Annotated in this window: 201 protein-coding genes and 3 riboswitches (1 of these 204 running past the window's edge); of the genes, 90 read left to right on the top strand and 111 right to left on the bottom strand. The window is 64.2% G+C overall.

Going from position 1 to position 226,808, the window contains the following annotated elements; genetic code table 11:
* Positions 1-814 carry the 3' portion of an MFS transporter gene (locus ACODR8_RS07630; RefSeq protein ID WP_119744653.1) on the top strand. Its footprint begins 458 nt before the window's first position, so the window shows 814 of its 1,272 coding nt (coding positions 459-1,272); its start codon lies beyond the left edge, outside the window; it ends in the stop codon at positions 812-814.
* A gap of 7 nt (positions 815-821) precedes the next feature.
* Here ACODR8_RS07630 and ACODR8_RS07625 read toward each other — a convergent pair whose 3' ends face one another.
* Entirely contained in the window at positions 822-1,730 is a 909-nt protein-coding gene (locus ACODR8_RS07625; protein WP_489006680.1) for an SDR family NAD(P)-dependent oxidoreductase, read from the bottom strand.
* 143 nt (positions 1,731-1,873) lie between these two features.
* On the opposite strand from ACODR8_RS07625, the gene ACODR8_RS07620 reads away from it, so the two are divergent.
* On the top strand, positions 1,874-2,653 hold the full coding sequence (locus tag ACODR8_RS07620) for an SDR family NAD(P)-dependent oxidoreductase (protein WP_489006679.1): 780 nt from the start codon (positions 1,874-1,876) through the stop codon (positions 2,651-2,653).
* Here ACODR8_RS07620 and ACODR8_RS07615 read toward each other — a convergent pair.
* A complete protein-coding gene (locus ACODR8_RS07615; RefSeq protein WP_489006678.1) occupies positions 2,650-3,105 on the bottom strand; it encodes a MarR family winged helix-turn-helix transcriptional regulator in 456 nt (151 codons plus the stop codon). The genes ACODR8_RS07620 and ACODR8_RS07615 overlap by 4 nt on opposite strands.
* Positions 3,106-3,250: 145 nt before the next feature.
* Here ACODR8_RS07615 and ACODR8_RS07610 point away from each other — a divergent pair, with 145 nt between their 5' ends.
* Positions 3,251-4,282, top strand: a complete 1,032-nt coding sequence (locus tag ACODR8_RS07610) for an alpha/beta hydrolase fold domain-containing protein (protein ID WP_489006677.1) — start codon at positions 3,251-3,253, stop codon at positions 4,280-4,282.
* A 9-nt stretch (positions 4,283-4,291) separates the two neighbouring features.
* On the opposite strand, the gene ACODR8_RS07605 is transcribed toward ACODR8_RS07610, so the two are convergent.
* Entirely contained in the window at positions 4,292-4,915 is a 624-nt protein-coding gene (locus tag ACODR8_RS07605) for a TetR/AcrR family transcriptional regulator (RefSeq protein ID WP_489006676.1), read from the bottom strand.
* A gap of 113 nt (positions 4,916-5,028) precedes the next feature.
* On the opposite strand from ACODR8_RS07605, the gene ACODR8_RS07600 reads away from it, so the two are divergent.
* From ACODR8_RS07600 to ACODR8_RS07590, 3 genes are all read left to right on the top strand, one after another.
* Positions 5,029-5,352: a 2Fe-2S iron-sulfur cluster-binding protein gene (locus tag ACODR8_RS07600; protein ID WP_489006675.1), complete on the top strand. Its 324-nt coding sequence runs from the start codon at positions 5,029-5,031 to the stop codon at positions 5,350-5,352.
* A gap of 14 nt (positions 5,353-5,366) precedes the next feature.
* The gene (locus ACODR8_RS07595; protein ID WP_489006674.1) at positions 5,367-6,578 is read left to right on the top strand and encodes a cytochrome P450; all 1,212 of its coding nucleotides are present in this window, start codon (positions 5,367-5,369) and stop codon (positions 6,576-6,578) included.
* A gap of 134 nt (positions 6,579-6,712) precedes the next feature.
* On the top strand, positions 6,713-7,288 hold the full coding sequence (locus ACODR8_RS07590) for a hypothetical protein (protein WP_489006673.1): 576 nt from the start codon (positions 6,713-6,715) through the stop codon (positions 7,286-7,288).
* Between the two features lies 1 nt (position 7,289).
* Here ACODR8_RS07590 and ACODR8_RS07585 read toward each other — a convergent pair whose 3' ends face one another.
* Positions 7,290-8,192: an SDR family NAD(P)-dependent oxidoreductase gene (locus ACODR8_RS07585; RefSeq protein WP_489006672.1), complete on the bottom strand. Its 903-nt coding sequence runs from the start codon at positions 8,190-8,192 to the stop codon at positions 7,290-7,292.
* 134 nt (positions 8,193-8,326) lie between these two features.
* Here ACODR8_RS07585 and ACODR8_RS07580 point away from each other — a divergent pair, with 134 nt between their 5' ends.
* From ACODR8_RS07580 to ACODR8_RS07560, 5 genes are read left to right on the top strand one after another with little or no spacing between them, the layout of a single operon-like run.
* The gene (locus ACODR8_RS07580) at positions 8,327-9,742 is read left to right on the top strand and encodes an MFS transporter (RefSeq protein WP_489006671.1); all 1,416 of its coding nucleotides are present in this window, start codon (positions 8,327-8,329) and stop codon (positions 9,740-9,742) included.
* Between the two features lie 44 nt (positions 9,743-9,786).
* A complete protein-coding gene (locus ACODR8_RS07575) occupies positions 9,787-10,545 on the top strand; it encodes a nuclear transport factor 2 family protein (protein WP_489006670.1) in 759 nt (252 codons plus the stop codon).
* Between the two features lie 5 nt (positions 10,546-10,550).
* Entirely contained in the window at positions 10,551-11,978 is a 1,428-nt protein-coding gene (locus ACODR8_RS07570) for an NAD-dependent succinate-semialdehyde dehydrogenase (RefSeq protein ID WP_489006669.1), read from the top strand.
* A 3-nt stretch (positions 11,979-11,981) separates the two neighbouring features.
* Positions 11,982-13,037, top strand: coding sequence for an amidohydrolase family protein (locus ACODR8_RS07565; protein ID WP_489006668.1), 1,056 nt, complete (start codon positions 11,982-11,984; stop codon positions 13,035-13,037).
* On the top strand, positions 13,034-14,638 hold the full coding sequence (locus tag ACODR8_RS07560) for an MFS transporter (protein ID WP_489006667.1): 1,605 nt from the start codon (positions 13,034-13,036) through the stop codon (positions 14,636-14,638). The genes ACODR8_RS07565 and ACODR8_RS07560 overlap by 4 nt, the downstream gene beginning before the upstream one ends.
* A 4-nt stretch (positions 14,639-14,642) precedes the next feature.
* Here the strand turns inward: ACODR8_RS07560 and ACODR8_RS07555 are convergent, their stop codons facing one another.
* Positions 14,643-16,112 (bottom strand): lignostilbene-alpha,beta-dioxygenase, encoded by a 1,470-nt coding sequence (locus ACODR8_RS07555; protein ID WP_489006666.1) that lies wholly within the window; start codon positions 16,110-16,112, stop codon positions 14,643-14,645.
* A gap of 103 nt (positions 16,113-16,215) precedes the next feature.
* On the opposite strand from ACODR8_RS07555, the gene ACODR8_RS07550 reads away from it, so the two are divergent.
* From ACODR8_RS07550 to ACODR8_RS07515, 8 genes are all read left to right on the top strand, one after another.
* Entirely contained in the window at positions 16,216-16,683 is a 468-nt protein-coding gene (locus ACODR8_RS07550) for a Saro_0803 family transcriptional regulator (RefSeq protein ID WP_489006665.1), read from the top strand.
* 270 nt (positions 16,684-16,953) lie between these two features.
* Positions 16,954-19,458, top strand: coding sequence for a TonB-dependent receptor (locus tag ACODR8_RS07545; protein WP_489006664.1), 2,505 nt, complete (start codon positions 16,954-16,956; stop codon positions 19,456-19,458).
* Between the two features lie 61 nt (positions 19,459-19,519).
* Complete coding sequence (locus ACODR8_RS07540) at positions 19,520-20,287, top strand: glutathione S-transferase family protein (protein ID WP_489006663.1); 768 nt, start codon at positions 19,520-19,522, stop codon at positions 20,285-20,287.
* Positions 20,284-21,033 carry a glutathione S-transferase family protein gene (locus ACODR8_RS07535; protein WP_489006662.1) on the top strand — a complete coding sequence of 250 codons (750 nt, stop codon included), beginning with the start codon at positions 20,284-20,286 and terminating at the stop codon, positions 21,031-21,033. Before ACODR8_RS07540 ends, ACODR8_RS07535 begins: the two co-directional genes overlap by 4 nt.
* Positions 21,034-21,037: 4 nt before the next feature.
* On the top strand, positions 21,038-22,600 hold the full coding sequence (locus ACODR8_RS07530; protein WP_489006661.1) for a class I adenylate-forming enzyme family protein: 1,563 nt from the start codon (positions 21,038-21,040) through the stop codon (positions 22,598-22,600).
* 35 nt (positions 22,601-22,635) lie between these two features.
* Positions 22,636-24,753, top strand: coding sequence for a PQQ-dependent dehydrogenase, methanol/ethanol family (locus tag ACODR8_RS07525; protein ID WP_489006660.1), 2,118 nt, complete (start codon positions 22,636-22,638; stop codon positions 24,751-24,753).
* Complete coding sequence (locus tag ACODR8_RS07520) at positions 24,716-25,615, top strand: amidohydrolase family protein (protein WP_489006659.1); 900 nt, start codon at positions 24,716-24,718, stop codon at positions 25,613-25,615. Before ACODR8_RS07525 ends, ACODR8_RS07520 begins: the two co-directional genes overlap by 38 nt.
* 130 nt (positions 25,616-25,745) lie before the next feature.
* Positions 25,746-27,140: a porin gene (locus ACODR8_RS07515; protein ID WP_489006779.1), complete on the top strand. Its 1,395-nt coding sequence runs from the start codon at positions 25,746-25,748 to the stop codon at positions 27,138-27,140.
* A 418-nt stretch (positions 27,141-27,558) separates the two neighbouring features.
* Here the strand turns inward: ACODR8_RS07515 and ACODR8_RS07510 are convergent, their stop codons facing one another.
* Positions 27,559-28,497, bottom strand: a complete 939-nt coding sequence (locus tag ACODR8_RS07510; RefSeq protein ID WP_489006658.1) for an SDR family NAD(P)-dependent oxidoreductase — start codon at positions 28,495-28,497, stop codon at positions 27,559-27,561.
* 15 nt (positions 28,498-28,512) lie between these two features.
* Complete coding sequence (locus ACODR8_RS07505) at positions 28,513-29,394, bottom strand: beta-keto acid cleavage family enzyme (protein WP_489006657.1); 882 nt, start codon at positions 29,392-29,394, stop codon at positions 28,513-28,515.
* 112 nt (positions 29,395-29,506) lie between these two features.
* Here ACODR8_RS07505 and ACODR8_RS07500 point away from each other — a divergent pair, with 112 nt between their 5' ends.
* On the top strand, positions 29,507-30,340 hold the full coding sequence (locus ACODR8_RS07500) for a helix-turn-helix transcriptional regulator (protein WP_489006656.1): 834 nt from the start codon (positions 29,507-29,509) through the stop codon (positions 30,338-30,340).
* Between the two features lie 272 nt (positions 30,341-30,612).
* Here ACODR8_RS07500 and ACODR8_RS07495 read toward each other — a convergent pair whose 3' ends face one another.
* Positions 30,613-31,305 carry a CDP-alcohol phosphatidyltransferase family protein gene (locus ACODR8_RS07495; RefSeq protein WP_489006655.1) on the bottom strand — a complete coding sequence of 231 codons (693 nt, stop codon included), beginning with the start codon at positions 31,303-31,305 and terminating at the stop codon, positions 30,613-30,615.
* Between the two features lie 460 nt (positions 31,306-31,765).
* On the opposite strand from ACODR8_RS07495, the gene ACODR8_RS07490 reads away from it, so the two are divergent.
* A complete protein-coding gene (locus ACODR8_RS07490; RefSeq protein WP_489006654.1) occupies positions 31,766-33,373 on the top strand; it encodes an alpha-amylase family glycosyl hydrolase in 1,608 nt (535 codons plus the stop codon).
* 3 nt (positions 33,374-33,376) lie between these two features.
* Here the strand turns inward: ACODR8_RS07490 and ACODR8_RS07485 are convergent, their stop codons facing one another.
* Genes ACODR8_RS07485 through ACODR8_RS07460 form a run of 6 tightly spaced genes read right to left on the bottom strand, consistent with a single transcriptional unit; the run spans position 33,377 to position 39,424 of the window.
* A complete protein-coding gene (locus tag ACODR8_RS07485) occupies positions 33,377-34,372 on the bottom strand; it encodes an NAD(P)H-dependent flavin oxidoreductase (protein ID WP_489006653.1) in 996 nt (331 codons plus the stop codon).
* Positions 34,372-35,535 (bottom strand): acetyl-CoA C-acetyltransferase, encoded by a 1,164-nt coding sequence (locus ACODR8_RS07480; RefSeq protein WP_489006652.1) that lies wholly within the window; start codon positions 35,533-35,535, stop codon positions 34,372-34,374. The genes ACODR8_RS07485 and ACODR8_RS07480 overlap by 1 nt, the downstream gene beginning before the upstream one ends.
* A 4-nt stretch (positions 35,536-35,539) precedes the next feature.
* Complete coding sequence (locus ACODR8_RS07475; protein ID WP_489006651.1) at positions 35,540-36,322, bottom strand: enoyl-CoA hydratase/isomerase family protein; 783 nt, start codon at positions 36,320-36,322, stop codon at positions 35,540-35,542.
* Positions 36,322-37,083 carry an SDR family NAD(P)-dependent oxidoreductase gene (locus tag ACODR8_RS07470; protein ID WP_489006650.1) on the bottom strand — a complete coding sequence of 254 codons (762 nt, stop codon included), beginning with the start codon at positions 37,081-37,083 and terminating at the stop codon, positions 36,322-36,324. Before ACODR8_RS07470 ends, ACODR8_RS07475 begins: the two co-directional genes overlap by 1 nt.
* Before the next feature lie 20 nt (positions 37,084-37,103).
* Entirely contained in the window at positions 37,104-38,288 is a 1,185-nt protein-coding gene (locus tag ACODR8_RS07465) for an acetyl-CoA C-acyltransferase (protein ID WP_489006649.1), read from the bottom strand.
* An 11-nt stretch (positions 38,289-38,299) separates the two neighbouring features.
* Positions 38,300-39,424, bottom strand: a complete 1,125-nt coding sequence (locus tag ACODR8_RS07460) for an acyl-CoA dehydrogenase family protein (protein ID WP_489006648.1) — start codon at positions 39,422-39,424, stop codon at positions 38,300-38,302.
* Between the two features lie 84 nt (positions 39,425-39,508).
* On the opposite strand from ACODR8_RS07460, the gene ACODR8_RS07455 reads away from it, so the two are divergent.
* Positions 39,509-40,138: a TetR/AcrR family transcriptional regulator gene (locus ACODR8_RS07455; protein ID WP_489006647.1), complete on the top strand. Its 630-nt coding sequence runs from the start codon at positions 39,509-39,511 to the stop codon at positions 40,136-40,138.
* On the opposite strand, the gene ACODR8_RS07450 is transcribed toward ACODR8_RS07455, so the two are convergent.
* Both ACODR8_RS07450 and ACODR8_RS07445 read right to left on the bottom strand, forming a co-directional pair.
* Positions 40,139-40,564 (bottom strand): acyl-CoA thioesterase, encoded by a 426-nt coding sequence (locus tag ACODR8_RS07450; RefSeq protein WP_489006646.1) that lies wholly within the window; start codon positions 40,562-40,564, stop codon positions 40,139-40,141.
* Positions 40,561-41,229 carry a glutathione S-transferase family protein gene (locus tag ACODR8_RS07445; RefSeq protein WP_489006645.1) on the bottom strand — a complete coding sequence of 223 codons (669 nt, stop codon included), beginning with the start codon at positions 41,227-41,229 and terminating at the stop codon, positions 40,561-40,563. Before ACODR8_RS07445 ends, ACODR8_RS07450 begins: the two co-directional genes overlap by 4 nt.
* 234 nt (positions 41,230-41,463) lie before the next feature.
* Here ACODR8_RS07445 and ACODR8_RS07440 point away from each other — a divergent pair, with 234 nt between their 5' ends.
* From ACODR8_RS07440 to ACODR8_RS07425, 4 genes are read left to right on the top strand one after another with little or no spacing between them, the layout of a single operon-like run.
* Entirely contained in the window at positions 41,464-42,216 is a 753-nt protein-coding gene (locus ACODR8_RS07440; RefSeq protein ID WP_489006644.1) for a glutathione S-transferase family protein, read from the top strand.
* 5 nt (positions 42,217-42,221) lie between these two features.
* Positions 42,222-43,043, top strand: a complete 822-nt coding sequence (locus ACODR8_RS07435; RefSeq protein ID WP_489006643.1) for a glutathione S-transferase family protein — start codon at positions 42,222-42,224, stop codon at positions 43,041-43,043.
* 11 nt (positions 43,044-43,054) lie between these two features.
* On the top strand, positions 43,055-44,491 hold the full coding sequence (locus ACODR8_RS07430; protein WP_489006642.1) for an aldehyde dehydrogenase family protein: 1,437 nt from the start codon (positions 43,055-43,057) through the stop codon (positions 44,489-44,491).
* Positions 44,491-45,402: a CmcJ/NvfI family oxidoreductase gene (locus ACODR8_RS07425; protein WP_489006641.1), complete on the top strand. Its 912-nt coding sequence runs from the start codon at positions 44,491-44,493 to the stop codon at positions 45,400-45,402. The genes ACODR8_RS07430 and ACODR8_RS07425 overlap by 1 nt, the downstream gene beginning before the upstream one ends.
* 3 nt (positions 45,403-45,405) lie before the next feature.
* Here the strand turns inward: ACODR8_RS07425 and ACODR8_RS07420 are convergent, their stop codons facing one another.
* The 5 genes from ACODR8_RS07420 to ACODR8_RS07400 form a co-directional block, all read right to left on the bottom strand.
* Complete coding sequence (locus tag ACODR8_RS07420; RefSeq protein WP_489006640.1) at positions 45,406-46,491, bottom strand: NAD(P)-dependent alcohol dehydrogenase; 1,086 nt, start codon at positions 46,489-46,491, stop codon at positions 45,406-45,408.
* Positions 46,492-46,493: 2 nt separating this feature from the next.
* Positions 46,494-49,079 (bottom strand): TonB-dependent receptor, encoded by a 2,586-nt coding sequence (locus ACODR8_RS07415; RefSeq protein ID WP_489006639.1) that lies wholly within the window; start codon positions 49,077-49,079, stop codon positions 46,494-46,496.
* 89 nt (positions 49,080-49,168) lie between these two features.
* Complete coding sequence (locus ACODR8_RS07410) at positions 49,169-50,107, bottom strand: AraC family transcriptional regulator (protein ID WP_489006638.1); 939 nt, start codon at positions 50,105-50,107, stop codon at positions 49,169-49,171.
* A 148-nt stretch (positions 50,108-50,255) separates the two neighbouring features.
* Complete coding sequence (locus tag ACODR8_RS07405; protein WP_489006637.1) at positions 50,256-50,666, bottom strand: hypothetical protein; 411 nt, start codon at positions 50,664-50,666, stop codon at positions 50,256-50,258.
* A 2-nt stretch (positions 50,667-50,668) separates the two neighbouring features.
* Positions 50,669-52,138 carry an aldehyde dehydrogenase gene (locus ACODR8_RS07400; RefSeq protein WP_489006636.1) on the bottom strand — a complete coding sequence of 490 codons (1,470 nt, stop codon included), beginning with the start codon at positions 52,136-52,138 and terminating at the stop codon, positions 50,669-50,671.
* A gap of 193 nt (positions 52,139-52,331) precedes the next feature.
* Here ACODR8_RS07400 and ACODR8_RS07395 point away from each other — a divergent pair, with 193 nt between their 5' ends.
* A complete protein-coding gene (locus ACODR8_RS07395) occupies positions 52,332-53,552 on the top strand; it encodes an MFS transporter (protein WP_489006635.1) in 1,221 nt (406 codons plus the stop codon).
* Here the strand turns inward: ACODR8_RS07395 and ACODR8_RS07390 are convergent.
* Positions 53,549-54,727 carry a carbohydrate porin gene (locus ACODR8_RS07390; protein WP_489006634.1) on the bottom strand — a complete coding sequence of 393 codons (1,179 nt, stop codon included), beginning with the start codon at positions 54,725-54,727 and terminating at the stop codon, positions 53,549-53,551. The two genes, ACODR8_RS07395 and ACODR8_RS07390, sit on opposite strands and share 4 nt — an antisense overlap.
* 190 nt (positions 54,728-54,917) lie before the next feature.
* A riboswitch (TPP riboswitch) is annotated at positions 54,918-55,045 on the top strand.
* Between ACODR8_RS07390 and ACODR8_RS07385 the strand changes: the two genes are divergently transcribed.
* The 9 genes from ACODR8_RS07385 to cobJ all read left to right on the top strand — a co-directional run bounded on the left by ACODR8_RS07385 (position 55,036) and on the right by cobJ (position 67,382).
* Complete coding sequence (locus ACODR8_RS07385; protein WP_489006633.1) at positions 55,036-57,180, top strand: TonB-dependent receptor; 2,145 nt, start codon at positions 55,036-55,038, stop codon at positions 57,178-57,180. Its footprint overlaps the riboswitch before it by 10 nt.
* 14 nt (positions 57,181-57,194) lie before the next feature.
* Positions 57,195-57,857: a thiaminase II gene (tenA, locus tag ACODR8_RS07380; RefSeq protein ID WP_489006632.1), complete on the top strand. Its 663-nt coding sequence runs from the start codon at positions 57,195-57,197 to the stop codon at positions 57,855-57,857.
* A 71-nt stretch (positions 57,858-57,928) separates the two neighbouring features.
* A riboswitch (cobalamin riboswitch) is annotated at positions 57,929-58,163 on the top strand.
* 199 nt (positions 58,164-58,362) lie between these two features.
* Positions 58,363-59,385 (top strand): HoxN/HupN/NixA family nickel/cobalt transporter, encoded by a 1,023-nt coding sequence (locus ACODR8_RS07375; protein ID WP_489006778.1) that lies wholly within the window; start codon positions 58,363-58,365, stop codon positions 59,383-59,385.
* A 61-nt stretch (positions 59,386-59,446) separates the two neighbouring features.
* A riboswitch (cobalamin riboswitch) is annotated at positions 59,447-59,678 on the top strand.
* A 184-nt stretch (positions 59,679-59,862) separates the two neighbouring features.
* Positions 59,863-60,900: a cobalamin biosynthesis protein CobW gene (gene cobW, locus ACODR8_RS07370; protein WP_489006631.1), complete on the top strand. Its 1,038-nt coding sequence runs from the start codon at positions 59,863-59,865 to the stop codon at positions 60,898-60,900.
* Between the two features lie 9 nt (positions 60,901-60,909).
* Positions 60,910-64,161, top strand: a complete 3,252-nt coding sequence (cobN, locus tag ACODR8_RS07365; protein ID WP_489006630.1) for a cobaltochelatase subunit CobN — start codon at positions 60,910-60,912, stop codon at positions 64,159-64,161.
* Positions 64,158-65,267, top strand: coding sequence for a cobalamin biosynthesis protein CobG (locus tag ACODR8_RS07360; protein ID WP_489006629.1), 1,110 nt, complete (start codon positions 64,158-64,160; stop codon positions 65,265-65,267). Before cobN ends, ACODR8_RS07360 begins: the two co-directional genes overlap by 4 nt.
* On the top strand, positions 65,267-65,896 hold the full coding sequence (locus tag ACODR8_RS07355; RefSeq protein ID WP_489006628.1) for a precorrin-8X methylmutase: 630 nt from the start codon (positions 65,267-65,269) through the stop codon (positions 65,894-65,896). The genes ACODR8_RS07360 and ACODR8_RS07355 overlap by 1 nt, the downstream gene beginning before the upstream one ends.
* Positions 65,893-66,630, top strand: coding sequence for a precorrin-2 C(20)-methyltransferase (gene cobI / locus ACODR8_RS07350; RefSeq protein ID WP_489006627.1), 738 nt, complete (start codon positions 65,893-65,895; stop codon positions 66,628-66,630). Before ACODR8_RS07355 ends, cobI begins: the two co-directional genes overlap by 4 nt.
* A complete protein-coding gene (gene cobJ, locus ACODR8_RS07345) occupies positions 66,627-67,382 on the top strand; it encodes a precorrin-3B C(17)-methyltransferase (protein ID WP_489006626.1) in 756 nt (251 codons plus the stop codon). Before cobI ends, cobJ begins: the two co-directional genes overlap by 4 nt.
* On the opposite strand, the gene ACODR8_RS07340 is transcribed toward cobJ, so the two are convergent.
* Positions 67,358-68,107 (bottom strand): cobalt-precorrin-6A reductase, encoded by a 750-nt coding sequence (locus ACODR8_RS07340; protein WP_489006625.1) that lies wholly within the window; start codon positions 68,105-68,107, stop codon positions 67,358-67,360. The genes cobJ and ACODR8_RS07340 overlap by 25 nt on opposite strands.
* Here ACODR8_RS07340 and cbiE point away from each other — a divergent pair.
* From cbiE to cobS, 11 genes are read left to right on the top strand one after another with little or no spacing between them, the layout of a single operon-like run.
* The gene (gene cbiE, locus ACODR8_RS07335) at positions 68,097-69,302 is read left to right on the top strand and encodes a precorrin-6y C5,15-methyltransferase (decarboxylating) subunit CbiE (RefSeq protein WP_489006624.1); all 1,206 of its coding nucleotides are present in this window, start codon (positions 68,097-68,099) and stop codon (positions 69,300-69,302) included. The two genes, ACODR8_RS07340 and cbiE, sit on opposite strands and share 11 nt — an antisense overlap.
* A complete protein-coding gene (locus ACODR8_RS07330) occupies positions 69,299-69,664 on the top strand; it encodes a cobalamin biosynthesis protein (RefSeq protein ID WP_489006623.1) in 366 nt (121 codons plus the stop codon). Before cbiE ends, ACODR8_RS07330 begins: the two co-directional genes overlap by 4 nt.
* Positions 69,661-70,446, top strand: a complete 786-nt coding sequence (gene cobM / locus ACODR8_RS07325) for a precorrin-4 C(11)-methyltransferase (protein WP_489006622.1) — start codon at positions 69,661-69,663, stop codon at positions 70,444-70,446. The genes ACODR8_RS07330 and cobM overlap by 4 nt, the downstream gene beginning before the upstream one ends.
* Positions 70,443-71,750 carry a cobyrinic acid a,c-diamide synthase CobB gene (locus tag ACODR8_RS07320; protein WP_489006621.1) on the top strand — a complete coding sequence of 436 codons (1,308 nt, stop codon included), beginning with the start codon at positions 70,443-70,445 and terminating at the stop codon, positions 71,748-71,750. The genes cobM and ACODR8_RS07320 overlap by 4 nt, the downstream gene beginning before the upstream one ends.
* Complete coding sequence (cobF, locus tag ACODR8_RS07315; RefSeq protein ID WP_489006620.1) at positions 71,747-72,511, top strand: precorrin-6A synthase (deacetylating); 765 nt, start codon at positions 71,747-71,749, stop codon at positions 72,509-72,511. Before ACODR8_RS07320 ends, cobF begins: the two co-directional genes overlap by 4 nt.
* Positions 72,501-73,109: a cob(I)yrinic acid a,c-diamide adenosyltransferase gene (gene cobO, locus ACODR8_RS07310; protein WP_489006619.1), complete on the top strand. Its 609-nt coding sequence runs from the start codon at positions 72,501-72,503 to the stop codon at positions 73,107-73,109. Before cobF ends, cobO begins: the two co-directional genes overlap by 11 nt.
* The gene (gene bluB / locus ACODR8_RS07305) at positions 73,106-73,753 is read left to right on the top strand and encodes a 5,6-dimethylbenzimidazole synthase (protein WP_489006777.1); all 648 of its coding nucleotides are present in this window, start codon (positions 73,106-73,108) and stop codon (positions 73,751-73,753) included. Before cobO ends, bluB begins: the two co-directional genes overlap by 4 nt.
* Positions 73,754-73,784: 31 nt before the next feature.
* Positions 73,785-74,192 carry a DUF1636 domain-containing protein gene (locus tag ACODR8_RS07300; RefSeq protein WP_489006618.1) on the top strand — a complete coding sequence of 136 codons (408 nt, stop codon included), beginning with the start codon at positions 73,785-73,787 and terminating at the stop codon, positions 74,190-74,192.
* On the top strand, positions 74,189-75,205 hold the full coding sequence (cobT, locus tag ACODR8_RS07295; protein ID WP_489006617.1) for a nicotinate-nucleotide--dimethylbenzimidazole phosphoribosyltransferase: 1,017 nt from the start codon (positions 74,189-74,191) through the stop codon (positions 75,203-75,205). Before ACODR8_RS07300 ends, cobT begins: the two co-directional genes overlap by 4 nt.
* The gene (locus tag ACODR8_RS07290) at positions 75,202-75,771 is read left to right on the top strand and encodes a histidine phosphatase family protein (protein WP_489006616.1); all 570 of its coding nucleotides are present in this window, start codon (positions 75,202-75,204) and stop codon (positions 75,769-75,771) included. Before cobT ends, ACODR8_RS07290 begins: the two co-directional genes overlap by 4 nt.
* Positions 75,768-76,472, top strand: a complete 705-nt coding sequence (cobS, locus tag ACODR8_RS07285) for an adenosylcobinamide-GDP ribazoletransferase (RefSeq protein ID WP_489006615.1) — start codon at positions 75,768-75,770, stop codon at positions 76,470-76,472. The genes ACODR8_RS07290 and cobS overlap by 4 nt, the downstream gene beginning before the upstream one ends.
* Here cobS and cbiB read toward each other — a convergent pair.
* Complete coding sequence (cbiB, locus tag ACODR8_RS07280) at positions 76,469-77,404, bottom strand: adenosylcobinamide-phosphate synthase CbiB (RefSeq protein WP_489006776.1); 936 nt, start codon at positions 77,402-77,404, stop codon at positions 76,469-76,471. The two genes, cobS and cbiB, sit on opposite strands and share 4 nt — an antisense overlap.
* A complete protein-coding gene (locus ACODR8_RS07275) occupies positions 77,397-78,404 on the bottom strand; it encodes an aminotransferase class I/II-fold pyridoxal phosphate-dependent enzyme (protein WP_489006614.1) in 1,008 nt (335 codons plus the stop codon). The genes cbiB and ACODR8_RS07275 overlap by 8 nt, the downstream gene beginning before the upstream one ends.
* Before the next feature lie 74 nt (positions 78,405-78,478).
* Between ACODR8_RS07275 and cobU the strand changes: the two genes are divergently transcribed.
* From cobU to ACODR8_RS07245, 6 genes are all read left to right on the top strand, one after another.
* Positions 78,479-78,997: a bifunctional adenosylcobinamide kinase/adenosylcobinamide-phosphate guanylyltransferase gene (cobU, locus tag ACODR8_RS07270; protein ID WP_489006775.1), complete on the top strand. Its 519-nt coding sequence runs from the start codon at positions 78,479-78,481 to the stop codon at positions 78,995-78,997.
* A 147-nt stretch (positions 78,998-79,144) separates the two neighbouring features.
* The gene (locus ACODR8_RS07265) at positions 79,145-80,629 is read left to right on the top strand and encodes an aldehyde dehydrogenase family protein (RefSeq protein ID WP_489006613.1); all 1,485 of its coding nucleotides are present in this window, start codon (positions 79,145-79,147) and stop codon (positions 80,627-80,629) included.
* Positions 80,626-81,426 carry a carboxymuconolactone decarboxylase family protein gene (locus tag ACODR8_RS07260; RefSeq protein ID WP_489006612.1) on the top strand — a complete coding sequence of 267 codons (801 nt, stop codon included), beginning with the start codon at positions 80,626-80,628 and terminating at the stop codon, positions 81,424-81,426. Before ACODR8_RS07265 ends, ACODR8_RS07260 begins: the two co-directional genes overlap by 4 nt.
* Positions 81,423-82,181: an SDR family NAD(P)-dependent oxidoreductase gene (locus ACODR8_RS07255; protein ID WP_489006611.1), complete on the top strand. Its 759-nt coding sequence runs from the start codon at positions 81,423-81,425 to the stop codon at positions 82,179-82,181. Before ACODR8_RS07260 ends, ACODR8_RS07255 begins: the two co-directional genes overlap by 4 nt.
* 19 nt (positions 82,182-82,200) lie before the next feature.
* The gene (locus tag ACODR8_RS07250) at positions 82,201-83,007 is read left to right on the top strand and encodes an NAD(P)-dependent oxidoreductase (protein ID WP_489006610.1); all 807 of its coding nucleotides are present in this window, start codon (positions 82,201-82,203) and stop codon (positions 83,005-83,007) included.
* A gap of 22 nt (positions 83,008-83,029) precedes the next feature.
* Entirely contained in the window at positions 83,030-83,815 is a 786-nt protein-coding gene (locus ACODR8_RS07245) for an SDR family oxidoreductase (RefSeq protein WP_489006609.1), read from the top strand.
* Here the strand turns inward: ACODR8_RS07245 and ACODR8_RS07240 are convergent.
* From ACODR8_RS07240 to ACODR8_RS07230, 3 genes are read right to left on the bottom strand one after another with little or no spacing between them, the layout of a single operon-like run.
* On the bottom strand, positions 83,812-84,567 hold the full coding sequence (locus ACODR8_RS07240; protein WP_489006608.1) for an SDR family NAD(P)-dependent oxidoreductase: 756 nt from the start codon (positions 84,565-84,567) through the stop codon (positions 83,812-83,814). The two genes, ACODR8_RS07245 and ACODR8_RS07240, sit on opposite strands and share 4 nt — an antisense overlap.
* On the bottom strand, positions 84,564-85,079 hold the full coding sequence (locus ACODR8_RS07235; protein ID WP_489006607.1) for a cupin domain-containing protein: 516 nt from the start codon (positions 85,077-85,079) through the stop codon (positions 84,564-84,566). The genes ACODR8_RS07240 and ACODR8_RS07235 overlap by 4 nt, the downstream gene beginning before the upstream one ends.
* A complete protein-coding gene (locus ACODR8_RS07230) occupies positions 85,076-86,035 on the bottom strand; it encodes a fumarylacetoacetate hydrolase family protein (protein ID WP_489006606.1) in 960 nt (319 codons plus the stop codon). The genes ACODR8_RS07235 and ACODR8_RS07230 overlap by 4 nt, the downstream gene beginning before the upstream one ends.
* Before the next feature lie 135 nt (positions 86,036-86,170).
* Here ACODR8_RS07230 and ACODR8_RS07225 point away from each other — a divergent pair, with 135 nt between their 5' ends.
* From ACODR8_RS07225 to ACODR8_RS07215, 3 genes are read left to right on the top strand one after another with little or no spacing between them, the layout of a single operon-like run.
* Positions 86,171-87,367 (top strand): alpha/beta hydrolase, encoded by a 1,197-nt coding sequence (locus ACODR8_RS07225; RefSeq protein WP_489006605.1) that lies wholly within the window; start codon positions 86,171-86,173, stop codon positions 87,365-87,367.
* The gene (locus tag ACODR8_RS07220; RefSeq protein WP_489006604.1) at positions 87,367-88,386 is read left to right on the top strand and encodes a Rieske 2Fe-2S domain-containing protein; all 1,020 of its coding nucleotides are present in this window, start codon (positions 87,367-87,369) and stop codon (positions 88,384-88,386) included. The genes ACODR8_RS07225 and ACODR8_RS07220 overlap by 1 nt, the downstream gene beginning before the upstream one ends.
* Positions 88,386-88,793 (top strand): VOC family protein, encoded by a 408-nt coding sequence (locus ACODR8_RS07215; protein ID WP_489006603.1) that lies wholly within the window; start codon positions 88,386-88,388, stop codon positions 88,791-88,793. The genes ACODR8_RS07220 and ACODR8_RS07215 overlap by 1 nt, the downstream gene beginning before the upstream one ends.
* 347 nt (positions 88,794-89,140) lie before the next feature.
* On the opposite strand, the gene ACODR8_RS07210 is transcribed toward ACODR8_RS07215, so the two are convergent.
* The 3 genes from ACODR8_RS07210 to ACODR8_RS07200 all read right to left on the bottom strand — a co-directional run bounded on the left by ACODR8_RS07210 (position 89,141) and on the right by ACODR8_RS07200 (position 92,288).
* Positions 89,141-90,211: a VOC family protein gene (locus tag ACODR8_RS07210; protein WP_489006602.1), complete on the bottom strand. Its 1,071-nt coding sequence runs from the start codon at positions 90,209-90,211 to the stop codon at positions 89,141-89,143.
* 260 nt (positions 90,212-90,471) lie between these two features.
* Positions 90,472-90,702, bottom strand: coding sequence for a hypothetical protein (locus ACODR8_RS07205; protein WP_489006601.1), 231 nt, complete (start codon positions 90,700-90,702; stop codon positions 90,472-90,474).
* Positions 90,699-92,288 carry a phytoene desaturase family protein gene (locus ACODR8_RS07200; protein WP_489006600.1) on the bottom strand — a complete coding sequence of 530 codons (1,590 nt, stop codon included), beginning with the start codon at positions 92,286-92,288 and terminating at the stop codon, positions 90,699-90,701. The genes ACODR8_RS07205 and ACODR8_RS07200 overlap by 4 nt, the downstream gene beginning before the upstream one ends.
* Positions 92,289-92,321: 33 nt before the next feature.
* Here ACODR8_RS07200 and ACODR8_RS07195 point away from each other — a divergent pair, with 33 nt between their 5' ends.
* Positions 92,322-92,984, top strand: a complete 663-nt coding sequence (locus ACODR8_RS07195; protein WP_489006599.1) for a winged helix-turn-helix transcriptional regulator — start codon at positions 92,322-92,324, stop codon at positions 92,982-92,984.
* Here the strand turns inward: ACODR8_RS07195 and ACODR8_RS07190 are convergent.
* The 3 genes from ACODR8_RS07190 to ACODR8_RS07180 are packed head-to-tail and all read right to left on the bottom strand — an operon-like array spanning position 92,981 to position 97,412.
* Positions 92,981-94,009: a LysR family transcriptional regulator gene (locus ACODR8_RS07190; RefSeq protein WP_489006598.1), complete on the bottom strand. Its 1,029-nt coding sequence runs from the start codon at positions 94,007-94,009 to the stop codon at positions 92,981-92,983. The genes ACODR8_RS07195 and ACODR8_RS07190 overlap by 4 nt on opposite strands.
* Before the next feature lie 13 nt (positions 94,010-94,022).
* Positions 94,023-94,952 (bottom strand): NAD-dependent epimerase/dehydratase family protein, encoded by a 930-nt coding sequence (locus ACODR8_RS07185; RefSeq protein ID WP_489006597.1) that lies wholly within the window; start codon positions 94,950-94,952, stop codon positions 94,023-94,025.
* A gap of 18 nt (positions 94,953-94,970) precedes the next feature.
* The gene (locus tag ACODR8_RS07180; protein WP_489006596.1) at positions 94,971-97,412 is read right to left on the bottom strand and encodes a TonB-dependent receptor; all 2,442 of its coding nucleotides are present in this window, start codon (positions 97,410-97,412) and stop codon (positions 94,971-94,973) included.
* 239 nt (positions 97,413-97,651) lie between these two features.
* On the opposite strand from ACODR8_RS07180, the gene ACODR8_RS07175 reads away from it, so the two are divergent.
* Positions 97,652-98,776, top strand: coding sequence for an FAD-dependent monooxygenase (locus tag ACODR8_RS07175; protein ID WP_489006595.1), 1,125 nt, complete (start codon positions 97,652-97,654; stop codon positions 98,774-98,776).
* A 21-nt stretch (positions 98,777-98,797) separates the two neighbouring features.
* Here the strand turns inward: ACODR8_RS07175 and ACODR8_RS07170 are convergent, their stop codons facing one another.
* Genes ACODR8_RS07170 through ACODR8_RS07160 form a run of 3 tightly spaced genes read right to left on the bottom strand, consistent with a single transcriptional unit; the run spans position 98,798 to position 101,045 of the window.
* The gene (locus ACODR8_RS07170; protein WP_489006594.1) at positions 98,798-99,097 is read right to left on the bottom strand and encodes a putative quinol monooxygenase; all 300 of its coding nucleotides are present in this window, start codon (positions 99,095-99,097) and stop codon (positions 98,798-98,800) included.
* Positions 99,098-99,115: 18 nt separating this feature from the next.
* Positions 99,116-99,829, bottom strand: a complete 714-nt coding sequence (locus tag ACODR8_RS07165; RefSeq protein ID WP_489006593.1) for an SDR family NAD(P)-dependent oxidoreductase — start codon at positions 99,827-99,829, stop codon at positions 99,116-99,118.
* Entirely contained in the window at positions 99,822-101,045 is a 1,224-nt protein-coding gene (locus ACODR8_RS07160) for an MFS transporter (RefSeq protein WP_489006592.1), read from the bottom strand. The genes ACODR8_RS07165 and ACODR8_RS07160 overlap by 8 nt, the downstream gene beginning before the upstream one ends.
* A 240-nt stretch (positions 101,046-101,285) precedes the next feature.
* Here ACODR8_RS07160 and glpD point away from each other — a divergent pair, with 240 nt between their 5' ends.
* The 3 genes from glpD to ACODR8_RS07145 all read left to right on the top strand — a co-directional run bounded on the left by glpD (position 101,286) and on the right by ACODR8_RS07145 (position 106,330).
* Positions 101,286-102,737 carry a glycerol-3-phosphate dehydrogenase gene (gene glpD / locus ACODR8_RS07155; RefSeq protein WP_489006591.1) on the top strand — a complete coding sequence of 484 codons (1,452 nt, stop codon included), beginning with the start codon at positions 101,286-101,288 and terminating at the stop codon, positions 102,735-102,737.
* Entirely contained in the window at positions 102,734-104,212 is a 1,479-nt protein-coding gene (gene glpK, locus ACODR8_RS07150; protein ID WP_489006590.1) for a glycerol kinase GlpK, read from the top strand. Before glpD ends, glpK begins: the two co-directional genes overlap by 4 nt.
* Before the next feature lie 93 nt (positions 104,213-104,305).
* Complete coding sequence (locus ACODR8_RS07145) at positions 104,306-106,330, top strand: M3 family metallopeptidase (RefSeq protein ID WP_489006589.1); 2,025 nt, start codon at positions 104,306-104,308, stop codon at positions 106,328-106,330.
* 2 nt (positions 106,331-106,332) lie between these two features.
* On the opposite strand, the gene ACODR8_RS07140 is transcribed toward ACODR8_RS07145, so the two are convergent.
* The 21 genes from ACODR8_RS07140 to ACODR8_RS07040 form a co-directional block, all read right to left on the bottom strand.
* The gene (locus tag ACODR8_RS07140; protein ID WP_294135511.1) at positions 106,333-107,181 is read right to left on the bottom strand and encodes a shikimate dehydrogenase; all 849 of its coding nucleotides are present in this window, start codon (positions 107,179-107,181) and stop codon (positions 106,333-106,335) included.
* Between the two features lie 76 nt (positions 107,182-107,257).
* Positions 107,258-110,197, bottom strand: coding sequence for a TonB-dependent receptor domain-containing protein (locus ACODR8_RS07135; protein WP_489006588.1), 2,940 nt, complete (start codon positions 110,195-110,197; stop codon positions 107,258-107,260).
* Between the two features lie 82 nt (positions 110,198-110,279).
* The gene (locus ACODR8_RS07130; RefSeq protein WP_489006587.1) at positions 110,280-111,569 is read right to left on the bottom strand and encodes an MFS transporter; all 1,290 of its coding nucleotides are present in this window, start codon (positions 111,567-111,569) and stop codon (positions 110,280-110,282) included.
* On the bottom strand, positions 111,566-112,024 hold the full coding sequence (locus ACODR8_RS07125) for a type II 3-dehydroquinate dehydratase (protein WP_489006586.1): 459 nt from the start codon (positions 112,022-112,024) through the stop codon (positions 111,566-111,568). Before ACODR8_RS07125 ends, ACODR8_RS07130 begins: the two co-directional genes overlap by 4 nt.
* 111 nt (positions 112,025-112,135) lie before the next feature.
* A complete protein-coding gene (locus ACODR8_RS07120) occupies positions 112,136-113,242 on the bottom strand; it encodes a hypothetical protein (RefSeq protein ID WP_489006585.1) in 1,107 nt (368 codons plus the stop codon).
* Complete coding sequence (locus ACODR8_RS07115) at positions 113,239-113,772, bottom strand: DUF3237 domain-containing protein (protein ID WP_489006584.1); 534 nt, start codon at positions 113,770-113,772, stop codon at positions 113,239-113,241. The genes ACODR8_RS07120 and ACODR8_RS07115 overlap by 4 nt, the downstream gene beginning before the upstream one ends.
* Positions 113,773-113,783: 11 nt before the next feature.
* Positions 113,784-115,412 (bottom strand): carboxylesterase/lipase family protein, encoded by a 1,629-nt coding sequence (locus tag ACODR8_RS07110; RefSeq protein WP_489006583.1) that lies wholly within the window; start codon positions 115,410-115,412, stop codon positions 113,784-113,786.
* Entirely contained in the window at positions 115,409-116,404 is a 996-nt protein-coding gene (locus ACODR8_RS07105; protein ID WP_489006582.1) for an alpha/beta hydrolase fold domain-containing protein, read from the bottom strand. Before ACODR8_RS07105 ends, ACODR8_RS07110 begins: the two co-directional genes overlap by 4 nt.
* A 108-nt stretch (positions 116,405-116,512) precedes the next feature.
* Positions 116,513-117,172: a TetR/AcrR family transcriptional regulator gene (locus ACODR8_RS07100; RefSeq protein ID WP_489006581.1), complete on the bottom strand. Its 660-nt coding sequence runs from the start codon at positions 117,170-117,172 to the stop codon at positions 116,513-116,515.
* A 28-nt stretch (positions 117,173-117,200) separates the two neighbouring features.
* On the bottom strand, positions 117,201-119,063 hold the full coding sequence (locus tag ACODR8_RS07095) for a bifunctional sugar phosphate isomerase/epimerase/4-hydroxyphenylpyruvate dioxygenase family protein (protein ID WP_489006580.1): 1,863 nt from the start codon (positions 119,061-119,063) through the stop codon (positions 117,201-117,203).
* Between the two features lie 127 nt (positions 119,064-119,190).
* Positions 119,191-119,844 carry a peroxiredoxin-like family protein gene (locus ACODR8_RS07090; protein ID WP_489006774.1) on the bottom strand — a complete coding sequence of 218 codons (654 nt, stop codon included), beginning with the start codon at positions 119,842-119,844 and terminating at the stop codon, positions 119,191-119,193.
* A gap of 104 nt (positions 119,845-119,948) precedes the next feature.
* The gene (locus ACODR8_RS07085; RefSeq protein ID WP_489006773.1) at positions 119,949-121,301 is read right to left on the bottom strand and encodes an LLM class flavin-dependent oxidoreductase; all 1,353 of its coding nucleotides are present in this window, start codon (positions 121,299-121,301) and stop codon (positions 119,949-119,951) included.
* Between the two features lie 11 nt (positions 121,302-121,312).
* Positions 121,313-122,104 (bottom strand): class II aldolase/adducin family protein, encoded by a 792-nt coding sequence (locus ACODR8_RS07080; protein WP_489006579.1) that lies wholly within the window; start codon positions 122,102-122,104, stop codon positions 121,313-121,315.
* Positions 122,105-122,187: 83 nt separating this feature from the next.
* Entirely contained in the window at positions 122,188-123,153 is a 966-nt protein-coding gene (locus ACODR8_RS07075; RefSeq protein ID WP_489006578.1) for an ABC transporter substrate-binding protein, read from the bottom strand.
* Entirely contained in the window at positions 123,128-125,710 is a 2,583-nt protein-coding gene (locus tag ACODR8_RS07070; RefSeq protein ID WP_489006577.1) for a TonB-dependent receptor plug domain-containing protein, read from the bottom strand. The genes ACODR8_RS07075 and ACODR8_RS07070 overlap by 26 nt, the downstream gene beginning before the upstream one ends.
* Positions 125,711-125,842: 132 nt before the next feature.
* Complete coding sequence (locus ACODR8_RS07065; RefSeq protein WP_489006576.1) at positions 125,843-126,802, bottom strand: ABC transporter substrate-binding protein; 960 nt, start codon at positions 126,800-126,802, stop codon at positions 125,843-125,845.
* A gap of 1 nt (position 126,803) precedes the next feature.
* A complete protein-coding gene (locus ACODR8_RS07060; protein ID WP_489006575.1) occupies positions 126,804-127,892 on the bottom strand; it encodes an LLM class flavin-dependent oxidoreductase in 1,089 nt (362 codons plus the stop codon).
* A 16-nt stretch (positions 127,893-127,908) separates the two neighbouring features.
* Entirely contained in the window at positions 127,909-129,171 is a 1,263-nt protein-coding gene (locus ACODR8_RS07055) for a rhodanese-like domain-containing protein (RefSeq protein ID WP_489006574.1), read from the bottom strand.
* A complete protein-coding gene (locus tag ACODR8_RS07050; protein WP_489006573.1) occupies positions 129,168-129,782 on the bottom strand; it encodes a cysteine dioxygenase family protein in 615 nt (204 codons plus the stop codon). The genes ACODR8_RS07055 and ACODR8_RS07050 overlap by 4 nt, the downstream gene beginning before the upstream one ends.
* Positions 129,779-130,597, bottom strand: a complete 819-nt coding sequence (locus ACODR8_RS07045) for an ABC transporter ATP-binding protein (RefSeq protein WP_489006572.1) — start codon at positions 130,595-130,597, stop codon at positions 129,779-129,781. The genes ACODR8_RS07050 and ACODR8_RS07045 overlap by 4 nt, the downstream gene beginning before the upstream one ends.
* A 2-nt stretch (positions 130,598-130,599) precedes the next feature.
* Positions 130,600-131,418 (bottom strand): ABC transporter permease, encoded by an 819-nt coding sequence (locus ACODR8_RS07040; protein ID WP_489006571.1) that lies wholly within the window; start codon positions 131,416-131,418, stop codon positions 130,600-130,602.
* 289 nt (positions 131,419-131,707) lie between these two features.
* Here ACODR8_RS07040 and ACODR8_RS07035 point away from each other — a divergent pair, with 289 nt between their 5' ends.
* Positions 131,708-132,544 (top strand): LysR substrate-binding domain-containing protein, encoded by an 837-nt coding sequence (locus ACODR8_RS07035; protein ID WP_489006772.1) that lies wholly within the window; start codon positions 131,708-131,710, stop codon positions 132,542-132,544.
* A 21-nt stretch (positions 132,545-132,565) separates the two neighbouring features.
* Here the strand turns inward: ACODR8_RS07035 and ACODR8_RS07030 are convergent, their stop codons facing one another.
* From ACODR8_RS07030 to ACODR8_RS07015, 4 genes are read right to left on the bottom strand one after another with little or no spacing between them, the layout of a single operon-like run.
* Positions 132,566-133,510, bottom strand: coding sequence for a D-isomer specific 2-hydroxyacid dehydrogenase family protein (locus ACODR8_RS07030; protein ID WP_489006570.1), 945 nt, complete (start codon positions 133,508-133,510; stop codon positions 132,566-132,568).
* A gap of 12 nt (positions 133,511-133,522) precedes the next feature.
* Positions 133,523-134,704, bottom strand: a complete 1,182-nt coding sequence (locus ACODR8_RS07025) for an acyl-CoA dehydrogenase family protein (RefSeq protein WP_489006569.1) — start codon at positions 134,702-134,704, stop codon at positions 133,523-133,525.
* Positions 134,705-134,708: 4 nt separating this feature from the next.
* Positions 134,709-135,686, bottom strand: a complete 978-nt coding sequence (locus ACODR8_RS07020) for an ABC transporter substrate-binding protein (protein WP_489006568.1) — start codon at positions 135,684-135,686, stop codon at positions 134,709-134,711.
* A gap of 1 nt (position 135,687) precedes the next feature.
* Positions 135,688-135,855 (bottom strand): hypothetical protein, encoded by a 168-nt coding sequence (locus ACODR8_RS07015; protein ID WP_489006567.1) that lies wholly within the window; start codon positions 135,853-135,855, stop codon positions 135,688-135,690.
* 69 nt (positions 135,856-135,924) lie between these two features.
* On the opposite strand from ACODR8_RS07015, the gene ACODR8_RS07010 reads away from it, so the two are divergent.
* Positions 135,925-137,277, top strand: coding sequence for an FAD/NAD(P)-binding protein (locus ACODR8_RS07010; protein WP_489006566.1), 1,353 nt, complete (start codon positions 135,925-135,927; stop codon positions 137,275-137,277).
* A gap of 134 nt (positions 137,278-137,411) precedes the next feature.
* Complete coding sequence (locus ACODR8_RS07005) at positions 137,412-138,749, top strand: LLM class flavin-dependent oxidoreductase (protein WP_489006565.1); 1,338 nt, start codon at positions 137,412-137,414, stop codon at positions 138,747-138,749.
* A 107-nt stretch (positions 138,750-138,856) separates the two neighbouring features.
* Here ACODR8_RS07005 and ACODR8_RS07000 read toward each other — a convergent pair whose 3' ends face one another.
* Positions 138,857-139,132, bottom strand: a complete 276-nt coding sequence (locus tag ACODR8_RS07000; protein WP_006950838.1) for an HU family DNA-binding protein — start codon at positions 139,130-139,132, stop codon at positions 138,857-138,859.
* A gap of 168 nt (positions 139,133-139,300) precedes the next feature.
* Positions 139,301-140,992, bottom strand: a complete 1,692-nt coding sequence (locus ACODR8_RS06995) for an FAD-binding protein (protein WP_489006564.1) — start codon at positions 140,990-140,992, stop codon at positions 139,301-139,303.
* Positions 140,993-141,139: 147 nt separating this feature from the next.
* On the opposite strand from ACODR8_RS06995, the gene ACODR8_RS06990 reads away from it, so the two are divergent.
* On the top strand, positions 141,140-141,940 hold the full coding sequence (locus ACODR8_RS06990) for an enoyl-CoA hydratase/isomerase family protein (protein ID WP_489006563.1): 801 nt from the start codon (positions 141,140-141,142) through the stop codon (positions 141,938-141,940).
* Between the two features lie 2 nt (positions 141,941-141,942).
* Here ACODR8_RS06990 and ACODR8_RS06985 read toward each other — a convergent pair whose 3' ends face one another.
* From ACODR8_RS06985 to ACODR8_RS06955, 7 genes are all read right to left on the bottom strand, one after another.
* On the bottom strand, positions 141,943-143,049 hold the full coding sequence (locus ACODR8_RS06985; protein WP_489006562.1) for a Gfo/Idh/MocA family protein: 1,107 nt from the start codon (positions 143,047-143,049) through the stop codon (positions 141,943-141,945).
* Positions 143,046-143,276 carry a biotin/lipoyl-containing protein gene (locus ACODR8_RS06980; protein ID WP_006950849.1) on the bottom strand — a complete coding sequence of 77 codons (231 nt, stop codon included), beginning with the start codon at positions 143,274-143,276 and terminating at the stop codon, positions 143,046-143,048. The genes ACODR8_RS06985 and ACODR8_RS06980 overlap by 4 nt, the downstream gene beginning before the upstream one ends.
* Positions 143,277-143,398: 122 nt before the next feature.
* The gene (locus tag ACODR8_RS06975; protein WP_489006561.1) at positions 143,399-144,052 is read right to left on the bottom strand and encodes a carboxymuconolactone decarboxylase family protein; all 654 of its coding nucleotides are present in this window, start codon (positions 144,050-144,052) and stop codon (positions 143,399-143,401) included.
* The gene (locus ACODR8_RS06970; protein ID WP_489006560.1) at positions 144,049-144,828 is read right to left on the bottom strand and encodes an acid phosphatase; all 780 of its coding nucleotides are present in this window, start codon (positions 144,826-144,828) and stop codon (positions 144,049-144,051) included. The genes ACODR8_RS06975 and ACODR8_RS06970 overlap by 4 nt, the downstream gene beginning before the upstream one ends.
* 4 nt (positions 144,829-144,832) lie before the next feature.
* Positions 144,833-145,135 (bottom strand): DUF1330 domain-containing protein, encoded by a 303-nt coding sequence (locus tag ACODR8_RS06965; protein ID WP_489006559.1) that lies wholly within the window; start codon positions 145,133-145,135, stop codon positions 144,833-144,835.
* Positions 145,136-145,147: 12 nt separating this feature from the next.
* The gene (locus tag ACODR8_RS06960; RefSeq protein ID WP_489006558.1) at positions 145,148-146,482 is read right to left on the bottom strand and encodes an MFS transporter; all 1,335 of its coding nucleotides are present in this window, start codon (positions 146,480-146,482) and stop codon (positions 145,148-145,150) included.
* A 34-nt stretch (positions 146,483-146,516) separates the two neighbouring features.
* Positions 146,517-147,272, bottom strand: coding sequence for an SDR family oxidoreductase (locus tag ACODR8_RS06955; RefSeq protein ID WP_489006557.1), 756 nt, complete (start codon positions 147,270-147,272; stop codon positions 146,517-146,519).
* Positions 147,273-147,490: 218 nt separating this feature from the next.
* Here ACODR8_RS06955 and ACODR8_RS06950 point away from each other — a divergent pair, with 218 nt between their 5' ends.
* Both ACODR8_RS06950 and ACODR8_RS06945 read left to right on the top strand, forming a co-directional pair.
* Positions 147,491-148,708, top strand: a complete 1,218-nt coding sequence (locus ACODR8_RS06950) for an MFS transporter (protein ID WP_489006556.1) — start codon at positions 147,491-147,493, stop codon at positions 148,706-148,708.
* On the top strand, positions 148,705-149,568 hold the full coding sequence (locus ACODR8_RS06945) for an SDR family NAD(P)-dependent oxidoreductase (protein ID WP_489006555.1): 864 nt from the start codon (positions 148,705-148,707) through the stop codon (positions 149,566-149,568). Before ACODR8_RS06950 ends, ACODR8_RS06945 begins: the two co-directional genes overlap by 4 nt.
* Here the strand turns inward: ACODR8_RS06945 and ACODR8_RS06940 are convergent.
* Both ACODR8_RS06940 and ACODR8_RS06935 read right to left on the bottom strand, forming a co-directional pair.
* Entirely contained in the window at positions 149,562-150,605 is a 1,044-nt protein-coding gene (locus tag ACODR8_RS06940) for an NAD(P)H-dependent amine dehydrogenase family protein (RefSeq protein ID WP_489006554.1), read from the bottom strand. The two genes, ACODR8_RS06945 and ACODR8_RS06940, sit on opposite strands and share 7 nt — an antisense overlap.
* A gap of 18 nt (positions 150,606-150,623) precedes the next feature.
* Complete coding sequence (locus ACODR8_RS06935; protein ID WP_489006553.1) at positions 150,624-152,288, bottom strand: MFS transporter; 1,665 nt, start codon at positions 152,286-152,288, stop codon at positions 150,624-150,626.
* A 157-nt stretch (positions 152,289-152,445) separates the two neighbouring features.
* On the opposite strand from ACODR8_RS06935, the gene ACODR8_RS06930 reads away from it, so the two are divergent.
* Both ACODR8_RS06930 and ACODR8_RS06925 read left to right on the top strand, forming a co-directional pair.
* Complete coding sequence (locus tag ACODR8_RS06930; protein ID WP_489006552.1) at positions 152,446-153,702, top strand: acetyl-CoA C-acetyltransferase; 1,257 nt, start codon at positions 152,446-152,448, stop codon at positions 153,700-153,702.
* A complete protein-coding gene (locus ACODR8_RS06925) occupies positions 153,695-154,243 on the top strand; it encodes a MarR family winged helix-turn-helix transcriptional regulator (protein ID WP_489006551.1) in 549 nt (182 codons plus the stop codon). The genes ACODR8_RS06930 and ACODR8_RS06925 overlap by 8 nt, the downstream gene beginning before the upstream one ends.
* A gap of 60 nt (positions 154,244-154,303) precedes the next feature.
* Here ACODR8_RS06925 and ACODR8_RS06920 read toward each other — a convergent pair whose 3' ends face one another.
* A complete protein-coding gene (locus tag ACODR8_RS06920) occupies positions 154,304-154,609 on the bottom strand; it encodes a hypothetical protein (RefSeq protein ID WP_489006550.1) in 306 nt (101 codons plus the stop codon).
* 170 nt (positions 154,610-154,779) lie between these two features.
* Positions 154,780-155,571 carry an SDR family oxidoreductase gene (locus tag ACODR8_RS06915; RefSeq protein ID WP_489006549.1) on the bottom strand — a complete coding sequence of 264 codons (792 nt, stop codon included), beginning with the start codon at positions 155,569-155,571 and terminating at the stop codon, positions 154,780-154,782.
* Positions 155,572-155,803: 232 nt separating this feature from the next.
* Here ACODR8_RS06915 and ACODR8_RS06910 point away from each other — a divergent pair, with 232 nt between their 5' ends.
* Genes ACODR8_RS06910 through ACODR8_RS06890 form a run of 5 tightly spaced genes read left to right on the top strand, consistent with a single transcriptional unit; the run spans position 155,804 to position 161,408 of the window.
* Complete coding sequence (locus tag ACODR8_RS06910; protein ID WP_489006548.1) at positions 155,804-157,030, top strand: CaiB/BaiF CoA transferase family protein; 1,227 nt, start codon at positions 155,804-155,806, stop codon at positions 157,028-157,030.
* 22 nt (positions 157,031-157,052) lie between these two features.
* Positions 157,053-157,343 carry a hypothetical protein gene (locus tag ACODR8_RS06905; protein ID WP_489006771.1) on the top strand — a complete coding sequence of 97 codons (291 nt, stop codon included), beginning with the start codon at positions 157,053-157,055 and terminating at the stop codon, positions 157,341-157,343.
* 9 nt (positions 157,344-157,352) lie between these two features.
* Positions 157,353-158,849 carry a class I adenylate-forming enzyme family protein gene (locus ACODR8_RS06900; protein WP_489006547.1) on the top strand — a complete coding sequence of 499 codons (1,497 nt, stop codon included), beginning with the start codon at positions 157,353-157,355 and terminating at the stop codon, positions 158,847-158,849.
* Position 158,850: 1 nt separating this feature from the next.
* Positions 158,851-160,002 carry a CoA transferase gene (locus ACODR8_RS06895; RefSeq protein ID WP_489006546.1) on the top strand — a complete coding sequence of 384 codons (1,152 nt, stop codon included), beginning with the start codon at positions 158,851-158,853 and terminating at the stop codon, positions 160,000-160,002.
* The gene (locus tag ACODR8_RS06890) at positions 159,996-161,408 is read left to right on the top strand and encodes an amidohydrolase family protein (RefSeq protein WP_489006545.1); all 1,413 of its coding nucleotides are present in this window, start codon (positions 159,996-159,998) and stop codon (positions 161,406-161,408) included. Before ACODR8_RS06895 ends, ACODR8_RS06890 begins: the two co-directional genes overlap by 7 nt.
* Here the strand turns inward: ACODR8_RS06890 and ACODR8_RS06885 are convergent.
* Positions 161,340-162,287: an enoyl-CoA hydratase/isomerase family protein gene (locus tag ACODR8_RS06885; RefSeq protein ID WP_489006544.1), complete on the bottom strand. Its 948-nt coding sequence runs from the start codon at positions 162,285-162,287 to the stop codon at positions 161,340-161,342. The genes ACODR8_RS06890 and ACODR8_RS06885 overlap by 69 nt on opposite strands.
* Positions 162,288-162,411: 124 nt before the next feature.
* Here ACODR8_RS06885 and ACODR8_RS06880 point away from each other — a divergent pair, with 124 nt between their 5' ends.
* The 3 genes from ACODR8_RS06880 to ACODR8_RS06870 all read left to right on the top strand — a co-directional run bounded on the left by ACODR8_RS06880 (position 162,412) and on the right by ACODR8_RS06870 (position 166,095).
* Positions 162,412-163,920: a class I adenylate-forming enzyme family protein gene (locus ACODR8_RS06880; protein ID WP_489006543.1), complete on the top strand. Its 1,509-nt coding sequence runs from the start codon at positions 162,412-162,414 to the stop codon at positions 163,918-163,920.
* Between the two features lie 77 nt (positions 163,921-163,997).
* Positions 163,998-164,825: a helix-turn-helix domain-containing protein gene (locus tag ACODR8_RS06875; RefSeq protein ID WP_294135419.1), complete on the top strand. Its 828-nt coding sequence runs from the start codon at positions 163,998-164,000 to the stop codon at positions 164,823-164,825.
* Positions 164,818-166,095: an amidohydrolase family protein gene (locus ACODR8_RS06870; protein ID WP_489006542.1), complete on the top strand. Its 1,278-nt coding sequence runs from the start codon at positions 164,818-164,820 to the stop codon at positions 166,093-166,095. The genes ACODR8_RS06875 and ACODR8_RS06870 overlap by 8 nt, the downstream gene beginning before the upstream one ends.
* Before the next feature lie 244 nt (positions 166,096-166,339).
* Here the strand turns inward: ACODR8_RS06870 and ACODR8_RS06865 are convergent, their stop codons facing one another.
* The 3 genes from ACODR8_RS06865 to alr are packed head-to-tail and all read right to left on the bottom strand — an operon-like array spanning position 166,340 to position 169,085.
* Entirely contained in the window at positions 166,340-166,684 is a 345-nt protein-coding gene (locus ACODR8_RS06865) for a RidA family protein (protein ID WP_489006541.1), read from the bottom strand.
* Between the two features lie 20 nt (positions 166,685-166,704).
* Positions 166,705-167,961: a D-amino acid dehydrogenase gene (locus tag ACODR8_RS06860; RefSeq protein ID WP_489006540.1), complete on the bottom strand. Its 1,257-nt coding sequence runs from the start codon at positions 167,959-167,961 to the stop codon at positions 166,705-166,707.
* Entirely contained in the window at positions 167,958-169,085 is a 1,128-nt protein-coding gene (alr, locus tag ACODR8_RS06855; protein ID WP_489006539.1) for an alanine racemase, read from the bottom strand. The genes ACODR8_RS06860 and alr overlap by 4 nt, the downstream gene beginning before the upstream one ends.
* Positions 169,086-169,208: 123 nt before the next feature.
* Between alr and ACODR8_RS06850 the strand changes: the two genes are divergently transcribed.
* Entirely contained in the window at positions 169,209-169,673 is a 465-nt protein-coding gene (locus ACODR8_RS06850; RefSeq protein WP_489006538.1) for an Lrp/AsnC family transcriptional regulator, read from the top strand.
* 14 nt (positions 169,674-169,687) lie between these two features.
* Here ACODR8_RS06850 and ACODR8_RS06845 read toward each other — a convergent pair whose 3' ends face one another.
* From ACODR8_RS06845 to ACODR8_RS06825, 5 genes are read right to left on the bottom strand one after another with little or no spacing between them, the layout of a single operon-like run.
* Positions 169,688-170,359 carry a cytochrome b/b6 domain-containing protein gene (locus ACODR8_RS06845; RefSeq protein WP_489006537.1) on the bottom strand — a complete coding sequence of 224 codons (672 nt, stop codon included), beginning with the start codon at positions 170,357-170,359 and terminating at the stop codon, positions 169,688-169,690.
* A gap of 11 nt (positions 170,360-170,370) precedes the next feature.
* Positions 170,371-170,868 (bottom strand): c-type cytochrome, encoded by a 498-nt coding sequence (locus ACODR8_RS06840; RefSeq protein ID WP_489006536.1) that lies wholly within the window; start codon positions 170,866-170,868, stop codon positions 170,371-170,373.
* Positions 170,869-170,896: 28 nt separating this feature from the next.
* Complete coding sequence (locus ACODR8_RS06835; protein ID WP_489006535.1) at positions 170,897-172,264, bottom strand: ankyrin repeat domain-containing protein; 1,368 nt, start codon at positions 172,262-172,264, stop codon at positions 170,897-170,899.
* Entirely contained in the window at positions 172,257-173,597 is a 1,341-nt protein-coding gene (locus tag ACODR8_RS06830) for a DUF1552 domain-containing protein (protein ID WP_489006534.1), read from the bottom strand. The genes ACODR8_RS06835 and ACODR8_RS06830 overlap by 8 nt, the downstream gene beginning before the upstream one ends.
* A gap of 10 nt (positions 173,598-173,607) precedes the next feature.
* Positions 173,608-176,004 carry a DUF1592 domain-containing protein gene (locus ACODR8_RS06825; RefSeq protein ID WP_489006533.1) on the bottom strand — a complete coding sequence of 799 codons (2,397 nt, stop codon included), beginning with the start codon at positions 176,002-176,004 and terminating at the stop codon, positions 173,608-173,610.
* A gap of 335 nt (positions 176,005-176,339) precedes the next feature.
* Between ACODR8_RS06825 and ACODR8_RS06820 the strand changes: the two genes are divergently transcribed.
* Entirely contained in the window at positions 176,340-177,854 is a 1,515-nt protein-coding gene (locus tag ACODR8_RS06820) for an adenosine deaminase family protein (RefSeq protein WP_489006532.1), read from the top strand.
* Here the strand turns inward: ACODR8_RS06820 and ACODR8_RS06815 are convergent.
* The 4 genes from ACODR8_RS06815 to ACODR8_RS06800 form a co-directional block, all read right to left on the bottom strand.
* Entirely contained in the window at positions 177,826-179,181 is a 1,356-nt protein-coding gene (locus ACODR8_RS06815; protein ID WP_489006531.1) for a uracil-xanthine permease family protein, read from the bottom strand. The genes ACODR8_RS06820 and ACODR8_RS06815 overlap by 29 nt on opposite strands.
* Positions 179,181-180,542, bottom strand: a complete 1,362-nt coding sequence (locus ACODR8_RS06810) for an 8-oxoguanine deaminase (RefSeq protein WP_489006530.1) — start codon at positions 180,540-180,542, stop codon at positions 179,181-179,183. The genes ACODR8_RS06815 and ACODR8_RS06810 overlap by 1 nt, the downstream gene beginning before the upstream one ends.
* A gap of 1 nt (position 180,543) precedes the next feature.
* Entirely contained in the window at positions 180,544-181,644 is a 1,101-nt protein-coding gene (locus tag ACODR8_RS06805; protein WP_489006529.1) for a purine nucleoside permease, read from the bottom strand.
* 64 nt (positions 181,645-181,708) lie between these two features.
* On the bottom strand, positions 181,709-184,186 hold the full coding sequence (locus ACODR8_RS06800) for a TonB-dependent siderophore receptor (protein WP_489006528.1): 2,478 nt from the start codon (positions 184,184-184,186) through the stop codon (positions 181,709-181,711).
* Positions 184,187-184,503: 317 nt separating this feature from the next.
* Here ACODR8_RS06800 and ACODR8_RS06795 point away from each other — a divergent pair, with 317 nt between their 5' ends.
* From ACODR8_RS06795 to ACODR8_RS06785, 3 genes are all read left to right on the top strand, one after another.
* Positions 184,504-185,439 carry a LysR family transcriptional regulator gene (locus tag ACODR8_RS06795; RefSeq protein WP_489006527.1) on the top strand — a complete coding sequence of 312 codons (936 nt, stop codon included), beginning with the start codon at positions 184,504-184,506 and terminating at the stop codon, positions 185,437-185,439.
* Positions 185,440-185,518: 79 nt separating this feature from the next.
* Entirely contained in the window at positions 185,519-186,049 is a 531-nt protein-coding gene (locus ACODR8_RS06790) for a phosphoribosyltransferase (RefSeq protein ID WP_489006526.1), read from the top strand.
* Positions 186,049-186,627: an LOG family protein gene (locus ACODR8_RS06785; protein ID WP_489006525.1), complete on the top strand. Its 579-nt coding sequence runs from the start codon at positions 186,049-186,051 to the stop codon at positions 186,625-186,627. The genes ACODR8_RS06790 and ACODR8_RS06785 overlap by 1 nt, the downstream gene beginning before the upstream one ends.
* A 57-nt stretch (positions 186,628-186,684) precedes the next feature.
* On the opposite strand, the gene ACODR8_RS06780 is transcribed toward ACODR8_RS06785, so the two are convergent.
* The 21 genes from ACODR8_RS06780 to ACODR8_RS06680 form a co-directional block, all read right to left on the bottom strand.
* Entirely contained in the window at positions 186,685-187,380 is a 696-nt protein-coding gene (locus ACODR8_RS06780) for an HAD family hydrolase (RefSeq protein ID WP_489006524.1), read from the bottom strand.
* Positions 187,381-187,419: 39 nt separating this feature from the next.
* Positions 187,420-188,517, bottom strand: a complete 1,098-nt coding sequence (locus ACODR8_RS06775; protein ID WP_489006523.1) for a nucleoside hydrolase — start codon at positions 188,515-188,517, stop codon at positions 187,420-187,422.
* On the bottom strand, positions 188,514-189,518 hold the full coding sequence (locus ACODR8_RS06770) for an adenosine deaminase (RefSeq protein ID WP_489006522.1): 1,005 nt from the start codon (positions 189,516-189,518) through the stop codon (positions 188,514-188,516). The genes ACODR8_RS06775 and ACODR8_RS06770 overlap by 4 nt, the downstream gene beginning before the upstream one ends.
* The gene (gene guaD, locus ACODR8_RS06765) at positions 189,515-190,810 is read right to left on the bottom strand and encodes a guanine deaminase (RefSeq protein ID WP_489006521.1); all 1,296 of its coding nucleotides are present in this window, start codon (positions 190,808-190,810) and stop codon (positions 189,515-189,517) included. Before guaD ends, ACODR8_RS06770 begins: the two co-directional genes overlap by 4 nt.
* Positions 190,807-191,727 carry a xanthine dehydrogenase accessory protein XdhC gene (xdhC, locus tag ACODR8_RS06760; RefSeq protein ID WP_489006520.1) on the bottom strand — a complete coding sequence of 307 codons (921 nt, stop codon included), beginning with the start codon at positions 191,725-191,727 and terminating at the stop codon, positions 190,807-190,809. The genes guaD and xdhC overlap by 4 nt, the downstream gene beginning before the upstream one ends.
* On the bottom strand, positions 191,724-194,033 hold the full coding sequence (gene xdhB, locus ACODR8_RS06755; protein WP_489006519.1) for a xanthine dehydrogenase molybdopterin binding subunit: 2,310 nt from the start codon (positions 194,031-194,033) through the stop codon (positions 191,724-191,726). The genes xdhC and xdhB overlap by 4 nt, the downstream gene beginning before the upstream one ends.
* Complete coding sequence (xdhA, locus tag ACODR8_RS06750; protein ID WP_489006518.1) at positions 194,026-195,453, bottom strand: xanthine dehydrogenase small subunit; 1,428 nt, start codon at positions 195,451-195,453, stop codon at positions 194,026-194,028. The genes xdhB and xdhA overlap by 8 nt, the downstream gene beginning before the upstream one ends.
* Position 195,454: 1 nt before the next feature.
* Positions 195,455-195,787: a hydroxyisourate hydrolase gene (gene uraH, locus ACODR8_RS06745; RefSeq protein WP_489006517.1), complete on the bottom strand. Its 333-nt coding sequence runs from the start codon at positions 195,785-195,787 to the stop codon at positions 195,455-195,457.
* Positions 195,784-197,202, bottom strand: a complete 1,419-nt coding sequence (locus ACODR8_RS06740; RefSeq protein WP_489006516.1) for an FAD/NAD(P)-binding protein — start codon at positions 197,200-197,202, stop codon at positions 195,784-195,786. Before ACODR8_RS06740 ends, uraH begins: the two co-directional genes overlap by 4 nt.
* 145 nt (positions 197,203-197,347) lie before the next feature.
* Positions 197,348-197,788, bottom strand: a complete 441-nt coding sequence (gene uraD / locus ACODR8_RS06735) for a 2-oxo-4-hydroxy-4-carboxy-5-ureidoimidazoline decarboxylase (RefSeq protein WP_489006515.1) — start codon at positions 197,786-197,788, stop codon at positions 197,348-197,350.
* Complete coding sequence (hpxZ, locus tag ACODR8_RS06730; protein ID WP_489006514.1) at positions 197,785-198,165, bottom strand: oxalurate catabolism protein HpxZ; 381 nt, start codon at positions 198,163-198,165, stop codon at positions 197,785-197,787. Before hpxZ ends, uraD begins: the two co-directional genes overlap by 4 nt.
* Positions 198,162-199,037, bottom strand: coding sequence for an allantoinase PuuE (gene puuE, locus ACODR8_RS06725; protein ID WP_489006513.1), 876 nt, complete (start codon positions 199,035-199,037; stop codon positions 198,162-198,164). Before puuE ends, hpxZ begins: the two co-directional genes overlap by 4 nt.
* A 127-nt stretch (positions 199,038-199,164) precedes the next feature.
* Positions 199,165-200,403, bottom strand: coding sequence for a pyridoxal-phosphate-dependent aminotransferase family protein (locus tag ACODR8_RS06720; protein ID WP_489006512.1), 1,239 nt, complete (start codon positions 200,401-200,403; stop codon positions 199,165-199,167).
* Positions 200,390-201,688: an allantoate amidohydrolase gene (locus ACODR8_RS06715; RefSeq protein ID WP_489006511.1), complete on the bottom strand. Its 1,299-nt coding sequence runs from the start codon at positions 201,686-201,688 to the stop codon at positions 200,390-200,392. The genes ACODR8_RS06720 and ACODR8_RS06715 overlap by 14 nt, the downstream gene beginning before the upstream one ends.
* A complete protein-coding gene (locus tag ACODR8_RS06710; protein WP_489006770.1) occupies positions 201,682-203,262 on the bottom strand; it encodes a gamma-glutamyltransferase family protein in 1,581 nt (526 codons plus the stop codon). Before ACODR8_RS06710 ends, ACODR8_RS06715 begins: the two co-directional genes overlap by 7 nt.
* 4 nt (positions 203,263-203,266) lie before the next feature.
* Positions 203,267-204,184, bottom strand: a complete 918-nt coding sequence (locus ACODR8_RS06705; protein WP_489006510.1) for a 5'-methylthioadenosine/S-adenosylhomocysteine nucleosidase — start codon at positions 204,182-204,184, stop codon at positions 203,267-203,269.
* A complete protein-coding gene (locus ACODR8_RS06700; RefSeq protein ID WP_489006509.1) occupies positions 204,181-205,542 on the bottom strand; it encodes an NCS2 family permease in 1,362 nt (453 codons plus the stop codon). The genes ACODR8_RS06705 and ACODR8_RS06700 overlap by 4 nt, the downstream gene beginning before the upstream one ends.
* The gene (locus ACODR8_RS06695) at positions 205,539-206,870 is read right to left on the bottom strand and encodes an AtzE family amidohydrolase (protein WP_489006508.1); all 1,332 of its coding nucleotides are present in this window, start codon (positions 206,868-206,870) and stop codon (positions 205,539-205,541) included. Before ACODR8_RS06695 ends, ACODR8_RS06700 begins: the two co-directional genes overlap by 4 nt.
* Positions 206,867-208,003 (bottom strand): bile acid:sodium symporter family protein, encoded by a 1,137-nt coding sequence (locus tag ACODR8_RS06690; RefSeq protein WP_489006507.1) that lies wholly within the window; start codon positions 208,001-208,003, stop codon positions 206,867-206,869. The genes ACODR8_RS06695 and ACODR8_RS06690 overlap by 4 nt, the downstream gene beginning before the upstream one ends.
* 88 nt (positions 208,004-208,091) lie before the next feature.
* Positions 208,092-209,417: a sigma-54-dependent transcriptional regulator gene (locus ACODR8_RS06685; protein ID WP_489006506.1), complete on the bottom strand. Its 1,326-nt coding sequence runs from the start codon at positions 209,415-209,417 to the stop codon at positions 208,092-208,094.
* Positions 209,414-211,183: a sensor histidine kinase gene (locus tag ACODR8_RS06680; RefSeq protein WP_489006505.1), complete on the bottom strand. Its 1,770-nt coding sequence runs from the start codon at positions 211,181-211,183 to the stop codon at positions 209,414-209,416. The genes ACODR8_RS06685 and ACODR8_RS06680 overlap by 4 nt, the downstream gene beginning before the upstream one ends.
* 212 nt (positions 211,184-211,395) lie before the next feature.
* On the opposite strand from ACODR8_RS06680, the gene ACODR8_RS06675 reads away from it, so the two are divergent.
* Positions 211,396-212,742 (top strand): dicarboxylate/amino acid:cation symporter, encoded by a 1,347-nt coding sequence (locus ACODR8_RS06675; protein WP_489006504.1) that lies wholly within the window; start codon positions 211,396-211,398, stop codon positions 212,740-212,742.
* 64 nt (positions 212,743-212,806) lie between these two features.
* The gene (locus ACODR8_RS06670; RefSeq protein ID WP_489006503.1) at positions 212,807-214,249 is read left to right on the top strand and encodes an alginate export family protein; all 1,443 of its coding nucleotides are present in this window, start codon (positions 212,807-212,809) and stop codon (positions 214,247-214,249) included.
* Between the two features lie 8 nt (positions 214,250-214,257).
* Here the strand turns inward: ACODR8_RS06670 and ACODR8_RS06665 are convergent, their stop codons facing one another.
* Entirely contained in the window at positions 214,258-217,584 is a 3,327-nt protein-coding gene (locus ACODR8_RS06665) for a glycosyl hydrolase (RefSeq protein ID WP_489006502.1), read from the bottom strand.
* Positions 217,585-217,880: 296 nt separating this feature from the next.
* Between ACODR8_RS06665 and ACODR8_RS06660 the strand changes: the two genes are divergently transcribed.
* The 5 genes from ACODR8_RS06660 to ACODR8_RS06640 all read left to right on the top strand — a co-directional run bounded on the left by ACODR8_RS06660 (position 217,881) and on the right by ACODR8_RS06640 (position 225,624).
* The gene (locus ACODR8_RS06660; RefSeq protein ID WP_489006501.1) at positions 217,881-220,319 is read left to right on the top strand and encodes a TonB-dependent receptor; all 2,439 of its coding nucleotides are present in this window, start codon (positions 217,881-217,883) and stop codon (positions 220,317-220,319) included.
* A gap of 131 nt (positions 220,320-220,450) precedes the next feature.
* The gene (locus ACODR8_RS06655) at positions 220,451-223,120 is read left to right on the top strand and encodes a glycoside hydrolase family 2 TIM barrel-domain containing protein (protein ID WP_489006769.1); all 2,670 of its coding nucleotides are present in this window, start codon (positions 220,451-220,453) and stop codon (positions 223,118-223,120) included.
* A 13-nt stretch (positions 223,121-223,133) separates the two neighbouring features.
* A complete protein-coding gene (locus ACODR8_RS06650; protein ID WP_489006500.1) occupies positions 223,134-224,672 on the top strand; it encodes a GH39 family glycosyl hydrolase in 1,539 nt (512 codons plus the stop codon).
* 134 nt (positions 224,673-224,806) lie between these two features.
* On the top strand, positions 224,807-225,127 hold the full coding sequence (locus ACODR8_RS06645) for a hypothetical protein (RefSeq protein ID WP_489006499.1): 321 nt from the start codon (positions 224,807-224,809) through the stop codon (positions 225,125-225,127).
* 53 nt (positions 225,128-225,180) lie between these two features.
* On the top strand, positions 225,181-225,624 hold the full coding sequence (locus tag ACODR8_RS06640) for a MarR family winged helix-turn-helix transcriptional regulator (RefSeq protein WP_489006498.1): 444 nt from the start codon (positions 225,181-225,183) through the stop codon (positions 225,622-225,624).
* A gap of 15 nt (positions 225,625-225,639) precedes the next feature.
* On the opposite strand, the gene ACODR8_RS06635 is transcribed toward ACODR8_RS06640, so the two are convergent.
* Positions 225,640-225,957 carry a 2Fe-2S iron-sulfur cluster-binding protein gene (locus ACODR8_RS06635; RefSeq protein WP_489006497.1) on the bottom strand — a complete coding sequence of 106 codons (318 nt, stop codon included), beginning with the start codon at positions 225,955-225,957 and terminating at the stop codon, positions 225,640-225,642.
* Positions 225,958-226,189: 232 nt separating this feature from the next.
* Between ACODR8_RS06635 and ACODR8_RS06630 the strand changes: the two genes are divergently transcribed.
* On the top strand, positions 226,190-226,741 hold the full coding sequence (locus tag ACODR8_RS06630) for a TetR/AcrR family transcriptional regulator (protein WP_489006496.1): 552 nt from the start codon (positions 226,190-226,192) through the stop codon (positions 226,739-226,741).
* Positions 226,742-226,808: the final 67 nt, after the last annotated feature.

Below are 226,808 nucleotides of genomic sequence, written 5' to 3'. Positions count from 1 at the left end.
CGCGATCATCACCCCGCTGCTGGTGCCGTGGCTGACCGTCGCCTATGGCTGGCGCGTCGCTTTCTACGCGACCGGCATTTTCGGCATCCTTTGGTTGATCGCCTGGCTGGTCTTTTACCGCAGCCCCGACCAGCATCCCAAGGTTACCGCCGAAGAACTGGCCTATATCCGTCAGGATCCCGCCGACCCGGTCGAGCCCATCGGCTGGGCGAAGCTGATCACCGTCAAGGAGACTTGGGCCTATGCGATCGGCAAATTCTGTATTGATCCCATCTGGTGGTTCTTCCTCTTCTGGCTGCCGGGCTATCTTGGCACCCGCTATGGCCTGGACCTGATCAGCTTCGGCCCGCCGCTGGTGGCGATCTACCTATTGTCCGACGGCGGCAGCATTTTTGGCGGCTGGATGTCCGGCCGTCTGATGAAGGCGGGCAAGAGCGTCAATGCCGCGCGCAAGCTGACCATGCTGCTCTGCGCCTGCGCCGTTCTGCCGATCTTCTTTGCCCAGTCGATCGATAACCTCTGGCTTGCCGTACTGGTGATCGGCATCGCCACCGCCGCGCATCAGGCTTTCTCGGCCAACCTCTACACTTTGCCGTCGGACCTGTTCCCGCGCGGCGCGGTGGGATCGGTCGTTGGGATCGGCGGCACGGTGGGCGCGATCGGCGGCATGGTCATGGCCAAATATGCCGGTTATATCCTCGACGGTATCGGTAGCTATACGCCGCTCTTCGCGGTGGCGGGCAGCGCCTATTTCGTCGCGCTTGGCGCCGTCCATCTCCTGTCGCCACGGCTGGAACGGGTCAACTCCATATAGCGGACGTTTATTTCCCCGCCACGGCGCGTTCGAAGCTGTAGCGGATATGATCGACATGGCCGTGAAGGCCAAACGTCACCGGATCGGCGCTGTCCATGATCGCGTCGATCCGGTTGCCAACATCTTCGATCGACCAGTCGGGCTGATAGACGCCCTGGCTTTCGGCGATGAAAACCCGCGCGACCCGCCCGGCGATGGACGCCAGCATCTGCCCGGTGATCGAGCAGCTTTCATGCGCCAGCCAGCCGACGACTGGCGCGACCAGTTCCGGTCCCATCGGCGGATAGGCCGACACGTCAATCCCTTCGGCCATGCGGGTCACTGCGCCCGGCACGATGATGTTGGAGCGGACGCCCTCGGCCTCTCCTTCAAGCGCCAATATGTTGTTGAGACCGATCATGCCCGATTTGGACATGCCGTAATTGACGCAATTTTCGTTGCCATAGATCCCGCCGATCGAGGAGGTCAGCACGATCCTGCCATAGCCTGCCTTGCACATGATCGGAAAGGCAGGGCGGGTGACGTGGAAGGCACCGCGCAGATGGACGTCGAGGACGGCGTCGAAATCCTCCTGGCTCAGTTCCTTCATCGATCCGTAGCGGACATTGCCCGCATTATGGATCAGCGTGTCGATGCGGCCATAATGGTCGAGCGCGCTCTCGATGATGGCACGGCCGCCTTCGGGCGTGGCCACCGATTCGGTGCAGGCGACCGCTTCGCCGCCCAGTGCCTTGATCTCCGCGACCACGTCTGCCGCCGGGCCATCGTCGCCCCCCTCGCCCCGGATCGCACCGCCCGGATCGTTGACGATCACCTTCGCGCCGCGCGCCGCCAGCAGCAGCGCATAGGCGCGGCCCAGCCCGCGGCCTGCCCCGGTGATGACCGCAACGCGATCGTCAAAACGATAGTCTGCCATGGCGATGCTCCTTGATATGGCCCCGTGGGTGAACCGTGGCTGGCACCGGTTCAAGCCGCCCCGGCAAGGCATCGCTCCAGCGGTTCGCGGCGGGCGCAGAAGGCGGATATGAAAGCGACAAGACAGGATAAAGGGAAAGAACGATGCAGGTTGCGATCATCACCGGGGCAGGCAGCGGCATTGGCCTGGCCACCGCCAAGATGCTGGCCGAGGCGGGCATGGCGATCGTCGGCGTGGGCCGGGACGCGGACAAGCTGGCGACCCTGGAGCAGGTGATTGGTGACCCGGCGCGGATCGCGACACTGTCGGTCGATATCACCGCCGACGACGCCCCGGCGCAGATCGTCGCGCTGGCGCTGGAGCGCTTTGGCCGCATCGATTTCCTCGTCAACAATGCAGGTGCTGGCAGTCCCAAGCCGCTGCACGAGACGGACGATGAGACGCTCGACTATTTTCTGGGGCTGATGCTGCGCGCGCCGTTCCGGCTGTGCCGTGAAGTCATCGGCCATATGGGCGAAGGCTGCGGCATCGTGAATGTCAGTTCCACCTATGCGATGATCGGCGGGCGGCGTGGCGGCGCTTATTCGGCGGCCAAGGGCGGGCTGGGCGCGCTGACTCAGCATATCGCCTGCGACTATGGCCCGCGGGGCATCCGCGCCAATTGCGTCGCGCCGGGCGTCACCATGACCGACATGGTGCGGCACCGGTTTGACGATGAGATGTTCAAGCGGGTGAATGTCGAAACCACGCCCTTTCCCCGGCTGGGCGAGGTAGAGGATATTGCCAGCACCATCGCCTTCCTCTGTTCGCCCGGCGCGGGGTTCATCAACGGGCAGACGATCGTGGTCGATGGCGGCTGGACCACCACCAAATATCTCTCACCCCGCGCGCTGACCACGACGTGGGTCGAGCCTGACGCCTAAGGGTGGCAGGCGTCGCGGCAGAGCTGGCGCAGAAGCGCCAGCAACTCGTCGCGTCGGTCGGCCGGGATGGACCGACCGATCCGGTTTTCGTGGCGCTCGAACGCTTCGCTCACCTTGGCGTGGAGCCGTTCGCCATCGGGGGTTAGCGACAGGGTGATTGCCCGCCCCTTGCCTGGCTGCTTGTCGAGTGCGCCGAGCAGCGCCAGCTTGTTGATCAGCGGCACGAGGTTGGCGGGCTGGGCGCGGAGCGCGCGGCCGATGTCGCTCTGGATGCAGCCCTGGTTGGCCCCTAGGAACAGCAGTAGCGTCGCCTCCCCCACATTGATGCCCAATGGCTGGAGCAGGTCAGCCAGCGCCGCTGTCACCGCGACGGTGGTGCGGCGCAGGTGATAGCCGATCAGCGGGTCGAGCGGATCGATCAGTTCGGACAAAGGCGACAGTGAGTTGGACATATGCCGCGATAACGCGCTTGCGTCCGGCTCTCAACCCTGCATATTATGTTTCATAACATAATTTGTAGAGGAGATTCATATGTACGGCTCACTGTCCAGCTTGCGCCAATTGGCCCTCAGCGCAGCGGTTTGCGCGCTGCCCGCCATGGCCCTTGCCCAAACACCGCCGCCGCTGGCTGGTCCCGGTACGATCGAACCGGACGGCACCGTGGTCGTCCCCTCTTTCCGCCTGCCGCCATCGGTCTATCTGAGCGATGCCGCCAAAAAGGCCTTGCCCCGCAGTCCATCCGATCCTGAAGAACCGATGATGCGGGCTGTCGCGGCGGGTCAGGCCGGGACGCTGCGGGCGCGGATGCCGCAGATCATGGCGCCGCGCCTCGACAAGCTTAAACAGATGTACAAGGTGGTAACCCGCGACGATGTGATCGCGGGCATCCCCGCCGTCCGTGCGATGCCCGTAGGCGGTGTGGCGAAGGCCAATCGCGGCAAGATCCTGCTCAACCTGCCGGGCGGCGGCTTCATCATGGGGGCGGCGACGGGGACCGGGATGCTCGAATCCATACCGCTGGCGGGACTTGCCGGGGTAGAGATTGTCAGCATCACCTACAGGCAGGCACCGGAATTCACCTATCCGGCGGCGACCCAGGATGTGCTGACCGTCTATCGCGACCTGCTCAAGACCCACAAGCCGCAGGATATTGCGATCTTCGGATGCTCGGCGGGCGGACTGCTGACCGCCGAAACCATGGCGGCGCTGATCCGCGACAAGCTGCCCCTGCCCGCCGCGATCGGCATATTCTGCGCGTCGGCGGATGCGCGCTGGGGCGGGGACAGCCGGGCGTTCGGACGACCGTTCCAGGCATTGGCGCAGCGGGAGGATAGTCGCGGCTATTTCAAGGATATCGACCTGGCCGACCCGCTCGTCTCCCCCATCACATCGCCCGCGACGCTGGCGCAGTTCTCGCCGACGCTGGTGATCACCGGCACTCGCGCCTTCGAGATGAGCGCGGCGGTCAATACGCATAAGGAATTGGTCAAGGCCGGGGTCGATGCCGACCTGCATATCTGGGACGGGTTGGGTCACGCCTTTTTCTACGATCCGGCTTTGCCCGAATCGCGGGAAGCCTTTGATGTCATGACACGCTTCTTCACGCAGCATCTGAAGTTGAAGCGTTAAGCCACTGCTCTACACCGCAACGGCGCGGCGGCAAAACTCCCAGATTTCCTGGGCCATCGCCTGCCGCGCCGCTGCGTCCGGGGCTTGGCCTTCTTCGGCCAGCAACTGGCCGTGGACTGTGGTGGACACCAGATTGTAGATCAGCATGGCCAGCCGATGGGGCGGCGCGGTGCGCACCTGCCCCATGGTCATGCCGTCCGCCAGTTGCGCGGCGATCAGGTCGATCAAGGGCGCGATTGCTCGCTGCAATTCCCCCGGACGCGATTCGGCCAGTCGCAAATGCTCCCGGCTCAGCGCCGCGCCTCGCCGCTTCCCACCGCGATCATCCCCCATCACGAAGCCGCCCAATATGATGCCATCGACGATATGGTGCAGCCGGGCGAGCGGATCGGGCAGGGTTTGTACCTGTTGCGCGAACGTCTCCGCCGCACGGGCCAGCGTCTGGGCGAACACCGCCAGCACCAGATCATCCTTGCCTGCGAAGCGATCATAAAAGGCGCGTCGGGCTAGGCCGGTGCGGGCCAGCACTGCCCGGATGGTCAGCCCCTCCAACCCCGCTTCGTCCAGCAGGTCATAGGCCGCACGGGTGATCATCGCACCGCGATCGTCCGCCCCGTCTGCCGCCTGTGCCATGATGCCGTCCTCTTCCCTGCTGCAAAGCCCTTTGCATTTATCGGGTCGTCGCGCTATGACCATGGATGAGAACAACGTTCTCATCAACCAGATTGACGATCAGGAGCAGGAAAATGGCAGCGGTCCGCTATGTTGAGGCGAACGGCACCGAATATGCGGTGCAGGTCCCCGACGGTGAGAATGTGATGCGCGCGGCGCTCGACCATGGGATAGAAGGCATTGTCGGCGAATGTGGCGGCGGCCTCGCCTGCGCCACCTGCCATTGCTATGTCGATGAAGCCTGGATCGACCGCCTGCCCGCACCCGACCAGGCCGAGCGCGACATGCTGGAATCGACCGCGTCGGAGCAAAGGCCGACCAGTCGGCTGAGCTGCCAGATCGTCGTCGATGCCTCGCTCGACGGGCTGATCGTCCACCTTCCCGCCACGCAATATTGAAGGAGGCTGGTTTCATGGCCACAACCGCAACCACCGAAATCCCCGCCCATGTGCCGCCCGAACTGGTGCGCGAAATCGGCCTGACCACCGGGGCCGACTTCCTGGCCGCACCGCATGATTTCATGGCGTCGCTGCACGACACCCATCCGCCGATTTTCTACAGCGTCAATCCGCTGGTCGGCAATGCCTGGGTCACGATCAAGCATGAGGATGCGTTCTTCGCGCTGCGCCATCCCGAATTTTTCACGACCGAAGGGGCAACGCCCTTCCCGCGCGATCCCAATAATTATTTCCACTTCATCCCGCTGGAAATCGATCCGCCGCACCATCGCAAATATCGCGCGATTCTCGACAAGACCTTTTCGCCGCAGGGCGTGTTGCGGCTTGAATCCTATATGCGCAACCTGACCAACGATCTGATCGACGGCTTCATCGACAAGGGGGAAGTGGAATTCACCACTGACTTCGGCCGTCCGCTGCCGGTGTCGATCTTCCTCGACCTGATGGGCCTGCCGCAGGAGATGCGGGATACGTTCGTCGGCTGGGCAGTGGATCTGCTCCATTCGCAGGACCGGATGAGCGCAGGCCTGGCGATGCGGGGGATCGAGGCCTATCTGGCGCAGGTCATCGCCGAAAAGACGGTGAAGCCTGATGAGGGCGTGATCAGCACCATCATTCAGGCGCGGCCCGATGGGCAGCCGCTGACCGAGCGGGAGATTTTCGGCTTCACCTTCTTCCTGTTCATCGCAGGCCTGGACACGGTGTTTGCGACCATGAACAATATCTGGCTGTGGCTGGCGCAGAACCCTGACCGGCGGCGCGAAATGATCGAGAACCCCGATCAGATTACTGCGCAGGTAGAGGAATTGCTGCGCGTTTTTTCGGTCACCTTCTCCGGTCGCACCGTCCGGCAAGATATGGAAATGCGCGGCATACAGATGAAGGCGGGCGACAAATTCACCAGCATCCTGCCCGCCTGCAATTACGACCCGGACATCTTCCCCAATCCGCGCGCCGTCGATTTCGGCCGTATGCGCAAACCCAACCTGGCCTTTGCCGGGGGCGTGCATAGCTGCATCGGCGCGCATCTGGCGCGGCTGGAGATCAAGATCGGCTTGCAGGAATGGCTGCGGCGGATTCCCGACTTCGCCGTCGCCCCTGATGCGCAGATCAGCTACTGGCCCGGCGGCGTCGTGGGACCAAAGGCGCTGCCGCTGGTCTGGTAGCCGCACCCGCTCGCCACGCCGGTAAAGGCTCCCCCGTGACACTTTACCGGCGGGCAAAGTGTCACGAGCGACAAAGTGCGACTCGGCGGAAATAGGGGATTCACAAGGCGGGCCGACTATGCTTGATTCACCTTATGTTTCATGCGCCCGTTTCTTCCCGCATTCCTGGCGGCAGCGATTTGTCACTGCTGCTCGACCAGTTGTCGCATTGCTGTTCCCGCCCCCGCTACGCCTTCATGCTGCTGACGCTCATCGCGGATGTGGCAAAGCCTGACGGCAGCGCGGGGCCGATGGTGCGGGTGGGCAAGGCGCTGGTTCCCTTGCGCGACTGGCTGTGCGACGCACTGACGCCCATGGGACATCGCGATCCCCGGCGCATGGCGCTGGTCGAGCGGGTGCGCGAGGAATTGCGCAAGGAGGAGCGGCTGACCGGGGACGCGGCGGTGGATGAGGCGCTGGTGCAGGATGAGGTGCGCACGCGGGTGCGCGCATCGGGCAAGACCAACCTTAGCCGGGCAGCGTCCGAACTGGTGAAGGCCGGACTGCTCAAGCGCCATTATCAGGGCTATCGCGTCGATCACCTCAATCGCGGGGCGCAGCGGCAGGCGGTCTATACGCTGACCGGGCGGGCGCGCGTGCTGATCGGCGCGCCGCGCCAGACTGCGACGCCGCCAGCCCGGCCGCGACAGGGTGATCTGTTCGCGGCGTAAGCTACGCCCGCTCCCGTGCAGCCTGTCTCGCCTTGGCGTAACTCTCCCGCCGCATCTTTTCGAAACCGACGCGCTGGTCGTGACCTGCATCGGCCGGATAAGGGCGGAAATCGGCGAGGATCTCGTCGAACACGGTGCGCAGCTCATCCGCAAATTCGGGGTGCGGGAAGATGTGGAAGCGGTTTTCCTGCATCGCGTCCAATGTCCGCGCGGCGATCACGTCCGGCTCCATGCCAAATTCGTGGATCTGGGCCAGTCGCGCCACGGCATTGCTGTCCACGGGCTTAGCGTTATCGCTCAGCGTCGCCGGGCGCACTTCGTCGCTGGCGTAGATGTGGCTTTTGACCAGACCGGGGCATAGCACGGACACGCCGATATTGTGCGGGGCCAGGCTGTAGCGCAGGGATTCGCTCATGCCCCGGACCGCGAATTTGGTGGTGTTGTAGATGCCCGGCGCGCCGCCGCACAGGAAGCTGGCCATTGATGCCGTGTTGACGATATAGCCGCCCAGCCCCGCCGCCTTGATGCGGGGGGCAAAGGTCATGACGCCGTTGATGACGCCATGCAGATTGACCCCCATCACCCAGTCCCAATCGTCATAGCTGGATTCGTCGATCGTCTGGAACAGGTTGATCCCGGCATTGTTGAACAGCAGGCTGACCGGACCAAGCGCCCGCTCCGCCTGCTCCGCCGCATCGGCAAAACCGCCGCGCGACGCGACGTCGAGCGGGATGCCAATGACATGCTGATTATCAAGCATCCTGAGCGCCGCTTCAATCGCATCCTCGCGAATATCGGCGATCGCCACCTTCGCACCCTGCGCCAGCAAGGCGCGAGCCAACCCCAGGCCGATGCCATTGGCACCCCCGGTCACAAAGGCGGTTCGCCCTTCAAAGTTCAGCATCGCTCTCTCCCTCATCCATATTTCTAACGGTCGTGAATTTTTACTCTCGCCATATTCGTATAGTTCACTTACAAATTCGCCAAGCCGAAATATCGCTCCGGCAACAGGAGCAGGCGAGGAAGAGGAGAAGGCTTGTGGCCCTGGCACCTGCGCCGATCGCGACCGAGAGTCGGTGGGTGGACCATGCGCGGGTGGCCACGGATGTGGATGCGCCCTCCTACTCCATGGCAGCGGCCTATTGGGCCTTGTTCGTCATCATCCTGGCGACCTTCGTGACCTTTTTCGAACAGGTCGTGTTCGCGATGCTGGCCGAGCGGATCAAGGCGGATTTCGGCCTGTCCGATTCGCAGCTTGGCTTTCTGGCGGGACCGGCCAGCATCATCTGCTACCTGTTCGTCGGTATCCCGCTGGCGCGACTGGCCGATATTTTCCCGCGCAAATTCGTGCTGGCGGGCGGAGTCGCGGCGATCGGGGTCATCACCGCGCTGGGCGGCATTGCGCAGAGCTTCTCCCAGTTTGTCGGCACGCGGGTGTTCCTGGCCGCGGGCGGATCGGCCCATGCGCCTGCATCCTATTCGCTGCTGGCCGACGCTTTTCCGCCGCGCATCCTGACCCGCGCCTTTGCTTTGCTGCAATTCGGCTTCATCGGCGGCACGACGTTGGGGCCTATCATCGGCGGTATGCTGATCGGCGTGGCGGCGGGATGGGCGCCGACGGTCCATGGCGGGCTTACCATATTGGGCTGGCAATGGCTGATGATCTGGCTGGGCCTGCCCGCGCTGCTGGTCGCTTTGCTGTTCCTGACCGTCAGGGAACCGCCGCGTCAGGCGGTGTCGCCCGATAGCATCACGCCGCCGGACAGCGCGCCGCTGGGCCGCCGCATCCTGACTTTCACCGGGCTGGACGCGGCCAGGGCGATCCACGCCAAACGACGGGTCTATTATCCTTTGTTCGCGGGACTGGCATTGAGCGCGATCGAGGTATTCGGCCTGCAATTCTGGCGCGTGCCGTTCATGATCCGCACCTATGGCTGGAACGAGGCGCAGATCGGCGCGGTCATGGGATCGATGACATTGGTCGCCTCGCTGCTCGGCCTGTTGCTGGGCGGGGTGTTCGTCGAATGGCTGGCCAAGCGCCATGCCGACGCCAATGTGCGGGCCGCCGCGATCTTCTTTGGCTGTGTCACCGTCTGCGCCATCCTCGCGCCGTTGATGCCCAATGGCTATGCGTCGCTGGCGGTGTCGAGCGTCGGCGCGATGTTCGGCATGGCCGGCGCCGTGCCGCAAAATGCCGCGATCCAGCGCGTCGCCCCCAACGCCATGCGGGGGCAGGTGACGGCGATCTACCTGTTCATGTTCACCTTTTTCGGCGCGATGGGCAGTTTCCTGGTCGGGCTGGTGCAGGACTATCTGGTCGGCGACCCGGCCCAATTGTGGAAGGCGCTGGTGATGACCGCCAGCGTGCTGCTGCCCATTGCCACGCTCTGCATGGTCCGGGCCATCCGCCCCTATCGCGAAGAGGTGGAACGGATCGCCGCCCAGGCTGTCTGACAGGTAGAATTTATGTAAGTATCCTATACAATAGGGAGAGTGGAATGTCTGACACAGATCGTATCGCCAAACTCGAAGAAACTGTCGCCAGCCTGTCCAGCCGCCTGCAACGGCGCGAGGATGAGCTGGACGTGCGCAAGCTGCAATATCTCTACGGCTATCTGATCGACAAATGCCTGTATAACGAGACGGTCGACCTGTTCACCGACGATGGCGAAGTACGCTTCTTCGGCGGCATCTGGCGTGGTAAGGAGGGGATACGCCGCCTCTATGTCGATCGGTTCCAGAAGCGCTTTACCCATGGCACCAATGGCCCGATCGACGGCTTCCTGCTCGATCATCCGCAGTTGCAGGACATTGTCGATATTGCCGAGGATGGGGTCACCGCCCATGCCCGCGCCCGGTCGATGATGCAGGCGGGGCGGCACAAGGATCATTGCGACCCGTCCAACCCGATGCTGGGGCCGCGCCAATGGTGGGAAGGCGGCATCTATGAAAACACCTACAGGAAGGTGGACGGTATCTGGCGGATCGCGATCCTGAACTATCTGCCGCAATGGCACGCCGATTTCGACAGCGGCTGGGCCAATACAAAGCCGGAATATGTCCCCTTCCCCAAGGACATCTATCCCGCCGACCCGACCGGTCCCGACGCGCTGATCGAGGATGCCTGGCTGTGGCCGACGCACAAGGTCGTCCCTTTCCATATGAAGCATCCGGTGACCGGCGAGGAGATTGTCGCGGAACGCTGGCAGGGGGATATCGATCGTGAACGCGCTGCCCGCGAAGCTGTGAGCGTCTGACCCCCATGACCTATCCAGACATCTATCTGATGATCGATGGCCAGCGCGTTGCTGGCGGGGGGCGGCGCACGCACAGCGTCGTCAACCCCGCCACGGGCGAGACGCTGGCGGAGCTGCCCTTGGCCGACGCGGCGGATCTGGACGCTGCACTGGCGGCGGCGCAACGCGGCTTCCTGCGTTGGCGCGAGTCCACACCGCAGGAGCGCGCGGCGGTGTTGCAGGGCGCGGCCCGGCTGATGGTCGAGCGGCAGGAGCAACTTGCCCGCATCGCCACGCTGGAACAGGGCAAGACGCTGGCCGAAGCGCGCATCGAAGTGATGATGAATGTCGGCCTGTTCAATTTCTATGCGGGCGAGACGTTCCGCCTCTATGGCCGCGCGTTGGTGCGTCCCGCAGGGCAGCGATCGACCGTGACGAAGGAGCCGGTCGGCCCGGTCGCCGCCTTTGCACCATGGAATTTCCCGCTCGGCAATCCGGGGCGCAAGCTGGGCGCGCCGATCGCGGCGGGATGCTCGGTAATCCTGAAGGCGGCGGAGGAAACCCCGGCGTCGGCGCTGGGTATCTTGCAATGCCTGCTTGACGCAGGCCTGCCGGGCGATGTCGCGCAGGCGGTGTTCGGCGTACCGGACGAAGTGTCTCGGCATCTCCTCTCCTCCCCCATCATCCGCAAGATGAGCTTCACCGGTTCCACCAGCGTAGGCAAACATTTGGCCAAGCTGGCGGCGGAGGATTGCAAGCGCACGACGATGGAACTGGGCGGCCATGGCCCGGTGCTGATCTTCAACGATGCCGATCTCAACCGCGCGCTCGATACGGTGGTAGCGGGCAAATATCGCAATGCCGGGCAAGTCTGCGTGTCACCGACCCGCTTCATTGTGGAATCAGGGGTTTATGAGCGGTTCCTGACAGGCTTTGTCGAGCGGGCGGAGAAGATCGTCGTTGGTGATGGTCTGGCCGATGGCAGCATCATGGGGCCGATGGCGAACGCCCGGCGGCTCGACGCGATGGACCGGCTGATCGGTGACGCGGTGGATAAGGGTGCGCGCCTCGAAACCGGTGGTGCGCGGATCGGCAATGCGGGCTATTTCTACGCGCCTACTGTCCTGTCCGGCACGCCGCTGACCGCCGCGATCATGAACGAAGAACCGTTCGGACCGGTAGCGCTTATCAACAGCTTCGCTGACGAAGCTGCGATGGTCACTGAGGCCAATCGCCTGCCTTATGGGCTGGCCGCCTATGCCTGGACCAGCGATGCCGCGCGCCAGCGCCGGGTCGCGCGCGCGATCGAGGCGGGGATGGTGGGGATCAACACCGCGATGATCGGCGGGTCGGACTCGCCCTTTGGCGGGGTCAAATGGTCGGGCCATGGCGCGGAGGACGGGCCGGAAGGCATTGACGCCTGCCTCGTCACCAAAGCCATCCACGAAGGATAAGCCATGACGCATGCATTGAATATCGGCGGCGATCGCGGCTATCTCCGCATCGCGACCGAGGAAGCCTTCGCCACGCGAGAGCAGATCGATGCCTATTTGCGCATGGTGCGCGATGGCAGTGCGGATCGAGGGATGGTGTCGCTCTGGGGCTTTTACGGTCAGTCGCCATCGCCCCGCGCGACGCAGATTATCGACCGGTTGCTGGACCTTGGTGAGCGGCGGCTGGCGGATATGGACGCGACCGGGATTGACGTCGCCATCCTCTCGCTGACCTCGCCCGGCGTGCAGCCGTTGCTGGACATGGCCGAGGCCAAGGCGATGGTGACACGGGCCAATGATCATCTCGCCGACCGCTGCGCCGCCCACCCGACGCGCTTCGTCGGCATGACTTCGATCGCCCCGCAAGACCCGGACTGGTCCGCTGCCGAAATCCGGCGCGGGGCGCGCGATCTTGGCTTCAAAGGCGTGATGGTGAACAGCCATACCCAGGGCGAGTATCTCGACGATCCCAAATTCGATCCGATTTTCCGCGCGCTCGCCGACACTGGCCAGCCGCTTTATATCCATCCCTCGACCCCGCCCGACGCGATGATCGGGCCGATGCTGGACGCGGGGCTGGATGGCGCGATCTTCGGCTTTGGCGTGGAGACGGGGATGCACCTGCTGCGCCTCATCACCATCGGCATTTTCGACCGCTATCCCGATCTCCAGATCGTCGTCGGTCATATGGGGGAGGCGCTGCCCTATTGGCTCTATCGGCTGGATTATATGCATCAGGCGGGCGTGCGGTCGCAGCGCTATGAACGGATGAAGCCGCTCAACAAGACGATCCACGACTATATGCGCAGCAATGTCAGCGTCACCACCAGCGGCATGGCATGGGAACCTGCGATCCAGTTTGCGCAAAAGGTGCTGGGGGAGGATCGGGTGCTGTACGCGATGGACTATCCCTATCAATATGTGCCGGACGAGGTGCGCGCGCATGATCTGCTCGACATATCCGACACGGCCAAGCGCAAGCTGATGCAGACCAACGCCCAGCGCCTGTTCGCCCTGTGAGCATCATCGTGCCACCACGCAGGACGGCCTATTATGCGCTGGCGCTGGTGGCGGCGACCAATATGGTCAGCCTGCTCGACCGCAATATCCTCGCCATATTGGCCCCTGCGATCAAGGCGGACCTGCATATCGGCGACGCGGAAATGGGGCTGCTCTACGGCACGGTGTTCGCGCTTTTTTATGCGCTTTTCTCGCTGCCTTTGGGGCGGCTGGCCGATGGCTGGATACGCACGCGGTTGCTGGCGACCAGCATCAGTTTCTGGTCGATCGCTACCGCCGGGGCCGCCTTTGCCGGCGGTTTCTTCACGCTGATGCTCTCGCGTCTGTGCGTCGGCATTGGTGAGGCGGCGGCCCAACCGGCGGGTACGAGCCTGGCCTATGATTATTTCCCACAGCAGCGGCGCGGCTTTGTCATGGCGGTGATTGCGGCGGCCATCGCCATGGGTCTTGGCGGATCGCTGATCATCGGCGGAGTTGCAGCGCAATGGTGGAGTGCGCGCTATGCCGGGGGTGGCGCACCGCTGGGGCTGGCTGGCTGGCAATTCGCTTTCGCCGTCGCCGCTGCGCCCGGTTTCATCATCGCCATCCTGATGGCCCGGCTCAAGGAACCGCAGCGCGGCGCGATCGACGGCATCGCCACCCCGCCCGATCCCCACCCCTTCCGCGCCAGCTTCGCGGTACTGGCGGCGGTGACGCCGGGCGTCCATTGGCTCAGCCTGCGACAGGCGCGCGCCAGCGGCAGGGAATGGACGCTCAATGTCGGCTTGCTGGCGCTGATCATACTCGCTTCGCTTGGCGCGATGCATGGCGCGCAGATAGTATCGCCGCGCCCGCCCTTGCTGCTCGGCGGTTTTTCGGTCAGCCCGCATGTCGTCCAGTGGAGCGTCATCGGCTTTGGCGCTTTTGTCATCGCCAACCTGCTGCAAAATCTCAAACGGCGCGATCCGGTCGCCTTCGCCGTCATCACCGGCAAGCCCTCGCTGCTGCTCTGCATCGCGGCGGGCGCGCTGCAATGTGTCATCAACTATGGCGTCATGGGCTTTACCCCATCCTTCCTGATGAAGGCCTATGGCCTGTCGCCAGCCGTCACGGGGATGCAGTTCGGCCTGCTTTCGGCGGGGCTTGGCATCGTCGGCCCGATGATCGCCGGTCCCCTGTCCGACCGTATCGGCGCGCATCGCCTGTCGCGCCGGGTATGGGTGGCGCTGTTCGCCATGGGCGTGTCGCCATTCGTTGCGCTCTGGGTCTATCGCGCCCCGGATGCTGGCGATTTCTACCTGCGCTTCACCCTCTACAGCCTGATCCTGACGATGTGGATGCCGCCCATCTATGCGTTGATGTTCGAACAGGTGTTGCCGCGGATGCGGGGGTTGACCGTCAGCCTCTATGTCGTCGTCTCGACCATCTTTGGCCTGGGGACTGGTCCCTATGTCGTGGGCATGATCAGCGACGCGCGCGGCGGTGATCTGGGCGGAGCGATACTGGCGATCAACTGGGTCGCGCCGGTGATCGTCATCCTGCTGCTGATCATCCTGTTCCGGGTCGAGCGCGATCATGCCAGCCTGCTCCCCCGCGCCCGTGCTGCGGGGGAGCCGGTCTAAAGCCTTACGCCGCCAAGCCGATCTGGTCGGCATTTGCCCAATTGCCATGCAGGCCAAAGCGCAGGCGGATCGGCACACGGACCTGCGCGATCGGTCCCTTGGCGATGTCGGTCGCATCGAACAGCAACAGGTCGGACCGATGGTCGGCCAACCGGTTGCACACCATGACGATCCACCCGTCCCCCTCCGCCGCATCGGCCGAACGCGGAATGAAGCAGGGTTCCTGGAGGGAGGATACCGGCCCGCACCACCATTTTTGCTCCTGCCCCGTCGCATGATCGACCATGCCCAGCGTGTTCATGATCATGCCGCCCGCGCTGCCGCCCTTCAGTTCGACCGGTTGGGCGGGATCGATCACCAGCATCCAGCCATAGCGATAGGGCAACCCGGTAAAGCGATCGTCGATACGCGGAAATTCGCCCATCATGGCTGTCAGTCGCCGCGTGCCTGCAAAATCATCGCCATTGGACGCCATGTCCACCGTCCAGCGAGTCAGGAAACTCGCCGCCTCCTGCGGGTTGAACGGCGCGCCGTGGATGTCGGGGAAGAAGGGAAACATATTATTCTTCGCTTCGGGCGTGTCGAAATGGATTTTCGTGCCATCCTGAAAGGCGTTCATGACATGGCTGGCAAAGCAATTGTCGCGCTTGAACCAGCGTATGTCGGCAGCGGTCGCGTCGGCGCGACGCGGCAGGACGCCCAGATAGACGGGCAGCGTGGTATCAAAGCCGAAATGGGGCAAGCCCTGCTCCAGCCGTTCCCAGCTGGACGTGCTGGGGACGACATGGAACAGCGCATAATCGGGCGTGATCGCGAAATCATGCATCATCGCATAATAGGGCAGTTCGAACCAAAGCTCCTGTTTCAGCGTCCCGTCGGGTGACACGACATAATAGGTCATGTCGCGGGTCAGCACCCCCTTGGCCGCATAGCCGAAGGCGATCATGTCGCCGGTCGCCGGGTCGATCTTGGGGTGGGCGGTAAAGGTCTGGCCGGTCATCGCGCCGCCAAAGCGGGTATAGCCGTCCGTCTCCAGCGTCGCCGGGTCCATCGCCAGCGCAGGGCTGTCCTCCTTCAGCGCATAGAGTTTGCCGCCATGGATGAAGGCGGTGGTGTTGGCGGTGCCGCGGATCTGGCCCTTGACCGCCGGGTCGTCGGTCAGCGGGTTGCGATAGGCGCCGAACAGCCCGCGTCCCGCCTCATGCTCCAGCTTCCATTTGTCGGTTTTCGCCCAACGCTGGCGGAAATCGACCCGGCCGTCATGGAAACGAAACATGGTGATCATGCCGTCGCCATTGAAGGCGATGTCGTCGCCCAGCCGTGGCGGAAATTGCGGGTCGGGCTGCACCCGGTAGAAAGCGCCATCCAGTTCGGTCGGCACAGCGCCGATCATGTCCAGATCGGCAATGTCCGCCTCAATCCGCGACGGCGTGTTGAACCCGGTGAAGGAGGGCGTTTCGGGGAAATGCGCCACGGCTGATCCTCTGCTTATGATTGTTGGCTACATTGTATGTAACCTACACATATTTTCAAGCCGCAGGATTGACGCTCAACTCTTTAGTCTCCACACTGTTACTATGAATACCATGGACAAGGATCTCGATCCGCTCGCTTTGTTTCCCGACCCCCGTCTCAGCGGCATTGACGGTCTCGTCGGCTTCCACATCCGGCTGGCGAGCGCGGCGGTTTATCAGCATTTTACCGAGACGTTCAGCGATCTGGGCCTGACCCAGAAGCAGGTCGCGGTGCTGTGGCTGATCGAGGATCAGCCTGCTATTGCGCAGGCGGACATTGGTCGGCGGCTGAAAATGGACCGGGCCAGCGTGATGGCGATCGTTAATCGGATGCAGGATCGCGGCTTCCTGAAACGCGGCGAATCCACGCAGGATCGTCGTCGCCAGACGCTCAGCCTGACCGACGCGGGGCGCGAGTCGCTGGCGGCGGCGCGCACCTGCATCGCCGAGCATGAAAACTGGCTCAAGGCCCGGTTCAGTCCGGCGGAAACCGCGATGCTGGTGGAGTTGCTGCGCCGCGTCTATGTCTGACCGGAAAAGCGCAGAAGCAGGGCTTTTCAAGCAGTTGGCGATTGGCCTCTTCTGAACCTGTTACAGCCAGTACCACCAATATAGATAACAGCATTATTTGCTCTCTCGTAATATCAGCAAATATTGCGTCAATAGTCGTTGCGGGGGTGAAGAGGCTCTTGCAACGCAGAAAATTGTATGCCTTACTAACAATCGACGCACAGCAGCGTCATTGGCGGGTCACGTCCGGGCAGGACGGATCTCAAGCCGGTTTAGGAGAGGGGATTTCCCATGCAGTACGCGCTTCGTACCACGATGACGCACGCCCTGTTGGCGTCGGCGTCCATCCTCGCAATCACCACGCCAGCATCGGCGCAGTCGTCGGCACCGCCACAAACGGCACCACAGGCCGCCGAGCAGGAGACGCTGTCGCCCGGCATGGTCGCCGACATTGTCGTCACCGCCCAGTTCCGTGAACAGCGGCTTCAGGACACGCCCATTTCCATTACCGCGGTCAGTGCCGCGGAGCTGGAAGCGAAGAGCCAGGTCAATCTGGCCCAGGTCGCCGACGCCGCGCCCAACGTGTCGCTCAAGCCCCAGGGGGCGTCCTTTGGCCCGTCCATTTCCGCCAGCATCCGCGGCGTGGGCCAGAATGACTTTAACCCCGCCTATGAACCGGGCGTCGGCATCTATATTGACGACGTCTATTATCCTCAACTGACCGGTGCAGTGTTCGAGCTGCTCGATCTCGACCGTGTCGAGATTTTGCGCGGGCCGCAGGGAACGCTGGCGGGGCGCAATGCCGAAGGCGGCGCGATCAAGCTCTATTCCAAGCGGCCATCGGGTGACGGTGGCGGCTTTGTCGAGGTCAATTACGGCATTCGCAACCGCATCGGCATCCGTGCGGCGGCGGACTTCGGCATTACCAGCACCCTGTCCGCCCGTATTTCCGGTGTGGCGCGACAGCAGGAGGGCTTTGTCGATCGTATCGATTATGGTTGCGCCAATCCGGGCGGCGGCATCGCATCGACCCAGCCTGCGGGCGACTGCGTCATCAGCAAGCTGGGCGGCGTTGGCTATCAAGCGATCCGTGGCATCCTGTTCTGGGAACCGAGCGACAAGCTCGATGTAACCGTCATCGGCGACTATACCCGCGACGAACACACGATCGCTGGCGAAGTGCTGCTGGAAACCAGCACGGTCAATTCACCCAATACCAATCCCGCGCCGGGCATCCCCTATGATAATCGATTCATATGCGGCCGCTACTGCAACTATATCGGCACCGGCCAGCCTGCGGGCGTCTGGGTGCCGCCCATTCCGGTCGATCCATTCGGCGCGGCCGGTACGCCGCTGGCTGCCACGCAGGGTACGGACCGCAGCCTGTATCAGGGTTGGGGCGTGTCGGGCCAGATCAACTATAAGCTGAGTGATGCCTTCGCGCTGACCTCCATCACTGGCTATCGCGCCTTCGACACGCAATTTGATTCCGACGACGATATCTCGCCCGCCAATATTGGCTTTGGCCGCAACTATCTGGAAAATTGGAGTTTCAGTCAGGAAGTCCGGCTGAATGCGGAACTGGGCGAAACGCTAAACGGCACGGTCGGCGGCTATTATTTCAAGCAGAAATCGACATACGACTCCCTTCAGGACATTCGCTATGTTCCGGTCTATCCGCTTCAGTTCCGGCAACCCGATCCGACCAAGGCCGACGCCAAGGCCGTGTTCGCGCATCTGTCGTGGAAGCCGATGGAGCGGATGACGATCAGCGGCGGGGTGCGCTACACCAGCGAGTCCAAGGACCAGACCTATTTCCGCCTGAACTATGACGGCACCGTCAACGCCTTCCTTGACCCTGTCGGCGCTACCTATGGCATTGGTTATGCAGGCGCCGATACGCTGGATTACAACCGTAATGGCAATGTCACCGAAACCGTGACGGCATTGTCGGGGTTGACCGCCCATTATAGTGCCAAGCGCTGGGACTATCGGATCGCGGCCGATTACCGCCTGTCGGACAATTTCATGGTCTATGGGTCGGTCTCCACCGGCTTCAAGGGCGGCGGCAGCAACCCGCGTCCCTTCAATACGCAGCAGGTCATCGCCTTCCAGCCGGAAAAGCTCATTGCCTATGAGATCGGCTTCAAGAGCGACATGTTCAACCGCCGCCTGCGCTTCAATGCCGCGGCCTTCATCAACGATTATACCGACATCCAGATCCCGGTGCTGACCTGCCCCGGCGCGCCCTGTGCCGCTCGCCTCAATGCGGGCGATGCGCAGGTCAAGGGGTTCGAGGCGGAACTGACCGCCTATCCGGTCGATGGCCTCGCGATCGACGCCTCGATCAGCTATCTCGACTTCAAATATAAGGCTGGCAGCCTCAGCCCGGCTGCGGCCTATCCGACCAATCCGGGCGGCGTGTCGGCCGACGATCCGCCAGTCTCGCCGCCCTGGAAATTCAGCCTGGGCGCGCAGTACAAGATCGACCTCGACAGCGCCGGCAGCCTGACCCCCCGCTTCGACGTCACCTATGAGGACAAGAAATATGCCGGATCATCCGTGATCGGTACGACCCGCAACCTCAATTTCGTGCCTGCCTATACGCTCGCCAATGCGCGACTGACCTGGGCGAATGCGGACAATGACCTCGACATATCGCTGGAAGTCACCAACCTGTTCGACAAATATTATTTCCTGTCGGTGTTCGACCTGCGTGGCGCAGGGGCGGGCGTGCGCAAGGGACGCCCCGGCAACCCGCGCGAATGGGCGATTTCGGTCAAAAAGAAATTCTAATCCCCGCCTGACCGGGCGGCCCATGCCGCCCGGTCCCCTGGATCATGGAGACACTATCGGCATGACCGACGTTACCCTCTACCATTGGGAACCCAACGCCAATTCGGGCAAGCCCATGTTGGCGCTGTTTGAAAAGGGCGTGGCGTTCGACAGCCATTATCTCGACCTGTTGAATTTCGACCAGCACAAGCCCGATTATCTGGCGGTCAACCCGCTCGGCACCATTCCCGCCATGACCCATGGTCAGCATGTGCTGACGGAATCCACCGCGATCATGGAATATGTCGATGAGGCGTTCGACGGCCCGCGCCTGATGCCCGCCGACCCGGTGGACCAGTGGCGCACGCGCTGGTGGATGAAATTCCTCGACCAGTGGCTTGCCCCCAGCTTCTCGATGATTGGATGGAGCGTGTTTGTTGGTCCTTCGGTGCGGCAAAAGGACCCCGCTGAACTGGAAGCCGCGATCGACCGCATCCCGATGCCCGAACGGCGCGTTGCCTGGCGCAAGGCGATCAACGGCGCTTTTTCGGCGGAGGAGATGGCCGAATCCCAGCGTCGCGTGGCGCTTGGCATCGGTTATCTCGAACAGGCGCTGGGCCAGCGAGAATGGCTGGCGTCGGACAGTTATGGACTTGCCGACATAAACGGCTTCAACCTCGCCTACGCCATGCCGCTGTCGCAGCCGCAGCTGTGCAATGACAGCCTGACCCCCAACATCATGCGCTGGCTGCGCGCCATCTATGCGCGCCCCGCGACCCGCGCCTGCTGGGCGCTGGGCCGCACCGACCTCGCCCGCCGCATCTCCCTGCTCGAAAGCGAACCGGCATGACGACCATCCTTTATCATGGCCAACCCAATGGCCCGTCCTTCACCGTCCTCGCTGCGGCGTTCGAGAAGGATGTCGCGCTGGAACTCCGCCCAATCAACCTCGTCGCAGGTGACCGCCACGATGCCGCCCTGCCCCACCCGATCGAAGTCGACCAGTCGATCGAGGGCGAAGGGCCGGTGCTGGTGGTCGATGGCGTCGCGATGACCGACAGCGTGTTTCTGGCCTGCTATCTCGATGAAGTGGGCAGCGGCCCTGCACTGCGCCCGGCCGATCCCTATGCCCGCTGGCAGATGATGGCCTGGTGCCGCCATGTCATCGAACGTGTTGCGCCCGCAGCCGCCTGCCTGGGCGTGGCCTCCGCCCCTCCCGCTGCCGTCCCCGCCGGCATTGCGAGCGCGGACCTGGAGGGACGCTGGCGTGACGCAGTGGAGGGCCGCGCAGACGAGGCGCAACTGGCCGACAGCCGCGCGAAGATCGGGCAGGCGGTCGAGAAGATCGAAGCGCAACTGGCCGACGGTCGCGACTGGCTGACGGGGAACTTCTCGATTGCGGATCTGGAAACCCATGCCTGGCTGGCGGGGATGCGGGGCATCGTGCCGGATGCCTTTGCCGCCTCGCCATTGACCGACGCCTGGGAAGCCCGTTTACGCGCCCGCCCGGCGGTGGCGCGGGCGCTCGGCCTTGCCACCGTGCCTCATCCCGAAGCCATCTGGGCGCCCGGCCCGGAGATTAACCGCTGGGGCTGAGACAATGCGTGCGATCGACTATTTCGACCGGGGCCATGACATCGCCCCCGACCATGTCTGCCTGATCGATGCGGTCAGCGGAGAACGCTTGAGCTTTGCGGAGGTCAGCGTGCTGACCCGGCGGATCGCGGTCGCACTCTATGCCGCGGGTTTTCGCAATCAGGAACCGGTCGCGCTCTATGGTCCCAACAGCGCCGCGATGATGGTTGCCTTGCTCGCCATCTGGCGCGCCAATGGCCAGTGGGTGCCGGTCAACACCCGCAACGCGATCGACGCGAACGCCGCCTATCTCGACTATGTCGGCTGTAGCTGGCTCTTCTATCATAGCAGCCAGTCGGGCGACGTGATGCAGCTCAAGGCGCGCGTCCCCGGCCTGACGCATTTCATCTGCCTCGACCGGGCGCAGAATGGCGACCCCTCGCTCGACCAGTTCATTGCCGGGGCCGATGGTGACACCCTGCCCGACCTGTCCGATCCGTTCGGGCGACCCGACGATGTCGTTGGCCTCTTTCCCACCGGCGGCACGACTGGCCCGTCCAAGGGCGTGGTCGTCACCAATAGCGGTTGGGGTACGATGATCGAGACGGTGGCGCAGGCAGTCGATGGCCGCACGGACGCGCCGGTGTCGCTGGTGGTCGCGCCGATCACCCATGCTGCTGGGCCGGTCGCGCTGGCGACGCTCTCGCTGGGCGCGACCCAGATCATTCTGCCCGGCTTCGACGCTGCCGCCGTGCTGGATGCGATTGCCACCCATCGCGTCACCCATGTCTATATGCCGCCCACCGCGCTTTACGGCCTGCTCGATGCGCCGCAACTGGCGCAGGCCGACACCTCGTCGCTCGAAATCTTCCTGCTGGTCGGATCGCCCGTTTCCCCGGAAAAGCTCCGTCGCGCGGTGGAGGTGTTCGGGCCATGCCTCTGCCAGGCCTATGGGCAGGTGGAAGCGCCGATGATCGTCACCTGGCTTTCGCCCGAAGTCGTGGCGGCGGCAGCCGCGGGCGACCGGCCCGAACGGCTCGCCAGCTGCGGGCTGCCGACCCGATCGGTCATGATCGCCATCATGGACGATGACGGGCATTTGCTGCCCGATGGCGAGGCAGGCGAACTGGTGGTGCGCGGCGCGCTGGTGTCGCGCGGATATCATGCGCTGCCGTTGGAGACTGCCGAAATCCGTACCTTTGGCTGGCACCACACCGGCGACATTGCCCGCCGCGACGCCGATGGCTTTCTCTATATCGTCGATCGCAAGAAGGACATGGTCGTGTCCGGCGGCTTCAATGTGTTCACCGCCGAAGTCGAGGCCGCGATCACCGAGCTGGGCGCGGTGCGCGAATGTGCCGTCATCGGCATCCCCGACGCAAAATGGGGCGAGGCGGTCCATGCCATTGTCGTGGCCGACGAAATCGATGAAGCTGCCATCATCGCCCATGCCAAGGCCCGGTTGGGCGGAGTGAAAGCGCCCAAAAGCGTCGCCTTCGTCCCCGCCATCCCCCGAACGGCAGTGGGCAAGATGGACAAGAAAGCCCTGCGCGCGGCCCATTGGTCGGGTGAGCGAATGGTCAACTAATCAGGATGACAACATCCGCGAGAACAAAGGACGGGATGAGGATGCGGGTTGCAGTCTGGGCAATGACGATGGGCAGTCTGGCGCTGGTCGCCTGTAGCCAGGGCAATGGCGCGACCGGCGTCAGCGGCGTTGACGCGGCGCGGATCATTGCTGCCGCACCCGCGCAATGGCTCTCGACCGGGCGCACCTATGACGAGCAGCGTTTCAGCCCGCTGACTACGATCAATCAGGATACGATCGGCAGGCTCGGTCTCAACTGGTTCGCCGATCTCGACACCAATCGCGGGCAGGAGGCGACGCCCTTGTTCATCGATGGTGTCCTCTATGTCTCGACCGCCTGGAGCATGGTGAAGGCCTATGACGCGCGCACCGGCAAGCTGCTCTGGTCGTTCGACCCGGCAGTGCCGCGCGAAACATTGGTCAAGGCCTGCTGCGACGCGGTCAATCGCGGCGTGGCGGCATGGGGCGACAAGATCTTCGTCGGCACGCTCGACGGGCGGCTGATCGCCATCGACCGCAAGACGGGCAAGGCCGCGTGGAGCGTCGTCACCCTCGACCAGAGCAAGAATTACACCATCACGGGCGCGCCGCGGGTCGTGAAAGGCATGGTCATCATCGGCAATGGCGGCGCGGAGTTCGGCGCGCGGGGCTATGTCGCCGCCTATGATGCGGACACGGGCAAGGAGCGCTGGCGTTTCTACACCGTCCCGGCGCAACCCGGCACGGAACGGGAACCGGACTATCTGAAGAAAGCGGCGGCCACCTGGCATGGCGAATGGTGGAAGCAGGGCGGCGGCGGCACGGTGTGGGACGCAATGGCCTATGACCCGGACCTCGACCTGCTCTATATCGGCGTCGGCAACGGATCGCCCTGGAATCAAGCCTATCGGTCGGAGGGGAAGGGCGACAATCTCTATCTGTCCTCGATCGTCGCGGTTCATGCGAAAACCGGGCAATATGCCTGGCATTACCAGACGACGCCCGGCGACAGCTGGGACTTTACCGCCACCCAGCACATCATGCTGGCCGATCTCGACATGGGCGGTGCCAGGCGCAAGGTGCTGATGCAGGCGCCCAAGAACGGCTTTTTCTACATGCTCGACCGGACCAACGGAAAGCTGTTGTCGGCCAAAAATTTCGTGCCGGTCAATTGGGCCAGCGGCATCGACATGACGACCGGGCGGCCGATCGAAAACCCTGAGGCGCGCTACTATAAGACCGGCAAGCCCTTCATCGGCTCCCCCGGCGCGACCGGCGCGCATAGCTGGCACCCGATGGCGTTCGATCCCAAATCATCGCTGGTGTTCATCCCGGCCAATCTCGCTGCCTTCCCCTACATAGCTGAAAAGGGATGGAAAGCGAACAGGCTGGGCTTCAATGTCGGTGTCGATATCGCCGCCGCCGCGATGCCAGCCGACAAGGCGGTGCGCGACGCGGCGATGAAGGCGACCACCGGCGCACTCATCGCCTGGGACCCGATCGCGCAGAAGGAACGCTGGCGGGTGTCCTATAAAGGACCATGGAATGGCGGGCTGCTTGCGACTGGCGGCGATCTGGTGTTTCAGGGGACGGCGACCGGGGATTTCAACGCCTATGCGACGAAGGATGGGCGCAAGCTCTGGTCCTTCCCGGCGCAGACCGGCATCGTCGCGGCTCCCATCAGCTATGAACTGGACGGGCAGCAATATGTCGCGGTGATGGCGGGCTGGGGCGGCGTCTGGGCGCTCGCACCCGGCATCCTGTCCGACAAGAGCGGGCGGAGCCGCAATATCTCCCGCCTGCTGGTGTTCCGGCTGGATGGCAAGGCGGCCCTGCCCCCCGCGCCGCCACTGACAAAGATGCCGCTCGATCCTCCGCCCTCTACCGCCAGCCCCGCAACGATCGCGGCAGGCGCGGCGCGCTTTGGCCGCTATTGCAGCACCTGCCATGGCGATGCAGCGATCGGCGGCAGCATCGTCCCCGACCTGCGCCATAGCGGCACGCTGAACGACGCCGACATATGGAAGCAGGTCGTCCATGACGGCGCGCTCAAGGACAATGGCATGGTCAGCTTCGCGTCGATCTTCACGGCGGCGGAAATTGACGACATCCGCGCCTATGTCATCCACCGCGCCAATGAAGATAAAGTATTGGAAACCGCCAATGCCGATTGATCCGTCCAAAATCCTGGCCATCGACGTGCATGTCCATGCCGAGATATCCTGCCATGACCCGGAGGATCCGGTGATGGCCAAATATTTCGACGCAGCGTCGGCCTATTTCAAGGCGGATCGCAAGCGCCCGACCATCCCTGAAACCATCGCCTATTATCGCGCGCAAAATATCGCCTTCTGCCTGTTCACGGTCGATTGCGAAAGTGGCATCGGGGCCAAGCGGATCAGCAATTATGAAGTGGCGGACATCGCGGCGGAACATGACGACATCGTCATCCCCTTCGCCTCCATCGATCCGCGCAAGGGCAAGTTCGGTGCGCGAGAAGCCCGCGATCTGGTCGAAAATCATGGGGTCAGGGGCTTCAAATTCCATGGCATCATGCAGGATTGCCACCCGGCTGACCGGGTCGCCTATCCCATCTATGAAGTCATCGCCGAACATGGATTGCCCGCCATTTTCCACACCGGCCATTCGGGCATGGGAACGGGGATGAAGGGCGGCGGCGGCGTGCGTCTGAAATATGGCCAGCCCATATTGGTGGATGATGTCGCGGTCGATTTCCCCGACATGAAAATCATCCTGGCCCATCCCAGCTGGCCCTGGACCGACGAAAGCCTGTCGATGGCGCTGCACAAGGATAATGTGTTCATGGACCTTTCGGGCTGGTCGCCCAAATATTTTCCCAAACAGGTGATCCAATACGCAAATACGCAACTTAAAACTAAGATGCTGTTCGGGTCGGACTGGCCGCTCATTCGCCCGGAAAAATGGATCGATGCCGCGCGTGAGGCGGGTTTTCGGGAAGAGGTGCTGCCGCTGATCATGAAGGATAATGCAGTCAGGCTGCTTGGGCTCGGCTGAACTGCGAATCCCGATGGCTCGATTGTTACAGATTCAAGTCTGTTGCTGTCATATACATGTCATCGAATCGCCATAAATGCCCGCTCGACATGATGAGGGGCAAGTGAAGATGCGATCGAGACATATGCAGATGGGTCTGGCCGTCAGCCTGCTGGCGCTGATGCCGCAGGCCGCGCAGGCGCAGACGGTAGAGCAACTGCAAACGCAGATTGACGAGCTGAAAGCACAGGTCCAGTCGCTTGTCTCGGCGCTCGCTGCCAGCAAGAGCCAGACCGCGCCCGTCGTCGCGCAGGTGCCGCCTCAGTCGACAACGCCGGCCACGACATCTGCCGCAGCGCCCGCCGTGCTGGCATCGGCTCCCGCACCAGTACCTGCCGCTGCACCGGCCAAGTCCAAGGCCTGGTATGATCGCCTGACCCTGCGCGGCTATACCCAGATGCGCTACAATGCTTTCCTGTCGGGCGACGACACCGCGCCTGCGGGCGTGTCGCGCCTCCGCTCTGTCCATGACAGCAGTATTTCGGATCGCGGCAGCTTCTCGCTCCGCCGCGTTCGCCTGATCGTTCAGGGCGATATTTCCGATCGCGTCTCCCTCTATCTCCAGCCCGACTTTGCAACAGCGGTCAATAATCAGGCCGGCTCCGAACGGCGCGAAGGTTTCGTCCAGTTGCGCGACGCCTATGCCGACGTGTTCCTGGACAAGGCCAAGAGCTTTCGCGTGCGCTTTGGCCAGTCCAAAGTCCCCTATGGCTGGGAAAATATGCAATCCTCGTCCAACCGGCTGACGCTCGACCGCAGCGACGCGATCAACAGCGCGGTGCCGAGCGAGCGGGACCTTGGCATCGTTGCCTATTACACCCCGCCTTCGGTCCAGAAAATCTGGGATGAGCTGACCCGCGACGGACAAAAATTGTTCGGCAATTACGGTGCCTTCGGCGTCGGCGTGTTCAACGGCCAGGGCATCAACAAGACCGAGCAGAATCGCGGCCTGATGAAGGTGGCGCTGGCGACATGGCCGTTCGAAATTGGCGATCAGGTCGTCGAATTTGGCGGATCGGCAATGCTGAACGACGTCCAGCCCGAACTGCGCAGTGGCATCATCAGCCCGGTCGCCTACAAGGATAATCGCGTCGGCCTGCACGCCATGCTCTATCCCAAGCCCTTCGGCATCCAGGCCGAATGGAATTGGGGCAAGGGACCGGAATTTGATGTCGCCACCCAGTCGATCCAGACCAAGAATTTGCAGGGCGGCTATGTCCAGGCGATGATGCGCCTGCCGACCGAAAATCTGGGATCGATGATGCCCTATGGCCGCTGGCAGCATTATCGCGGCGGATGGAAGGCGGGGACCAACGCCCCGCGCCTGGAAACCGACGAATTTGAACTGGGCGTCGAATGGCAGCCATGGAAGGCGCTGGAATTCACCTTCGCCTATGCCCGGATGAAGCGCGCCGAAGCCGACGAACGCCGCACCGGCCGTGCGGAAGGCAACCTCATCCGCACGCAGGTTCAGTGGAATTATTAATGGGTCATCGCTTGCTTGGCGTGCGCTGTCCTACATCAGTCGACCATGCTAAAAAGCCTGTCGGGATCGCGGCCAGGAAAAGACATATAATGTCGCGAACTTGATATAAAATGTCGCATTTGCCGGGAAATATGCGAAGTTAAGCGCAAGCCTGTAGGATTTTGACGTTCCGAAAAAAGCTGGCCGGGCTAACCCCTTTTCGCCCGGCCAGAGGGACGTAATACCAAGCTGCGATGATCTTGCCCCATGAAACTCCTCCCCCTTGAGGGGGAGGTTGGGTGGGGGTGTGCTGCCGCCAGCGTGGACGCTCAGCTTCGCCTCGCTCCCCCTCCCCTTGATTGGAGGCGCGTGACTCCAATCAACCCTCCCCGCCGGGGAGGGGAGATGAGTCACAATCAACGTGATTTGGTATAAAAATTCAGCTGTCGACTGTTTCCCTGGCGCTACGCTGCGCCAGCTGGGCGTCGAACACCGGGTTGGACAGCAGGAAACCAATCTCCCTGGCCCGCTCCTGATTGACCGTCTCATGCGGCATCGACGCCAGGATCGCATCAAACCGCGTCCGCATCCCGGCGGCAAATTCGGGGTGGGTCAATATATAAAGGTCGTTGGCGCATATCCCCGTCAGCACCCGCTCACCCACTTCGTCTGCGCTCATCCACAGCGGCGAGACAGGGCGCTTCTCCAGTTCCTCCTCGCGCTGGCGATAGCCGCTATCTTCGCGATATTCGGCGGGCCGCAACTCGCCGCTATGGGCGATATTGCTCTGCACCGGTCCCGGCATGAAGGCTGAAACGCCGATATTCTCCGCCGCCAGTTCCCCCCTTATCGCTTCGGAAATGCCCAGCACCGCCGCCTTGGCCGCTGTATAGATGGCCGAATAGCTGATCGGGATGAGCGCCGACTGGGATGATGTGGTGACGATCTGTCCGCCCTCGCCATGTGCCTTGATCCGCGGAAGGATGGTGACGAGGCCGTTGATGACCCCGCCCAGATTGACCCCCATGCCCCAGTCCCAGTCATCGAACCGCGCGTCCAGCACCGGACCCATCACGCCAACCCCGGCATTGCCGACCAGCATATGGATTTTCCCGAACCGCGCCTCCGCTGCATCCGCCGCACGGGCGAAAGCGGCGCGGTCGGTCACGTCCAGCTGCACCGTCTCCACCTGCGCATCGGCGGCCAGATCGGCCTTTGCGGCTGCCAGCGCGTCCTGCCGTATGTCGGCGATCACGACATTGGCCCCCGCCCGCACCAGCGCCCGCGCTATGCCGAGGCCAATGCCGTTCGCGCCGCCAGTGATGAAGGCCGTCCGCCCCCGGACATCGGCCATAGGCGCTGTGATTGCCTGCGTCATCTCTCTCTCTCTCCCTTACTGTTTCAGGCCAAGCATCGCGCGCGCTTCCCCGGCGCTGGCGATGTCGCCGCCCATCCGCTCGATCATCTCGACGCCCCAGCGGACCAGATCGGCATTGTCCGCCGCCATGCGCCCACGCCGTAGATAGATGGTGTCCTCAAAACCGACCCGGACATTGCCGCCCAGCAGCACCGATTGCGCCGCCATCGGAAAACTGTGGCGGCTCACGCCAAAGCCGGTGAAGGGGGTGCCGCGCGGTATCTGGTTCTTGGCGTAGAGCATCGCTTCGGTCGTGGCGGGCAGGCCATATTTGGTCCCCAGCACGAAAGTGAAGGGCGCGTTTTTGGGAATTGCGCCCTTGGCCATCAGATCGTCGGCAAAGACGAAATCGCCTGCCTCGAAACATTCAATCTCCGGCAGGACGCCCGCATCCTGGATCATATGCCCCATGGTGGTGATCATCGGATCAAGATTGATCGCCACCCCGCCCCAGAGCTGCATCGTACAGATGTCGAGCGTACACATGTCGGGCTTGAGGTCGAGAATATGCTCCAGCCGCCGCTGCGCCGTGAACATCAGCGTGCCGGGGCCGCAGACCGCCGGATCTTCCGCACTCTGCATCCAGGTACAGCCCGGCCCGGTCGTGACATTCAGGATCAACTCGTCATTTTTCGCACGGATAAGGCCCACCACCTCGCGATAATCCTCCAGCGCCTGCGACGGATCGCCGGTTTCGCGGTCGCGGACATGCAGGTGGATGATCGAGGCACCCGCTTCCGCCGCTGCCAGCGCTTCTGCCGCGACATGATCGGGCCGGAACGGGAAATTGGGATGATCGGGCATCGGCGAACTTCCCGTCACCGCGCAGGTCAGAAATAGCTTGCCAGCCAACCGCACTCTCCTGTCTTGTGTCGGCTATGTTGCCGACCCTTGATCAGGGGTCTTGCAGAGGAAGCGGCTCACAAGAAGGCCGGTGGATGTCCCATTATAGAGAGTAACTGGATAAGGCATGGCACAGCGGGAAGAATTGTCGCGTTTCCTGAAAGCCGCGCGCGCCAAGCTGGCGCCGTCCGACGTCGGCCTGCCCGCGGGCGAGCGCCGACGGACACGCGGCCTGCGGCGCGAGGAAGTGGCGACGCTCGCGGGGATGAGCGTGACCTGGTACACATGGTTCGAACAGGGGCGAGAGGTGCAACTGTCCGCGCCGATGCTGGAGCGGCTGAGCCGCACCCTGCGCCTCTCCCCCAATGAACGCGAATTTCTCTTCGCCCTGGCCCAGCATCGCCCGCCGCCGCTGGCCATCCGACCGGACGAAACGATCCATGCCGGCACCCAGCATCTGATGGACGCGCTTTCCATTCCCGCCCTGGTCATCATAGAGGATTGGACGGTCATCGGCTGGAACCGGCTGGTCGCCCGCGCCTTTCGCGATTACAGCCAGATGCCGCGGGAACAGCGCAACCTGTTCCGCATCCTGATGCTCAATCCGCGCTACCGTGCCGACCCGGACAAGTTTCAGGACATGTGCCGCCGCCTGATCGCACGCTTCAAATGGGACTATAGCCGCACCAGCCAGCCGGACGTGTTTGAAGGCATCATTGCCGACATGCTGGAGCAGTCCGAATTTTTCCGCCAATATTGGCAGGAGTCGGAAATCATGGCGCATTTCGAGGATACCAATATCGCCGATATGCCCGGCGTGGGCGAAATCATGTTCCGCCACACCAGCTATGCGATCGAGGAAGCGCCGGGGCAAAGGCTGTTGCTGTTCGCGCCATTGGACGATGTCAGCGCGGCGCGTCTGGCCCGGCTGATGGCGGAGGCCGATCCGGTTACTGCCTGAGCGAAATAGCCGCGAACAAGCCTCTTCTCCCGCCGCGCAATTATGCTATGATCGGCGTCATAAAATAATGGAGAGGGAACCATGCTGCTACTGGCACGGTGTCTGGACTGGCTTTGCCTTGCTTTTGCATCGGGCGTTCAGGACGAAATGCGTCTGAACGAGTTGATTCTGGGTGCGACCCAGCGATCGACCGCGGCGCATGACGCAACCGCACAATCGCTTCCGCATCGCTGAACCCTGTCGATATGTTGCGAGCCGGACGGTAAAGCCGGTTAGCGGCCCGCATCCTTTGCGTCGCTGATCGCCAGACGCTTCGCGGTCGTGAGCGTCTGGATGACGAACAGCAGGATCAGGATCACCGAGACGACACCGACAAACAGGTCGAACCCGGAAATCGCGCCGAACAGGCCGGGCGCATAGCCCAGCGCCATCATCGCCAGCGTCAGGCCGATCAGCATCAGCCGCAATTCCGTTGGCCCGGCGGACAGGTAGGACAGTTTGAACTCCCCCATCACCCGCGCCGCCAGATAGGCATGGATCGACAACAGGAGATAACCGGCCAGCGCCACCAGCGCGACATCCATGCGAATATAGGGGCTGGCCCCCATCCCCGCCAATATCAGCAAGGTAGCAAGACCATCGCAACTATGGTCGATAAAATAGCCATAGGATGGCCGCTCGATCCGGCGGAACCGCGCCAGGCTGCCGTCCATCGAATCGCCGAACCATTGCAGCACATAGCCACCGATCGCCAGCCACAACCAATGGACATGCAGACTGCTGGCAGCGTAACCGGCAAAAATGGCGAATGCGCCGATCATGCCAAGTACGGTCAACAGGTCGGGCGTGACCCATAGCGGCATACGGGCGCAGAGCCAGTTGAGGAGGCGGCGTTCGGATGCTGCCAGCACATTTTGCTGGATGCGATCGATCGGAGGAGAGGATGGGCCGGAGGGCAATGTCATGGCGCCTTATGACGAACACATGACGGTGTGACAATCACCCCGCCCTTTCGTGTCGTCGAAAATGACTATTATATGACACGCTACTGTCGCACGAATGGCCAAGGCGTCGCTGAAACGCACAAAAAAAGGGCCGATCCGAAGACCAGCCCATGAAAGTTTAGGAGAGGATGCCTGAAAGGCACCTCCTATGTCCGACAAATCACGCTTTGCTGCAAGTGCGAAATCCTTGTTCGCGATTGCAAAATATGCACCCGTCGCAATTACGGTGCGTTCCGTAGCGGAATTCTAAGCGCGTCCATGCGCCGGATGACAACGATACCCAGAGAATCATGGATTGGCGGACGCATCATGTTGCACCGACTCGCGCTGACCAGGGCTTCACCTGCCGCTGCCGATGTGTAGATTGGTCCGGTTGCGACTGCGCAACCTTCCCGCCTGTCCTGATCGGAGCGAACCAGCGATGCCCCATACCACCGACAAAGCTGACCAGCCCTGGTGGAAGGGGGCGGTCATCTATCAAATCTATCCGCGCAGCTTTCAGGACAGCAATGATGACGGCATTGGCGATCTGAACGGCATCACGCAAAGGCTGGATCATATCGCCCGGCTGGGGGCGGATGCGATCTGGATTTCGCCCTTCTTCACCTCGCCGATGCGGGACTTCGGTTACGACATAGCCGATTATTGCGATGTCGATCCGATCTTTGGCACGCTCGCTGATTTCGATGCGCTGGTCGCCCGCGCCCATGCTTTGGGCCTCAAGGTCACGATCGACCAGGTCTATGCCCATAGTTCCGACCTGCATGACTGGTTCGCACAAAGCCGCGCGAGTCGCGGCGGCGACAAGGCAGACTGGTATGTCTGGGCCGACCCCAAAGCGGACGGCACGCCGCCCAATAACTGGCAATCGGTATTTGGTGGCCCGGCCTGGACTTGGGACGCGCGGCGCGGCCAATATTATATGCACCAGTTCCTGACCAGCCAGCCGCAACTCAACGTCCACAACCCGCAAGTGCAGGACGCGCTGCTGGACGTCATGCGATTCTGGCTGGATCGCGGCGTGGACGGCTTCCGCCTCGACGCCTTGAATCATGCGATGCACGACCCCGATTTCCGCGACAATCCCCCTGCCCCCGACGATGGCAGTCCCCGCACCCGCCCGTTCGACTATCAGATCAAGCGCTACAGCCAGTCGCACCCCGGCGTCGTCCCCTTTGTCGAGCGTATCCGGGCGCTGTGCGACGCATATGGCGCGATCTTCACGGTCGCCGAAGTCGGCGGGGCGATCGCCGAGCAGGAGATGAAAGCTTATACTGCTGGGGCTAACCGCCTCAACAGCGCCTATGGCTTCACCTTCCTCTACGCGCCTGCCTTGACCCCGGCGCTGGTCGCGGAAACGGTCGATCGCTGGCCCGACGAACCGGGCATGGGCTGGCCAAGCTGGGCGTTCGAGAATCATGACGCCCCCCGCGCCCTGTCGCGATGGTGCGCGCCCGAAGATCGCCCCGCCTTTGCCCGGATGAAGATGGCGCTGCTGATGGCGTTGCGGGGCAACGCTATCCTCTATCAGGGGGAGGAACTGGGGATCACCCAGGTCGATATCCCGTTCGAGCGGTTGCAGGACCCCGAAGCCATCGCCAATTGGCCGCTGACCCTGTCGCGTGACGGCGCACGCACGCCGCTACCCTGGTCTGCCGACGCCAAGCAGGCGGGATTTTCCAGCGTCGAACCCTGGCTGCCCCATGGCGAGGATCATCTCGCGCTGGCCGTGGATGCGCAGGAGGGTGACCCCGGTTCGCTGCTCAACTTCACCCGCGTGATGCTGGCGCTGCGCAAGGCGAACCCGGCGTTACGGCATGGCGCGCTCGACATAGTGGTCGCTGACGACGCCTGCCTTGCGTTCCGGCGGACCAGCGGCGACCAGTCTTTGCTCTGTATTTTCAACCTGTCGCGCGAGGCGACAGCATGGCCCGCAGGCGTTGACGAGTCAGGCCGTATCCTGAGCGCCGTCAACGGAGCAGCGCCGGGTGACCTGCCGCCTTATGCTGCCCTGCTGATCGAGCAATGAGGCTCAGGCGGCGACGAGGTCCCCGCTCAGCATGTCGCTTAGCCGTCCCCGGATGATCGCTTCGGCATCACCGACGATCCGCCTGATCAGCGCGTCGCAGGTCGGGATGTCGCGGATCAACCCCTGCACCTGCCCGGCCCAGACCAGGCCCGCGTCCAGATCGCCCGTCTCCAGCGCGACCCGGCCCTTGGCGCCCGACACCAGCGGCTGGATATCCTGAAACACAGCGCCCTCGCGCAGCGAAATTTCGACCACCTGATCCGACACGCTATTCTTGGCGACACGTCCGGTATTGTGGAATTTGCGGAAGATGAGGTTCGTCCCCCGCTCGTCATTGTCGACCAGAAACTGCTTCACATTGTCATGGATCGGCGCTTCGACCGTCGCGCAGAAACGGGTGCCCATGTTGATGCCATCTGCCCCCAGCGCCAGCGCGGCGGCCAGCCCGCGCCCGTCGCCGAAACCACCGCTGGCGATCATCGGGATGGTCAGCTTGTCGGCAGCGGCGGGGATCAGGATGAGGCCGGGAATATCATCTTCGCCCGGATGCCCGGCGCACTCGAACCCGTCGATCGAGATCGCGTCCACGCCCATCCGCTGCGCCGACAGGGCATGTCGCACCGCCGTGCATTTATGGACGACGATAACGCCATGCGCCTTGAAATCGTCGACATGTTCCTGCGGCTTATGCCCGGCAGTCTCGACGATCTTCACGCCGCTGTCGATAATCGCCTTGCGATATTCGGCGTAAGGCGGCGGATTGACCGACGGCAGGATGGTGAGGTTCACCCCGAACGGCTTGTCCGTCATCGTGCGGCACCGCTCGATTTCCCGGCGCAGATCGTCGGGCGTCGGCTGGGTCAGCGCGGTCAATATGCCGAGGCCACCCGCGTTGGAGACAGCGGCGGCCAATTCCGCCCGGCCGACCCACATCATCCCGCCCTGAACGATCGGATGCTCGATCCCGCACAGATCGGTAAAGCGCGTCCTGATCCCCATTACAGCGCCTCCACGATCGTCACATTGGCAACGCCGCCGCCTTCGCACATCGTCTGCAAACCATAGCGCTTGCCGCGCGCCTTGAGCGCATGAATCAGCGTCGACATCAGCTTGGTCCCGCTGGCCCCCAGCGGATGACCCAGCGCAATCGCGCCGCCATTGACGTTGAGCTTGGCCGGGTCGGCACCAATCGCTTTCAGCCACGCCATCGGGATCGCGGCGAACGCCTCGTTCACCTCGAACAGGTCGATGTCGTTCATGCTGAGACCGGACCGCTCGAACGCGCGCCGGGTCGCCGGGATCGGCTCTTCCAGCATGATGACCGGGTCGCCCGCCGTCACCGTCAGATTGACGATGCGGGCAATGGGTTTCAGGTTGAAGCGCTTGATCGCCGCTTCGCTGGCCACCAGTACGCCCGACGCGCCATCGGTCATCTGGCTGGCATTCGCGGCGGTGATGGTGCCGCCTTCCTCCAGCGTCTTGACGCTGGCCATCGCTTCCATTGTCCCGCCGCGCCGCACGCCGTCATCGGTGTCGAACAGGCCTTCGGGCGTTTCCACGCCGACGATCTCATTCTTGAATGCGCCGCTGTCGATCGCCGCTGCCGCCTTGGCATGGCTGGCAAGCGCAAAGGCGTCCATATCTTCGCGGGTGAAGCCATATTTGTTGGCGATCGCCTGCGCGCCGTGGAACTGGCTGAATTCAGCCACGCCATAGCGCTTCTGGATGCTCTTGGGCCATGGTCCGACGCCCAGGCCTGCGGCCGCGTGGAGCTGATAGTTGGACCCCATCGGCACCCGCGTCATGCTTTCGGCACCCGCCGCGATCACCAGATCCTGCGTGCCGGACATGATCGCCTGCGCTGCGAAATGCAGCGCCTGTTGCGATGAACCGCATTGGCGGTCGATCGTCACGGCAGGCACGCTATCGGGCAGGTTCGACGCCAGCACCAGATTGCGACCAAAGGCAAAGCTTTGTTCGCCCGCCTGGCTGACGCAGCCCACGATCACATCCTCGATCGCGGCGGGATCGACCCCGGTGCGGTCGACCAGTGCATTAAGGATGGTCGCGCCCAGATCGGCGGGATGCACGTCGATCAGCCCGCCCTTGCGCGCGCGGCCCCCGGCGGTGCGGACGGCTTCTACGATATAGGCTTCTGCCATGGTCTCAAACTCCCCTAAAATTGGCAGGGCGTTTTGCAAGCAACGCGCTCAGCCCCTCTTCGCTTTCCCGTCCGGCACCTGCCGTCGCCATGCTGCGCAATTCGCGGTCCAACTGCGTCTCCAGCCCGGTCTCGAAACTGTCGGCCAGCAGCGCGCGGCTGGCGGCCAGCGCTGCTACAGGCGCGTCGGCCAGCGCCGTGGCGACCTTCAACCCTTCGGCAGCCAGCGCCTCATCGTCCACGATGCGCGTCACCAGCCCGATCGCCTCGGCCTCATCCGCCTTGATGCGGCGGTTGGTCAGGATGATCTCCTGCGCCTTGCGCAGCCCCACCAGACGTGGCAGCAGCCAGCTGAGGCCACCGTCAGGCGTCAGCCCGATCGCGCCATAAGCGGCGGTGAAATGGGCCGATCGCGCGCCGATGACCACATCGCCCAGCATGGCGAGGCTGAACCCAGCGCCAGCCGCCGGGCCATTGACCAATGTGACCAGCGGCTTGGGCGCGCGCGCCAGCCGGGCGACGGCGGCGTGGAAAGTGGCGATCAACTCGCTTAGCACTTCCGATCGCTTGTCGCCTGCGCCAGCCAGCAATTGCACGTCACCCCCGGCGCAGAATAGCCGGCCATTGCCGGTCAGCAGGATACAGCGGATCGCCTCGTCGGTCTGGCAGCGGATCGCCGCCGCCAGCAGCGCGCGCGCCAGCGGCAGGGTGATGGCATTGCCTGCTTCCGGCCGGTCGAGCGTGATCCGCCCGATCCCGTCCTCGACCGTAAAGGCGATCCCGTCCATCAGCGCGGCGCCATGCGGATCGCGCCGTCCAGGCGGATGACGTCGCCGTTCAGCATCGGGTTGCGGACGATCGATTCGACCAGCTGCGCATATTCGGCGGGCTTGCCGAGGCGACTGGGATGCGGCACCTGCGCCCCCAGTGCGTCCTGCACATGTTGCGGGAAGGCCTCCAGCATGGGGGTAAGGAAAATGCCCGGCGCGATCGTCATGACGCGGATCTTGTGCTGCGCCAGATCGCGCGCGATCGGCAGGGTCATGCCGACGACGCCGCCCTTGGACGCGCTGTACGCCGCTTGCCCGATCTGCCCGTCATAGGCCGCGACCGATGCGGTGTTGACGATGACGCCGCGCTCGCCGTCAATCTCGTTCGCCGCAGCAAGCCGGGCGGAAAATTTGGAGATGACGTTGAACGTGCCGATCAGGTTGACGGTCACGGTCTTGGCAAAAGTGTCAAGCGGATGAGGCGCATTCTCCTTGCCCACCGTCTTGACCGCAGGCGCGATTCCCGCGCAGTTGACCAGGATGCGGGCAACGCCATGTGCCGCCTCTGCCGCGTCCAGTCCCGCCGCCACGCTGGCGTCGTCGGCGACATTGACCCCGACATAGACGCCGCCCAGTTCGGCGGCGACCGCCTTGCCCGCTTCCTCATTCAGGTCGAAGATCGCGATCTTGGCACCCTGCGCCGCCAGCATCGTTGCCGTAGCCTTGCCCAGACCCGAAGCGCCGCCCGTAACAATGGCAGCCAAACCCTTGATATCCATAAATACTTGCCCCTATTCGGTCAGACCAGTTCGATCGCCATCGCGGTCGCTTCGCCACCGCCGATGCATAGGCTGGCGACGCCGCGCTTCAGCCCGCGCGTTTCCAGCGCGCCGATCAGCGTCGCGACGATACGCGCGCCCGATGCGCCGATCGGATGGCCCAGCGCGGTCGCGCCGCCATTGACGTTCAGCTTCTCCGCCGGAATGCCCAGTTCCTTCGCCGCAATCATCGCGACTACGGCAAAGGCTTCGTTGACCTCGAATAGATCGACATCGTCGACCGACCAGCCTGCCTTTTCCAGCAGCTTGCGCATCGCCGGGACCGGGGCCGTAGTGAATTTCGATGGCTCATGGGCATGCCCCGCAGTCGCGACCACGCGGGCGACGACCTTCATTCCCTGCTTGTCGGCCACGCTCTGCCGCGTCATCACCAGCGCGGCTGCGCCATCGGAAATGGACGAGGCGTTGGCGGCGGTAATCGTGCCATCCTTGACGAAGGCGGGCTTGAGGCCGGGGATCTTGTCCGGCCGCGCCTTGCCCGGCTGTTCGTCGGTATCGACGATCGTGTCGCCGCCCCGACCCTTGACCGTCACCGGCGTGATTTCGCGGACGAAAGCGCCGCTGCCGATCGCGGCATTGGCGCGTTCGAGCGAACGGATGGCATAATCATCCTGATCGGCACGGGTGAACTGATAATCGCGCGCCGCTTCTTCGGCGAACACGCCCATCGCCTTGCCCGGTTCATAGGCATCTTCCAGCCCGTCCATCATCATCGTGTCGATGATCCGATCATGGCCGATCCGCGCGCCGCTGCGATGTTTGGGCAGGGCATAGGGGGCATTGGTCATGCTCTCCATGCCGCCGGCAATGACGACATCGACAGCGCCCGATGCCAGCGCCTCATGCGCCATGATCGCGGCCTGCATACCGGAACCACACATCTTGTTGACGGTGGTCGCTTCGGTGTTGAGGCCAAGGCCAGCGCCCAGAGCCGCCTGCCGCGCAGGCGCCTGGCCCAGACCCGCAGGCAGGACGCAACCCATATAGATGCGATCGACCGCATCGACCGAAACGCCCGCGCGCTCGACCGCCGCCTTGACCGCCGCAGCGCCCAGCTCCGTGGCCTTGAGCGCGGACAATGCGCCCTGAAACCCGCCCATCGGCGTGCGGGCATAGCTGGCGATGACTACCGGATCGTCCTGCATATCAATTCCTTTCAAAGACTGCGCGCAATGACCATGCGCTGGATGTCCGACGTGCCTTCGTAAATCTGGCATACCCGCACATCGCGATAGATTTTGGCGACGCCATATTCTTCCAGATAGCCATAGCCACCCAGTGTCTGAAGCGCGCCCGATACGATCTGTTCAGCGGCTTCCGATGCAAACAGCTTGGCCATCGACGCTTCGGTCAGGCAGGGCTGGCCCGCATCCTTGACCCGCGCCCCGTTCAGCACCAGCTGCCGTGCCGCCTCCAGCCGGGTGGCGAGGTCGGCGAGGCGGAAACCCACCGCCTGATGCTCCATGATCGGCTTGCCAAAGCTCTTGCGATCCTTGGCATAGGCGACCGCAATGTCCAGCGCGGCCTGCGCCATACCGACGCATTGCGCGGCGATGCCGATGCGGCCGGTTTCCAGATTGGCGAGGGCAATGCGGTAACCCTGTCCCGGCTGGCCGATCAGCAGCTCATCCTCGACAAACATATCGTCGAAACGCAGCGCGCAGGTGTCCGATGCGCCCTGCCCCATTTTATGTTCGACCTTGTCGACGCTGTAGCCGGGCCGATCGGTCGGCACGATGAACACCGACAGGCCTTTCTTGCCCGCGTCCGGGTCCGTCACCGCGACCACCATGACGACGCCCGCAATCTTGCCCGACGTGATGAATTGCTTGGCGCCAGTGATGCGCCAGCCGCCATCGACCTTGATCGCGCGGGTCCGCACTGCCGATGCGTCCGACCCGGCATCCGCTTCGGTCAGGGCAAAGGCGCCGATGGTCCGCCCGCCGATCAGGTCGGGCAGGAAACGCGCCTTCTGCGCATCGCTGCCATCCTTGAGCAGGCCGGATACGAGGATGCTGTTCTGGATCGACACGATGGTGGACAATGCCCCGTCCGCCGCCGCCAGCTCGATCAGCGCCAGCGCATAGGAGACGGCGTCTGTTTCCGCCCCGCCATAGCTTTCCGGCGCAGTCATGCCCCACAGGCCCAGCCCCGCCATCTCTTCAAACAGAGCAGGCGGATAGCCGCCTTCCGACTCGAAGCGCGCGCTGTGCGGACGGATCGTGTCCTGCGCGAAGCTGCGCACCGTATCGCGGATGGCCGTCTGGATTTCGGTCAGCATAAAACCCAATCGTCTCCTCTATACTCATGGGTATATTGATTATTTGCGGGTTTCTTGTCAAGACAAACGGGTAAGGAGACCAGCTTGCCCCAACCGAACGCCGCCCCATCCCCCTTCCGATCGCGCGAGGAGCGAGAACGTGACCGTGAGGAGAAGCGAGAGGCCGTGCTGCGGGCGGCGGTGCGGATGTTCAACGCGCGCGGTTTTCACGCGACTTCGCTGGACGACGTTGCTGCGAGCCTGGGGATCAGCAAACCCACCATCTACCATTATCTGGGTAATAAGGAGCAGGTGCTGATCGAGTGCGTGACGCGCGGGCTGGAATTGCTCAGCGCCGCTGCCGATACGGCGCGCGCGCAGCCCGGCAATGGCCTGGCTCGACTGCGCAGCGTTCTGCGTCGTTACTCCCTGGTGATGATGGACGATTTCGGGCGCTGCGTCGTGCGCACCGGCGACGAATTTCTCTCTGCCGAAGGGGCTGCGCTGTTCCGCGCGCGCAAGCGGGCGATCGACCTGTCGATCCGTGCGCTGATAGAGGATGGCATCGCCGACGGTTCGATCGCGCCGCTCGACGTGCGCATGACCGCTTTTGCCCTGGCGGGCGCGCTTAACTGGCCGGGACGCTGGCATGAGCCGGACGGGCCGCTGAGCGCAGAGCAGGTCGCCGATTCGATGGTCGATATACTAACTGTCGGTCTTGCTCCGCGCGGCTGATCAACCAGTCGCGAACAGGGCGCGCACTGCGTCCGGCACCCGTTCCGCCCGCAAACCGCCGGGCCGGGTCGCGTCGGGCGTGGTCCAGACGCGCTTTTCGGTGCATTCGACGCATAGCCGTCCATCGAGCGACAGACGGTGCGCAACCGTGAAGCTGCTATTGCCGAATAGCGGCGCGTCCGCCTCCACCAGCACATCGTCGCCATAGGCGGTCGGCACGAAGAAGCGGGCTGATACATCCACCATCGGGAAACCGGCAAAGGGCATAGTCGCCAGCATCTCACGCTTTTTGGGCAGACCCGCCTGTTCGAACAGCAGCATGGTGCTTTGGCCGAAAATGTCGAAATAGCGGGGGGCGTGAACGATACCGGCGGGGTCGCAATGGCCCCATTCGATGCGGACGATCCGCTGGAGAAATACTGTCACGCGATGATGGTCTTTCCTTGCAAAATAGTCTTTTCCGCCATGTCTTCGGCAGTGGGCGGTGGCGGCACGAGCAGGCCGCGCTGCACCGCCGGACGTTCGGCGATCCGGTCATACCAGCGCAAGATGTTCGAAAAGGCACTGATGTCCACCCCAGCCCAGTCATGGCCGCGTATCCAAGGAAAGCAGGCGATGTCGGCAATGGAATAATCACCCACCAGATAATCACGCGCCGCCAGTTGCGCGTCCAACACGCCAAAAAGTCGCTGGCTTTCGCGGACATAGCGGTCGATCACCGATGGCAGTTTTTCGTCGAAATAGCGGGTAAACACCGTCGCCTGCCCCATCATCGGGCCAAGCCCGGACATCTGCCACATCACCCACTGGATCACCCGGCTGCGATCCTTGGCATCAGCGGGGATGAAACGGCCATATTTCTCTGCCAGATAGAGCAGGATCGCCCCCGATTCAAAGATCGCGAAATCCCCCGCCTCATGATCGATCAGCGTCGGGATGCGGCCATTGGGGTTGAGCGCGACATACCAGTCCTGTTTCTGCACCCGGTCGGTCAGCGCGATCGGTGTCACCCTATAGGGGACGCCCAGTTCCTCCAGCAGGATCGAGACCTTCCAGCCATTGGGCGTCTCCGACGTCAGCAATTCGAGCATCCGCTTCTCTCCATGGCGGGGTCAATGCCCGCTCTTGTATCACCCAAAGCAAAGTGCGGCCGTTCCGGCAAGGCGAGTGGCGGCGCTATCATTGGCAGTGACAGGTTGCGCGGCCGCCCGCCGGGTAGCGCCACTGATAGTATAGACAGACGACTTGTGGGCGATGGCCCGGCCCTGCACCACAGGCTGCGAAGGCGCACAGACGCTGCACATCATAAGGTGAGGAAGCCTGCCATGTTGACGCTCTACAGCTTCGGTCCGGCCGCCAATTCGATGAAGCCCCTGCTGGCGCTTTATGAAAAGGGGCTGGAATTCACGCCGCGCTTTGTCGATCCGACCCGGTTCGAGCATCATGAGGATTGGTTCAAGGCGATCAATCCGCGCGGTCAGGTGCCAGCGCTCGACCATGACGGCCATATCATCACCGAATCGACGGTGATCTGCGAATATCTGGAGGATGCCTTCCCCGATGCCCCGCGCCTGCGCCCGACCGATCCGGTGACCATCGCGGAGATGCGCGTCTGGACCAAATGGGTGGACGAATATTTCTGCTGGTGCGTGTCCACCATTGGCTGGGAACGGATGATCGGCCCGATGGCGCGCAAGCTCAGCGATGAGGAGTTTGAGGAGAAGCTCAAGCATATCCCCATCCCCGAACAGCAGGCCAAATGGCGCAGCGCGCGTGCTGGTTTCCCCAAAGAGGTGCTGGACGAGGAAATGCGTAAAATCCGCGTGTCGATCGACCGGCTGGAGAAACGCCTGTCGCAAAGCCCCTGGCTGGCAGGTGACGATTATACGCTGGCCGATATCTGCAATTTCGCGATCGCGAACGGGATGCAATTTGGTTATGCCGACATCGTCAACGGGCAGGCGACGCCGCATCTGCTGGCCTGGATCGACCGGATCAACGCCCGCCCCGCCACCCAGGCGATGTTCGCCAGATCGCAGAGTGAAATGCCGCCGCGCCCGGCCATGTCGGCGGCGTGACGCCCATGGCTTGGTATGACCAACCGGCTGGCGGCCAGCTGCGCATGTATCATATCCCCGGCTGCCCCTTTTCCGAGCGGATCGAGTTGCTGCTCGACCTGAAAGGGCTACACGGCATCATGGCCGATCATGAGATCGACATATCGCAGCCGCGCCCCGACTGGCTGCTCGCCAGGACGCGCGGCACGACGTCGCTCCCGGCGCTGGAACTGGAAAATGGCGAAACGCTGAAAGAGAGCATGGTCATCATGCGCTATGTGGAGGATCGCTTTCCCGATCCCCCGGTGGCGCGGCATGACCCTTATGAACATGCTGTCGAGGCAATGCTGTGCGCCACCGACGGACAGTTTACCGGCGCTGGCTATCGCATGATCCTGAACCGCGATCCGGTAAAGCGCGACGAGCTTAAGGCCGAGGTTGATGCGCAATATGCGCGGCTGGACGATTATCTGCGCCATTATGCGCCGGACGGCGATTATCTGTTCGACCGGTTCGGTTGGGCGGAGGTTGCGTTCACACCCATGTTCAAGCGGTTATGGTTTCTCGACTATTATGAGGCCTATCAAATCCCGCAGAGTCTGACCCGGCTGCTGCGCTGGCGCGAGGCGTGCCTGTCGCACCCGGTCGCCCAGCGCCATCATGGTCATGCCGAGCTGATGACGCTCTATTATGATTATGCCCAGGGCGGCGGCAATGGTCGCCTGCCGCAGGGACGCAGCGTCTCCAGCTTCACCCTCGACCCACCCTGGACCAGCCGCCCCATGCCGCCGCGCGACAAATGGGGCACGCCCGCCACCGACGCCGAACTCGGCCTGATTTCCGCATAAGGATTTACCCCATGCCCAATATACTCCAGCATTATATCGATGGCCAGTGGGTCGACAGTCAGGGTGGCCGCGTCATCCCTGTCATCAACCCGGCGACCGACGCCAGCGCGGCCGACCTGATCCTTGGCACGGCGGCCGATGTCGACGCGGCGGTGATCGCCGCCCGGCGCGCGTTCGAGAGTTTCTCCCTCACCAGCCGGGAGGAGCGGATCGCGCTGCTCGAACGCATCATGGCTGAATATCAAAAGCGCATCCCGGATATCGCCCGCGCCATCGCCACCGAAATGGGCTGCCCCATCTCGATCGCCCAGACCGCGCAGGCGGGGTCTGGCCTCGGTCATCTGGGACAGGCGCTCGCGGCGCTCAAGGATTATGCGTTCAGCGAGAAGATCGGCAATAACCGGGTGGTGCGCGAGGCGATCGGCGTGGTGGCGCTGATTACGCCATGGAACTGGCCGATGAACCAGATCCTCGCGAAGGTCGGTCCGGCGCTGGCGGCGGGCTGCACCATGATCCTCAAACCCTCCGAAGAAGCGCCAAGCTGCGCCGCGATCTTTGCCGAGATCATGGACGCGGCGGGCGTGCCGCCGGGCGTGTTCAACCTGGTGCAGGGCGATGGCGAAGGCGTCGGCACCGCGCTCGCCAAACATCCCGATATTGATATGGTGAGCTTCACCGGATCGACCCGCGCGGGCATCATGGTTGCCAAAAATGCCGCCGATACGGTCAAGCGCGTCGCGCAGGAACTGGGCGGCAAGTCGCCCAACATCATCCTGGAAGGCACGCCGCTCGACGTCGCGCTACCCGGCGGGGTGGGCGGCGTACTGCTCAACAGCGGCCAGAGCTGCGTCGCGCCGACGCGGATGCTGGTGCATCGCTCGCAGCATGACGAAGCCGCGCAAAAGGTCGGCGCGCTGTTCGCTGCCAAGACGGTCGGCGATCCGCAGGCTGAGGGCGACCATATCGGCCCGGTCGTCAGCCAGCGCCAATGGGACCGCATCCAGTCATTGATACAGACCGGGATTGATGAGGGCGCAACGCTGGTGACCGGCGGTCTGGGCCGTCCCGAAGGCATGGAGCAAGGCAGCTATGTCCGCCCGACCGTGTTCGCCAATGTGACGCCGGACATGACGATCGCGCGGGAGGAGATTTTCGGCCCCGTGCTGGTGCTGATGCCCTATGATGATGATGAGGCTGCAATCCGCATCGCCAACGACACGCCCTATGGTCTGGGCGCCTATGTCGCGGGCGATCCGGCCCATGCGCGCAAATTCGTCAGCCGCCTGCGCGCGGGCGCGGTGTTCGTCAATGCCGGTGGCCTTGCCTTCGACATGCCCTTTGGCGGCTACAAACAGTCGGGCAATGGCCGCGAATTCGGCCGCTTCGGGCTGGAGGAGTTTCTGGAGGTGAAGTCCGTCATCGGCGCGCTGCCGGAAGACGTGGACTGATGGCGACGCTGCTGGACGCAGACGCGATTGAGGACAGCGCACGGCAGGCGCCCGCGCTGATCCGCTATCTCGACGAGGGCGATTTCGTCACCCGCCGCTATGTGTCGCAGGGGGTGGAGATCAACACCGGCCGCTATCGCGATTATCCGATGGTCGTGCGCGACGGGATGCCGATCCGCGATCATTTCGCTTTCGACACCCATGGCTTCATGCTTGGCAAGCATCGCACCGCGATCAGCGATTTTTGGGACAAGGCGGAGGTCGACCGCCTCTATCTGCGCGAGTGCGAGACGGCGATCCAAAGCCTCACCGGCGCAAGCTGTGTGTCGGCGGGCGGCTGGATGATCCGCACGTCGGCTGACCTCACTGCGAGGGCGCAGGAGAAGGTCGCCAATTATCGCCATGAAGGCGGTATCCAGCCACCGGCTGGCGAGGCGCATGTCGACTATAACGAGATTACGGGGCGACGCGCGGCCGAGCGCGCCTATGCTGCCGTCTTTCCCGATGGACCGGGCTATAAACGCTATGTCTGCGTCAGTTTCTGGCGCTGCTTTTCGCCCGGCCCGCAGGACTGGCCGCTGGCGGTATGCGACGGGCGTACCGTGTCGGACGAGGAAGCGACGTCCAACACATTGTTCGTGGTCGATGCCTTTCCCGTCGGCGATGCGCTGACCGCGCCGGTCGATGGCGAGGATCAGATGATTGCCGCATCGATCTTCCGCCATCGTGACCGTCACCGCTGGTGGTATTTCTCCAACATGGCGGCGGACGATGTGCTGCTGTTCAAATTTCAGGACAGCGACCATGACGTCACCTGGCGCTGCCCGCACACCGCCTTCCACGACAGCAGCCTGCCCGGCACAAGGACGCGGGCCAGCATTGAGGTGCGGGCGGTCGCCTTCTTTGAGTGACCCTCAATTCGAAGGCATTACCACCACCGGCTTGACCACCGCGCCGCTTTCCGATGCCGCAAAGGCGGCTTCCAGATCGGCGAAATCATAGCGCTGGATCAGCTTTTCCAGCGGCAGGCGGCCTTCGCGATAGTAAGTGATCAGGCGCGGGATGAAGCTCTGCGGGTCAATGCCGCCTTCCACCACGCCGACGATTCTTCGCCCCATGCTCATGATCGACGACGGGTCGATGGTAAAGCCGCCGGGCGGATAGGCTCCCACCAGCGCCAATGTGCCGCGCTGCGCCAGCCGGTCCGCCGCAAGACTGAGCAGGGCAGGCACGCCGGTGGTATCAACGATATGGTCGAACAATCCATCGCGCGTGGCCAGATCATCCCCCGTCTCTGTCGCGCCCAACTCCCGCGCCAGGGCCAGTCGACTGGCATGGCGGTCGATCACCGCGATTCGCCCTGCCCCTGCAATCACCGCCGCCATCAGCGCCGACAGGCCGACAGCGCCCGCGCCCAATATCGCAATCGACTGGCCCGGCTGCACCTTCAATGTTTCCAGCACCGTCCCAGCGCCGGTCTGCACGCCGCAGCCGAGCGGTGCCAATATGTCGAGCGGTAGGTCGCGGTCGATCCGCACCACATTGTCGCTATGCGCCAGCGCGTGAGTGGCAAAGGCCGACTGGCCGAAGATGTTGCTGCCGATCCGCTCGCCCCCGCGCCAGATGCCGCCCTGTCCAGCCTGCGTCACGCCCAGAAAATTGCGCGGCACGAATTCCACGCAATAGCCGGGCTGATGATCGTGACAGGCTCCGCACGCGCCGCAACTGTGGAAGCTGAGCAGCACATGGTCGCCGGGTGCGACGCCGGTGACGCCCGGTCCCACCGCATCCACCACGCCAGCCCCTTCATGCCCCAATATGACCGGGAAAGGGATGGGCAACGCGCCATCGCGCATCACCATGTCGGTGTGGCAGATGCCACAGGCATGGAGCCGCACCCTGATCTGGTCAGGACCGGGCGCGTCCATCGCCAGCGTTTCGAAACGGAAGGGGCTGCCAGCCCCCTCCACCACTGCCGCGTCGATCGCGATGCTGTCCATGATCAGAAGTCGAAGCCGAAGCGGACATACCATTCGCGCGGCCGGTTATAGGTGCCGAAGATCGCACCCGCCGCAATGTTCGACCCGCCCGACGTCAGGAAGCGCTTGTCGGTCAGGTTGGTGCCGCCCGCCGTCAGCGACCAGTGGCCGTCCGGCGCACGATAGCTGATCGAGGCGTTGACGATGTCGGTCGATACCCGCTTGAGCAGCAAGGTCCGCTGCGTATCGTTCCACGCGCTGGACGTGTAGGTCCAGTCGGCCAGCAGCACGACCGACCCGCCATTGCCCAGCTTGGCTTCGTAACGCGGACTGAGATTGACCTTCCATTTGGGCGTCTTGGGCAGGGTTTCGCCCACCAGCGTTCCCGCCTGGAACGGATTGGCACCGCCCACGGCGGCAGCGCCCGGTGATACCGACGTATATTGCGCGTCGATATAACCAACCGCTCCGTTGATGGTCAGGCCATCGACCGGCGCGGCCACCATTTCCAGCTCGAAGCCCCGGATGCGCGCATCGCCCGCATTGGCGATGGTGGGCGATGTGCCGACCTGGATATTGAGCTGGATGTCACGATATTTGGTCGAGAAAACCGCTGCGTTGAGTTGCAGATGGCGATCGAGCAAAGTGGACTTGATCCCTGCTTCCCAGGTCGTCGCCTTTTCCTCGTTAAAGTCCGGCGCGACATTGCCCTGCGGGTTGGTCAGGCGCGTGGTCCAGCCGCCGGTCTTGTAGCCCTTCGACCAGCTGCCATAGAGCATGACATCTTCGGAAGGATGGATTTGCACGCCGATCTTGGGCGAGAAGTCGTTGAACTTCTTGCGATTGACGCCCGGCGTATAGACCCGCACGGGATTGGTCGGATCAGGATAGCTCAGCCCCACCTGGCACGGGATCGGGGCTAGCGGGAAGGCGCCGTCGGGGAAGATATTACCATTGGCGTCTGCGCAGCCGAACAGCTTGTAGTTGAAGCCGTTCAGTTCCTGCTGGCCACCCTCGAACCGCTTGCGTTCATTGGTGTAGCGGCCGCCGATGGTGATGCCGATCAGGTCGATCGGCCGATAGTCGATCTGGCCGAAAAAGGCGTAATTTTTGGTGCCAAGCTGGTTCGGTCCATCGACCTGCACCATACCTTCGCCAAAGGTCACATAGTCATGCAGGTCGCCCGCTTCCTTGAAATAATAGGCACCCAGCACATAGCGCAGCTTTTCATCAAACGCATTGCCGAGCAGCTGAAATTCCTGGCTGAACTGCCACTGGTTCATGGTGAAGCTGAGTTGCAGGAAGTTGAGCGGCGATCCGTCGGCGTCCAGCCCTGCATTCCAGTGCAACTCACGATAGGCGGTGATCGATTTCAATGCGACATTGTCGGCCAGGTCGAAATCGACGATGCCACTCAGACCCCAGCTTTCCAGATTGGAATAGCTGTTGCTGCTGGCATAGCTGCGGTCCTTGTTGGCGATCAGATAGCGGCCATCCCAGGGCAGCCGATCATTGGCCGGATTGCCATCGACATTCGCGCTGGCGACGCTGGCCAGCTGGAATTGCGGGTTGAACTGGGTGCCAGCCACGCCGCACAAGGCCTGGGCATTGCGGGCTGCAATTTGCGCACCGGTGCTGCCGATGCAGAAATTATACAGTCCCGCGAACAGGAAACCGGTGGTGCCGGTCGGATCGAACGCTGTGCCGGGCAGGTTGGTCGTGCCAGCAAAATTGCCGGGAACGAATTCCGCCGTGCCGATCAACTTGTTCGCCGACGTACCCTTGTCCTTGCTATAGTCGCCGGAGAAGGTTGCCCGCACTGCGCCACCATTGTCCCAGCGCAGCTTGCCGCGCAGGTTCCAATTGTCATTTTCGCCTTCCTTGCCCGCGCTGTCATAGCCAGCGGCCGAGAAAGCGGTGAAAGGCGGCGCATTGTTGGCGCGCTGGTCGGGATAGGGCAGGCGCTTCAAAAACCCGTCGCGCGACTTGATGCCGAAGGTGAAGGCGGAGCTAAGCCCGTCGGTGATCGGCACGGTCACGGAACCCCGCGCCTGGAACAGCTTGTAACTGCCCAGCGTCACATCGCCCTTGGCCGTAAATTCCTTGCCCGGATCGGCAGTGACGATGGAGATCGCGCCGCCGATCGTGTTGCGGCCGAACAACGTCCCCTGCGGCCCTTTCAGAATTTCGACCCGTGCGACGTCCAAAAGATCCTGGTTCGCGCCGACCGTCCGGGCCAGATAGACGCCGTCCAGATAGATGCCGACGCCCGGATCGATGTTGAAGGCAAAGTCATCCGATCCGATGCCGCGAATATAGGCAGCCAGGACGGCGGTGGAGCCGGAAAAGGGGGTGCCAGCGTCCAGATTGACGTTGGGGGCGATGGCGGAGAGTTGCGACACACTGCCGACCGCGCGTTCCTGCAAGGATTCAGAGGTGAAGGCCGAAATCGCGATCGGCACGTCCTGCACATTTTCCGCGCGCTTCTGTGCGGTCACGACGATCTCGGCGATGCCGCCGCTCTGTTCGGCCTCCTGCGCCATTGCCGGTGCCGCGACCAGCGCGCTCGACGCCATCAGCATCGCAATCATGGACTTGCCCATCTTCATCCTCCCAAAAATGCCTCGCCTGTGTCGGCGACTTGGGATGATGATAGGCGCAGCGACGGGGCAGGTCTTGGATTAGGGCGAACCGGCTATCAGGACGCAAGCGAACGCCCATTGCCACTCCGCCACTGGCTGGGCGCCACGCCGAAGTGCCGACGAAAGCAGCGGGTGAAGAAAGCGGAATCGTTGAACCCCACCTCGAACGCGACGTCGGTGATCGTGCGCCCGTCCTCGCGCGCCAGCAAAGCCGCCGCCCGCTCCAGCCGCCGCGCGGTGATGAAGGCGGTGGGGGTCAGCCCGACATGGCGGACGAAGCTTTTTTGCACCGCACGGGGAGAGAGGTCGAGCGCCTGGCCGATCAATGCCGTACCAAGGTCGGGATTGCCCAGATGCTCCAGCACATAGTCGACCGGGGAGCGCGGCAGCTGGATAGCGGGCCGCTCCAGCGTGCTGCGACGGCAGAGCATCCGCGCGGCGTCCGCCAGCAGCACCCCGGCATCGTCATCCAGATCGGCAAACTGGTCCCGCTGCGACCACAGGCCATGGAGCACATGGGCCAAAAACAGGACGTTGGGATTGGTCGATGGCATCAGACAGCCATGCCAATCGCGCCCGGCAATATCATCGCCCATCATCGCAATCGGCACCTGAAGGATCAGGCAGTCGTTATATTGCGAAATGTCGATGGCATAGGGGTGGCGGTCATCGGCGATCACGATATCGCCGATCCGCGCGGTGCTGCTGCGGTCGCCATGCAGCATGGTCATCGACCCGCGATGGAGCAAATGGAGCAGCAGATGCCGTTCATCGCCATCGGTCGCGACCCGGCTGACCTGCGCCCTTTCGCTGCGCGCGCGTGCCAGCCCGACGCCGCCCAGCGACCAGCGCGCCAGATCGGCCTTGATGCCTTCGGGCGCATGGGCGGTCATGCCGGGGAAGGCTTCGGCGACAACCTCACGCCAGAAACGCTGGCGACGCGGCGGCGGCACCAGCCGGGTGGAAAAGCGCTCGACCGCGCTCAGCGGACCCACTCCGCACGATCAACACCATCATGAGCCATAACCGGCATCCCTCTCTCTGCCCGTCGCGACGCTATTGCTGGTCGTCAACGAGTCATCCCACAGGAAGAGAAAGTATCCCAGGCATACTAAATTGGCAATATGGCCGATATATCACAGCCTACCAGCGCAGCAGTGCGATCAATTCCCTGCGCCATGGCCAAAGGAGTATGGCGTTGAGCAGGAGGGTGACGATACCGAACGCATATTCGACGACGCCCGGATCCAGCACGAAATTCCAGTAACCGATCACGACATTGAGCGGCACACTGGCCAGCGCGGCGGGCAATACCGCGCGGTTCGCCAACACCAGCAGCGCCACGACCACCTCCATGACCTTGATCCACGCGAACAAGCCGCTGTGGATCAGCGCCAGGGTGAATTCCTGCGCCAGCGGCGTGTTACCCAGCGGCTGAAGGTCGAAGGGGGTGAAATATTCCACCCCTGAAAATAGGAACCAGCCACCATAGATGATCCGCGCGGCGGTAAAGACAGCGCCCTGCCCCCGCCCCTGTGCGTCCAGCGCGATCATGGTCAGAAGCCGGCGGGCGTCGCGTCGAGCAGGATCGTCTTGCTTTCCAGATAGGGGTGCAGTCCTTCCACGCCGCCCTCACGGCCGATCCCCGATTGCTTGAAACCGCCAAAGGGCAGGCCGAATTCCAGCTTCATGCCATTCTGCCCGAACCCGCCCGCGCGGATACGGCGACCGATGCGATAGGCAGCGTCTGCATCATTGGTCAGCACCGATCCGTTGAGGCCAAAGGCGCTGTCATTGGCGATGCGGATCGCATCCTCCTCATCATCGGCGGGGATCAGGCACAGCACAGGTCCGAAAATCTCCTCCTGTGCGATGCGGCTCTTATTATCGACATTGGCGAACAGGGTTGGTTCGATGAAATAGCCCTTGTTCATATGGGCCGGACGATTGCCGCCGGTGACCAGATCGGCACTTGCCCGCCCCAGCCCGACATACTCCTCCACCCGTTCCAGCTGGCGCTGCATCGCCACCGGACCGAGTTGGGTATCAGGTGCGTCGCTATGGCCGATGCGGATGCCCTGCATCACCTTGGCGATCGCGTCGGCCAGTTCGTCATGGCGGTGACGCGGCACGATGGCGCGGCTCAGCATGGCGCACACCTGTCCACTCATGATGGTGATGGTATTGCCCAGGATTGCGGCAGCGACTTCGATGGGGAAATCGTCACGGACGATGGCCGCCGACTTGCCGCCCAGTTCCAGCGTACAGCGCGCGACCCGCCCGGCGCACACTTCGCCGATCCGCTTGCCCGCCAGTGTCGATCCGGTGAAAGTCACCTTGTCGATGCCGGGGTTGCGGACCAGATGGTCGGACGCATCGCGCCCCGCCGCGACCAGATTGACGACCCCCGCTGGGACGCCTGCCGCCTCCGCCGCTTCGGCCATGATATAGGCCTCCAGCGGGGTTTCGGGCGATGGCTTCATGATGACGGTGCAGCCTGCCACCATCGCATAGGCGACCTTGGCCGACATGATGCCATAGGGCGCGTTCCATGGTGCGATCGCCGCGACGACGCCAGCGGGTTCCTGCGCCACGATGGCGGTATGGACCTGACTCGACGGGCGCTTTTCGACGAAGGGGAAGCTGTCGGCATAGCCCGCGATCGCCATCAGCGTTGCGGTCGCTCCGCCCGTCATGATCGGCGCGAAGCTGGCGAGACCACCGACCTGCGCGGTCCAGGCGGCGGCCAGTTCAGGCGCGCGCTTGCCCAGTTCCTCCCCCATCCGCCGCAAAATTGCGCCGCGCTCGGCTGGCGCCATGGTCGACCATGGCCCGTCATCAAACGCCTTGCGCGCGGCAGCGACGGCGCGGTCCATATCCGCTTCCGTGCCATCGACAACGCGCGCGATGACCTCCTCGCTATTGGGGGAGACGATTTCGATCATCCGGTCGCCCGTCGATTCGACCCATGCGCCGCCAATGAACAGCTTGTCGGGATGGGCGATATGGATGTTGTCGGGAACCATGGTCTATCCTCTTCCTGGTCGGCGCTGCACGCCTACTCAGCTTGATACTATAACGAACGTTATAATTGTCGCAAGCTGTTGCATCGGCTTTTTTAGCGCTTGACAGTCCGGGTCCGGCTAACCCTATTGTATCATTCGTTACGATAAAATGAGAGGAATGCCGATCCATGATCCGCCCGCTGGAGCAGGCCGCGTGACCAGCGACGCCACGGGTTTTACCCCGCGCCTGATCGTGTCGCTGGTCCTGTGCGGTCTGGTGCTGTTCATCGACGGCTATGATCTGGCTGCGCTGCCTCTGGCGCTGCCCCATATCGCGACGGCGCTCGACATTCCGCCCGCCCGTTTTGGTTTTGCCCTGTCGGCGGTATTGCTGGGGCTGGGCATTGGCGCGGTCCTGCTGGCACCGCTAGGCGACCGCTTCGGCCGCCGCCGGACGATCATCCTCTCTGTCATCTGTATCGGCCTGCTGACCATGGCAACCGCCAGCGGAACGAGCATAAGCGGCTTCATCGTCTGGCGCTTGCTGACCGGTCTGGCGCTGGGGGCATGTCTGCCCAATGTCACCGCACTGGCCGCCATCTGGGCGCCACCGGGACGACGCGCCAGCACCTTGACGATCGTATCGCTCGGCATCTCCTTTGGCGCGATCGCCGCGGGTTTGATTGCGCCGCCGCTGGTTGCGCTGGGCGGGTGGCGCGCCCTGTTCCTGCTGCCGGGTGCCGCGACATTGGTGCTGGCCGCAGCCCTTTTCCTGCTATTTCCGGCCGAACAGAAAATGGCGCCATCGGCTGATGACCGGGCCGTTCGCCCGCTTGCCCGTATATTGCGCAAACCATTACGGTTCCCGACCGTCATTTTTGCATTGCTCTATGGTATCAATGCCTTCGGCCTCTATCTTATCACCAGTTGGGTGCCGACGCTGTTGCCGCAGGCGGGCTTTACACTGGATCAGGCAGCGCGCTCGATCACCATCATCCAGTCGGGTGGCTTGGTCGTTGCTCTCGCGCTCGCCTGGCTGATCGATCGCAATCATGCCGTGCTGGCGCTGGCGGGTGCCTATGTCACGATCATCGTCGCCTTTACCCTGCTGGCGATCCTGCCCGCTGACCCTTTGTCGTGGAACATGCTGCTGCTCGTCGCGGGCGGCGGCATTGTCGGGGTACATCTGTGCATCATGGCCGTCGTCACCGGTGTCTTTCCGCCCGATTGCCTGGCTACTGCTATCGGCTTCGGCGTCGCCGTGGCCCGGATCGGCGCGATCGGCGGTCCACTGGCCGGTGGCTGGCTGATCGGCCAAGGCGCAGGGCCGGACCAATTTTTCCTGTTCGCCATCCTGCCCATGGCGCTATGCCTGCTCATCACATTGGCCCTGCCCGCCGCGCGCCGCGCGGGCCAGCCTGACGCGACCGCTTAATCGATCAGCCGGAATCCGACGGCAAAGCGCAGCCCGACCACCCAGGCGTCGCGGATGGACGGGTCGGCGGCGGGATTGCGGACATATTGCATATTGGGCTGCACCGTCAGCCAGGGTGAAAGAGGCGCGCGATAGGTGACTTCGGCGACGGATTCGGAACGGCCTGCGCCACTGGCGCGGCGATAGTCGGCGGATGTCGTGGCGGTAATGACCGCCAGACCCAATTCATCCTCCGGTCGCCCGGCCAGTGCGCCTTTCCATTTCACGCCCATACTGGCGAACCGGTCGAACATATTGAACCGGCCGCTCGACGTGCCGAGCCGGAAGAAGCCGTCAATCTGTTCCTCACCATCACTCATCAGCGGCATTTCGCCGCGCAGATAGACACCGGCATTGCCCTGTCCCCGACTTCCGTCCCACGCATCGAAGGTCGCGGTATAGCGCCAGTGACCCAGCAACAGCCGCGCACCAGCGACAGGCGCTTCCAACTCACCGATCAGCAGCGCGCCGTCGCCCTTACCGAGCTTGATCGCGGTGCGGGCGGGATGATCGGGATCGCCCGGCACCCCGTCCAGCACGGCGGCGCGCACGGCCCAGCCCTTGGCAGGCCGCCATTCGACCCGCGCCGCCAAAGATGTCGAAGGGAAGATGGACGGGCCATTGCGACCGGTAAGCGAAATGTCGCTGCCAATACCATGGGCGCTGCCGACGAACACACCAGCGGCGTCGAGCGAATCAAATTCCGAATTGAGGTCATACAGGCCCGCGCGCAGCGACAGGCCGGGCGCGACCATCTGGTCGATCCACGCTTCATAAAGTTTGAACGCCCGCGTCCCCGTCTCGATATTGCTGACGGCATGGGCGTCGCCCACCGCGTTGGAGATCGACGCGCCATTATTATAGATGCCATAGACATGCGCTTCAGCCCCGCGCCAGCCCAGCATCGCCTCCAGATCGGCCTCCAGCACAATGTCCAGATTGTCGAGATAGCGTGCGCGCCGCTTCACCCCGCCCGCTACATTGCCCATCACTTCGCCGGTATAGGTGACCTCCAGCAGCAGCGGTCCCTGTTCCTCGTCAATCTCCCCCGCCGCATGGATATGCGAATGGGGGCGCGACGGCATCGCATCGCCCGCCGCGGCGGCCAGCAGCAAAAAGGGGGCGATCATCACCATGACGGGACCAGGGGGTAAGCATGAATCATAGCCACAGGCACAATAAGGGCTTGGCCACGCCGTCGATAACGGATCATCCTCGATCGACGCCATAGCTGACTGAAAACCACCCCCGCTTCGGCAGGAATATGCGCAAGGCTCGCAGCGATCATTTGACGCGCGGCGCAGGACGCCATAGGCGCACGCTCAGTTTCAACCCACGGGGTGTCCTGGCGCTGTCAGGGCTGAGAGGCGGATCGGGCGCAGGGGGCGTCCAGTCGGCAAACCCGCGAACCTGATCCGGCTCACACCGGCGGAGGAATAGGGATATGCGTTTTTACGCCATTACGTCACCTGCCATCTCGATCGCGCTGCTCCTGGGAGGGGGTATTGCCCATGCCGATGACAGCATCGTCGTAACCGCGCGCGGCCGCGAGGAAGCGGAAATCCGGGTGCCGGACACGATCGCCGTCTATGGTCCAGCCGCCATCGCTGCGCGCCGCCTGACCACGATCGACGATTTCATCGCCGCGACGCCGGGCATTTTCATGATTCATGATCAGGACCCCGGCACCAACCTTATTTCGGTGCGCGGCATATCCACCAACCGCAGCCAGTCGCCGTCTATCGCCTATATCGTCGATGGCCTCGCGCTGCCCGATTCGGAACTGTTCACGCTGCGCCCCTATGATCTGGCGCGGGTCGAGATTTTGAAGGGGCCGCAGGGCGCACTGTTTGGCCGCTCGGCATCGGGCGGGGCGATCGCCATGACGACCAATGATCCCGGCCCGGACTGGGGCGGCGAGGCAGCGGTCGGTATCGGCAATGGCCTGACCTGGACCGCCGATGGCGTGGTCAACGCGCCCGTGTCGGATCAGGTGCAACTGCGCCTGTCCGGCTCCTATCGCAACAGCGACGGCTTCATCCGCAATAGCTTCCTCGACAAGAAGGTCGATGGCAGCATCAGCCGCAATCTGCGCCTGAAGGCGAAGGTCGCGCTCAATGAAACCGCCACCTTCCGCTTCCGTCTGGGCTGGGCCAATGAGGAAGGCGGCGCGGCCTATATCTCGTCGGGCAATGTCACCGGTCTCTATGGCGGGCGACTGTCGGGCGCGGCGCTGACCAACCCGTTCGGCGATTTTGAAGGCCGGGCATCGCGCACATGGTGGGGCGCGCAGGCCAGTTATGAACAGGAAGCGGGCGATGCGCTGCTGTTCACATGGACTGGTGGCTATGATGATTATCACAAGGATTTTGTTGAGGAACTGGATTTTCGCAACGACAAGCCGCTAACCTTCTTTGGCGTCCCCGCCTTTCCAGATGGTATCCAACCCATCGCTCAACCCGTTGATATCAAGGCATGGACCAGCGAAACCAGGCTGGCCTCGCGTGGCGACGGGCCGCTGCGCTGGCATGTCGGCCTGTTCTATCAGCGGCTGGAGCGCGACCGCACCGATGATTTCGGGCCGCTGCTGTTCGGTGGCGAAGCGTTCCGCGCCGAAACCCGATCCAGCCAGATCGGCATTTTCGGCCAGGCCAGCTATGACATTACGGCGCAGGTCGAAGCGACGCTGGCACTGCGCTACGACCGCGACCGGCGCGAGGAAGATACGGTCGGCACCGTTAGCGGCACGACCGTTGCCCAGCGCGCCCGGACATTCGAGAAGTGGCAACCCAAATTGTCTATCGCCTGGCGTCCGACCGATCATCTGACCGCCTATGTCACCGGCGCGATCGGATTCAAGGCGGGCGGCTTCAACCCCCTGCCCGGCCCAGCCGACGTATGGCAAGCGGTGTTCCCGGCCGAAACCACCCGGTCGATCGAGGTGGGGGTCAAGGCCGAGAGCGCCGATGGCCGCATCCGCCTGTCGCTGGCCGGGTTCGTCACCGACTATGACAATTTCCAGAACACCGTATTCCTGGGCAATTCGGTCGTGCTGTCGGTGCCGCAGGTCGATGTCCACGGGATCGAGGCATCGGCGCAGGCGGCGCTGGGTGCAGGATTCAGTCTCGACGGTGGGCTGGCCTGGACCCACAGCCGCACCGGCACCTATTTCACCCCCAACCCCACGCCAGAACCCGGCGAACCCGCCATCCTCGACATGAGCGGCCAGCGGACCCCCAATGCGCCCGACTGGACCGTCAATGGCGGCCTGGGCTGGCAGGGCGCGGCTGGTCCGGCAACGGTCAATGTACGGCTCAGTGTCGCCTATGTGTCCCGCGTCGATTTCGAGATCGACAATATCCTCCATTCGCCCGGCTACACCTCGGTCGACGGGCGGGTCGGCGTCAGCCATGGGGCTTGGACTTTCGACCTGTGGGCCAAAAATTTGCTCGACAAGCGCTGGGCGATCTCGGCCTTTGGCCAGCAGCAATTGCCGCTGCTGCTGGGCCTCGGTCCCAATGGTCCATTCGACAGTTTCACCATCAACACCGGCCGCCAGTTCGGCGCCAGCGCCACCGTGCGCTTCTGACGAAGGACATAGCGATGGGCTTTTGCGATCAGATCTGGGCGGAGGTCGCCCCGCTGCGGCAGGCGATCCTGGCCCATCCATTCCTGACCGCACTGGCCGACGGCACGCTGCCGCGCGACAGTTTCCAGCATTATATCGTACAGGACAGCCTCTACCTCGCCGAATATGCCCGCGTGCTGGCGATCGCCGCGGCCCGTGCGCCCAGCCCTGCCGGCCGGCTGGAATTTTCCGATGGGGCCAAGGTCGCGGTGCAGGTGGAGGAAGGGCTGCATCAGGCCTTCTTCGCACAGTTCGGCGTGACCGCAGCGATGGCGCAGGCCGCCGAACCGACCCCGGCCTGCCTTGGCTATACCAGCTATCTGGCGAGCCTCGCCGCGACCCGCAGCTATGAAGAGCTGATCGCAGGCATCCTGCCCTGCTTCTGGGTCTATTGGGAAGTCGGCTGCGCCATCAAGCCGCGCGCCACCAGCCCCAACCCCTATGCGCCATGGATCGACACCTATGCCGATCCCGGCTTTGGCGCAGCGACCGACCGCGTCCGCGCGCTGGTGGACGAAGCCGCCGCCACCACGACTCCGGCAATGCGCGAAGCCATGGCCCGCGCCTTCCGCAATGCGACCCGGTACGAATGGATGTTCTGGGATTCGGCCTGGCGGCTTGAAGCCTGGCCGGTCTGACGCGCAAAGTCCCATTGGCCTTTGCCATAAACTCATCTAGGGACGCGCGCGGAAGGCGGCTCATGCCGGTTTCCAAACATGATCGCGCCGGTGCCCTATCAAGGGCTTAATCGGGAATGTGGTGCGGGCGCTTTGCCGTCCAAATCCACGGCTGTCCCTGCAACTGTAAGCGGATAGCGCGATGCACACGCCCCGATATCCAAGGGGCAGCCACTGGGCCGGACGCTAAATCCTGCGAGGCCTGGGAAGGCGCGCATCAAGCTGTGACCCGCAAGCCAGGAGACCTGCCGGCGTCTGGTCGCTCTAGCCCTGGCCCAGGGGATGGCCGTGGCACGGTGAACTCCGTCTGAGCGACGTGTAAGCGGCGGGGCCGCTTCGGGACGTGCGTTGGCCGCTTGATGCGTCCGGTCGCCGCGCGTGTCGGCTGTCGCGTTGCGCCAGCAGGCCCGGCCATGTCGCAGGACGCCAGGGGGAGACGCTTGTGAGCGACCCGAAAAACAAGGGAATGACGCGGCTGCGCAGTCGCGTCGCGATGCTGATCGCCGCGCTGATTGTGGCGAATATGGCCGCCTGGGGCTGGGCCGTCAGCCTGTTTCACGATCAACCACTGATGCTGGGGACCGCGCTGCTCGCTTGGGGTCTCGGCCTGCGCCACGCCGTCGATGCCGATCATATCGCGGCGATCGACAATGTGACCCGTAAGCTGATGCAGGAAGGTCAGCGACCCATCTCCGTCGGCCTGTGGTTTGCCATCGGCCATAGCAGCATCATCGCCATAGCCTCCGTGCTGATCGTGCTGACCACCAACGCCCTGTCCGATTTCGTCTGGTTCAAACAAGTCGGCGGCGTGGTCGCGACCGCAGTGTCCGCGCTCTTCCTGTTCGCCATTGCGGGCATGAACCTCATCATCCTGCGATCGGTATGGCGCAGCTTCGCCCATGTCCGGGCGGGCGGCGCCTATAATGAGGAGGATCTGGACCTGCTGCTGTCCGGGCGCGGCCTGCTGGCCCGACTGTTCCGCCCGATGTTCCGGCTGGTCAACCGCAGCTGGCATATGGCCCCTTTAGGTTTCCTCTTCGGCTTCGGTTTCGATACCGCCACCGAAGTCGCGATATTGGGCATGTCCGCGCATCAGGCGGCCAACGGCCTGTCGATCGGCACCATATTGGTCCTGCCTGCGCTGTTCGCGGTCGGCATGGCGCTGATCGACACGCTGGACGGGGTGGTGATGCTGGGTGCCTATGACTGGGCGTTCGTCAAACCTATCCGCAAACTTTATTACAATATCACCATCACCCTGATCTCGGCCATTGTCGCCATCGTCATCGGCGGGATCGAAACGATCGCGCTGATTGGCGACAAGCTGGGGCTGGCTGGCTGGCCATGGGACATGGCTGGCGCGCTGGGCGAGAATTTCAACAGTCTGGGCTTTGCCATTATCGGTCTGTTCCTGTTCTGCTGGATCGCCAGTTTCCTGATCTACCGGTGGCGACGCTTCGACGAGATTGAGGTGCGACTGGCGACCTGATCATGCTTGGCTTGGGCGATAAACTGGATTAGGGACAGGCGTGAAAGCCGGTTTACGCCGGTTCTCACATGATCGCGCCGGTGCCTCGCAAGAGGCTTAATCGGGAATGCGGTGCGGGCGGTTTTCCGTCCAAATCCGCGGCTGTCCCTGCAACTGTAAGCGGATAGCGCGATGCACATCGCTCCTCTTTTGGGGGAGCAGCCACTGGACGGCGCACCATGCGCGAATCCGGGAAGGCGTGCATCAAGCTGTGACCCGCGAGCCAGGAGACCTGCCGGCGCACCGGTCGCTCTTGCCCAGATCCAGGGGATGGTCTTGGCACGGTAACTCTCCGTCTGAGCGACGAGTCCATGCGGCTGGGGCCGCATCGGTGCGTTGCGCCGGGCGACTTTGCGCGCCTGTCCGTCGTCGCGCGCCGACCGGCGACGTGCGCCGGTACGCCCCGCCCTTCGTCGTCGCGGCGCGCGGAGAATTGCCATGTCGGACCTCACCAAGGTGCCCGTCACCATCGTCACTGGCTTTCTGGGCGCGGGGAAAACCACGCTCATCAGCCACCTGATCCGCAACGCGGGCGGGCGGCGGCTGGCGGTCGTCGTCAATGAATTCGGCACATTGGGGGTGGATGGCGACATCCTCAAATCCTGCGCCATTCCCGATTGCCCGGCCGATAATATCGTCGAACTGGCCAATGGCTGCATCTGCTGCACCGTGGCGGACGATTTCATTCCCACGGTCGAACATCTCCTCGCACTCGATCCCCGACCCGACCATATCCTGATTGAAACATCGGGGCTGGCCCTGCCCAAACCCCTGCTCAAGGCATTCGACTGGCCCGCGATCCGCAGCCGCATCACGGTGGACGGGGTACTGGCGCTGGCCGACGCCGAAGCGGTAGCTGCAGGTCGCTTCGCGCCCGATCTGGTCGCTATAGAAGCGCAACGCGCCGCCGATCCGGGCATCGACCATGAAACGCCACTCGCCGAAGTGTTTGAGGATCAGTTGGCCTGCGCCGACATGGTGCTGCTGACCAAGGTGGATCTGGCCGGGCCGGACGGCGTGGCGGTCGCGCGCGCCGTGATCGCGGCGGAGGCACCGCGCCCGGTCCCGGTAATCGAACTGACCGACGGCGTCATCGACCCGCGCCTGATCCTGGGCCTTGGCACAGCCGCGGAAGATGACATCGCGTCCCGCCCGTCCCACCATGATGGCGAGGATGAGCATGAACATGAGGATTTCGACAGCGTCGTGATCGCGCTGGGCGAAATCACCGACCCTGCCACCCTGACCGCGCGGATCGAGGCACTGGCCCGCGACCGGCAGATATTGCGAGTGAAGGGCTATGCCGCCGTAACCGGCAAGCCGATGCGGTTGCTGGTGCAGGCGGTCGGCGCGCGGGTGCGTTGCCATTATGACCGGCTATGGCACCCCGGCGAACCGCGCGGCACGTCGCTGGTGGTGATCGCCGAGCATGATCATATCGACCCCGACGCCATCCGGGCTGCGCTGCTGGACTGAGCGCACACGATGCACGTCATCTTCCGCGAAACGCCGGGCATGGAGGATGTCGCCAGTCCGCAGGATCTGGCGCAGCCGCCTGCGGACATGGTGGTCCTGTCCTTTTCCGACAGCGATTTGGGCGCGTTCGCGGCCGGGTGGCGGCTGGGCAAGGGATTGCCGACGCTGCGCCTCGCCAATCTGGCGACGCTGGCGCATCCGCTCTCGGTCGACACCTATATCGAACGCACCCTGTCCGGCGCGAGGGCGATCCTGATCCGGCTGATCGGCGGCGCGTCCTACTGGTCCTATGGCCTGCAACAGGTGGAGGCACTGGCCAGGGCGCAGGGCATTGCGCTGGCCGTGCTGCCAGGCGACGGACGGGAGGACGCGCGGCTGGATGCAGCATCGACTTTGCGGGTGGATCGGCTTCGGATGCTGGCGCGACTGTGCGACACCGGAGGGCCGGAATCGGCGATGGCAGCGCTGCGGGAACTGGCGCGCGATGCCGGTCTTGCGGCGAATGACATGGGCCAGCCCCAACCCGTCGCGACCATCGGGGCGTGGCGGGCGGGCGAAGGCGTGACATGTCCAGCCGCATTCGCCCTTGCGTCTGACAGGCCGCGCATCCTGCTGCTCTTCTACCGATCCTATCTGGTGGCCGGTGATCTTGACCCGTTCGTCGCGTTACAGCGGGCGTTCGAGCAACGCGGCTTCGATATCATCGCCCTGTTCGCGCCATCGCTCAAAGCCGCCGATGTGCGCGGCTGGCTGACCCGCTGGGCGAGCGCACTGGCCCCCGCGGCGATCGTCAACGCCACTGCCTTTTCCGCGCGTGGCGAGGATGGCAAAACCCCGTTCGATAGCATCGACGTGCCGATGATCCAGATCGCGTTGGCCACCAACAGCCGTGCGGCCTGGGCCGACGCCGCACGTGGCCTTTCGCCCGCAGACCTGGCCATGCATGTCGTGCTGCCGGAGATGGACGGACGGATTTTCGCTGGCGTGGCGAGCTTCAAGGACGCGGAGGCGCGCGACCCGGACCTGCACCACGCCCGCGCGCGTCATCGCGCCGATCCCGCGCAGGTCGCAGCGATCGTTGATCGGGTGGCGGGCTGGATCGCGTTGGCGGCGAAGCCTGCCGCTACGCGGAAACTGGCGCTGCTGCTGTCCACCTATCCCGGCAAGGCGTGGCAAATGGCCTATGCGGTCGGGCTGGATGCGCTGGCATCGGCACAGGCCGTGCTGGAGGATCTGGCCGGGGCTGGTTATGCCACCATCACCAGCCCTGACCTGCCGCAACGACTGGCAGAAGAGCGCATCTATTGGCCGCTCTCGCACTATCGCGCCGCCCTCGATACAGTTTCGCCATCCCTGCGCGCCGACATCGCCACCACATGGGGAGAGCCGGAAAGCGACCCGGCAGCGCTAAACGGCCATTTCGCCTTTTCAGCTTTCCGCGCAGGCCATGTCCTCGTCGCGCTCCAGCCCGAACGGGGCGACCCAGCGGCGCGCGATCAGGATTATCACGACCTGTCGCGTTGCCCGCGCCATGCCTATGTCGCTTTCTATCTCTGGCTGCGGGAGCAGCGGATCGACGCGCTGATCCATATGGGCGCGCATGGCACGCTCGAATGGTTGCCGGGCAAGGCCGTCGCGCTGTCGGACGACTGCTGGCCGCAGGCGCTGACCGGGGCGATGCCGGTCATTTATCCCTTCATCGTCAATGATCCTGGCGAAGCGGCGCAGGCGAAGCGGCGGATCGGCGCGGTGACGATCGGCCATGCCCCGCCACCGCTTGCCCCCACCCGCAGCGGCGCTGGGCTGGCGCGGATCGAGGCGCTGCTCGACGAATTTTCCAACGCCGACGGGCTGGACCCGGCGCGGCGGGCGCGTTTGCAGGCCGACATTGCCGACGAAGCATGCGCGCTGGGGCTGGAAACGGAACTGGGCATCGCGGCGGATGCGTCCCCGGTGGAGATCATCACCCGCATCGACCGCTTCGTCTGCGACGTCAAGGAAAGCCAATATGGGGATGGGCTGCACGTCTTTGGTCGGGGCGAGCAAGGTGCGGCGGAGCGTGAGGGTCTGCGCGCGGCGCTGGCCGGGCGGCGGGTCGCGCCCGGCCCTTCAGGATCGCCGCATCGCGGGCGAACCGACGTGCTGCCGACCGGGCGCAACCTCTACAGCATCGACCCGCGCGCCGTCCCTTCCCGCAGCGCCCACGCGCAGGGGGTGCGAATGGCGCAGGATGTGGTGCGCCGTCATTTGCAGGATCAGGGGGACTATCCCCGCGCGATGGTGATCGACCTGTGGGGATCGGCGACGATGCGCACTGCGGGTGAGGATTACGCGATGGCGCTGCACCTGCTGGGCGCCAAACCCGTGTGGGATACAGCGTCGGAGCGGGTGACGGGGGTGGAGATATTGCCGCTGTCGTTGCTCGATCGGCCCCGTATCGATGTGACGTTGCGCGTATCGGGCCTGTTTCGCGATGCCTTCCCAACGCTGGGCGCGCTGTTCGGGCAGGCGGTGCGCGCGCTGGGCGAGTGTGATGAGCCGGCCGACCACAACCCTTTCGCCGGTCGTTCGGTTACACCGCGCGTCTATGGGCCGCAACCAGGGCGTTATGGGCTGGGCATGGGCGATGCCGCCGAAACATACACAGACGCCGCACGGAAAGTGGCGGGCGAAGCCTGGCTGGCCGCATCCGACCATGCGTTTGATATGCCCGGCATAGCAACAGACCCCGGCGGACTGCGCGCACGGGTCGCGGCCGCGGACAGTTTCGTCCATGCGCAGGACCTGCCCGAAACCGACCTGCTGCTGGCCGCCGACTATGCCGCGCATGAAGGTGGTTTTGCCGCTGCGCAGGCGGTGACGGGCGGCAGCGCCGCGCTTTACCATCTCGACAATCGCGACCCCACCCGGCCAACAGCACGCAGCCTGACCGAGGAGATTGCACGAGTCGTGCGGGCGCGGGCCGCGCATTCCGGCTGGATCAGCGGCATGATGCGGCACGGTTTTCGCGGCGGGGCAGAGATTGCCGCGACGCTCGATCATCTGGGGGCGTTCGCGCATCTGACCGGACAAGTGCCGGAACATCTGTTCGACCTCTTTCATGACGCGACACTGGGCGAGGCCGATGTGCGCGCCTTTCTGGCCCGCGAGAACCCCGGTGCGCTGGCGGCGATGGAGCAACGCTTCGCCGCGCTCCACGCCGCCGGGCTGTGGCGCACCCGGCGCAATTCGATCCTCGCCGGTCTGGAGCCGCAGTCATGAGCAGCTTTGCGGTGAAGGGTTGGTGTCCAGATGCGTGGCACCCGATGGCGGCAGGCGATGGCCTGATCGTCCGGGTGCGGCCAGTGTTGGGCCGGGTTACCCGCGCGCAGATGGCGGTGTTGGCCGAGGCCGCGGCGGATCACGGCAATGGCCAGATCGACCTGACCAGCCGCGCCAATCTCCAGCTACGCGGTGTGAGCGAAGCTGCCCTCCCCGCCTTACTCACGACATTGGTTGCGACAGGACTGGTCGATCCTGATCCAGTGATCGAAACCCGGCGCAACCTGCTGGTCGCCCCCGAGTGGCAGGACGGCGACGACACGGCCCGGATCGCACGGAGCTTGATCGCAAGGCTGAACGAGTTGCCCGACTTGCCCGGCAAGGTCGGCTTCATCATCGACGCCGGAGAGGCATGTGCGTTGCACAACGAAAGCGGCGACTTCCGCATCGAGCGCGGACAGCATGGCGGCCTGATCCTGCGCGCGGATGGTCATGAGACCGGTGCGCCGGTGATGCAGGGCGCGGAGGTCGATGCTCTGTTGGCGCTCGCCCACTGGTTCGTCGAAAGCGGCGGTGAGGATGCCCGGCGCATGGCACGGCATCGGGCCACCCTCCCGCCCTTTGCGACTGGCGCGATCCCGCCCGCTCATCCCGCCCGCCGAGTGGTGCCGGGACGCCGCGTACTGGGCGCGCCCTTTGGCCGGATCACAGCCGCGCAGCTGTCACGCCTTATCTCTATCGACGCCATCCGCCTCACCCCCTGGCGGATGCTGCTGATCGAAGGGCAAGGGACACCTGCTGACGATGGCTGGATCACCGATCCCGCCGATCCGCTGCTGCACGTCGATGCCTGCCCCGGCGCGCCAGACTGCCCGCAATCGACCGTCGAAACCCGCGCCCTCACCCGCCGCCTCGCCCCTCATGTCACAGGCTCCTTGCATGTGTCGGGCTGTGCCAAGGGCTGCGCCCGCGCTGCGCCTGCCGATGTCATGCTGACCGGACGAGACGACCGTTTCGATCTCGCGATCAACGCCCGCGCTGGGGATGCGCCGCTGCAATCCGGCCTGACGCAAGCTGCCCTCCTTGCCCATTTCGGAGCCGCCTGATGCCCCATATTTACGAACGTGATGGCGCAGCGATCTATCGCCAGTCCTTCGCCATGATCCGCGCGGAGGCCGACCTCGCTCGCTTTGCCGCCGGGGAAGAGCCGGTCGCGGTGCGGATGATCCATGCCGCTGGGATAGTCGATCTCGCCCGCCATATCCGCTTTTCCGAAGGCTTCGCGGACGTTGCGCGCGCAGCACTGGCGGCAGGCGCGCCGATCTTGTGCGACGCGCGGATGGTGTCCGAAGGGGTGACCCGCACCCGCCTCCCCACCGACAATCCCGTCATCTGCACGCTGCACGATCCGCAAGTCGCCGGTCTGGCGCAGGCGATGGGCAATACCCGCTCCGCCGCCGCGCTGGAGCTCTGGCGACCGCATCTGGCGGGCGCACTCGTCGCGATCGGCAATGCGCCGACCGCGCTGTTCCATCTACTGAACATGCTGGAAGATCCCGACTGCCCGCGCCCCGCCGCGATCATAGGCTGCCCGGTCGGCTTCGTCGGCGCGGCCGAATCCAAGGATGCCTTGTGGGCAGCGCAGCCCGTCCCCTGCACGATTGTCGAGGGGCGTCTCGGTGGCAGCGCGATCACCGTCGCCGCAATCAACGCACTGGCGAGTGAAGCAGAATGAACGCGATCACGACCATCGGCACTATCCATGGCGTCGGCCTCGGCCCCGGCGCGCAGGATCTGCTCAGTGTCCGCGCCGACCGGCTGGTACGTGGCGCGCGCCATGTCGCCTATTTCCGCAAGGCCGGACGACCCGGACAGGCGCGGCGCATTGTCGAGGGGATGCTGCGCCCCAACGTCATCGAAATGCCGATGGAATATCCGGTCACGACCGAAATCCCGCTGACCGACCCGCGCTACAACCAGTGCCTATCCGCCTTTTACGCCGATTGCACGGCCCGGCTCGCCGCGCTGGCGATGGGCGGCGCGGATGTCGTGGTGCTGTGCGAGGGCGATCCCTTTTTCTACGGCTCCTTCATGCATCTGCACAGCCGCCTGTCGGGCATCGCGCCGGTCGCGGTCGTGCCGGGGATCAGTGGCATGGCCGGTGCCTGGACCGCTTCGGGTGCGCCGATCAGCTGGGGCGACGATGTGCTGACCGTGCTGATGGCGACCATGGCGGAGGAAGAACTGACCCGCCGCATCCGCGATACTGACGCGCTGGTGGTGATGAAGATCGGCCGCAACCTCGCCAAGCTGCGCCGCGCCGTCATCGCCGCTGGCCGCGCCGAGTCCGCTTGGCTGGTCGAACATGCCGCCATGCCCGACCAGCGCGTGACGCGGTTGGTCGAGGCGGAACGGGTGACGCCCTATTTCTCGATCCTGCTTATCCATGGTCAGGGGCGACGGCCATGAGCGCGACTGGCTGGATCGCCATAGCCGGCCTTGGGCCGGGCAGCGACGCGATGGTCACGCCACAGGTGACCGAGGCACTGGCGCAGGCGACGGACGTGATCGGCTATATCCCCTATGTCGCGCGCATTGCGCCGCGCGCCGGGCTGACGCTGCATCCGTCCGATAATCGGGTGGAGTTGGAGCGGGCCGCCCACGCGCTGCGGCTGGCGGCGACCGGACATCGCGTCGTGATCGTATCCTCTGGCGATCCCGGCGTATTCGCGATGGCCGCCGCCCTGTTCGAAGCGCTGGAAAGCGGCCCGACCCACTGGCGCGACCTGCGCATCGACGTGCTGCCCGGCATCACCGCGATGCTGGCGGCCAGCGCGCGGGCAGGCGCGCCGCTCGGTCATGATTTCTGCGCGATCAACCTGTCGGACAACCTCAAGCCCTGGCATATGATCGAACGGCGGGTACGGCTGGCGGTGGAGGCGGATTTCGCCATCGCCTTCTATAATCCGCGATCGAAAGGCCGACCCGACGGTTTCGCGGCGATCCTGCACCTGTTGCGCGAGGAATGTCGCGACGACCGCCCGATCCTGTTCGCCCGCGCCGTCTCCACGCCCGACGAACTATTGCGCATCGTGCCGCTGTCGCAGGCAACGCCCGACATGGCGGATATGCGCACCATGGTCATTGTCGGGTCCAGCCGCACCCGCCTGATCGAGCGGACGGCAGGAGCGATCCTCTATACTCCGCGGTCGGCGGCATGACCCAGCCACTCCATGACCGCTTGCGGATCATCCACCTCCAGCCGCTGCGGCAAGACCGGTCGGTCGATCAGCAGGACCGGCAGCCCCAGCGTTCGCGCCGCAATCAACTTCGCCTCCGCGCCAGTCCCGCCAGCATTTTTGCAGACCAGCAGGTCGATGCCATAGGCGCGCATCAATTCTGTGTCGGCTTCCGCTCTGAACGGACCACGATCAACGACCAGATCATGCCAGGGCAAGGCGGGCGGGGTTGCGGGCGCATCGACGAAGCGCAGCAGATAATGGTGCTGCGGCCGGGCGGTGAAGGAATCGACATGCATCCGCCCCAGCGCCAGCATGACGCAGCGGGCTGGTCCGGTCAGCGCTGCCACAGCCCCCGCTATGTCAGGCACATGGGTCCAGCTATCACCAGCCACTGCGCGCCAGGCCGGTCGGCAGAGCGCGATCAGCGGCACGCCGGTCATCTGCGCTGCCACCACCGCGTTGGCGCTCATCGTAGCTGCGAAGGGATGGGTCGCATCGACCAGATGGGTGATACCGTTATTGCGCAGATAGCGCGCCAGCCCCTCCGCCCCGCCAAAGCCACCGACCCGGATCGGCACCGGCTGCGCGCGCGGCTGGTCGGTGCGCCCGGCATAGCTGAGCGTCGCCGCAATCCCGGCCTCGGCCAGCAGACGAGCGAGTGCGCTCGCTTGCGTCGTGCCGCCCAGCAGCAGGATGTTGGGCATGGCTGACGCTCCCTGGCTGACGATCATCGGCATCGCAGAGGATGGAGCCGACGGCCTCGCCTTAGCGGCGCGTGACGCGCTGGCGCAAGCGCAACTGGTGATGGGCGCAGCGCGGCATCTGGCGTTGCTGCCGGCGCTCCATTGCCCGGTGGTGGAATGGCCGGTGCCGTTTGCCGATGGCGTGCCGTTGCTGCTGGAACAGCGCGGGCGGCAGGTCGTGATGCTGGCATCGGGCGATCCCTTCTGGTTCGGGGCAGGATCGGTCGTGACGGCGCATCTTCAGCCCGGCGAATGGTGCGCCCACCCTGCTCCCTCGATCTTCGCGCTGGCCGCAGCGCGGCTGGGCTGGGCGATCGAGCGGACGGTCTGCATCGGGCTGCACGCCGCACCGCTGACCCGCATCCGCCCGCATCTGGCCCCCGGTCGCCGAATGATCGCCCTGTTGCGTGATGGCGCTGCCGTGGGGGAACTCGCCCCTTATCTGGAGGCGCTGGGGTTCGGTGCATCGCCCCTGCATGTGCTGGAGGCGCTGGGCGGCCCGCGCGAACGCACTCGTACGGCAACAGCCAGCGATCTGGATTTTGCCGACATATCGCATCCGGTCGCGGTGGGTATCGCCTGCGCCGGTAACGGCATGGCGCTGCCCTGCGCTTCAGGCCTGCCGGACACGCTGTTCGATCATGACGGCCAGATGACCAAGCGTCCCGTGCGGGCGCTCACCCTTTCCGCTCTCGCCCCGCGCGCTGGCGAAACATTATGGGACATTGGCGCAGGCTCCGGTTCGATCGCGATCGAATGGTTGCTCGCTCACCCCGCCAACCGCGCCATGGCGTTAGAATCTGATCCGGTGCGCGCCGCCCGCGCCGCCGCCAATGCCGCCGCGCTGGGCGTCGACCGGCTACAAGTCATCACGGGTCGTGCGCCCGCCATATTGCCCGATGGCGCACCCGATGCCGTTTTCATTGGCGGCGGCCTGTCCGACGCCCTGCTCACCCATCTCTTCGCTCGATTGCCCTCCGGCACCCGCATGGTCGCCAACGCCGTGACGCTGGAATCCGAGGCGCTACTCGCACGCGCCCATGGCGAGAAAGGCGGCAGTCTCATGCGGATAGACCTGGCCGACGCTGCGCCCTTGGGCAGCCGCCACGGCTGGCGCCCCCATTATCCGCTGGTCCAATGGAGCGTCACCCTATGATCGTCGCTGGTTTCGGCTTTCGGCAAGGTGCCAGCCTTGCCTCGTTGGAAAGCGCGCTCGCGCTGGCGCAAGAGGGACTGCCCGCCGTGACCGCGTTCGCTGCCCCATTGGACAAGACTGCGCTGCTTCGTCCGCTGGCCGATGCGCTGGGCATCAAGCTCCTCGTCATCTCCCGCGACACCCTGCGCGCGCAGGGCACCCCTTCGACCTCGCCCGCCAGCCTGACCGCTTATGGTGTCGGCAGCGTCGCCGAAGCAGCCGCCCTCGCCGCAGCCGGGACGGGTGCCACCCTGCTATCCCCCCGCCAGATTTCCCCCGATCACATGGCGACCTGCGCCATCGCCCAAGGACCCCCCGCATGACCGTCCACTTCATCGGCGCCGGTCCCGGCGCGCCCGACCTGCTCACCCTGCGCGGTCGCGACTTGATCGCTGCGTCGCCCGTCTGCCTCTATGCCGGGTCGCTGGTGCCGCAAGCGCTACTGGCGCACTGCCCGCCGGGCGCGCACGTCGTAAACACAGCACCGCTCTCGCTGGACGAGATCATGACACAGATCGAAGCCGCCCATGCGGAGGGCCATGACATAGCCCGGCTTCATTCGGGTGACCTGTCAATCTGGTCGGCGATGGGCGAACAATTGCGACGACTGCGCGCGCTGGGCATTCCCTTCACCGTCACGCCGGGCGTCCCTGCCTTCGCCGCCGCTGCCGCCGCGCTGGAAGCCGAATTCACCCTGCCGGGCCTCGCCCAGTCGCTGGTCCTGACCCGCACGCCCGGTCGCGCCAGCGCCATGCCGCCCGCCGAAAGCCTGACCAATTTCGCAGCGACCGGGGCGACGCTGGCGATCCACCTCTCGATCCACCAGCTCGACCGGGTAGTCGCGGACCTCACCCCGGCCTATGGCCCGGACTGCCCGGCTGCGGTCGTGTGGCGCGCCAGCTGGCCGGACCAGCGCGTCGTCCGAGCCACCCTCGCCACCATCGAGCAGGCGGTCGCGGGCAGCATGGAACGCACCGCGCTGATCGTCGTCGGTCAGGTACTGGCCACGGATGATTTCGCGGAAAGCAGCCTCTATGCGACCGGCTATGACCGCCGCTTCCGCCAGCAAAGCGCGCAGTCGCCTTTCGCAGGCGCACGGGAATGAGCGTCCCCGGCCTGATGATCGCCGCCCCCGCTTCGGGGACAGGCAAGACCACGGTGATGCTCGGCCTGCTGCGTGCATTGGCGCAGGATGGGCTGGCGGTGCAGCCGTTCAAGAGTGGCCCCGACTATATCGATCCGGCCTTTCATCGCGCCGCCAGCGGCCGCGCCTCCTATAATCTCGACAGCTGGGCGATGGTGCCGGGTCTGATCGACGCGATCGCCGCCCGCGCGACCGGCGCGGACATCATCCTGACCGAAGGATCAATGGGCCTCTACGATGGCGTTGCAAACGTCGGTGCGAGCGGCAATGGGGCAAGCGCCGACATGGCGCGCCGCATGGGCTGGCCGGTGATATTGGTGGTCGATGTCAGCGGTCAGGCGCAATCGGCAGCGGCCACCGCGTTGGGCTTTAGGCTGTTCGACCGGAATTTGCCCTTTGCCGGTGTGATCCTGAACCGCGTCGCCAGCCCGCGCCATGAACGGCTGGCCCGGCGGGGCATGGAGCAGGCGGGGATCACGGTGTTTGGCGCGCTTCCCCGGCGCAGTGACCTGACTTTGCCGGAGCGGCATCTGGGACTGGTTCAGGCGATCGAGCATCCCGATCTGGACCGGGCGATCACCGACTATGCCGCCTTCCTGCGCGCCCATTGCGATCTGGGCGCGATCGTCTCCGCGGCGCGCCATGGATCGCCAGGCATCGCCGGATCGCTGCCATCGCCCCCCGCGCAACGGATCGCACTGGCGCAGGACTCCGCCTTTTCCTTCACCTATCCCCATCTGATCGAAGGCTGGCGGCAGGCTGGCGCGCAGATCATCCCCTTCTCGCCACTGGCCAACGAAGCGCCAGCTACCGACGCGGATCTGGTCTGGCTGCCCGGCGGCTATCCCGAACTACATGCCGGGAGGATCGCGGCGGCGGAGCATTTCCTGACCGGCCTGCGCACCCACGCTGCCACCCGTCCGGTCCATGGCGAGTGTGGCGGCTATATGGTGCTGGGCGACGCGCTGATCGACAAGGCGGGGGAAAGCCATCGCATGGCCGGGCTACTGGGCCTTGTCACAAGCCATGCCAGGCGGCAGATGCATCTGGGCTATCGTCATGCACAGTTGCTTGCGCCGGTAGGCGCAATGACCGCAGGCACTGCCCTGCGCGGCCACGAATTTCATTATTCCACCATCGTCGAACAGCGCGACGCCCCCCTTGCCCGCGTTACTGACGCCGATGGCACGGAAGTTCCCGAAACGGGGTCACATCGCGGCGCCGTAACCGGCACCTTCTTCCACATGATCGCGCCCGACGCATGATCGCCATCGACTTGATCGGCACAGGCACCGGCAACCCGGATCATCTGACTGCGGCAGCGGTCAGAGCAATGAACGACGCCGACCTGATCCTGCTGCCGCGCAAGGGGGACGCCAAATCCGACCTCATCGATCTGCGACGAGACATCTGCGCGACGGTGCTGACGGCCAAGCCCAATGTGGTGGAATTCGACCTGCCGCTGCGCGACGCGCGCGATGATTATCTGGGCGCGGTAAGCTACTGGCACGACGCCATTGCCACCGCATGGCGAGACGCAATCGAAAAGCATCTGCCCAAAGGGGGACGACTGGCGCTGCTCGTCTGGGGCGATCCGTCGCTCTATGACAGCAGCCTGCGGATCGCCGACCGGCTGCGCGCCGATGGCATGACGCTGACGCTGCGGGTGATACCGGGCATTACCAGCATTCAGGCGCTGACCGCCGCCCACGCCATCCCGCTCAATGCGCTGGCCGATCCGGTGCTGATCACCACGGGCCGCCAGTTGCGCGCGCAGGGCTGGCCCGATGGCGTCGGCACGCTGGTCGTGATGCTCGACAGAGGCTGCGCCTTCGACGCGATCGTCCCTATGGGCGTACATATCTGGTGGGGCGCCTATCTGGGCATGGCGCAGGAGGCGCTGGTCGCAGGGCCGCTGGCCGAAGCCGCACCCCGTATCGCCACGCTCCGCGCCGATCTGCGCGCCCGCCATGGCTGGATCATGGACATTTACCTGATGCGAAAGGAAGCACCCAATGGACGCTGACGCGATCGAGGCCCGGCACGCTGAAAAAATGCGCAAGAAACAGGCCGCGCAAACGAAGATCATGGCCAGCAAGACCCAGGAAAAAGGCCTGCTGATCGTCCACACCGGCAAGGGCAAAGGCAAGACCTGTGCGGCATTGGGCATGGTCGTCCGCGCGATCGGCCATGGCATGAAGGTCGGCGTCGTCCAGTTCGTCAAGGGCGCGATGACGACTGGCGAGAAAGTCGTGTTCGACGCCTTCCCAAATCATGTCGAATTCAAGCCGATGGGCGAAGGCTTCACCTGGGACACGCAGGACCGCAGCCGCGACATCGCCGTCGCCCGCCAGGGATGGGACGAGGTCTGCCGGATGATCGCCGATCCCTCCTATGACATGGTGCTTGCCGACGAGCTGAACATAGTGCTTCGCTACGACTATCTGCCGCTGGACGAGATATTGCCGGTTCTGACCGGTCGCAGCGCGATGAAGCATGTCATCGTTACAGGCCGCAATGCGCCCGAAGCGCTGATCGAGGCAGCCGATCTGGTCACCGACATGACGATGGTGAAACATCCCTTCCGGGCGGGCGTGAAGGCGCAAAAGGGGATCGAGTTCTGAACGCGGCCCCGCCCCGGTTCCAGGCCGCCTTCGCCGCGCAGCTTGACACGTTGCTGCGCTGGCGGCGCGATGTGCGCCATTTCCGGCCCGATCCGGTGGCGGAAGCGGAGATGGACGCGCTGTTCGCCTCGACAGCTCTCGCTCCGTCAGTCGGTAATGCCCAGCCCTGGCGTTTCGTCCGCATTGCTTCGCCCACATTGCGGCGGGCGCTGGTGGATCATGTCGACACGGAAATCGCGCGCGCGGCGGAGCGTCATACCGGCACGGAACGCGAAGCCCGCTATCGCGCGCTCAAGCTGCACGGTATCGGGGAAGCGCCTGAACTGATCGCGGTCTATTGCGACGAAATGCCGGAGGCCGGCCATGGGCTGGGCATCGCAACCATGCCCGAAATGCTGCGCTATTCGACCGTGATGGCCATCCATACGCTGTGGCTGGCGGCGCGCGCACGCGGGATCGGTATGGGCTGGGTGTCGATCCTGGACCCTGTACAGGTCACTGTCATGCTCGACGTCCCCGCCCACTGGTCGCTGATCGCGCTGCTGTGCATCGGCTATCCAGCACAAGACAGCGCCGCCCCCGAACTGGAACAGCGCGACTGGCAGGCACGCGAACCCTGGCGCGAGCGGATTGTCACGCGATGACCTCCACCCCGTTGAAAGGACGAACTTCCCCATGCTGAAACCCGTGGACGATGGCCCCGCCATCGTGGCGTGCAACACTTGCCGCCACAGCAAGGACCAGCGCGAGAATTCCGATGGCCAGCGCGGTGGCGCACGGCTGGTCGAACAGTTGCGGCAGGTACAGGCCAGCGACCCGCGCTATGCCGGTATCGCTGTCCAGGAAATGGCGTGCCTGTTCGCTTGCACCGAATTTTGCACCGTCCATCTGCGCGCACCGGGGCGGGTCGGCTATGTGTTGGGCCGTTTCGATCCCGACGCGCAGGCCGCGACCGCGATCCTCGACTATGCCGTCCATTATGCCGCCAGCGAGCATGGCCGGGTGCCGTTTGGCCAATGGCCACAGGGCGTGAAGGGCCATTTCATCACCCGCACGCCGCCGCCGGGGTTTGTCGCTGAATGACCGGCTTTGCTTCCCCCGACGCCTTCGACATGGCTCTGCGCACATTGCCGAAGGCGCAGCCAGCCAGCATCGCCGCCGCTGCTGAACGGCAGGCGCAACTGACCAAGCCCGCCGGGGCGCTGGGGCGATTGGAGGAGATCGTTCTGTTCTTCGCCGGATGGCAGGGCAATGCCCGCCCGGTGATCGACCATGCCCGCGCCGTCATCTTTGCGGGCAATCATGGCGTAGCCGTCCATGGCGTCAGCGCCTTTCCGCCCAGTGTCACCGCCACAATGGTCGATAACTTCCGCAACGGCGGCGGCGCGATCAACGCGCTGGCACAGACAGCTGGGATGGATGTGAAGATCGTCGCGCTGGAGCTCGACCGGCCAACGGCGGATTTCAGCGTCGGTCCGGCGATGGATGAGGCCGACTGTCTGGCAGCCCTGTCCGCAGGGGCGGCTGCGGTCGATCCGGGGTTGCATCTGCTGGTCGTCGGCGAAATGGGCATCGGCAATTCGACCGTAGCGGCGGCGCTGTGCGCGCGCAGTTTTGACGGTAGCGCGGCAGATTGGGTCGGGCCGGGAACGGGCGTGGATCGGGCCGGGATCGACCGCAAGATCGCCGTGGTAGAGCGCGCTCTTGCTCATCATATGGATGCCGCACAAACGCCGTTTGAGGCATTGAGGCGGCTGGGCGGACGCGAAATCGCCGCCATCGCCGGTGCCGTGGTGCAAGCCCGCCAACTCCGCATCCCTGTCGTGCTGGACGGCTTCATCTCCTGCGCCGCGGTCGCGCCGCTGGCAACCTGCTTCCCGGCTATCACCGATCATCTGATCGCCGGGCATCAGTCGGCAGAACCAGGCCATCGTCGCCTGCTGGAGCGCCTGCGCCTGCGCCCACTCCTGTCGCTCGACATGCGACTGGGCGAAGGCAGCGGCGCGGCGCTGGCAGTCGGGATCATCCGGGGCGCGCTGGCGGCACATAATGGCATGGCCACATTCGCCGAGGCGGGCGTGGCAGGCCGGGAATGAGCAGCTTTACCCTGCATCTGCTGCGCCACGGTGAACCGGAGGGCGCAGGGCGGTTGCTGGGCCGCACTGACGCGCGACCAACAGGGGCAGGCATCGCCGCCTGTCTGGCGCGGACGACCGGACTGGCCATCGACCAGCTTGTCGCATCCGACCTGAAACGCGCCAGCCAGGCAGCAGCAGCGATCGGCAAAGCCCTCACCCTGCCGGTGACGATAGATCCACGCTGGCGCGAACTGGATTTTGGCGCATGGGACGGGCTGGCACCTGCGCAGATCGACAGGCACGCGCTGGGGCGTTTTTGGGCGGACCCGGACGCCAAACCGCCGCCCGATGGAGAGTGTTGGTCCGCACTGGTCGCGCGCGTGACAGAGGCGATCGACGCGCTGCCGCCCCGATCCACGCTGGTCGTTACCCATGGCGGCACGATGCGCGCGGCGCTGGCCACGCTGTGCGGCTTTGACCATCAGCAGGTCTGGTCGTTCGACCTGCCCTATGCGGCGCTGCTGTCGCTCAAGCTGTGGCGGAGCGAAACGCCATCCGCACAGATTATTGGGCTGCGCATATGAAAGGCCTGATCATCGCCGCGCAGTTTCTGACACGCCTGCCGCTGCCTTCCCTCGCGGTGGATGACGACGCCTTTGCCCGGTCTATGTGCTGGTTTCCTGCCGTCGGTCTGCTGATCGGTCTGTTCCTGATGGGCGGGGTGCTGCTCGTGCGCGGCGATACCTGGATCGCGGCGCTGATCGTGCTGCTGCTGTGGATCGGGATTACCGGCGCGCTGCATATCGATGGCCTTGCCGATCTGGCCGATGCTATCGGCGCGGGCCACAAGGATCCCGCGCGCGTCCGGGCGGTGATGGTCGATCCTCATGTCGGCAGTTTCGGTGTCGTGGCGATTGTGACGCTATTGATCGCCAAGCTGGTCCTGCTCCATGCCGTATTGGAGCAAGACGAGGCACTACCACTGCTGCTCATCCCTTTCGCCGCGCGGATCGGACCGCTGGTCTGGACCAAATCGCTACCCCTGCTCCATGCTGGTTTGGGGTCACGCTTTACCGATGCAGTCAGCTGGCGGCATATCATCCTCTGGTCTGGCGTGCTGATCGCCAGCGCATGGCTCACCCCAGCCATGTTGGCAGCACCGCTCCTGATCGCCCTCTGGGCGCTCTGGCTCAAATGCCGGGTTGGCGGTGTGTCCGGCGATTGTCACGGCGCAGGGATCGAACTGGTCGAAGTCAGTCTGCTCGCGATCGTCGCAACAGGTTAGAGCCGAGCAAAAATCGCCGCTATCCCCCACAGCAGCAGGCAGGCGCGCCAATAGAGGCGCAGCGCACGACGAATATCGCCAGCTCTGGCATCTGTGCGCCCCGACCCGATCCATGCCTTGTCCTGCACCACGCCATCATAGGCGACCGGCCCGGCCAGCTGCAGCCCCAACGCCCCAGCCATCGCCGCCTCGGTCCAGCCCGCATTGGGCGATGCGTGTCGGCCATGGTCCCGCACCATCGTCCGCCAGCCACCCATCCCCGCAACGCACAGGACCAGCCCGCCCAGCCGTGCGGGGATCAAATTGGCCACATCGTCAATCCGCGCCGCCGCCCAGCCAAAGGCGCGCCAGCGTTCCTCGCGATGGCCGATCAGGCTGTCAGCGGTATTGATCGCCTTGTAGCACCACACACCCGGCAACCCGCCAAGGATCAGCCAGAAGAGCGGCGCAGCCACCCCGTCGCAAAAACTCTCCGCCAGACTTTCGATCGCCGCGCGCGCCACCCCGCTTTCGTCCAGCGCCGCCGTATCGCGTCCCACGATCATCCCGACGGCGCGGCGCGCTTCGAGTAGGTCGCCGCGCTCCAGCGCCTGCGCAACGGGCAGGACATGATCATGCAGGCTATGCTGAGCCAGCGCGGGCCAGGCCAGCACCGCGATGCCGATCCACCCGAACCCGCCCAGCATCATCGTCAACCCAGCCTGCGCCAGCCAGCACAGCCCGCCAGTCAGCGCCAGCAGCACAGCCATGGTGACGATCCCCATCGCCCGGCGCAGCGCGAAGGACCAATGAGGCCGGTTCCCCCACACCTCACTCCGATTGATCAAGGCCGCAAAAAACCCGACCGGATGGCCAATCCGTCGATAGAGCGCTCCCGGCCAGCCAATCGCAGCATCCACCACCAGCGCAACAAGCGCGACCGGATCAGCCATCGGCCAAGGCTCGGTCCAGCCGGTCGCGTTCTTCCGCGTTGGCCGGAACGCCCAGCCGCAACCAATGTGGCGCATAGTCGAACGGTCGGGTCAGGATGCCGCGCCGCGCCAACCGGTCGAACAGGCTGGCCGCATCGCATTCCACCAGCCGGAACAGCGGCGACCGCCCCATCGGCGTCAGCCCATGCCGCGCCAGCACCGCGTCCAGCGCCGCTGCCCGTTCGACCAACTGCTGCCGGGTCGTCGCAATCCAGCCTGTGTCGCGATAGGCCGCAGTACCGATCGCGATGGCGGCGGCGGACACCGGCCAACTCCCCAGCATTGCGCGCCACCGTGCGATCAGCGCTTGCGGTCCGACCGCAAAGCCCAGCCGTACTCCCGCCAATCCGAAAAATTTGCCAAAGGACCGCAGCACGATCACCGGCGCATCCGCATCCAGCGCGGGCAACAGACTCCCGCCCTCATGCGCATCGATAAATGCCTCATCGACCACCAGCCAGCCGCCCCTTGCCGCAAGCCGCCTGGCGATCATCGCCAGCTCCGACACAGTCATCAACCACCCGTCCGGGTTGGCCGGATTGGCCAGCAGGATCGTCCCGCCCTGCCCGGCCTCCTGCTCTAGCGCGGCAAAGGCGATCGCTCTGCTGGCGACAAAGGCCTCGCCATGGGTGCGATATCCCGGTGCGACATGGCGGAACGGCGCGGGCAGGCCCAGCGTCGAAAGTTGGCGCAGCCCCATCTCCGTCCCCGGCAGCGCCAGCACGCCATGATCCTGCGCGCCAAAATGTGCAGCGGCAGCCTGCTCCAATGCGGCCAGATCATCTTCGTCGGGCAGGCGTCGCCAGTCGATGCTCAGGCCATCTACTCCATCCCACGGATCGGGATTGATCCCGGTCGACAGGTCCAGCCACGGGTCCGATACGTGCGGGAAAGCCGTAATCGCCTGTGAAAGGCGGCCGCCATGATGGGTCCATTCGGGCAAGGAGCGCTTTCCGTTCATGTCTATCCGATGATGCCGTTCGCCAATAAGTTGCTAAAGGACAATCGAAAAAACGCTGAAAATGGACGGTGACTGTGACTTTGGGTGAAAAATCGTTGCTGGTCCTTGGCGGTGCGCGGTCGGGCAAGAGCCGCTTTGCTCAGGCCCAGGCGGAAAATTGGCCCGGCGATCTGGTCTATATCGCCACCGCGCAGGCCCTGGATGATGAAATGGCCCTGCGCATCGCCCGGCATCAGGAAGATCGTGGCCCCCGGTGGCGCACGGTCGAAGCCCCGCTGGATCTGGCCGCAGCGATCCAGACGGAAAGCCGGGCCGACCGGGTGCTGCTGATCGACTGCCTGACATTATGGGCATCGAACCTGCTATTTGCCGATCGCGATCTTCGCGATGCAATCGAGACGCTGCGCACCGCGATCACGCAAGCCGCTGGACCGTTGATCTTCGTGTCCAATGAAGTGGGCCTCGGCATCGTTCCCGACAACGCCATGGCCCGGCGCTTCCGCGATATGGCCGGCGACATCAACCAAGCCGTCGCCGCCATTGTCGATCATGTCATTTTTGTCGCTGCAGGCCTGCCGGTCACACTGAAATAATGTCGATCTATTTATAGGCGTATTTTCCACGTACCGCAGCAGCGATATGCCGATATCGGGTATAACACCTCTATTAATACGCGCATATTATGCTATCTTTCGCTCCAGAGACGCCAAATCCGACGCATGGCGCAACAGGAGGGATGAATGGCTTTTACCCAACCCGCGCTCGATCTGCTGCCGCGCCACCCCATCCTGATCGGCGACCGCAGGGCGGAAGCGGGTGGCGGCGCAATCCACGACCATATCTATCCCGCCACCGGCCAGGTCACGCGCAGCCTGCAACTGGGCAATGCCGATGATGTCGATGCGGCGGTAAAGGCGGCCAGGGCTGCGCTGCCGGGCTGGCGCGCGCTGGCAGGGGACAAGCGCCGCGACCTGATGTTCAAGGCGGCGGCCCTGTTCGAACAGGCGATGATGGAACTGGCCACGCTCAGCGTCATCGAAAATGGCTCGATCATCCGCGCCGCGCCCTTCGTCGCGATGGATGCGGCACAGAAATTCCGCTATTTTGGCGGCTGGGCCGACAAGATTCAGGGGCAGACCGTGCCGACCTGGGGCAGCCCAGCCCATGATTATGTCGCCTATGAGCCCTATGGCGTGGTCGGCGCGATCGTGCCGTGGAATGGGCCGCTCTTCGCCGCGACGATGGTACTGGCCCCGGCGCTGGCAGCGGGCAATTGCATCGTCCTCAAGGCTCCCGAACTTGCCCCATGGGCCGTCATGCGGCTGGGCGAATTGCTGCTGGAGGCGGGCTTCCCCGCCGGGGTCATCAACGTCGTCGCTGGTGGCGCGGATGTCGGTGCGGCGATGGTCGCGCATCCCGGCATCGACAAGATCCAGTTCGTGGGCAGCGGCGCGACGGCCAAGACGGTGCTGCGCAACGCGGCTGAAACGCTCAAGCCCTGCGGGCTTGAACTGGGCGGCAAGTCGGCGGTGATCGTCTTTGCCGATGCTGATCTTCAGGAAGCGGCCCGGCGTGGCCTGTCCGGGGGCGTCAGCGCCAACGGCCAGGGTTGCGTCAATGGCACGCGCCTGCTGGTCCAGCGGCCGATCTACGAACAATATCTTCAGATGCTCGGCGCGATGGCGGCGCATGTCCCCGTCGGCGACCCGTTCGACAAGACGGTGGCGCTTGGTCCGGTCATCTCCCAGCCCGCCCTGCATCGCATCACGGGGATCGTGGACGCGGCCAAAGCCGACGGCGCGCGTGTCGTTGCGGGGGGGGCGCGGCTGGAGGGTGATCATGCCGACGGCTATTTCCTGCCACTGACGATATTGGCCGATATCAACCCGAACCATCCTGTCGCCCGCGAAGAGATATTCGGCCCGGTTCTGACGGTCACCCCCTTCGACAGCGAGGAGGAAGCGATCGCGATCGCCAATGACAGCGAATTCGGGCTGGGTGGCTATATTCACACGCAAAATCTGCGCCGCGCCCATCATGTCGCAAGCCAGCTCGACGCCGGGCAGATTCAGGTCAATGCGTCGGGCGAAGCCATGACCCCCTGCGTCCCGTTCGGCGGGATGAAGCAGAGCGGCTATGGCCGTCTGGGCGGAGAAGCGGGTCTGCATGAATTTCTGCGGATCAAGAATGTCTATGTCAATCTGACACCCCCGGCGGTGGCATGATGACGCTGCTCGATCCGCAGCAGCGCACGGCGCGCGGCCTGGCCTTGCAGGGCGAGATACTCGATCTGCAAGCGCCGGAAGCGGCGACGCTCTACGACCAGTCGTGGCGCGATTTCGTCTTTGCCGAAGTCTGGTCGCGCGACGCCCTCGACCGCCGCTCACGCTACCTGATCGCGCTGGCGAGCGCCGCCAATACCGGCCATCGCGCCATGGCCACGGCCTATGCGCGCGGGGCGCTCAAAAATGGCGATCTGACACTGGCCGAACTGCGCGAAGCCGCAACCCATGCCGCCATCTATTGCGGCTGGAGCGCGGGCGCATTGTTTGATGAAGCGGTCAGCACCGCTGCCGACGCACTGGGCCTGCCCCCCGCCGACGTGCCGCCAATCCGGGCCGAACCATGGCAGCATGATGCGCGGATGGCGGACGGCATGGCAGCCTTCATCGACGTCATGACCTTTGGCGGTCCGCCTGCGAAAACCGCCTATTTCGAGGCCGGGATCAATGGCTATGTCTTTGGCGAAATATGGAACCGCCCCGGCCTGGACCAGCGCGCGCGCCGCTGGATCACGCTGGTCGGGGTTTGTGACTCAGCCGCCTACACGCCGATCCACACCCATATCTACGCCGCCATGAAGAGCGGCAATACAACCCAAAGCGAGATGTTCGAATTCGTCCTGCAATATGCGATCCATGCTGGCTGGCCCAAGGCATCGGTCGCGCAGGGCGCGGTGATTGAACAGGGTACGCAAGTCGCCAAGGGGCTGGCCTTTGGCGCAAAGGAGACAGACGCATGACCCCTGCATCCATGGTGGACAAGGTGGCGCTCGTCACCGGTGCAGCTTCCGGCCTCGGCCGGGCAACAGCCATCGCACTGGCCCGCGCCGGTGCCAGCGTCTGTATCGTCGACGTCAATGCGCAGGGGCTGGCCGACACCGCCGGAGAGATCGCGGCGAACGGCGGGGTGGCCCACATCCATAGCGCCGACCTGTCGCAGCCCGACAATTGCGCCGCAGCCGTCGCGGCGACGCTGAGCGCCTTCGGTCGGCTCGATGCGCTGTGCAATGTCGCGGGTGTCATCAAGTTCGCGCACACGCCGGACATGGCCGCGCGCGACTATATGCTGACGATGGCGGTCAACCTTCATGCCCCCTTCTACCTGTGCCAGGCGGCTATCCCGCACCTGCTGGAACAGGATGGCGCGATCGTCAACGTGACGTCATCGGCCGCCTTTGTCGGCGAAGCCTATCTTGCCGCCTATTGCGCCAGCAAGGCGGGGCTGACCCATATGACCAAGGCGCTGGCAATGGAATATATGCACCAGCCGATCCGCATCAACGCGGTCGCGCCGGGCGGCATGATGACCGGCATCGTCACCGGATTGACCATGCCGGACAATATCGACCCGTCGCTGATCGCCCGTTTTTCCGGTCTACGCGGCCTGGTTGAGGTGGACGAGGTCGCCCAGACGATCGCCTGGCTCGCCTCACCCGCGGCGCAGGGCTTTCACGGCGCCTGCATCAACATCGACCGTGGCATCACCGCAGGGTGAAACGGGGGAGGATAGCGGAATGACGATCGGTTTCATTGGTTTAGGCAGTCAGGGCGGCCCGATGGCGCAGCGCCTGATCGAGGCGGGCCATCCGGTGATGCTATGGGCGCGTCGCCCCGAAAGCCTGGCCCCCTATCGCGATAGCGGTGCAACCTTTGCCGACAGCGTGACCGCGCTGGGCGCGGCGTGCGCCATCGTTGCGGTCTGCGTGGTGGATGATGCCGGGGTAGAGGCGATCTGTGCCGATCTGATCCCGGCCATGGCGTCCGGCGGCGTCATCATCATCCATTCGACCATCCATCCCCGCACCTGCACCCGCCTTGCCGATCAGGCCGCTGCGCGCGGCATCAGCCTGGTCGATGCACCCGTCAGCGGCGGTGGCGGCGGCGCGGCAGCCGGAACGCTCACCGTGATGCTGGGCGGCGATGCCGATGTCGTGGCGAAGGTCACCCCCCTGTTGCGCGCCTTTGCCGGCACGATCGTCCATCTGGGCGATGTCGGTGCCGGACAGAATGCCAAGCTCATCAACAATGCGCTGATGGCTGCCCATATGGCGCTGGCCCACAATGCGCTGGCGGCGGCAGACGCAATCGGCGTCGATCGCGCGGCACTGGCCGAGCTGGTGAAGGTCAGCAGCGGACGTAGCTTCGGCTTTGACGTCTATGCCCGCCAGCCGAGCGTTGGTGCCTTCGCTCATGGCGCCAAATTGCTCGCCAAGGATGTCGGGCTGCTCGGCGAGGTGATGGGCGACGCGCCATCCTTTGCCGTGCTGCGCGACACCGCCCGCCCCTATCTCGATCTGGTCGCGCTCAGCGCCGCCGCCTGACCCTTTATTCGCAGGAGCCTTTATGTCCTTTTCCATCGACCAGTTCCGTCTGGACGGCAAAGTCGCCATCGTCACCGGCGCGGGCGGGCGCGGTAACAGCATCGGTCGCGCCTATGCGACAGGCCTCGCCGCCGCGGGTGCCGCCGTCGTTGTCGCCGACATCAATCTGGCAGGCGCACAGACTGTCGCTGACGAAATCATTGCGGCGGGTGGCCGGGCCATCGCCGTCGGGGTCGATATCACCCAGGACGATCAGGTTGCAGCCATGGCGGCGGCCGCGCAGGACGCCTTTGGCGGTGTCGATATATTGGTCAACAATGCCGCGCTGATGCTGGAACTGGGGCAGCTGAACGTCGCCGACGTGCCGTTCGATCAATGGGACAAGATCATGGCTGTCAACGTGACCGGCGCGCTGCGTTGTGCGCAGGCGGTCATCCCGTCCATGCGGGCGCGCGGCGGTGGCCGGATCATCAACCAGGTGTCGGGCGGCGCCTTCCCCGCCGTGTCCATCTATGGCGTCAGCAAGCTGGCGCTGACCGGCCTTACCACCACCATGGCCAAGCAGTTGGGACGGGACGGCATCACCGCCAACGCGATCGCGCCGGGCAATGTCACCAGCGAAGCGGGCGCGAAGCTGGTGCCTGAAGGCTCCCCCTTCGCGCAATATCTGGCGATGAGCGTTTGTACCCGCGCCAGTGGCGCACCGGACGAACTGGTCGGCGCGTTGCTATTGCTCTGTTCGCAGGCCGGTGCCTGGATCACAGGGCAGACGCTGCATGTCGATGGCGGCTGGGTGTTGCGCCCCTAACTGCCGTCGGTGATCAGCGTACCCCCATCGACCACCAGATTATGGCCGGTGACAAAGCCCCCGGCGGGTGACGCCAGAAAGACGGCCGCGCCCGCCACTTCCGCCATCTCGCCGGGGCGGCGCAGCGGGGTCATCTGCATCCGCCGCGCCATGAAGGCTTTATTGGCGAGCAGCGGCGCGGATAATTCGGTGCTGATGAGGCCGGGCGACAGGGCGTTGACGCGCACGGCGCGCGGTCCCCATTCTACGGCCAGGTTGCGCGCCAGTTGCGCCACGCCCGCCTTGGCCAGCGCATAGGCGTTGATCGCGCCGTTGCCGCGCAGGCCGGACAGGCTGGCGATCAGGATGGCCGATCCCCCGCCCCGCTGCGCGATGTGCGGCAGCGCCAGATTGCAAAGCACCACCTGACTGCGCAGGTTGATCGCCATGACACGGGTATAGTCGGCCATGTCGATCGTGGCGAACGGTCCCGGCTTCCCGGTGATGCCCGCATTGCAGACGAGTATGTCGAGACCGCCATGATGCGCGATCGTCCCATCGACCAGCGCGGCAAGTTGGGTATCGTCGGCAACGTCAGCCGGAATCGCCAATGTGCCAAGATCGCGGCCGACCCGCGCGCAATCATCGGCGTCCTCGCTGGACATCACCACTTGCGCGCCCTGCGACTGAAGCGCGCGGGCGATGGCCAGGCCGATCCCCCGCGTCGATCCGGTGACCAGCGCGACTTTGCCGGTGAGGTCGAACAGGCTCAATGCTTGTCCTCTGGCTTATCCTCAGGCAACGGCTGGCCATTATGGAGATAGGCGGGCGCCTCGATCAGGATGAAGGCGATGCGGCATGGCTTGTCGGTGACATTGCGCCACAGATGGTTGGTGCCGCGCTGGACGATGATGCCGCCCTCCCGCACCGTCGTCACCCGGCCATCGTCCAGTTCCAGCTCGATCTCGCCCGACATGACGATGCCATAGTCGATGCTGTTGGTGCGGTGCATCGGCGATTGTTTGCCCGGCAGCATATCGACGATACGGATCACTGATCCGCGGCTGAGGGTCAGGCCAGCGTCGCGGAGGCGACCGTCGGTTTCGTCATTGTTATCCGCCGGGACCGTTTCCGTGGTCCAGAGCAGGAGGAAGGATGCGTCGCCCGACGGGATCATCTTCGTCGGCGTCACATCTTCCGATTTGAAGACGGCCCGGCCATCGGCATCATGGCCGGTGACCACCCGCTGGACCGGGGGAAGGCCGGAATCGCTGATTTCAGTCATGATATGGCTCCTGAATAGGCGACGACCTGCTGGTCGATGATACCGAACGGTGCGCGGCCATCGGCCAGACGGCCTTCCATACGGACGCGATCGCCAAAGCGCATGAATTCGGTGCGCGCTGCGCCTTCATCGACAATCTCGATCCCGCGCCGCTCCGCGATGCAGGAAGAGCCGACCTCGCGGAAATTGGCGTTGGACACGGTGCCGGACCCGATCACCGTGCCCGCCACCAGCGGCCGGGTGCGGGCGGCATGGGCGACCAGTTCATGGAAGCCAAAGCCCATCGGCTCGCCATTGGCCGCACCAAAGCGCTGCCCGTTCCAATCGACCAGCAGGTCCAGGCAGACCCGGCCATCGCGCCACTGGTCGCCCAGTTCGTCCGGCGTCACGGCGAAGGGCGCCATGGTGCAGGGCGGCTTGGCCTGCACCCAGCCGAAGCCGGTTTTCATTTCGGGGCCAGCCAGCGCCCGCAGCGACCAGTCGTTGATCTGGACGATCAGGCGGATATGCGCCATCGCCTGGTGGGGCGTTACGCCCATCGGCACCGCGTCCACGATGACGCCATACTCGCCCTCAAAATCGATGCCCAGCGCCTCATCGGTCATGGGGACATCATCGGTCGGGCCGTAAAAATGATCGGACACGCCCTGATACATGAGTGGCCGCCCGGTTTTTTCGGGGACGATGCCCAGCACCTTGTCCATCAGCGCGCCGTGGCTTTCATAGGCGGAGCCATCGAGCCACTGCCAGGCGCGCGGCAGGGGTGCGCCGAGGATGGCGGGGTCGATCGCGTGTGGAAAGTCGCTGATCACGGCCAGCGCGGGCTGTGCGGCGTCCCATTGCTCGACCGCCTGCTGGAGCGTGACGACCGGAGCATCGGCATAATGATTGCCATCGGGTGATAGCAGGATCAGCCGTCCGTCCCTGCTGCCGTCCCTGCGCGTTGCGAGCCGCATCGTCTCTCCTTCTCTCTATGTGTCGATACTGGCGATGGGACAGGGGCGCATCGGGGTCAAAGCCAAAGCATGGATAGTGGGCTTCCACCGTTTCAATTTGATCGGCGCCATCAGGCGGGGTCTGTGGCGGGATGGATGAAGCTGCCCCGCGCGCGGGGCGCGACAGTCGAGAGGATTTGCATGTTCGAGCCATTCCCCGGAAATTATGTCTGGAATCTCGCCACCAATCTGGCGCTGGTGTGCGGCGGCAATCATGGCGAGATTGACGAGGCGAACCGGCCGATCATGGAAGCGGCCAAGGCTGGCGCGGATGCTGGCAGCGCGCTGATGTTCGACAGCTGGATCAAGGTGGCCGATCAGGTCGCGGCCAATGCGGCGGCGGATGAGGCGGCGGGCTTTACCCTGTCGGCCGGGACCAAATATCTGCGCGCGTCGGGCTATTATCTGGCGGCGGAACGGATGCAGAGCCGCGATTATGCGCCACGCTGGGCCGCTTATGACCGGGGGCTGGACCTCTATGCCAAGGGCGTGAAGCTGCGCGGGCTGCATGTCGATTTTGTCGAGATACCCTATGAAGGCAGCGCCTATACCGCGATCTTCGTCCATGATGGGTCCGGCACGCCGCGCCCGACTTTGGTATCCGTCAACGGGCTGGATTCCATGAAGGAGCAGGTCAATATGGCGGGCCATGGTGCGGCCAATCTGGAGCGGGGGATCAATACGCTGTTCCTGGACCAGCCCGGCACTGGCGAGGCGCTGCGCAAGCGCGGGCTGACGGCGGTGTTCGATGCCGAGCGCTGGGGGTCGCCCGCCTTCGATTATCTGCTGACCCGGTCTGACGTTCTTCACGACAGGATCGGGATTTTCGGCCTGTCCTTCGGCGGCTATCACGCGCCGCGCATCGCCGCCAATGATCCGCGCTATGCACTGTGCGCGGTGATGGGGGCGAACCATGTCTGGGGCCAGCGCCAGCGCGAGCGGGTCGCCAATGAAGGCGAGAACCCGGTGCCGCATTATTGGGACCATGTGATGTGGGTGTTCGGCATCGACAATCAGGCCGATTTCCTGGCCTATGCCGACCAGATCTCGCTGGACGGGCAGGTCGAAAAGATCAGGGTGCCGTTCCTGATCACCCATGGCGAAAATGACCGGCAGATCCCGGCTTTCAATGCGCAGCTGAGTTATGATCAGGCGATCAACAGCCCCAAGCGAACTTTGCGGATGTTCACCAAGGCCGATTTCGAGGTCGAGCATTGCGGCGCTGACAATGGCACCGGGATGCGCGACTATATCGCCGACTGGTGCGCGCAGACCTTTGCGGAGATGGGGTGATGGCGGATTATCCCGCGCAATGCTGGTATATGGCGGGTTGGGCGGACGATCTGGGCGAGCGCGGTTTTACCCGTGAGATCAGGAGGCAGCGGCTCCACTTCTTTCGCACAAGCGAGGGTGTTGCGGCCTTGCTGGATCGCTGCCCCCACCGGTTCGCGCCGCTGTCGATGGGGTCGCGTGATGGCGACCTTGTGGTGTGCGGCTATCATGGGCTGGCATTCGCGCCCGATGGCCGGTGCGTCCACAACCCCTTTGCCGACCGCATGCCCGCTGGGGCGAAGGTGCCAGCGTTTTGCGTGGTCGAACGGGACGGCATCCTCTGGCTATGGGGCGGCGCGCGGGACGAAGCGGATGAGAGCCTGATCCCCGACTTTGCCTTCGTGCCTGATACGCCCGCCAGCCGGACGGTGCGCGGCTATACGCTGATGCAGGCCCATTATGAATATGGCACCGACAATCTGATGGACCTCAGCCATATCGAGTTCGTCCATAAGGGAACGTTTGCGGGCCAGGGGGTGATCTTTGCCGGGCAGCATAAGATAAGGCTGGACGGCGCGACGCTCCATTCGGACTGGTGGATGCCGGGCATCGCCCCGCCCTCTGTCGCGCGGGGGCATGTGCCGGACGACGCGCTGGTCGATCATTGGCTGGAGATGCGCTGGAATGCGCCGGCCTCCATGCGGCTGATGGTCGGCGTCTGCCCCCATGGCGCGGCGCGGGAGACGGGTTTTGAGGTGCCGCAGGCCCATATCCTCACTCCGGCCAATGATCATCAGACCCATTATTTCTGGTCCTCCACCCGCTATGATGCGCTGGAGTCAGCGGAGGTGGATGCAGCGCTGCTGACGCTGTTTGGCGAAGCGTTCGATCAGGAGGACAAGCCGATGATCGAGGCGGCCTATGCCAATGTCGGCAGCGGCGGATTCTGGGCGGAAAAGCCGCTGTCGCTGGGGATAGACCAGGGCGGGACACGGGCGCGCCGCCTGATCGAGGCGATGATCGCGCGGGAGGGCCACTGATGGCGGATTTCACCTTCCACCATGGCGGGGTGAGCGTCCCCAGCCTGGATGAGGCGATCGACTGGTATGGTCGGGTGCTGGGATTTGCGGTGGAAAAACGCTTCTATATCGAGGCGGCGCGATCCCATGCGGCGATGGTGCGCAAGGGCGCGTTGCGGTTCGAACTGTTCGAGGTGGAGGGGGCGGCCCCGCTGCCCGACGAGCGGCGGCATCCGCCGTCGGACATCAAGACGCATGGCAACAAGCATGTCGCCTTTCGGGTCGATGATCTGGAGGCGTTTCTGGTCGAGATGGAAGGCAAGGGTGCCGACATCGCCTTTGTCGTGCGCGAGGCGTTCGGCAAGGGATGTTTCCTGCGCGATATTGCGGGCAATCTGATCGAATTTGTCGAGGAAGAGGCCGCCTGAAAAATAGGATTTCGGGCGCTTAACTTCGCATATTTCCCGGTAAATGCGACATTATCGTACGTCATCGAGACATTTTGTGTCGCGAAACTTCGCTGACTTCGCCCATATCGACCAGGGTGAATTCTGGCGTGATGGGACGGCGACAGCGGTACGATGCGCTGTCGGGAATGGTGAGCGGACGATGGGAAGGAGCCATTGCCGAGCCTAGCAGAATCGGGGCGTGTAGGACAGGATGGAGGATGGGCTTGCTACAGGAACAAGCGTCGATCCCCCTCTTCCAACTTCGCCTAACCCGCTGCGCGGATAAGGCTGCGTATCCTTCTCCCCTAAGGGGAGAAGGATTGTCGTCAGATCGCGTGTTCGTCTGCCTCGGTAATGTCAGCCAGCTTGCCCTCTACCGGACGCTTGCCGGGGCTGGTCCTGCGATAGGGTTCAAAGCTGGCGCGATCGGCGTCGAAGGCCATGTCCCAGGGGATATTATCGCCGCGGAAGATGGGCGGCGCATTGTTCGACCAGAGCAGAGAGCCGAAGCGGAAATCCCAGGCGCGCGGCACCCAATTGTCGTCGAGATAATCGGTGTCGGCGTGATATTCCGCCTCCCCCGCCTTGCCCGGCATGTCGCAATAATAATAGATGGCCGACGAAATGCGGTGGCGTGAAATGCCGCCGCTGCTGTTCATGGACTGGTTCTTCCAGCCCCTTGCGTCCATGATGTTCGCGCCCAGCATCACTTCATCAATATCGTCGCAGCCAAAGGCGATGTGCATGAATTTGAAATGGTCGGGCGCAATCGGCAGGTCGCAATTGACCCAGAAGATCGCATGATGTTCGAACGTGCCGGGCGCGCGGGAAAAGATGCCGGTCCCCTTGCTATGATCGACATAGCGGAAGCCCATGTGGCGCTCGTAAAATTCAAAGCTGCCGACATAGTCGGGCGAGAAAAAGACGACATGGTTGATCGTCTTGGGAATGGCTTTGCGCCGCCAGATACGATGCTGATTGAAGCGCGGATAATTCCCCGGTGTGTTGACCGGGCTGGCTTCGCTGACCACCGGGCGCTTGGCCCAGACCCGCAGGGCGATGGGCTGACCGTCGGGGCAGGTGCAATGGACGGTGCCATCATCGTCGCGACGCACCGCAACTTCGGTGGCGAGGCTGGTGGCGATCCGATCCAGCGCGTCGGGGCTTTCCACGCCCCAGACAGTTTCCTTGAGGCCATCGCCGGGGAAGGGATCGGGCGAGGGCAAGCGCGCGTCGCCATGACGGTAGAGGATGACGCGCGAACCGGAGGCTAGGCGGAAGATGGTTTCATGCTCATCCGCCTGTTCCAGCGGCAGGCCGAAATCGGTCCAGAAACGGGTATGTTCGCCCAAGTCCGCGACCCCGAATATTGCGCTCTCGACGCCCAAAATGCTCATGCATGACTCCTCATCCTGGGCGTCATCATGGCGGCAGTAGGGACGGCGCGGAAACGCATTTCATGGGAGGCTGGTATCGGCGGGGCGGATAGGTGGGGGATGCCATGCCTTCAAACGCCAATAAATCCTCCCCTGTAAGGGGAGGTGGCTGGCGCAGCCAGACGGAGGGGTGTCATGCTGTCGAGAGGGTGACACCCCTCCACCACTCGCTTCGCGAGCGGTCCCCCTCCCCTTGCAGGGGAGGATTTTTTGGGGGTGCCCTAACCCCGCCGGAACAGCATCGTCAGCAGGAACAGGATCGTGCGTCCGTCCAGCAGTTTGAGCGCCGCGCGGGCCTCTGCCGGGGTGAGTTTGGCGACCATGGGCATCGCGCCGAAAATCTTGCCGCGGATGATCAGCGCGTTGCCGTCGCGCTCGATCTTGCGGACGGTCATCAGCTCCTTGTCCTGTGCGTCGAGGATTTTCATGACCGGCTGATTCTGGTTCGTCATTGCACGGCTCCTGCGCAGACCTTGTCATAATCGATGCCCATATCGTCCATCATCTGGATCGCGGTGGCGCGGCCTGCGCCGAACACGCCACCGCCCGGATGCATGAAGGGACCGACGAGATAGAGGCTTTCAATCCCCGGCACGCGGAAATGGCCAAGGTCTGGCGTGGGGCGGTGGCCGACCGTCTGGTACATGAAGGGCGCGCAGCCATGAATGTCGCCCTTGACGAAGCTGGCCGGGCTGTCGCGTTCATGGTCCAGCGGTGAACGGACCAGCGATCCGATGATATTATCATCGTCCAGATTGGAGTAGAACAGGCGATATTGCGCCAGGCTTTCCTGCGCGACCTGCTCCTTCACCCGGTCCCAGGCCGCCGGGCCGCCATCATGCAGGTCGTAGGGCGCGAAGGTCACACCATAGAAGATACCGCCGCCCGCTGGCGCGCGGCTGGGGTCGTTGCTGCTATTGTCGCCGCCCGCGATCAGGCGGCGCGGTGGCACCACGCCCCGGCGCAGATGGTCATAGTCGAGCAGCATGTCGCGCATGGTGTGGGTCTGGAGCAGTTCGGTCATCACCCCGCCCTCCCCTTCGGCCCAGCGCAGTTTCGCCTTTTCCTTGAGCGCCATGTGCAGCAGATTGATCGAGAATGTGGAGGGCGTGACCCGCTCGGCGCGTTGCAGCACCGGTTCGGGGGTTTCCGACACGAAGCGACGCAGCACATGGGGATGGATCGCGCCGATGACGCCATCCTTCGCCATGATCGTTTCGCCGTCGATCAGTTCAAGGCCTGTCGCCTTGCCCGACGAGACGATGACCCGCTTCACCTCCGCATTGCAGCGCACGTCGCCGCCCATATGCGCGATCGCGCGGACCAGCGCCTTGCTGAGTTCGCCTGAGCCGCCCTTTGGCATCGACACGCCATAAGTGTGGATGATGCCCGGCATCAGCAGCGCGCCCATGCCGGTCCCCAGTTCGTCGGGCATCTGGAGATTTTCGGTGACGAGCCGGACGATATGGATTTTCAGCCGGTCGCTTTCGAAATATTGGTTCACCACATCGAGCGCCGAGCGTTGCATGACGTCTAGCAGGAAGCGGCCCTCGTCCGACTGGTCCATCATCGCGACGAACGCGCCCATCGGGAAGGGCGGCGCGTAAAGGCCGCCCATGAACATCGGCAGCACGCCCTGGCTGATCTCTACAAACTTACGATAGGCGTCGGCATCGCGCGGGCTGTATTGCGCGATTTCCTGACAGGTGCGGTCGAGATCCTTCCAGCTGCGCATGACGGTGCCATCGTCCCAGATGCTGACATGGGGCAGTTCGGGATAGATATAGTCGAGGCCGAATTTGCCGATCAGACCCAACTCATCTTCGCGGATCATCGGGTTGCCCTGAATCATGATGTGAACATTGCTATGTTCGTCATGCCAATAGCCCGGCGTGATGAGTTCGCGGGTGGAGACGCCGCCGCCGAAATGGGGCTTGCGTTCGAGGACCAGAACCTTCTTGCCAGCCTTCGCCATATAGGCGGCGGCGGTCAGGCCATTATGGCCCGCGCCCATGACGACGATGTCGTAGTTGCTCATGGATGCTCTCCCAAGAAGGCGCGGAATCGGGCGATGCCGGGGACGTGCGACGCGCAGCCGCGCGCCGCCATCAGTTGCGCGGTGGCCGCGCCGATCCCACCCGCGCCGCCGGTGATGATCGCTACCTTCCCGTCCAGTCGGATCGCGTCGGCCTGCATCGTCCTCTCCTCTCTTGCTCTTGTCGTCCCGCACCATAAGGTGGGCGGCAGAGGGGAAAAGACGGCACTTTTTTGTGCCTTCGATTTTGTGGGGCCGATGCAGGATTTTGACGATTTCGATGCCGGTTGCCGGGCCAGGCTGATCGCGCTGGCGGACGAGATGGCGCAGCATGGGGCGGCGCGTGACGCGCCCGTTCGCACCATATTCGGGCTGCTGGGCGATCGCTGGTCGATGCTGATCCTGCTGCTGCTGGGGATCGCGCCGTTTCGCCATGCCGAACTGCGGCGGCTATTGATCCGGCTGAGCGCGGAGGGCGGGATTTCGCAGCGGGTGCTGACGCTCAAGCTGCGGCTGCTGGAGCGCAACGGGCTGGTCGCGCGGTCGGTCAGCGCCGATGTGCCGCCCAAAGTGGGTTATGCGTTGACGGACCTGGGTGGCGAACTGGTAGGGGAAGCGCGGCGCTTGCTGGCCTGGGTGCAGGGCAGCGGCGCGCGGATCGAGGCGGCGCGCGGCGCGTTCGACGCGGCGGAGGATTAATTCCCGTTGCGTCCCGCGGCAGCGGCGTCGTTCTGAAACTGGACTGACAGCGCTTCGTGCGTGGCGTCCTTCTGGCGCACCTGGTCAAGCGATACGACGCGCGCGCCATTGGCCGTTTCCACCGGTGCCTGTGCGCCTGCGACGATCCGTTCCACCACCCAACGGATCGCGGGATCATTATTGCTGCTGATATGCCACTGGATCGCCTCCCGAATGGGCGGGATTTCCAGCGGCACTTCGCGCAGGGTGAGCGGCAGATATTCAGCGATCCTGTTCGCCAGCCGCCGGTGCATGGTTGCGATCCGGTTGGAACCCAGCACCAGGCCGGGCAACGACATGAAGCTGGGCGCGACGATCTCGACCCGGCGGGGGCGTTTCTGGCGGCGCACGAACCAGTCCTCAAACGCCGATACACGCCCGCGACCAAAGCGCGCGGTGACATGGCCGAGATCGAAATAAAGCTCCTTGGTCATCGGCCCGGCCATGGCGGGATTGCCGTTCCAGCCGACGACGACATAATCATCCTCGAACAGGATCTGGCTGGGATGGTCGGCCGAGATCGCATAATCGATGGTGATGAGCAGGTCGATAAAGCCGCGTTCGAGCGATTCCAGCAGCCCTTCGTTCATCGGCTGCACTTCAAGCCGCATATGCGGGGCGGTCTGTTGCAGGTCGGTGAGCGCGGTGGTGAGCAGCACTTCGGTGATATAGTCCGACGCCATTACGCGGATGGTGCGATCACAGGTTGCCGGATCGAAGGGCGGCGGGACCGCGATGGTCGAGCGGATTTGCTCCAGCACCGCGCGCACCGGCTCGACCAGCCCCTCGGCGCGGGCGGTCAGCACCATCTGCCGCCCCTTCTGCACCAGCAGTTCGTCGGCGAAATAGTCGCGCAGCCGCCCCAGCGCGGAGGATGTCGCCGATTGCGACAGGCAGATGCGGTCCGCCGCCAGGCTGACGCTGCGTTCGCTGAGCAGCGCGTCGAGCGCGACCAGCAGATTAAGGTCCAGCCTGTCGAAGCGCATGTCCGTCTCCCGCTCAGCCTGCCGCTATCACCGACAATGCATTGGCGACCAGTGTAGCAGGATCGCCGTCATGGGCAAAGCCCGCGCGGTCAGCGGCAGGGGTGGCGAGCGGGGGATTGGCGCCGAACGCGGCCTCCAGCGCGGCGTCCGGGCGATAGCTCACAAGATCGGTCGAGACGCCGCACTGGCGTGCGATTTCGGTGGCGAGAGCGCCCATGGTGATGCGCTGGGCGGGCAGGGTCACGACGCGGGTGGCGGGCATCAGCGCGGCGTCCATCGTCAGTGCGTAGAGCAGATTGTCGGCGCAACGCGCGACCGACTGCGCCCAGATGGTCGCGCCCTGCGACACCGGGCAGACGAACGGTTCATTGGCGCGCAGGGCGTGGAACAGGTCGCTCATGAAGGCGGATTTCATGCCCGACGGTCCCTTGGGCCGGGCGAGGATGCCGGGCAGGCGGACGCTGATCCCCTCTATCTCGCCACGATGGTGCATCATGGCGACCGCAATCTCCATCATCGCCTTGTGCCCGCCATAGACCATGCGCGGGGCGAGCGGGGTCTGGTCGTTCACGCCAGACGTGGGGAGCGGGTCGCCAAACACCGCGATCGAGCTGGCATAGACGATGCGGGGGCGGTTGCCCGCTACCTTGGCTTCGTCCAGCAGGTCGTACATCGCGTCGATATTGATCCGGCGGGAGGCGGCAGGATCGGCCTCCGCCGCGCCGCCCGGAACGGTCGCGAGATGGACGATCGCGCTACATCCGTCGCGCAGGGCGTCGGCACGAACGACGGGCGACGCGATGTCGCCCGCGATCGCGCGCGCGCCGGGGGGGATGCCGCCCGCCATGCTGTCCATGCCGACAACATCATGGCCCGCCGCCAGCAGCCGTTGCACCAGTTGCCGCCCGACAAAACCGCCCGCGCCCGTCACTATGATAGTCATCAATCAATACCTGTCCGCTCAGAAATCCGCCGACAAACGCAGGCCATAAGTGCGCGGCGCGGTGAAGCGGGCGACAGCCATGCCGATCGGCGAACGCTGGGGCGAGGAGATGCGGCGTTCATTTTCCAGATTGTTGATGAAGCCACCGATCGACCAGCCGCTGTCCGCCGCGCGCAGCGTCAGGGACAGGTCGGTCTGCCAGTAGGCCGGGATCCGTTCGAAATCGAGATATTCAAACGCGCCCCACTGGCTGGCGCGCCAGGCGGTGGCGACATTGCCGACAAGTTCCAGCTTGTCGCCAAGCGGCACCACCTGTTCCGCACCCAGATTGACCGTCCATTTCGGCGAGAAGAGCAAAGGATTGCCCGAACAGTTGAAATCCTTGACCGGCGCGCCACCGGCTGTCCCGCCGGTGAAGGTGAAGGGGCAGGCGATATTGTCGCGCGGCGCGGCGGTGAAGAGGTGCAGATCATCATAGGTGGCTTTGAGATATTGCACCTTGGCGTTCAGCGTCGTGGTCGGCGTCGCCCTGACAGTCGCGTCGACATCAAAGCCCTTGATCGTCGCCTTGCCCGCATTTTCGTTGGAGTTGATCAGTGTGCCGCTGGTGTCGACGGTGAAATAGGTGATCTGCTGGTCCTTATATTTCCAGTAGAAACCCTCGACATTCAGCTGCACCCGATTGTCGAAAAAGCGGTTCTTCGACCCGATCGTATAGGCGGTGATGAATTCCGGGTCATAGTGCGACTTGCCCTCGGCCAGCTGAAAGCCACCGGCGCGATAACCGGTTTCGACCGTGGCATAGAGCAGATTTTGCGGACCCAGATCAAACTCCGCTGATGCCTTCCACGTCACCCGCGAATAGGTGCCGCTGTCGACCACGGGGTTGTAGGTTTTCAGAATCGTGCCGCGGCCATTGAGCAGCGGAAATAGCTGCGGGTTCGCCTGATCGGTGCTGCCCGGCGCGATCCAGCCATTGGTCGCCAGCCAGTTGACCGTGTCGCCGGTGGTCAGGAAATTGGGATAGCGCGGCAGCGCGCTGGGCGCGGCGCAACCATTGGCGAAGGAGGCAGGCGGGGTGATGTTGGCCGGTGGCAGGCCACCGCAGAACGTGATGAAATTGTTGATGATGCCGTCCATCGCCTTCTTGTCACGAGTGTAGCGCGCGCCGCCGACCAGGCGGAAGCGATCGGTGACATTGGCGGTCAACTGCCCGAAGGCAGCCCAGCTCTTGGTCTTGTGGGTGTAGGACTGGATCGGCAGGACGAATTCCTGATTATATTCGTTGTTCGCCTTGATCGTCTCGTCGAAATAAAAGCCGCCCAGCACATAATCGACCATGCCGACCGTGCCGGCCAGCCGTGCTTCCAGACTGAACTGGGTGTCGGTTTCCCTGGTATAGGCCGTGTTGAAGGCCGGCCCATAGAAGAAGCTGTCGCCCTTCGACTTGCGATAGGCCGGGATCAGCGTGAAGGTGCCGATATCGGTTTTCCAGTTCAGTTCCGCATTGACGCCCCAGTAAGTGAAATCGACCGACTGCTGCTGGTTCGTCGCATTGAGGAAGCCAAAGCCCGGCGCACCCAGCAAAGTCCGGCGATAGGCGTTGGCCGCCGCCGTACCCAAACCTTCGGATTCGTCGAAGGGACTTGCGGTGAAGGTATAGCCAGCCGGCCCCGGCGTGAACGCGCCGATATAGCTGTTGCCCGGCCCCACGCCGCCAACCTTCGTCCAGTCGGCGGCAAGGCGTAGATTGACGGTGTCGCTCGGTTCGATCAGAAATTGCGCGCGCAGGCCGCTGCGGTCGAGATCGTCGCTGCCGTCGCGGTTGAGACCATCGCGCACCTGCCGCGTTGCCGCGACGCGCAATGCGCTATTGTCGCTGGTCGCCAGGTTCACATAGCCATCGACATTGACCGCGTCATAATTGCCGAAGGACAGGTTGAAGCCGCCGCCATTCCTGCCCAGTTCGGGGCGGGCGGGGATGATGTTGACCGCGCCGCCGGTGGCATTGCGACCGTAAAGGATGCCCTGCGGACCCTTAAGCACCTCGACACGGGCGAGATCGTAAAAGGCCGTGCCGAACGCGCCCGCCGCACGCGCCAATACGACGCCGTCATAGCTGGGCGTGACCGCCGGATCATTATAGCTGCTGGTGGTGACGTTGCCAACGCCGCGCAGGAAGATCGACGTGTTCGACCCGCCGCCATTGGTGATGCTGATGGCGGGGACCGTCTTGGTAATGTCTTCGGCGCGGTTGATGCCCTGCTGGATAAGGTCGCTGCCGGTGACCGCGTCGAGCGCGATCGCGGCCTTTTGCGCGCTTTCCGCCTTGCGCTGGGCAGTGACGACGATTTCGTCGAGACCGGAGGAGGCCTGTTCCGCGCTTTGGGCGATGGACTGGCCCGGCATGGCCGCCATCAATCCAATAAAGGCGGTGGTGGCAAACAAGGTGCAACGCATAAGACTCTCCCTGGACGGTTTTGATTTTGGTCAATTCTGGTCATCCACAGGGGGAAATGTCACATTGATATTGTCCATGGCACCTATCTGCGCGCAAGGACGGTGGCGAAACGACCCCAGGGCGCGGCCCCTCCTATCCAAGCCCCCGATAGCATCTATTGAGGCAAAGCATTTGGCCACCCGGCGGGCCGCCGATAGCAGGAAGGGAAGGAAAATATCCCCTGGGAGAGACCTGCATCATGATTTCGGGCAAACGCATCCTGATCGTCGGCGGCGGCATTGGCGGCATGGCGTCGGCGATCCGCTTTGCCGAACTGGGCGGGCAGGTTCTGCTGATCGATATCGACCCGCAATGGCGGGTCTATGGCGCAGGCATCACGATTACCGGGCCGACGCTGCGCGCCTATCGCCGCCTTGGCCTGCTCGACGCGATCAAGGAACAGGGCGCGATTGCCGTGGGATCGACCATCTTTCGCTATGACGGGCTGCGGCTTGGCCAGCTGGACGAACCTGCGCTGGAGGAAGGGCTGCCAGCCACCGGCGGGATCATGCGGCCCAAATTGCACCGGATCATGCAGGCGCGGATCAAGGCGCTGGGGATCGAGACGCGGATGGGGCTGTCGGTCAGTGCGCTGGTCAATCGCGACGATGGCGTCGATGTGACCTTCACCGATGGCGCGCAGGACCGGTTCGACCTGGTCGTGGGGGCCGACAGCATCTATTCCGGCGTCCGGCGCATGGCTTTCCCGCATATGGCCGAAGCGCAGCCGACCGGCCAGGGATGCTGGCGCGTGTCGATGAAGCGGCCGCCGACGCTGGAAAGCGGCGAGATTTATCTGGGGCATCGTTATCCGGCGGGGATCAACCGCTGTGCCGCCGACATGGTCTATCTATGGATGCTGACCCCGCATGTATCGCGCGAACGCCATTTCACGGACGAGGAGCTGTTCGAGGAGCTGCGCGCCAATCTGGCCGATTTCGGCGGCAATGTCGGCTGGATGCGGGACAATATGACGCGCGACGACTGGGTCAATTATCGCCCGCTCGCCGCGGCGCTGCAACCGGGGCCATGGTTTAACGGGCATATCGTACTGCTCGGCGACGCGGTCCATGCGACGACGCCGCATATGGCATCGGGCGCGGGCATGGCGGTAGAAAGCGCGCTGGTGCTGGCCGAGGAGCTGGACCGGGCGGAGGCGATGTCCACGGGTCTCGCCGCCTATCAGGCGCGCCGCTTCGACCGGTGCCGCCATGTCGTGGAGACCAGCATCGCGGTGGGCAGGATGCAGCTGGCCGGGGAATCCGCCGAAGCGGTCGGCGGCGCGCTGGGGGCGGGACTGCACCGGCTGGCGGGGGACTATTGACCGGGGGGGGTAGCCCTTGCCCTAAAATCCCCCAACCGCCGTTTCGACATGGTCGACCTGCGGCGGTGCTTTGAAGAAAGGGCCAGCCAGTGCGCGCCAGGCCTGGAATTCGGGCGAGGCGCGGAAGTCGACCATATGCGCTTCGACGCTCGCCCAGCCCACGACCAGCAGATAATGGCCCGGATGATCGACCGAGCGGTCCAACCGGAAACTGTGGCAGCCGGGTGCCACGCGGAAATGCGGGGCGGCAGAGGCGACGGCAGCCTCGAACGCCGTGGCGTCCTTCGGGTCGATTTCGATCCGCGCCAGTTCGGAAATCATGTTCAGGCTCCTTTGGTATTACCAGGCGGTTGCACCGGCATCGACGGCAATGTCGGCGCCGGTGACGTAGCGCGCTTCGTCGGAGGCGAGCCAGAGGGCGCAATAGGCGATATCGGCCGGTTCGCCCAGACGCTGGATCATATTCTTGGCCAGTACCTGCGCCTCGAACGCCGGGTCGGCGGCGAGATGGCGCTGTGTCGCGGCGGTGCGGATCAAGCCGGGGGCGATACTGTTGGCGCGGATATTGTGCGGCGCGCCCTCCATCGCCAGCTGGCGCGTCATCGCCAGCACCCCGCCCTTGCCCGCGCAATGGGCCAGCGCGGGCGATCCGGGGAGCGCGTGGCGGGCATTGGCCGAGGCGAAGTTGATGATGGCGGCGCGCCCGCTGATCTTTAGCCAGGGCCAGGCGGCGCGGGTGGCGAGAAACACGATATCGAGTTCGCCTGCCAGCGTCGCCTTCCACGCATCATAGGTCATCGCCTCAATCCAGGCGAAATGGGCGAAGGCGGCGGCGTTGACGATGATGTCGATCTGGCCATGCTGCGCGCCGATCCGGTCGAACAGGGCGGTGGTGGCGCTTTCGTCGAGCAGGTCGCAGGCTTCGTCCGCCCCGGCGCGATCCACGCCGATGACGGTTGCGCCCTCTGCCGCGAACAGTGCCGCGCACCCCTGCCCTATGCCGTTGGCCGCGCCAGTAACTATAGCGACCTTGCCGGTGAGGCGATCAGCCATGTGCCACTACCCCCGCGACAGGCTGGCCGCCTCGCCCGAATGGCAGCAGCAGCGCCATGCCGACGCCGATTAGCGCGCCGAGCGAGAGCAGGACGAAAGCGGGCAGCAGGCCGCCTGCCAGCCCGGACAGCAGGGTCACGACCAGGGGGCTTAAGAATTGGCCGAAGGCAAAGGCGCTCTGCCACAGGCCAACGCCGCGCCCGCGTATCTCGAAACGCAGCAGGCTCATCGCCCAGACCAGCAGGGTTGGGAGCAAAAGTCCCGCGCCGATCTGGTTGAGGAAGCAGCCGATCAGGAAGATGGAAGGGGTGCGGGCATAGCCCATGATGCAGAAGCCGATGGCAAGAATGGCAAATTCCAGCAGGAGGAGCATCCGCACCGGCCAGCGCCCGATCCGCGAATAGAGGAAGGTGCCGAGCGGCACGCCGATGCTGGCGATCGAGGTCAGGAAGCCGATCCGCGCGGGATCGGTCAGCTGCAATTGCACCAGTCCCGACGACGCCTGAATCTGCACCGTATAGAAGAAGATGGAGCCGTAGACGGTGATCGCCAGGATGATGAGCATGTTGGACCAGGGGAAGGCGATCGGGGCTGACGGCGCGGCGTCGGTCTCTGACGGCCTAGCGCTCTCAGCCGGTTGCCGGGTGAAGATCAGGACCAGCAGGAACATCAGCAGCGCCGATCCATAGACCCAGAAGGGCGTCCGCCAGCCGAGCGCGCCCAACTGCCCGCCAATGTTGAAGAAGAGCAAGGCCGACAGCGAGGCAAAGGCGGTCTGCGCCGCCAGCCAGCGGTCCCGCGCCGCGCCGCTGAAATGATCGGCAATCATCGCGGTGGACAGGACCATGATCAGCGCTTCGGAGAGGCCCACTCCGACCCGCGACAGCAGGATGGCGGGCAAGCTTTGCAGGAACAGCGGCGCGACGCCGACCACCGCATAGACCAGCAGCGATCCCAGCAGCAGGCGGCGATGGCCGAGCCGATCGCCCAGCAGTCCCGCGATCGGCGAGAAGAAGGCGACGCACAGCGCCGGGATCGTCAGGATCATCGGCACCCAATAGGCCGCGCCCGGCACATGACCGAACGCCTGCATCAGCTGCGGCAGGATCGGCGCAAGCAGCACGATCGCCATGGTGGACAGGGTGATGGGCAGCAACAACGCCACGCCCGTCAGCACGCCGGGCGCGCGACACATCGGCTCAGGCTTGCCCTTCATATCCACTCCCTTGATCGTTGCCGAGCAGCAGAGACGCAGCGGCAGGCGGGATCAAACGCAAAATATGAAATCCACCTATCGACCCGATGGCGCGGGTATAAAAAGGCTGCGTGTTCCAGAGCAAAGTCTATGGCAAGAAGCGGACTGACGATCGCCGATATAGAGAGAAGGAGAGCTGCACCGCCATGGACACAGGGTTGACGCCGCACCGGACGCATGGCGATGAAGCCCGCCCCCTCCATGCCTGAGCCATACGACCTTCTGATCGTTGGCGGCGGCGTGAACGGCACCGCCATTGCCAGAGCCGCTGCGGTCGCGGGCCAGCGCGTGCTGCTGGTCGAGCAGGGCGATCTGGCGCAGGGGACATCGTCCGCCTCCACCAAGCTGATGCATGGCGGGCTGCGCTATCTGGAATATCATGAGTATAAGCTAGTGCGCGAGGCGCTGGCCGAGCGGGCGGTCATGTTGCGCACCGCGCCGCACATCGTCTGGCCGCTGGAATTTCGCCTGCCGCATATGCCATCGATGCGGCCCTGGCCGATCGTGCGGATGGGATTGTGGCTCTATGACCTGTTCGCGCTTGGTGGCGGCCTGCCCCGCTCGCGCGGCATCCGGCTGGATGATCCGGCGCTGGTGCAGAATGGCGGGCGGGGGTTCAGCTATTGGGACGGCTGGGTCGATGACGCCAGGCTGGTGGTGCTGAACGCGATGGACGCAGCGGAAGCCGGAGCGGAAATCCGCACCCATACACGGCTGGAAGCGGCGCAGCGGCAAACAGAGCAATGGACGGTGACGCTGCGCAACACGGCTGGCGACCATCAAGTCGTGGCGCAAACCATCGTCAATGCCGCCGGGCCATGGGTGGAGCAGGTGCTGCACGGTCGGCTGGGCCAGAATGACGGCAGCCATATCCGGCTGGTGCGGGGCAGCCATATCGTCGTGAAGCGGTGCTTGGCGGGCGACCATGCCTGGCTGCTCCAGCAACCCGATGGGCGGATCGTCTTTGCCATCCCCTATCTTGACGACTTTACACTGATCGGCACCACCGAAGTGACGGTGAACGACCCGACCGATACCGTGATTGCGCCCGCCGAGATCGCCTATCTGCTGGACGCGGCCAACCGCTATCTGCGCACGCCGCTGCGCGAGGAGGCGATCGTCGGCAGCTATGGCGGTATCCGCCCGCTGGTGGATGACGGGACGACGGCGGCCAGCGCGGTCAGCCGCGACTATCGGCTGGAACTGGACCGCAAGGGCGCGCCGTTGCTGAGTGTTTTCGGCGGCAAGATCACGACGGCGCGGCATCTGGCGCAGGCGGCGCTGGAGCGGCTGGGGATAGAAGGCGGCGACACGCGCGCGCGCCCGTTGCCCGGTGGCGATATCGCAGATTTCGGATCGTTTCTGGCGGATGTCCGGCGGCACTGGCCGTTCCTTGCCGAACCTGTCGCGCGGCGCATGGCCCATGCCTATGGCAGCCGGATCGGCGCGATTTTGGGTGATGCCAGCGCGCCCGACGATCTTGGCACTGACTTCGGCGCGGGGTTGCGCGCGCGGGAGGTCGATTATCTGATCCGCCACGAATGGGCGCGCAGTGCCGATGACATAGTCTGGCGGCGGACCAAATTGGGCTATTATCTTGATCCCACGCAGGTCGAACAATTGGACCACTATATCCGCGAGGCCATCGCATGAGCATCGTCGCCATCGACCAGGGCACCACCTCTACCCGCGCGATCCGTTTCGATGCGGAGGCGGCGATCGAGGCGAGCGCCAGCCGCGACCTGCCGCAACATTATCCCCGTCCCGGCTGGGTCGAGCAGGACCCGGAGCATGTCTGGCAAGGCGTGATCGAGACGCTGCGCGAGGTGCTGACCGATGATGTCGCCGCGATCGGCATCACCAACCAGCGCGAGACGATCCTGCTATGGGATCGCGCTACGGCCAAGCCGCTGCACAATGCCATCGTCTGGCAGGACCGCCGCACCGCCGACCGCTGCGCCGCATTGCTGGCCGATGGGGTGGAGCCGATGGTGCGGGCCAGAACCGGGCTGCTGCTCGATCCCTATTTCTCGGCGACCAAATTGGCTTGGCTGCTGGACACGATTCCCGGCGCGCGGGCGCGGGCCGAGCGGGGCGAACTGGCGGCGGGGACGGTGGACAGTTTCCTGCTGTGGCGACTGACCAGGGGGCGAGTTCATGCCACCGACCTCACCAACGCCAGCCGCACCCTGCTCTACAATATCATGACCGAGCAATGGGACGATGATCTGCTGCGCCTCTTCGCCATTCCCCGCGCATTGCTGCCGGACGTCCATGCCAACGCGCATATCTTCGGCATGACCGATCCGGCGATTACGGGCCGTGCTATCCCGATTGCGGGCATGGCGGGGGACCAGCAGGCTGCGCTGATCGGCCAGCGCTGCTTTGCGCCGGGGCAGATCAAGTCGACCTATGGCACCGGCTGCTTCCTGCTGTCCAACATCGGCACCGTGCCGACCCTGTCGGACAAGCGGCTGCTGACGACCATCGGCTATCGCATCGGGCAGGAGCGCGCCTATGCGATGGAAGGGTCGATCTTCATCGCGGGCGCGGCAATCAAATGGCTGCGCGACACGATGGGGATCATCACCAGCGCGGAGGATAGCGCCCGGCTGGCCGCCTCCGTCCCCGCCAACCATGGCGTTCACCTGATCCCGGCCTTTGTCGGGCTGGGCGCGCCGCACTGGCGGACCGATGTGCGGGCCTCGATCACCGGGCTGACGCTCGATACCGGCCCGGCGCATATCGTCCGCGCCGCGCTGGAGGCGGTCGCGTTCCAGACCTGTGACCTTGTCGAGGCGATGACGGGTGATGGCGTCGTCCCGCCCGCCATACTGCGGATCGATGGCGGTATGGCGACCAACGACTGGTTCGCGCAATTTCTGGCCGACATGATGGGATTGCCGGTCGAGCGGCCCGCCAATCATGAAAGCACGGCGCTGGGCGCGGCCTTTCTGGCGGGCATTACCGTCGGCCTATGGCCCGATCTGGCCGCGCTCGACCGGCTGCCGCGCGCGACACGATCCTTCACCCCTGCCACCGCCGCTGCGGACCGGGCAGCATCGCTGCGACACTGGCGCAGGGCCGTGCAACAGGCGCTGGCGACCGGCGTGGAGGCGAGGATGTGATGGCTATTCCGTCGCCCAAAAAGATGTGACTGCCCGCATTCGAACGAAGGGATGCGGGCAGACAGGGGATATGGCGCTGTGTAAGGAAGCGTCATGACACAGACGAACCCCCTGCTCGATTCCGGCCTTCACCCGCGCTTTGGCGACATTCGGCCCGACCATATCCTGCCTGCCGTTGAGACGGCCATTGCGCAGCATCGCGCGGCGATGCGGCGCTGTGCCGAGGCGCAGGGATATGACGCGATTTTCCTGGCGAAGGACCGCGCCGATGCGGCGCTTTCGCGCGTGTGGCAGACCGTTTCGCATCTGGTCGGGGTTGCGAACACCCCGGAATTGCGCGCGGCGCATGGCGAGGTTCAGCCGATGATCGACAGCTATTTTGCCGAAGTCGGGCAGGATCGCGCGCTTTACGACGCGCTGGTCGCCATTCCGCGCGACGGGCTGGGCGAGGCGGAGGCGCGCGCGCTGGCGCTGACCTTGCAGGGGTTCGAGCTGTCAGGCGTCGGGCTGGATGGCGCGGAGCGGGAGGCCTTTGCCGCCAACAGCGTTGCGCAGGGGCGGCTGGCGACCGAATTTGCCAATGCGGTGATGGACGCGACCGAAGCCTGGACGCTGCATGTGACCGACCCCGCAAGGCTGGCAGGTGTGCCGGAGAGCGACCGGGGTGCCATGGCCCGCGCGGCTGAGGCGAAGGGTCTGGACGGTTGGCTGATCGACCTTCATGCGCCGTCGGTGCGGGCGATTACCGGCTTTGCCGACGATCGCGATCTGCGCCGCACCGTTTATGAAGCCTATGGCACCCGCGCGTCGGACCAGGGGCCTCATGCCGGTCAGTTCGACAATAGCGACCGGATCACGCAATTGCTGGCGCTGCGGCAGGCCGCGGCGGGGCTGTTGGGTTATGCCGATCCAGTCGCTTTGTCGCTGTCCACCAAAATGGCGCGCGATGGCGAGGAAGTCGATGGGTTTCTGGTCGATCTGGCCCGGCGGGCGCGCCCGCACGCCGAGCGGGAGCTGGCCGAGCTGGCCGAATTTGCACAAGCGCAGCTGGGCATCGATACGCTGGAGCCATGGGATATCGCCTATGCGACCGAGCGGATGCGGCGCGCGGTCCATGCGCTGGACGAGGCGGAAATCCGCGCGCATTTGCCGTTGGCGCGCATATTGGATGGCTTGTTCGCGCTGGTGACCGAGCTTTACGGGGTGGACATTCGCCCGGCCGATGGGGCGCCGGTCTGGCATGAGGATGTGCGCTATTTCACGGTGCATGGCGCTGATGGTGCGCCGGTGGCCGCGCTCTATTGCGATCTGTTCGCCCGCGCGGGCAAGCGCGGCGGGGCGTGGATGGATGTGTGCCGCCCACGTTTGCGTGAAGCCGACGCCTTGCAAATGCCGATCGCCTATCTGGTGTGCAATTTCGCCAGCGGCAGTGCGGGACGTCCGGCGCATCTGACCCATCAGGAAATGGTAACGCTGTTCCATGAAATGGGGCATTGCCTGCACCATCTGCTGACACAGGTCGACGTGCCATCGGTTGGCGGCATATCGGGCGTCGAATGGGATGCGGTGGAATTGCCCAGCCAGTTCATGGAAAATTTCGCCTGGGAACCTGCCATGTTGCGGCGTGTGTCTGCGCATGAGGAGAGCGGGCAGCCGCTGGATGAGGCGATGATCGGGCGGATGTTGGCCGCGCGACGGTTCATGGGGGCGGTGGCGCTGCTGCGTCAGGTGGAATTTGCGTTGTTCGACCTGCGCCTGCACCAGTCGGCGGCACAGAAGGATGGTCCGTCGGTGCAGCAGATCGTTGCGGCGGTGCGGCAGGACGTGGCGGTGATCCACCCCCCGGCATGGCATCGCTTCTCCCACAGTTTCAGCCATATTTTCGCAGGCGGCTATGCGGCGGGTTATTACAGCTATTTGTGGGCCGAGCGCCTGTCCGCCGATGCATTCGAAGCCTTTGCCGAGGAAAAGGCGGATCGCGCCGCGCTGGGCGGCCTGTTTCGCGACCATGTGCTGGCGCGCGGCGGATCGCGCCCGGCGATCGACAATTTCGTCGCTTTCCGGGGGCGGCAGCCGGACTCGGCGGCGCTGCTGCGCGCGCTGGGACTGGCCGCCTGATCCTAGCGGGCTGATATGGCCTGAAAGCTGGCCCGCATCCGTGCGGGATCGGCCTTTCGACCGGTAAAATGCTCGAAGGCTCCTGCTGCCTGGAAGATCGTCATGCCGCTGCCGTCAAGAACGCGGCAACCGGCGGCGCGGGCTTCGGCCAGCAACTGGGTTTCGAGCGGAAAATAGACGATATCGGTCACCCATAGACGGGGATCGAGACAGGCCTGTGGAACGGCGCTGCCGGGATAGCCGACCATGCCCAGCGGCGTCGCGTTGACGATGCCGTCGGCGCTGCGGATCGCCTGCGCCAGATCGTCGCCCACGATCGCCCGACCATTGCCGTAAATGGCGTTGAGCGACGCGCAGAGCGTCAGCGCGCGATCCCTGTTGGGATCGAACAGCACCAGCTTTCCCGTACCCATGCCCATCAGGGCGTGCGCGGTCGCGGCCCCTGCCCCGCCGGACCCCATTTGCACAACCTGATCCAGGGGGGCATTGGGCAGGCCGGTGCGCAGATTTTCTGCAAAGCCGAAAATATCGCTATTATATCCGTAGCGGCGGCCATTGCGGAAGGCGACGGTGTTCACCGCGCCGATTTGTGCCGCCTGTTCCGACAGTTCGTCCAGATGGGCGATGACCGCCTGCTTATAGGGGTGGGTGACGTTGACACCGGCGAAACCGCACAGTTGCAGCGCCGCCAGCATCCTGTCGAGGTCCGCCTCCCCCAGCCCATCGGCGGCGAAATCGAACAGGCGGTAGATGAGGTTCACCCCCTGCGCTTTGGCTTCCTGTTCATGCAGCCATGGCGAGAGCGACCGCCCGATATCGCGACCGATCAAACCTGTCAGAAAGGATGCCATATGATGAGCCAAGGCTGAAATATCCCGTGCAGAAAATCCGCTCCCCGCCGGATGGCGGAGAGCGGGAGGGGGAGAGTTAGAAGTTGAACTTCGCGCCGACATAGAAGGAGCGACCGACCATGTCGTAGGTGCCCGCATCGGTGCCGTTCTGCGAACTGGCGACGAAAGGAATAGCCTTGTCGAACAGGTTGGTGATGCCGCCGCGCAGCTGGAAATTCTCCGTAATGTCGACGGTGGAGAAGATGTCGAACAGGTTATAGGGCTTGACCCCGACCTGTTCGGCCGCCGGTGTGGTGATGGCGCTGATGTCGCGCAGCTTGCCCTGATAGCGCCAACGCAGGCCAGCCCCGAAAACGTCCGAGCTGTAGCCCACCGTCGTGAGCGCTTTCCATTTGGGCAGCGGGCGGCCCGGCGTGCTGGTGCCGACGAAATCCTGCACCGCCGAGCCCGGCAGGGTCTGGACCTTATAATGGTTGAGCCAGCCGATTGCCGAGGAGGCATAGATTTTGCCGGACCCGTTGCCCATGCCCGCATCGGCAAGCTTGAGCGACCAGTTGACCTGCACATCAACACCATCCGTATCGAGCGCGCCCAGGTTCAGATAGGGTTGCGCGATGGCGACCAACTGGCCGGTCGGATCGCGCTGGATCAGCTGGCAGAATTCATTGCTGTTGGAATAGCTGCTGTTCGATCCATCGAGATTATAACATTTCGCCAGCACCGTCAGGCCGTTGATGGTCGAGATGACGTTGCGGATCTTGATATTGTAATAGTCGACCGAGAAGGAAAAGCCCGACAGCCAGGGCGACGAGAATTTGGGATTATAGACGAAGCCGACGTTGAAAGTATTGGCCTTTTCCGGGGTCAGGCCGCTATTGCCCTGGATATTGCCGCCGGTTGCGGTCGTAGCGAACTGATAGGCGTCGATCGCGGCGAGCGGGATGCCCTGGGCCAGACAAAGCCCTCGAACCTGCGCGCCATTGGCACCGGTGCGGGCGGTCGAGCGGGTATCGCAGGGATCGCCGATCGCGACCGGCGGGGTGCCGATGGCGAGTTGTGACCCGGTCACCGGCGAGAACAGCTCCCCGATATTGGGCGCACGGACGGCGCGCTGATAGCTGCCGCGGATCAGCAGCGATTCTACCGGCTGCCAGCGTCCGTCAAATTCGAAGCTCTTGACGCTGCCGGTCGGGTTATAATCGGAATAGCGGAAGGCTGCGCCGACACCCAGTTCGTAGAAGAAGGGGGTTTCGGACAGCAAGGGAATGTCGATCTGCGCCGCAAATTCCTTGACGCTGATCTGGCCACGGGCGGCAGCCGAACCAACGACGGCCTCGACATTGTTGGACACCAGATCCGCGCTGGGATTGAAGGCGTAGCTGTTCTTGCGATAGCCCGCCAGCAGCGCGAGCTGGACCGGACCGGCAGGCAGGTTGAACAGCGGGCCGTTCACCTGGCCCTGCACCTGCGTCTGGGTCAGCCGTTCGGTGCTGTTGACCGTGCTGGTCATGTAATCCTGGCACGCCTGCGACAGGCTGGTCGCGTTGGCGATGCCGAAGGGGTTGAACCCGCCAGCGCAGAGCGACGCGCCGCCATCGGCCGCGTTGAGCAGGGTCTGGACCCGCGATTTCAGCACCGCGTTGAACATCGACTGATTGTGGACAGTCTCATCATAGGAGGCGAAAGCGTCGAACTTCCATGATCCGGCCAGCGTGCCTTTCAGGCCACCCAGATATTGCTGGACGCGGTAATTTTCGTCCCACCCCTTGTCGGCGATGCCGACATAGCGCGCGCTCCAGCGGAAGGGCGCAGCCGGATTGGTGCGCGAGGCCAGCAGCGTGCGCAGGTCGGACGGGATGAAGGGGTTGGTGACCGGGATCGTCGTGAAGGGTGCAAACTGGGTAAGGCTGCCGCCGCTTTCGGTCGTCACGGTGGAATCGACATAGAGGAACTGGCCATAGGCGGTCAGCGCTTCGGTGATGTCGAATTCGCCCTTGGCGAAAGCAGACTTGCGCTCGAAGGCGTTGAGGATCTGAAGCTGTGGTCCCACCGGCATACGGACATTGCCGCCGATTACGGCATAGGCGCCCGTGGTTGGCCCCTGATAGTTGATCGCCCCGGTCTGGGTAAACAGCGAGCCATTATTGTTGAAGCCAAGGTTGAGCGTGCGGTTGATCGGGCTGGTGACGCCATATTGGGCGAACACGCCCGCCAGTGCCGCCTGGCTGGGCAGGTTGAGCGCGTCGGGAACGAAAGCGCCAGTGCCGATGAAAGAGGAAGGGACGCGGTCGGCGAAGAATGAGCGCTGCGAGCCGGACAGCGGATCGCGCTTGGCGTAGCTCAGCGCCAGCATCAGCCGACCGCGATCATCCGCAAATTTGGTGCCCAGCGCGAGCGAGGCGTTGAACTTGCCATAGTCGCCGCGGAACGAGTCGCCCTGCTGGATGTCGGCGCGAACGCCGTCAAAATAGCGGTCGGTCTTGAAATTCACGACGCCGGACATGGCGTCCGATCCATAGATGGCCGACGCGCCACCGGTGATGACATCGACCGATCCGATGATCGATTCAGGCAGGATGTTGATGTCGACATTGCCGTTAATGTCCGACAGCGGCAGGCGGCGACCGTCGAGCAGCACGAGATTGCGGTTCGACCCCAGCCCACGCAGGTTGAGCGTGGCGCGACCGCCCGCCCCCTGACCGCCAGTGCCGGCATTGCCCGACGGGGTGAAGCCGGGCAGCTGGTTGAGCGAATCTTCCAGCGTGATCTGACCGCTCTGCTGTACCAGCTCATCGGAGACGGTCACGATCGGGCTGACGGCGACATTATTGGGCCGCGCGATCAGCGATCCGGTGACGACGATATCGGCGGTGCTGGGCTGTTCCGGCTCTGCGGCGACCGGCGGAGTCGCGTCAGCAGCCGGTGCCTGCGCGATGGCGGGTGCTGCAAAGGCAGCCAATATCAGGGCCGTCGCCGACCCGCTCAGCCGCAGTCCCGTCAGAAAAGAAATAGTCATGCTCATCCTCCCTTATTATAACGAACTATTTAGTCCATTTCAGACCATGCCTCGTCGTGCATGGTGTCGTTCAATGCGTCATTCAGTCCATTTCCACCCGCTTCACATCGCCGACGATGAAGATATAGGCCGCGGCCCCGACCAGCGCGAGCGTGCCGATAAAGGCCAGTGCGCCATAGAAGGAGCCGGTCTGCCCCACGATCACACCGACCACGATCGGCGTGACGATGCCGGCCAGATTGGCGCACAGATTGAACACCCCGCCGGTCAGGCCGATATATTGCCGCGGCGCGACATCCGAAATGAGCGTCCAGCCCAGATTGACCATGCCCTGCCCGAAAAAGGCGACCGACATGATGGCGATGACGAGCGTGTTGCTCTGCACGAAATTGGCAAGGATGATGGTCGACGCCAGCAGCAGTCCGACGACGATCGGCAGTTTGCGGCCGATATTGGCCGATCCCGTGCGCCGGATCAGCATGTCCGACACATAGCCACCCAGCAGCACGCCCGCCGATGCGGCGATATAGGGCAATATGGCGAAGGTGCCGGACTTGAGCCAATCCATGCCCCGTTCGGTCGCCAGATAGGTCGGGAACCAGGTCAGGAAAAAGACCAGCGTCGAATTGCCGCAAAATTGCCCGATCGATGCGCCCAATATCTGGCGCTGCGATAGCAGCTTGCCGACATTGGCCCAGGAAAAGCGGACAGATTTCGCCGGGGCGGCGTCTGCCAGACCACCGCCCGCGCGGATATGGTCCAGTTCAGCGCTGTTGACGCGATGGCTGTGCTGGGGATCGCGATACCAGGCGTACATCAACAGGCCAAAGGCCAGACCGATGCCGCCAGCGATGATGAACAGCGCGCGCCAGCCCATGCTGCCGACCACCCAGAAGAGGACGGGGCTGAAGAAGGCCAGGCCAGCATATTGGCCGACGGCATAGACCGCATTGGCGCGGGCGCGCTCCTGCTGCGGGAACCAGCTGCTCAGGATGCGGCTATTGCAGGGGTAGCAGGGTGCTTCGGACATGCCGAGCGCCAGGCGAAAGCCGAACAACATGGTGACGTTGGTGGCGAGGCCGTGGAGAAGCGTGAAAAAGGACCAGAGGATCAGCGATCCCGCATAGGTGATCCGCGTGCCCAGCCGATCCAGCAGGAGGCCGCCGGGAATCTGGGACGCAGCATAGGTCCATGAAAAGGCGGAGAAAATAAGGCCCATCATTTCGGGCGAAATCTGCAATTCCTGCGTCAGCGACGGCGCAGCGACGCCCATCACGGCGCGATCCATATAGTTGAGCAGGGTCGCGATGCTGATCAGGCCAAGAACGCCAAAGCGCGCCCTGGTCGGACGAAGGACCGATGCGATGGTCATGCGGCCAACTGCCGCTGATCGAGCATGACGAGATGCCGCACGGCCAGCGCATAGCCGTCCGTGCCGAGGCCCGAAACGATGCCGGTCACGACCTGCGTCATGATCGAGCGTGAGCGCCATTCCGCGTCGCGACGATGGATGTTGGAGATATGCACTTCGACGACCGGACATTCGCACATTTTGAGCGCGTCGAGGATCGGATAGGCGGCGTAGGAGAAGGCGGCGGGATTGATGACGATGCCCGCCGCCCCGACCCGCGCTTCATGCAGCCAGCCGACCAGATCATGCTCGGCATTGCTCTGGCGGAACCGGATATCGAGGCCCGTTCGCTCGACTTCGCGCCGACAGGCCGCTTCGACATCAGCCAGCGTATCGCGCCCGTAAATCTCCGGCTCCCGCACACCGAGCAGGTTGAGATTGGGTCCGTTCAGGATGTGAATGCAACGCTGGCCCATAGCTGGCCTGTCCTCCCCGATGCGTCAGGATTGCACCCCGATCGCCATGGCCGTTCGTACGCCCACATTTTGATCAGTGCAAGCGAAATGTACGAACTGGTACATACAATGTCACGGCACGGCATAAGGCAGATCGCGAACCGCGATCCGATCGGCCTGATAAGAGCCAAGCCATAGCTGCTGTCCGACCAAAATGGCAGCAGAAACGCCGTTGAACTGCGGATCGGGCGGACCATAGGCCAGCATCGTGAGTTGATGGGCGACGGGATCGACCTGCGCCACGGCATAGCCGCGATGACATGTCATGCCATCGGCGACGCCGTCGATAATCCGGCGAACCCCGCCGCACGCCGGTTCGTCCCGCATCATCCCCGCCATGATCAGGCGGTCGCCATCCCAATGAATATTGTCCGGCATGAAATCCGGCACGGTCAGCCGCCAGAGCGGTGCGCTGCTGTCATATCGATCATAGCCCAGCACCTGCCGCAAACCGAAGGCAATGACATAGAAGCCGCTATCATCCCGTGCCGCCTCAAGACCGTTATTGCCAGGCAGTTGCGTTCCGGGCAGCAACTGGAATGCCGTTTCGCCGGGGCGGCGCTGGTAAACGCCGCCCGTCACCCGCCCTTCTACGAAGTCGGTGATGCTGGTTCCCGGCCGGGTCAGGACGGTCGCCAGCACTGTGCTGTCGCTATAGGTTGTGACGCTGTTGGCGACATGGCCCGGCGGCATCAGCAGACAGCCCTGCCATTGGAGCGCAGGTATCTGCCTTGCGTCGCCAAAATCGACGAAAAAGACTTCGATCGATTCGCGTCCGCCATGATTGACCACATGGAGCAGCGCCTTGCCGGGAGCGACGACACGCAGGCTGAGGCCGCGCGTGGTGAACTGTGCGGGCGCAGGCGGCTGGTCGCAATCGGGCAAGGCAGGATCGCGGGCGATCTGATCGGCGTGGCCGGTAAACCAGATGCGCGCGCTCTTTTGGCGGGTATCGACCAGTTTTAGCCCTGCCCCTTTGGCAAAGCCGCTAGCGATCAACCAGGGCGTATCGGGGATATGGGCGAGATCTTCGGGCTTGTCCGCGCCGCAGACGAAAGAAAATTGCGCCGTCGCTGCGCAGGCGGTTGGCGGATTGACCGCGCGGGTCGGCGTGTCGGGCAGCGTCGTGCAACTGCCCAATAAAATGGCCAGTATCGCGGCCTTGGCGGCGTGCTTCATGTGACGCGATAGACGCGGATGCGCACCGATGGCTTGGGCGCATCATCTGGGGGTGGCCCCAACGTGCCGATGAAAATCGCCTGATTGAGCCAGGCATGAGGTCCATCGGGCGCCTCGAAACTGGGGACGGTCCGCAGATAGCGTTCCGGTGCGCCCGCGACGCGGCTGTTGGTCAGGCCGACATTGCGGACATGGATCAGCGTGCCATCGTCGGCCCGCATCATATAGTCCGCCTCTATCACGGTCCAGTCATCTGCCCGCTGCAACTGCCAGTCCGCGCCGCCCGACAGCACTGTCCCACGGATGCGCGGCCCGGCAAAATGTCCGCCGGTTATGGGGATGCGGCGACGGGTGCCGAGCGGCGTCCTGCCGACCTCCATCACAGGCTCCAACGTCACGATCGCTTCATAGACGAACGCCAGTCCCGGCGCGTCCGTTGCGCCTGACACCGCGGCACGGACAAGAGTCGGCAGCAGCAGCGGCGTAGCCATGCCGAGGCCCAGCACATGCCTGCGTGAATAGTGGGTCATGACGCGCTCCCTCAATCGCGAACCCGCGGCCGGTCCAGCGGCGCTGCTGGCGGGGGCGGGACTGCTGCCTTGAGCAGTGGCAAGGCGGCATGGTGGGGCCAGTCGATCGTCCCCCCCGGATCACCCAGCAGGCGCATTTGCGGGCGCTTGGCCTGAAATATCGGCCAATCTGCGCCGGGCTGGCCAGTACTTGCGAAGGACAATAAAGCCGCCATCATCGCGTCCGACAGGGCGTGATCCTGCGCCGTCCAGTCGCGGGTGACGCGAAAGCGGTTGAGGCTGTCCAGCGTCCCAAGCCAATAGGGCACGTCCCCGGTATGATAGGCACCGACCGTCGCCGGGTCATGGTCTGCAAAGCTGACGCCGGGCCGATAGGGATGCACGCGTGTGAAGAAAAAGGGATAGACCGGTGCCTTGCCATAGGTCGCCTGCGCCCTTGCCCAATCGGCCATTTGCGCGCCGACGCTGGCGTCGCGTTGCAGGTCGCGGAGCGCGCGGCGGGCCGCTTCATCGGTTTTCGCCGGATAGTGGGTGAGGATTTGCGCGGCGGTTTCAGGGAAGGCTTTGCGCACGGCGGCGGTATAATCGGCCATGCTGTCGACTGGTCCCAGCGCGCGGAAACTTTCGTCGCGGGTGAAGCCGATCATCGCAGGCACGTCATTCTGCTGGCCAGCCGCAAAGCTGGCGGCTGGCAGGGATTGCACAATCTGCCCGTCCAGCACGACCGGGCGACGCGGGACGGTTGCCGCCACGCTGATGAGGCGATCTGCAGGCATGTCGCGCATCGCCTCGATCGACGACGCACCGAGCGCCTGTTGCAAAGCACGTCCTTCCTGTTCCGCCTGCGCCAGCGGAACCGGCGCCATCATGTCGCCGAAGCTCGCCCCGCTCATGCCGACCACGCGATGGAACAGGCCGCGCGCGGCCGGGCTTGATTGCAACAGGGAGATGGACATGGAGCCAGCCGACTGGCCGACCGATGTCACCTTGCCGGGATCGCCGCCGAAACCGGCGATATTGCGCTGGATCCAGCGCAGTCCGGCGATCTGGTCCTTCAGGCCATAATTGCCCGAATGACCTGCGCCCTCGACCGTCAGATCGGGATGGGCGAGAAAGCCGAGCGGGCCGACGCGATAGGCGATCGCGACATAGACCACGCCTTTGGCCGCGAGCGACGCGCCGGAATAATTGGCCATCGATGCCGAACCGACATTGAACGCGCCGCCATAGATCCAGGCGATGACGGGATAGGGCTTGCCCGCAGGAGCGGGTTCGGGCGGCGCCCAGATGTTGAGGTAGAGGCAATCCTCGCTGGTCGCCTCTTCACCAAAATAATGGTTGATCGAACGGCCGCGCAAGGGCTGGATACATTCGGGCGCAAAGCGATCGGCGTTCCAGACACCGGTCCAGCCTTCATGCGGACGGGGATCGCGCCAGCGCAGGTCGCGCACTGGCGGAGCGGCAAATGGCACGCCCAGCCACGCCCGCACCCCCAACGGCAGGGTGATACCACCAACCAGCCCGGCATCGGTTTGGACCGGTGAGCCAGCAGGCCGTTCCACCACCTGCGCCCGCGCGTTCTGGTCGCCGATCGGGAGGGCAAGAGACAGCGCCACGGCTGTCCAGAAGCGGCCCATCATCGGCTATCCTTAAGCCGGGCGTCGAAAAAGCGGAAGGTCAGGTCGAGTGCACGGAGCGATGCCGCGCGGGTCGCGGCTTCGTTGGTGCCGATCCAGCTATGGCCGACCCCGGCGATGATATCGAGCGTGACGGGAACGTCTGCGACCTTGAGCTTCGCGGCCAATTCCTGCGACTGCGATACCGGCACGACACGATCCTCCGTGCCATGGATCAGCAGCATGGGCGGGTCTTTCCCATCGACATGGGTCGCAGGACTGGCGGCCGCGACACGATCCGCCGGGCAACTGGCCTTCTCGCAATCGAGATAGGCATTTTCGGCCTGCGGGATGTTGGACTTGGGCATGGTTGCGAAGTCATAGACGCCGTACCAGCCGACCCCGGCCTGGACGCAATCCGACTGGGTGGCATTGGCCTTGTCCGCGCCAGCAGGAGCAGCGCCACAGTCCAGCGCGGCCAGCGCGGCCAATTGTCCGCCCGCCGAACCGCCCCAAACGCCGACGCGGCCAGCATCAATACCATAGGTGGCCGCATTGGCTTTCAGGAAGCGGATGGCGGTGCGGACATCGTCGATCGCGGCGGGAAACGGGGCTTCGCGCGACAGGCGATATTCGAGCGAGGCGACGACATAGCCGCGCGCGGCAAGGTCCGCCAGGACCGCGGGGAAGTCACTGAACGCGCCGGACTGGCGGGTATGCCCGTTCATCCAGCCACCGCCATGGATATAGATGACGAGCGGCTGGGGGCTGCTGGCACCGGTGGCGCGATAGAGGTCGAGCGTGATCGGGCGATAGCCGGGAATGGTGGAAAAGACGATGTCGGTGCTGGCGGTGACGCCGCCCGGAAAGGCCACGCGCCGTTCGGGCATGGGATCGCCCAGCGCGGGTTCGGGTGCCGTCGGCGGTGCGGGGGTGGATGGCGGCTGGGCGTGGGCAGCCCATGCGACCGTGCTGAGCAGAGCTGCTGCCACTGCGTTGAAAGTCGGCTTGCGCATCCGCTTCTCCTCACCTGCTAGTTTTATGTGCTAACTATTTCGTACATTGTTATCCAAAGATGGGTTGCTGCGCAAGGGCCAGCAACCTTCTGACGGGCGGTGCGCCGATCAGGCCCGGCACCAGCTTTCGATAATGTCGATCACCGACATGCGGCGACGGCCTAGCGCCTTGGGTGATGTCATGTCCCGGTCGAAGCCGAAGGCAAAGGTGTAGCGGTTCGATACATTATAGAAGCATAGCGCGCTGATGGTCATGTGCAGTTCGACCGGGTCTATGCCCTCGCGAAAATGGCGGCTGGCGACCCCTTGGGCCAATATATCGCGCAGATTATCGATCACCTTGCGGTTGCGTTCGCGGATGCCCGGTATCTCCCCGACATGCGCGCCGCGCAGAATATTCTCGTTCATGACCAGCCGGACAAATTCGGGATGCTGGATATGATAGTCAAAGGTCGTGGTGATGAGATCGCGCAAGGCTGCATCCGGGGGCAGATGATCGCGCCGGACGGCGGCATCGACTTCGCGCACGGCGGTATAGGCCCGCTCCAGGACCGCGCGATACAGCCCCTCTTTGCCACCGAAATAATAATAGATCATCCGCTTTGACGAATTGGTGCGTTCGGCGATTTCGTCGATCCGCGCGCCGCTCAGTCCCTTGTCGGCAAATTCGACGGTGGCGACGTCCAATATGTTGCGCCGCGTCTCCTCGGCCTCCGCCGTGCGCGCGCTCGCCCCACCTTCGATTGCCGTCAGGGCCGCCTTACCCACTCCGCCTGTCCTTCTCGTCAAACCGTCATCAACCCGGCATATCGTCCCTGAAACGCGACTGGGCCGCCAGCCTTATTGTCGCATTACCCGCGCCATAGCCATCATAACCACGCCGTTCGACAAATTCGAAGAAGAAACGCTTGGCAAAGGCGCGGCTGTAGAATTGGAAATATTCCTGATCGCCTACCCGGTCGTAGAGAATGCCCGACGCGGCCATGCGCGCGACGAGTGCGGGGTCCAGACTGAAGCGCGCGGCCAGATCATCATAATAGTTGGCCGGGATGTCGAGCAGTTCCAGCCCGCGCGCCACCATCGCTTCGCGGGTGGCGAATATGTCGGCGCAGGCAAAGGCGATATGCTGCACCCCTGCCCCCATATAATGGTGCAGGAAGCGGGAGGAGAGTGTCTGTGCCGCTGCCGATCCGTTGAGGGTGATGCGAAAGCCGCGATCCGGGGACTCCACCGCCTGGCTATGGACGATGCCCAGCGGATCGGCGATTTCCAGTTGCGGCGTCTTGGTCACGTCGAACAGCGCGAAATAATAGAGCAGCCAGGACAAGAACTCCTCATACCCCATGGCCTGCGCGATATGGTCGATCCGGTCCAGACCGGCATCGGCCGGCGCCGCCTCGGTCACAGGCACAAATTCCTGTGCCCAGACTGCGTCCTGCGTGCCGGTTTCGATGAAATAGATCAGGCTGCCACCCACGCCGCGCACCGACGGAATCTGCATTTCGTCGGACGCCACCGCCTGTTCAAAGCGGGCAATCCGCAGCGCGCGCGCCCGATCGAGAGCGGAGGCGACGTCTGTCACCCGAAGGCCCAGCGCGCAGACCGATGCGCCATGGACGATGTCATGGCTGTGGGCGAAGCCTTCGGTTTCGCAATTGATGACCAGGTTGATCGCCCCCTGCCGCCATCGCGTAACGGCCTTGCGGACATGGCGTCCGACCAGGGTGAAGCCCATCGCTGACAGCATGTCGGCCAGGACCGGTGCCTCGCTTTCGCTGGCGGCGAACTCGATAAATTCCACCCCATCGATCTTGACGCGCGGGGCGATGGCGGCGGGCCGGGCGGAGAGGCGGCGCGCCTCATCCTCCACCATGCGGAGCGAGCGATAGCCGTCGAGCGCGACCCCGGAGGATGAGCCGGCGCGGAAGCGGTCGTTGAAGATTTCCAGCGACAAGGGGCCATCATAGCCAATGTCGAGCAATGCGCGCACATAGTCCGCAATGGGCAAATCGCCCTGCCCCGGCATGTTGCGGAAATGGCGGCTCCAGTAGAGATAGTCCATGTCCAGCGCGGGCGCGTCGGCGACCTGGACGATGAACAGCTTGGCCGGATCAATCGCAGCAATGCTGTCGATCGGCACGCGGCGTGCGAGCGAGTGGAAGCTGTCGAGGATCAGGCCGATCGCGGGATGATCGACGGAACGGACAATCTCCCACGCATCGCGATGATCGAATATATGGCGGCCCCAGGCGAGTGCCTCATAGCCGACCCGTAAACCGCGACTGCCTGCGCGGGCACCGAGTTCTGAAAAATCGTCGATGATCCGTTGGCGATCGCCCAGCGCTTGGGGTGAGACGTTCGAGCAGACTAGCACCAGATCGGTGCCCAGTTCCTGCATGATGTCGAATTTGCGTTCGGCGCGGTCGAAGGTCTTGGCGCGCAAATCGCCGGGCATCCCTTCAAAATCGCGAAATGGCTGAAACAAGGTGCAGACTAGGCCATGATCGCGGATCATCGCGCCGACCTCGCGCGGCGATCCGGCATAGCCGATCAGGTCATTCTCGAAAATCTCGACACCGTCGAACCCGGCGGCGGCAATCGCCTGCAACTTGGTATCGAGCGTCCCGCTGACGGAAACGGTCGCGATGGACGTCCTCATATGATGGCCCTTCTCTGCATCCTCGCGGATCATGTACCATTTAGTACAATGAGAGAGAAGGGGGAATCATGATGCTATTGTTGCGACGATCCATCGATCGGATCGCCGCAGTCAGGATCACGCCGCCTTATGTGCCGATCTGGCGCAATATCTCGTCCGCTTCGGGCCGGTCCAGCCAGTCCGGGCTGACTGCAAGCCAGCGAACCACCCGCCCCGGCCCCACCAGCAGGACGGCGGGTTGCGGCAATTCCCAGCTGCCCGTCCCGGTGACCTCGCCGATCCAGCCGGCAGGCGGGGGAGATGGGCGATCGTCGGGCCGGAAGGCGATGCCCAGTTCCCGTGCGAGGCTGTTGTCCTCATCGGTCGCGACCGGAAAGGGCAAATCGTGGCGCTTACGGATCTCGTCCAGGCGATCGGGCTGCTGGGGGCTGAGCGCGACGAGCGGAATGCCCCGGTCACGCAGTGCGGGGTAGAGCGTATCGGCATAATGGGGCAGCGCGATATTGCAGGCCGGGCAACCGGCGAAGCGGAAGAAGATCAGCAGCGCCGGGCCATTGGCGGTCAGCGTGTCGAGGCTGAGCGGATCGCCATTGGCCTGGGCGAAATCCTGCGGTGGCAGGATGTCGCCGACCTGCGCCACGGCAGCAGGATCGAACCGTTCGCGCAGCAAGCGCCGCTGGCGTGCGTTGCTTTCCAGTTGCGCGGGTGGCCAGCTGCGCGCCCGCTCTGCCTGCAAGGCTTCAAATCGCGCCTTGAGTGTGTCCTTGAGGATCGTCGCCATCATATTCTCCTTCCCGCAACACCCCTAATATTGGCGATGGAGGGGTGAGCGCGCCAATGAGAGTTGCGGGAAAGAGAGCGACAAATTGTCATAGATGCGCGCCGTCAGGCGGCATCGCGCCGATCAGCGGCTGTTGTGCGGCGCCCGGCGGGAATAGGTAGGCCCAGATGGCCGCGGAGCGTGTCCGCCTCATAGTCCTGGCGGAAGAGGCCCCGCTCTTGCAGGATCGGGACGACTTCGCCCACGAAGCGGTCGAACTGACTGGGGTGGCCCAGATGGACGTTGAGGCCGTCGAGCGCGCGGCCTTCAAACCAACGCTGGATTTCATTCGCCACCGTTTCGGCTGACCCGACGAAGGGACTGCCGCGCCCGGCCCGCGTCCGCTCGACCGTCTGACGCAGGGTCAGGCCTTCCGCAACGGCGAGGTCGGTGACCCGTTTGGCGTGCGTATAGAAACTGCTCTTGGCATATTCGAGCGCTGTGACCGGGAACGGCGCATCGGGATCATATTGGCGGAAATCATGCCAGCCGAACGGGCGGCCAAATTCGGCGAGTGCCTGATCGAAACTCTGGTCGAGCATGCGATAGTGGCGGTCTATGTCCTTCGCCTGTTCGTCCGTATCGCCGACATAGACGGAGAAGCCGGGCAGGATGACGATCTGGTCGGGATCGCGGCCCTGACGGACGGCGCGACCCTTGAGGTCGGCGTAGAAGGCCTGCCCCTGTTCGATCGTCGCCGCATGGGTGAAGATGGCGTCGGCGACGGTCGCGCCCAGATCGCGGCCCTGATCACTGTCGCCAGCCTGAAAGATGACCGGCTCCCCCTGCGGCGAACGCTGGATGTTGAGCGGGCCGACGACCTGAAAAAACTCGCCTGCATGATCCAGACGGTGCAGTTTATCAGCGTCGAGAAACTGGCCGGTCGCGCGGTCACGGACCAGTGCGCCATCCTCCCATGACGACCACAGGCCCCGCGCCACGTCGAGAAATTCGACCGCGCGGCGGTAGCGTGTGTCATAGTCGAAATGTTCAGGCTGGCTGAAATTGCCCGCCGTGCCTGCGTCGCCGCTGGTGACGACGTTCCAGCCTGCGCGTCCCTTGCTGATGAGGTCGAGCGAGGCAAAACGGCGAGCGAGATTGAACGGGTCGTTGTAGGAGGTGGTCAGCGTGCCGACGAGGCCGATCTTCTTCGTGGCGACCGCCAGCGCCGACAACAGGGTCAGCGGCTCCAGCCGGTTGAGATAATGGGGCGAGGAATTGGCGGTGATGAACTGGCTGTCGACGATGAACACCAGATCGAATTTCGCTGCCTCCGCCTGACGCACGACATGGATATACCAGTCGATATTGACGCTGGCGTCGAGCGGAATGTCAGTGTCGAGCCAGCGATTGCTGTCGCCGGGACCGCCAACGCCGGTGGGGACGAGGCCGAGCTTTAGCTGGCGTTTGCTCATGATCGCGCTCCCGGTCAGACGTCGAAGCCGGGCGCCTGCCGCTGCGCCTTGCGCAAGGCGGCTTCCCAGACCAGATCATAATGGGATTTGGCGCCTTCCGCCGGGGCGCGTTCGCGCGCCATCTGGCGGCGGACTTCTTCCTGCGCTTCCTGCGGTGCGATCAGGATATTGTCGCGGCCGATGCTGAGCGTGCGGACCTGCGCCTTGCAGGCTTCTTCCAGATGATAGATGCCGCTGAACGCCTCACCCGGTGACGCACCCAGCGCCAGCGTGCCATGGTTGCAGAGCAGCATGACCTTCGTATCGCCAAGGTCGGCGACCAGCCGTTCGCGCTCGTCCAGATTGAGCGCGACCCCTTCATAATCATGATAGGACAGGCGCGGGATCAGTGCGAGCGCGCGCTGGTTGAGCGGCAGCAGCCCTTCGGCATGGGCGGACACGGCCATGCCGTCGGCGCTGTGGAAATGAGCGATATAATGGGCGTCGTCGCGTGCGCCGTGGATCGCCGAGTGGATCACATAGCCGGCATAGTTGATACCATAGTCGCTTGTCCCGATGACATTGCCGTCAAGATCGACCTTGACCAGGCTGGACGCGGTAATCTCGTCGAACATCAGGCCGAAGGGGTTGATCAGGAAATGATGCTCCGGTCCCGGTACGCGGGCGGAGATATGGGTGTAGATGAAATCATCCCAGCCATAGAGGGCCGAGAGGCGATAGAAGGCGGCAAGATCGACGCGGACCTTCCATTCGGCTTCGCTGATATGGGCGTCACGGAAGCGATCATCCTTGAGGATAGTGGCCATGGCTCAGACTCCTTTGCCGACGATAGTAGGGAGGCCGCGCGGCGCGGCCCAATGAGAATGGCTGAAGTGAAGGGCGCTGATGCTCATGCAGGGAAGATCCCGGCATCGACGATCGACGCGACATCGACATGGGCGGGCAGTTCGCCATCGGCATAGAAGCGATCGACCACGCGCTGGAGGGGGTGGATGACGGCAGCGCCGGGCGGGACGAGAAAACCGTTCTGACGCTCTACCATGAGGCGGGCCACCTGCGGCTCCACTTTGGTTTGCTGTTGAAAAATGGCGGCATAGTCCGCCGGATGCGCCGCTGACCATTCAGCCGATTTCTGCAATCGGGCCAGGAGGTCGCGCAAGGCACTGCGTCGGGCCGGATCGTCTAGCGCTTCCTGCGACGCAGCCAAAAGAGCGTAGGGGCTATTAATGCCCTCTCCATCGCGCAACAGCCGGGCACCAGCCAATTCGGCGGCGATCTGATATGTGCCAAAGGTCGCCCAGGCATCGATCCGGCCGGCGGCAAAGGCCGCGGCGGCATCGTTGGGCAGCATGAAGCCGATATCGACCTTGCGCCGGTCGACCTTCGCTTCCTTGAGCGCTTCGAGCAGCAGATAGTGCGAGATGCTGCCGCGCGCGCTCGACACGATGACCCGCCGACCGGCCAAATCAGCGATCCTGTGCAGCGATGATCCTTTGGCGGCGATGATACCGATGTTGCGGGTCGAAAATTGCGTGCCAGCGATAATCTTGAGCGGAGCCTTGGCGGCGGCGGCCAGCACCACGGGCAGGTCGCCCGCAGGCGCGGTATCGACCGCGCCTGCATTGAGGGCTTCCAGCAATGGCGCGGCGCCGACGAAATTGGCCCATTCAATGTCATAGGCCAGATTGTCGAGGACGCCCGCCGCCTCCGCTTTCGACTGGAGGAGATGGACCTGATCGCCCAGCACCAATTTGGTCCGCCCGCCCTTCCCGGCCCCGCCGCACGCGGCGAGACTGAGGGCCGCGGCACCGGCCAGGAAGCTGCGCCGGTCAGAAAGCAAGTGCGAGCCGTCCATAATAATATCCGCCTGCGGGGTTGAAGGGGGACGGGCCGTAATAGCCCTGCCCTGTCTGGGGATTGCCCGGTCCGTTGGTTTCGGGGCGGACGTCGAAGAGGTTGGTCGCACCGACCGACAGGGTGGCAAAGCTGGTCACTTTGGCGCTGATGCTGGCGTCGGTGATGATCTTTGCGCCGAAGTGACGATCGTCGCCTGCGGCGGTGCGCTGGGTATATTTGCCGTAGCGCGTGTTGGTGAGGCTGAGGCCGAAAATGCCCTTCGACCAGTTCAGGGTGCTTACCAGCTTGGTATGGGGTTGCAGCACTTCGAGTTCGCCGATCTTGTCGCCGCCGAAAAATACCGACCCTGCGCCCAGCAGCGATGTGCCGTTGGCCGCGAACAGCTGCGTCGGGGTGGCGACGACATCGTTCACCTTGGTCCGCGAATAGTTGAACGCCAGCGTCGCGCCCAGTCTGCCGAAATCGCCAAGCGTGGTGGAATAGTCGGCGACAAGGTCGAACCCCTTGGTCGTGGTATCGGCGGCGTTGATGAAATATTCCGCCTGTTCGATGTCGGACAGGCCATTGGCGGCGAGGATGGCGGAAATGCCGGTGCCGAACAGGCGGCCGGTGCGTTCGATCCGATCCTTGATCTTGATATAATAGCCATCCAGCGTGATCGACAGCGACGGGATGGGCGTAAACACGACGCCAAGACCCGCGTTCCAGGTCTTTTCCGCCTTGAGCGGCTTTGCCCCAAGCAACTGGCCGACGGTCGAGTCCGCCGTCACCAGCTTGGCGACGGTGGGTAGCAATTCCGTCTGGCCTGTTTCGGCATTGAAGAAGGAGGAGGTGCGCCCGTCGGTCTGGGCATAACCGATCTGGGTCAGAGAGGGTGCGCGGAAGCCGGTGCCGACGGTGCCGCGAATGGCCAGTGCCGGGCTGAATTCATAGCGGCTGTTGAGTTTGAGGCCGACCGGGCTGCCCGATCCGTCGCTATAATGTTCAGCCCTGACCGCCGCACCGATGTACCAGGCGTCGAGCGGATAGACACCCACATCGACATAGCCGGCATAAACCTTGCGGCTGATGTCCGCCTCATCAGCGGGGGACAGGACGATCGCGCCCTGCACCACCGGGGAGGCGATGCGGCCGACATTCCAGTCATATTGCTGGTCGCCGGGCTTGAAGGTGTAGGTGGCCGGTTCATAGGCCAACGGGTCGCCCGCGAAGGTGCGGAAGCGGTCGAGGCGATATTCGCCGCCGACCGAGATCTGGACCGGGCGGGCAAGGCCTATGTCGAACTCGCGGGTCAGGTCGACATTGTGGGTCCATTGGCGAAATTCGAAATTGGCAAGATTGGGCCATTCGGTCGGTCCCGTCGGCCCCAGCGAGGGGCGGAGCGACAATTTGGAATATTGATGGCTGTAATTGCGACCGAAGGAGGACGAAACGTCATAGTTCCAACCCGCCAATTCCCCGCGCAGACCGCCAACGAACTGAAAGTCATTTTCGTCGATATTATTGAGCGGATAATAGCCGTCGGGGAATTGCGCGGTGAAATTCGCCGTGCTGTTGGGACGGCGGAAGTTGTTGCCGATCTGGGCGTCGCGTTCGCCATAGGTGCCAAAGCTGTAAAGGGTGGCGTTGTCGGTCACCGGCAGCTGGGCATTGTAGGAAAGGTTGAACGCCTTGATCTGCGGATCGCCATTATGTGCGCCGTCACGGTTCCACTGGGCATTGCGCGCGTTGGCGTCAGCCACGTTGGCCAGCACCTGATCGCGGGTCAGGCCGCTGGTCGCCACGACGTCATCAATCGTGCGACCGGCGGGCAGGCCATAGAGATTGGTGTCGGTCGCGGGCAGGTTCCACCAGGCGCCGCCGCGCTTGCGAATGTCGCCGCTGATCGTCAGAAAACCGCCATCGCCGATGCGGGTGCCGTAGCGGATCGTCCCTTTCCAGCTGTCCGGCTTGCCATTGGCGTCATAGAGGGTGCCATAGGTGAAATCGCCGCTCAGCCCCGGTTTTTCGGCGAGCTGGATATTGATGACCCCGGCAATGGCGTCGGTGCCATATTGGGCGGCGGCGCTATCCTTCAACACTTCGATCCGGTCGATCGCGCTGGTGGGGATCAGGTCGATATCGACCGGGTTGGAGCCGGATGTGTCGGCAGTGCTGTTGCTGAGAAACGCGCCATTGTGGCGGCGTTTGCCGTTGATCAGCACCAGCGTGTAGGCAGGGGCCAGGCCGCGATTGGTGACGGGACGGCCGATCGAGAACACGCCCGCATGGGTCGCGCCGAAATTGAGCGAGGGCAGCAATTTGGACAGCGCTTCGCCAAATTCGGCCGATCCGGTCGCCTGGAGCTTGTCCGCGCTGACGACGTCGATCGGGGCCGGGCTTTCGGCCACAGTTCGCGGCGCGCCGCGCACGCCGGTGACGATGATGGTGCCTGCGTCCGCCGCCTCGGCAGCGGCGGGCTGTGGTGACGCATCGGTCTGCGCATGTGCAGATCCGCCTGCCAGCAATAAAGCGACAGCGGCTGTCGATGCGTAATAGGACCCGATATTCTTCATTGCTTTTATGTTCCCCAATATATTTCCGGGGACCGTCTATTTTCTACCATGATAATTGAATAATGACTTCGCAGCTAAACCTATGATTATAATTTAATTTTAGATCGCCTTTTCCACGCAAAACTTATTGTTTCAGTGATCATCGCCAAAGCTGGTGTCGAAGGCCTGGGCGACGTCGCGTTTGCCGTCGGTCAGGCCCGCTTTCTGGAACCTTTGGGTGATCGCCTGTTCATGGGCGATGATGCTGGCGTCGATCGGCCGCGACACACGGTTGCTGCGGTCGAAGCTGGCGCGGGCGATGTCGAGCGGCAGGCCGGTTTCCTTCGCCAGCACCTGCGCGAATTGATCGGGATGCGCACGCGCCCAGGCGACTGCCTGCGCCTCCCGCTTCAGAAAGTCCGCCAGCAATGCGCGTTTGGGCGCAATCGAACCGGCATGGGCGATGTCGATATAGAGCGGCAGGCCATAATCTTTGGCATCGACCACGACGCGCGCGCCTTCCTTGATCGCGACATTGGTATAGGGGGTCCAGGTCGCCCAGGCATCGATCGCGCCGCTGTCGAACGCGGCCTTGGCATCGCCGGGCGGGAGCAGGGTGACGCGCACCTTGTCCGCCGGGATATTGGCCCGCTCCAGCGCCTGGAGCAGCAGATGATGGCCGATCGACCCGCGCGTGGTCGCAATGGATTTGCCGACCAGATCATGCGGGGTGCGGATCGGCGAGGCGGTCTTGACCAGTATCGCCAGCGCTTGCGCCGCCTGATTGGCGGGTGCCTGCACCGCGATCGCCTTGACCGGGCTGCCGCTTTGATAGGCGAAGATGAAGGGGGCGTCGGCGGCAAGGCCCAGGTCCGCAGCGCCGCCGCCGACCGCTTCGAGCAATGGCTGTGCTGCGGGAAATTCCGACCATTCGACCGTGTAAGGCGCGCCATCCAGCACGCCTGACGCGACCATCATCGCCTTTACCTGTCCCTTCTGATTGGCGACGCGCAGGACCGACTCATGCCCGCTGCGAAAGGTCGCGGCGGCAAGGCCGATGCCCGCCGCCGCGACAAGGGTCGCCGACAGGAGGACGGCGGTCTTTTTACGCATGTCAGCCTGCAAGCGCCAGGCGGGCGCTGTCACGCTGCGCAACCTTGGCGCGCACGACCGGCAGCAACTCGCGGCCATAGAGGATCGAATCGCCGAGCGGATCGAAGCCGCGGATCAGGAAATGGTCGATGCCGATGTCATAATAATCGAGCATCGCGTCTGCGACCTGTTCGGGTGTGCCGACAAGGCCGGTGCTGTTACCTGACGCGCCGGTGAGCGCGGCAACGCCGGTCCACAGCCGCGTGTCACGCCGGTTCCCGCTGGCAGTCTCCAGCAGGCGGCGCGACCCCGCATTGAGCGGGCGATGGCCGGTCAGCGGCAGGCCCGCCGCCAGCCGATTTTCGCGCACCTGCTCCTCGATCTCCGCAGCGCGCTTCCACGCCGCTTCTTCGGTATCGGCGATGACAGGTCGCAGCGACAGCGAGAAGCCGGGGTTGCGGCCATAGCGCGCAGCCGATCGGCGGACCTGCCGCACCGTGTCGCTCACCGCTTCGAGCGTTTCGCCCCAGAGCGCATAGACGTCGGCATGGCGGCCTGCCACGTCGATCGCTTCATCGGACGATCCGCCGAAAAACACTGGCAGATTGTCGGGCTTGATCGCGCTGAACGCCTGCTTGACGTCATAGAAGCGGCCCTGATGGTCGAAGGGCTGCGCGGCGGTCCATTCCTGGCGCAGGATCGTCAGATATTCGTCGGTGCGGGCATAGCGTTCGGCCTTGACGCTTTTCGTGTCGCCATCGCGCGCCATTTCCTCGTCCGCGCCGCCGGTGATGATGTGGACCGCGACGCGCCCGCCCGAAAGCTGGTCCAGCGTCGCCAGCTGGCGCGCGGCGACCGTCGGCTGGGTGAAGCCGGGCCGGTGAGCGACGAGAAAGCCGAGTTTAGACGTGATAGCCGCGGCATGGGCAGCGACGATCTGGCTTTCCGGGCTATTGGAGCCGAAGGGGATGAGGACGCGATCGAAGCCGCCCTCCTCCTGCGCTTGAGCGGCGGCTTCCACATAGTCCTTGTCCAGCACGCGACTGCGCACTGCCGCCTGTATTTCAGAGCCGTTGTTGAAGCCGATATAGCCGATGAATTTGACGCTCATGGGTGTTTCCTGACGATCAGATGACGAAAAAGCCGTGGGTGCCGTCGCGCTCCAGCTGGGCGACGAGGCCATATTCCCAGTCGAGATAGGCCTGCATTTTTTCGGCCTGATTGTCGGTGCCTTCATAGGGGCGTTTGTAGCGCCCCTCCCGCGTGCGGGGCGTGGGCGCGCCGTCCGGGCCGGTTTCCAGCGTGACCGCCGACCAGTCGACATCGAGGATCGACACGTCCCAGCCCAATTGGGCGAGCCAGGAGGCGGTCATGTCGGCGCGCGGGCCAATATCGTCAGTGACGACGATACGCGCGCCCCGCACCGGAGCGTTATGGTCGGTTTCCTGCACCAGCTGGCCGCCCTGCGCGTTGCGGAAGCCGGGTAGATGCCCGCTTTCAAACTCGCGGGGCTGGCGCACGTCATAGAGGTAGAGGGTGCGTCCGGTGTCGGCCTTTAGCTGTTCCAGTTCTTCCCAGCCGATCCGTTTCACCCCGGCGCGATAGGCGACGTCGCGGGCATGGGCGCGGGCTTCCTCGGCAGACTGATGATCGATGTCCGGCGCAACGCGGGTCTGGCCGGTTTCGAGTTCCTGCCCTGCCAGCGTCCAGCCGATCGTGCCGTTACGCAACGCATAGATTTTGTTGGGCAGGCCTGCATTGACCAGCGACTGGGTGCCGATGATCGAGCGGGTGCGGCCGGCGCAGTTGACGATGATGGTGGTGTCGGGATCGGGCGCGATGCTCCGCGCGCGCAGCACCAGTTCCGCGCCCGGCACGCTGGTGCCGGTGGGGATGCTCATGGTGTTATATTCGTCGTAGCGGCGGGCATCGAGAATGGCGATGTCGGCCTTCTCCCGGATCAGCGCCTGCACCTCTTCGGCGGGCAGGCTGGGGGTGTGGCGGCGATGCTCGACCAGTTCGCCAAAGGCCTTGGAGTAGCTGTTGACGTCCTCGAACAGTTCATAGCCAGCCTCGCGCCAGCCCGACAGGCCGCCCTCCAGTTCGCGCACGTCAGTATAGCCCAAGGCTTCGAGGCGGACGGCGGCCTTGCGCGCCAGACCTTCTCCATTGTCATAGACGACGATCGGCGTCGCCAGACGGGGGATGCGCCAGCGGGCTTCCTCATCGATGCGGCGGAGCGGGATCTGGGCGGCGAAGAGGGGATGGCCCTGCGCGAAATCATGTTCCTCACGCACGTCGATCAGCGCAATTTCGCTGCCGACCAGCAGCGCGCGGCGGATATCCTGTGGCGTCGATGTCAGGGTGCGGTCGAGCGTATCGGTGGTCATAGGCTGTTCGATCTGTCCCAGAGATTGGGGATCACGCTGTTGGCGTAACCCGAAATGAAGGTCTTGGCCGTACCGTCGAGGGCATAGGTCGCACGGTCGACCGCGCCGATATTGGCGCCATAGACATGGATGGAGACGGACGGCGCGTCGGTACGGCCATTGGTGACGCGGTGAATGTCGCCAATGCGGGGAGAGACCGCATCGACCTGCCCCTCGCCCAGATAGTCCTCACCCTCGTTGATCAGGCCTCCGGTCGGCAGGCGACGGAAGCGCTCGACCTTTTCCACGCCGCGCAGCACACCGACCAGACCCCAGACTTTATGGTCGTGGATCGGGGTGGACTGGCCCGGCCCCCAGACGAAGCTGACCACGCTGAACCGCTCTCGGCTGTCGCAGTGGAGCAGATATTGCTGGTAGCGATCGGGGTTCGGGCGGGCGAACGCATCCGGCAACCAGTCATCCCTGGCGATCAGGCGAGTGAGCAGCGCAGCGCCGCTTTGCAGGATGGCGCCTTCGTCGCGGGTGGCGGACAGCAGATCGGCAAAGGCGGTGACGAAACCGCGCAGCCGGTCCAGCTTGACGGGCCGGTCGATCGCCGTGACCGCGTTCATTCCGCTGCCTCGGCGATCGGGAACGGGACGACACCTTCACCATGATCGTCGCCGCCCAGATGGGAGAGGAGTTTTTCGCGCAGGCGCGGGGCGAAGCTGGCGCGTTCGCCCCGCGGCGCGGTGATGCGTTCCTGCGCAACGATGCGACCCTTGTCGAGGACCAGCACCCGATCGGCCAGCGCAATCGCTTCCTCGACATCATGAGTTACGAGCAGCACGGCGGGCCGATGCTTGCGCCAGAGCGAAAGGACGAGATCGTGCATCCGGTAGCGGGTCAGCGCATCGAGCGCGGCGAAGGGTTCGTCGAGCAGCAGTAATTTGGGTTCACGCACGAGCGCGCGGGCGAGCGCGACGCGCTGGGCTTCGCCGCCGGACAGGGTGAGCGGCCAGGCGTCGAGACGGTGGCCAAGGCCGACTTCCTTGAGCGCCGCTTCGGCCCGATCACGGGCATTGTCGCCCTTCAGGCCCAGCGCGACATTCTTCCACACCGGTTTCCAGGGCAGCAGGCGGGCGTCCTGAAAGACGACGGCGCGGCTATCGGGGACTTCGACATCCTGCCCGCGCACTTCGTCCAGCCCGGCAAGGGTGCGCAGCAGCGTGGTCTTGCCGGAACCGGAACGGCCGAGCAGCGCGATGAACTCACCCGGCGCAATCTCCAGGTTCAGGCCGTCGATGATCGTGTTCGGGCCAAAGCGGCGGACGAAATTGTGCAGCCGCACGACAGGTTCGGGATGGGGAAGATCGGGGATGAAAGCGGCGCTTTGCAGTGTGGAAAGACCTTTGGGCAGCGTGGAAAATCCCTGGGCAGCGTTCATGCTTATTGCTCCACTATGCTGGGGCGCCAGATAAGGGCGCGGGCTTCGATCGTGCGGACCAGCCAGTCGGCGCCAAGGCCGAGAATGGCATAGACCATGAGGCAGACGACGATGATGTCGGTCCGCATGAAATCGCGGGCATTATTGATGAGATAGCCAAGCCCCGCTGAGGCGTTGATCTGTTCGGCAACGACCAGGACGAGGATGGACACCGACAGGGCGTAGCGCAGCCCGACCAGCAGCGAGGGGAGCGCCGAGGGCAGGATGACGTGCCAGACCTGTTCCCAGCGGCTGAGACCGAAGCTTTTGGCAGCGTCGAGCAGGCGCAGATCGACCCCACGTATGCCGCTATAGAGGTTGAGATAGACAGGAAAGATGGTGCCAAAGGCGATCAGCGCGACCTTGGGGGTTTCGCCGATGCCGAACCAGACGATGAACAGCGGCGTGAGCGCCAGCGCGGGAATGGTCCGCTTGATCTGCATGAGCGGATCGACCGCCAGCTCACCAGCGCGCGAGAGGCCAGCGATCAGGCCCAGGCCCAGGCCAAGGCTGACGCCGATGAGCAGACCGGCAGCCCCGCGGGCGAAGGAGACGAGCAGGTTGGAGGGGAGTTCGCCCGATATGACCATTTCCAGCAGCGTGCCTATCACCGCCGAGGGCGCCGCCAGCGTGCGTTCGGGGATCAGGCCGGTACGCGACCCCAATTCCCAGAGCAGCAGCAGCAACACGGGGGAGAGCCAGCGCCCGCCAAAGCGCGACAGCGAAAAGCTGCGCACGCTCCGGGCCTCCAGCGCCCCGCTTCCTACCGTCAAAACCGTCATATTCTCGCCCTTGTGATGATGGCGAGAAGCCCACCATTATTTCTCTACCAATTCAATTAAGTTTTTCATGGCTCACCTATTGGGATATTTGATAGCTGGGCATTGGACGCATTTTTTGGCCCACCTGACGCGGAATATGACGGTTTTGCGGGCGACGGCGGTGGAGACCCAAGAAAATCATGGCCCGAACAAATCTCTACTATTTTGATTGATATATGAGCATCGGCGATAAGGCCTGGTGCCGGTTCCGATCGCGGTCTGGCGCTTCCAATATTTCATGAGGTGTATCGTGCCGGTCAATCTGCCGACCAATTTGCTGCGCAGCTTCGTTGCTATCGTCGATACCGGATCGATGCTGAATGCGTCCGAACAGGTGTTTGTGACGCAATCCGCGCTCAGCCTACAGATCAAGCGGCTGGAGGAGCTGGTGCAGCAGAGCCTGTTCCTGCGCGAAGGGCGGCGACTGACGCTGACGAGCGCGGGCGATGTGCTGCTCGATTATGCGCGGCGGGTGCTGAACCTGCATGATGAGGCGGTGGCGGCGGTCAGTGCAGGCCGCTTTGCCGGTCCGGCCCGGATCGGCATGGTGCAGGATTTCGCCGATACGCTGCTGACCGGCCTGCTTTCGCGCTTTGCCGAACTGCATCCCGACGCGCAAATCTACGCCCGCGTGGCCGGGACGGCGGAGTTGCAGACATTGCTCGACCGGCATGAACTGGACATTTTGCTGGGCTTTGCCGCGCCTAACGATCCCCATGCGGTGACCGTCGCGCCGATGAGCTGGTATGGCAATATAGCGCTGGCGGAACGTGAGATCATCCCGCTCGCCGTGCTGGAAGAGCCGTGCCGTTTCCGCGAGGCGGCGATCCGCGCGCTGGAGGATGCGGGGCTGCAATGGCGGATCACCGTGGAGACGCCCAATCTGGCGACGTTGAAAGCGGCCGTGGGCGCCGGGCTGGGCATCACCTGCCGCACGCATCTGTTCCTGGGGGACGATGCTGTTCTGGATCATGATCGCCTGCCCTCGCTGCCCCGCGTGGCGGCGATCCTGCGGGCCGGGGACAGGCTGGACAAGGCGGCGAACCGTCTGGCGGAACTGGCGCGGGAGACGGTTCAGGCGCTCTGAACCGTCCATATCCCAAACCTTTCAATAGCCCCGCGACGGATCGACGATGTCGCTGGGTTTTTCCCCGCGCACGAAACGGGTCAGATCATCCTGCACCTTTTCCAGCAACCGATGACGGATCAGCGTATGGTTGCTGGAGATATGCGGGGTGAGGCGCACCTGATTGTGGGTGTAGAGGATATGGCCTTCGGGCAGCGGCTCCGGTTCGGTCACATCGAGCGTGGCAAAGCCCAATGGCCCGTTGTCGAGCGCATCGACCAAAGCGGACTGATCGATCACGGTGCCGCGGGCGACGTTGATGAGGTGCGCGCCGGGCTTCACCTTTGCCAGGAGCGCTTCATCGAACAGATGGCGGGTTTCCGGCGTCGCAGGCACGGCGATGACGATATGGTCGGCGCGCGCCACCAATGCCTCGATGTCACGGACAAGCTCGACGCCATTGAGGCCCGACTGGGTGCCGGATCGACGGACGCCGATGACTTGCGCGCCCAGCGCCAGCCCGCGCCGGGCAACCGCTCGGCCAATCGCGCCGAGACCGACAATGCCGATAGTCGTCCCCGATACACGCCCAAGCGGCGCATTGACCCATTGCGCGCGTGACCGCGCCGTCACCGCCTCCAGATTCTTGGCATGGGCATAGATGGCGGCGATGACATAGTCGGCAATCTCTTCCGACGCGACGCCGCGCCCGCAAGTGACGAGTGGCGCGTCGAGCAGCCAGTCGGGATAGAAATCCACGCCCGCCGACGCGCTATAGACCCATTTCAGGCGACCCGGCCAGATATTGGGGCGCGCATGGAGCGACTGTCGCCAGGCAAGCGAGGGTCGGACGAGCAATATGTCGGCCTCACTGGCCGCGGTCCAGGGTTCATCCTCCGCCACGTCGATCAATGTGGGGGCGGACGGATGCAGGCCAAGGCTGCGGTTGAAATCGGCTTCCAGCTGGCTGGCAATGATCAGCGACATATCAGTGTCCCTTCAATTCCCAAGCGCCGCGCGGCCCGCCGCGATCAGGATCGTGTCGGTCTGGGGCGAATGGATGCGGCTGCACAGCACGTCGCGATAATGGCGTTCGAGCGGATTTGTGCGGCTGATGCCGGGGTTGCCGGTCAACTCCAGGCCGATTTCGACGGCCCGGATGGCGTTGGCGGTGGCGACATATTTGATAGTGTTTACCTCCACCGCACCGGGCGGATCGCCCGCATCGTGGCGCGCGGCCGCGTCGCGGATGAGCGTACGGTTGACCTGCAACAGGGTTTCGATCTCGCCGAATTTCTCCTGCACGCGCGGCAGTGTGGCGAGCGATGCGCCCAGATTGGTCGGCACCCGGTCATTGAGATAGGCGCGCAGCCAGTCGCGCGCGGCGCGTGCCACGCCATCATAGATGGTGGAGATGGCCAGCGCATTCCAGATCGCCAGCCCCGTATCCGCTGCCGCGCTCGCCCATTGTTCAGGCCGACGAATGTCGACCGCATGGTCGAGCGGCGTGGGCGTATCGGTGAAATGGACAGCGTGGCTGACCGTGGCGCGCATCCCCAGATGGTCCCAGACCGGCTCAATCTCTATGCCTGGGCTGTCGGCCTTTACCAGGAAATTGCCGACGCGCGGATTTTGCTCATCGGTCCTGGCCCAGACCGAAAACCAGTCGAGACCGGTGGATCCGGTCGAGTAGATTTTCGTGCCGCTGATCGCCCAGCCGTCGGCGGTGCGCCGCGCGATAGTGGCGGGCAGGCCGCCGCGCACGGGCGTCCCCAGTTCGGGTTCGACCCGAAGCCCGCCGATCAGGCCGCGTCCCGCCACCGCATCGCGCGCCAGCCGCTCGTAAATATCCTTTGGCCAGCCCTGCGCCCGCGCGGGGGAGGCGTGATAATGATAGGTCATGAACAGGATCAGCGCGGTCGATGGTTCGCCCTTGGCGACGGCACCCAAGACCCGGATCGCTTCGGACAGGGATGCGCCACTACCGCCCAGATCGCGCGATACGGTAAGGCCGATCAGTCCTTCGCGCGCCAGAAGATCGAAATTGGCGCGGGGAAATTCGCCGCTGCGGTCATAGGCTTCGGCGGTGGCGGCAAGTTGCCGGGTCACGCGATCGAGCAGGTCAGCAGACACAGGGGTTGCGGACGGAGGGGTGTCGAGGAGTATCGGCTGGCTGGCCATCGTTTCAGCCTCTCTTTGGAATGACGGAGTTGAAGCGGGTGTCCCATAGCGGGCGGACGTCCACTGCCTTGGGCAGCAAGCCCTGTTTGAAGAACAGGTCCGCGACCTGCTGTTGCGAGGCGATGGCGGCATCGGTGACGGGGCGCAGTTCAAAGGCGGCGCTCTGGCGCTGGAACTGGTCGACGACATAGGCGCGCGGTACGCCGATATCCTGGGCGATGATCCCGGCCCATTCGTCCTGATGCGCGACCGCCCAGCCAAAGGCTTTCTGGACGAGGCCCAGATAGTCGCCGATCAGCTTCGCCTTTTCAGGATCGGCCAGCGCATCGACATGGGCGGCGGCGAGATAATTGCCCGACAATATGCCATAAGCGGTGCGCAGCACCCGCGCGCCCTCCGTCGCGACGGCGCGCTGGATCGGGAATCCGAAAATCGCCCAGGCATCGAGCGACCCTTGCGAAAAGGCGGCGGCACCATCGGACACGCCCATGGCGACCGGGGTGATGTCATCCCAGCTCAGCCCCGCTTCTTCGAGCATACGGATGAGGAAATATTGGGTCGTCGTCGCGCGGACATAGCCCACGCGCTTGCCCTTGAGATCGGTGATCGAGCGCGCCTTCGACCCCTTGGGCACCAGCACCACCTGATTATTGACGTCGCCATGGGCGACCGCGATCTGGCGGAAGCTCTGAATGGTGGAGGCAGCGGCGAAGATGGGCGGGATTTCGCTCATCCCGCCATAGTCGAGCGAACCGCCGTTCAGCGCCTCCACCACCAGATGGCCGGACTGAAATTCGCTATATTGTACATCGAATCCTTCCGGCCTGATCCCGGCGGCCTTGAACAGCAGGCGCGTGTCCCCTTCCCCCTTCCCGGTGATCGACACCCGCAATTGGGGGGTGCCATTTCCGCCACGACTGCACCCGGTCAACACCAAAGCACTGGCAGCGGTTGCGCCCAGAAATCCACGCCTGGACCACATATTAGCGTACCCCCGTGCCATTCGGCGCAGGTTCGGCGGCGCGGTCAAGCAGGACCAAATTGGGATCACGCAGAAATTCGCGCCGGGCCGCCGCACGCAGGCGCAGCCAGCCACGTTTAAGGGAACGCAACAGGGTCATGATCGTCCTTCTCTCATGCAGATTGATCATTTATCTATTGAACCAGTAGAGATAAGTCCCACAAGCAATGCTCCGCCAATGATTAGAAATGCTTGATTCATGCTGAAGGTCGACCACGCCACCATCATTGGAGGAGGCTTCAGCGGAACGTTGCTGGCGATCAACCTGCTGCGCCACGGGTCGTTGCGGGTGACGATGGTGGAGCGTCGCCCCGACCGTCTGGGACGGGGCCTCGCCTATGGTGCAGCGCAGGCGGACCATATATTGAACGTGCGCGCCGCCAATATGAGCGCACTGCCCGACCAGCCGGGGCATTTCACCGCGTGGCTGACGCAGGAGGGGCTGGGACAGGAAGGCAGCTTTGCGACGCGGCGCGACTATGGCGCCTATCTGTACGCGATGCTGAAAGCAGTGCGGGGTCTGGCAGGAGACCGGCTGACCGTGCTGGAGGATGAGGCGGTCGATCTGGTGCTTGAGCCGGGTGGCGCGCAGGTGGCGTTGCGATCAGGAGGGGCGATCGCGACGGATATTGTGATTATCGCGCCCGGCAATCTGCCGCCGCATGACCTGCCTGCTTTGGCCGGAATGGCCAGCCCCACCTATGTCAATAATCCCTGGGCCGCCGATATCGCGAAGGGGCTGGGCGAGGCTGATACGCTCCTGTTGCTGGGCAGCGGGCTGACGGCGGTGGATTGCGCGCTGAGCCTGGACAGTGCAGGTTTTGCGGGGCGGATCATCGCCCTGTCACGGCGCGGGCTGTTGCCGCATTGTCATGCGCCCGCCCCGGCCTATGCACCGCGTCGCGAACGACCACGGGGACCGGCATCCGCTCTGGTCCACATGGTCCGTACGCGCGCGGCGGAGATTGGCTGGCGCAATGCGGTCGATGAGTTGCGCCCCTTCACCCCCGACATGTGGCGCGCCGCAAGCCCCGCCGAACAAGCCCGTTTCCTGCGCCATTTGCGGCCCTATTGGGATGTCCATCGCCATCGCATCGCGCCGCCGGTCGCTGCACGGCTGGCGGCGATGCAGGCGGAAGGGCGATTGCACGTCCGCGCCGCCAAGGTTGTTGATGCGGTTGCGGTGGAGTCGGGCATCAGCATGGCTGTGCGCGGACGCGGGCAGGACGCGATCGAGCGGATCGATGTTGCGCGGGTGGTCAATTGCACCGGGCCACTGGGCGACCTGCGCCGCACGGGCGACACCCTGCTGCAAAATCTCCATGCCCGCGGTGCGATCCGTCCCGATCCGCTGGCGATCGGCATAGACGTGGACCAGCAATGCCATGCCATTGCCGATGACGGATCGGCGCAGACCCGCCTGTTCTTCGTCGGCCCGATGACACGCGGCGCGCATTGGGAGATTGTGGCGGTGCCAGACATTCGGCGGCAAGTGTGGGCGCTGGCGCGGCAGATTACAGGCGCATATTGGGTGGAGGCAGAGGGGCTTTAGGGCCAGGCCTGCGTCCGCGCGGCGGAGATCAGACCCCTCTATTTGCCCAAATCATATGTCGTCGAGGACTTGGCGTTGGTTGGCGTTGGGCGCCTCCAGTAAAACCGGGCGTGGTTTTCCTGAAAGGCATAGTCATGACCCAGCAACGGCATATCAAACTCGGCTTCATCCTGCATGGCGTGGGGCGGACATGGAACGACTGGCGGCATCCCGACCGCGACGTCAACGCCAGCACCAGCCTTGCCCATTATCAGAAGCAGGCGGCGAGCGCGGAACGGGGGAAGTTCGACTTCCTCTTTGTCGCCGACAGCCTGTCGATCACCGAAAAGTCCAGCCCGCATTATCTCAACCGGTTCGAGCCGATCACCATTCTGTCGGCGCTGGCCGCCACAACGTCACGCATCGGGTTGGTCGGCACATTGACGGTCAGCTATTCCGAACCCTTCAATGTCGCACGACAGTTTGCGTCGCTCGACCATTTGAGCGGCGGGCGTGCGGGGTGGAATGTCGTAACCTCCTGGCTGGGCGATACCGCCGCCAATTTCAGCAAGACCGAACATCCCGCCCATGCCCTTCGCTATCGCATTGCGGGCGAATATCTGGACGTGGTCCAGGGGCTTTGGGACAGCTGGGATGACGGCGCCCATGTCGGCGACAAGGACAGTGGACAGTTTGTCCATCCCGACAAGCTCCACCGGCTGGACCATAAGGGCGAATTTTTCCAGGTGCGCGGGCCGCTGAACATCAAGCGCACGCCACAGGGGCAGCCGGTGATTTTTCAGGCAGGGGCATCGGAAGATGGTCGCAATTTTGCCGCGCGCCGGGCCGAGGTGATCTTCACCCTTGCCGTGACGCAGGAGGATGGCCAGGCCTATCTGGCCGATGTCAAGGCACGCGCCAAGGGTCTGGGCCGTGACCCCGACCAACTGTTCATCCTGCCGGGCATCGCCCCGATCGTAGGCGACAGCGACGAGGACGCTGAAGCGCGCTATCGTGAGTTGGCGGCGCTGGAGTCGATCGACACCGGGCTTGGCTTTCTGTCACGCACCTTCAACGACCATGATTTCCGCCAATATGATCTGGATGCCCCATTCCCGGATGTCGAACATATCGGCATCAACAGCCAGCAGAGCGCTACGCTGCGGGTTCTGAACGAAGTGCGCGCGGAAAATCTGACGTTGCGGCAGGTGGCCGAGCGGCTGGCGAGCCCGCGCGGGGACTTTGTGGGATCGGCCGAAACGGTGGCCAATCGCTTGCAAACATGGTTCGAGAACGGCGCGGCGGACGGCTTTGTAGTGTTCGAGCCATTGCCGGGACAGCTGGACCTGTTCGTCGACAGGGTGATCCCGATCCTTCAGGCGCGTGGCCTGTTCCGCACCGAATATGAAGGCACGACCTTCCGCGAGCATCTGGGCCTGCCAGTGCCGGAAAACCGCTATTCAGTGGGTAAAAGCCGCAAAAGCGCGGCCTGATGCGCGCTTCGCGCAAACCGGTGCGATAGAGATCGGACCGCATCCCCGAACATCAGGGGTATATAGGCAACCGGCGTCGCTCCTGAGAGCGGCGCCGGTTTGTCCGATCAGCCGTTCAGCTTGTCCTTGACCGCCTTGGCCGGCGTGAAGCCCAGCTTCTTCGACGCGGCGATCTGAATGGTCGCACCGGTCGAGGGGTTGCGGCCTTCGCGCGCTGGCGAATCCTTCACCTTGAACTTGCCGAAGCCATTGAGGGACACTTCTTCGCCCTTGGCGGCGGCATCGGCGATGGCAGCAAAAACACCGTCGACAATCTTGCGGGCATCCGCCTTGGTGATGCCATGTGCCGAGGCAACGCCGTCGGCCAGATCGCTATTGTTCATAAAATGCCTTTCTTAGGGGTTATTGCCTAGACCGCATAACCAAGGCTGAGGCGCTGGTCCATATGCCACGTGCCGCAATCTTAGGCTTAGCGGGACGTTTAGGGCGATTTTCCTGTCCTTTGTCGCACTTGGCCAGTTTCGGGACGGCCGATCGCCCAAACCGATCGGCTAAAGCTGGTTGTCCAAACCAGCCGCATGGCGGGCGGCGATATAGCCAAAGGTGAGCGACGGGCCGATGCTTGCGCCCGCGCCGGGATAGACATTGCCCATGACCGATGCGGTCGTGACCCCGGTGGCGTAGAGGCCTGAGATCACGCTGCCTTCGGCTGTAACGACGCGGCCCTTGTCGTCGGTGATGACGCCGCCATAGGTGCTGACGTCGCCCGGCACGACCGGAACGGCGTAGAAGGGCGCCCTGTCTATCGCACCGATGGCGCTACGCTCCGAGAAGGGATCGCCGACGAAGCCGCAATTGTCATAGGCGCGCTCGCCCCGGTGGAAATCTTCATCCACCCCCTTGGCCACATGCCCGTTCCAGCGCGCCACGGTCGCGGCCAGCGCGGCGGGATCGACATGGATGCTGGCGGCCAGTCCCTCGATCGTGTCGGCGGTGTGGAGATAGCCGCTTTCGATCCAGTTTTCAGGGATCTTCTTGTCGATGAATTTGCCCGCGATCGCATAGAGTTCGGCATATTGGCGGTCGAGTATGGCCCAGCTGGGAACCGACGGGGCGACGAGATTCCGTTTGCGCATATTTTCGCAATAGAGTTCGTAACTGCCGCCTTCGTTCATGTAGCGCTGGCCGGTCTGGTCGACCAGGATCGCGTGCGGCTTGCCGGTCATCGACTGGGCGCCGGGCGCGACATAGAGCTTGTCCCAGCCGGGCGCGAGGGTCATCTGATAGCCGACCAGCTGGTCCATCTGCGCCAACTGGCCGCCGGCCCGTTCCAGTTCGCGGTGCATCTCTCCGGTGTCGCCCTCAGCGGTTTGCGACCATTGCGCCTGCGTGCCGGGCATATAGGTGTCGCGCATCGCCTGATTTTGGGCAAAACCGCCCGCATTGACGAGGACGCCAAGTCGCGCGCCGATCCGCCACGGCTTGCCGTCACGCATCGTCACGACCCCGGTGGCTGTCCCATCCTCTATCACCAGTTCGCTGACCGGTGCGTTCAGCCGCAGCTCTGCGCCCGCCGCCAGCCCGGCCTTGAGCAAGCGCCCCTGCAACGCGCCGCCCGCCGTGGTATATTTGCGGCCCAGCACCAGATCACGCAGGGTGCGCAGGATGATACGCGCCAGCATCTTGCCCGACGCCTTGTTCGTGCGGCGATGGCCCTGCGCTTCCATCCCCTCGACCAGCGTGACATTGAATTCGGCAAAGCCCTTGCGCAGCTTGTCACGCCATGACCCCAGTTCCTTGCGATCGAAGGGTTTGGCGACGACCGTGCGCGACGTCTTGCAGCCGCCCGGCAGCTCGTCATAATAGTCCGGCCAGAAGGTCGCGCCGCGTTGCAGCGCCACGCCCTTGTCCACCAGAAAGTCGATCGCGCGGGGTGCCTGTGTCACATAGGCTAGCCGTTTTTCGCGCGAGGTGCCGGGTGCCGGAGCGCCGTCCAGTTGCTGGAGCGCGTCGAGATAGGTCATGGCCGCGTCGGCGCTGTCCTGCTCGCCGTCGGCCAGCATGAAGCGGTTGGCGGGAATCCACATGACGCCACCCGACTTGGCAGTGGTGCCGCCAGCCCAGACGGTTTTTTCGAGGATGACGACCGACTTGTCGGCATGGCGCATGACCAGCGCGGAAATCATCGATCCAGCGCCGCTGCCGACGACCACCCAGTCGAACGTCTCGTCAAACCCGGCCATGCTCCGCTCTCCCTTATGTCTTGCCGCGAAGCTATAGCGCGATGACAGGGAATGGCAGCTCGCGCGGGCAAACGGGCTGCGCTTATCGCCATGGCGACGTTGGCAGGGGCACGGAGCATGATAAGGGAGGGGCAAGGAGACCCGCGCATGAGCCAGCCACTGCCCCTGTTCCAGACGATTTTGCTCGAACGACGCGAACGGTTGCTGGTCGTGACGCTCAATCGGCCCGATGCGCTGAACGCGGTCAATCTGACGCTGCATGACGAATTGCCCGAAGCGCTGACCTTTGCGGCGACCGACCCGGAGTCCGACGTCATCCTGCTGACCGGCGCGGGTCGCGCCTTTTCGGCTGGCGGCGACATTGCGCATATGGAGCATAATGCCGCCAACCCGCATCTGTTCGACCATGAGGCGCGGCAGGCCAAGCGGATCGTCTTTGCGATGCTGGACATCGAGAAGCCCGTGGTGTGCCGGATGAATGGCCATGCGGTGGGTCTGGGCGCGTCGATCGCTTTATTGTGCGATGTGATCTTTGCCGCCGAGGGGGCGAAGATCGGTGATCCGCATGTCGGCATCGGGCTGGTTGCCGGGGATGGCGGCGCGCTGGTGTGGGCGCAGCGGATCGGGCTGGCCAAGGCCAAGGAATATCTGCTGACTGGCGAGTTGCTGTCTGCGCGCAAGGCGGCGGAGATCGGTCTGATCAACCATTGTGTTGCGCCGGAGGAACTGGACGGGGCTGTGGATGCCTTTTGCGGCAAGCTGCTGGCGGGCGCGCCCAATGCGATCCGCTGGACGAAAGTGCTGACCAATATGGAGTTGAAGCGGATCGCCAGCGCGGTGATGGAAGCGGGGATCGCCTATGAATCGCTCAGCGTCCGTAGCGCCGATCATCGTGAGGGGATTGCGGCGCTGAAGGAGAAGCGCGCGCCGCGGTTTACAGGGCAGTAGGGTCAGCTAATGTCCGCTAGTCGCACCCAGCGGCGGGTTTCGCTCGACAGGCGGATGGCTTGCTGGAGGCGTTCAACCTCCAGCGCTTCGGCAAAGTCCGGGGCGCTAGTGCCGCGTCCGTGGATCGCTTCCACCATTGCGTGCATCGATAGCGCCATGGGATAGCTGGGCTGGGGTTCGCTCTGCCAGTCGAGGGCGATGCCAGGTACGGTCTTGTAGCTGTCGGAGATAGCGATGTCTTGCAACGCGCCGCCCAGCTGGCCACCGCGCAGGGTGCAGTCGCGCGCGGTTGGGAAGGTGGGCGAGGAAGCGACCAGTCGCCCCCTGTCGCCAAAGACATCGATCAGCCAGCCGTCGTGCAGCGCCATGCTCCAGCTGATCTGCATCTGCATGGTGAGGCCGCTTTCGAAGCGCAGGATGACATTGGCGAAATCAGTGGTTTCGGGCGTGATCGCATCGCCATCGGGGAAGCGCCACTCGCGCAATATCTGGCTGTCGTCGGCGACCAGTTCGGCGATCGGGCCGAACAGATGGCGCAGCATGTAGAGCGCGTGGCTGCCATTGTTGCGGACGGCTGAGACACCCTGCCCGCTTTGCGCGAACCAGTTATAGGGGAATTGTTTGATCGGGCTGTTGAACAGCGACAGGTTGAAATGGCAGGTGCCACCCAACGGACTGCCGACATAGTCCGAGTCCAGCATCGCCTTCATCTGGGCATGGGCTGGCAGCCATTGGGAGAAGGCATCGACCACGCCGATGCTGGTTCCGGTGCGCCATGCCGCGTCGATCGCCTTGGCCCCGGCCCAGTCGGGAGCATGGGGGCTGGCATTATAGACATGTTTGCCATTGGCGAGCGCGGCCAGCACCATCGGCAGACGAACGCTGGGCCTTGTCCCCAGATCGACAATATCGATATCCGGGTCGGCGCACATTTCGGCTGCGTTCCAGAAAGCGCGCGGCAGGTTCAGCCGGTCGGCGGCGGCGCGGGCAGTTTCCTCCCGCGATGTGCAGATCGCGGTGACGTCTACGCCGGGAATGGCGCGCCAGGCGGGCAGATGGGCGAAGGCACCCCAGGCGGCGCTGACGATGCCGACGCGCAATGGTCTCATTCGATCGTGCCGAGGACCGTACCGACTTCATAGGTTTCGCCGGGCTGGGCGATGATGCGCAGCGTGCCGCTGGCAGGCGATTCCACTTCATTGGCCGACTTGTCGGCTTCGAGCAGATAGAGCGGCTGGCCTTCCTCGACCTGCGCGCCATCTTCGGCGAGCCATTCGGCGATCTGGGCCTCGGTCATCGAAAAGCCGATTTTGGGCAGCAAAATGTCGGTCGCCATGGTCTTGTCCCTCATGCAAACAGGAATGTCTCTTGGCATCCGTCATGCCCGCTCCGGCGACGGTGCGGCAATGCGCAGGGGCGATGATGCAGCCAATATCGTTGCCGCGATAGCGCCCGGAATCAGTAGCCGCGGCTGTCGGTCCAGTCCTCGGTCTCGCCGGGCTTGTAGGTCTTGCCGGGGGTCTTGCCCGATGCGGTCTTGAGGTCGAAGCCGATCGGGTCCGCGCCGCCCTCGATGCCGACGCCGAAGGAAGAGAGCGCCCAGCTGGTCATCACATAATGGCCGATCGAAAATACCAGATCCATCTGCTGCTGCTTGGTGAAATGGCGACCCAGCACGGCCCAATTGGCATCGCTGATCGTGCCGTCGGCGATGAGTTCATCGACCGAGCGAAGCACGGCGTCGTCCGCCTCGTCCCAATTGCCGCCGTTGGGATAATCGCGGATGGCGGCGATATCCTCCAGCGTCAGGCCGGCGTTCAGGCCATAGCCGACATGATTATGCCATTCATAGGCGGACTTCACAGCCCATGCGACGCGCAGGATCAGCAGTTCCAGATGCCTGGTCGACAGTGAGTTGGACATAAGCAGATGCTTGCCCCAGACATTATACATCTTGCCCAGTGCAGGGTGATTGGCCATGACCATTAACACATTGGTTTTAGAGCCTTCTTCCCATGAATTGGGTTCGCCCCAATAGGAAAACACCTCGCGCGCATCGTCGGTCCACTCCTCGCGCGGGAGCGGCAGGATGCGGGGTTTGATGTCGGTCATGGCTGGGTCACTCCTTGGGTCAATGCGGCCGCTTCACTGTCGCAGCCGGTGGGCCGGGCCTTGGCACGGGCGATATCCTTGCGCGCGGCTTTCATGTCTTTCTGAAACGTCCGGTCGGCGTTCAGCCGTGCGAACACAACCGTGGCGGCAAGGCGGCCTTCCTCGGTATCGCTGAGCCAATGGACGTTGCAGATGCGGCGGCTGTCGCCAAAGGCGCGGCCGCGCGCGACCAGGGCCGGGGCAATGTCCGGGCGCAACTCGGCCAGCACCAGCCCCCAACCATAGCCGATGGCGCTGTGGCCGGACGGATAGGAGCCGTCCTTGCGCAACACCGGTTCCCAGTCCGGGGTGCAGGTGGGTTGTCCGTTGACCATGAAGGGGCGCGGGCGGGCGTAGCGATGCTTGATCGCGCTGGTGGACATGCCGAAATCGGCGATGGTCCGGCGCAGCAGCCGGTCGAGCCGGGGCGTCGTGTCCGGGCCGATCGCAACGCCGAGCGTGCAGGAGAAGGTCGCGGTCGCTTTGGGACTAAGCAAATCGGCGTCTGCGGTCGCCAGCGTCCAGCGCGGGCTGCCTCTCAGCGTCAGCGCGGCCTTCGCCCCCTCCTCATCGCGGGCCAGCGCGGCGGAGCCGGGTGCGGGCGGCGGCGGGGCGAAGCTGTCGGGCAATGGCCCGCTCTTGAGGTAGCCCGTGCCTAGCCGGGGCGCGGCGGGTTCGGCTGCAACGCTGGGCAGCGCGATCGTGGCGAGGCAGGCGGCGAGGAAGTAAGCTTTCATAGCGTTACAGCCCCTCGACCAGCAGTGCGCGGTAGGGGGCGCCCTTTTGCCGCAGGAGCGCCGATTCCTGATATTCCGGGCTGTTGTACCAGGCGCGCGCTTTGTCTGCGTCGGGAAATTCCAATATGACGACGCCCTCCGGCCCCTCACCCTCCAGCGTTTCGAGCGCACCATAGACGGCCAGCGGTTTCAGCCCATAGTCGGCGACGAAACGCCCGGCATGGCTGCGGTTCATGCCGCTATAGGCGTCCATCGCCGCCTGATCGGTTATCGGGCCTTCGCGGGTGAAGATCATATAGGCCGGCATTACCTGTCCTTTTCAATGCGTCGCATGGTTGATCGCCGCGCCGTTCCAGCCACCGGCCGCCGCGAAATCGGTGCGGCAGGACCGGCTGGCGATCCAGGCCAGGATAGTGCTGGGAATGCCGACCAGCAACGCCCAGCGCATCGCCATGCCCAGCGAATCCTCGCCATAAGCGGGGCGCAAAATGTCGCTGAGCCAGCCGACCAGCACCGGTCCGCCGCCAAGGCCGATGACTTGAATCGACACCATCAGCACGGCGATGGCGGTCGCGCGCGAGCGGGACGGGACAAGGCCAGCGACCACGGCCATCAGCGGCGCGGCGGACAGGCCGCCGATCAGCATGTTGAGACCATAGAGCGGGAACACCCGGTCGGCCGAGCCGGTCAGGATCAGCCAGCCAATGCCGGTGGCCAGCGCGCCACTGATCATCAGCATCCAGACATACCAGCGCATGTCGCGACGGCCCAGAAAGTCCGCCAGCGGGCCGCCGACGGTGTGGCCGATCGCGGACCCGAAGAAGAGCGCCCCGCCCATCTGCAACCCGGCTTCATTGGCGGGCATACCGTGGGTGCGCTCCATGAAGGCGGGCGCCCAGCTGATAAAGCCCATGGTCAGCAACGCATTCAATGAGGCGGCGAGAATGAGCGGTGGCAAGGTCTTGATCGCCATCAGTTCGCGCGCGGTCTTGAGAAACGACGCCGGCGGGCCTGTCTCCACCGGCGCGCCATCGGCCAGACCCGCGCGGGTATCGCGCAGGGTGAACCAGACGATGGGGGCCAGGATGAAGCCGGGGATGCTGGCGAAGATCAGCGTGTTGCGCCAGCCATATTCATGCACCGCCCAGCCGCCGATCGCCGGACCCAGGAAGGTGCCAAGCGACGCGCCAAGCAGGAAGATGGACAGCGCGGTCGCGCGCTGGCGAACAGGGAAAAGGTCGGCGATCCATGCCTGCGACGGCGCGGTATAGCCCCCTTCGCCAAGGCCGATGCCTGCCCGCCCGATCAGCAAGACCCAAAAGCTCTTGGCCGCGCCGCAGACTATGACCGCGGCGCTCCATAGCGTTGCCGCGATCGCGACCACTTTGCGCTTCGACCAGCGATCGGCCAGCCGCGCGAGCGGGATGATGGCCAGAATATAGACGATGGCGATGATCATGTCCTTGACCATGCCGATCGCTGCGTCGGACAGGCCCAGTTCGCGGCGGATCGGTTCGACCATCACCACCATCAGATAGCGTTCGCCCTGCACGGAGGCAGACACCAGCACCATGATGAAGAGGAACCAGGACCGGTAGGCCATGCTGGGCAGCGCCTCTGACAGCGCGGGCGCGCGTGGTTCGATGTCGGCCATATATTTCCTCGCCTCTTATTCTGTCGGGGTCGGCCTACATCGCCGCCGTGTCGGCGGTCGGGCGGATCAGGATTTGCGACACGTTCGCCCGTGCGGGCAATGATGTGATGAAAAGGATCGCTTGCGCGATGTCGTCCGGCTGCATCGCTGTGTCCTTGCCGACATGGTCGGTCATCGCCGCGCGCATCGCCGGATCGCTGATGCCGCTTGCGACTTCGGTGGCGGTCGCGCCCGGCTCGACGATGGACACGCGGATACCCGCGCCGCCCACTTCCTGACGCAGGCTTTCGGTCAGGCCGGTGAGGCCGAACTTGCTGGTCGAATAGGGACCGAACAGCCCGGCTGCGCGCCGCCCGGCGGTCGAGGAGATATTGATGATGTCGCCGCTGCCCTGAGCCTTCATCGGGCCGATCGCCGCCTTGCAGGTGTAGAGCGTGCCAAGCAGGTTGATGTCTATCACCCGCCGCCATTCGTCGAGCGAGAGGCTTTCCAGCCCGCCCGCCTGGATGACACCGGCGGAATTGACGAGGATGTCGATGCGGCCAAGCCGATCGATGGTGTCGGTGACGGCGCGGGTGGCGTCCGCCTCCACCGCCATGTCGCCGGGCAGCGCGATGGCCTTGCCGCCCTCCCCAACAATATGATCGACCAATGCGCCCAATCGATCGACGCGCCGGGCCGACAGCGCCACGCTTGCTCCCGCACCCGCCAGAGCCAGTGCAGCCGCCTCGCCAATGCCCGACGATGCGCCGGTCACCAGCGCGACCTTTCCTGTCAGGCTGCCTGCCATGTCCGCTCCTTCTATGTCCGTTGCGGCGATGATCGCCCGAAGGCGCATGGCCGCACAAGGCAAGCGGGTGACATATCGCTCAGGCGGGCGGGCGGCGATTGTCCGGCTGGCCTGCCGTGAGGCCATGATAGCGCGGGGGCGATTTGCCTGGCGCGGTCCGACATGGCAGCCAGTCTGTGCCTGAACAGCCCGACATGGCATCATAACAGGAGACGAGGATGGGATCGGCCTATTGGGGCGAATTGCGGACGCATTGGCGCCCGTTGCTTGCCGCGACCATGGGACTGGGATTCGGCATAGGTCTGTCCGCCTATACGATGGGCCTGTTTGCGCCCAAGCTGATCGCTGAATTTGGCTGGCCCAAATCGCAATTCGCGCTGCTGGGCAGTTTCGGGCTGCTGATGCTGATCGCGCAGCCGATCACCGGGCGGCTGACCGACCGTTTCGGGGTGCGCGCCGTGTCCGCCGTGGGCGTGCTGGCCGGGCCGAGCGCCTATATCGCCTTTGCAATGCAACCCGGCAGCATTCGCGCCTTCTTTGCCATTGCGGTCTTGCAGATCGTGGTCGGTACGCTGACCACATCGCCTGTCTATACCAGGATCGTGGCGGAGCGGTTCGAGCGGGCGCGCGGGCTGGCCTTTTCCATCGTCATGACCGGGCCGCCGCTGGTGGGTGCGGTGATCGCGCCGCTGCTGGGCAGGTTCATCGAGAGCGAGGGGTGGCGCAACGGCTATCTGCTGATGGGCGGGGTCACGATGATGTTCGGCCTGATCGCCGTGCTGATGACGCCGCCGCATATCGGCGTGCATCAGGACGCGGATGTGCCGGTGGAACCCAAAGCGGGCTATGGCGTGATCGTGCGCAATCCGGCCTTCTGGGTGCTGATCGTCGGCATGATATTGGTGAATATCCCGCAAGGGTTGCTGTCGTCGCAGTTGAAGCTGGTGCTGATGGATAGCGGTGCGCAGTCGCAGACTGCGACCTGGCTGATTTCCGTCTTTGCGATCGGCGTGATGGTGGGCCGCTTTGCCTGCGGTCTGTCGCTCGACCGGATGGAGCCGCATCTGGTTGCGGCGCTGACGCTGTCAATGCCGGCCATTGGCATGATGCTGATGGCGTCGCCCTTCGACAGTACCATCGTGCTGGCGCTGTCGGTCGGGATGATGGGGCTGGCGCAAGGGGCCGAGGGGGATATCGCGGCCTATCTGGTGTCGCGGCGGTTCGGGCTGAGCGTGTTCAGTCTGGTCATGGGGCTGGTCGGCGCGTCGATCGCGGGCGGCGCGGCGCTGGGGTCGCTGACGCTGAGTTACACGCTGGGCCTATGGGGCAGCTATGCGCCCTTCCTGATGATCGGTGCCTGCGTCACGATCATGGGAGCGGCACTGTTCCTGACCTTGGGCCATGGTTCGCGAAAGATGGAGGCGGTGCGCACATGACGAGCCGGGCAAAAGTCGCTGTCGTCACGGGCGCAAGCGCGGGCATTGGCAAGGAAGCAGCGCGCGCGTTGCTGCAAATGGGATGGCGGGTGATCGGCGTCGGGCGCGATCCGGCGCGGTGCGCAGCGGCGGAGGCGGAACTGGCCGCCCTGCCCGACGCGGATTTCACGATGATCCGGGCGGACATGGCGCTGCTGGTGGAAACCGCGCGGGCGGCACGCGAGATTGCCGGGCTGGCGCCGGAGATCGACGCGCTGCTCAACAATGCGGGCGGGGTGATGGCGCGGCGGATCATCACGCCTGAGGGGCATGAAGCGACCTTTGCGTCCAATCACCTCGCGCCCTTTTTGCTGACGCAAAAATTGCTGCCCAATTTGCTGGCCGCGGCGGCGCGATCGGACCCCGGTTCGGTGCGGGTGGCGGCGGTGTCCTCCACGGGCCACGAACATTGTGCCGGGATTGCGTGGGACGATCTGAGCTTTGCCGAAGGGTTTGTCGGTGGCGCGGCCTATTGCCATGCCAAGCTTGCCAATATCCTGTTCATTCGCGAACTGGCGCGGCGGCTGGAGGGAACGGGGATCGTCGCCCATGCGATGCATCCCGGCGTGGTGGCGAGCAATTTCGCCAGCCACTGCGACGCGCCGATGCAGGCTTATATGGAATCGATCGCCGACCAGGCGCTAACCCCGGCGCAGGCGGCGGACACGCTGATGTGGCTGGCGAGCGATGCGGCACCGGGCCGGTCGAGTGGCGGCTATTTTTACATGCGCGAGGCCGTGGTCTGTTCAGCGGCGGCGCAGGATGATGCTGCCGCTGCGCGATTGTGGCGGGTGAGCGAGGCTCTGGTGGCGGGCTACTGAAAGCGGGCGATCACCTGCGGCATGTCCGCCGTGGTGCGGATGCCGGGCGGGGCGTCGCAGACCGCTGCAATCGCGTTGACCGCGCGATGGGCGGTCAGGCCGGGGGTGAAGGCGGCATAATCTTCCGGGGCGACCGGGAAGCCTATATCGACTTCGACCGGCGTGTCCCCCTCCACCCGGATGCGCCAGCCGGATTCGCGCAGCCGCCAGTCGGGCTGGTCGATCTCGCGGCTGCAATACCAGTTGGCGCGGAAGCGCAGCACTGGTTTGCCATCGCGCATCCCAGACACGGTGATGCGCTGGGCGGCGACGGTGCCGGTCGGGATAGTGCCAGCCGCAATCACGATATCGCGGGTTGCCGCGCCCATTTCGCCGACCGCGTCCCAGTTGTCGATGGTGATGCCCGACGCATCGGCCAACTGGGCCAGCGAGCCTGCGAAGTCGCCCTTAACATGTTCGATCTGGCGCGGGTCGAAGGCGCTGGGGGTGCGGCCAAAGCCCATGATGTTGAATAGCAGGTCGGGCGAATTGCGGTTCGACACGTCGCCATATTCGTCGATCGTCAGGCAATCGAGCCGACGCGAGAGGGAGAGCAATGGAATGGGCAGGGCTTCGGTCACGAAGCCGGGGCTGGAGCCGGTGCTGTAGATGGAGCTATTGCCGGTGCGGCAGGCCGCCTCGATCTTGTCGCGCGCAGCCGGGTCCATTGCGGGCGGATGATGGAAGTCGCCACGGGTCGTGACGACATTCTTGCCCGATGCGAGCAGGCGGCACAGTTCGTCCAAGTCGGTGCCTTGTCGCATGTAGAGGACGCAATCGGCCTCCATCGCGACAAGATCATCGACTGAGCCTGTGGCGATGATGCCGCAGGGGGCCAGCCCGGCAAGGTCGCCCGCATCCCTGCCGCGCTTGTCGTTGGAACTCACCCACAGGCCGACAAGGTCGAGCGCGGGATGATCGATCACCGTGCGTAGCGCGCGGGAGCCGATATTGCCGGTGGCCCATTGGATGACGCGGTATCGCCGCTTGCCTGTCATTGCCTCTCCTTCCGGGCATCATGGCCCGATATAGTTGATCATGCCCTGTTGCGGATCAGGCGTATCGGGACGCCAGCGCACCGATCCGAATGGTCGTTCCAGCCGCCGCCGCACGCGCAAAACGCCCGGCCTGCTATGAAAGGAACTGGCGTGGGACTGGATGTCCTTGTCCGCCTGGGTGAAGCGTTCGCGCATGTGCAGATAGTCGCCCCAGGTCGGGCATTGATAGCGTTCGGTCCATTGGGCCGGATCGGCAATGTCGCGCGAAATGGACCAGTTGAACCCGCCATTGCGCAGCCGCGTGCGCTGGACCTGCAACATCGCGCCGTAGAAATCGCGCGCCCGTTCGGGATCGACTTCATAGTCTATTTCGATGATGATCGGTCCCGACCGGCCGGTCAGCGCCATGCCGACTTCCGGTTCGTTACTGAGCAGGAAGGGTTCGACATCCGATTCCTTGGTGTCTGGCAGGGGCAGCAGCAGGCCGATGACCGGTAGCGCCGCCAGCGCAAGACCGGACAGATAGAGCGCACCATCGACCGACAGCTGACCCGCAACCCAGCCCCACAAGGCCGCGCCGATCGCGATGCCGCCGGTCAGCGCCGAGGAGAAGAGCGAGAGCGCCCGCGCGGTCACCCAGCGCGGGGCTGACAGCTGGACCGCAACGTTGAACAGGGCGATGGTCAGGATATTGGCCCCGCCCGCGATGAACAGGGCGAAGCAGGTGAGCGGCACCGAGCGGCTGAAACCTGCCAGCGCCAGCGCCGCGCCGCTGAGCAGCGCCAGCAGCGTCACGGTACGATGGGTGCCGAGCCGTTCCCGGCAGGGCGCCACCAGCAAGGCGCCGCCCACCGCGCCCAGCCCGCCTGCGCCCAGCAGCAGGCCAAAGGTGCTGGCGTCGCCACCCAGCAGATGCTTGGCGATCAACGGTGCAAGCGCGGATGAGGATGCCCCCGCCAGACCGAACAGGAAAGCCCGCACCAATACCGTGCGGATCGGTGCGGCGTGAAGGGCGTAGCGCGCGCCGGACACGATCGCGCGGTGGATCTGTTCAGGCGGCAGGCGTGATGAGATATGGCGGCGCTGCCAGAGGAAGAAGGCGATGAACAGCGGCAGATAGCCGATGGCGTTGACGGCAAAGGCGGCATGAGCGCCCGCCGCCAGCACGATCACCCCGCCGATTGCCGGGCCGAAGCTGCGCGCGACATTATAGCTGATCGTGCCAAGCGCGATGGCGGCGGGCAGATGATGCGGGCCGACCTGCTCACTGATCGAGGATTGCCAGGCGGGCGAATAGAGCGCGACCCCCGCGCCGATGAGCGAGCAGAAGGCCAGCAGCATCCAGGGCGAGCTATGGCCGGACCAAGCGAGCAAGGTGAGGATGGTCGCACATACCATGGAGAAAGCGAGGCCCACCATGGCGATGCGCCGCCGGTCGAACATATCGGCCAGGGCGCCAGCCGGCAGCGCCACCAGCATCAGCGGCAGCATCAGCGCGCTTTGCACCAGCGCCACCATGCCGGGTGATGGGGTGAGCCGGGTCATTTCCCATGCCGCGCCGACGCCCAGGATCAGCTGGCCGAAATTGGACAGCAGGCTGGCGCTCCAGATACGGCGGAACACAGGTTCGCGCAGCGGCGCAAAAGTGCCGCCCGATGACCGATCATGCCCGCCACTCGCCATCCTGCCTCCTGCGCTTTTTGATCCCGACCCACCTTGGGCAGCGGGCGGTCCTGCCGTCCACCCTGCACGCCCCGGCCCGTCTGATCAATCGCCCATGCGATTGGGAATGTGCGCCTTCCATGCGATAGCGAAGCCAGCAATCTACGGGAGACGAGCCTTGGCAGAGGCCTATATCATCGACGCGGTCCGCACGCCGCGCAGCATCGGCAAATTGGGTAAGGGCGCGCTGTCGCATCTGCACCCGCAGCATGTCGCAGCGACCGTGCTGCGCGCGATCCGCGACCGCAACGGCATCGATACCGCAGATGTGGACGACATCATCTGGGGCACCAGCGCGCAGATGGGATTGCAGGGCGGCGATATGGGGCGGATGGCCGCGCTCGACGCCGATTATGATGTGCGCGCGTCCGGCGTCACGCTCGACCGTTTCTGCGGCAGCGGGCTGACCGCGACCAATCTGGCCGCGGGGCAGATCATGGCCGGGATGGAGGATCTGGTGATTGCGGGCGGCACGGAAATGATGTCGCACGTCATGTCCTATGGCCAGTCGTTGCGCGAGGCAGGTGTGCCATCGGTCGGCGGGCTTGGCACCGGCAATATGCGGTTGCAGGCCAAGCATCCCCAGTCGAACCAGGGCGTGGCCGCCGATGCGATTGCCGCGATGGAGGGGATCAGCCGCGAGCAGCTGGATGCCTTTGGCGCGGAGAGCCAGCGACGGGCGGGAATCGCTCTTAAGGAAGGGCGCTTTGCGCGGTCGACCGTACCTGTTGTGGACGATGATGGCGCGGTGATATTGGACCATGAGGAATATCCCCGGCCCGACACGACGGCCGAGCAGCTGGCGCAGTTGAAGCCTGCCTTTGCCGCCTTTCTGGACATGCCGTCGCGCGCCGATGGCCCGACATTCCGTCAGCTGATCAACCAGGTCTATCCCGATCTGGCGATTACGCCGCTGCATCATGCCGGAACATCGTCGGGCGTGGTCGATGGGGCGGCGGCGATCCTGCTGGCGTCGGCGGATTATGCGAAGCGCCATGGCCTGAAACCCCGCGCGCGGATCGTGGCGACCGCCAATATGGGGGACTGCCCGACGCTAATGCTGAACGGGCCGGTGCCGGCGGCGCGCAAGGTGCTGGCGCGGGCGGGGCTGCGGATCGAGGATATCGACGTGTTTGAAGTGAATGAGGCGTTCGCGGTCGTGACCGAAAAGTTCATCCGCGATCTGGGTATCGACCGGGCCAAGCTCAATCCCAATGGCGGGGCGATCGCGCTGGGCCATCCGATCGGTGCGACCGGGGCGGTGCTGATCGGCACGGCGCTGGACGAGCTGGAGCGGACCGGCGGACGTTATGGCCTGATCACCATGTGCGCGGCGGGCGGCATGGCGCCAGCGATCATCATCGAACGTGTCTGATCCAGCGCAGACCATCGCACCGGCCTGCAACGAGGACGGTTTCGTTTCGCCGCAATGGCGCTATGGTACGCGCTTCATGGCTGAACCGAATGACGATCTGCTGGCTGATGACGCGAAGGCGCTGATGCGCAACGCTTCGCTGAAGCTGGCGGTGATCGCGCGGCAGTTGCGGGCGCATTTCGACCAGAGCGTGGTGCGGCTGGGCGTGACGCGGTCGCAATGGACGGTGATCGCGGTGGTCGCGCGCCACCCCGGCGCGACGCAGCGCACCATCGCCAATATGCTCGAAATTGCCGAAGCGTCGGCTGGGCGATTGATCGACCGGCTATGTGCCGAAGGGTTGCTGGAGCGGCGGGCCAAGGACGATGATCGTCGCGCTCATGCGGTGTTCCTGACCGAGGCGGGACAGGCGATCACGGCGCAATTGGCGGGGATTGCGCGCGCCAATGAGGAAGTGGCATTTGCCGGATTCGATCATGACGACCTGCACCGGATCAATGCGCTGCTGGATATGATTTCCGAGAATATCGCCAAGACGTGAAAAAGGCCGCTCCGGGTCAGGGAGCGGCCTTTTCAAGGCGAAGGGCCAAAGCCCCTCCGATCAATGCGCGGTCAGCAGGTCGCGCTTCGACAGGTTGGTCACCAGCTTGCCATCGGCAGCAGCCAGGCTGGCGGCGGGGACGGCGACCATCTTGCCGTTGAGGATGATCTGCGCGGCGCCATCGGCACCGACGCGATAGACGGCGGCAAGGCGATCGCCCGACGCGGTGTAGAGCATCTTGCCCTTATATTCGGTGGCGATGGTCGAGGCCGAGGTCAGCTGCACCGCGTCATCAGCGGCAGCGACCTGCGGCACGACGGCGACAGCGAGTGAGACATAGGCGGCGATTTTGGCAAAACGGATCATGGTGAACCTCTGGGCATAAAAGGGAGAGCGATTCATTTAATACTAAGCCAGGTTAGTAGTTCGGCAAAAACATGTCAAGCTAGCTTAGTATTTTATTTTTGCATGTGCGAAGAAAAGGGCGCGCCGCTGGTGCGACGCGCCCTGCAATCGGCGTCAGAATATGCGGCTGATCAGCGCGGCGGGAAGCGAATCGCGCCGTCGATGCGGAAGGTCTGGGCGTTGATGTAACTGTTGCGGGCCAGCTCCATGGCGAGCGACGCAAATTCTTCGGGCTGCCCCAGTCTACGCGGGAACGGCACCGATTTTTCCAGATTTTCATACATGGGCGGGTTCATGTCCTTGAACCGCAGCATCGGCGGGGTCGCGAAGATGCCGGGCATGATCGCGTTGACGCGAATCCCCAGATCCATGAGATCCCGCGCCATCGGCAGGACCATGCCGTTGACCCCGGCTTTGAGCGATCCATAGGCGATCTGGCCGACCTGGCCATCCTCCGCCGCGGCGCTGGACGTCAGGATGATGCTGCCCCGTTCATTGTCGGCCAGCGGATCGAGCGCGGCCATGCCGAGCGCAGAGATGGAGGCCATGCGGTAGCTCGCGACCAATATGCCCTGCGCGGAAATCGCATAATCTTCGGTCGACAGCCGTTTGAAACCGCCGCTTTCCTTGTCTTTCGAGACAGTCTTGCCACCCTTCGACACCATGGCGCAATGGACCAGCAGCCGTTCCTCCCCCTGGGCGGCACGGGCGCTGTCAAAGCCTGCGATCGCGCTGTCTTCGGACATGATATCGACGCGGTGGAAGGTCGCGCCGACCTGCGCCGCGATGCCTTCGCCCTGATCCTGATTAATGTCGAAGATAGCGACCTTCGCACCCGCAGCGCGCAACGCCTTCACCGTGGCCAGGCCCAGGCCCGATGCGCCGCCGGTGACGATGGCGGAAAGCGAAGAGTCGATCAGCATGGCAATCCTTCCGGTATCTTATTCCCTCCGCTATCGGCCCGGATTTCCCGGCGCTCAATCCCAGTTTTTCGGACCGTGCCGCATATCGTGGCGGCGTTGAGGCGGGGCTTTGCATCGCGCTAGCGATAGCCCGCACCCAACAGCCTGTCGGCTCTTGCGGCAACCGCCACAGCTTCTACCACTTTTAAGCGATGAAGGCTGCGTTGCGCGGCGAATGAGGGGATGAGAATTTATGACCCAGGTCATGAAGGGTGTGCGCGTACTGGAAGTGGCGCAATTCACCTATGTGCCTGCCGCAGGGGCGATCCTGGCCGATTGGGGCGCGGACGTCATCAAGATCGAGCATCCGGTGCGCGGCGACACGCAGCGCGGGTTCCTGAACATGGGCGGCGTGACGCTCGATCCGCTACGTCATACCTTGTTCGAACATCCCAATCGCGGCAAGCGCAGCGTGGGCATCGACCTGTCCACCGCCGAGGGACAGGAAGTGCTTTATGAGCTGGCCAAGACGGCTGACGTGTTCCTGACCAACTACCTGCCCCAGGTGCGGCAGAAGAACAAATTTGACATCGAGCATATCCGCGCGGTCAACCCGAACATCATCTATGCCCGTGGCAGCGCGCTGGGTAACAAGGGGCCGGAGCGCGAAATTGGCGGCTTTGACGGCACCTGCTTCTGGTCGCGCAGCGGCGTCGCCTATGCGATGACGCCCGAAGCCCTGCCGGGTCCGCTGACCCAGGGCATTCCCGCATTCGGCGACTCGATCGGCGGGATGTTCATCGCCGGTGGCATTTCCGGGGCGCTGCTCCATCGCGAAAGGACCGGCGAGGCGACCGAACTGGACGTGTCGCTGCTGAGCGCGGCCTGGTGGGCGTCGGGCGCGCTGATTTCGCAGGTGATGGAAACGGGCATCGAGACGCGCAACGGAATGCCGGTATCGGGCGGATCGCTGCGCAACCCGTTCATGGGCAATTTCCGCACGTCCGATGGCGGCACCATCAACCTGTGCATGGTCAGCCCGACCGGCCTGATCGCCGACACCTTCGCGCATGTGGGCGTGCCGGAAGCCGCCGACGATCCGCGCTTCAAGGATGTGCTGTCGCTCATTGAGAATGCGGGCGCGGCGAGCGACATATTGGTCAAGGCGTTCGCGCAAAAGCCCTTCGCCTATTGGCGGTCGCACCTGAAAACGATGAAGGGCCAATGGGCGCCGGTGCAGAGCTTTGCCGACCTGTTGACGGACGAACAGGCGCTGGCCAACGACATGATCATCGAGGTCGAGGGCGCCGATGGTGGCAAGCCGTTGCGGCTGGTCCGTGGCCCGGTGCAGTTTGACGGCAAGCCGCTGGAAACCACCCGTGCGCCCCAGGCATCGGAGCATACCGAAATCGTGCTAATGGAACTGGGCGTCGAATGGGACCAGATCGAACAATGGAAAGCCAGCGGCGCAATTGCGTGACGCTTTGAAAGGCAGGATGGACATGAAGCCCGGAACGAAACTGAAAAGCGCGGTGTGTGACACCGAAGTGATGGTGATCCGCAGCGGCACTGGCGGCATAGAATGCGGCGGCGCGGCGATGGGCGAAGCGAAGCCCGATGCGATCGGCGCGCCGGACGCGGCCTTTGCCGCAGGCACGCTGATGGGCAAACGCTATGTCGATGCGGCCGGGACGTTCGAGTTGCTGTGCGTCAAGCCGGGCAAGGGATCGCTGTCGGTCGATGGCGTGGCGCTGAGCATCAAGGATGCCAAGCCCCTGCCCGCGTCGGACTGACAATACCCCATGAACATCGCCCTTTTTCTGGAAATGGCCGCCGATACAGCGCCCGACCGTATCGGCCTGGTCTGTGACGGCCAGCGCTGGTCCTATGCCGATCTGCTGGCTGGCGCACGCGGCGCGGCGGCGCTGATCCGCGACAGCGGCTGCGCCCATGTCGCTTTGCTGGACGAGAGCAGCGAGGCGGCGGCAATGGCGCTGTTTGGCGCGGCGCTGGCGGGTGTCCCCTATGTGCCGTTGAATTACCGGCTGGCCGATGCGGACCTTGGCGCATTGCTGGAGCGGATCACCCCGGCGCTGATCGTGGGCGATGTCGATCGGGTAAGGCGGCTTTGCCCGGCGGACAGCAATGTCGTGCTGACCCGCGCTGCCTTTGTCGAGGCGGCCCAGGCGCGCGCTGTGGATGCGCCGAGCGAGGGCGAGGATGGCGAAGGGGTCGCGATCCAGCTGTTCACCAGCGGCACCACCGCCGCGCCCAAGGCGGCGATTTTGCGGCACGCGAACCTTGTGTCCTATATATTGGGGACGGTCGAATTTGCCGCTGCGCCGGAAGAGGATGCCGCGCTGGTCAGCGTGCCTCCCTATCATATTGCGGGCATCGCCGCTTTGCTCAGCTCCATCTATGCGATGCGGCGCATATTGATGCTGCCCGCTTTCTCGCCCGAAGCCTGGCTCGATCTGGCGGCAGGCGAAGGGGCGAGCAATGCCTTTGTCGTGCCCACCATGTTGTCGCGGATTATCGAGGCGATGGCGAAAGGTCATCGGCCAGACCTGTCCGCGCTGCGCGCGATCGCTTATGGTGGCGGCAAGATGCCGACCGAATTGATCCATCAGGCCCTGGACCTGTTTCCCGCGACCGGCTTCACCAATGCCTATGGGCTGACCGAGACCAGTTCGACCATCGCCCTGCTGGGACCGGACGAGCATCGCGCGGCGCATGGATCGGACGACCCGACCGTGCGGGCGCGGCTGGGATCGGTGGGCCGACCGCTGCCGACCGTCGAGATCGAGATACGCGACGAGGATGGCGCTGTGTTGCCGCCGGGTGAGCCAGGCGAAATCTATGTGCGTGGCGAGCAGGTGTCGGGCGAATATCGCGAACGCAGCGCGCTGGACGCCGACGGCTGGTTCCCGACGCGCGACGCGGGCTATATCGACGCGGACGGCTATCTGTTCCTGTCGGGCCGCGCCGACGATGTGATCGTGCGGGGGGGCGAGAATATCTCGCCGGGCGAAATCGAGGATGTGGTCATGACCCATCCGGCGGTGGCCGAAGCGGCGGCGGTCGCGATTCCGTCGCACGAATGGGGTGAGGCGGTCGGGCTGATCGTCGTGCCGCGCGCGGGGCATGATGCGCCGGGCGAGGAGGAATTGAAGCAGATGGTGCGCGCCCGGCTGCGGTCGTCGCGGGTGCCGGAACGGGTGCTGTTCGCCGACGCCCTGCCCTATAATGAAATGGGCAAGCTGTTGCGGCGGGAGATCAAGAAGCTGTTTGCCGCCTGACATGCCGCGCCCGCTGACCCTGCCGCTGGCTGGATGGGCGGAGGGAGAGTTGCGGGCGATGGGGATGCCCGCCGCGCTTTCCGGCGCGATGCTGATGGGCGAACGGGCGGCGTTGAACGGCTTTGCCGTGCCGGGGGCGGTATCGGCGGGGGGTGGATGCCGCCTCTATGCGACGCGGGACGGGCATGTCGCGCTAACGCTGGCGCGGCATGACGACCGGGCGATGTTGCCTGCACTGTTTCAGGACGGCGGACTTGATCCTGACGATGAGGCGCACATTGTGACGGCCTTTCGCGCGCATGATGGTGCTGCGCTGGTGGCGCAAGGGCGGATGATGGGGCTGGCGATTGCGCGTCTGGGCGAGGTGCCGGTATCGCCGCCATGTCAGGTCACGGCGGAAGGGCCGTTCAAGGCGCGGACGGGGCCATTGCTGGTCATCGACCTGTCGGCTCTATGGGCGGGGCCGCTGGCCGCGCAGCTGATCGGCCTGACCGGGGCGCAGGTGGTGAAGGTCGAGAGCCGCAACCGGCCCGATCGGATGCGCGAGGGCGATCCGGCGCTGTTTGCGCGGATCAATCAGGACAAGGATAATGTCGCGTTGGACCTGCGCGAGGTGGCGGACCGGGAGGCGCTGGTCGCGCTGATTCGCCAAGCCGATGTGGTGATAGAGGCGGCTCGGCCACGCGCTTTGCGGCAATTGGGGGTCGACGCCGATGCGCTGGTGCGGACGGTGCCGGGGCTGGTGTGGATGACGATCACGGGCCATGGCGCGACGGCGGATGCGGGCGACTGGATCGGCTTTGGCGATGATGCCAGCGTGGCGGGTGGGTTGAGTGATGCGCTGATGGCCGCGAGCGGGCGGGTGGGGTTTGGCGGGGATGCCTGCGCCGATCCGCTGACCGGCCTATATGCCGCGCGGCTGGCGCTGGAGCGGGTGCGCGACGGACGGGCGGCGCGGATGATCCTGTCGATGAGCGCGATCGTCGCCATGGCGCTGGACAGCGAGAGGCGGCGCGACGAGAAGGCGCTGATGACCGATTTGCAGGCATGGGGCGCAGCGCAGGGACACGCTTTTCCGGTGACGGATGTGCGTCCGGCCGGGCGCGTGGCGGCCATGGGGCAGGATAATGACTTCTGGCTGGCGCGATGCTGATCCGGCGGGCGGAGATGGGCGGGCAGACGCTCGCCGATGTGCGGATTGCAGGCGGGCGGATCGTGGCGATCGGGCAGCTTGCGCCGGGTGATGGCGAGCGGGTGATCGAGGCGGCGGGCGGGGCGTTGCTGCCCGGCTTGCATGACCATCATATCCATTGCGCCGCGCTGGCGGTGGCGCGCGAGTCGGTGGCGTGCGGGCCGCCCGATATAGTGGACGAGGATGGTCTGGCGGCGGCGCTGGCCCGGCCCGGTGACGGCTGGCTGCGTGGGATCGGCTATCATGAGAGCGTGGCCGGGATGCTGGACGCGGCGCGGCTGGACCGCTGGGCGGGCGCGCGGCCGGTGCGGGTGCAGCATCGGTCGGGGCGCATGTGGTTTCTGAACAGCGCGGCGATGGCGTTGTTGCTGGGCGATGGGCCGGTGCCGTCGGGGCTGGTCCGGATGAGCGGGCAGCTGTTCGATGCTGACCCATGGCTGCGCGACCGACTCGGCAGCGTGCCGCCCGATTTCGCTGCGATCGGGGCAGAGCTGGCGGCGATGGGGGTGACGGGGGTGACTGATATGTCGCCCGCCAATGACGGGGCGATGGCGGCGCATTTTTCGGCAGAGCATCAGGGCGGGCGGCTGCCGCAGCGGGTCGTGCTGGCGGGGACGCTGAAGCTGTCGGACGCGCCGCCCCTGCCCGGCATCATGATCGGCCCGGCCAAGCTGCATCTGCATGAACAGGCGCTGCCCGATTTTGACGATTGCGTGGCCTTCCTGCGCGGCGGGCATGATCGCGGGCGGGTAGCGGCGATCCATTGCACGACGCAGACCGAACTGGTTTTTGCGCTGGCGGCGCTGGCCGAGGCCGGGGTGATGTGGGGCGACCGGATCGAACATGCCGGGGTGACGCCCGATACGCTGCTGGCGGACATGGCCATGATGGGGTTGCACGCGGTCAGCCAGCCGCATTTCATCGCCGGGCGGGGCGACCGCTATCTGGCCGATGTCGATGTGCGTGACCGGCCCTTTCTCTATCGGCTGGGCGCGTTCGTTCGTGCGGGCGTGGTGCTGGCGGGGGGGAGCGATGCGCCCTTTGGCAGCGCCGATCCCTGGGCGGCGATGCGCGCGGCGGTGTCGCGGCGCACGGCGGCGGGCGTGATGGTCGGGGTGGATGAGGCGCTGACACCGGAGCAGGCGCGCGACCTGTTCCTGGCCGATCCGCTGGACCTTTCGCGGGTGCGGCGGGTGGAGGTGGGCGCGGCGGCCGATCTGTGTTTGCTGGACCGGGGCTGGAGTGAAGCACGCAGTCGGCTGGACGCGGGGGATGTGAGGTTGACGATGATCGGTGGATCAATCGTCCATGAGTGCGTCGATCAGGCCCCAGTCGAGTGCCGTCGCGGCGCTGATCCGGCGGCCTGACAGGATCATCAGCGCGGCGCGTTGCCGTCCGATCCGGCGCGATACGGACACGCAGCCGCCCGCGCCGGGGATGATGCCCATCGCCAGTTCGGGCAAGTGGAACCAGGCGCTGGGGCTGGCGGTCAGGCGGGCAGCGAAGGCCGCCATTTCCAGCGCGGAGCCGACGCAGGCACCCTGCACATGGACGTCCAGCCGGTCGGTGCAACGCACGATCGCATGGGCGGGGAGCGTGACCATGCGGATGGCGTGGGCGGTCGCGGGATCGCGGGTGGTGCCGAATTCGGAGAGGTCTGCGCCGACCGAGAAGCTGCGCCCTGCCCCGCGCAGGCTGATGCGGGCGATGTCGCGGTCCAGCGCCGCCAGATCGAACGCCTCGCGCAGGCCATCGCGCATCGGGCGGTCGATCGCATTATGGGCGTGGGCGCGGTCCAGCGTGATGGTGAGCTGGTCGTTGGTGCGGTCCAGTTGGACCTGGCCGGGCGGTGATGCTGGCACGGGGGTGCGAGTTGCCAGCCAGCTGGCATGGCCTTCGCTGCCCTGGAGCAGACCATAGGCCAGCGATTCGGCGACCAGTGCCGTGGCGGGGTCCATGCCCGCGATCAGGCGCAACAGCTGGACCAGTATGGTGGCGGCCTGTGGCTGGGCGGTGATGGCGGCGATGATCATGGCGAGCGAAGCGGGCGGTTCGATCAGCAGGTCGACGTCTTTGGCGCGGACCTGGTCCGGGGTGCCGATGCCGATCAGCGGACAGGGCGGTAGATGCCAGGGCGTGGCGTCCTGCACGGTCGCCAGATCGACAATCGCATAAGGCGCGCCCTCCCCGTCCCACGGGATCGTGAGGCATTGCGGGTCGATCGGGGCGGCGGGCGGCGTCATCATGGCAGGTTAGAAGCCCGTGCCGGTGTCGCAAACCGAAACATCCATTCATCGCCGTCGCGTTGCGCAAGAAGGTTGGCGGGACGCCCTCCCCTGCCCCACTATCGGCCATGTCAGGGAGATAGGCATGAGCTTGCAGCAACGCAGCATTGACGCCTTGCAACGTGACCCGGCGCTGCCGGCGATCGAATTTGAAGGACAGTGGCATGACTGGGGCGCGGTGCGCCAGGTCGCCGATGCGGTGCAAGCGGCGCTGATCGCGAGCGGGATCGGGGCGGACGCGCCGATCGCCTTCGTGCCGCGCAACCGTCCCGCAGCGCTGGCTGCACTGCTGGGATTGTTGGCGCAGGGGCGCACGATCCGCATGATCTACGCCTTCCAGTCGCCCGGCGGGATTGCCCGCGATGTCAAAAAAGCCGCAGGATCGACGCTGGTCGCCTTTGCCGACGATCTGACGGAAGCGGTGATCGAAGCCGCACGGGACGAGGGTATGGCGGTGATCGCGCTGGAGGGGATGGCGGCGACGCTGCGCAGTCCGGCGACGGGAGCAGCGTGTGCGCGGACTGGCCCTAGCCAGCCACAGATCGAGATATTGACGAGCGGCACCACCGGCCCGCCCAAATCTTTTGCCGTCTCCTATGCCCTGATGGAGCAGCATTTTCTGGGGTCGCCGCTGACCCAAAGGCAGGGCGAGGATGTGCAGGCCGCGCCACCTTTCCTGCTCTATTTCCCGATCGGCAATATTTCGGGCCTCTATTCCACCCTGCCGATGCTGATCCGGGGGCAGCGGATGCTGCTGCTGGAGCGCTTCACCATCGCCGCCTGGCACGACCATGTGCTGCGCTATCGCCCGGCCCATACGGGATTGCCACCCAGCAGTGTGCGCGGGGTGCTGGACGCGGATATTCCGGTCGCCGATCTGGTGTCGATCAAGGCGATCGGCTGCGGCGCGGCGCCGCTTGATCCCGGCGTGCAGCAGGCGTTCGAGGCGCATTATGGCATTCCGATCCTGCTATCCTATGGCGCCACCGAATTTGCCGGGCCGGTGGCGATGATGACGGCGGAATTGCACGCGACATGGGGCAAGGCCAAGCGCGGGACGGTGGGCCGGGCGATGCCGGGGGCGCAATTGCGAGTCGTCGATGCGGATAGCGGCCTGCCCCTGCCGCCCGATACACCCGGATTGCTGGAGGTCGTATCGCCACGAATCGGGCCGGACTGGATTCGCACGTCGGACATGGCGCTGATCGACGCGGAGGGATTCCTGTTTCTGCTGGGCCGGGCGGACGGCGCGATCATCCGGGGCGGGTTCAAGCTGCTGCCCGAGTCGATCGAACAGGCGCTGATGCTGCACCCGGCGGTCGCCGAGGCGGCGGTCATCGGCGTGCCGGACGCGCGGCTGGGGCAGGTTCCGGCGGCGGCGATCCGGCTGTCGCCTACGGCTATGCCCGTCGATGCCGACACGCTGGCGGCACATGTCCGCGTGCATCTGTTAGCGACGCATGTTCCGGTAAAATGGCTATTTTGCGACGATTTGCCGCGCACCCCGTCGCTCAAGACGGATCGGATGGCGTTGCGCCGCCTGTTCGACGAAACCGACAGCGAGTTGGACAATGCGACGATGAACAGCACATAAACGAGAGTATCTCATTTTTAATTGACAGGTCCGCCGCGTTAGTGAACACTACTGTTCATAAACCGGAGGAGAGGACCATGGCTCAAGTCGAGTCCAACAAGGCTAAGATCGCCAAGCGCGTCATCGAAGTGCTCGAATTCTTCGATGAGGATCACCCCCAGGCTACCGTGATGGACATTGTCCGCCGGTTCGACCGCCCCCAGTCCAGCACGTCTGAACTGCTGTCGAGCCTTGTGGACCTTGGCCTGCTGCACAAGGATCCCTGTTCGCGTTCCTATTCACCCACCCCGCGCGCCGCGATGCTGGGAGCTGCCGTTCAGCCCAAGCTGGTGCGTGATGGCGCACTGACGGGCCTGATCGACCGGCTGTCGGCGCAGACCGGCCTCGGCGTCGCCGTGTTCGGCATGGTCGGACTGAAGGCGCAGGTGTTCAACTGGCGCGTTGGCAAGCGGACCTTCCGCACTGCCGGTCCCGCCGGTTTCTGCGGTGGCCAGCAGGATCATCTGTCCGATAGCGCCGCTGGCTGGTTGCTGCTGTCGACCATTGCCCAGCCGCGTCGCGACGGCATGATCCGTCGCCTCAACGCCGAAGCAAGCGCCGACCGCAAATTCCTGCCCACCGAAATGGCGGCGCAGGTCCAGGCCTGCCGCGATCATGGCTTTGCCACCGGCAAGGCGGGCTTCGGCTCGATTGCCGACGTCACCGCCGTGCTGTTGCCCAACATGCCCGACGGCCAGCCGCTCGCGATCGGCTTCGTCTATGAGCCATCCGACCAGATCGATGCCGACAGCCTGCTGCGCACCCTGAACGAGGCGGTCCGCCGCTGCGTCGAGGAACCAGCGCCCGCGCCTGTCTCGCCGCTGTTCGATGCCAGCCGCCAGACCATGGAGGCCAAGCATGGCTGATGTGAAGGACAAAGCGGACGAGGGCCTGGCCGCTTCCGCGCGCAAATATTGGTCGGCCGAAGGCTATACCGAAGGCGGCGTCATCCGTGAGGTCGATTATGCGTCCCAGTCCGGCGGGCTCGACCCGTCGCTGGCGGGGATCAAGATCGTCGATACCGACACGCATATTACCGAAGCGCCCGACCTGTTCACGTCGCGCGCGCCCGCTGCGCTAAAGTCCAAGGTTCCCTATGTGAAGCTGGACAATGACGGGGTGGAGCGCTGGTATGTCGGCGACCGCAATTTCGGGTCGATGGGCGGCAATGTCATCCGCGCCGACAATAACAAGCTGCTGGGACGGCTGGCCTTTCCCAAGCTGGAGCAGGCGCATCCGGGTGGTCATCTGATCAAGGAACGGTTGCAGGCGATGGACGATATGGGCGTCTATGCCCAGATCGGTTTCCAGAATTCGGGCGTGACCCAGGCCGGGTCGCTGATGTCGCTGGGCGATCCCGATCTCGCGCTGGCCATCGTGCAGATGTATAATGACGCATCGGCCGAATATCAGCAGGTGTCGGGCAACCGCATTTTCAACATGGGTCATCTGCCCTTCTGGGACCAGAAGGCGCTGGAGACCGAAGCGCGCCGTTGTTACGACATGGGCCTCAAGGGCTTCGTCCTGCCCGACACGCCCGAACGTGTCGGCGTGCCGAGCTTCCTGCACGACTATTGGACGCCGTTCCTGGAGATGTGCGAAGCGACGGGTATGCCGCTCAACTTCCACCTCAATTCGGCGGTCGATCCCAATACGCTGACCTGGGAAGGCTTTGGCTTTGAACAGACGCTGTCGGTGGTGGCGACGATGTTCTCGATCGGCAATGCCGCGACGCTGGGCAACTGGATGGTGTCGGGACGGCTGGACCGTCACCCGAAGCTGAAGATCGGCCTCATCGAAAGCGGCATGGGCTGGCTGCCCTTCGCGATCGAGGCGCTGGAGCATCAGTTCAATGAGATGCTGCCGACCAAGAAAGGCCTGCTCAACAAGCGGCCATGGGAATATTTCCGCGACCATTTCTGGGTCACCTTCTGGTTCGAGAAGGTCGGTCCCAAGCTGCTGCTGGAAACCATCGGCGTGGACAAGGTGATGTTCGAAACCGACTTCCCGCATCCCACATCGCTCTATCCCGGCGTGCAGGCGCATGTCGTCGATGTGCTTGGCGGCTATGACTATGCGGTCAAGAAGAAGGTGCTGCAGGACAACGCGACCACCATGTATAATTTGCCCTTCTGATTGAGGGCATAACCGGGGCGCTCTGTCCCTCTCTCCAGAGCGCCCCGCTTTTTTTGACGATCATGCCCTTGAAAACTCGCTATTGGCGCATTGAATAACGCCCATCCTCTCCTGCAAGGTGAGGTGGATGGCCGAAGGCCAGACGGAGGGGGGTCCCACTCTCGATAGGGCGACACCCCTCCACCATCGGCTACGCCGACGGTCCCCCTCCCCTTGCAGGGGAGGATTTTTGTGCCGTGGCGGATCAGGTGCGGGCGGCGGTGATGATCACTTCCACCTTATAGTCGGGCGTTGCCAGTTTCGCTTCGCCGGTGGCGCGCGTGGGGGCCGCGACGTCGGCGATCCAGGCGTCCCACACCGCATTCATTTCCGCAAAATCGGCCATGTCGGCCAGCCAGATGGTAGCGCGCAGGATATGCGCCTTGCTGCTGTCCGCCAGCGCCAGCAAACGCTCGATCTCGGCCAGCGCGACCTGGGTCTGGGCGGTCACGCTGTCGCCTTCGCCGACCTGACCGGCCAGATAGACGGTGTCGCCGTGGATGACGGCTTCGCTCATGCGCGGGCCGGTTTCGATGCGGGTAATGGTCATGGGTTTATCCTCCTTGAAAATCAGCGGCTGTAGCGCGCCAGCGCCAGATCGGCGGTCTCGATGGCGGGGGTTTGGCCGCCGATCAGGTCGGCGATCACCTGCCCCGACCCGCAGGCCATGGTCCAGCCCAGCGTGCCATGACCGGTGTTAAGGAACAGATTGTCGATCGGCGTGGCCCCCACCACCGGCGTTGAATCGGGCGTCATCGGCCGCAGCCCGCTCCAGAATGTCGCCTTGCTGAGGTCACCCGCGCCGGGGAACAGCGTGCCGACACTATGGTCCAGCGTGTCGCGGCGCGCCTGCGGCAGATCATTGGTGTAACCCGACAGTTCGGCCATGCCACCCACGCGGATGCGGTCGCCCAGCCGGGTGATCGCGACCTTGTAGCTTTCATCGAGCAGGGTCGAGACCGGGGCGGCATCCGGCTGCACGATCGGCACGGTGATCGAATAGCCCTTCACCGGATAGACTGGCAGGCGCAGGCCCAGCGGGGCGAGGAGCAAGGGCGAGAAGCTGCCCATGGCGACGAGATAGGCGTCGCCGGTGACGTCGCCTTCGTCGGTGACGACATGGGTGATGCGTCCGGCTTCGCGCGCCAGTCCCTTGATCGTGCGGCCCATCAAAAACTGGACGCCCCGCGCGCGCGCCATGTCTGCCAGCGCATTGGTGAATTTGAAACAGTCGCCCGTCTCGTCATTGGGCAGGCGCAGGCCGCCCGCGATCGATGAGGCGCTGGCGGCGAGGCCCGGTTCGGCGGCAAGGCATCCGGCGCGGTCCAGCACCTCGAACGGGACATTGTCGGCGCGCAGCACCTCTATATCCTTGGCGATGCCGTCGAGTTGCTTTTGTTCGCGGAACAGCTGGAGCGTCCCCTGGCTGCGTTCGTCATAGCTGATGCCGGTGGATGCGCGCAGGGCAATCAGCTGGTCGCGGCTATATTCGGCGAGGCGCACCATCCGCCCCTTGTTGATGCGATAGTCGGCCGCGTTGCAATTGCCGAGCATCGCGATCATCCAGCGCAGCATCGCCATGTCGACATTGGGGCGCAGGATCAGCGGGGCGTGCTGCATGAACAGCCAGCGCAGCGCCTTGGCCGGGATGCCGGGCGCGGCCCATGGCGACGCATAGCCGGGCGAAATTTCGCCGGCATTGGCGAAGCTGGTTTCCTGCGCCACGCCACTCTGGCGGTCGATCAGGACGACGTCATGGCCGGCTTGCGAAAGATACCAGGCGGAGGTGACGCCGATGACGCCGCCGCCCAAGATGACGACCTTCATGCCATGATGCTCCTGTCAGGGGTAGCGACCGGCGCGGGCAGATAGGTGCGCGCGTAGCGGTGGCCGAGCCGGGTCAATATTTCGTAGCTGATCGTGTCGGCCTGCGCCGCGACATCGTCGATCGTCTGATGCGGGCCGATCAACTCGACCGGCGCACCGGCGTGAAGCAACGCATCGGGGACGTCGGTGACATCGAGCGCCATACTGTCCATCGAGACCCGCCCGACGATAGGCACCCGCACGCCGCCGATCCAGGCGCTGCCCCGGTTGCTCAAATGACGCGGCCAGCCATCGGCATAGCCGACCGAGACGGTGGCGACGCGCGACGGGCGGTCGAAACGGTGGGTCAGGCCATAGCCGACCCCTGCCCCCGCATCGACGGTACGGAGCTGGACGATGGTAGCGTCGAGCGCGACGACCGGCTGCATCGGGTTGGGCTGCCCGTGGGGCGCGCCGCCATAGAGGGCGATCCCGGCGCGGACGATGTCGCCATGCGCTACGCCTGCCGTCATGGCGCCGCCCGAATTGTCGATCGAGCGGGGGATGCCGGGAAACTGGCGGGCGATAGCGTCGAAGGTAGCGCGCTGCTGCGCATTGAAGGCCTCGTCGGGATCGTCGGCGCAAGCGAGATGGGTCATGACGAGCCGCAAATCTATGCCGTCCAGCCGCTCCGGCGACTGGCGCAGCGTCGTCAGGTCGTCGGGGGTCAGGCCGAGGCGGGCCATGCCGCTATCGACCTGGATCACGCCCGGCAAGCGGCGGCCCTGCGTGCGCGCAAGGGCGGCCCAGCGGTCAATCTGTTCCAGCGCGTTGAGGACCGGCACCGCGCCGATCGCGGCACAATCCGCTTCCGCGCCGGGCGGCAGGCCGTTGAGGATATAGAGGGTGGTATCGGTCGGCAGATGCGGTTTCAGGGTCACCGTTTCGCACAGATGGGCGACGAAGAAATGGCGGCAGCCTGCGGCGTAGAGGGCAGCCGATACCGGGGCGGCACCCAGGCCATAGGCGTCAGCCTTGACCACGCCGGCCACGCTGGCGGGGGCGACATGCCGGGCAATCAGCCGATAATTGGCCACCAGCGCGCCAAGGTCGATGCGCAAATGTCCCGCTGTCCCATGCTGCATCGCTATTCCCTTTCCGATCCCAACGCAGTGTAAATCACGTTTGTTCGAATATCCATGCAATCAGCGGGTGATTATTCGATATTTTCCGCCTATATCGCAGATTGTTTCAGGGAATTTGCACATATGCCCATGTCCTTCGACAATATGGATCGCGCGATTCTGCGTCTGCTCAAGCTGAACGCGCGGCGATCCAATGCCGAGATCGCGGCGGAGGTCGGCCTGTCACCGTCGGCCTGCCACCGCCGCATCCGCCAATTGGAGGCCGAGGGCTATATTCGCGGTTACACCGTGGTCGCGGGCGGGCGCGACGACAATAGGCTGGTCAATGTGTTGGTGCAGGTGACACTGGACCGGCAGACCGAGGATCATCTCGCCCGTTTTGAACATGCGGTGCGGCAATGCCCGGAAATCCGCGAATGTTTCCTGATGACCGGCGCGGTCGATTATTGGCTGCGGGTGGAGGCGGACAGCGTGGATGCCTATGAACGCATCCACAGCGAGATATTATCGCGGATGCCCGGCGTCACCCGGATCAATTCCAGCATCGCGATGCGCGACGCGCTGCGCCCGCGCCGCAGCAAGGGGTGAGAGGCAAGCAAGGCTTAGCGGAAGCCGATCGCCCAGGTGCAGGCGGCGGCGATGAGCAGGCCGATCAGCGCTTTCCAGGGTGACCCGGTGGGCAGAGCCGTTGTTTGCTCGACCGGCATGGTGCCGCGGCCATGGATCATCGGGCCGATCAGATTATGGCGCAGCCGCAGCAAATAATAGAGGATCGCGACGATGTGGAGCGCGACCAGCGCGAGCAGCAGGTTGAACAACAGGCCGTGCAGATCAGCAGCCATCCGCCCCTGATCGAAGCTGACATAATCGGCGAGGGGACCGGATTCCAGACCGTCCACATCCACCGCGAACAGGCCTGCCGTCACCATCGCGATCAGGCTGACAAGCATCAGCAATACGCTCCAGCCGCCGACCGGATTATGACCGGCGGTGGCGCGATAGGGGCGCGTCCTGAGATTGCGGAGATAGGCGAAGGCCGTGCGGGGGCTGCGCACGAAATGGACGAAACGGGCCGTCCCGCTGCCCATAAAGCCCCAATAGAGGCGGAAGATCAGCAGGAAGAGGATGGCGTAGCCCGACAGGCGGTGCCATTCCATCTCATGCCGTTCGCCGCTCCACCAGGAAAAGCCCAGCAGGCCGACGAGCAGCCAGTGGAACAGGCGGATATAGATATCCCAGACAAGCGGGCGTCGGGATGGAGCGTCGGTCGGCATGGCGGGATCGCTCAGCTGTCGGCGCGGAACTGGCGATGGCAGGCGGCGCAGGTGCCGCCGGTCGCCTTGGCCTGGGCGCGGATGGCATCGGCATTGCCGCCATTGACGATGCCGACCAGCTTGCCTGATTCGGCGACCAGCTTCGCCATCTGGCCGTCAAAGGTCGCGCGATCGGTCCAGATATTGGGCAGCGCGTCGGTGGGGACGCCCGCCGTCGGGCCACTGCCCGCCGGGAACAGCCGGGGTTGTTCGCGCGCGGTGGCGGCGATCGTCTGGGCCGCAGCGAGCATCGCAGCTTTCGCCGGGGCGTCGCTCTTGAGCTGGTCGTTCAGCGCCTTCATGGCTGCGCCCATTTTCTTGTAGCCCGCCTGACGCGCGGCGATCGCTGCCTTGGGCGCGGGTGCTGCGGCTGGGGCGGCTGTCAGCGGTCCCGCCAGCATGGGCAGGCCGATCAGCGAAAGCCCCAGCAGCGCGAGCATCGGGCGGCGAAAAGACGGCGATATGGTCATGCGATAATCTACTCTGCTTTTTGGCGGTTCAATGGTTTGGAACGGTCTGCGGCGCGGCACCCGCCATCTTCACCGACGCCTTGTCGGGAAAGACGGTGCGAAAAATCTGCTTCACTTCGGTGAGGCCGCCATCGGCCATCTGGGCAGCAGTCGCGCCGAACTTGTTGGGGATGTCGGTGCGCGCGCCATGGGCGGCAAGGATGCGCAGCATCGCTTCAAGCTCCGGTTGCACGCCACCGGCGAGCAGCCAGTGGAGCGCGGTCATGCCATATGTTCCTGTCACATCAACGGCAGGCGCCAGCGACAGGGCATAGTCGAGCGTGGCTGCGCTGCCCCCGCGCGCGGCTGCCAGCAAGACATTGGTGCCGTCGGCTGCGACGAAGCGGGGATCAGCCCCCGCGGCCAGCAACAGCGCCATCGCATCCTTATGGCCATTGGCGGCGGCGATCAGCAGCGGCGGCGTGGGTGGTACTGGCGGCGGGGGAAAGCCGAAATTGGCTTCGGTCACCCATGTAATCCGCGACGGTCCGGTCAGGCCATTGGGATCAGCCCCCTTGGCCAGCAACAGGCGGATGAGTTCGCTGTCCCCGCCCGCCGCCGCACCATGGAGCAGTTGCTCCCCGGTTCGGTCCTGCTCCGTCACGTCAACGCCGTGCGGCACCAGCAAAGCGGCCGCGCCGTAATTTTTCTGATAAAGCGCGAGCTGCGCCGCGCTCGTGTTTTCGGGGCCTCGATAGGCGCTATCCGCGCCTGCGGCGAGCAGCGCCTGTGTGGCGGTAACCACGCCGCTCTTGATCGCGAAGAACAGGGGCGTGAAGCCGCCCTTCGACACGCGATTGGGGTTTGCGCCAGCCTTGAGCAACAGGGCAATGGCTTCGGGCCGTCCAGCGGCGGCGGCCCACATCAGGGGCGTCTGGCCGCGACTGTCGATGTGGTCCGGGGCCGCGCCCATGGCGAGCATCCGCGCGACCGCGTCAGCCGGGCCATAGCGGGCGCAGATGGCAAGCGGGGTCGTGCCGTCCGCGCGGGCGCCGCGCACATCGGCGTGGGCATCAAGCAATTGCGCAACGATTGTCGGCTCGCCCAGTTCGCAGGCGAGCGACAATGGCGTCACGCCATCCTGATCAGCGCTATTGACGCTTGCGCCACCGGCCAGCAGCGCAGCGACGATCGATGGATTTTGGACATTCACCGCCCAACTGAGCGGCGTCGCGCCGAACGCCAGTATCTGGTTCGGGTTTGCCCGATCCGCCAATGCGGCCTGCACGGCCACGACGTCATTGGCCATAATCGCCCGCTCAAGCCCGTCATCCTTTTGCGGCGCACGCGCCTGCGCCATGCCGCAACCGGCGAGCAGCGCCAGCAAGGCGAGGAGAGCGCGCAGGCGATCAGGCACTGGTCAGCGCCTTGAACGGGCCATCGCTGTCGCCGAAGCGGGTCGCAGGGACATCCAGCACATGCAGCGCGCTCAGCAGCAGGTTGGACATGGTCGTCCCCTTTTGCGCGACGATATGCCGGTCTCCCGGCACCAGCCCCCCCGCGACGATGACGGGCAGGTCCATATGGTCATGCTCATTGGGATCGCCAAAGGCCGACCCGCGCAGCACCAAAGTCCGGTCCAGCAGCGATCCTTCGCCGTCCTTCACCGCCTTCATCCGATCCAGATAATAAGCGAAATATTCCATATGATGCCGGTTGATCCGGGCCAGCTTCGCCATTTTTTCCGGGTTGTTGCCATGATGGCTGAGCATATGATGCGAATCCGGCACGCCGATTTCGGGATAGGTGCGGTTGCTGAGTTCCCGGCCGATCATGAAACTGCCGATGCGGGTGATGTCGGCCTGCATCGCCAGCACCTGAAGGTCGATCATCAGGCGCACATGCGCGTCGAAACTGTCGGGGATACCCGCAGGCCGTTCCAGGTCGGCGCTCTGCGCGCCGCCGCCCGATGCGATGGCGCGCTGTATGCGCCGTTCGATGTCGCGGGTCGCTTCGAGATATTCGTCCAGCTTGTGCCGATCCTCCATCCCCAGCGCGCCGCTCAGCCGGGCGCTGTCGTCCATCACGAAATCCAGGATGCTCGATTGCCGCCGCAACTGGGCAAGGCGGCTCTTGGCGTCCAGCGCGTCGCCATCGCCGAACAGCCGTTCAAACACGTCGCGCGGATTGGCGGTGACGGGCAGCGGGACGGTGGGGTTCCGCCAGCTGATGCCGTTGGTATAGGCGCAGCTATAGCCGATGTCGCAACTACCCAGCAGGCTGGCCTGATCGATCCCCAGTTCCAGGGAGCTGAGCTGCGTCGCGTCGCCCAGATGATCGGCATAGGCCTGATCGACCGAAATGCCGCAGCGTATGTCGGTGCCTTCGGTCTGCTTGACATGGACACCGGTGATGAAGGCGGGGCAGGAGCGGCCATGCCCGGCCGGACGATCCCCCATCGCCGCCGCGCTGGGGTGGCCAAGGCCGGTGATGACGCTGATCTGCGCGCGGTGCGGCGCCAGCGGCTCCAGCGTCGGCGGCAGTGCGAAGCCCGGTCCCTGCGTTGTCGGCAGAAACTGGTTCATCATCATGCCGTTGGGCGAATAGAATATCTGGAGCCGTTTGGGCCGTGCCGCGACATCGGCGGCTTTGGCCGATGGCATCATCGCCTCCAGAAATGGCAGCGCCATGGTCGTGCCTGCGCCGCGCAACAGGGTACGGCGGCTAAGCGGTTTGCGCAGGATGATCATCGCGTTGCCCTCATTGACCGGTTGCCCTTCGCAGGGTGAAGGGCGCGCTATGCACGATCCCCTTGATGACTGTCTGGATGCGATAGCCGTCCGAAGCAGCGCTGCGGCCGATGGTGCGAATGGCCGGCATGTCGCGCGCATCCACCCCGCGGGCCAGCGCATAGGTCAGCAGCCGCTCGGTAAAGGCGCTGGCAAATTCGTCCTTTTGCGTCAGCAAAATCCGTTTCAGCCCGGAAAGCCCGGCAAATTGGGTGCCGTCCGGCATCCGCGCCGACACGTCGATGGGCTGGCCCGCATCCTTCTGACGGAAGGCGCCGATTGCATCGAAATTTTCAAGGCTAAAGCCCAGCGGGTCCATCTTGACATGGCAGGCGGCGCAGGCCGGGCTTTTGCGATGCAGTTCCAGCTGCTCGCGCGCGGTCAGCAGGCGGCCGTCATGCTTTTCTTGCAGGGCCGGTACGTCTGGCGGCGGCGGCGGTGGCGATGCGGCGAGCAGATTGTCGAGAATCCACTTGCCCCGTTTCACCACGGACGTGTGATTGCCATAGGAGGTGACGGTCAGGATACTCGCCTGCCCCAGCAAGCCGCCGCGATTGGACGCCGGGTTCAGGCTGACGCGGCGCATGGCGGTGCCGGTGACGCCGCTGATGCCATAATGGTCGGCCAGCCGCTGGTTGAGAAAGGTATAATCCGCCGCGATGAAATCCAGCAGGCTGCGGTTGGTGCGCAGAACGTAACTGAAGAACATTTCCGTCTCTTGCGCCATGGCGCTGCGCAGGCGGGTGTCGAATTTGGGGAAAACGGTGATGTCGGGCCGCTGCTGGTCCAGATTGCGCAGATAGAGCCACTGGCCCGCGAAATTGGTCGTCAGCGCCTGCGCGCGCGGATCGGCCAACATCCGCGTGACCTGCGCGTCCATGACGCCCGGTTTCTGCAACTGGCCGGTTTCAGCCAGGTGCAGCAGGGTTTCGTCGGGGATGCTGCTCCACAGGAAGAAGGACAGGCGGGAGGCGAGTTCAAGATCGGTCAGGGGCCGGACGCCGCCCGGCTTGCTGCCCGCCGGGTCCTGTTCGACCAGGAACAGGAAGTGGGGCGACACCAGGATCGCCTCCACCGCCGCCTCAACCCCATGTTCGAAATCGGACTGAGCGCGTTCGGTCGCGTAAACGCGCATCAGCGGGGTCAGGTCGCTGTCGGTCACCGGACGCCGATAGGCGCGGCGGGCGAGCGATGCCACGATCTGCCGGGCGCAGGCGGTTTCGGCGGTGGCGCGGGCGGGCTTGCACAGGAAGATGCGGTCGCGGCTGGGGGTTCTGCCGACGCCCTTGGGCGAAAATGGCCCGGCCACGTCGATCTGGAGGACGTCGCGCGGGTAATTTTGCTGCGAATAGCGCGGCGACATGCGGTAGGACGGCACATCGACCGTTTTGACGCGCACGCCATCGACCGAAACGTCCATCGGCAGCATCACCGGCGCGGCGGTCGGCACCGGCACCTTGTCGAGATCGTTGCGCAGCGTCTGGACGCTTTCGTCGGGTGCGATCTGGCGGCGGAAGGACAGGCCGATAACATGCGCCCCGGCCTTCAGCGGCACGCGCACGCTGACCTTGTCCTCTTTCTGCCGGTCGGTTTCATTATTAGTGTTGGCGTTCAGCCAGCCGCTAATCTCGTAAGTCGCGTCGTAACGGGCATAATAAGTGAATGCCCCGCCACCGCGCGAGCCGAGCGGCAGATCGTCGCTGGCGCGTTCATTATAGGCGGGACGGCCGCCATTCATGACCGACCCGTCCTTGGGCACTTCATAGGAGGTGACAAATTCCCGCCGGGACGTAAGGCCCGTCGCCATGCGCCCGACCTTGCCCGCCACCGCGATATAGCGATCCATCAAAGTCGGCGATACGCTCAGCACATCGGCGATATTATCAAAGCCATAGCCCGAATTATCCTGCGGCAATTCGCGGCTCACATCGACTTTGAGCGCCAGCAGATCGCGCACGGCATTGGCATATTCGACCCGGTTCAACCGACGGATGGTGGCGCGGCCGGGATCGGGATGTTGGGCGGCATAGCTATCCAGCCCGTTTTCCAGCCATTGGACGAAGGCGGCTCTGGCGGCGGGGGTTGGCTGCGGCTTGTTGAGGGGGGGCATTTCGCCCTGGCGGGTGCGGCGCAGCACCTTCTCCCAGATCTCCATATTCTTGCCGTGAAATAGGTCGCCATTGCGCACATCGTCGAGCGACAGGTTGGCGATCTTGTCGCTGTCATTATGACAGCGCGAACAATAGTCGCCCAGTATCGCCGGAGCTGCATCCGGCGCGGTCAGGGTCGCAACGGCAGGCTGTTGTGGCTCATCGTCAGGCCGCGCCAGAACCGATGCCGTGGCGACCAGCGCGCTGAACGCCAACATGCAACTGGGCAAAGTCGGATGCATCTAATATGATTCCATGTCCCGCAGACGCTCGCGCGCCGCCCCCCTTCAACCTAGCAGAACGCTTGGCGGCTCATCGTCCGCCGTCCGTCCGTGCAAATTGGTTATGAGCGCGGCCCTATTGGGCTTTGGGTGTTGCGTCCATTGCCGTTAACGGGACGGAGGAATCGCAAAATTAGGCCACCCCCATGGATAGGGCCGCCCTGCCCCCTGCCCGCCCTGCCGCCCTGATTTTAGCAACGCGACGTCCGCAATATCGTCATTGAACATCGCAGGAGTCGTCGCCAGAAGGGCCGCGAAACGGGGGAATAGTTATGACGCGGATGGCTGCATTATTGGTGGCGCTGATGGTAAGCGCCGGGCCGGTCATGGCGCGGACGCCCGTCGCCACCATGTCCAATGAAGCGCGCACGGCCGCCTATCTGGACCGGATTGCGGGCAGCAGTCCCCGGCTGCGCATCTTCCTGCAAGCGATGCCCAAGGGGGGCGACCTGCATAATCATGCGGGCGGTGCCAATTTCGCGGAGGATTATCTGCGCTGGGCGGCTGCGGACGGGCTGTGCATCAGGACCGACGATCATCATATCGTCGAACCGCCCTGTACCGCGCCGGGGCGCATAGCGGCGGCGGGGCTGGAGAAGGCCTATCCCCATTATTCGCGCACGATCGACGCCTTTTCCACGCGCGGTTTCGAGGCGGGCGTGGGTGACCCGGAAGTGTCGGGCTATGACCGATTCTTCGCAACCTTCGATGCGTTCGGCCCGGCCTATAGCCGCCATGTCGGCGAAGCGATGGCGCTCACCCGGCAGCAGGCGGCGGCTGACCATGTCTCTTATGTCGAATTGGGCAGCGGCGCGCGGGCGGGCTGGATGCTGGGCATGAAGATGGCCGATGCCGACGCCAGCGATTTGGCGGCATTATACGCGAAGATTGTGCCGTTGCTGCCGGACGCAGTCGCCAGCGCGAAGGCCGATTATGACGGCTATGATGCGCAGGGCGCGGCGATCGACGGGTGCGGGACGGCGAGTGCCAAACCGGCCTGTGGCGTGGAGATGCGCTATCTCTACACCGCGATCCGCACCAGTCCGCCGGCGCAGGTGTTCGCGCAACTGGCTTTCGGCTTTGCCCTGGTCGAGGCCGATCCGCGCTTTGTCGGCGTCAACATCGCCGCGCCGGAGCATGATCCCGTGGCGGTGCGCGACTATGCGCTGCACATGCAGATGATCGCCTTCCTGAAAGCGCGGCATCCCAAGGTGCAACTGTCGCTCCATGCGGGTGAATTGACGCTGGGCCTTGTTCCCTCGCGCGACCTTGCCTTTCACATTCGTAGCGCCGTGGAGGTGGCGGGCGCGCGGCGGATCGGCCATGGCATCGACATCGCCTATGAGAGCGACGCACCGTCGCTGTTGGCGCGGATGGCGCGCGATCAGGTGGCGGTGGAAATCAATCTGACCAGCAATGCGGTCATATTGGGGGTGAAGGGCAGCGATCATCCGCTGTCGCTCTATCGCGAGGCAGGCGTGCCGGTGGTACTGTCGACCGACGATGAGGGCGTATCGCGCAGTGACATGACCAACGAATATCTGCGCGCGGTTACCGAACAGGGGCTGCGCTATGCGGACTTGAAGCAGATTGTGCGCGACGGGTTGCATTATAGCTTCCTGCCCGGCGACAGCCTGTGGCAGGACAGGCCAGGCGGCGCGCGGGTCGCGGCGTGCGTGGCGGTGGATGCGCCGGGGTGCAGCGCCTGGCTGGCGAAAAATGTCAAAGCTGCGGCTCAGGCGCGGCTGGAGCGCGATCTTACGGCGTTTGAAGCGATCCCGCGCTGAGCCGGTCGGGGACGGCAAGATTCAGGATCACCGCCACCAGCGCTGCGGGCAGTACACCCGATGTCAGGATGATGCGCAGCGTTTGCGGCAGGTGAGACACCGCGTCCGGCTCCAGTTCCAGCCCGATGCCGATCGACAGCGCAACGCCAAAGATCAGCATGTTGCGCTGAGTCCAGTCGACGCCCGACAGGATCGAGAGCGCCGCCGATGCGACCATGCCGAACATCACGATCACGCCGCCACCCAAAATCTCGATGGGGATGGTGGTGATGAGCGCGCCGATCTTGGGCGCAAAACCGCACAGGATCAGGAACAGCGCGCCGATCGTCACGATATGGCGGCTCATGATGCCGGTGATGGCGATCAGGCCGACATTCTGGCTGAAGGATGTATTGGGCATCGCCCCGAAAACGCCCGCCAGCGCAGTGCCAAGACCGTCCGCGCTGGTCGCGCCGATCAGTTCGCGGTCGGTGGCCGGTCGTCCGGCGCCACCTTCGCAAATGGCCGACACCGCGCCGATCGATTCGATCGCGGAGATGAAGCCCATCAGGCAGAAGCCAAGGATCGCAGGGAGCGACACGGCAAAGCCGAAATGGAAGGGTTGCGGGACCATGACCCAGCCCGCCGTCGCGACCGGGGCGAGCGACACCCGCCCCATCGCGGCGGCGACGCCATAGCCTGCAAGCAGGCCGAGCAATACCGAGGCCGTCGACCACAGACCGCGTCCGTAGAAGCTGAGGCCCAAAGTCACGATCACGACGATGCCCGCCAGCATCCAGCTGGTTCCCGCACCATAGGCAGGCGTACCCTGCGCCGCGACGCCACCGGCGGCATATTGCACCCCGACGCGCATCAATGACAGGCCGATCATCAGCACGACCAGCCCCGTGACCATCGGCGGCAGGGCGAAACGAATGCGACCGATGCAGCTGCTGACACAGGCGTGGAACAGGCCGCCGATAATGGCGGCGGTGGTCAGTTGCGCCATCGCAGCCACCCCCTGCCCCGCGACGATCGGGATCATCACCGGCAGGAAGGCGAAGCTGGTTCCCTGCACGATCGGCAGGCGCGCGCCTACCGGGCCGATGCCGATGGTCTGCATCAGCGTGGCAATCCCGGCGAACAACATGGCCATCTGGATCATGTAAATCATGGGGGTGGGATCGGCCGATCCGAAGCCGAAACCGGCTGCGCCCGCCACGATGATCGCGGGGGTCAGATTGCTGACGAACATCGCCAGCACATGCTGGACGCCCAGCGGAATTGCGACGGCGAGGCCGGGGAAATGATCGGGATCGCGGGCTTGCTCCGCCGTCATGGGTGTCATCAGGCGAGACTCATCAGGCGGGTGAGTGATCGGTCGGCGGCTTGCAGGATGGTGGCGCGGTCGGTCTGGACCAGTTGCCCGTCGCGCACGACTGCGCGCCCTTCGACGAACATATCGCGCGCGCCCGTGGGCGGGCTGAGGATCAGGCCTGCGACCTTGTCCCACGCCCCCAATGAGGCGATGTTCACACAGTTCCACAGGACGATGTCGGCGCGCTTGCCCGGCCCAATCTGGCCGCAATCGTGACGGCCCAGCATGTCCGCCCCGCCGCGCGTGGCGATGTAGAGCGCGTCGCGCGGATCGAAGGCGGCGGGGCCACCAATCGCGCGCTGGAGCAGCATTGCCTGGCGCGCTTCCAGCAGCAAATTGCCGCTGTCGCTGGAGGCGGAGCCATCGACGCCAAGGCCGAGCGGCATACCCTGTTCGAACATCGCCTTGAGCGGGGCGATGCCGGAGCCAAGACGGCAGTTGGAGCAGGGGCAATGGGCGACGCCGGTGCCGGTCCGCGCAAACAGGGCGATTTCGCGGGCATCAAGCTGGACACAATGGGCGTGCCACACATCCGGGCCGACCCAGCCCAGACTTTCAGCATAGTCGCCGGGACGGCAGCCGAAGCGTTCGAGCGAGAAGGCGACGTCGTCGGCATCCTCAGCCAGATGGGTGTGCAGCATCACCCCTTTGTCGCGGGCGAGCAAAGCGGCGTCGCGCATCAGCCCCTGACTGACCGAAAAGGGCGAACAGGGGGCGACGCCGACGCGGACCATGGCTCCCTCCCTCGCATCATGGAAACGGTCGATCACGCGGATCGTGTCGTTGAGGATCGCGCGCTCATCCTCGACCAGACTGTCGGGCGGCAGGCCGCCATCGCTTTCCCCCACGCTCATCGCGCCGCGGGTGGGGTGGAAGCGGATGCCGATGCCCTGCGCGGCGGCAATCGTGTCGTCCAGCGTCACGCCATTGGGGAAGAGATAGAGATGATCGGAGGTCAGGGTGCAGCCCGACAAGGCCAGTTCGGCGAGGCCCAGCTGGGTCGCGGCGAACACGTCCTCCGGGCGATACTGCGCCCAGATGGGATAGAGGCGCTTCAGCCAGTCGAACAGCGAGGCGTTGATCGCGCCGGGCAATGCGCGGGTCAGCGACTGGTAGAGATGATGATGGGTGTTGACGAGGCCGGGGGTCACGACACAGCCATGTGCGCTCACCACCTCATCGGCCTCAGCCAGCCAAGACGCCAGTTCCGCCGTCGTCCCTACCGCAACTATGACGCCATCCTGAAACGCCACGGCCCCGTCGGCAATCTCCCGCCGGGGATCGTCCATGCAAACCAGGACGTCGGCGTTGCGGATGACGGTCAGCGCCATGCTATTGCGGCACGGTCTTTTCGTAGCGGTCCCAATGGCCGATCAGTTCGTCCACCACTTTGGACCCGACCAGATAGAGGCTTTCGAGCGCGGCGTTCATGCCGGCATAGCCCTCATTTTCGGTCAGCAGATAGTGAGCGGCAGTGTCACCGGGTGGCGGCATGGTGAAATTGCTGCCCGCGCGCAGCACCATGAAGCGCTGCTTGTCCACCTTGCCGATCTTGTCAAGATAGGTGATCGATTGATAGATGCCGGTTTCCTCCATGGCGGAGGTGACGAATTCGCCCTTCCCCTGCGTCCAATATTTCACCCAGTCATTGGCCCAGTCAGTCATCCGCGCGCCATGCCAGAAGGTCATCGCAGCAAGCTGATCGCCCTTCAGGACGAAGGGGGGACGCTGCGCCATCGGATGGTTGGTGAAACGCGCCCTTTCCTTCTGGATCGAGGGATCGTCGGGCAGGACCATGTCCTTGGTCAGGTTGAAGGCCCAGTCGCGTAGGGCGGGGTTGATCTCGAATATCTCGCCCTGCCCGACCGGCGGGCTGGGATCATTGGGGCCTTTGCTATGGAGCGCGAAATAGCCGCTCTTCCAGTCGGCCGGGATTTCCCGCGCGTCGATTTCATGGGCGAGGTCGCCATCGACCAGATAGCGCGCCCAGGCGGCTGATCCGATGGAGGCATCCTGCGGGTCGATGCCCGCAATTCCGGCAACCAGCCAATAGGCGTGGGACAGGTCGAACCGCGGGTCGAGACCCAGCGCCATGGTCGCGGTCGCCGACTTGATATTGCCCATGCCGGTGACCATGCCCAATATCTGGGTCTTGGGATCATAATAGAGATCGTGATGGGACTGGGGGAAAGGGATGCGGGTATCGAGATGCCGCCTTTCCTTCCACAGCTGGAATTCGCCGGGCTTGTCGCCGCTATCCTCGCCAATTTCAAACAGCGACACGATGACGACACGGACAGGGAGCGGATGGGTACAGGCTTTGCCGGGCAGGCAGTCCTCGACACCCGATGGCGGCGCGGCACTGGCCGTGACTGGGGCCATGAGCAGCAGGGTCGCACTCGCCAGTGTCGCGACATAAGACAGGAGGCGCATGGGACGTCCCTAATAACCGATCAAGAAATAGGGCACCGGTTTCCCGGTGCCCCCTGCAACGCTGTTAGAATTTGTACGATACGGTCGCCTGATAACTGCGGGGCCGTTCGGGCAGGACGATGGTGCTGCCGAACAATTCCGTGAAGTTGGCGCGATAATAGGTTTCGTTGGTCAGGTTTTTGACGTTCAGACGGAACAGCCAATTGTCCATTTCGTAGGAAACGCCGACATCGACCAGCGTGTAGGCGGGAAGCTTCACGACCCGCGATTGGCCCGAAAAGACGGAGTCCACCTTGACCACGCTGGCGGAGAAAGCCAGCCCGCTGTCGAACGAATAGGTACCCGTCAGCGAGTAGAGATTTTTGGGAATGCCCGCCCGCGCAGCCGCAGCCTTGTTGGGAATGGGGACAAGACCGCCGACCTGGCCGCCCAGCGTTGCCGCAGGATTGGATACGTTGATCAGATCTTCGATACCAAAGAAGCTGAAAGTCGCTCCGGCGTCCAGAAAGCTGAGATTGGTGACGACGGTGTGGGTATAGGCACCGGTAATCAGGAAATGCTTGTCCACCGACCAACGGAATTCCGCCTCGACGCCCTTGGTTTCGACTGACTGGTTGACGGTCGAGGACTGGATATTATGGTCCGTCCGCTCCTGCTTATACACCGACACTGCGGTGTAGAGCATGTTGTCGAGGAAGCTGCCCTTGATGCCGCCTTCGATCAGCTTGGATGCGGTCAGGAATGTGTCGCTAACTGCCGTGCCGGGATCGATTTCCGAACCTTGACCCGCGATAACCGTGGTCTGGCGTGACGCCGTGACATAAGGAATGATGCCGAACGGCAGCTTGTAGGACGCGCTGGCGTTCCACGACCAGCCACCCTTGGAGCCTTTGCCGGTTACGACGCCAGGTGCATTTTGCAGCTTTTCGACAATGTTAGTCGAATTGACCTTCACCTTGTCGTACCGCGCACCCAGGACGATATCGAGACCGAAATTGAAATCGAGATCGGTCAGGGCGGCAAAGCCCAAATCGGTATAATGACCCTTGAGATAGTTGGTATAGTTGCAATCGCACTCTGTGGAAAGCAGCCGGTCTGACAGCGGCGTATAGCCCTGCGTCAGGTCAACACGGTGAAAATATTCAAAGTTGAAATCGTCGCCATGAAGGAATTTCGTATAGCGGATCGACGGTGAAAGCTGGAACGAGAATTTGCCCGCGGAACTGTCGAAGGTCTTTGACGCGACGATCTTGTCCTCGATTACCCATGATTTATGGAACTGCGAGAAGCCGTAGCTATTCTCGTTGATATTCTTGATACCGTCGTAAAAAAGCTGATTTTTGATCTCAAGGCCGCTCTCGGCATTGTAGATGATATCAAAATAGCCTGTCTTGGCGATATTATCGAGGCGGTCATTCTTGCCGGTGAGAGTCTTGCGACGGCTGAGTTTGGTGGTGCCGACATTCTGCAAGGCCAACTGAGGATAGGTCGCGTTCAAACAGGCGTCGGTGAAATTTGCCGCAGACGTTCCTGGCGTCGCTGTACCGGCGGCGCAGCCAAATGTACCGAACGGATTGAAATTGCCGCCCGCGCGAAATTCCGACTGCGAAAGCTGCCCATCGCCATCGGTGTCCAGCGGCTTGGCGCTGCCCGTGATGTAGGTGCCATTATCGACCAGGTCCTGGGTCAGGCGATTCCAGCCGCCATTCTGCTGGCCCTTGAAATTATGGTACATGCCACCGAATTCGATGCGGACGCTATCGGTGATCTGGTTGTCGAACGCTGCTTGCAGGATCGTCTGGTTGGTCGACATATTGTCGTAATAGCTGCCCGAATCCTCAATCTCGGCATAAAGGCTATAGCCAAATTCCGCCGCGCCGATCTTGGCCGGGCCGCGTACCTGGGCTTTCAGGACATTATAGTCCCAACTGCCACGGGTGTAGCTGACTTCACCTTCCGGCGTGGTCATCAACGCGCCACCGGCCACGCGCGCCGACTTTGGCACGAAATTCATATAGCCGCCGGTCTTGGACGGGCCGTAAATGGGAGAGGAGGGACCGCGAACAATGTCGATCCGCTCGGACGCGCCGATCGGTGTCGGATAGTTGCCCGGATTGTCGAGACGGCGAACGCCACGAAAAAAGACTTCGCCCGGCGTGCCGCGAATATCCAGTGCGCCGCCGACGCCAAAGAAGCTGTTGGTGAAGGTGCCGGGCGATTGTGCGACGAGATCGTAAATGCTGGTAATGCCAAATCGTTCGATCTGCTCACTGCTGATTGTCGAAGCCGATCGCGGGGTTTCCAGCAAAGTCTTATTGAAACCGAAGATCGAACCGACATCCTTGAGCGGCAGCGCTTCAAGCGCACCGGTGACGACGATTTCGGCCCCCACCTCAGGTGCATCGACCGGAGCGCCATCCTGCGCCCAGGCGGGTGTCGTCAGCGCGGTGCAGGCCAGCAGACCAGCCGCCATCATGCCGAAAGGCCGACCGCGACGGTTCTGGTGCGGCGCGATGTCGTGCAGCCGATGAATGTTCGCCATGAATAAGATACCCCCCTTTTGAAACAGGGCGGCAAATGGTCATCGCCCTGCTGGTTAACGCTCCCTGTTCCTCCCCCTGTTGATCGGTCGCTGGATTTCATTGAGAAATTCCAGCCATATATGTTCACGACAGGCTGATGCCGAAGGCCGGACGGGACCTGAGGCGTCGCCCTTTTGCAACGGTGCTTTGCAGCACGCACAGCCATGATTCCCGCCAATCGTCGGCAGACGATGTGGTGTGCATTGCAACTAGGGGCTTGACGTGGTGCGATCAAATGCAATGAATTCGACGCAGTGTTGCAAAAAATAGGGTGGGTATGCCGGCACTTTCACGTTTCTTGCGCTATTTCATAGCGGTAGGCCGATTGGGGTCGATCCGGCGGGCAGCCGATGAGCTGAACGTGTCAGCCTCCGCGATCGATCGACAGATTTTGAACGTCGAGGCCAATCTGGGGATGCCGCTGTTCGAACGGCTGCCGACCGGGCTGCGCCTGACGGCGGCGGGCGAAATCATGATGGCGGCGGGCAGCAAATGGCAAAAGAATATGGCCGATGTCCGCGCGCAGATAGAGGATCTGCGGGGCTTAAAACGGGGCCATGTCGACATTGCCGTCATCGACGCGCTGGCCAAAGGCTATGTCCCCGCCGCGATCCAGGCGCTCCAGAGCAAATATCCCGGCATCACCATCGGCGTGCGGGTGCTGGAAAATGATGCCGCGCGGATGGCGACGGTACGCGGCGAGGTGGATTTCGGCATCTTCTTCGAGCCGCAAACGGTGCGCGACCTGGCGGTGCGGTCCTTCGTAGAGGTCGTGCTGGGCTTCGTCACGCCGACCGGCCATCCGCTGGGCAGCAAAAGGGAAGCGCGCTTTTCGAGTTGCGTAGGGTCCAAACTGATCGTTCCGGCCGAGCCGCTGGCGGTTTACGAACAGATTTCGGTGCTGGAGGGGACGACTGGCGTGGTGATCGACCGGGCCGTGTCGTCGGACAATATTCAGATGATCACGTCGCTCGTCATGCAGGGCGTGGGCATCGGCGTGCTGACTTCGCTCGACGTGATTACCGAGGTGCGGCGCGGCCTGCTGTCCTTCACCAAGATTTCCGACCCGATCTTGCGGCCAATGACGCTGGCGCTGTGTACCGCATCAGCGCGCACGCCATCCTATGCGGCGGGCATAGCCTTGCAGGAGATTGAAAATGGCTTCCCGCAGTTGAGCTATCCAATATCGATCGACGGTCCCGCTGTGGCATAAACGCCTTTGTGCCGATTGCCCAATGCGTGCAGACCCGATAACGGACAGTCTTTCCAGACCGTCAACGGACCCCTCTGCCATGAGCCAAACTGCCGAGCCTGCGCTCCATTACATCTCCAACGATGCCTTTGTCGCCGACGTACAAATGCTGGCGCGGCAGATTGAACAGGGCGACTGGACGCCCGATTTCATCATCGGCATCGGGCGCGGCGGGCTGGTGCCGGCGGTCTATATTTCGCACCAGACCGAGCTGCCGATGCTCTCGATCGACCATAGTTCCAAGGTTCCCGGCTTTGCCGACGAGCTGCTGGCCAAGGTCGCGGCCAAGAGTGCAGCGGGCCAGCGGCTGCTGTTCGTGGACGATATCAACGACAGCGGCGGCACGATCGACTATGTGCGGCGGTTGCTGGCGGATAATGGCTGCAATGGCGACAATCTGCGCTTTGCCGTGATCATCACCAACAGCCGGTCGCGCGTGACGGTGGATTATTGGGCGGAGATGATCGACCGGGACGAGGATAAGCGCTGGTTCGTGTTCCCCTGGGAAGCGGTGGGCGCCAAGGGTACGATCCTTGAAGAGGCGCTGTCCGTGCCGGAGCGGCTCGCCTGATGCGGATCTGCGTCTATCTGGGTTCCTCGCCCGGCAACTCGCCTGTCTATCGCGAAGCCGCCGAACGGGTTGGCACGCTGCTGGCGGAGCGCGGCATTGGCTTGGTCTATGGTGGCGGCACGGTCGGGCTGATGGGCGTCATTGCCGACACGGTCTGCGCCGCGGGCGGCGAGGTGATCGGCGTCATCCCCGAAGCGTTGCGCGCGCGCGAACATGACCATCCGGGCATCACCCAGCTGCATGTCGTCAAGACGATGCATGAGCGCAAGGCGATGATGGCCAAATTCGCCGATGGCTTCCTGTGCCTGCCCGGCGGCATCGGCACGCTGGAGGAGATATTCGAGGCCTGGTGCTGGTCGCAGCTGGGCTATCATGAAAAGCCGTGCGGGCTGCTCAACGTCAATGGCTTCTATACGCCGATGTCGACCTTCATCGATTCGGTGGTGGCGGAAGGCTTCCTCCAGCCCCGGCACCGGGCGATGCTGCTGATCGACGATGACCCGGACATATTGCTGGACCGTATGGCGCAATATCTGCCGCCGCAGACCGAGCATTGGCTGGGCGACGGGGATGTTTAGAATGTGATGACCCTACATTCGCTCGAAACGAACGGATCGAGGTAAAGTCATCGCGTTCTAACCGATCGCGTCGATAAGGTCCGGCAGTTCCGCCAGGCGATCGATCTGGCGGAAGCGGACATGGTCCGACGGGGTGTCGGCGATTTCGTGGACCCAGGCGCCTTCCTGGGGGATATAGGCGGCCCAGGCCCCCGCCTCCAGCGCGGGGCGGATGTCCGATCGCATCGAGTCGCCGGCCATGATCGCCTCGTGCGCGGCGACGCCATATTGGCTGAACACGCGACGGAAGGTGTTTTCCGTCTTGTCGCTGACGATTTCGATGCCGCTGAACAGGTCGCCGAGACCGGAGGCTGCAAGTTTCGATTCCTGGTGCAGCAGGTCGCCCTTGGTCACCAGCACGAGCCGTCCCCGGTGGGCCAGTGCGTCGAGCGTTTCGGCGACATCGTCGAACAGGTCGACCGGATGCGCCAGCAGCGCGCGCCCGGCGGCCAAAATCTCCTCGATCATCGTTTTGGAGATTTGATCCCCGGCCAGTTCCGCCGCCGTCTCGATCATCGAGAGGGTGAAACCCTTGGCCCCATAGCCATAGAGTTTGAGATTGCGTCCTTCGCAGGCGTTGAGCGTGTCGCGAGCGATATGGGCGTCGGCGAAGGGCTGGAGCATCGCCACCAGCGCCTCTTCGGTCGCATTGAAATGCCGCATATTGTGCCAAAGCGTGTCGTCGGCATCGAGGCAGATGAGCTTGATCGTCATGGCGCTTATCCTAGCGTTTGGCGGTCGGGCTGGCGATTGTCATTTTTTCGCACTCTGCGCCATCAGGCGAACCATCAGCGCCTCCAGCCGGGTGGCGTCGATCGTGCGGATGACGGTGGCGGGCTGTTCGCCAAGGCCGGGGCGATAGGGCGCGAACCAGGAGAGCATGTCGCCATAGCCGGGGCCGAACTGGCTGTTATAATCGACATAGAGGGCCTGCTGGTCAGTGACGAGCGTCGGGTCGAGCCAGACGCCCGCCGCAATCTCGTCCCACAGCGGGAAGCCGGGTTCCATCGCTGCGATGAAGCGGGCGATATCGGGGCTGGCGGATTTTGCCATGCGGTCGAGCAGCGAGCGGCTGCGCTGGGTGCCGGTGGAGGGATCGACGGGGACCACGGTGACGGCCTTCCACGGGCTGCGCGCGACGATGCTGGCGGCTTCGGGATCGAAGCGGATGTTGAATTCGCGCCGCGGCGTATTGACGAACTCGCGGGCGAAATCGGCGGCAGCGCGATTGTCCAGTGCCTGCCGGGGATTGAGCGAGCCGCCCATATAGACGAGTTCTTTCGCCAGGCTGGCGAAGGCGGGGTCGAGCCGCTGGGCAAGCGCAAGGTTGGTGAGCGGCCCGGCGGCGATGATCGTCACTTCGCCGGGATATTGGCGGACCATGCGGATCAGGAAATTGGCGGCGATTTCGTCACGCGCCTTGGTCGTCGGATTGCCTTCGGGCAGGTTCACCGGATCGTCCGGGCCGAAATAGGGTGGCGTACTTTGCTGGGTCGGCTCGACCCATTGCTTCATCCACGCGCCCTTCCATGTCAGCTTGCCATAAAGCGCCTCCCAGCGGTCCGTCAGGCTTTCCGAGTTGAGCAGCGGATAGGTCGCGCCCTGCACCACCGGCACGTCGGCGCGATGGACGATTTCCAGCCCGCGCAGCGCCATGGCGGTGGCGCGATTGGCCCAGAAATTGCCCGATACAGTGGTGATGCCCAGCACATCGACGTCGGGCGCCTCCAGCAGCATGAGGTGCATCAGCGCGAAGCCCTCATCGTCGATAATGACCTTGCGTTTGGGCGTGTCGGCATGGGCGAGGCCGATGGTCATGAGCAGGGCGAGGAAAGTGGCAAGCAGCCTCATAGACAGGCGTCCAGTCGTTCAAGATGGGCGGCGATGGTATCGGGCGGCAGGAAGGAGCCCGTGAAGCTGTTGCGGGCAAGCTGGACGAGTTGCGCTCTGGTGAGGCCGCGTGCCGCCGCTGCCGCGCGATAATTGTCGGCGATATAGCCGCCGAAATAAGCGGGATCGTCCGAATTGATCGTGGCGCGCAGGCCAAGGTCCAGCATCCGGTCGATCGGATGATCGGCCAGATCGCCCACCACGCACAGTTTGAGGTTGGAGAGCGGACAGACCGTGAGCGTCATGCCTTCGCGCACCAGCCGTTCGACGAGCGCATCATCCTCCAGCGCGCGGTTGCCATGGTCGATCCGGTCGACATGGAGCAGGTCGAGCGCTTCATAGACATAGGCGGGCGGGCCTTCCTCCCCGGCATGGGCGGTCAGCCGCAGGCCCTTGGCAGCGGCGGCGGCGAACACGCGGGCGAATTGTTCGGGCGGGTGGCCATTTTCAGAGGAATCGAGACCGACGGCAGCGATCCGGTCGAGCCATGGGTCGGCGGCGGCGAGCGTTTCGAAGGCCGCCTCTTCGCTCAGATGGCGGAGGAAAGAGAGGATGAGCGCGCTGCTGATACCATGGCGCACCTGCGCGTCTCCACAAGCGGAGAGCAGCCCCTCGATGACCGTGGCAAAGGGGATGCCGCGATCGGTATGGGTCTGCGGGTCGAACATGAGTTCGGCATGGACGACGCCATCCGCCGCCGCGCGATCAAAATAGGCGGCGGCCAGATCATGGAAATCTTGGCTGGTCCGCAGCACGTCCGCCCCGGCATAATAAATGTCGAGAAAATCCTGTAAGTTGCCGAACGCATAAGCGGCGCGGACATCCTCCACACTGGCATAGGGGATGGCGACGCCGTTGCGTTTGGCAAGCGCGAACATCAGTTCCGGCTCCAGACTGCCCTCGATATGCAGATGAAGTTCGGCCTTGGGCAGGGCGCGGATGAAGCTGTCGAGATCGGTCATGATGCTGTGCCTTGTCGGTCCCAGGCGCATTGGCCCATGATATAGGTCCGCGCGATGACGCGGTCATCGCCCAGGATTTGTAGCGCAAAGAGACGGTCTGCAAGTGTGGCATTGGCCGTGCGGCGCGCCAGCAACGGGGTGGCTGCATAGTCAAGCTGGACGAAGTCGGCCTCCTGCCCCGGCTCCAGCCCGCCGACCCGGTCGTCGATCCGCAGCAGCGCCGCACTGCCCGCTGTCGCGAGATAGAGGGCGCGGAAGGGATCGAGCGGGTAATGGCGCGACAGGGCAGCCTGATAGGCCAGACCCGCCGTATGGAGCAGCGAGAAGGAGGTGCCTGCGCCGACATCGGTGCCAAGGCCGATGCGCACGCCATGGGCGTCCGCCTGTCCGAAGTCGAAGAAGCCCGACCCCAGAAAAAGGTTGGAACTGGGGCAGACGGCAATCCCCGCGCCGCTCTGCGCGAGGCGGGTGCAGGCGCGGTCGGACAGATGGACGCCATGGGCGAACACCGACCGGTCGCCGACCAGACCGAAGCGGTCATAGACGTCGAGATAATCGTGCGCGGTCGGAAAGCGATCGGCCACGGCGGCACATTCGCGGAGGTTTTCGGCCAGATGGGTGTGCAACAATATGTCGGGATGATCGGCCAACAAGGCGCCCGCGACCTGCAACTGCGCGTCCGACGAGGTCAGCGCAAAGCGTGGCGTCACTGCATAGCCCAGCCGCCCGCGTCCGCGCCAGCGGCGGATAAGGCCTTCGCTCTCGTCACGCCCGCTATCGACCGTGTCGGCCAGTCCGTCGGGGCCAAGGTCCATCAAAATCTTGCCCGACAGGATGCGCATGTTGCGGCCCAGCGCGGCGTCGAACAGGGCGTCGACCGAATGGGCATGGACAGTCGGAAAGACGAGCGCGCTGGTCGTGCCGTTGCGTAACAGTTCGTCCAGAAACAGGCTCGCCGTCCAGTCCGCATGGGCGCGGTCGGCAAAGGCCTTTTCGGCCGGGAAGATATGGCGATCGAGCCAGTCGAGCAATTGTTCACCGTGCGAGGCGATATGGTCCATTTGCGCATAATGGACATGGGCGTCGATGAAGCCGGGGACGATCAGGCCGGGAAGATGATCGATCGCGAGGCCGGGATAACGGGGTGCAAGCATCTCATAATCGCCCCGCGCGATAATGATGCCATCCTCCACCACCAATAACCCATCTGGTTCGTGATGGATGGCGTCGGGATGATGATGCGGATCGCGCGATACTGACAGGAGTTCGCCGCGAAAGCCCCGGATGGTCATGTCGTCCTCAGTTGCAGCAATTGGGCGAGCACGGCGATGGCGATGACATCAGGTTCCTTGCCCGTGACGCCCGGCACCCCTATCGGCGAGGTCAGCCGTGCGCGCGCCTCCGCATCAATGCCGTCGCGCGTGAGCCGCGCATGGAAACGCGCGCCCTTGGTCGCGGAGCCGATCAGGCCGATATAGGCGCAGGGGGAGCGGCTGAGCGCCGCGTGAGTCAGGCGATAGTCAAGGCCATGGTCATGGGTCAGGATGAGGATGGCGGCGTCATCGGGTGCGTCGGCGACGCATTGCTCGATCGCGGCTTCCGGCACGACCGCGACACCCTCGATCGTTTCGAACACCGGGCGGGTATCGAACCAGGACAGGCGAAAGGGCAGATTGGCAGCGTGACGGGCGATCGCCTGCCCGACATGGCCAGCGCCGAACAGATAGAGCGGTCGGTGATGCTGGCCGATAATCTCCGCCAGACTGTCACCGGCCCGCGGACGATCGCCGCGCGCCGACAGGCTGGACGGCAGGGCATGGTCGCTGACATGCCGGTCCACCCGGTCGGGCAGGAAGGTGGAGACCAGGATGCGTTCATCCGCCGCATCCGCCAGCCAGTCCATGGCTGTGGGATCGCAATGTTCGATGAGCAGCCTTACCCGCCCGCCGCAACATTGGCCCAGCAATGGCCCCAGCGGATAATCCTGCACCCGCCAATGCCCCGGCGGATGCGCCAGGATGGCCCGCGCCTGTTCGACCGCGCGATACTCAAGCTGACCGCCGCCGATCGTGCCATGAAGCGTGTCCGCCGTGACGAGCATCCGCGTCCCCGCCCCGCGCGGCGCGGAGCCTTCGCTCGCCAAGATGCTGAGCAGGGCGCTCGGTGCCTTGCCTGCAACGCGCCGCAGCCAGCCCAGCCACTCGCTCATCGCGCGCGATGCTCCGTCACCGCGCGCAATATGCGTTCGGGGGTGGCGGGGGCGTCGAGGCGCGGGAGCGAGCGCACGTCCGGCGCGACCGCCGCGACGGCGCGGGTCAGCGCGGAAAAGACCGAGATGGCGAGCATGAAAGGCGGTTCGCCAACCGCCTTGGACCGGTTGATGGTAGGTTCAACATTCTCGCCATCCCACAGGCTGATCGTCATATGCGCCGGGCGGTCCGACGCGGTCGGGATTTTATAGGTGGCGGGCGAATGGGTGAGCAGGCGGCCCTGATCATCGAAAATCAGTTCCTCGGTCGTCAGCCAGCCCTGCCCCTGGATGAAGCCGCCCTCGATCTGGCCGATGTCGATCTGGCGATTGAGCGAGCGGCCGACATCGTGGAGGATGTCGACGGCCAGCACCTTATGTTCGCCGGTCAGCGTATCGATCGCCACTTCCGATATCGCCGCGCCATAGGCGAAATAATAGAAGGGGCGACCCTGATGCGCGTCACGGTCATAAGCGATGCCCGGCGTCGCATAATAGCCCGTGGCGGCGAGCGAGATCCGGCCGATATGCGCCTTACGGCACAATTGGGCGAAGGTCAGGCGCTCGCTCCCGGCGATGATGCCTTCCGGGGTGAAGTGAACGTCGGTATCGGCGCAACCGAAGGTGCGGGCGAGAAAGCCCGTCAGCCGGTCGCGGATCGTCATCGCGGCATTATAGGCGGCCATGCCGTTGAGGTCCGCGCCCGACGAGGCGGCGGTGGCCGATGTATTAGGCACCTTGTCGGTGCGCGTCGCGGTGATCCGTACCCGGTCGATCGGCACGGCGAATACGTCTGCGACGACCTGCGCTACCTTGATATAGAGGCCCTGCCCCATTTCCGTGCCGCCATGGTTGATCTGGATCGACCCGTCGGCATAGACCAGCACCAGCGCACCAGCCTGGTTCAAATGGGTGGTGGTGAAGCTGATCCCGAACTTGACCGGGGTGAGCGCGATGCCGCGCTTGAGGATCGGACTGGCAGCGTTGAAGGCGGCGATCGCAGCGCTGCGGGCGTCGTATCGGGCGTCGGCGCGCAGCCGGGCGATAATCTGCGGCGCGATATTGTCGGCGATCGTCATGCCATAGGGGGCGACATCGCGACCGGAACCGTAGAGGTTGGCACAGCGCACCGCCAGCGGATCATGCTCTAGATGCGCGGCGACATCGTCCATGACGCGCTCGATCGCCAGCATCCCCTGCGGCCCGCCAAAGCCGCGAAAGGCAGTGTCGGACACGGTGTTGGTTTTCAGCCGCTCGGACAATATCTCGACGTCAGGCAGCCAGTAGCAATTATCGGCATGAAACATCGCCCGGTCGTTGATCGCGGGGGATAGATCGACCGTCGCACCGCAGCGCGAAGCCAGTCGCAGGCGCAGCGCGAGGACATGGCCCCGCGTGTCGAAGCCGACATCATAGGTGATACGGAAAGCGTGGCGCTTGCCAGTCATGACCATGTCATCGTCGCGATCGCAGCGGAATTTGGCGGGGCGGCCGGTCTTGTCCGCCACCAGCGCGGCGGCGGCGGCGAACAGGGCGGCCTGCGTCTCCTTGCCACCAAAGGCGCCGCCCATGCGCCGCACCTCCACCGTCACGTCGGCGGAGTTGCGGTGGAGCATATGGGCGATGAGATGCTGGACTTCGCTGGGATGCTGGGTGGAGCAAAGCAGATGAATCTGTCCGTCCTCGCCGGGGGTGGCGACCGCGACCTGCCCCTCCAGATAGAAATGATCCTGCCCGCCCATGTCGAAACCGCCAGTCAGGCGAAGGGGCGCGGCGGCCAGCGCGGCACCGGCGTCGCCGCGCGCCATACGCTGGGTCGGTTCGATCAGCGAATTGGCCGCCTGAGCTGCCTCGATCGTCAGGCAGGCGGGCAGCGGTTCATAGTCGATCTTGGCGAGGCGCGCGGCTTTACGCGCGGCGCGCTGGCTGGTGGCGGCGACCAGGAAGATGGCTTGTCCGACGCAGATCACTTCGCCATCGGCCAGCAACCGGTCATCGCCCGCGACGGGACTGACATCGTTCGCGCCGGGAATGTCGGCGGCGGTAAAGACATGCACCACCCCTTCCGCCGCGCGGACGGCGGACAGGTCCATGGACAGGATGCGGGCATGGGCATGGGCGCTCTGGCCGAAAGCCAGATGGAGCATGTCGGCCGGTTCCGGCCCGTCATCGGCATAGCGGGCCGCGCCGGTGACATGGAGCGGCGCGCTGTCATGCGGGTGCGATGGTTTGGGCAGCACGCGCCAGGCGGGATCGCGATCAGCCATGGACGGCGTCCAGATCAAGTACCGACACGGTCTGCCCCTGTTCGCGGTGCCACAGGCGCAGCAGCAGGTTGGCGGCGACGTCGAGCCGGTAGGCAGCGGAGCCGCGGACGTCGGAGAGCGGGGCATAGTCAGCGCGCAGTGCGTCGGCGGCCTGCTCCATCGTCGCCAGCGTGAAAGGCTGGCCGACCAGCGCGGCTTCGCACAGCGGCGCGCGGCGCGGTGTGGCCGCCATGCCGCCAAAGGCGATGCGCGCGGCGCTGATCATGCCTTCATCCACGGTCAGGTGAAAGGCGCCGCACACCGCTGAAATGTCACTGTCGAAGCGGCGGGACAATTTGGCGATATGGATTACGGCATCGGGACCGGGGCGCGGAATCCACAGGCTTTCGACAAATTCCCAGGGGCGGCGATCCTGCTTGCCATAGTCGAGGAAATACTCCTCCAAGGGCATCGTCCGCCGTCCGTCGCGGCTGCGAAGGGTCAGTTCTGCGCCCAGGGCGATGAAGGCAGGCGGGCCATCGCCGATCGGCGATCCATTGGCGATATTGCCACCGACAGTCCCGGCATTGCGGACCTGCAACCCGCCGATCCGGCGGGTCAGTTCGCCCAGATCGGGATGGAGGCGGGTAAAGGCGGCATGGGCGTCGGCATAGCGCACGCCAGCGCCCAGCCGGACGCCAGCGGGGCTTTCCTCTATCGTCTGCAATTCGGCGATATCGCTCAGGAAAATCAGCGTGTCGATGCTGCGCAGCCCCTTCGTCACCCACAGGCCAACATCGGTGGCACCCGCGACCATGCGTGCGTCGGGATGGTCGGCGAGCAGGTCGGCCAGTGCGGCACCACTGCGCGGCGCGAACCAGCGGCGCTCGCCATATTGGCCGGACGCAGCGGGCCTGTCGCGCAGCGTCTTGAGCGCCGCAACAGTCGCTATGTCGTCACGCTCCAAAGAGCCGACCGCATCGCCTGCCGCCAATATCGGACCATAGCCGGTGCAGCGGCATAGATTGCCCGCCAGCACATCGGCGACCGGCAGGTCATGGCCGCTCGCCCCGACACATCGGCCATAGAGCGACATGACGAAACCGGGTGTGCAAAAGCCGCATTGCGAACTGCCATTGGCCGCCATGCAGACCTGCAACGGGTTGAGCGCGCCGCCGGGGCCCAGGCTTTCGACGGTCAGCAGCGCGCGGCCATCCAGCATCGGCAGGAACAGGATGCAGGCATTGACCGCGCGCCAGACAATCGCGTCTCGGTCGAGATCACCGACCAGCACGGTGCAGGCGCCGCAATCGCCCTCGGCGCAGCCTTCCTTGGTGCCGGTGCGGCGCATGGTGTAGCGCAGATGGTCAAGCAGGGTTGCGGTGGGATCAACGTCGGCGATCTCGACCAGTTCGCCGTCCAGCAGGAAATGCACGCTCATCTCAGCTGCCCCGATAGGTCGAATAGCCATAGGGCGATACGAGCAGGGGGACGTGATAATGGCCCGCATCGGCAATGCCGAAGTCGAGGATGATGCTGTCGAGAAAGGGCGGATCGGGCAGATCGACCCCCCGCCCGGCGAAATAGGGGGCGACCGCAAATACCAGCCGGTAGCGGCCTGGTGCGACCGGCGGCAGGCCGGGGCATCGGCCATCCGCATCGGTGACGCCAGCGAACAGGACGGCCCCGTCGCCATCCATCAGGCGCAGCGCGACCCCGGCGGCGGGGCAGCCATGGCTGGTGTCGAGGACATGGGTGGACAGGCTGGCCATCATGCGGCCTCCTCTTCTTGCTTTGGCCATTGCCCGACAAATTCCGCTTCGTCATAGGCCAGCAGGTCAGCGACCAGTGCGGCGCGATCATCTAGGAAAAGCTGGTCGGTGACGCCCCGCAGCAGCCGCGGCAGCGCGGTTTGCAGGCCGGACAGGGCCGAGGCGGAGAGGCCGAGACTGATGAGCGCGGAATAGTTGAAGGCGAACAGGCCGTGCAGCGCCGCCGTGCCGTCACTGGTCCGGGGCAGCAGTTCAAAGCCATCCCCCAGATAAGGATGCGCGTCGATCAGCGCGTTGGCAGTGCCGGACGGCGGGGTGAAGCGATCGGCCCAGCGGGCGATATGCGATGCAACTGCGCCCAGTTCGCTACGCAGGCCGGGATCGCTGACAAGGCCGGTGGACAGGATCACGAAATCGAAATCATGCGTCCCGTGCGGCGTGGTCACGCGGACCTGATCGTCGATCAGTTCGACCGACAGCCAGGGCGCACCCAGATGGAGATCAAAACCCGGCCAGGCGGCGGCGCGATCGAAAGTGTCGTTGGTGGGCGGCTGGTTATGGCCAAGGAAGCTGGCCATAACCGCATATTTGTCCGCGTCCGACAGCGCGGGATAGCGACCGGTAAAGCCGACCTGTTCCATGAAACGGATCGGGTTGATGCGGGGCAATACCGGGCGACGAATGAACACATGCGCCGCTGCGACGCCCAGGCTGAGCGCCGCATTGGCATTGTCGAAGGCCGACGCCCCGCCGCCCAATATGCCGATCCGCTTGCCCATAAGCGCGGCAAAGTCGATCGGCTCGCTGGTATGGGCGTAGCGGTTGCGGGGCAGGGCGTCGCGGATCATGGCGGGCGTGTGCCATTCGCCGCCGCCCTGTATGCCGGTCGCCAGCACCACCTTGCGCGCCAGAAGCGGCGGCTGGCCGTCGAGGTGCAGCCGATGGAGACCATCGCCCAGCGGCTCGACAAGGGTAAGTTTCGTATCGTTGCGCACCGGCAGGTTCAAAACGCGGCGATACCAGCGCAGATAGGCCATCCAGTCGCCGCGCGCGATCTTCCCGACCGCCTCCCAGCCCGCCACGCCATGCTGCGCTTCCCACCAGGCGCGATAGGTGAGCGCCGGAATGCCGAAATCGATGGGGTTGAGTTCCTTGGGCGTGCGCAGCGTGATCATCCGCGCATAGGTGTCCCACGGCCCTTCCAGCCCGGCGGGATTTTCGTCGATGACGAGGATGTTGGACACCCGTTCGCGCAACAGGCCGAAGGCTGCGGCGAGGCCGCTCTGCCCGCCGCCGACGATGACGACGTCATGGACATGGCCTTCGCGGGCGGCGCGCGGGCGGGTCCAGTCGGTGCCGCCATGGCCGATCAGCAGGAGTTGCCGGGCCAGTTCGGATTCCAGTGCGTGCAGGCTCATATCCATTCCTCCCCGGTACGGGGAGGGGGACCGCCCGCAGGGTGGTGGAGGGGGATCGCCCCACATGCTGCGCCAGGAGGATAGCCCCCTCCGTCACCGCTTCGCGGCGCCACCTCCCCGTACCGGGGAGGAATGCGAACGGCGCTCATGCCATATCCTCCAGCCGCAGCCGGACGATCTCGCCGATCTGGGCAAGCGCGGTTGCGATCTCTTCATCGCGCCCATGGCTCAGCCGCTGTTTCATCGCGGCCAATATACCCGCCTTGTCGGTCAGCCGCACGCAGATGATGAAGGGGAAATCGAAGCGCTCCCGATAGGCGGCGTTGAGCGCGTGGAAGCGCTCATATTCCGACGCGGTCAGGCGATCCAAACCGGCGGACGCCTGTTCGGCGGCGGAGGCATCGGTCAGCCTCTTGTCGATCGCCGCCTTGCCCGCAAGTTCGGGATGCGCGCGAATCAGCGCCAATTGCTCGTCCGGTGTCGCGTCATGGACGACCGCCATCAGGTCGGCATGGCGGTCACCCGACGATGGTCGTGCGTCGGCGCGCGCCTCGACCCAGGGACTATGTTCGAACAGCGCAGTCAATGCGTGTTGCCCTCCAGACTGACATGGGCGGAGACGACTTTCCAGCCATCCGCGAACTTGACCCAGCTCTGGGTCTGGCGGCCGCGCCGGTCGCTATTTTCGCGGAAAAATTCAGCGTCGGCGGTGGCGAAGCTGTCGCCATAGACGGTGATCGCGACCTTCCCCAGCTTGCGCTGCGGGGAGCCGCCGCGCCCTTTGCGGAATTCGCGGATTTCCTCGATTCCGTACAGCACTTCGCCCACGCCATAGCGGTTGGTGGTGGGCGCATCGTGGAACAGCGCGTCCATTGCAGGCACGTCGTCCGCCATCAGCGCGCGCTCATATTCGGCAAAAGCGGCGGTGATTTCGGCAAGCAGGATCGGATCGTCGATGGTCATGCGGGGTGGACCTCCATCCAGTGGCGGGCAATGTCGATGCGGCGGGCGACCCAGGCGTCGCCACTGGCGATGACATGGTCGAGGAAGCGGGCGAGCGCGGCGGCGCGGGCTGGTCGCCCGGCGATACGGCCATGCAGGCCGACCGACATCATCCGGCCCCCTTCCGCGCGGAGCTGATCGAACGTATCGCGCAGATAGCGAAAGAACTGCTCGCCCTCGGTAAAGCCGTTGAGCGCGACGCACTTCATGTCGTTGGCGTCGAGCGTGTAGGGGACAATCAGCTGCCCTTCTGCATAATAGGGCAGGTCGTCGGCATAGCTGTCGGCATCATAAATGAAGCCACCTTCTTCGCGCACCAGCCGGGCGGTGTTGGGCGATGTGCGGCCCTGATACCAGCCTAGCGGGCGGGTGCCGGTCAGCTTTTCATGCAGGGCGATGGCCTGCGCGATATGAGCGCGCTCGACCTCTTCGGGGACATATTGATAGTCGATCCATTTGAGGCCGTGGCTGGCGATTTCCCAATCTGCCGCCAGCATCGCCTCCACCGCGGCGGGGTTCATCGCCATGGCATTGGCAACACCGAAGATCGTCACGGGCAGGTGGCGTTCGGTGAACAGACGATGCAAGCGCCAGAAACCAGCGCGGCTGCCATATTCATAGAGGCTTTCCATCGCCATTGCGCGCGCCGGGTGGCTGGCAGCGCCGACCATTTCGGACAGGAAGGCTTCGGACCCCTTGTCGCCGTTGAGGACACTATTTTCCGCGCCCTCTTCATAATTGACGACGAACTGGACAGCGATACGCGCGCCACCGGGCCAGCGCGGATCGGGCGGGTGTTGGCCATAGCCGATAAGATCGCGGGGGAGCGTCATGCAGGCCCACCCTTCCCCGTTCGGGCTGAGCGAAGTCGAAGCCCTCGCCTGAGCGTAGCGAAGGCACCTCGCTTCGCTCGGTGGTGCCCTTCGACAAGCTCAGGGCGAACGGGGGCGGGAAGGAGCGTCATGCGTCCCACGCCTCCAGCGCCGCCGGGACTGCCGCGCCGGGCGGCAGGGCAAAGCCTTCGCGCAGCAGGCAGGCTTCCAGAGCGCCAAGCGTTATCAAGACCTTATGTTTCATCGCATTATAGCCCATCGCGCCGATGCGCCAGATGCGGCCCTGCAGCGGTCCGAAAGCGGTGCCGATCTCAATTTCGAAATGATCGCGCATGGCGGCGCGGACCCGGTCATTATCGACGCCCTCTGGGATGAAGACGCCGGTCACATTGGTCATGCGATGGGCGTCGTCGCCAAACAGGGTGAGGCCCATGGCGCGCAGCCCCGCGCTCATGGCCCGGCCAGCGGCAGCGTGGCGGGCATAGCGCGCCTCCAGCCCCTCCCCCAGCATCACCCGCGCACATTCTCGCGCGGCGTAGAGCATGGAGGTGGCTTCGGTATGATGGTTTAAACGCTTTTCCGACCAATAGTCTATGATCATCGCGAGGTCGAAATAGTTGGAGCCGATCCGCGGCCCTGCGCCGTCGATACTGTCAGCGCTGCGGATGCCCGCTTCGGTATGGCGGCGCGCGAAAATATGGTCGGCTGCCCTATCTGAGATAGTGATCGGCGCAGAGCCGGAAGGACCACTCAGGCATTTCTGCAAACCGCCGGTGACGACGTCGATGCCCCAGCGATCAGCAGCGATTTCCATGCCGCCGATGGTCGCGGTCGCATCGACATAGCTGAGCGCGCCCGCTGCGCGGCACAGATCGCCAAGGCCTTCGAGCGGCTGGGCCATCGTCGTGGACGTGTCGCCATGGACGCAGGCGACGATTTTGGGACCAGTGCGTGCGATGGCGGCGGCGATCGCATCCATCGACACGACTTCGCCCCAAGGCGCGTCAACGGTTTCGATCACCGCGCCGATGCGGGTGAGGATTTCGCCCAGCAGCAGCCCGAAACGCCCGAAATTGATCACCAGCACCGTGTCGCCCGGCGCGACCAGCGAGACCAAAGCCGCCTCTATCCCCGCGCGCGCGGTGCCGTCGATCAGCATCGTTTGCTGGTTTTGCGTGCCGAAAATCGGGCGATAGAGCGCCATGACCTGATTCATATAGCCGGTCATTTCGGGGTCGAACTGGCCCAGCAGATCCGCCGACATGGCGCGCAGCACGCGGGGATGGGCGTTGACCGGTCCCGGTCCCATCAACAGACGCTGCGGCGGGTCGATTTCGCCAAAGAGCAGGGGGTCAAGCGGGGTCAAAGGTCGCTCCCAATCGGTCGATAAAGCCAAGCATGACCTGCAATGCCACATCGGCATCGGCGGGGTCGACATGTTCGGCGGGATTGTGGCTGATGCCGTGCCTGCAACGGATGAAGAGCATGGCGGTGGGGCAGAGCGCGGCCATCACCATCGCGTCATGCCCCGCACCTGATACGAGGCGGCGGACGGGATGGCCGGCGTCGGCGATGGCGGCGTCCATCAGGTCCATAAGCGCTGGATCGCACGGGCTGGCGGGGAGGTCGTGGACGTGCTGGATCGTGAAATCGAGATCGCGGCGATCGGCTATGGCGGCCAGCGCATCGCGTATCACCGCGGCTGCCCGATCGCGGCGGGCTTCGTCGCCGGACCGTATGTCGATCGAGAAGCGGACTTCTCCGGCGATGACATTGGGCGCGCCCGGCAGCGCCTCGACCCGTCCCACGGTCGCGACCAGATCGGACGCATCGGCGCGGGCGATCGTTTCGATTGCCAGGATCATCTCGGCCGCGCCCGCCAGTGCGTCGCGGCGCAGCGGCATCGAACTGGTGCCTGCATGACCGGCCATACCCTTGACGACGACCTGATAGCGCAGCTGGGCGGCGATGCCGGTGACGGTGCCGACCGCAAGCCCGTCTGCCTCCAGCACTGGTCCCTGTTCGATATGGGCTTCGAGATAAGCAAGCGTCGTGCCGGGTATCCGGCGCGCATTGTGAAACGTGGTCAGGCCAAGCTGCTCTTTAGTCCAAATGGCGCGACCCGCGATGATCGCTTCGTAGTCGGCATTGAAAAGGCGCAGCGCATCGGGCAGCGAAGTGCCTTTATCGTCTTTGATATTTGTGAGGTCAGCATCGAGCGTTCCAGCCACGGCACGACTGGTCAGCATGGCAGCGGGAAAACGTGATCCCTCCTCATCGCCAAAAGCATATATTTCGATAGCGAAGGGTAATCGCTTTCCTTGCGCATGGAGCGCTGCCACGCATTCGATGCCGAGCATGATTCCGAGCGGCCCATCATACACCCCACCATTGCGTACGCTGTCGATATGGCTTCCGATGATGAGTGACGGTGCATCAACCACATCAGAATAATAATGGCCGACCAGATTACCCGCCGGATCGATGGTCGGATACATCCCTGCTTCGACCATCCACAATCCAACCTGATCGACCGAAGCCCGGTGTGCCGGGGTCAGATAACCACGGTATAGCCCGCCCTCCATGTCGCTATAGGGCGCAATGCCCAGTGCGTCGCAGCGTGCGACCGCTCTTGCGCCGCCGCTCACCATGCCGCCACCTGCCCGTCGCTGCGCGGATCGGTCGCGCCATCCAGGCGGCCATCAGCGTGGCGGATGATAGCACCGGCATGGCCCATCATGGCGGTCAGCGGCCCGACACGCTCGACATCATGGCCCGCCGCCGTGAGATCGGCATAGAGCGTGTCGTCGAACCCGTCCTCCAGCTTCAATGTCGTGCTGTCCTCGCCCCATGTGCGTCCGAGCAGCCAGCGCGGGGCGCTGATCGCCTTCTGGAGATCGACGCCGAACCGAGCATAGCGGGTGAAGAGCGCGGCCTGTGTCTGCGGCTGGCCTTCGCCCCCCATCGTGCCATAGGCCATGAGCCGCCCGTCATCGAAGCGGGCAAGCGCCGGGTTTAGCGTGTGGAACGGCTTGCGGCCGGGTTTGAGCGCGTTCCAGCCGTCCGCCGCCAGCCGAAAGCTGCTGCCCCGGTTTTGCCAGGTGATGCCGGTCCGCGGCAGAACCAGCCCCGATCCGAATTCATGATAGGTGGACTGGATCGCGCTGACCACGCGCCCATCACGGTCGGCGGCGGCGAACCAGCAAGTGTCGCCCTGCGCCGACGGGCAAGGCCAGGGCATGGCGCGCGCCGGGTCGATCGACGCGGCAATGGCGTCCAAAGCCGCATGATCATCGAGCAGTCCCTGATAGTCGAAATCATGGAAAGCAGGATCGCCGACATGGGCGTCGCGGAGCAGGAAGGCCTGCTTGGTGGCTTCGACCAGACCATGGACATGGTCGAAGCTGCCCGCCTGGGTCGCGCGCAGCCGGTCGAACAGAGCGAGGATCATCAGCGACGCGAAGCCCTGCGTTGGCGGGGCGCTGTTATAGAGATCTATGCCGGTGATGCGGGTCGTGAGCGGCGTGGGCCGGGTGGCGTGATGCGCGGCCAGATCATCGCGGCCGACCGGGCTGCCCAGTTCCGCCAGATCCTGCGCGACCAGATCGGCCAGCGCGCCGGTGTAGAAATCAGCAGGGCCATTGTCTGCGATCATCCGCAGCGTCGCGGCCAGCGCGGGCTGGCGCAGCACATCACCTTCGCGCAGGGGATGGCCCTCCGGCTCGAAGATTGCGGCATAGGCACCGGGCTGAACGCGCAGTTCGCCGCCCTTCGCCGCCGCGATGGCCGCGCCGCCGCTGGTCACGGCCACGCCTGTTTCGGCATGATGGATGGCGTCGCGCAACAGGCGGGACAGGGGCAAGGTGCCACCGCATTCCAGCATCGCCGCCCAGCCCGACAGCGTGCCTGCCACCGTGTTTGCGGCAAGTGGTCCCCGTGTCGGCACCGCGTCCAGCCCGGCATAGAGGGCCAGGTCGGCTTTAGCCGCCGCACCCCCGCAGCCATGCACGCTATGGATCGCGCCATCCGGCTCCGCGACCAGCCAGAAACTGTCACCGCCAATGCCGGTCATATGCGGATAGACGACGGCCAGCGTGGCGGCGACGGCGACGGCAGCCTCGACCGCGTTGCCGCCGTCCTTCAACACGTCGCAACCCGCCTGCGCCGCCAGAAAATGGGGTGCGGTGACCATGCCGTTCGTGCCGCTGATGGTGGAAAGCGTCATCATCCTAGTCCGGCAGCGCGGCGACGAAGGCGCGGACGACATCGGCGCTGTTGACCGAGGCCAGCGCCATGAAGGTGGTCATCTGGTTCGCGCCCGCGTCTCCCCCGGCGAGGTCAGACAGGCTGCGGAACACGATGGCCGGGACCTGATTGGCATAGGCGACCTGCACCACTGCGGCGCTTTCCATGTCGAGGACGCGCGCATGCCATGCCTTGGCCAGATAGTCGCGAAATTCAGCATTGTCGGCATAGACACCGGCGCTGACGCCAGTGCCGCCGACCACGAATTTGGGCTCATGGGTCAGGCAGTTTGCCGCGGTCGCCTGCCCCTCCACACAGCGGCGCAGGGTCAGGCCGGGGGCGATTTTCCGGGCGAGCGCCAGCAGCGCAGGATCGACCGCCTGCCGATACTGGCGGCGTGGCGTTTCCGTTGCATTACCCAACCGCACCCCGCGCGGGAACATCATGCCGAAAGGCGGCGGCGCGTCGGCATCGACAGGTTCGGGGACGACCCAGCCTTGCGGCGTCTGGCGCGCGAAGGAGACTTCCAGATATTGCGCCCAATCCTCCGCCACGATGACGTCGCCGATCGACAAAGCGGGATCGACCCCACCCGCAATGCCGGAAAAGACGATCCGCTTCACGGTAAAGCGATCCAGCACCAATTGCGTGTTCATCGCCGCATTGACCATGCTGACGCCGCTCTGCATCAGCAGTACGGGCTTGCCCGCCATGGTGCCGGTCAGGAAGGTGAGGCCGTTGACCTTATAGGTCCGGGGCTTGGCGACCGTGTGGGCCAGCGCATCCCATTCGGGCGCGAAGGCGGTCATGACCACGGTGCGCGGCGTCCTGTCGAGCGGCTTTGCCTGCACCGAAACCGGCAGAAGCAGCGCGCAGATGGCAAGGCAGAGCGCGCGCATCATGCCGCACTCATCCAGATGAAGCGGACGACGAACAGGGCGGCCAACAGGAACAGGAACCAGTCGGCCCTGGTCGCGGTGCCGCGCAGCAGCTTCAATATGGCGTGGGCGGTGATGCCGAAGGCCAGGCCATTGGCAATGGAGAAAGTGAGCGGGATCATCGCCACGGTCAGGAAAGCGGGGATTGCCGAGAGCGGGTCCTCCCACTCTATTTCGGTCAGCGGCAGCAGCATGAGGCCGCCCACGATGATGAGCGCAGGCGCGGTGGCGGCCAGCGGGACGATTTGCGCATAGGGGGCGACGAACATGGTCGCCAGGAACAATATGCCGGTGACAACCGCCGTCAGCCCGGTGCGCCCGCCCGCCTGCACGCCCGCCGCGCTTTCGACATAGGAGGTGACCGTGCTGGTGCCTGCTACCGACCCGACGATAGTGGCGGCCGCGTCAGTGATGAGGATGCGGTTGAGGCCGGGGATGCGCCCCGCCTTGTCCATCAGCCCAGCCCGCTTGGTGACCGCGACCAGCGTGCCGATATTGTCGAACAGGTCGACGAACAGAAAGACGAAGAGGATTTCGAGGAGGCCGAGGCCATGGCTGCCGGTCAGGCCGAACACGCCCGACAGGTCGAGCTTGAACGCAGTGCCGGTCAGCGCGTCGAGGCTGTAGGGTTCCGGGTTGATGACCACTTGGCCGCACAGCCATCCCACAAAAGTGGTCGCGACGATGCCGATCAGCATCGCGCCGCGCACATTCCACACGCTCAGCACGCCGATGACCAGCAAGCCGAACAAGGCGAGCGCTGCGCCGGGTGCCTTGAGGTCGCCCAGTGCCACGAAGGTCGCCGGATTGGCGACGACGATGCCTGCGTTCTTCAGGCCGATAAAGCCGATGAACAGGCCGATCCCACCCGCCACCGCCGCGAACAGATGCATCGGGATGGCCGCGACGATCATCTGGCGCACGCCGGTCAGCGTCAGGATCAGGAAGGCGATGCCGGAAATGAACACGCATCCCAGCGCCACCGGCCATGGGACACCCATTTGCTGGACCACGGTGAAGCTGAAATAGGCGTTGAGGCCCATGCCCGGCGCCAGCGCCAGCGGGGTATTGGCGACCAGCCCCATCAGGATCGATCCGAAAGCCGCCGCAAAACAGGTCGCCGCCGCCACCGCCGCGATCGGCATCCCTGCCTGCCCCAGGATCGCGGGATTGACCAGCACGATATAGGCCATGGTCAGGAAGGTGGTGAAGCCGGCCAGCACCTCCGTCTGCGCCGACGTGCCCCGTTCCGACAGGCTGAAATAGCGTTCGAGCCGTCCTGCCCCTCTCCCCGCCCCCGGCTTTACCGCCACATCCGTCATAATGCGTCCCCCTGTTCGACGGGCGATGTTACGCCGGTCAGCCCCTTATATTCCAGTGTTGCAGCGAAGCGGAATAATGTCGCTTCGCCCCCCGGCCTGCCAATCAATTGCAGCCCCAGCGGCAAGCGGCCCGGTCGGCGCAGCGGCACGCTGAGCGAGGGCAGGCCGGTAAAGCTGATCGGCTGGCTATGGATGCCCAAATCCGCGCGGGCGGGCGACAGCGCGCCGTCGATCATAATGCGCGGGTCGGCGATCAGCGGCGCGACGCAGGGCGTCGCAGGGGCCAGCAGCAGGTCGTAATCGTCCATGATGGCGACGATGCGTTGCTTATAGTCTGCGCGAAACGCCTGCGCCGCGTCGTAGAGCGCGTCGGGCAGCAGTGCGCCTGCGATCAGACGGTCGCGGGTCGCCGGATCGAACGCCATCGCGTCGCGGCCCAGAGCCTCGCGATGCAACCTGCCCCCTTCTGCGGCGGTGATCAGGAAGGCGGCAGAGCGCGCCCGCGCGATATCAGGCAGTTCGATCAGCGGCGCGTCGGGCGCAATGGCGTCCATCGCGGCGATCTGGTCGGGATCGACATTGTCGCGGAAACGCCCCCCCAGCCGGGCAACGCGGATCGGTTCGCTGGCGGCGGTGTGACTTCCCGCCAGCGCATCCCAGATACATTGCATGTCCGCCACCGACAGGGTGAAGGGGCCAATATCGTCGAAACTGTCGGCAAAGGGAAACACTCCGCCCATCGGCAGCGCGCCATGGCTGGGCTTGATGCCGTAAATGCCGGTCAGGCTGGCAGGAACGCGGATCGATCCGTTAGTGTCGGACCCTAGCGAGAAAGGCAGCAACCCTGCCGCAACCACAGCCGCAGATCCGCCGGACGATCCGCCTGCCAGTCGGCCAAGATCATGGGGATTGCGCGTCGTGCCATGCCGGGCGTTGATGGAGGCGAAGCCATAAGCGAATTCGTCCATGTTGAGCGTCGCGACCAGCACCGCGCCTGCGGCTTGCAGGCGGCTGATGGCGTCCGCGTCGGCCTGCGCGGGTGGTGCATCGGCATAGAGGCTGGATCCTGCGGTCGTCGGCAGCCCGCTTATGTCGAACAGATCCTTGACGCCATAAGGCACGCCCGCCAGCGGCCCCGGATCACGCCCCGCAGCGATAGTGGCATCGACGACTGCGGCCTCCGACCGGGCGCGGTCGGCCAGGATGCGCGTTACCGCGACCAGTCGCCCGCCATCTGCCGCCAGTCCGGCAAGGCATTGCTCCAGAACGGCCATGGCGCTGGTCTGCCCCGACCGGACAGCGGCGGCGATCTCGACGGCCTGTTTCACGATTTTTCCGTCGCAAACAGCGTGTCGGCATGGCGATCCAGCAGGGCCAGATTGGCGGTGACGCCCGCCATGCAGGGTTCGGCTATGGTCAGGCCCAGCCTCTGCGCTGCGCCTTCAATCTCCGCCACGGTGCGTGGCAGCGGCGGGCGCTGGGGCGTTGCGCCTCGTCGCGCGAAGCGGCTCGCCAGCGCGGCGCACAGGAACAGCTGGATCTGGTGGAATATCATCAGCGGCAGGATGATAACGCCGACCTGCGCCGCCGGGAATAGCGCGCCCGCCATCGGCACGCCCGACACCAGGCTCTTCTTCGACCCGCAGAACAGCAGAACGATCATGTCCGCACGCGGCAGGCCGACGAGGCGTGCAAGGCCCAGATTCGCGCCCATCACGAGGATCAGCATCACCAGGCTGAGCAGCAGCAGGAGCAAAAGGTCGGCAATCCCCACCTGCGACCAGATGCCGCCAACCACCGCCGCGCTGAACGCGGTATAGACGACCAGCAGGATCGACCCGCGATCGACCGGCATCAATATTTTCTTGTGGCGGTCGATGAACGCCCCGATCCACGGCCGCAGCAGATGCCCGGCAAGGAAAGGAACGAGCAGTTGCAGCGCGATCGCCTGCACCGAGTGCCAGGAAAAGCCGCTGCCCCCGCCATCCACCGCCATGAACAGCCCGACCAGAAGCGGTGTCAGGATGATCCCGACGATGTTGGACAGGGACGCGCTGCACACCGCCGCCGCGACATTGCCGCCCGCTATGGCGGTAAAGGCGATCGAGGACTGAACCGTCGATGGCAGCAGGCTGAGATAGAGCAGGCCCGTCAGCAGCAAGCCATCGCCATGGCCGCGCAACAGGGCGACGAGGCTGAGGCCGATGGCAGGAAAGAGAATATAGGTCGAGGCCAGCACATAGAGGTGCAGCCGCCAGTTACCCGCGCCCGCAAGCACCGCCTCGCGCGACAATTTCGCCCCGTGCAGGAAAAAAAGCAACGCAATCGCGAAGTCCGTCACCGCCTCGACCCAAGGGATCGCCGCGCCGCGCACCGGAACGAACGACGCGGCTGCCACCGTCGCAATCAGCCAGAGCAGAAACGGATCGGGCAGGAAGGAAGGCTTGGAAACGCGGACCATGGCCCCCTTTAGGCCGATCCTGCCCTACCGATCCAATAGAATGACTTGCACGGATCGTTGCAAAAAAGCGCTTACTCCTTTGAACAGCTCACCGCCGGTATCGGTCAATCTCTATCCCGTGGCGATTGAGCTTATCATAGAAGGTTTTGCGCGGCAGATGCAGTTCGGCCATGGCCGACCGCGCGTCGCCCCCGACCCGCTCCAGCACCTGCCGGATCACGCCCGCCTCGAAGCGTTCGACCTGCTGGGTGAGGGAGAGCGCACTCCCCTCCCCCGCGCCATCCGCCTGCATCCCCAGCACGGTGCGCTTGGCGAAATTGGTGAGTTCGCGCACATTGCCGGGCCAGTCATGATCGGCCAGATAGGCCTGAATGTCCGGGCCGATGCGGGGGACGTCGCGTTTCATCTGGTCGGCTGCCTGATGCAATAGATAACCGAACAGTAATGGAATGTCGGCGCGTCGTTCGCGCAACGGCGGAATGCGCAGCCGCACCATGTCGAGCCGATAGAGAAGATCGGCGCGAAACCGACCTTCGGCAACGCTGGCCTCGATCCCCGGCTTGGTCGCCGCGATCACGCGCAGGTCCACCGCCTGCGGCTGTTCGGCACCCACCGGCAATATTTCCCGTTCCTCCAGCACGCGCAGCAGCGCGCCCTGCAACCAGGTCGGACTACTCTCTATCTCGTCCAGAAAGAGCGACCCCTTGTTGGCGCGGGCTATCCTGCCCGGCTGGGTCGTGCGGTTATGGGCGGCGCGCCCGCTTTCCTGTCCGAACAGATCGACCTCCGCAATCGCATCGGGTAGCGCGGCGCAGTTGATCGCGACAAAGGGCCGACCGCGCCGGCGGCTCCAGCGATGGAGCAAGGTTGCGACCAGTTCCTTGCCGGTGCCGGTCTCCCCTTCGATCAATATGTCGACATCGGCGTCGGCGACCTGGCGCATATTTTCGCGCAGGCGGACCATGGCCGGGGTTTCACCGATCAGCGGTTCGCCGCCCGCTCTTTCGTCGGCCGCTGCGCGCAGGCGGCGATTGTCCAGTACCAGCCGCCGCATCTCCAGCGCCCGGCGGGCTGACGCGACCAGATGATCGGTGGCGAAGGGCTTGGCGATGAAATCGAACGCCCCGGTCTTGAGCGCCGCGACCGCCATCGGCACATCGCCATGGCCGGTCATCAGGATCACCGGAATTTCATGATCGATCGCCGCGACCCGCTTGAACAACTCCATCCCATCCATGCGCGGCATCCGAATGTCCGATATGATCGCGCCGCCAAAGCCCGCGTCGATCCGCGCCAGCGCCGACGCGCCATCAGCAAAGGCTTCGACCGCCATGTCGGCCAGCTGGAAGGACTGGACCAAGGCACTCCGCAGCGCATCATCATCATCGACCAGCAGGATCGGCATCTCGATCATAGGGCATCCAATGTCATGCGGAACAAGGTGTGGTCGTCGCTGGCCACATGGTCGAGCGTGCCGCCAAACTCCACCATGATGTCGCGGGCGATGTGGAGGCCCAGGCCCAGCCCGCCCGTCTTGGTGGTGGCAAAGGGCATGAACAACTGGTCGGCGACGGCGGGGTCAATCCCCGCGCCGCTATCGCGCACGTCAAGGATGACGCGCCCGTCCGATTGCGTCAGATCGACCCTGACCCAGGGATCAGGCCGGTCGCGCACCGCCTCCAGCGCATTGGTCAGCAGATTGACCAATACCTGTTCCAGCCGGACGCGCCCGGCCCGGACATTCAGGTCAGGATCGGGCGTCGGCAGCGACAGAGTCACCCCGGCGCTGCGATACTGGTCACCCACCAGCAGGCGCACGCCATCGATCGCCTGTGCCAGCGACACCGGGCCGATCGCGCCGACGCCGCGCCGGGCATAGCGACGCAATTGCGCGGTGATGCTGCCGATCCGGTCGGTCATCGCCACGATCTCGCGCAGGTTGGTGGCCGCCTGCTGCGGCTGCGCGCGGTCCAGAAAGGCGGAGGCATTTTCGGCAAAGGTGCGGATCGTGGCGACAGGCTGGTTGATTTCATGCGCCACGCCCGCCGAAATCGTGCCGAGCGTGCCAAGGCGGTTGGCATGGGCCAGTTCCTCGCGCGCCTGGCGATAGCGCTGGTCGGCGGTCGCACGCGCGTCCATTTCCCGCGCCAGATCGGCTGTTCGCAACGCCACCTCCCGCTCCAATATGGCCCGCGACTCAAGCGCCCGGCGGCGGCGCACGATCGCCCAGACCAGCCCGGCGAGCAGCAAAGACAGGAGGATGGCGAACAGGATTGCCGCGACCTCAGCCCGTGCGCGCGCCGCCTGCAACGCGCCATCCAGCGGTTCGACATGATAAAGGCGCCAGCCAGCCACCGGCACGGACAGGCTTGCCGTCATCGCCTGCGACCCGTCGCGCATCCGGGTCAGGCCATCGGGACCGATTGCGATACCCAGCGGCGTCAGGGGTGCGCCGCCAAATTGCAGCGCCTGCTTGATCTGCGCCTTGCGCGCCGGATCGATCGCCCGCAACGCGCGAAAACGCAGTGCGGGGTCGCTGCTGAGCAGCAGCACGCCATTGGCGTCGGCCACGAAGCTGAGCGCGCGCCGGTCCCGCCAGGTCCGCTCGATCGCGTCAAACTCCACCTTGACCACGATCACGCCGATCGGGCCATCGCCGCTCTCGATCCGGCGGGACAGATAGAGGCCGGGACGATGGCTGACCGTGCCGAGCGCGAAATATTCGCCGCCGCCCTTGGTCCAGCCGAGGCGATAATAGGGACGGAAGCTGTAATCCTGGCCCACGAAACTGTCGGGCAGGCGCGCATTGGACGCCGCGATCGTCCGGCCCGACCGATCCAGCGCAAAGATGGCACCCGCGCCGGTCTTGGCCTTCAGCACAGCCAGCTTGTCATTGAGCGCCATGTCCACCCGCCCCGATCGCATCGCCGCGCGCAGATCGGGATATTCACTCAGGACAACAGGCAGCAGGCGGAATTTCTGCAACTCCGATTCCAGCAGGCGCAGCACGGCGCGGGTCTGCTGCGTGGTCTCGTTGCGCTCCGTGCTGATCGCCTGCGCGCGCAGGGTGTGATGATAGCGGTCGGCAAACACCACCGATGCGGCGACGATCAAGACGATGGCCAGCAGCAGCGGCGCAAGGCGTCGGGTCCAATCCGGCAGGGAAGCGAAGCGGCTCATATTGTGCGGATTATCACACAACCCTTGTCATGGCGATGTGGAAATCCGCATAGAGGCAGGCGGCGCGAAAGGACGACCATACTATATTATCATTTTATATCAGTGTGTTGATGCAAAATACAGTCGATGTTTGGCAGCATCCTAATTTCACCGCACCATAACCTTGCCGCAAAGACTGAGCCAGCGGCGGCTATGGAGCTGGAGCAAGTGCCATGATCAAACAGAGTTTTCCGCCAGCCTCACCGCCCCCTGTGCGCAAAGGTCTCGCCTCCCAACTCTATGTCCAGGTCATTGTCGCGATCATCCTCGGCGCGTTGCTCGGTCACTTCTGGCCTGCTTATGGCGAAGCGATGAAGCCGCTCGGCGATGGCTTCATCAAATTGGTCAAGATGATCATCGCCCCGGTCATTTTCCTCACCATCGTCACCGGCATTGCGGGCATGAAGGAATTGGGGTCGGTCGGTCGGGTGGCCGGCAAGGCGTTCGCCTATTTCCTGACCTTCTCCACCCTGGCGCTGGTCGTTGGCCTGATCGTCGCCAATCTCGTCCAGCCGGGCGCGGGCATGAACATCGATCCCGCCACGCTGGATGGCGGCGCGGTCGCAGATTATGCCGCCAAGGCGCATGAATCGACGCTGACCGGTTTCCTGTTGGGCGTCATTCCCACGACACTGGTCAGCGCCTTTACCGACGGCAACATCCTCCAAATCCTGCTGATCGCGATCCTGTTCGGCATCGCGATCAGCATGGTCGGCGAACCGGCTGCCCCAGTGATCCGCTTCATGGAGCGCCTCAGCCTCATCGTCTTCAAGCTGGTGTCGATCCTGATGCGCGCGGCCCCCATCGGTGCATTCGGGGCGATCGCCTTCACCATCGGCAAATATGGCGTGGGCAGCCTCGCCAATCTGGGCGCGCTGGTCGCAACATTCTACCTCACATCCTTGCTGTTCGTGGTGGTGGTGCTGGGGAGCGTGGCGCGGTTGACCGGCTTTTCCATCTTCAAGCTGCTGCGTTACCTCAAGGCCGAACTGCTGCTTGTGCTAGGGACATCCTCGTCCGAAGCCGCGCTGCCCAACCTCATTGAAAAGATGGAGCGGGCGGGTTGCGAGAAGTCCATCGTCGGGCTGGTCGTCCCCACCGGCTACAGCTTTAATCTGGACGGCACCAACATCTACATGACGCTCGCGGCCTTGTTCATTGCGCAGGCGACGGGCGTGGAATTGACGCTGGGGCAGGAATTGCTGCTGCTGGGCGTTGCCATGCTCTCGTCCAAGGGCGCGGCGGGTGTGACCGGTGCGGGCTTCATCACGCTGGCCGCCACGCTGTCGATCGTGCCGACGGTGCCGCTGGCGGGCATGGCGCTGATTCTGGGCGTAGACCGCTTCATGAGCGAATGCCGCAGCCTTACCAATTTCATCGGCAATGCGGTGGCCACCATCGTCGTCGCACGCTGGGAAGGCGGGCTGGACCGTGAGAAGCTCAACGCCGCGCTCGACGGGCGGTTGCCCGCACCGGAGGTTGTCGAAGCGTCCCCGCACGCCGTGCTGACCGCCGCCTGATGTTTTTCAGGAAGGCCTGCGCCGCTTGACGGCCGCTTTCCCCTGACAGATTGGTTCCAAAATCATGTCCATGACCCGCCTGCTATGCGGCGCGTTGATGCTCGCCTGGGCGATGCCCGTAGCTGCCCAGACCGCTGCGCCCGAAACCTATCCCGCCGCCGCTCAGGGCGATGGCGCGACGACGAAGGGCTATAACCTCTCCCGCTGGGCAGAGGATTGGAGCGCCTATCGCGACCCGGCCAAGCGCGACGACATTCTCGATCGTCTCAAATATCTGCCGCTCGATGAGGATGGCGACATCTATCTGACGCTGAGCGGTGAAGCGCGATTGCGCATGAACCTGACCAGTAATCCCCAACTGATCGAAGGGCCGGAACAGCGGCAGGACATCGTGCGCCTGGTGGGCGGCGCGGACCTGCATATTGGCGATCATCTGCGCTTCTATGGCGAAATTGCCCATGGCCAGTTATCGGGCAAGAATGTCGGCACGCCGTCCGGGTCATTGCGCAACAGCTTCGTGCGCCAGCAATATTTTGCCGAGGCCAAGGCGCGCGTGGGCGAAGTCGATCTGGGCATACGTTATGGACGGCAGGAGTTCACCGACGGTCCCAACCTGCTGATATCCCAGCGCGACAATAACACTATCCGCTTTGTCCTGAACGGCACCCGCGCCTGGGCGCGGACCCCTACGATGCGCGCAACCCTGTTCGATTTCGAAACGACTGATCTGGGCAATGGCGGTCTGGGCGACGATGTGCCGGACAAGAACCGGCGGTTCAGCGGCGTGTCGGCGGGCTTCGTGCTGCCGACCCATTGGCTGGGCGGATCGAGCCTCTATTTCGACCCTTTCTTCTGGCGGCGGCGCAATCGCGTGGGGACATGGGGCGGCGTCGTGTCGCCAGCGGTGCGCTATTATGCCGGGGCGCGTTTATGGGGCGATGTCGGTCCGGTCGCGCTCGACTGGACGCTGGTTCACCAATATGGCCAGTTCAACGACCGGCCGATCCGCGCCTGGCAGGCTTTTGCCGCGCAAACGGTCCGGCTGGGTGCGGACAAGAGCGCACCGCGCATCGGCATCCATGTCGATTATGGCAGCGGCGGGGGCGGTTATGACAGGGGGACGCTGCGTAACGCCTATGCCCCGTTCGGCAATAATATCTATTTCAGCTACGGCCTGTTCCTGACCGCCACCAACCTGATCGCGGTCGCGCCCAATATCTCGTTTCAGCCGATCAAGGGTGTGCGCGCCAGCCTGGAATATCAGTTCAGCTGGCGCGACGATGCGCGTGATGCCGTTTATCGTGCCAATTATTCGCCCTATGTCGGCACCGAACAGGTGCCGGGCAAGGCAGTGGCGCAGCTCGCGCGGGCGCAGATCGTCTATTCCATCTCGCCGCGACTGACGCTGACGACGCGGGCCGAATATTTACAGGCGCAAGAGGTGTTAAAGGCCGCTGGCTATCGCAACTCCGCCTTTCTGGCGACCTGGCTGAGCTTCCGGTTTTGATGCGCATCCTACCGGCCATCCACCCCGATCAGGCGGACCGGCCCCAGCAATCCCGACGGCAATAATGGCGAGTCCGGCTTATAGGGGGATGACGGCGCGAAGGCGACGGGCTGTGCGCCCGGCTGCTTGTCGCCGATCAGTCGGTTGGGCCAGAGATTGACGACACGGACTTCCAGCCGGTTGTTGCCGGGCTTGAGCGCCTTGCCGATGTCGATGCGATAAGGGGAGTGCCATGAAGGCGCAAATGGGACGCCGTTGACGATAACGGTCGCGATGTCATGCACCCCGCCCAGATCGAGCGTGACCCGTCGCCCAGCCTGCAACCAGGAAGACGCCATATCAAAATCACGGCGGTAGCTGGCGCTGCCGGAATAATATTTGATGCCGGGGTCGGCTGAGTCCGGCCAGGAAATCAGCCGGTCGAAATGGGCCTGATCGGGCGCACCGCGACCCTGTTCGAACGACAATTGCCAATTGTCATTCATGGTCGCCAATATTGTTTCGACCGGTTCTGCGGCTGTCCAGGCTGCTTGCGCGGTGGGGCGCTGGAACACCAGGAAGCCGGATTCATGGCCGTTCAGTGTGATCTGCACGCTGGTGCGGCCCGATGCCCGACGGAAACTGGCCGGTGCGCTCGTTCCGGTGTCTGCGTTCCAAAGCTCCGGCGCGCGACCGTCCGCGCGGAAACTGGCCCAGAGGCTTACCGGCTTGTCGCTCTGATTGGACAGGAAATAGAGATCGGTGTCGCCAGCTTTGCGGTGCAGCCAGAGCATGTCTTTGGCTGCTTGAGCATCCTCGAACATGACATCGGGGGTGATAGACTGCTGCGCGGTTGCCTCGGCGATGCTGGCATATACGCGCCTTGCCGATCGCGGGCGGTCACGCGATCCCCATAGGCGATTGGCGATTTTTTCGATCGCGCTGTCGGGGCTTAGCACGCCCAAGCCGCCGATCGGGCGGCGCGCCACGACGGTCGCGCCTTGCGCCACCAATTGCTCGATCTTCCTGAGCGTGGGCAAAGTGAAGCGCTGGATGCGGTCGGGAATATAGAGGAGGCGATAGTCCATGCCGCTGGGCGTGACGATCCGGCCATCGCGGACAGAAAGCAGGTTCACCAGCGCTTCGGCATTGACATAGTCGAAGTCGAACCCTGCCGGAATGTCGCTTTCCAGCCGATCGAGATATTGTTCGGTCAGGCTGCGTTCCTCGCCATAGAAATAGGCGATGTCCGCGATCGGGCGACCCTGCTGGAGCATATAGGATGTGCGGGCGAGATAAGTGACCCATGGCCCGGCCTGCTCCGCCCATGTGTCGTTGCGGTTGAAGAACTGGCCGAAGATGAAGAGCGACAGGCCCGGCTTTGCGTCCACCAGCGGTTGGTGATGCGATTCATGCAGCAGCAGGCGATTGATGCCGCTGGCGAATATCCGGTCGGCGACCGGGCGCAGCATCGCTGGCGAGAAGGCCCAGGGGTCCTGAATGGCCGCCACGGTCAGTGCTTCGGCTGCGGCGAATTTCTTGCCATAGAGATGGGCGACCGACGCACTCTCCTTGAGGTCGGCGGCAAGCGGTGGCTGGCCGGGCGCAGTGGCAAAGGGGCGATACCAATATTCGGCGGTCGGGATATCGGCCCGCGCCTTGAGCGCCATGCCATCGACGATGGCGCGCGGGAAATCGCCCTGCGCTTCGGAATAATAGGTCATGCCGCGCGCATGAAGCGTCCGCGCCAGCACCGCATGATGATTGTCGGCGACCATATCCTTGAGCGTTCGCCGGAAATCGAACAGGAAGGCTTCCGACAGCGCGCTGCTGCCGACCACCCGGCCCGTTAGAACGGGCAGGAAGGGGACGGGATCATAGCCGCGGCGCGCCTGAAATTCGGCCAGGATTTTGGGGGTCCAGTTCTGAACGCCAGCCTCCCAACTGTCGGTCAGCATCGACCCGATACCCGCCGCGCCGATCCGTCCGCCGCTGGCCCGGTCGTAAAGCCCCAGATAATGGTCCAGATAACGGCCCACAGCTGCGGGATCGAGCTTGTCGACCTCCAGCCCGGTCGCGCTGGGTTCGGCGGGCGCATTGACCGCGCCGGTGAGGGACCATCCCATTCGCAGGACGGTCCAATTGCCCGGCGGAGGCGTCCAGTCGAGCGATCCATCGGGCCGCAGCCGGGCGGTCAGGTTGACGACCCGATTGCGGGGGATGGCATCCTTCGCCGCGACCGGCGCGGGTGAGGCCGCCTCCTGGGATATGGTCGACTGGAAACCGGCCTTGGCTTCGATGCCGTTGATCCGCGCGCCGCTGTGCAGCGCCAGTCGGGTGACCGACACGGCATCCAGCCGGGGCTTGGGCAGGAAGCGGTCCAGTGAGGCGCGCGATGGCAACGTCACCGGCAACAGGCGCAGCCTGAGCTGACGCGCGACGACTGGTGGGAAAGCGATAGTTTCCTGCGGCGCTGGATGGATGAACTGGTCATTGGACGCTTCGATCAGGGCGCGGGCGACGGTCCGCCATTGGCCATCGCCATGATCGACCTCAATCATCGCCTGGGCATTATTTTTCATCCCGATGGTGATGGCACCCAGTTGCACCGGACGAGGATAGGATGCGACCAAAGTGACGCCCATTTCCGCGTCGAGCGGAAGGTCGAGCGCCGCTGGCGAGGCCGGTAACGGGACGGCCCCCGATGCGGCATCGGACGGAAGGCGCGTCCAGACCGGCGGCGGCACATCGCGTTCGGGCGCTGGTGTCGGGAAGGCGATGACCGCCGTGTCGCCATAGCTGCGCGGCCCGGCAGCGCCCTTGCCGACATCCTGAAACGGCCCGGTGGCCGACGGCGGCAGGGCAAGCTGGCCGGTAAAGGGCTTTCCGCCGGTTACCAGCGTCTCGCTCCAGACATATTTCTTCATGCCATCGGCGGGTGCGACCCATGGTCCGCCAGTCTCGCTCCACCCCGGCGAGGCGGCGATGCCGAATTCAAAGCCTGCGTCATGCGCCTGACCAAGCGACTGGCGGAATATGGCCTGCCATTCGGTGGACATGAAGGGCTTTGGCGGCTTGACGACGGCGGGCGTCGGGAGCTTGCCGCCGGAAAAGGCATGGACCCCGCCAATGCCGATGCGCTGCATCCATTCCAGGTCCAGCCTGGCCCCTTCGGCGGATATGTTGCCGCCCATCCAGTGCCACCAAAGGCGCGGCCTGGCGTCCTGCGGCGGGGTTTCAAACCCAGTGCGCAAGGGGTCGTCCGAAGGCGTGGCGACGACGCTCTGGGCGCTCAGCCCCAAGAGCGAAGCACTGGCCATAGCCAGCGCGCCAATCCATCCGGTTCGATGCTTCATCCAGCCTCTCCTTGGCTTGTCCTATCGCTCAGGCGTCGTTTCCGACAGTGAGTTGGACATAGTCTGCGTTATGTGTGATGTATGCGACTACATATCGCATAGGCGGTTATTCGACGATTGGTCAAGCCGGTCGCAGGGGCAGGCATCGGGCTGCTTGACAAGCGTAACGGCGACAACTTATGCGATTGTAAGTCGCATAGATTGATGACGAAGCAAAAGCGCTCCTGAGTCGGTCGATGCACGAAATCACACGGAACGAGCGGCAATAGCTCGTCAAAATCGGAGGGGATTGTTCCATGAAAGCTATGCAAGCCATGCGCCGGGGCGTCAGTTTGAGTGCGATGCTGATCGCCACACCGCTGTGGGCGCAAACCGTCCCGACGGACGACAGTAGCAGCGTGTCCCAGCCATCCATGGCGGACATCATCGTTCAGGCCCGCCGTCGTGACGAAGGGTTGCAGGATGTGCCGGCCGTCGTCAACGCCGTGACCTCGGCACAGATCGACAAGCTCAACCTGCGCAGCTTCAGCGATGTCCAATCGCTCGTCCCCGGCCTGGAACTGTCCTCCAACGCCAACGGCATCGGCGCCAATGCGAAGCTGCGCGGGATCAATTTCGACCTGAATGCCAGCGGCAACAATCCGACCGTCGAATTTTACTTCAACGATGCGCCGATCACGGCGGGCGTCATTTTGCAGCAAATGTATGACATCGGCCAGATCGAGGTCCAGCGCGGTCCCCAGGGGACGCTGCGCGGACGCGCCGCGCCGTCCGGGTCGATTACGGTTACCTCCAAAAAGCCGGACCTGTTCCAATATGGCGGCTTTGTCGATCTGACCGCGAACGACATCGGCACGATGAATGCGAAGGGTGCCGTCAATGTGCCGGTGATCGAGGGCATATTGGGCCTGCGCGCCGCGGGCGTATGGGACGAGAATGAGGGCGACCGCGTGCGTGCCGCCAAAAACCCCGATCCGCGTTCGACCACGACCAGCGGGCGTCTGTCCGCGCTGGCGACGCCCCTCGACTGGCTGCGGTTTGAAGGCACATATCAATATATCAAGCGCAACGCGCTGGGTTACGATCAGGCCATTTCGTTCAGCGAAGCCAATCCGGCCGCCGCGCCCAGCCCGGTCCTGATCACCGCCGAGGACCGCCTGTCGTTGCAGGAACGGCCCCGCCCGGTCCGGCAGCGGTTCAATATCTACAACTGGCAGGCCGAAGCCGCGCAATTGGGGCAAAAGCTTGTCTATCAGGGCCAGCATTATACCCAGAATCTGTTTTCGCGCGATAATGCCGACGACGCGATTTTCTTTCCCGGCCGGGTCGTCGAACAGGTCACCAATACGCGCGCCAAGGCGACGTCGCACGAATTGCGCTTGCAGAATGAAGAGCGGCTGTTCGGCTTTCTGGATTATGTCGTTGGCGTCTTTGATTATAAAAATGCGTCCCGGACCAGCCTGACGACGCCGACGGTCGTGCGCCTGCCGCTGGCCTTTGGCGGCGGCGTTGCCCAGATCGTCAACACCCCGATCGGTCGACCGACCAAGGAGCATGAACAGTCCTTCTTCGGCAATCTGACCGCCCATATCGGCAAGAATACCGAAATTTCGGGCGGGTTGCGGCGCATCGACTATAGCTTTCTTGGCAATTTCAGCGTCGGCGGCCGGGTCATCGACGCGCAGGATCGCGACGAAGGCAAGCTGATCTATGCCGCATCGGTAAAGCATAATTTCACGCCCGACTTCATGGTCTATGCCAGCACCGGCAGTTCCTGGCGGCCGGGCCTGACGGCGATCGGCAATTTCAATCTGGCATCGTCGGCGCTGGAACGATCCTTCGTGACCGTGCCGCCTGAAAGCTCAAAATCCTACGAACTGGGTTTCAAGAGCAATTTGTTTGGCGGCCGCGCGCAATTCAACCTGACCGCCTATCATCAGAAATTCCAGAATTTCCCCTACAGGTCCCCGACCGGCATTTTCTATGTCAACACCGTGGCGGTGACCAACGCTTCGGGCGCGGTGACAGGGTTGAGCCAGCAAGTAGGCCAGTTCAACTTCGTGTCCCCCGTGCCGGTCGAGGTCAATGGCATCGAGGCCGATCTTCAGGCCGCGATCGGCAGCCGCCTGAATGTAGGCCTCGCGGCCAGCTATTCGCTGGGCAAGATCAAGAATGGCGTGGTTGCGTGCAACGACATTAATGGCGACGGCATTCCCGATGTCACGACCGGCACGCCCAGCTTGGCCGCGTTGCAGGCGGCGGTCGGTGCCAACAATCTGTCCACCTGCCGGTCCAACGACCGGTCGGCCTTCCTGCCGCCGTTCAGTGCGTCGATCCAGTCGGAATATCGCGTGCCGGTTTCGAGCGCGACAGATGGCTACGTGCGCGGGCTGTTTTCCTATAATGGCAAGTCACAGGGCGATCCGACCAACCCGTTCGACAATGTCAGTTCCTATGGCCTGCTGAACCTCTATGCCGGGGTTCGTGGCCATGACGGAATGTGGGAAATGTCCTTCTTTGCCAAGAATGTCTTTAACACGACGCGGGTGATTTCGCGGACCAATCCGTTGTTCACCTCCTACCAGCAGCTTGGCTTTGCGGGGCAGTTCGCCAATGGTGCACCGGTTCTGACCGGACCGACGGGCGCTTCGGCCACCAGCACCTATACCGGCGGGTCGTTGACGGCGCCGCAGGAGTTTGGCGTCAATCTGCGCTTTGCCTTCGGGTCACGATAAAATGTCTCAGTCCCCCCGGACAGCATCGCTCTAGCGATAGTGGTGCAGGCAGCCGATCGTCTGGCAAGACAGTATGCCGGTTTGCCTGCATCACATTATAGGCAAGGACTGGAATAGGATTGAGGGTGTCGATGAAGCTGTATCTGACCGTGGCGAGCCTGCTGGCTCTGGCCGTCCCGATGGCAGCGCAAGCCGGATCGCCACCAGCGGATGTAGCGCAAGCGGAGACCGCCGGTCGCCAGTCAATCACCCTTGATTCGGGCTGGCGATTTCGGTTCGGCGAGACGGGCGACGCGCCAGGATCGCCCGACTTTGACGACAGCAGTTGGGACGGCGTGTCGGTGCCTCATAGCTGGAACCGGCTGGGCAGCTATGGCACGGAGCGCGCGCCCGGCACGGACAACCGGCAGGGCATTGGCTGGTATCGGCTGAAAATGCGTGCGCCATCGGCAGGGACCAGCCCGCAGCGCTATTATCTGGATTTCGGCGCGGTCAGCAAGATTGCCGACATCTGGGTGAATGGTGTGCATGTCGGCACGCATAAGGGTGCGTTCGCCCGTTTCCGGCTGGACGTGACGCAGCAATGGAAGCCGGGTGCCGACAATCTGATCGCCGTCCGTGCCGATAACAGCAAGCCGGTGGCGGGTGCCAGCACGGCCGAGACCTTGCCCCTGGCCGGAGATTTTTTCGTCCATGGCGGCATGTATCGTGCAGTGTCGCTGCTGACCCTGCCCGATGTCAGTTTCGATCCGCTCGATTTTGGCGGTCCCGGCCTTTATGCACGCACCAGTTCGATCACGGCGGACAAGGCGGCGGTTCATGTGCTGGCGCGACTGCGTAGTTCGGCCGCTCGCAGTCGGCGATTGACGCTGGTGACGACGATCGCGGATGCGGACGGCAAAGCCGTCGCCCGTTCGGAGCGGCCGATAAGCATCGCCAAGGGTGCGAGCGAACAAGCCATCGACATGGTGGTGCCGTCCCCCCACCTGTGGAACGGGACGGCCGATCCCTATCTCTATTCCGTGCGTGCCGAGCTGGTCGACAAGGGGCGGCGCATCGACAGCTTGGTCCAGCCGCTGGGCATCCGCGATTTCCGTATCGACGCGGACAAGGGCTTTTTCCTGAACGGCAAGCATGTGGCGCTGCATGGCGTGTCCCGGCACCAGGATCGGCCCGATGTGGGCTGGGCGTTGACCAGGGCGGACCATGCGCAGGATATGGCGATGGCCGTGGAAATGGGCGCGAACACGATCCGCGAGGCCCATTATCAACAGGCCGACGAATGGAGCGACGAGGCCGATCGCGCGGGCATGGTCGTTTGGGCGGAACTGCCCTATGTCACATCGCCCAGCGTGACCGGGGGCCAGGGATCGCCCGAACTATGGTCCAATGCCGAACAGCAATTACGCGAACTGATCCGGCAGAAATATAATCATCCTTCGGTCATGATGTGGTCGATCGGCAATGAAGTGGATTCCGCCAAGGGCTTTGGCGTCGGCAAGGAGGTCATGAAGCCGCTGGCGCTGCTGCAACATTTGAATGTGATCGCCAAGGCCGAGGATCCGTTCCGCCCCACAATATTCGCCGACTGCTGCGAGGGGCTGAACCTGGTCAAGACGGCGGGCGAAAAGCTGGCGGGGACGGCCGACCTGATCGGCTATAATCGCTACTATGGCTGGTATTATCCCCAGCCGCGCAAGGCGCGCGAGCAATTGGGCGCACAGTTGGACATATTCCACGCCAAGCATCCGCAACTGCCGATATCCCTGTCCGAATATGGCGCGGGCGGTGCGACCAGCCAGCATTCGGACAATGTCGCGGACGGCTATCTCAACTTTACCGGCACGCCGCACCCGGAGGAATATCAAAGCTGGTATCATGAGGAAAATTGGGCCGCGATCCGGCAGCGCCCGTTCGTCTTTGCCAGCTGGGTCTGGAACATGTTCGATTTTGCCAGCGACCTGCGCAAGGAAGGCGACTCCATCGACCTCAACAATAAGGGGCTGGTGACGGCAGACCGGAAGGAGCGCAAGGACGCCTTCTATTTCTACAAGGCGCAATGGTCGTCGACGCCGACGCTGCACCTGACGCAGAAACGCTATAGCGAGCGGGCCTATCGCGATATTACGGTCAAGGCGTATAGCAATGCCGCAAAAGCCGAGCTGGTGCTGAACGGCAGCCCTGTCGGCGCGGCAGCCTGCACCGACGGTATCTGCCTGTGGCCGCATGTCATCTTGCGCCCCGGCGACAACAGGATCGTGGCGACCGCCGAATTTAACGGCGCGCGGGTGAGTGACGAGGCGAACTGGAACGGGCCAGACCCGGCGAAGGGCATTTTCGTCAACGCAGGTGATCTGGGCAGCAGCGTCATTGCCGGGCAGCGTTATGGCTCCGACGATTTCGTGACCGGGGGAATCCCCGTCGTGCTGAACATGGGCGGCTTTGGCGGCCAGCGGATGATGGCGCCGCGCACGGTGGAAGCGGCTATTCCCGCCCTCTATGACTATTGGCGGGAGGGCGATAGCTTCTCCTACGCCATTCCGGTCGGCAATGGACGCTGGACCGTCACGGTTGACACGTTCGAGCCGCGCAAGGTGCTGACCGAGCCGGTGACGATGCGGGTGAGCGCCAACGGCAAGGTGGCGCTGGCCCCGTTCGATGTCAGCAAGGAAGCGGGTGGCGCAATGCGCGGGCTGCGCAAGCAGTTCGATGTTCGCGTGACCGACGGTGTGCTGAAGCTGGATTTCGCGGGCGAAGGCGGCCGTGCGGTCGTGGCGGCCATCGCGGTCACGCCCAGATAAGAGGAGTTTCAGGATGGACGAGGATGGATTGAGCCGCCGCACGCTGCTAGGCGCGGGGTCACTGGCAGCGATTGGCGCGGCTTATGCCGGGACTGCCAGGGCGAATGAGGAGATCGTGCCGGTAACGATCGACACGCGCAAATCCACTGGCCCCTTGCCGCACATCTGGACGGAATGTGTCGGGTCGGACCGGGCGGCCATCACCCTGCGGGAGCCGTGGCGCAACGATCTCAAGCGCTGGACCGACGAGGTCGGGACGCAGCGGGTGCGCTTCCATGGCATTTTCGCGGATGAAATGTCGGTGATGACGCCGACCATCCTCAACCGGATGCGACCGACGCCCAATTTCCAGCGGGTCGACCAGGTCTATGACGGGCTGCTGGCGCGCAAGGTGAAGCCCTTTGTCGAATTATCCTTCATGCCCAAGGGGCTGGCGTCGGGGACGACGAGTTTCTTCTTTTACGGCGGGGTCATTACGCCGCCCAAGTCGAACGAGGCCTGGGCGCAGTTCATCACCGCCTTCGTCGTGCATCTGGTCGACCGCTATGGCATCGCCGAGGTGCGGCAATGGCCGTTCGAGGTGTGGAACGAGCCCAATCTGAGCGTATTCTGGACCGGGACCAAGCAGCAATATTTCGAATTTTACCGGGCGACCGCGCTGGCGATCAAGGCGGTGGACGCGCAGATCCCGGTGGGTGGTCCATCCACCGCATCGGTCGAGTGGATCGCCGATTTCGCCGCCTATTGTGCGGAGACCAATACCCCGGTCGATTTCTTCACCACCCATGTCTATGCCGGGGACTCGCAGGACAAGCTGTTTGGCAAGGGGACGGCGCGGACCTCGCAGAATGACGTGATCCCCCGCGCCATCAAGCAGGCGCGCGAGCAGATCGACGCCAGCACATTTGCGGGCAAGCCGCTGTGGATCACCGAATGGTCGTCGGACAGCCCGGCGATGATCGCCCATGTCGTCAAGGAATCGCTGCCCTATTGCCAGGCCATGTCGCCATGGGTGATGAGCTGCGAATATGAGGAATTGGGCATTGCCGACTATATATTGAAGGAAGGCGATAGCGGTTGGGGGATGATCTCCGCCGGGATCGCCAAGCCTTCCTTCAATACCCACAAGCTGCTGAGCGCATTGGGGACGCAGCGGCTGGAGAGCAGCGGTCCGGCGCTGGCGTCGCGCCGGGACAATGGGACGATCGCCGCGTTGGTGTGGAACCTGGCCGAGGCAACGCAGCCGTCGGGCATACCGGGATTGAGCCATACCCGGACGGTGCGGGGCGAGGCCAAGACGCTGATCATCGACATGATCGGTGCGCGGGCGGGGCAAAGCGTCGCTGTCCGCTATGTCGACCAGGAACGCGGATCGCCGATGCCCGCCTGGCGCGAAATGGGATCGCCGCAATATCCCAAGCCCGAACAGCTGGCGCTGCTGCGCAAACGGGCGGACATCGCGCCGCCCGAAACGCTGCGGCTGAGCAAGGACCGCAAGCTCCAGTTGCGCCTGCCGCCCGAAGGAGTCGCGCTGCTGGAACTCAAAGGCTGACACTGAGCCGGACATATGTGGACGCTATTATTAGTTCAACTTTTGAATTAAATATCTTGATCGCGATGGCGGCGATGATTAGGCTGGAGCGCAGAAGGCAACAGCCTCGCCCTGAAACACTGAAAGGCTTTGTTATGAAACGCATTTTTATCGCTTCTGCGCTGCTGATGGCCGCGTCGGTTTCCGCGACGGGGAGCTACGCCCAGACGGCCGCGCCAGCAGCAGCGGCGGCGGCCTATAATGTCGAAGCGACCGACATCGGCACCTTGCTGGACGATCCTGCGGCCAAGGCGATCGTCGACAAGCATCTGCCCGGCTTTACCGCCAACGACCAGATCAGCATGGCGCGCGGCATGACGCTCAAGTCGGTGCAGCAATATGCACCGGACATGGTGACGGACAAGGCGCTCGCCGCCATCCAGGGCGATCTGGCCAAGCTGCCCGCAGCCAAGTGAATCCTGGCCGTCCGGCCCTTGCGATTGGTCGGTCTGAACCCCAGACTATGGCCATGACAGAGGGCCAGACGAACGAACAACTAAGCTGGAATGAGGTCGGGATGCTGTATGAAGGCATGGCCTTCGCATCCCGACCTCTGCGATCCGTCACCGACAAGATCAGCAGGCGCCATGATCTGGGGCCGCGCGGCACATGGATATTGTTGATGATATCCAATGGCTGCCTGCACCCGCTGGACATTGCCACCATGCTGCGAATCGGACGCAGCCTTGTTACGGCGGAAGTTGGTCGTCTGGAAAAGGCGCAGCTATTGGTTGCAAACAAGAGCGCGGCGGACCAGCGGCGGACCGAACTGACGCTGACCGCAGCTGGCGCTGCGATCTGCGATGAGGTGCGCACCGCAATGACGACGATGTTGCAGGAGCGCTGGGCGCAGTACAAGCCGGACCAGATCCGCCTGTGCGCCCAGATGCTCCGCGATTTCAGGATGGGGTGATCCCCCCAAAAGCGATCAATCCTCTGCCGCGATTTCGACCCGCAACCCATTCATGGCGTCGGTAAAGGATAGCTGGCAGGCCAGACGCGACCCGGCGGTGCGATGCGGCGAGGTATCGAGCAGGTCGTTTTCGTCCGCACTGATCGGCGGCAGACTGTCTGCAAACGCCGGATCGACATGGATATGACAGGTCGCGCAGGCGCAGCATCCGCCGCATAGCGCCACCATATCATCAAAACCGGCGTCGCGGATGATCTCCATCAGCGTCCGGTCCGTCGTTGCTTCTACGACGGTCTGCTGACCGGCGCGGTCGGTTACCAGGATTTCAGGCATAATCTACTCCTCTGTCATGTTTCTGGTGGCGGCTGACGCTGCTGCTGATCGTGCCACACACATTTTTTCGTTGACGGACGGCGCAAGCTGCTTCTTCAAAATCGGATGCAGGAGTGTTGTGGTGAAACAGGAAAAGACGGAACATGGATCGTCAGCGAAGCAAGTGGCGAAGTCTGCCCATTTAAGCGACGCTGAGTCGCATAGATTGCCTGAAGCGCGCTCGTCAAGAGGCATGGACCCGCGGCAGATACGTAGCGCCGCGGCGTTGCGGCAGGCATTGCTGGACCTTCTGTCTGAAAAGGCGTTCGACCAGATCACGGTGCGCGAAATATGCGCGAGGGCCGGGGTCCATAACGCCACCTTTTTTCGCCATCATGCCGACAAGGACGCCTTGCTGAACCATGTGGCGCAGGATGAGATCGACCGGCTGGTCGCCATATCCCTGGCCCATGGCTACAGCCATGAGGGATTTCTGGCGCTGTGCGACTATGTCGCCACCCGCAGGATATTGTGGCGCGCGCTGCTGACTGGCGGCGCTGGCGGCGCGATGCGGGAAGAGTTGATGCAGCTGTCCATGGCGCTGGCGGCCGAGTTTACCGACTATCCGACCTGGCTGCCGCAAGAGCTGTCGGTGATTTGCAGCACCACACTGATCGTCGAAACGCTGTCCTGGTGGCTCAAGCAGGATGAGGGCGAATATTCGTCCGAAGCCGTGGCGGACATATTGCACGAACTGGTGGAATCGGCGGTGATTGCGCCGCGTCGCCCGCGCGCCAGCGAATAATCGCCCAAACCATCAGATCATGCCGGTTTTCAAGGGTCCGATAAGGCCCGCGCGCCTTTGATCCAAA

This window comes from Sphingobium sp. FG58, from assembly GCF_057809055.1.
Note: the sequence above shows the minus strand (reverse complement) of the source record. Positions and strands in the feature narration are given on the sequence as shown.

What these genes read in the sequence shown, in the direction of transcription:
- ACODR8_RS07625 (WP_489006680.1), bottom strand. Translation starts at nt 1,730, where the DNA reads ATGGCAGACTATCGTTTTGACGATCGCGTTGCGGTCATCACCGGGGCA.
- ACODR8_RS07620 (WP_489006679.1), top strand. Translation starts at nt 1,874, where the DNA reads ATGCAGGTTGCGATCATCACCGGGGCAGGCAGCGGCATTGGCCTGGCC.
- ACODR8_RS07615 (WP_489006678.1), bottom strand. Translation starts at nt 3,105, where the DNA reads ATGTCCAACTCACTGTCGCCTTTGTCCGAACTGATCGATCCGCTCGAC.
- ACODR8_RS07610 (WP_489006677.1), top strand. Translation starts at nt 3,251, where the DNA reads ATGGCCCTTGCCCAAACACCGCCGCCGCTGGCTGGTCCCGGTACGATC.
- ACODR8_RS07605 (WP_489006676.1), bottom strand. Translation starts at nt 4,915, where the DNA reads ATGGCACAGGCGGCAGACGGGGCGGACGATCGCGGTGCGATGATCACC.
- ACODR8_RS07600 (WP_489006675.1), top strand. Translation starts at nt 5,029, where the DNA reads ATGGCAGCGGTCCGCTATGTTGAGGCGAACGGCACCGAATATGCGGTG.
- ACODR8_RS07595 (WP_489006674.1), top strand. Translation starts at nt 5,367, where the DNA reads ATGGCCACAACCGCAACCACCGAAATCCCCGCCCATGTGCCGCCCGAA.
- ACODR8_RS07590 (WP_489006673.1), top strand. Translation starts at nt 6,713, where the DNA reads ATGTTTCATGCGCCCGTTTCTTCCCGCATTCCTGGCGGCAGCGATTTG.
- ACODR8_RS07585 (WP_489006672.1), bottom strand. Translation starts at nt 8,192, where the DNA reads ATGCTGAACTTTGAAGGGCGAACCGCCTTTGTGACCGGGGGTGCCAAT.
- ACODR8_RS07575 (WP_489006670.1), top strand. Translation starts at nt 9,787, where the DNA reads ATGTCTGACACAGATCGTATCGCCAAACTCGAAGAAACTGTCGCCAGC.
- ACODR8_RS07570 (WP_489006669.1), top strand. Translation starts at nt 10,551, where the DNA reads ATGACCTATCCAGACATCTATCTGATGATCGATGGCCAGCGCGTTGCT.
- ACODR8_RS07565 (WP_489006668.1), top strand. Translation starts at nt 11,982, where the DNA reads ATGACGCATGCATTGAATATCGGCGGCGATCGCGGCTATCTCCGCATC.
- ACODR8_RS07550 (WP_489006665.1), top strand. Translation starts at nt 16,216, where the DNA reads ATGAATACCATGGACAAGGATCTCGATCCGCTCGCTTTGTTTCCCGAC.
- ACODR8_RS07545 (WP_489006664.1), top strand. Translation starts at nt 16,954, where the DNA reads ATGCAGTACGCGCTTCGTACCACGATGACGCACGCCCTGTTGGCGTCG.
- ACODR8_RS07540 (WP_489006663.1), top strand. Translation starts at nt 19,520, where the DNA reads ATGACCGACGTTACCCTCTACCATTGGGAACCCAACGCCAATTCGGGC.
- ACODR8_RS07535 (WP_489006662.1), top strand. Translation starts at nt 20,284, where the DNA reads ATGACGACCATCCTTTATCATGGCCAACCCAATGGCCCGTCCTTCACC.
- ACODR8_RS07530 (WP_489006661.1), top strand. Translation starts at nt 21,038, where the DNA reads ATGCGTGCGATCGACTATTTCGACCGGGGCCATGACATCGCCCCCGAC.
- ACODR8_RS07525 (WP_489006660.1), top strand. Translation starts at nt 22,636, where the DNA reads ATGAGGATGCGGGTTGCAGTCTGGGCAATGACGATGGGCAGTCTGGCG.
- ACODR8_RS07520 (WP_489006659.1), top strand. Translation starts at nt 24,716, where the DNA reads ATGAAGATAAAGTATTGGAAACCGCCAATGCCGATTGATCCGTCCAAA.
- ACODR8_RS07515 (WP_489006779.1), top strand. Translation starts at nt 25,746, where the DNA reads ATGGGTCTGGCCGTCAGCCTGCTGGCGCTGATGCCGCAGGCCGCGCAG.
- ACODR8_RS07510 (WP_489006658.1), bottom strand. Translation starts at nt 28,497, where the DNA reads ATGACGCAGGCAATCACAGCGCCTATGGCCGATGTCCGGGGGCGGACG.
- ACODR8_RS07500 (WP_489006656.1), top strand. Translation starts at nt 29,507, where the DNA reads ATGGCACAGCGGGAAGAATTGTCGCGTTTCCTGAAAGCCGCGCGCGCC.
- ACODR8_RS07495 (WP_489006655.1), bottom strand. Translation starts at nt 31,305, where the DNA reads ATGACATTGCCCTCCGGCCCATCCTCTCCTCCGATCGATCGCATCCAG.
- ACODR8_RS07490 (WP_489006654.1), top strand. Translation starts at nt 31,766, where the DNA reads ATGCCCCATACCACCGACAAAGCTGACCAGCCCTGGTGGAAGGGGGCG.
- ACODR8_RS07485 (WP_489006653.1), bottom strand. Translation starts at nt 34,372, where the DNA reads ATGGGGATCAGGACGCGCTTTACCGATCTGTGCGGGATCGAGCATCCG.
- ACODR8_RS07480 (WP_489006652.1), bottom strand. Translation starts at nt 35,535, where the DNA reads ATGGCAGAAGCCTATATCGTAGAAGCCGTCCGCACCGCCGGGGGCCGC.
- ACODR8_RS07475 (WP_489006651.1), bottom strand. Translation starts at nt 36,322, where the DNA reads ATGGACGGGATCGCCTTTACGGTCGAGGACGGGATCGGGCGGATCACG.
- ACODR8_RS07470 (WP_489006650.1), bottom strand. Translation starts at nt 37,083, where the DNA reads ATGGATATCAAGGGTTTGGCTGCCATTGTTACGGGCGGCGCTTCGGGT.
- ACODR8_RS07465 (WP_489006649.1), bottom strand. Translation starts at nt 38,288, where the DNA reads ATGCAGGACGATCCGGTAGTCATCGCCAGCTATGCCCGCACGCCGATG.
- ACODR8_RS07460 (WP_489006648.1), bottom strand. Translation starts at nt 39,424, where the DNA reads ATGCTGACCGAAATCCAGACGGCCATCCGCGATACGGTGCGCAGCTTC.
- ACODR8_RS07445 (WP_489006645.1), bottom strand. Translation starts at nt 41,229, where the DNA reads ATGCTCGAATTGCTGACGTCGGAGACGCCCAATGGCTGGAAGGTCTCG.
- ACODR8_RS07440 (WP_489006644.1), top strand. Translation starts at nt 41,464, where the DNA reads ATGTTGACGCTCTACAGCTTCGGTCCGGCCGCCAATTCGATGAAGCCC.
- ACODR8_RS07435 (WP_489006643.1), top strand. Translation starts at nt 42,222, where the DNA reads ATGGCTTGGTATGACCAACCGGCTGGCGGCCAGCTGCGCATGTATCAT.
- ACODR8_RS07430 (WP_489006642.1), top strand. Translation starts at nt 43,055, where the DNA reads ATGCCCAATATACTCCAGCATTATATCGATGGCCAGTGGGTCGACAGT.
- ACODR8_RS07425 (WP_489006641.1), top strand. Translation starts at nt 44,491, where the DNA reads ATGGCGACGCTGCTGGACGCAGACGCGATTGAGGACAGCGCACGGCAG.
- ACODR8_RS07420 (WP_489006640.1), bottom strand. Translation starts at nt 46,491, where the DNA reads ATGGACAGCATCGCGATCGACGCGGCAGTGGTGGAGGGGGCTGGCAGC.
- ACODR8_RS07415 (WP_489006639.1), bottom strand. Translation starts at nt 49,079, where the DNA reads ATGAAGATGGGCAAGTCCATGATTGCGATGCTGATGGCGTCGAGCGCG.
- ACODR8_RS07405 (WP_489006637.1), bottom strand. Translation starts at nt 50,666, where the DNA reads ATGATCGCGCTGGACGCACAGGGGCGGGGGCAGGGCGCTGTCTTTACC.
- ACODR8_RS07400 (WP_489006636.1), bottom strand. Translation starts at nt 52,138, where the DNA reads ATGGTTCCCGACAACATCCATATCGCCCATCCCGACAAGCTGTTCATT.
- ACODR8_RS07390 (WP_489006634.1), bottom strand. Translation starts at nt 54,727, where the DNA reads ATGGTGATGATCGCCCCCTTTTTGCTGCTGGCCGCCGCGGCGGGCGAT.
- ACODR8_RS07385 (WP_489006633.1), top strand. Translation starts at nt 55,036, where the DNA reads ATGCGTTTTTACGCCATTACGTCACCTGCCATCTCGATCGCGCTGCTC.
- tenA (WP_489006632.1), top strand. Translation starts at nt 57,195, where the DNA reads ATGGGCTTTTGCGATCAGATCTGGGCGGAGGTCGCCCCGCTGCGGCAG.
- ACODR8_RS07375 (WP_489006778.1), top strand. Translation starts at nt 58,363, where the DNA reads ATGACGCGGCTGCGCAGTCGCGTCGCGATGCTGATCGCCGCGCTGATT.
- cobW (WP_489006631.1), top strand. Translation starts at nt 59,863, where the DNA reads ATGTCGGACCTCACCAAGGTGCCCGTCACCATCGTCACTGGCTTTCTG.
- cobN (WP_489006630.1), top strand. Translation starts at nt 60,910, where the DNA reads ATGCACGTCATCTTCCGCGAAACGCCGGGCATGGAGGATGTCGCCAGT.
- ACODR8_RS07360 (WP_489006629.1), top strand. Translation starts at nt 64,158, where the DNA reads ATGAGCAGCTTTGCGGTGAAGGGTTGGTGTCCAGATGCGTGGCACCCG.
- ACODR8_RS07355 (WP_489006628.1), top strand. Translation starts at nt 65,267, where the DNA reads ATGCCCCATATTTACGAACGTGATGGCGCAGCGATCTATCGCCAGTCC.
- cobI (WP_489006627.1), top strand. Translation starts at nt 65,893, where the DNA reads ATGAACGCGATCACGACCATCGGCACTATCCATGGCGTCGGCCTCGGC.
- cobJ (WP_489006626.1), top strand. Translation starts at nt 66,627, where the DNA reads ATGAGCGCGACTGGCTGGATCGCCATAGCCGGCCTTGGGCCGGGCAGC.
- cbiE (WP_489006624.1), top strand. Translation starts at nt 68,097, where the DNA reads ATGTTGGGCATGGCTGACGCTCCCTGGCTGACGATCATCGGCATCGCA.
- ACODR8_RS07340 (WP_489006625.1), bottom strand. Translation starts at nt 68,107, where the DNA reads ATGCCCAACATCCTGCTGCTGGGCGGCACGACGCAAGCGAGCGCACTC.
- ACODR8_RS07330 (WP_489006623.1), top strand. Translation starts at nt 69,299, where the DNA reads ATGATCGTCGCTGGTTTCGGCTTTCGGCAAGGTGCCAGCCTTGCCTCG.
- cobM (WP_489006622.1), top strand. Translation starts at nt 69,661, where the DNA reads ATGACCGTCCACTTCATCGGCGCCGGTCCCGGCGCGCCCGACCTGCTC.
- ACODR8_RS07320 (WP_489006621.1), top strand. Translation starts at nt 70,443, where the DNA reads ATGAGCGTCCCCGGCCTGATGATCGCCGCCCCCGCTTCGGGGACAGGC.
- cobF (WP_489006620.1), top strand. Translation starts at nt 71,747, where the DNA reads ATGATCGCCATCGACTTGATCGGCACAGGCACCGGCAACCCGGATCAT.
- cobO (WP_489006619.1), top strand. Translation starts at nt 72,501, where the DNA reads ATGGACGCTGACGCGATCGAGGCCCGGCACGCTGAAAAAATGCGCAAG.
- ACODR8_RS07300 (WP_489006618.1), top strand. Translation starts at nt 73,785, where the DNA reads ATGCTGAAACCCGTGGACGATGGCCCCGCCATCGTGGCGTGCAACACT.
- cobT (WP_489006617.1), top strand. Translation starts at nt 74,189, where the DNA reads ATGACCGGCTTTGCTTCCCCCGACGCCTTCGACATGGCTCTGCGCACA.
- ACODR8_RS07290 (WP_489006616.1), top strand. Translation starts at nt 75,202, where the DNA reads ATGAGCAGCTTTACCCTGCATCTGCTGCGCCACGGTGAACCGGAGGGC.
- cobS (WP_489006615.1), top strand. Translation starts at nt 75,768, where the DNA reads ATGAAAGGCCTGATCATCGCCGCGCAGTTTCTGACACGCCTGCCGCTG.
- cbiB (WP_489006776.1), bottom strand. Translation starts at nt 77,404, where the DNA reads ATGGCTGATCCGGTCGCGCTTGTTGCGCTGGTGGTGGATGCTGCGATT.
- ACODR8_RS07275 (WP_489006614.1), bottom strand. Translation starts at nt 78,404, where the DNA reads ATGAACGGAAAGCGCTCCTTGCCCGAATGGACCCATCATGGCGGCCGC.
- ACODR8_RS07265 (WP_489006613.1), top strand. Translation starts at nt 79,145, where the DNA reads ATGGCTTTTACCCAACCCGCGCTCGATCTGCTGCCGCGCCACCCCATC.
- ACODR8_RS07260 (WP_489006612.1), top strand. Translation starts at nt 80,626, where the DNA reads ATGATGACGCTGCTCGATCCGCAGCAGCGCACGGCGCGCGGCCTGGCC.
- ACODR8_RS07255 (WP_489006611.1), top strand. Translation starts at nt 81,423, where the DNA reads ATGACCCCTGCATCCATGGTGGACAAGGTGGCGCTCGTCACCGGTGCA.
- ACODR8_RS07250 (WP_489006610.1), top strand. Translation starts at nt 82,201, where the DNA reads ATGACGATCGGTTTCATTGGTTTAGGCAGTCAGGGCGGCCCGATGGCG.
- ACODR8_RS07245 (WP_489006609.1), top strand. Translation starts at nt 83,030, where the DNA reads ATGTCCTTTTCCATCGACCAGTTCCGTCTGGACGGCAAAGTCGCCATC.
- ACODR8_RS07235 (WP_489006607.1), bottom strand. Translation starts at nt 85,079, where the DNA reads ATGACTGAAATCAGCGATTCCGGCCTTCCCCCGGTCCAGCGGGTGGTC.
- ACODR8_RS07230 (WP_489006606.1), bottom strand. Translation starts at nt 86,035, where the DNA reads ATGCGGCTCGCAACGCGCAGGGACGGCAGCAGGGACGGACGGCTGATC.
- ACODR8_RS07225 (WP_489006605.1), top strand. Translation starts at nt 86,171, where the DNA reads ATGAAGCTGCCCCGCGCGCGGGGCGCGACAGTCGAGAGGATTTGCATG.
- ACODR8_RS07220 (WP_489006604.1), top strand. Translation starts at nt 87,367, where the DNA reads ATGGCGGATTATCCCGCGCAATGCTGGTATATGGCGGGTTGGGCGGAC.
- ACODR8_RS07215 (WP_489006603.1), top strand. Translation starts at nt 88,386, where the DNA reads ATGGCGGATTTCACCTTCCACCATGGCGGGGTGAGCGTCCCCAGCCTG.
- ACODR8_RS07210 (WP_489006602.1), bottom strand. Translation starts at nt 90,211, where the DNA reads ATGAGCATTTTGGGCGTCGAGAGCGCAATATTCGGGGTCGCGGACTTG.
- ACODR8_RS07205 (WP_489006601.1), bottom strand. Translation starts at nt 90,702, where the DNA reads ATGACGAACCAGAATCAGCCGGTCATGAAAATCCTCGACGCACAGGAC.
- ACODR8_RS07200 (WP_489006600.1), bottom strand. Translation starts at nt 92,288, where the DNA reads ATGAGCAACTACGACATCGTCGTCATGGGCGCGGGCCATAATGGCCTG.
- ACODR8_RS07195 (WP_489006599.1), top strand. Translation starts at nt 92,322, where the DNA reads ATGCCGGGGACGTGCGACGCGCAGCCGCGCGCCGCCATCAGTTGCGCG.
- ACODR8_RS07190 (WP_489006598.1), bottom strand. Translation starts at nt 94,009, where the DNA reads ATGCGCTTCGACAGGCTGGACCTTAATCTGCTGGTCGCGCTCGACGCG.
- ACODR8_RS07185 (WP_489006597.1), bottom strand. Translation starts at nt 94,952, where the DNA reads ATGACTATCATAGTGACGGGCGCGGGCGGTTTTGTCGGGCGGCAACTG.
- ACODR8_RS07180 (WP_489006596.1), bottom strand. Translation starts at nt 97,412, where the DNA reads ATGCGTTGCACCTTGTTTGCCACCACCGCCTTTATTGGATTGATGGCG.
- ACODR8_RS07175 (WP_489006595.1), top strand. Translation starts at nt 97,652, where the DNA reads ATGATTTCGGGCAAACGCATCCTGATCGTCGGCGGCGGCATTGGCGGC.
- ACODR8_RS07170 (WP_489006594.1), bottom strand. Translation starts at nt 99,097, where the DNA reads ATGATTTCCGAACTGGCGCGGATCGAAATCGACCCGAAGGACGCCACG.
- ACODR8_RS07165 (WP_489006593.1), bottom strand. Translation starts at nt 99,829, where the DNA reads ATGGCTGATCGCCTCACCGGCAAGGTCGCTATAGTTACTGGCGCGGCC.
- ACODR8_RS07160 (WP_489006592.1), bottom strand. Translation starts at nt 101,045, where the DNA reads ATGAAGGGCAAGCCTGAGCCGATGTGTCGCGCGCCCGGCGTGCTGACG.
- glpD (WP_489006591.1), top strand. Translation starts at nt 101,286, where the DNA reads ATGCCTGAGCCATACGACCTTCTGATCGTTGGCGGCGGCGTGAACGGC.
- glpK (WP_489006590.1), top strand. Translation starts at nt 102,734, where the DNA reads ATGAGCATCGTCGCCATCGACCAGGGCACCACCTCTACCCGCGCGATC.
- ACODR8_RS07145 (WP_489006589.1), top strand. Translation starts at nt 104,306, where the DNA reads ATGACACAGACGAACCCCCTGCTCGATTCCGGCCTTCACCCGCGCTTT.
- ACODR8_RS07140 (WP_294135511.1), bottom strand. Translation starts at nt 107,181, where the DNA reads ATGGCATCCTTTCTGACAGGTTTGATCGGTCGCGATATCGGGCGGTCG.
- ACODR8_RS07135 (WP_489006588.1), bottom strand. Translation starts at nt 110,197, where the DNA reads ATGACTATTTCTTTTCTGACGGGACTGCGGCTGAGCGGGTCGGCGACG.
- ACODR8_RS07130 (WP_489006587.1), bottom strand. Translation starts at nt 111,569, where the DNA reads ATGACCATCGCATCGGTCCTTCGTCCGACCAGGGCGCGCTTTGGCGTT.
- ACODR8_RS07125 (WP_489006586.1), bottom strand. Translation starts at nt 112,024, where the DNA reads ATGGGCCAGCGTTGCATTCACATCCTGAACGGACCCAATCTCAACCTG.
- ACODR8_RS07120 (WP_489006585.1), bottom strand. Translation starts at nt 113,242, where the DNA reads ATGAAGCACGCCGCCAAGGCCGCGATACTGGCCATTTTATTGGGCAGT.
- ACODR8_RS07115 (WP_489006584.1), bottom strand. Translation starts at nt 113,772, where the DNA reads ATGACCCACTATTCACGCAGGCATGTGCTGGGCCTCGGCATGGCTACG.
- ACODR8_RS07110 (WP_489006583.1), bottom strand. Translation starts at nt 115,412, where the DNA reads ATGATGGGCCGCTTCTGGACAGCCGTGGCGCTGTCTCTTGCCCTCCCG.
- ACODR8_RS07105 (WP_489006582.1), bottom strand. Translation starts at nt 116,404, where the DNA reads ATGCGCAAGCCGACTTTCAACGCAGTGGCAGCAGCTCTGCTCAGCACG.
- ACODR8_RS07095 (WP_489006580.1), bottom strand. Translation starts at nt 119,063, where the DNA reads ATGAGGACGTCCATCGCGACCGTTTCCGTCAGCGGGACGCTCGATACC.
- ACODR8_RS07090 (WP_489006774.1), bottom strand. Translation starts at nt 119,844, where the DNA reads ATGGCGACGATCCTCAAGGACACACTCAAGGCGCGATTTGAAGCCTTG.
- ACODR8_RS07080 (WP_489006579.1), bottom strand. Translation starts at nt 122,104, where the DNA reads ATGGCCACTATCCTCAAGGATGATCGCTTCCGTGACGCCCATATCAGC.
- ACODR8_RS07075 (WP_489006578.1), bottom strand. Translation starts at nt 123,153, where the DNA reads ATGGACGGCTCGCACTTGCTTTCTGACCGGCGCAGCTTCCTGGCCGGT.
- ACODR8_RS07070 (WP_489006577.1), bottom strand. Translation starts at nt 125,710, where the DNA reads ATGAAGAATATCGGGTCCTATTACGCATCGACAGCCGCTGTCGCTTTA.
- ACODR8_RS07065 (WP_489006576.1), bottom strand. Translation starts at nt 126,802, where the DNA reads ATGCGTAAAAAGACCGCCGTCCTCCTGTCGGCGACCCTTGTCGCGGCG.
- ACODR8_RS07060 (WP_489006575.1), bottom strand. Translation starts at nt 127,892, where the DNA reads ATGAGCGTCAAATTCATCGGCTATATCGGCTTCAACAACGGCTCTGAA.
- ACODR8_RS07055 (WP_489006574.1), bottom strand. Translation starts at nt 129,171, where the DNA reads ATGACCACCGATACGCTCGACCGCACCCTGACATCGACGCCACAGGAT.
- ACODR8_RS07050 (WP_489006573.1), bottom strand. Translation starts at nt 129,782, where the DNA reads ATGAACGCGGTCACGGCGATCGACCGGCCCGTCAAGCTGGACCGGCTG.
- ACODR8_RS07045 (WP_489006572.1), bottom strand. Translation starts at nt 130,597, where the DNA reads ATGAACGCTGCCCAGGGATTTTCCACGCTGCCCAAAGGTCTTTCCACA.
- ACODR8_RS07040 (WP_489006571.1), bottom strand. Translation starts at nt 131,418, where the DNA reads ATGACGGTTTTGACGGTAGGAAGCGGGGCGCTGGAGGCCCGGAGCGTG.
- ACODR8_RS07030 (WP_489006570.1), bottom strand. Translation starts at nt 133,510, where the DNA reads ATGTCGCTGATCATTGCCAGCCAGCTGGAAGCCGATTTCAACCGCAGC.
- ACODR8_RS07025 (WP_489006569.1), bottom strand. Translation starts at nt 134,704, where the DNA reads ATGGCCAGCCAGCCGATACTCCTCGACACCCCTCCGTCCGCAACCCCT.
- ACODR8_RS07020 (WP_489006568.1), bottom strand. Translation starts at nt 135,686, where the DNA reads ATGTGGTCCAGGCGTGGATTTCTGGGCGCAACCGCTGCCAGTGCTTTG.
- ACODR8_RS07015 (WP_489006567.1), bottom strand. Translation starts at nt 135,855, where the DNA reads ATGATCAATCTGCATGAGAGAAGGACGATCATGACCCTGTTGCGTTCC.
- ACODR8_RS07010 (WP_489006566.1), top strand. Translation starts at nt 135,925, where the DNA reads ATGCTGAAGGTCGACCACGCCACCATCATTGGAGGAGGCTTCAGCGGA.
- ACODR8_RS07005 (WP_489006565.1), top strand. Translation starts at nt 137,412, where the DNA reads ATGACCCAGCAACGGCATATCAAACTCGGCTTCATCCTGCATGGCGTG.
- ACODR8_RS07000 (WP_006950838.1), bottom strand. Translation starts at nt 139,132, where the DNA reads ATGAACAATAGCGATCTGGCCGACGGCGTTGCCTCGGCACATGGCATC.
- ACODR8_RS06995 (WP_489006564.1), bottom strand. Translation starts at nt 140,992, where the DNA reads ATGGCCGGGTTTGACGAGACGTTCGACTGGGTGGTCGTCGGCAGCGGC.
- ACODR8_RS06990 (WP_489006563.1), top strand. Translation starts at nt 141,140, where the DNA reads ATGAGCCAGCCACTGCCCCTGTTCCAGACGATTTTGCTCGAACGACGC.
- ACODR8_RS06985 (WP_489006562.1), bottom strand. Translation starts at nt 143,049, where the DNA reads ATGAGACCATTGCGCGTCGGCATCGTCAGCGCCGCCTGGGGTGCCTTC.
- ACODR8_RS06980 (WP_006950849.1), bottom strand. Translation starts at nt 143,276, where the DNA reads ATGGCGACCGACATTTTGCTGCCCAAAATCGGCTTTTCGATGACCGAG.
- ACODR8_RS06975 (WP_489006561.1), bottom strand. Translation starts at nt 144,052, where the DNA reads ATGACCGACATCAAACCCCGCATCCTGCCGCTCCCGCGCGAGGAGTGG.
- ACODR8_RS06970 (WP_489006560.1), bottom strand. Translation starts at nt 144,828, where the DNA reads ATGAAAGCTTACTTCCTCGCCGCCTGCCTCGCCACGATCGCGCTGCCC.
- ACODR8_RS06965 (WP_489006559.1), bottom strand. Translation starts at nt 145,135, where the DNA reads ATGCCGGCCTATATGATCTTCACCCGCGAAGGCCCGATAACCGATCAG.
- ACODR8_RS06960 (WP_489006558.1), bottom strand. Translation starts at nt 146,482, where the DNA reads ATGGCCGACATCGAACCACGCGCGCCCGCGCTGTCAGAGGCGCTGCCC.
- ACODR8_RS06955 (WP_489006557.1), bottom strand. Translation starts at nt 147,272, where the DNA reads ATGGCAGGCAGCCTGACAGGAAAGGTCGCGCTGGTGACCGGCGCATCG.
- ACODR8_RS06950 (WP_489006556.1), top strand. Translation starts at nt 147,491, where the DNA reads ATGGGATCGGCCTATTGGGGCGAATTGCGGACGCATTGGCGCCCGTTG.
- ACODR8_RS06945 (WP_489006555.1), top strand. Translation starts at nt 148,705, where the DNA reads ATGACGAGCCGGGCAAAAGTCGCTGTCGTCACGGGCGCAAGCGCGGGC.
- ACODR8_RS06940 (WP_489006554.1), bottom strand. Translation starts at nt 150,605, where the DNA reads ATGACAGGCAAGCGGCGATACCGCGTCATCCAATGGGCCACCGGCAAT.
- ACODR8_RS06935 (WP_489006553.1), bottom strand. Translation starts at nt 152,288, where the DNA reads ATGGCGAGTGGCGGGCATGATCGGTCATCGGGCGGCACTTTTGCGCCG.
- ACODR8_RS06920 (WP_489006550.1), bottom strand. Translation starts at nt 154,609, where the DNA reads ATGATCCGTTTTGCCAAAATCGCCGCCTATGTCTCACTCGCTGTCGCC.
- ACODR8_RS06915 (WP_489006549.1), bottom strand. Translation starts at nt 155,571, where the DNA reads ATGCTGATCGACTCTTCGCTTTCCGCCATCGTCACCGGCGGCGCATCG.
- ACODR8_RS06910 (WP_489006548.1), top strand. Translation starts at nt 155,804, where the DNA reads ATGACCCAGGTCATGAAGGGTGTGCGCGTACTGGAAGTGGCGCAATTC.
- ACODR8_RS06905 (WP_489006771.1), top strand. Translation starts at nt 157,053, where the DNA reads ATGAAGCCCGGAACGAAACTGAAAAGCGCGGTGTGTGACACCGAAGTG.
- ACODR8_RS06900 (WP_489006547.1), top strand. Translation starts at nt 157,353, where the DNA reads ATGAACATCGCCCTTTTTCTGGAAATGGCCGCCGATACAGCGCCCGAC.
- ACODR8_RS06895 (WP_489006546.1), top strand. Translation starts at nt 158,851, where the DNA reads ATGCCGCGCCCGCTGACCCTGCCGCTGGCTGGATGGGCGGAGGGAGAG.
- ACODR8_RS06890 (WP_489006545.1), top strand. Translation starts at nt 159,996, where the DNA reads ATGCTGATCCGGCGGGCGGAGATGGGCGGGCAGACGCTCGCCGATGTG.
- ACODR8_RS06885 (WP_489006544.1), bottom strand. Translation starts at nt 162,287, where the DNA reads ATGATGACGCCGCCCGCCGCCCCGATCGACCCGCAATGCCTCACGATC.
- ACODR8_RS06880 (WP_489006543.1), top strand. Translation starts at nt 162,412, where the DNA reads ATGAGCTTGCAGCAACGCAGCATTGACGCCTTGCAACGTGACCCGGCG.
- ACODR8_RS06875 (WP_294135419.1), top strand. Translation starts at nt 163,998, where the DNA reads ATGGCTCAAGTCGAGTCCAACAAGGCTAAGATCGCCAAGCGCGTCATC.
- ACODR8_RS06870 (WP_489006542.1), top strand. Translation starts at nt 164,818, where the DNA reads ATGGCTGATGTGAAGGACAAAGCGGACGAGGGCCTGGCCGCTTCCGCG.
- ACODR8_RS06865 (WP_489006541.1), bottom strand. Translation starts at nt 166,684, where the DNA reads ATGACCATTACCCGCATCGAAACCGGCCCGCGCATGAGCGAAGCCGTC.
- ACODR8_RS06860 (WP_489006540.1), bottom strand. Translation starts at nt 167,961, where the DNA reads ATGAAGGTCGTCATCTTGGGCGGCGGCGTCATCGGCGTCACCTCCGCC.
- alr (WP_489006539.1), bottom strand. Translation starts at nt 169,085, where the DNA reads ATGCAGCATGGGACAGCGGGACATTTGCGCATCGACCTTGGCGCGCTG.
- ACODR8_RS06850 (WP_489006538.1), top strand. Translation starts at nt 169,209, where the DNA reads ATGCCCATGTCCTTCGACAATATGGATCGCGCGATTCTGCGTCTGCTC.
- ACODR8_RS06845 (WP_489006537.1), bottom strand. Translation starts at nt 170,359, where the DNA reads ATGCCGACCGACGCTCCATCCCGACGCCCGCTTGTCTGGGATATCTAT.
- ACODR8_RS06840 (WP_489006536.1), bottom strand. Translation starts at nt 170,868, where the DNA reads ATGACCATATCGCCGTCTTTTCGCCGCCCGATGCTCGCGCTGCTGGGG.
- ACODR8_RS06830 (WP_489006534.1), bottom strand. Translation starts at nt 173,597, where the DNA reads ATGATCATCCTGCGCAAACCGCTTAGCCGCCGTACCCTGTTGCGCGGC.
- ACODR8_RS06825 (WP_489006533.1), bottom strand. Translation starts at nt 176,004, where the DNA reads ATGTTGGCGTTCAGCGCGCTGGTCGCCACGGCATCGGTTCTGGCGCGG.
- ACODR8_RS06820 (WP_489006532.1), top strand. Translation starts at nt 176,340, where the DNA reads ATGACGCGGATGGCTGCATTATTGGTGGCGCTGATGGTAAGCGCCGGG.
- ACODR8_RS06815 (WP_489006531.1), bottom strand. Translation starts at nt 179,181, where the DNA reads ATGACACCCATGACGGCGGAGCAAGCCCGCGATCCCGATCATTTCCCC.
- ACODR8_RS06810 (WP_489006530.1), bottom strand. Translation starts at nt 180,542, where the DNA reads ATGGCGCTGACCGTCATCCGCAACGCCGACGTCCTGGTTTGCATGGAC.
- ACODR8_RS06805 (WP_489006529.1), bottom strand. Translation starts at nt 181,644, where the DNA reads ATGCGCCTCCTGTCTTATGTCGCGACACTGGCGAGTGCGACCCTGCTG.
- ACODR8_RS06800 (WP_489006528.1), bottom strand. Translation starts at nt 184,186, where the DNA reads ATGGCGAACATTCATCGGCTGCACGACATCGCGCCGCACCAGAACCGT.
- ACODR8_RS06795 (WP_489006527.1), top strand. Translation starts at nt 184,504, where the DNA reads ATGCCGGCACTTTCACGTTTCTTGCGCTATTTCATAGCGGTAGGCCGA.
- ACODR8_RS06790 (WP_489006526.1), top strand. Translation starts at nt 185,519, where the DNA reads ATGAGCCAAACTGCCGAGCCTGCGCTCCATTACATCTCCAACGATGCC.
- ACODR8_RS06785 (WP_489006525.1), top strand. Translation starts at nt 186,049, where the DNA reads ATGCGGATCTGCGTCTATCTGGGTTCCTCGCCCGGCAACTCGCCTGTC.
- ACODR8_RS06780 (WP_489006524.1), bottom strand. Translation starts at nt 187,380, where the DNA reads ATGACGATCAAGCTCATCTGCCTCGATGCCGACGACACGCTTTGGCAC.
- ACODR8_RS06775 (WP_489006523.1), bottom strand. Translation starts at nt 188,517, where the DNA reads ATGAGGCTGCTTGCCACTTTCCTCGCCCTGCTCATGACCATCGGCCTC.
- ACODR8_RS06770 (WP_489006522.1), bottom strand. Translation starts at nt 189,518, where the DNA reads ATGACCGATCTCGACAGCTTCATCCGCGCCCTGCCCAAGGCCGAACTT.
- guaD (WP_489006521.1), bottom strand. Translation starts at nt 190,810, where the DNA reads ATGACCATCCGGGGCTTTCGCGGCGAACTCCTGTCAGTATCGCGCGAT.
- xdhC (WP_489006520.1), bottom strand. Translation starts at nt 191,727, where the DNA reads ATGAGCGAGTGGCTGGGCTGGCTGCGGCGCGTTGCAGGCAAGGCACCG.
- xdhB (WP_489006519.1), bottom strand. Translation starts at nt 194,033, where the DNA reads ATGGCTGATCGCGATCCCGCCTGGCGCGTGCTGCCCAAACCATCGCAC.
- xdhA (WP_489006518.1), bottom strand. Translation starts at nt 195,453, where the DNA reads ATGAGCGTGCATTTCCTGCTGGACGGCGAACTGGTCGAGATCGCCGAC.
- uraH (WP_489006517.1), bottom strand. Translation starts at nt 195,787, where the DNA reads ATGATGGCCAGCCTGTCCACCCATGTCCTCGACACCAGCCATGGCTGC.
- ACODR8_RS06740 (WP_489006516.1), bottom strand. Translation starts at nt 197,202, where the DNA reads ATGAGCCTGCACGCACTGGAATCCGAACTGGCCCGGCAACTCCTGCTG.
- hpxZ (WP_489006514.1), bottom strand. Translation starts at nt 198,165, where the DNA reads ATGACCATCGACGATCCGATCCTGCTTGCCGAAATCACCGCCGCTTTT.
- puuE (WP_489006513.1), bottom strand. Translation starts at nt 199,037, where the DNA reads ATGACGCTCCCCCGCGATCTTATCGGCTATGGCCAACACCCGCCCGAT.
- ACODR8_RS06715 (WP_489006511.1), bottom strand. Translation starts at nt 201,688, where the DNA reads ATGGTGAGCGGCGGCGCAAGAGCGGTCGCACGCTGCGACGCACTGGGC.
- ACODR8_RS06710 (WP_489006770.1), bottom strand. Translation starts at nt 203,262, where the DNA reads ATGACGCTTTCCACCATCAGCGGCACGAACGGCATGGTCACCGCACCC.
- ACODR8_RS06705 (WP_489006510.1), bottom strand. Translation starts at nt 204,184, where the DNA reads ATGATGCGCGCGCTCTGCCTTGCCATCTGCGCGCTGCTTCTGCCGGTT.
- ACODR8_RS06700 (WP_489006509.1), bottom strand. Translation starts at nt 205,542, where the DNA reads ATGACGGATGTGGCGGTAAAGCCGGGGGCGGGGAGAGGGGCAGGACGG.
- ACODR8_RS06690 (WP_489006507.1), bottom strand. Translation starts at nt 208,003, where the DNA reads ATGGTCCGCGTTTCCAAGCCTTCCTTCCTGCCCGATCCGTTTCTGCTC.
- ACODR8_RS06685 (WP_489006506.1), bottom strand. Translation starts at nt 209,417, where the DNA reads ATGATCGAGATGCCGATCCTGCTGGTCGATGATGATGATGCGCTGCGG.
- ACODR8_RS06680 (WP_489006505.1), bottom strand. Translation starts at nt 211,183, where the DNA reads ATGAGCCGCTTCGCTTCCCTGCCGGATTGGACCCGACGCCTTGCGCCG.
- ACODR8_RS06675 (WP_489006504.1), top strand. Translation starts at nt 211,396, where the DNA reads ATGATCAAACAGAGTTTTCCGCCAGCCTCACCGCCCCCTGTGCGCAAA.
- ACODR8_RS06670 (WP_489006503.1), top strand. Translation starts at nt 212,807, where the DNA reads ATGTCCATGACCCGCCTGCTATGCGGCGCGTTGATGCTCGCCTGGGCG.
- ACODR8_RS06665 (WP_489006502.1), bottom strand. Translation starts at nt 217,584, where the DNA reads ATGAAGCATCGAACCGGATGGATTGGCGCGCTGGCTATGGCCAGTGCT.
- ACODR8_RS06660 (WP_489006501.1), top strand. Translation starts at nt 217,881, where the DNA reads ATGAAAGCTATGCAAGCCATGCGCCGGGGCGTCAGTTTGAGTGCGATG.
- ACODR8_RS06655 (WP_489006769.1), top strand. Translation starts at nt 220,451, where the DNA reads ATGAAGCTGTATCTGACCGTGGCGAGCCTGCTGGCTCTGGCCGTCCCG.
- ACODR8_RS06650 (WP_489006500.1), top strand. Translation starts at nt 223,134, where the DNA reads ATGGACGAGGATGGATTGAGCCGCCGCACGCTGCTAGGCGCGGGGTCA.
- ACODR8_RS06645 (WP_489006499.1), top strand. Translation starts at nt 224,807, where the DNA reads ATGAAACGCATTTTTATCGCTTCTGCGCTGCTGATGGCCGCGTCGGTT.
- ACODR8_RS06640 (WP_489006498.1), top strand. Translation starts at nt 225,181, where the DNA reads ATGACAGAGGGCCAGACGAACGAACAACTAAGCTGGAATGAGGTCGGG.
- ACODR8_RS06635 (WP_489006497.1), bottom strand. Translation starts at nt 225,957, where the DNA reads ATGCCTGAAATCCTGGTAACCGACCGCGCCGGTCAGCAGACCGTCGTA.
- ACODR8_RS06630 (WP_489006496.1), top strand. Translation starts at nt 226,190, where the DNA reads ATGGACCCGCGGCAGATACGTAGCGCCGCGGCGTTGCGGCAGGCATTG.